Raw genomic sequence first — 197921 nt, forward strand, 5'->3', positions numbered from 1 at the left:
GCGCGCTGCGCTCGCAATGACGGATGAGAGATCGTGCCTCGCTCTGCCCGCCGATCCGTCAGCTCAGATACCGCATCAGAGCGAGGCCGCCGAACAGGCCGGCGATGGAGATGCCGACCGAGCCGAGCACATACATTGCGGCCAGCCCAAGCGCGCCGCGCTCATAGAGCAGCGCGGTGTCGAGCGAGAACGCCGAGAATGTGGTGTAGCCGCCGAGGATGCCGGTCATCAGGAACAGCCGCCAATGCTGGGTCGCTTCGCCCTTGAAGGCGAGGTAGCCGGCGATCAGGCCCATCACGGTGGAGCCGGTGATGTTGATGATAAAGGTGCCGTACGGGAAGTCCGTCCCGAATGCCCTGGCGCTGGCCATGTTGATCGCGTGCCGTAGCGAGGCGCCGCAGCCGCCGCCGAAGAAGACGAGAAAATATCCGACCAGCTGATTCACGGGACCTCACCTGCAGCAGGCATCGCGAGAATGGATGCCCTGCCCTTGCCACAAAAGATGCAAAACTTTTGCCGCAGCGGCTTCCGCCTTGCAAGGATCGCCCGCATCAAACCGCGTCGGGCATGAAAAAGGGCGGCGAGCCGAAGCCGCCGCCCTGGTGTCTCGCCCGGCTCGCGATCAGATCGCCTTGCCGTACAGCTCGTCGACGTAGTCCCAGTTGATCAGGTTCTCGACGAACGCCTTCAGATAGTCGGGACGACGGTTGCGATAGTCGATGTAGTAGGAGTGTTCCCAGACGTCGCAGCCGAGGATCGGGGTCGCGCCGTGCACCAGCGGGTTCTCGCCGTTCGGCGTCTTGGAGATTTCGAGCTTGCCGTTCTTGACCGAGAGCCAGCACCAGCCCGAGCCGAACTGGCCGACGCCGGCGGCCGCGAAGTCGGCCTTGAATTTCTCGAAGCCGCCGAGATCCTCATCGATCTTCTTCTCGAGCCGGCCAGGCAGCTTGGAGCCGCCGCCGTTCGGCTTCATCCACGACCAGAAATGGATGTGGTTGAAGTGCTGGCCGGCATTGTTGAACACCGCGGGGTTCTTGCCGAACGAGCCCTTGACGATCTCCTCGAGGGACTTGCCTTCGAATTCGGTCCCCTTGATCGCATTGTTGCCGTTGGTCACATAGGCCTGATGATGCTTGTCGTGATGGTACTCGAGCGTCTCCTTGGACATGTAGGGTCCGAGGGCTTCATAGGCGTAAGGCAGGGGGGGAAGCGTAAAGGTCATGGGGGCGGTTCCGCAACTTGTGGAAGACGGGATTTAACGGGACCTTCTTATAGAAGGTTCCGACACCGTAAAACACCGTGAATTTGGAAAAAGCGAGCCGCTTTGATGAGCATCGAGATCGACGTATTGAATGGTGACGCCGCCTGGCCGCAGGTCAAGCCGCTTTACGACGCGATTTGGCCGCCGGAGGTGGTCGCCGGATTACCGTGGGCAGGTATCACATTTGCGCATGCCGACCTGCGGGTGCTGGTGCAGGACGAGAGCGGCGAGGTGCTCAGCCATGTCGGCATCTATCGCCGACTCGTGAAATGGAACGGTCAGAACGTCAATGTCGGCGGCATCGGCGGCGTTTTGACGCGCGCCGACATGCGCAACCGCGGTCTCGCCACGGTGGGACTGAACGCGGCGATCCAGACCCTGCGGCACGAGGACTCGATCAACTACGCCGTCCTGTTCTGCGCGGCGGATCGCATCCCCTTCTATACGGCACGCGGCTTCATTCCGTTCGACGGCGACGTCTACGCCGAGCAGCCCGAGCAGGGCCGCATCCGCTTCGACACGCTGTCTGCGCTCGTGCACGACGTCAAGCGCACCGCGCCGACGCGCGGCACCATCGACCTCTGCGGCCTGCCGTGGTGAGGCCGCTCTCCCCTGTCGTCCCGGACAAGCGCGCGGCACGCGCGCGCAGATCCGGGACCCATACCCCCAGGGAGATGTTTGAGGCACGCTGGCCATTGGCTTTTCGCATCTCACGTCCGCCGCGGCGTATGGGTCCCGGCTCAAGGCCGGGACGACAGCGGAGCACATGGCAGTCTTCCGAAAAAAATAATCCTATTGCGCTTTTTAAGAAATCATGATTGTATCCCGGCATCCCGCCTCACCGCAGAGGGGCGTTGCGCGCGATCGTCACGACACGCGAGGTGGGGATGCGATGGCCGCGTTGCTGCCGCAGCATGCTTATCGGCGTGCGGACGAACGGTAGCGCGCGGACGTGAAGTCGCAGCGTCCTGACACCCCGAAGCTGGTGTCAACCTGGCGCAATGCTAACGCATGGCGCTGGGGATGGTGGCCAACAAGCCCGGCGCACCAGGGAGACTGCGTATAAGCGTGAAGACCGTCGCGCAGGGAATGCCGGAGTGTTCGGCTTTGCCTGTGGTACCTGCCGCCTGCATTTTTTCAGCAGGCGGGCCATGGGTGAGGCCTTCACCCGGCATTCCCTGCGCCCTCTGCATTTTTGCAGGGGCCACGATGATCGCAGACCTCGGGCCTAAAGGGCCGCGAGACTGCAAAGCTATGTCCATCGCTGTTTGAACCGTGAAACCGCCTCACCCGCCGTCGTCGTCCCGGACAAGCCGTGACGCGCGCCAGCGCAGCATGGCGCTGATCCGGGACCCATACGCCGCGGCGGACGTGAGATGCGAAAAGCCAATGGCCGGCGTGCCTCAAACCGCTCCCTGGGGGTATGGGTCCCGGCTCAAGGGCCGGGACGACAGCGGAGTTTGTTGCGGCAGTCAAAACCATTTCCCGGCGCATGCCATGAGACAATCGAACAACGGATTGAGACGCCCCGTCGGCAATGCACCTGATCGTGATGATCATGCCTTGGACAACCGCACCTCGACGATTGCAACTGCGCCGTTTGCTGTTATGGAAACGCGGCTTCAACGGGGGGTAAGATGATTTGGAAATTGCGTTTGGCTGGTCTTGCGCTGGCGACCGTCGTGATGGCGCAGCCCGCTTTGGCCGCCGATGATCCGACCGGCACCTGGCTGACCCAGGCGGGCGACGCCAGGATCAAGGTCGCCAAATGCGGCGCCAATCTCTGCGGCACCGTCGTGTGGCTGAAGGAGCCGATGGACACCGACACCGGCAAGCCGGCCGTCGACAACAAGAATCCGAATCGCTCGCTGGCCAACCGCCCGATCATCGGGCTGCAACTGTTCGAAGGCGTTCACTCGGAGGGGCCGAACAAATGGTCCGGCAAGATCTACAACGCCGACGACGGCCAGAGCTACACCAGCCACATCTCCGTTTCCGGCCCGGATACGCTGAAGGTGGAAGGCTGCGTCGGATCGCTGTGCGGCGGCGAGACCTGGACCCGCTCCCGCTGATCCGCGCTCAGGCGACCGCGGCTTTCAACGCGGTCGCAGCCGACGCGTAGCCGCCTCGTGCGCCGTCGATGAAGTGGACGTGATCGGGCCGGATCGCGGACGGCGTGAAGCAGGTCATCATCGCGGCATCCTGCCGATGCAGCCCGTAGCGGACGATGCCGCGCGAGGCCGCCGCGCCGAGCCGGCGCTCCAGCTCCTGCGCGAGCTCGTCGGTGCAGTCGAGGATCATGCGCAGCGCATCGTCATATTTGCGGAAGTCGGAATTCTCGACCACCTGCTGCTTGTAGAGATCCGGCACAAAGCCGCCGATGCTGATGTTGAACCGCATCACGGCATAGACGAACAGCGTACGTCCGAGCACGCGGGCCCAGCGCGAAAACAGCGGTCCGCGCGCGGCGCGGACCTCGTAGCCAAATCCCTGCGGCGGCCATCGCAACGCCGGCGCGCCGGCCGGCACCGGCCGCCCGGCATCGGGGCTGCGCTCGGTAAGGGTGATGATCTCCTCGATCACCTTGCGATAGGCCTGCGCATCCGCGCCCGGGGCCGGCAGCACCAGCACCGACAGAATGACCCCACGCGCCGCCGGAATCTCCTCGAAGCGGCACGAGAGTCCGGACAGATCGGGCTGCGCACCGGACGGCGCCGGGGGAATCGCGAACTCGCCCCGCTTCATCGCGGCCTCGGCCCAGCCCAATCCGCCGCCCGCGAACATCGCGTAGGACAGATTGGCCGATGGACCGTAGCGCGCCACGCGGACGTCGAGCCCCTGCGCGCGGACGGCGCTCACCGGCACCAGCGCGACGCGCATCGCCAGAGCGAGATCCTCCCTGACCCAGGTCGCGGTGGCGGCAAGGGCCTCGCGCGCGGCCGCTTCGTCATCCGGGCTGACGGCGAAGCTGGCGCCGTCACCGCCGAACACGAACGGGAATTCGCGCCCCTCCAAGGCATTGGTGACCGCGGCGATGACCGCCGCCCCGGCCATGTTGACCGCCTTGTAGCGCTTGTCGGCGATCGCCTTGGTCGACTCGACGATGTCGGCCGTGCCGATCAGCCAATCATCCGGCACCGGCTGGTAGAGCTGCGGCTCCATCAGGCGCGCAAAGCCGCGAAACACCGGAATCGAGGCATAGTAGTCCGCAGCGCTGGTCTTCGACATCGAGAGGCATCCGTCCGGGGTGCGCGTCCAATGAGGAGCTACGTTCATTCCTGTCAAGCGGGTTCACGCAACGATATTCGGCAGCGGACGTGTCGCCAGGCTTGCGCCGCGTTATCGTTCTGTCGGGTTCGACGTGCTAGCCTTTCGCCATGATGGCCGACAGCTCCCCCGTTCCACAACTCGCCGCCCGCGCGCTCCAGATCGCGGACCGCATCAATACCGCCGGCTTCGAAGGCCAGGTGCTGTCGGCGACGCCGCTTGCGGTCCGCATCGGCGAGACGGGAGTCGCCGTGGTCTTCCGCTATGGCGTCGTCGTCTTCATCGGCCTGTCGGTGGCCGAGGAGATCAACTTCCTCGACCGGCTGAGCGCGCGGCTGTTCGGCCCGATCGCACCGCACGAGGAGGAGACGGCCAGGGTCCAGGTCGCGCGCGAATCCGACGAACCGATCCCGGTCGGCGGCCCGGTCCTGGTCAAGGAATTGTCGCTGGAGCGACTGCTCATCGTCGCCGATGCGCTGGCGAAGAGCGTCGTGCTCGGCCGCAGCGAGCGCGAGATCGCCAACGTGTTCGACACGATCGAGCCGTTCGCGCGCGAATTGGCGATGCTGGGGCGAACGTCGAAGAGCCGGGTCGCGATGCTCAGGCTGCTCGGCGAGGCGCTGCTGGTGCAGCACCGGGTCTCCGGCCGCGTGGCGGTCGGCGAGAAGCCGGACGTGTTGTGGGACCGGCCCGATCTGGAGCGGCTCTATGCGCGGCTCGAGGACGAGTATGAGCTGAAGGAGCGGGAGGAAACCCTCAACCGCAAGCTCGCGGTGATCGCCGAGACGGCGACCACGCTCGCCGACATCATCGACACCAAGCGCTCGCTGCGGCTCGAGGTGATCGTCGTCATCCTGATCGCCAGCGAGATCGTGCTCGGCTTCTACGAGATCTTCGCCCGCGGCGGGCACTGACGATGGAGCTGCCGCACGCCGGGCGACCGAGGGCGTTGCATTCAGCGATGGTTCAGGCGCGACATGGAACTTTCGCCTGGGCGCGATGAGCGATGCGGGGGATGTCGAACCATGACGTGGGTGGGGAGCTTGCGACGACCGCCGACGGCAGGCAGCCACGAGGTGTGGCGAGCGCCCCGCCGCCGGTGCGGCGATGCTGGTCGGCCAATGCCGTCACACCAGCGCTCTGACGTTCCAGGTCGCATGACGGACCCCGGCGAGCTTCGCCAGCTCGGACACGACGCGGTCGAGATCGACCGTATCGACCGCGAGCGGCACCAGCGTCGCGACGATCTCGACGATGTCCTCCGACCGATAGACGACCTCGGTCTCGCGCACCGGGTATTTGGCCGCCTCCAGCCGCTCGTCGAGCGCCTCGCGCAGCTCGGCGGCGCGCAGCCCGTCGGTGGTCAGGACGATCTCGTAGTGCGCCTCCGACGTCTGCGCATTGAGCGGGATGCGATCGATCGCGTTGACCAGCGGCCGCAACAGCGTGTTGCCGGCCAGCACGAACACGGTCAGCGCCACCGATTGCGCGATCAGGTCGGCGCCGGCGCAGGCGCCGACCGCGGCGGACGCCCACAGCGTCGCGGCGGTGTTGAGCCCGCGGACGTTCATGCCCTCCTTCATGATCGTGCCGGCGCCGAGGAAGCCGATCCCCGACACCACATAGGCGATGATCCGCACCGCGCCGTCGGCGCCGGTGAGGCGGTTGCCGAGGTCGACGAAGGCAGCCGCGCCGACGGCAACCAGCACGTTGGTCCGAAGACCGGCGCTGCGCTGCCGGTATTGCCGCTCGGCGCCGATCAGCGTCCCCAGCACGAAAGCCGTGAACAGGCTGACGAGCGTGTCGAGGAAATCATAGACCTGGAAGGTGTGGAGGAATCGCATGGGCTTGCCGACTGTCTGCGGTATTGTGCTCCGTGGCCCGCCTGGCGGCAGCGACACGCGTGGCATCCGGCGGCGGAACCGCCGCGAGAAGCCGCTTTCTTAGGACGTCCTTGATCGAAATCAAATCCCAGTCCCTCCCGCATATTTTAGGCTAATATGATCAACAGGCAGATGACGTCCGGCAAACACATGACGCCATTCTCCGACGTCCGCAGGGATCACAGCCCGGCCGTCCGGCTGGGGCATGATGCGGTGAGTGCGGTGAAGCTGTCCCAGGAGCTCACCGCCGAGATCGACGCCTGGGCGGAGGCCCACCAGATGACACGCTCCGACGCCATCGGCCAATTGCTCACGATCGGCCTGCATGCATCGCGGCCGGCAGCAACAGGGCAGCTCACGTCGCGGGATCCCGTCGCCATCGAGCAGAATGCGATCCGGCTGATCGATCGGATGCTCGACCCGAACCTGGCGGCCGACGAGCGCCAGCGGCGGATTCGCCGCCTGATCGAAGGTCCCGCGGAATTTGCCAACGAGCGGATCGACCTGCCGCGGCATCCGGGCTGACGCGAACGGCTCAGGCGGCCGAGCGCGCCACCACGGCCTCGTAGATGTCGTCCTCCTGCGCCGTGTGCATGCGCACCAGCGTCTCGATCGCCTCGATCACCCGTTGCGCATCGCGGATCAGATAGCGGTCCACATGCTCGGACGGCAGATCCTCGACCAGCCGGCCGAGCAGCCGCGCCAGATGCAGGATCTCGCGATGCGCCCGGCTCATCGCCGACAGGCCATGGCTCTCCTGCAGGAGCCGCGCGAGCTTCGGATAGACCGAGCCTTCGTCGTCGCGCTCATGCGCCACGACCTTGTCCTGCACCAAGCCGTTTGCCTCCATGATCAGCGCCACGGCGCCGTCGGGCGAGGCCTCGTCGAGCGCATCGACGATCGAGCGCAGGCGGTCGAGGCCGCGCAGCAACGCCTGGTGATCATGCCTGAGCCCGCGGCCGTCTTCGGCCGTGATCCGGCCGGCCTTGCTGCGGCCAGCCGGGAACAAAGCGCGGAGCGCGTTCAGGATGACGGCGACGTCGATGGCCTCCTGGGCCAGGGCGGCAGGCACCGGCTGCAGCAGGCCGAAGGCGGCGGCCCCCATCGCGACAAACGACAGGCCCATGCCGACGAAGATGCTCTCCAGGGCGATGCGCCGGGCGCGCTGCGCGATCACGATCGCCTCGCCCACCCGATCGAGCCGATCGGCGAGAATGACCACGTCGGCGGCTTCCGACGAGGCGCTGGCGCCGCGGGCGCCGAGCGCGATGCCGACATCGGCGGAGGCCAGCGCAGGGGCATCGTTGATGCCGTCGCCGACCATGATCGTGGGATGCAGCCGCTGCTCGGTCTTGACCGCCTCCACCTTGTCGGAGGGGACACGGTCCGCCAGCACGGCGTCGAGGTCGAGCGCCGCGCCGATCGCCTGCGCGGCCGCGGCGCGGTCCCCGGTCACCATGACCATGCGCGCGATGCCGGCCTCGCGCAGCCAGCGGATCGCCCGCGGCGTATCCGCACGCAGCTCGTCGGCCAGCAGCAGCGCCCCGATCGGGCGCCCCTCGACGGCGACGAAGACGATCAGGGCCGAACGCCACGACGCCCGGCGGATCGCGCGCGCCGCCCAAGCCGGCGGCGTGCGGCTGCCGAGCACGAGGTCGCGCGAGCCGGCCATCACAGGGCGGCCATCGATCAGCCCTTCGAGGCCCGAGCCCATGGTCTCCCTGACCTGTTCGGGCACCTTCAGCTTCAGCCCGCGGGCCTGGCCGGCCTGAACGATCGCGTGCGCCACCACGTGGTGCGAGGCCTGCTCGAGCGATGCGCAGAGCAGCAGTACCGCATCGGCGTCCTCGCCCGGTGCCGCGTCGACCGAGAGCAGCCGCGCGCCGCCGACGGTCAGCGTGCCCGTCTTGTCGAACAGCACGGTATGGGCACGCGCGAGCGCCTCCAGCTTGCCGCCGCCCTTGACCAGGATGCCGCTGCGCGCGGCCTGCGCGACCCCCGCGATGAAGGCCACGGGTGCGGCGAGGATCAACGGGCAGGGCGTCGCGGCGACCAGCACCGCGAGGCTCCGGATGAGATCGCCCGAGGCGAACCAGGCGGCCGCCGCAATGGCGAGGCTGACGGGCAGAAAGATCAGGGCATAGCGGTCGGCAAGCCGCACGAACGGCGCCTTCGCGGTCTGGGCCGTCGTCACCAGCTTGACGATGCCGGCATAGGTGCTTTCGCCCGCGGTGGCCGTGACCACCATTTCGAACGTGTCGCCGGCGTTCACCGATCCCGAAAGGATCGCCATCCCGCGCGTCTTCGTCACCGGGATCGGCTCACCCGTGAGCGCCGACTCGTCGACGACGGCGATCGTCGCTTCGACCATGCCATCGACCGGGATGATTTCGCCGGCGCGGACCATCAGGCGATCACCGACCGCGACGCTGGCGATCGGAACGTTGTCGATGTCGTCGCCACGGCGGCGATGCGCCTCGCGCGGCGCGCGATCGACCAGCGCGCGCAGATCGTGCTCAGCGCGGGCGACGGCAATGTCTTCCAGCACGTTGCCGCCAGCATACATCAGCGCCACGACAGCGCCGGCCAGCGGCTCGCCGAGGATGATTGCCGCGCTCATCGACACCAGCGCAATCGCGTCGACGCCGATGCGGCCGGCCAGGAAATCGCGGACGATCGAGACGATCAGCCCGAGGATAACAGGAACGGTCGAGGCCGTGAACGCGATCCCGGCAAGATCGGGGCGACCGACCACATGCGCGAGGCCGCCCGCGGCAAGGCCCGCGATTGCGATTGCGACGAGGCTCCACCGCAGAATGCGCTCGAACATGGATACCGGTTCCGGATTGCGCCGGCACTATCGCTGCTGCCGCCCGTCGGACGCTTGAGCGAAATCAACGGCGAGAGCGACCGATCGCCGCAAATGGCCTCAGGCCGTATTGCCTGCGTCGACCGTCAGCACGGTGCCGGTGACATTGCGCCCGCCGTCGCCGAGCAGGAATTCAACCATCGCGGCCACGTCATCGGTTTCCGGCAGCCGCCGCAACGCGCTCCGGCCGGCGATGCGCCGCTGCTGCTCCTCGTCCATGCTCTGCGTCAGCTCGGTGGCGATGAAGCCCGGCGCGATCGCGTTCACGGTGATGCCGACCTTGCCGACCTCGCGCGCCAGCGAGCGCGTGAAGCCGTTGGCGGCCGCCTTGGTCGCGCCGTAGACGGACAGGCCGTTGTAGCCGGTAGAGGCGATGATCGAGGAGATGTTGATCACCCGCCCCTCGCCCGCGGCCATCATGTGGCGAACGACGTATTTCGTCAGGATCATCGGCGCCAGCACGTTGAGCCGCACCAGCGCCTCGATCTCCGAATTGTGCATGGTCGCGAGCAGCCCTTCAGTGCCGAGACCGGCATTGTTGACGAGACCATAGAGCGGACCGAACTCGTCGCGGACCGACTTCACGAAGGCCGGAAGGTCGTCAACGACGCTGAGGTCGCAGGCGCGGAAATGAATGCCGGCGCTGCTGGCGCTGAACTCGGCCATCGCGGCGCGCAGTTCGTCGCTCTCCCGGCGGGCCACCGCGATGACGTCATAGCCCGCTCCCGCGAGCCTGCGCGCGATGGCGAGCCCGATGCCACGGCTGCCGCCGGTGACGAGAACATTATGCATCGGCGCGCGCCAGCTTGCCGGCCGGTGTGACGTCGAGCGCTGGCACGACGCGGATCATCGCCGGCACCTTGTGAGCCGCGAGACGCGCGCGACACGCGGCGAGGATCTCATTGCGAACCGTCTCACTCCGCGCCGGATCGGCATCCGCCGTCAGCACGACCTCGGCGACGACGATGCCGCCGGTGATCGGGCTGCGTCGCGACTTGGCGCGCGACATCCGCACCTCGGGATGGCCATTGATCACGGCTTCGATCTCTTCGGGATGGACCTTGAGCCCGCCGACATTGATGATGCCGTTGCGGCGCCCGACGAAGTAGTAGCGATCGCCGCGCAGCTCGACCATGTCGCCGGTGTCGACATAGCCGTCCGTATCGGTCAGGGCAGCCGCAGCGCGTCCGACATAGGCGTGCGCCGCGCGCCTGGAGCGGATGAGCAGCGAGCCGTCGACGACCTTCATGTCGACGGCACCGCGGCCTTCGCCGAGCAGCGTCGCAGGAAAACCCTCCAGCCCATCATTGACCGCGAAGCCGACGCCGGCCTCCGTCGAGGCGTAGGCATGACCGATCGAAGCGTCGGGAAATGCCTGCTTCAATCCGTCGAGCACGGCCTGGTCGGCGATCTCGCCTGAGAGACGCACATAGCGCGGCGCAAAGCCGTCGACCGATCCGCTCATCAGCAGCTTGCGCCAATGCGACGGCGTTCCGGACATGTGAGTGACGCCGCGTGCGTTGAGACGCGCGATGTGGTCCGTGAGCCCCTCGCCCGGATCCGACAGCACCATCGAGCCGCCGCCGACGATGGCACGCAGGAAGATCTGCAGGCCGCCATAGCGGCGAATGTCGTAGAAGGTCGCCCACACCGGCATCGCTTCGCCAGGACCCGGACGGTCGCCGATGATCGCGCCGCACAGGCCCTCGAGCGTATGCCCGACAATCTTCGGCACGCCCGATGTGCCTGATGTCAGCATCAGCCATTCGGTGGCGCGCACCGTCTGCACCACCTCGACAGAAGGTTGCGGCAGGGCGACCTCGATCACGAGATCCACGCCGCAGGCGTCGAAACGCTGGACCTCATCGGTCACAATGACGTCGATGTCCGCATCGGCGATGATGCTGGCGAGATGCTCGCCCTTGAGATCCGGCGGACACAACAGCAGGCGCCGCGCGACGCCGTCGATCTCGATCAGCGCGAGGCCGGCGAGCAACTGGCCGGAGGTCGCCAGCAGCACCGAACGTCCGTTGAGCTCTTTGGTGCGGCCGCCGAGGCAGCTTCCACGCGAGAGCTCGGCGAGCGATAGGACGTGACGCGGATCGGAGATCGTCCGCTCGGTCAGCGCGGTCCCGAGATGGTCGCGAAGGGCGAAGATCTCACGCGGGGACATTCTCATAGGCCCCGATGAAGTCGCCTATCGTGTTGGGGAACGTCACGTCCTCGGACAGTGTGAATGGATCGACGCCGAGATCGTCCTCGAGACGGGCGACAAGGATGGCAAAAGCGAGCGAGTCGAAGCCGGTCTCGTGCAACGTCAGTTCGTCGGTCAGCGGCGGCAGCTTGACCTTCTGCTCGTCCGCAATCTGCTTGATCGCTGCAATGATTCTTAACCGTACCGACATGGGCCAATCCGCTCACTGTTCAAACGATGAAACCGACCATAGGACGAGAAGGTGAAGGAAGCCGGACTTCCCAGCCATCTTTCGGGACCGTTGGTAAATACCCATCACGGCCTATGATTAAAATCATCTACAAACGAACCTCGCCGGCGAGGATCCGCGCATGGAGATGCCGATCGAGCGGGCAATAGGCACCCGTCCCGGCGTCCCGCACGTAGAGCGGCTCGTGCACGATCGACGGATCGAAGCCGTCGCGCATCAGCTCCTGCTTCTTCTGCTTGAATGTTTCGGTCGACTGCAGCGACGACGTGATGCGGAGCGCCACCGGCCGCGCATAGGGCGGCAACCGGCGGGCAAGTTCTAAAGAGAGGCGATCGAGATCGAAGCTGTCGCCGACAACGAGCGCCGCCATGCCGGCGCGTCCATCGCTGCCCGGCACGACGACACCATAGGTCGATGCTTCCAACACGCCGGGACATTGCAGGATCGCCTCGTTCACCTCGCTGGTCGCAACGTTCTCGCCCTTCCAGCGGAAGGTGTCGCCGACGCGATCGACGAAATAGAAGAAGCCTTGGTCATCCTGGCGCATCAGGTCGCCGGTGCGGAACCAGGCATCGCCCTTCGCGAAGACGTCGCGCAGGATCTTCTTCTCGGTCTCGCCCGTGTCGGTATAGCCCTCGAAGCGGCCGCCTCCCTGGTCCGCCGTACCGATGCGGCCAATGGCTTCGCCGATCTCGCCGCGCGCGCAGACCAGGCACCGCCCATCGGGTCCGCGCAAGGGTGCGCGCTGGTTGGCGTCCAGCTTGATGATTTCGGCGGGAAAGCGATGCGCGAGCAGCGACGGCACGCGCCCGATCGATCCCACCCTGCCCTCGACATTGTAGAGTGAGAAGTTGCCTTCGGTCGCGGCATAGAATTCCAGCACCTGGGGAATGACGAAGCGCGCCTGGAACGCCTCCCAGACGTCACCGCGCATTCCGTTGCCGCAGGCGAGCCGCAGCCGATGGGCGCTGTCGAAATCGGATGGCGCGGCGGCCAGCAGGTAGCGGCAGAGCTCGCCGATATATTGCACCAGCGTGCAATCGTGACGAACGATGTCGCGCCAAAAATTGCTCGCCGAGAATTTCTCGGCGAGCACCGCCGCACCGCCGGCGCGCAGCATGCTGCAGGGCGCGACGATGCCGCCGACGGAATGATAGACAGGCAGACAGTCATAGAGGCGATCGTCGGGACCTGCACCGGTGAGGCCGGCAAACCAGCCGCCCCAGTTCATGATGCGGCGATGGCTGATGCTGGCGGCCTTGGGCAGGCCCGTCGTGCCGGAGGTGTAGATCAGCAGCGCGCGGTCGTTGATCGTCACGGCGCGGCGCTCAGTTGCGTCGAGCGCGTGCGTATCCATCGCGGCGACCGCGACGTCGAGATCGCCGCCATCGGCAACCCAGACACGCGGCCCGCCTGCGATCACCGGCGCAACCTCCGTATAGGCTTCGTGGAAGTCCTTGGAGACGATCACATGGACTGGCCGAGCCACATTGATGCAATGCGCGAGCGACGGTCCGATCAGATTGGTGTTGATGAGCGCAACCGTGCCGCCGACGCGGCTGATCCCAAGCCAGGCGGCCAGGTAGTCGGGCCGGCTCGGCATCATCAAAGCGACCGTGTGACCAGGCCCGATGCCGTTGGCCAGCGCCCAACGGGCGTATTGGTTGATGCGCGCAGACAGGGCGGAATAGCTCAGCGTCTCGCGATCGGAGACGAGCGCCGGCCGTTCGGGCTGCTTCGCAGCCCAGTCGTCCACCACGTCGGCGAACAGCCGCGCCGGCTCTGCCTCGATGCGCGAGGTCAGCTCGATCGCCTTCAGCCAGATCTTTGCCGCCGACGGCCTGCGAGGGGACGTGCTGAGTTCCACAGACCGGTCCGCCCGCTCGGAGTTCATGACTGCCCCCACCTCAATCCGGGGCGCTTATAGGCCCACCGGCCTGACCAGCCGTTAACCGGGAGGGTTAACCGGCCGAGAGTGCGTCGCTGTTGATGCGAATGCGATCCTTTACGAAGTTCTCGGAAATGCCGGTTAGCGTACCGCTCCCAGAACATGCCAACGCGAAGGCCGGCATGCCCAAGGACACGATGACACGACGCGCATTGCTGCGCTGCGCCGCCTGGAGCAGCGTTGCAGCCATGACTTCGACCACGGCGTTCGCCGGAGTTGATGCGCCCTATCCGGCTCAGCCTGTCACCTGGGTCATTCCGTTTGCTCCGGGTGGGGCCACCGGCCGGCTGTCGCTCTTGATCTGCGACCGGCTGACCCGCCGACTGGGCCAGCCCTTCGTGCTCGATCACCGGCCGGGTGCGGGCGGCGCGACCGCCACCAAGAACGTCGCGAGCGCCCCGCCGGACGGTTACACGATCCTTGCGACCTCGACCGCCAACGTCATCACGGCCTCGACCGACGGCCCGCCCGGCGCCGACGGCGATCTCATCCCCGTCGCGGGCATGGCGCGCATGCCGCTGCTGCTGCTGGTCAGCCGGCAGCTGCCGGTCAAGACGCTGCCCGAATTCCTGGCCTATGCCAAGGCCAACCCGGGCACGCTCAGCGTCGGCTCCGCCGGCCCCGGCACCGTGCAACTGCTGTCGGCCGAGCTGTTCCGGACCCTCGGCGGCATCACCTGGTCCACTGTGCACTATCGTGGCTCGGGGCCGGCCTTGACCGACCTCGCCTCCGGCCACATCCACGCGATGTTCGACAACGCCGCTTCCGCCGTCGACCTGTTGCGCAGCGGCAAGGTCCGGGCGCTGGCCGTCTCGACCCGCGAGCGCGCCGCCGCCTTCCCCGATCTGCCGCCGGTCGCCGACGTGCTGCCGGCGTTCGAAACCTCCGGCTTCTATGGCGTCGCAGTGCCGCACGGCACGCCGGAAGCCATCGTCCAGCTGCTCAACCGCGAGATCAACGCCGCGCTGGCCGATCCCGACATCAGCAGGCAGTTCGCGGAGGTCGGCGCCACGCCGCTCACCGGCGACGTCGGCGTCTATGCCGCGACCTACCGCGCCGAGATCATGCACTGGCGCAAGCTGGTCCCGCAGGTGAGCGCGAAGAACTGACCTCCGCGCCCGCAACCCGCCTGCCTCAAGCCCCGGCCACGCCCTGCAGCACCAGCCGGTTGAGACGGGCCGCGAACGCGGCCGGATCCTCCGGCAGTTCGCCGTCGAGAATCTGCGCCTGCTCGAGCAGCAGGAACGACAGGTCGTCGACCTTGGCCTTGTCGGCGGCGGCCTTCGCGACCGTCACGACCAGCGGATGGCGCAGATTGATCTCGAGGATCGGCTTGGTGCGGGCGCCGCGCGCCTGCTGCGACAGGATGCGCTCCAGCTCGCGGTCGGGACCATGGCTGCCGGCGACCAGACACGAGGCGCTGGTCGTGAGCCGGGTCGAGACCTTCACGTCGGTGACGTGGTCGCCGAGGCTTGCCTTGATCAGTGCGATCGTGTTGGCCTCGTCGGCGGCCGGCTGTGCCTCGTCCTCGGGCTTCGGCTCGGTCACCGGGATCGGATCGAAGTTGATGTCGCCCTGGCTCAGCGACTTCAGCGGCTTGCCGTCATATTCGAGCCTCGCCGAGGTCCAGAACGCATCGACCGGATCGGTGAGCAGCAGCACCTCGACGCCGCGCGCCTTGGCGGCCTCGAGCCGCGGATTGGACTTCAGCCGCTCGATGCTGTCACCGACCAGGAAATAGATCTCGGTCTGATTCTCCTTGAGCCCCTCGACATACTGCTTCAGCGAGCGCTTCTCGCCTGATGTCGTGGTGAAGCGCGCCAGGGCCAGCAGCTTGTCGCGGCGCTCGAAATCCTCGTACAGGCCTTCCTTGATGACGGCGCCGAACGAATCCCAGACCTTGTCGAAGTTCTCGGCATCCTTGTCGGCGAGTTGCTCCAATTCGCTGATCACCCGCGTCGTCACCGCCTTGCGAATCTGGGCCAGCTGCGGATTGTTCTGCAGCATCTCGCGCGACAAATTGAGCGGCAGGTCCTCGCTGTCGATCACGCCGCGGATGAAGCGCAGATAGGCCGGCATCAGGTCGGCGTCATCGGTGATGAAGACGCGGCGGACATAGAGCTTGACCTTGCCCTTGCGCGCCGGCTCGAACAGGTCGAACGGCTTGGTCGACGGCGCGAACAGCAGCACCGCATAGGAATAGCGGCCCTCGGCGCGGTAGTGCAGCGTCATTGCCGGCTCGTCGAACGCGTGCGCAATCGACTTGTAGGCCTTGCTGTAATCCTCGGACGTCAGCTCGGACTTCGAGCGCTGCCATAGGGCGCTGGCGGAGTTGATCTGGCGCGGCTCGCCCTCCTCCGGCACCAGCATGATCGGGAACTGGATGTTGTCGGAATAGGCGGTGACGATGCGCTCGATCTCATAAGCTTCGAGATACTTCCTGGCGTCGTCCTTGAGGTGCAACACGATCTCCGTGCCGCGCGCCACCCGCTTGGCGTCCTCCTCGGACGCGGGTGCGACCTCGAAGCCGGCGCCGCCGGAGGAGGTCCAGGTCCAGACGTCGTTCTCGCCGGCGCGCCGGCTGATGACGACGATGCGGTCGGCGACCATGAAGGCCGAGTAGAAGCCGACGCCGAACTGGCCGATCAGGCCGGTGCCGTCCTTGGCCTCGGCCAGCTTCTGCACGAACGCCTTGGTGCCGGAGCGGGCGATGGTGCCGAGATGGTCGATCAGTTCCTGGCGCTCCATGCCGATGCCGCTGTCGGCGATGGTCAGCGTATCCGCCGCCTTGTTCGGAATGATGCGGATCTGCGGCGGCTCGCCCTCGCCGATCAGCTCGGGCCTGGCGATCGCCTCGTAACGCAGCTTGTCACAGGCGTCGGAGGCGTTCGAAATCAGCTCGCGCAGGAAAATGTCGGTCTCGGAATAGACCGAATGCACCATCAGATGGAGCAGCTCGGAGACTTCGGCCTGGAAGGAATGGCTAACGGTCGCGGTGTCGGTCATCGTCGTGCGTTGGCCCATGCTATCAAGGGTGGAGAGAGACCGTCGATATAGCGCGGCGGCGGCACCGATCAAGCCTTTCGGCCGGGGGGATCATCGAGCGACCGTTCGGCGGCCGCGAGCAGCTTGTCGATGACCGTGTCGAGGGTCGCGATCTCGGCGGCCGAAAGCACGCTCAGCAGCTCGGCCTCGCGCGCCAGCGCATGGGGCACGATCCTGCGGTACAGCGCCCGCCCGGCGGCCGTCAGCGCTACGATCCGCTCCCGTCCATCCGCGGGATCGCGGCTGCGGCTGACGATGCCGCGTGCCTCCAGGCTCTGCATGGCGCGGCTGACGTTCATCTTGTCGAGCGTCGTCAGCCGGCCAATCTCCTTGGTCGGCAACCGCGGCTGCTCGCCGAGCGCCGCCAGGATCCGCCATTCCTGGCGCGACAGCGCGAACCGGTCGGCATAGACCTCCGCCACCGCCAGCGACACCTGCTCGGCGAGGCGGGCCAGCCGATAGGGAAAATAGCGCTGCAGTCTGAGCTCGCGCTCGGTGGTCCCCTCGCCGTCCCTCCGGTCCCGCATCTCGCTGGCCAGCTTCGTCATCGCGTCCTCTGCCCTCATCCGTTCCAGGCGCTCGCCCCTGGCGACCTCAATCCGATCCCAATCGGGTTGATCTGGATCAAAGCGACCAGATCGTATCATCCGTTACCATCTTGCCAACCACGAACATGGGAGGACAATCATGCAGATCGAGAAGATCCATCACGTCGCCTATCGCTGCGTCGACGCCAAGGCCACGGTCGAGTTCTACAAGAAGGTCCTCAACATGGACCTGCTCGGCGCGATCGCCGAGGACAAGGTGCCCTCCACCAAGGCGCCCGATCCGTACATGCACATCTTCCTGGATGCGGGAAACGGCAACATCCTCGCCTTCTTCGAGCTGCCGAACTCGCCGCCGATGGGACGCGATCCCAACACCCCGGAATGGACCCAGCACATCGCCTTCCAGGTCAAGGACATGGCGGAGCTCGAGGAAGCGAAGGCACGCGCGGAGGCCGCCGGCCTCGACGTCGTCGGGATCACCGACCACACCATCTTCAAGTCGATCTATTTCCATGATCCGAGCGGCCACCGGCTGGAGATCGCGGCCTGGACCGCGACGCCCGACCAGATCGCGCGGATGAAGTCGGTCGCCCACGCCATGGTCGACGAATGGGCGACCACCAAGAAGCCGCCGCGGCACACCGCCTGGATGCACGAGAAGGAATTCGCAGGCAGCGACTGAGCGATTGCTCGTCCCGACAGTCCCGACCGCAACGCGCCAGGCGAGGCAGCCATGAGCAACTATGTCTATCCGCGATTTCCCTATGTCTGCTCGGCGGAGCAGCGCAGCGGCGAGACCCGCCGCCATCCGATCGTCGTGATCGGCGCCGGGCCGATCGGCCTGACGGCGGCGCTCGATCTCGCCGCCCGCGGCCAGCCCGTCGTCGTGCTCGATGACAACGATACCGTCAGCATCGGCTCCCGCGCCGTGTGCTACGCCAAACGCCCGCTCGAGATCTGGGATCGGCTCGGTTGCGCCGCGCCGATGGTCGAGAAGGGCGTCAGTTGGAACATCGGCAAGGTCTTCTTCCGCGACCAGCTCTCTTATCAATTCGATTTGCTGCCCGAGCCCGACCATCGCTGGCCGGCAATGATCAACCTGCAACAATACTATCTCGAGGAGATTCTGGTCGATGCCTGCAACAGGACTCCGCTGATCGATCTGCGCTGGAAGCATCGGCTGGTCAGCCTCAAGCAGACCGACGACTTCGCGCAGCTCGCGGTGGAGACGCCGGACGGCATCTTCACCATGGAGGCGCAATGGGTGATCGCCTGCGACGGCGCCAATTCTGACACCCGGCGCATGGTCGGCGCTGAGTTCAAGGGCCAGTTCTTCCAGGACCGCTTTTTGATCGCCGATGTCAGGATGAAGGCGGAGTATCCGACCGAGCGCTGGTTCTGGTTCGATCCGCCGTTCCATCCGGGACAGTCGGTCCTGCTGCATCGCCAGTCCGACAACATCTGGCGCATCGACTTCCAGCTCGGCTGGGACGCCAATCCGGACGAAGAGAAAAAGCCCGAGCGCGTGATCCCACGCATCCGGGCGATGCTCGGCGAGACCACCGAATTCGAGCTGGAATGGGTGTCGATCTATCAGTTCGCCTGCCGCCGGATCGACAATTTCCGTCACGGCCGCGTCCTCTTCGCCGGCGACGCGGCGCACCAGGTGTCGCCGTTCGGCGCCCGCGGCGCCAACACCGGCGTGCAGGACATCGACAACCTCGCCTGGAAGCTGGCGCTGGTGCTGCGCGGCGAGGCGCCGGAGAGCCTGATCGACAGCTATCACGAGGAGCGCGCCTTTGCCGCCGACGACAATATCCTGAACTCGACACGGGCAACCGACTTCATCACGCCGAAGACGCAAGCTAGCCGCCTTTATCGCGACGCCGTGCTCGACCTCGCACAGAACCACAGCTTTGCGCGGCCGCTGGTCAACAGCGGCCGGCTGTCGACGCCGACACCCTATGTCGCGTCGTTGCTGAACACGCCTGACGGCGGGAGCGTCCCCGGGGCGATGACGCCTGGCACCAATGCCGCCGATGCGCCGGTGACGATCGCGGGACAGCCCGGCTGGTTGCTGAACTGCCTCGGCTCGGGCTTCACGGTGGTCACCTTCGACAACGCCGTCACGGCCGAGCAGCTCAGCATCGACGGCATCACGGCGCGGGTGATCGTCGTCGGCCGCGACATCGCTGATGCCAAGGGCCTGCTCGCGGCACGATACGGTGCCTCGCCCGGCACGACCTATCTGTTCCGTCCCGATCAATATGTCACCGCCCGCTGGCCGCAGTTCGACGAGAACGCGATCACGGACGCGGTCCGGCGCGCCTGCGGCAGGCGCGGCGCGGTCCAGCAGGAGCTTGCGGCATGAGCCTGACCCTCACCCCGAATATCAGCGATCCCGACGACTTCTATGCCGAGCTGATCGGCGGCCAGCGCGACCTCAGCGAGGACGAAGCCCTGCGCATGAACGCCAGGTTGGTGCTGCTGCTCGCCAACCATATCGGTGACCGCGCGATCCTGAGCGAGGCGATCCGGCTGGCGAGGTCGCCCGCCGGCTGATGCAGGCCGCGACACGCCACATCGGCAGCCGGCTTTGATCCGGATCAAAGCCGTTTCTCCGCATTCTGCGGCAGACAGAGAGAGCAGCCGGCGAGTCGTGCGCCGGCGCAGAGTCCGCTCGCTTGCGCACATTGCGGCTCCCGATCCGCTCCCGGTCGGTTTCATTGTGACAACATCATAATGTCACGCCACCTTCACTGAAGGCCTCTACGTCTTCGCCTCGTTCCACAACGGCACGGGGATTCGCATGTCGCGCTACTACAAGACGCTGCAGACGCAGCGCTTCGACGACTATCGCTACTATCATCAGAGCCGGATCAATCAGACGCTGCACCTGATCAGCGCCGTGATCTTCCTCGTGTGCTATGCGCTGCTGTTCAAGGATCCGGCGATGGCCGGCCTGGTCGGCTGGCTCGCGATGCTGACGCGGCAGACCGGGCACTTCTTCTTCGAACCGAACGGCTATGACCACGTCAACGGCGTCAGCAACGACTACAAGGAGGCGGTCAAGGTCGGCTACAATCAGACCCGCAAGATCGTGCTGCTGACGGTGTGGGGTCTGGTGCCGGTGGCGCTGTTCGCGTTTCCGACGCTGTTCGGCCTGTTCGCCGAGCCGGCCAGCCGGATGGACTTCGTCCGCCACGTCGGCCTGCTCTGGCTTGCGGTCGGCATCGGCGGCGGTCTGTTTCGCGTCATCCAGCTGTTTGCAATGCAGGATGTCTCGACGGGCCTGATCTGGGCCTTCAAGGTGCTGACCGACCCGTTCCACAACATTGCGCTGTATTGGAAGTCGCCGCTGGCGCTGCTGCGCGGCGAGCTCATCGATCCGACCATCAAGGACGCCTCGCATTGGGGCGCCGCCGAGGACGAGGCCGAAGAAGCTGCGCATCTCACCTGATCGCGAGTTCCCGCCGCCGGCCGGTCCTGCGGCGGGAGTTCTCGAACAGAGGGGCTGCAACAACATGGAACAACTCTCCTGCTACGCCGTTGCGGCCTCAGTGCTGGCGGCCTTCAGGAGCTCCCCATGTGTGACTACAGCCTCCATACTGTTGCTTCCCGCGATGCCAAAACTGCCGACGTGCTGGTCTCCTGTCGGTTTCCCGGCACGGAGACCCGCGGCTTCTGCACCAAGGACGACCCGTTGACCGCCGTCTGCCTGCGGCCGGGCACGGAGCTCGCCTTCGAAGACGATGTCCGCATCAAGGGCTTCTTCTTCCGCCGCAAGGTCGGCGCCCATCTCGCCCGCTTCCGCCAGGTCGACACCAACAAGCCGACCGAACATCACGATGCGCTCGAATTCTCCAATGGCCGAATCGTCAAGGTCACCGACCTCGCCACCGGCCAGCGCGCCCGCGTGCTGCAGATGCCGGCCGATCCGGCCGCCAAGCGCACGACGGCGCCGCTCACGATCGAGCTGCGCGCCACGCAGCTCTGAAGGCTTCGACATTGACTTCGACATGGACGATGTCGGCGCCGCGGCGCTGGCGTCGCCCATGGCCAATCGAAATGCTCGGCTCATCGAACGCGATGCGTTGCGGGAGTGAGGTCTTGCTGCGGATATCATCGACATGCGTCGTCGCGTTCCCGCGGCCCGTCGGACCCGAGTGATGCGGCAGTCGTCCCTCTGAAAATGAGAGGGCGCGGGGAAGGCCGGGTGCTGACCGCGGCCCATGGCCCGCCTGCAACAAGAAAAGCAGGCGGCAGTCACCACAGGTCGGGCCTGACAACCGGCCTCCCCCGCGCGATCGGTTTTAACGGTGTCCTTCGTGCTCTCCCTGGGGATCGGCTTTCTTGCCCCCATCGCCCGCGCGTGCCGTCAAGCAACGCTTGCGGACTTGACCTCAGCGTCGAGAGGCCAGGACCACACGACTTCGCCGTCCGCGCCGGACTGCGCTCGTCTGGCACAGCCGTCACGTCCATCGCAGCCCACCTCCACGTTCGTGACGACGCGTACGTCCCTCTGCACGAGGTGGGATGGGAGGAGATAAGCATTGTTTCGGAAAAATAGCAAGAGCAATTTCGCGAAATCCGCAAGCGCCCATCGAGCAGGGGCGGTGCGCTCCCCTCCCCCCCTTGCGGGGAGGGAGCGCACGGCGGGGCCGGTGCAGAAGGCGGAGGCTCGGGAAGCGCAGTCCGACGAATGCCTGGTTCAATCCGGCAGGTTCATGAACCGCGGCCGCCAGACGCCGAGGATGACGTTCACGGTGGCGCGCCGAGCATGACCCAGATCGCGCCCTGCTCGGTGCCGAAGTTGGGCTGCAGCGTCGCCGGATCGATCTGGCCGGCGACGGCGCGCGCGGCCTCGTCGGCCGCTTCCTGCATCGGTCCGTGCACGGCGGCAAAGCCCATTCGAAGACGAGGATGCCGGAAGCCAGCTTGGCGAGCGCCCAGCCGGCGCTCTCCGGCCTCAGGACGGTGAGGCCGTCCGCGGAGCAGGCTCAGGCTTCTGCACCGCCGTGGTGCCGGTGCCGCCCTGCCCGACGCGGAACAGTTGGATGTAGCTGCCGAGATAGAGCGGTGTGAGGCCGGCGACCGGCTGCTCAGGAAGCGGCGGGTCGAGCAGCAGAACGGCATCGAAGTGCGACCGCCAGCCGGCCAGATAGCGCGCGAGCTGCAACACGTCGGCCGACGGCGTGTCCGGCTGCAGCCAGCGCCACGCGGCGGGCTCGGCCAGCGGCTGCGCAAGGCGCGCGAAAGAGGGACGGACCGCCACGGGCTGCTGGCTCGGATGGGCGAACATCAGCGGCCAGAACGCCCGTCGCTCGATCACGAGCAGCGCCGCCATATGGGAATCGACATAGCGGAATCCGGGCAGGATCCGCTCGCGCCGGCTGGAGACGGGCTGCTCATGGCCATGCGCGGCGATGACGCGCGCGCCGGGCTGCACATGCGCGATCGCCGCGCGCAGTTCGGCGAGGTCGACCCTGTGATCGATCCATGCCGATGCGATGTCCGCGGTCCGAATCAGCGTCAGGCCCGCGAGGACGATGCCGACGAGCGCCGCCTTCCTGCCGGACACGACCGGCTGCAGGCCGGCGAACAGCAGCAGGCCGCACATCGCGGCAAAGCGCATATCGATGAACGTTCCGCCCAGCGCGCTCCATGGCGCCGCGACGAAGGCGACGAACAGCGCCGCCAGCGCCAGCGGAATGCCCGGCGCGACGACGATCTGGCGCCTGACGAGGATCAACACCGACAGCACCGCGACGGTCGTGATGACCGTCAGCTCGGCGCTGGTGGTCAGGAACGGCGTCATGATGCGCCACAGCTTCGGAGGTCCGATCCAGGCGCCGAGTTGCAGCCCGCCCTCACCCAGCGGACAGAGCCCGTAGAGCAGCACGGCCGGGCTGAGCGTGATGCCGAGCGCGCAGGCGACGACCACCAGCTCCCGTGCAAGGCCGGGCGACCGGCGCAGCCGCCACAGCCGATCGGCCTCTCCAGCGCCGATCAGGACCGCGAAGAACAGCAGGCCGAAGATGTGGCAGAGGAAGGCGGCCGCCGCGGCGATGGCCCCCCACGCGATCGCGGGCAGCCAGCCGCGACGGCGCAGCGCCACCCAGCCGGCGGCGCCGCCGAGCGCGAGACCAAGCGAGAGCTGGAAATTCATGAAGCCGAGCAGGAAGACGCCGTCGTAGGCGATGATGCCGGCCGCCAGCGGCCACAGCGACAAGCGGCCGAACACCGCGCGGTGATAGGCGATCACGCCAAAAAGCGGCGCGAACAGGCTGAGCGCGAGCAGGATGCGGCCGCCGACATGAACGTCGGTGAAGCGCAGCAGCGCCACGCCGATCACATCCATGCCGAGATTGGGCAGGACGCGCCAGTTCGGCGCGTACATCTGCGACAGCACGGGATCGTCGGGATGCGCCAGCACGAACAGGCGCGCGAGGTGGTTCGGATAGTCGAGCACCGGCGGCACATCGACCAGCAGGAACGGCAGCGCGAGCACGATGGCGAGCACGAGCGCCAGCACGGCCCAGAGCCGCTGCATGTGGCTGGCGGTGGACGCGAACGCCGGATCGTGCAGGCCCGGGAGAGTATCTGAATGCAGGATGAGGCCGGCCGGCGCGATGGCGCCGGTCACCGACGAGCACGATTGCGAACGCATTGAGGTACCCCACTCCGCCCGGGATACTTCGATACCATCCGACCAAAGACTGCAAGACGCTAAAATACAACCTTGTGGTTGTGCCTAATGCCCCGTTACTTTACGGGGGTTCGTGGAACCAGCGGCTCAGGCGATCGCCTGGAGATAACGCCGCACCGAGCGATCGAACGCCGCCTTCGCATCGTCGCCGATGTTCTTCTGCCACCACGCGCCGTAGATGCGGTCGAAGGCGAGCGGCGCGACCGCATCGGCGATGCGGCGCACGGCGGCGGCGCCGAGCGGGATGTAGTTCGGATAGGAGTACATGAAGCTGACGTGGCGGCGATCCATCGCCACCATCGCGATGTCACCGGTCAACAGCGCGCCCTTGCCACCGGCACCTTTGCGCCAATGCAGGATGGTGGCGCCGGCGAAATGCCCGCCGGTCCGCAGCAGCACGACGTCATCCGAGATGGCGAGGCGATCGCCCGTCCATGGCACGATGGCCGGATGCGGCCGGGTGACGAAGGCGCGGTCGTCGCCATGGAGATAGACCGGCGCGTTGCCGAATGCCTCGCTCCAATCGGCGACCGCGCCATAGTAGTGCGGATGCGACACCGCGATGGCCTTCAGGCCGCCCAATGAGCGGACGCGGGCAATGGCTGCCTCCGTCGCCAAGGGAATGCAGTCCCACATCACGCAGCCGTCCGGCTCGGGAACGAGCAGCGCGCGCTGGCCGATCGCAAAGCTGGGATCCAAAGCGAGGCCGGTCAGGCCGTCATCCTCGCGCCAGATGACCTGATGCCGGCCAGCAAGGTCGTCGCGGCTGAGGAAGCTCTGTCCCTTCCAGTTCACATATTGCCGCTCGTCCTCGCAGACGACGCAATGGCCGGGCGGCGCCTTCGTATCGGGAAACTGCGCGCCGCATTGAAAGCAGGTCCAGAGAGGCATGGATCACCGGTCGTCGAGATGGGATTGCGGAGGATAGCACGCGGACCATCCCGGAACACCGTCGCGCGCGGCTTCGTGATTGCCTAGTGTCGCCGGACGCCCGACAGGAGTTCTCGACATGCCGACCACGCTGCGCCGCGCCTACGTTCACCGCCTGCCGATGCGCAGCCCGGACGATGTCGGCGCGCTCGAGGCCGGAATCGCGCAAGGCGCCATCGATCCCGCCGGCATCGTCGCCATTCTCGGCAAGACCGAGGGCAATGGCTGCGTCAACGATTTCACCCGCGCCTTCGCCGTGCGCTCGCTGGAGGCGCTGCTCGGCCGATATCTCGCGGCCGACGCCGTGCGGCAGATCGCGATGGTGATGTCCGGCGGCACCGAGGGCGCGCTGTCGCCGCACATGATCGTGTTCGAGGCACGCGACGGCGGCGACGCCGTGGCGCCGCGCGCTTTCCCGGCATCGCTGGCGCTCGGGCGCGCGCGCACGGCGGCGCTGGCGGGCGAGCATCTCGGCCGCATGCCGCAGGTCGAGCTCGTGGCGGCCGGCGTGCGCGCGGCGATGGCTGACGCCGGCATCAGCGATCCCGCCGACGTCCATTACGTGCAGGTGAAATGCCCGCTGCTGACGATGGAGCGGATCGAGGCGGTGGAGGCGCGGGGAGAGCGCACCGCCGTGCGCGATACGCTGAAGTCGATGGGCTTTTCCCGCGGCGCCTCGGCGCTCGGTGTCGCCGTCGCGCTCGGCGAGGTCGCCGCTGCCGATCTCTCCGATGCGACGATCTGCACGGATGTCTCGCGCTACAGCGAGCGCGCGGCGACATCGGGCGGCGTCGAGCTGCTCGACCACGAGATCATGGTCGCCGGCATGTCGGCCAAGTGGAGCGGGCCGCTGGCGATCGATCATGCGGTCATGGGCGATGCCATCGACATCGAGCCGGCGCGGCAGGCGCTCGCCCGACTCGGCCTGAACGTGCCGGGCCAGGTGCCGGCCGCCGATCGCAGCCGCATCGCCGCGGTGCTCGCCAAGGCGGAGGCAGCGCAGAGCGGCCGGCTGCGCGGCCAGCGGCATACCATGCTCGACGACAGCGACGTCTCTTCGACCCGCCACGCCCGCGCCTTCGTCGGCGGCGCACTGGCCGGGCTGTTCGGCTTCACCGACCTGTTCGTCTCGGGCGGCGCCGAGCATCAGGGCCCCGACGGCGGCGGGCCGGTCGCGATCATCGCCGAGCGCCGCTGAACTCACGGTCGAAATCCCGGGCCACGCGTTCTACCTGATCACCACGGCGAAGTTCTGAGCCGCACACGCGTCCCGATCAGGAAACAGATTCGCCAGATTCCCGCCGCATCTCGCGACGCGGCGGGGAGCAGCTCGAGCCGAAGATCGACCGAAGTGATCGTCAAGCGCACGATTCACCTCGCGAGACGACGTGAAAGACCATCAACTCTCTCATCAGCAATTGAATGACGGAGATCAGCTCAACCAGGAGGTTTCAACTGTTGCCGTGAGGCGACACTTTGCGAACAAGTCTCATTTTCAGAAATGGATGGAAACTTTTCGCATTCCAGCCTCCAGCGGAACCAGCTTTGGACCGCTTTCGCTCGCTTCTTGACTTGCATTCGCAACAGGCACGCGCCCGTTGCGGGCGTTCAAACGAACCCAAGTCAAAGTTTTGCGTAACGAATGGGGTGGTCGAGTATGGGTAAGGCAATCTTTCCAAGGAGCTTGCGAGGGGCAAGCGGGCACGAGTGGGATCCATCTCCCGAGATTTCCGGTGTGAAAGTCTCGGCGGTCGCGAGCCTGATCGCGGTGGCCTCGTTCTCCAGTGCCGAAGCCCAGCAGGCGCCGCTGCCGTCCGTCAACGTCGAAGCCCCGGTGGCCCGCCCCAAGCCGGCCGCCTCGCGCCCGACCGCGGACCAAGTCCGCGCCCGCGACGCGATGCGCCGCGCCGCCCGCCAGCAACAACAGCAGCAGGCCGCGGCGCCGAAGAGCAATCTGCCGCCCGACCGCAACCCCTATTCCAGCCCCGCTTCCGACTACAAGGGCGAGCGGCTGCAGGCCTCCGGCAAGTTTCCGGAGAAGCTGCTCAACACGCCCAAGACCGTCACCGTCCTGAGCAAGGAGATCCTGGCCGACAAGAACTCCACCAGCCTCAAATCCGCCGTGCTCTCCACCGCCGGCGTGACGCTCGGCACCGGCGAAGGCGGCAACGCGTTCGGCGACCGCTTCTTCATCCGCGGCTTCGACGCCCGCAACGACGTCTTCATCGACGGCGTGCGTGACGCCGGCGTCTCCGTGCGCGAGAACTTCTTCACCGAGCAGGTCGAGATCCTGCGCGGCCCGGCGTCGTCGTTCGCCGGCCGCGGCACCACCGGCGGCGCGATCAACATCGTGACCAAGCAAGCCACGACCGAGAACAGCTTCTACAACATGGACACCACGCTCGGAACCGACAGGACCAAGCGCGTGGTGATCGATGTCAACCAGAAGATCACGCCGACCTTCGCTGCCCGCGTCGGCGGCCTGTTCCAGGATGCCGGCGTTGCCGGCCGCGACTACGTGACCGACAACCGCAACGGCGGTTTCATCGCCACCAAGTGGACGCCGCTGGACACCGTGACCCTATCTGCCAACTACATCCACAACGAGGTGACCGGCCGTCCGGACTTCGGCGTGCCGTATTATCGGCCGAGCACGCTCACCGCCGGCGCGCCGTTCCCCGAGGTCGGCTCGCCGCGCAACGCATGGTATGGCTTCGTCAACCGCGACTTCTCGCGTGTCGGACAGGACATCGGCTCGTTCAATGCCGAGGTGAAGGTCACGCCCGACCTGACGATCTCCGACAAGGTCCGGGTGTCGCGCTCGACCTTGAACTACATCGGCACGCTGCCGGAAGGCCCGACCAACATCAATCCGCCGTCCGGCGCGCTCATCAGGGCCAACCCGCAGAGCCGCTTCCAGCAGACGGACGTGCTCGCCAACCAGCTCGAGGCGACCTACAAGTTCGACACCGGCAACTTCAGGCACACCGTGCTCGCCGGCCTCGAGGTCTCGCAGGAAAAGGCGCGCATCAACAGCTACACCGGCCTGACCTCCGAGCAGCAGGGCCTGGCGTTCGCGGGCAGCGGTTCGCTCTCGGGCGTGAGCGTGTTCAACCCGCAATTCACGAACCTGCCGTTCGGCATTCCGTCGCTGGGGCAATTCCCGACCAACGTGAAGATCGACTCGGCGAGCGTCTACGCGCTGGACAGCGTCAACTACCGCGATCTCGTCATCCTTAACGGCGGCGTGCGCTACGACAAATACGACGTCCGGGTCGACGGCTTCGGCACCGTCAACGGCGTCGCCAACACGCCGGGCTCGACGGCGGCCTCCAGCGGCATGCCGAACTTCAACGTCGGCATGACATTGAAGCCGGTGCCCTACGCCAGCTTCTATGCGGCCTACGCCACGTCATCGAATCCGGTCGGCGCCGAGTTCGACGGTCTCAGCCCGCAATATGGCGGCCTGTCGGCGGTCACCAATGGCGGCGCAAACCAGATCTTCGGGCCCGAGAAGAACACCTCGATCGAGATCGGCACCAAATGGGAGCTGCTCGACGGTCGCCTGCTGGTCACGGGAGCCTTGTTCCAGACCGAGAAGGAGAACGCCCGCGAGTCGCGCAACATCACCAGCGCCGCGCAGGCCACCGCGGACTGCCCGTATCCGGCAGGCACCATCGGCTCTGTGCCGTGTCTCTCGGCCGGTGCCGCCTACCGCATCCGCGGCATCGACCTGCAGGCCGGCGGCAAGCTGACCGACAAATGGAGCATCTTCGGCGGCATCGTGCTGATGCAGTCCGAGGTGACGAAGTCGAACATCCCGCCGGCGAACACCGCGCTGTTCACCAGCAATGTCGGCCTGCAGCTCGCCAACACCGCGCACCAGTCGTTCAGCCTGCTGACGAAGTACCAGATCAACGACACCTGGGAGATCGGCGGCCAGGCGGTGTACCGCTCGAAGATCTTCGGCGGCACCTGGCTGGCGGCGAACCAGGGCACGGAGTTGCCGAGCTACTGGCGTTTCGATGCGTTCGCGGAAGCCAAGCTCGACAAGAACTGGACGGCGAAGGTGTTTGTTGCCAACATCTTCGACAAGCTCTACTACGACGCTCTCTATCAGAGTGCCACGCCGTTCGTGCTCGTCGGTCCGGGACGAAGCGCATCGATCGTCCTGTCCGGACGGTTCTGATCGCAGACCACCCAGCCGGGGGCACACATCAATTGATGAGTTCATGCTGATCTGTGTCCCCGGAATTCTGAGCAAAGACGATGTGGCGGAGTTTCGCCGCATCATGGACTCCAGCGACTGGGAGGACGGCCGCTCGACGGCCGGCGCCCAGTCGGCCATGGTCAAGCGCAACGAGCAGCTGCCGCCCGACAGCGAGGTGGCGCGCAAGCTCGGCCACCGCATCATTTCGGCGATGACCGCCAATCCGCGCTTTCTCGCCGCCGCCATCCCGCAGCAGATCTTCCCGCCGCTGTTCAACCGCTACAGCGCGGAGTCGGGTCATCATTTCGGCATCCACGTCGACAACGCCGTGCGCGGCGACAAGCTCACGGGCCTGCGCGTCCGCACCGACCTCTCGGTCACGCTGTATCTCTCCGAGCCGGAGGATTACGACGGCGGCGAGCTGGTGATTGAGGATCTCTACGGCTCGCACGAGGTGAAGCTGCCGGCCGGCGACCTCGTGCTGTATCCCTCCTCGAGCCTGCACATGGTCACCCCGGTGACGCGCGGCGTCCGCGTCGCCTCGTTCTTCTGGCTGCAGAGCATGATCCGCGATCCCCTCGCGCGCAGCATGATCTTCGATCTCGATACGACGATCCAGGGATTGTCGCAGCGGATGGGGCGCGACGATCCGGAAATGGTGCGGCTGACCGGCCTCTATCACAACCTGATCCGCTACTGGGCCGAGAACTAGAGGTTCTCCTTCGATCGCAACGATCTGGTTGAGTTCGATCGTTTACGAGCCGGGTTGCACGCGATGCAGCCCGGCTCATTCGTTTTGGTGATGATCCCATCGTTCAGGCGCTTTCCCCAGCGCTCGCGACAGACCGCCATCCGTGCTCACATGCAGTCGGCTGGTCCGTTTCTCGGAGCTGTCGATCCATGTCTTTGACCGCTGGCGGATCGTCGTTGGCGAGCTCTGCGATTTTCCGTGGCGGTGAGCGCGTGCGCTTCGCGAGCCCCCATCGCGACCGCGATGGCCGTTGATCACGACGTGATCAGGGGCGTGCGGCGCGTGCTTCTTGAACGACGCCGATCTCATCGGCATTCTGATTCGGACATCGACGCCCTCAAGCTCCTTTCGGACGGCATCCCGTCCCGAAAGCCGCGCGGCATGCCCTCGTACCAGCCGAACAGGATCATCACGGCGGTTCCGACTAATTAGAATCGATGGAAGACCGAACGGAGGCAATTGCGTGACGCGCGGCCGCATCGGCGGCGTCATGCACGGCTAGCTCCGTCTCGCATCAGGACTTTCAGGGAGTTAGGACGTCACGTGCGGCATCGACGGCCGATGAACAGGCCGCACGATTCGATTTTTCATTTGGCATCGCACTCACCGGAGTGACTGCCGACCTTGATGTTCCCGCTTTGAGTCAACGGGCCGTCTCAAAACAGCCGGGTTACGACTAGAAACATTACAGAGAAGATAACTACCAAGGGGTATGCAGCAACATGTTCAGGATCGTTCTTCATGTAGGAGCGGTGATCGCAGCCGTTTCGGCCGGCGCCATGGCGCATGCCGAGCAGCCGGCCACATCGCCGAGACCTGGCCAGGCTGCAACCGCCCCGCAGACCACAGCACCAAATCCGGCGAATGCGACCGGAGCGAAATCCGTTCAGCCTCTGGCTACAGCGGCCGCCACGCAGGCGCCTGCCGTTGCGCCCGTCAACGCCGCCGCGGCCAGCGCGCCGGCTCCCGTTGCGCACGCAGCTCAAACTCAGAGCGCGGCGCCGAAGCCAGTGACCATCGGACAGGCGCAGACGGCCCCCGCTGTTGCCCAGCCCGCGCCGCAGACGGCCGCGCCTGCTCCCACGGCAACGGCTCCGGCCACCGGCGGCGCCGCCACGGCGGCCGCACCGGCACCGGCTGTCACCACGCCGCAGGCTGCCGCAACGAGCCAGGCGCCGGCAGCCGCAACGAACGACGCCCAGCCGTCGACCGCTGCCGAAACCGTTACTGACGCGTCGGTGGGCGACAAGGCGAAGGATCAGGCAGAGAAGCCGACGCAAGGCGGTGCGCAGGCGGCATCACACGTGCCGCACGATCTGTCGCCATGGTCGATGTTCCTGGCCGCCGACATTCTCGTGAAGTCGGTGATGATGGGGCTGGCGCTCGCCTCGCTTGCGACCTGGACCGTCTTCATCGCCAAGACCATCGAGTTCTCCATCCTGCGCCGGAAGCTGAGCAGCGCGCTGCGCAAGGTCGACGACGTACGCTGGCTGTCGGAAGCCAAGCTCGCGCTGGGATCACGCCAGAACGTGCTGACAGCACTGATCGATGCCGCCATGCACGAGATCAGGATGTCGTCCGAACTGCCGTCTCACGGCGTCAACGAGCGCGCGGCGTCGAGTTTCTCCGAGATCGTGCGTGCCGAAGGCCGGCGTTGCCGGACCGGCATGGGCCTGCTCGCCACGATCGGCTCGATCTCGCCCTTCGTCGGCCTGTTCGGCACGGTCTGGGGCATCATGAACAGCTTCATCGGCATCTCGAAGTCGCAGACCACGAACCTCGCCGTGGTCGCGCCCGGCATCGCCGAGGCGCTGCTCGCGACCGCCATCGGCCTCGTCGCCGCGATCCCGGCAGTAATCATCTACAATCACTTCACGCGGGTGACGAAGGGCTACATGGAGCTCGTCAACCGGTCCTCCGGCGCCACCGCCCGCATGCTGTCGCGCGATCTCGACCGCGGCCAGAGCCACCACAGCCATCACGGCGAGCGCTTCGAGCCGATCCACGTCCACTCCGCGCCTCCGATGGCGCTCGCAGCGGAGTAGGTCATGGCCGTTTCTCTGTCTGAAGGTGATGGTGACGACGATCTCGGCGAGACCAGCGACATCAACGTCACCCCGTTCATCGACGTGATCCTGGTGCTGCTGATCATCTTCATGGTCGCGGCACCGCTCTCCACGGTCGACGTGCCGGTCGATCTTCCGACCTCGACCGCCACGCCGCAGAAAAAGCCGGACAAGCCGATCTATGTCAGCATCAAGCCGGATCTGACGCTGTTCGTCGGCGAGGAGCAGGTGAAGCGGGCGAGCCTGGTCAGCACGCTCGAGCACATTCCCGAGGCCGCCAAGGACAAGTTCATCTTCCTGCGCGCCGACCGCGGCGTGGCCTATGGCGAGCTGATGGACGTGATGGAGCTGCTGCGGACCGGCGGCTATCCGAAGATCAAGCTCGTGACTGTCGAAGGCGTCTCACAGGCCGCCGCCCAGGCTGCACATTGAAACCAGTGAAACGACGGAAGTGAAGAATGGTCGAACACAAGTATCAAGGAGCGTCGCGCCGCTTGTGGATCTCAGCCGCGATTGGCGCCGTGATGTTGCACGGTGGCGGCGCCGCACTCGCGGTCGTCCATCTCAGCGGCAATGATGCGGAAGGTGGCCTCGGCGCCGCCGGCGCTGAATTCGCGCTCGAGATGGCCTCGCCCCAGGTCGAGGACAACGATCTTCCGCCGGGCCCCGACAGCGACGCGGCCGAAGCTGCGCCGGAGCAGATGCAGCAGACCGCCGAAGTCCAGGAGTCCGACGCCGTCAAGGACAAGCCGACCGAGACCGAGGAAGAGGCCGATCGGGTCGTCACGCAGAACGACCCCAAGAAGCCGGAGAAGGAGGAACAGCAGCAGGCGACCCAGCAGGCCGAGGCGTCGGTCGCGTCTGCCGCGCAGGAAGAATCGGCCCGCAAGGCGCTGGACGAGGCCGCGCCGCCGGCGGAGACGGCCAAGGCCCCCAATCCGGGAATGGGCAAGGACAAGCAGAAGCTGACCAACGATTGGGGTCGCAAGATCAGCGCCTATTTCGAGCTGCACAAGCGCTATCCGGAAGGCAAGAAGCACAATGGCACGGTCAAGGTCGCGCTGGTGCTGAGCCGGGCCGGCAAGGTGGTGTCTGCGTCCGTCATGCAGTCGTGCGGCGACTCGATGTTCGACGATGCCGCGCTTGCGATGATCCGTCGCTCCGACCCGGTGCCCGCGCCGCCGTCCGGACTGACGGACGATCAGTTCAGCTTCAGCCTCGACGTGAACTTCAACCAGAAGAAGTAGTCGTGGCCGAACTGACACGCAGATCCGGAGTTGGCAGCGCTCACCTCGTGGGCGCTGCATTTCGTTTTGGAGACTGGAGCCAGCCACTCCCGCCGCGCGTCCACCCGTCGCTGGGTGGCTATACTACATGGCGAAGCCGGCGCGAAACTCCAGCTTCCAGGCTTGCGGCCCTGCCCCGGAATGACTGTGGCCGCGTCACGACAGCAGGCGTGATCTCCAGGCACGCGCTCAGAAGACCGCAGATGCGGCGCGCGGGCGCCTGCCGGGCAGCCGATCAGTACTGTACCCGCGCGCCGACCTGCACCACGGTCGCCGACAGATTGTTTTCGCGGAAGTTGGAGCGCGTCTCCTCGCGCCGGACGCTGGCCCTGAGCTGCAGCAGGCGTGAGAACTTGTAGAGCATGCCGAGCTCGACCAGGTAGCGGTCGTCGACCCGCGTCGTGCCCGTGAAGGCGTCCTGACCAAAGCCGGCGAGGAAGGTGCCGATCAGCCACGGCTCGAACTGGTGCTCGACGCCGACCGTGACGTCGCGCTTGAGCACGCCGGAGATTCCGGGCTCGGTGATCTCCACGACCTGCGACTTGGCGCCGAACATCACCGCCGTCTCCTTGGCATACTGCCAGGTCAGGTTGGCGTCGGCGATGAAGCCGTTGACCGGTTTCAACATCGGATCCTGATAGCGGCGCGTGAGATAACCCACCGCAACATCGCCGGTCAGCTTGTCGGCATAGTTGAAGGTCACGCCCGCCTCGACCGCGGTGCCGGTGGAGTCGCGGCGAAAGCCCTCGGCATCGACCGCGATGTCGTGAACGCGGCGGTCGACGGCGACGTCGACGAAGGGCCGGATCTCCGGGGTCAGGTTGTAGGTCACGCGGCTCTGCGAGCCGTATTGGACGAAGTTGCGATCGGCGTTGCTGACGATCTGGCCGTCCATCAGCGGCGCGTTCTGGAAGGCGACACGGTCGATGGCGGCCTTGGTCGAGATTTCGACCTCCTCGAACCGCTTGGTGACGCCGGCCGAGCCGCCGACGGTGGAGGCCAGCGGAATCTTGGCGAACCGGCCGGCGAAGCGCGGCGTGCCGGGATCATCGGCATCGACGGCAACGTGCCCCTCGCCGTTGAGCGCAAACGTATCGGTGATGTCGTAGCGTCCATTCACCTTGGCGTCGACGGTAGGCCTGCTGAGCTGCCGGAGCTTCGCATAGTCGATGTAGCCGACGCGCACATCGGCGTTGAGCAGATGCCGCTCGAACTGAGAGCGCACGAGCAGGACCGGCGCAACGCTGACGAACGCCGAGCCCTTGCCTTGTGGTACACGGCCGGGATTGCTGTCGAAGCCTGATGACATTTCGAACGCAGGCTTCAGGAGGAAGTTTCCCACCGTGATGCCCTTGGGCTCATAGGGGTCCTCCTCCATCATCGGCGGCTGCGCCGGCGGCTCCTGCGGCTTCTGCCCCTTGTTCACCGGCGGCAGCCGCATCTTCGGCTTATCGGCCAGAACGGGCGGAATCGGCTGCGCATCCTGTCGCGGAATCGGCGGCAGGTTGCGCGGCAGCACGCCACGGGTGGCCGGCGGCGGACTGACGGCGAAGGCCAGCGCATCCAGACAGCGATTGGGGACGTTCGTCGTCGACAGCCGGCCGGGCGTCGACAAGCAGCCGCCAACCAGGAGGCCGGCGGACGGAGCACCGAAAAAGCCGTTTCGAACCGGAGCCAGACGCGGCGCCGGTTCGCGGCGCGCGGCCTGAGGGAGCGCGCCCGCGCCGGCATCGATCGGAGACCGCGGCCGCGGCGGTGCAGCCCCATCCACCTGCGTTGCCGCCTTGGGCTCCGGCTCGACGCCGCCAGGCGAAACGATCACCTGCGGAATGACCAGCGGTCCATTGCCATTCGCGGGCCGCGCCGGCTGGCGGCGGCGGTTGGGCACGACCACCACCGGCCCACCCTCGGCGGCCCCGGGATCTGCATAGGCTCTGACCTGGCTCCCCGGAACGACGGTCTGACCGTAGGACGGCGCGGCTCCAAACAGCGTCACGAGCAGCACGGTGATCGCAACCGACTCCTCCTGGCACCATGAGACGTCGCGACCGATGCCACGTCTGGAAGCGACCGTCTCTCGTGCTGCCCGTTCCAAAAAGCCTCGTCTCCGTCGAGTTCGGCAACCTGCGAAGCGCGGCCCCCCCCCGCGGCGTGACACGTTCCGGCATCACGGCGCCGCGGGGGCCGAAGGCCGGATCACTCGATGATCAGCGTGCCCTTGTTGCCCTGATGGAAGTCGTCGAAGAATTCGTAGCGTCCCGGCTTCTGCGCCTTGACCTTCACGACGCCTTCCATGTTCGGCTTGATCACCGTCTCGAACTCCAGGGGCTCGCTCTCGAACTCGACCGGCGCGCCATCCAGATTCTTGACCTTGAACACGATCGGCGTGTCGGCCGGCGCCTTCATCTCCGTCGGCTGAAACTTGTTGTCCTTGACCGATATCTCGATCGTGGTCTCCGCCGCGCCCGCCGGAAGCGCGAGCGCCGCGATCAACAGCGCGGCGGCTCCTGCTGCCTGTACCTTCCCAAAGAGATTCATGGTGTATGTCCCTGTCCCGAATTCACCCAAATGTGCCGGACGGCTTCCAGACGCTCGCCTGTTTCGACGAGTCTCCGACACTTCATAGAACGACTATAAAGTCCCGAATGCGGCAATTTGCCGTGTCCAAATTTGACAACATCGTTGTGTGCGACAAAGCGCGCGACTTTATTAGTTGCGTAGCGTCGCGGCGCCGCGCAGATGCATCGGCTTGAGCATCGCCGACGCGCGGCACCGAATGACAGCGACGAAAATCAGCGGTTTCTGCGGTCGAGAGCAGCATGATCGCCTTGGTTCGCATCGCGGCTGTGCTGATATGAGACACGACAGGTCATGCAGCGTGGTCGCACACCCCGCGAACCACACGAGACTCACGATCGACCGCGCGCGCTGCGCGCAGCACATGCATGATCCTCATGCGCCGGCTCGTCGAGGCGACTGCGAGCGAGATACACGCATAGGAACGCGCTCGCGCTGGTCCCGCGCGGCATGGGCCGAAATGTGCGTGCGCGTCCATCCAGCTCGAGCCGTGCGCGGACAAGCCTTGCGCGCACCAGAAATGAAATCAGACGCGAGCCCGCCCGCCCATATCGGCGGCGAGCGCACACGACCGATGCCCGCCGCCTCACCTGCCGACCCCCAGCCGCTTGTCGTGAATGCTGAGGGACCGCGGCATGCGTGCGGGCTTCGCGGCGCCAAGCGTCGGATTCACGCGCAGGGGCGGCAGATCGGGCACGACGGATACGTGCTCCTCGTTCGCCATCGGCTCGGGCTCCGGGTTCTGCCGTGCGACGCTGCGCGCCGCCGCCGCACGCACGATTCCGGGCACGCGCTTGCGTCCCGTGACCATCGCGCGCATCAGGTTCTCCCGCTGCAGCACGCTCATCCACACCGTGCCGAGCACATGCACGGCGATCAGGGCGATGATGGCATTGGACGACAGCGCATGCGCCTGTTCGATCCAGCCGACGCCGAAGAACCGGACCGAGACCTGCATGACGCCGCTGATGGTCGAGACGATCAGAAGCGCGAGCATCACGACCAGCATCGCGGCGCCTGCCGGGTTCAGCCCGAGATAGCGTCCCGTCTCTCCGCGCAGCATGCCCACGATGTATTGAGGCGCCGCCCGCAGCTTGAGGCTGATCCGCGCGAACAGCGAATGGCGGCTGCCGATCAATCCCCAGATCAGCCTGAAGGCGAGCAGACCGATGACGGCGTAGCCCGCCAGCCGATGCAGGCGGTCGAACGTGTTGGGCGTGACGCAGGCGACGAGCACGAAGGCCGCGAGCGACCAGTGCCAGACGCGCAGCGGAAAATCCCAGACCGCCACGGTCCCCGAACTTGAGTTCGCCGGCGTCTCGGAGGAGACGCTCCGCTGCGCCCGGCCTGCGTCACGCATGACCATCAGATCACTTCGCCTTCGTATGCTTCAGTGCGAGGTCCTCGGGGCTGTAGAACAGCTCATAGAGCTTGCCGCCCTTGACGCCGTAGACCTCGTAGCAGGTGCCCTCGATCTTGGTCTGGCGGACCTCGTAGCCGGCAGCCTTCGCCTTCGCTTCGGCCTCGGCCGTCGTCTTCCACGACGCCTTGTCGAGCTTGGTGCAATCCTTGTAGCCGTCGGCGAGCGCAGCGGAGCCCGACGCAAGACCCGCCGCCAATGCCACAACCATTATCTTGATGACCTTCATTATCAAATCCCTCCTCGAAGACTGCGCCATCGGCGCCAACAGCGCTCGATGCGCGGGCTACAAAGGGGAGGGAGATTTCAACGAAACTTGGACATCGCATTCCGCGGCGGACGGCCTCGAACACGCATGCGCGGCTCGAAACAATCCGCATCCGGCCGCAATGTCGCTGAGATGCGAACTCATATACGTTCCAGTCAGGATCGAACCGTGTCGGCAGGCTGCTGATCTTTTTCCGGAATCGGCAACGTGCGTAGTTCCCCGTACGTTGCAACTGATATTGATTCGCAAGGATGTAGCAGCACTGGCGCGAGGCGCACGCGCCTTCCTCGCGCATAAGGCGTCACTGGCGATGCGTGCGGGACCACACTCCTGCCCGATTGCGGCTGTGACCAGGGTGAGGCGAGAAAGGAACAGACAGCTACACGGCTGCGACCTTAAGCCTCAGAAAAAAATATTCTGAGCGCTGCGATCGTTCACTCGACCGGAGCGATATCGGTACCGGACGATGACAATGCGGCTGTGCGCACGCATCTACCAACCGTCAAGCGCACATGCGTGCGAACAGCGGTATACCGAAGAAGCGATCCTGATCTCAGGCGCGGGCGATGCCCTTGCCGACACGGACCACCGGCCAGGATGGCGGATCGCTGCAGGGAAACGACTTGTCGGATGCCTCGGCAACGACGTCCCAGCTCGCGTCGGGATCTGCCATGGAATCGCGCCCGGACGAGCGGCCACGGCCGGGTGAGCTGCCCTTGCTCTCGCCGCCGCTGCGGACCGCGACGTCGGCACGCCTCGCGAGCCTTGGCGCGAATTTCGACATGCTTCATTCCATCGCTGCGGCAGGCAGGATGATGATGGATCGCCCTTGCCGCTATGGAGCGACAAGCGCCGCCCTCGGCGATGGTTCCACAAGGAGCGACCGAGCTTGCGTCCCACGGTCGCGCGTAAGCCGACGCACATCAACGCGCTCGGCCACCGGGAATGGAGAGATCGTCACTTCGTCCCGGAGAAGACGCGGCTGATGAAGTCGGAGCTCTCGGGCGACTTCGTCGTCTCCGGCGGCGGCTCGGGCTGGGCCGGCGGCTCGGCTGGTACGGATCGGATCTGCGGTCTGTTTCGGGCGCTGGCGCTGCGCGTCGCACGCGCCTCCTGCTCGCCTCCGTTCGGCTTGCTCACCGTGATCATGATCTTCTCGGAGATCACCGGCGGATCGAAGTTGAGATGCCTGGTGTCGCCCAGCACGAGCTGCAGCGTGTGCTTGCCGGGCGACAATTCGATCCGCGCCTCCGTCTCCCCCGCTGCGTAATGAACGTGTTTCTTGTCACGCGGAATCTCCTCGCCGGCCTGCATCGTCTCGTCGACGTCGACCAGAAGATGATGATGGCCACTGCCGGCGAAATCGTCACCCGCATGGGTAACGCCCATGTTGCGAAGTCCGAAGCGAGCGATGACTGGCCCGGTCACCGTCTCCCCGTCCGCAGGGGAGATGAAATAGACGCGGGCATCCTTCGCAGCCTTCGTTCCCTTGGCCGGCGCCAATGACGGCGCGAGCACGAGCGATGCGGTCAGGATGAGGCAGAGTCGCGCAGACCTCGGCAGCATGCAAATCCCCTATGGTGAGAGCGCGACGCGGAAACCCAGGGTCGGATGCCGGATGCGGCCGTCATAGCGGTCGCGGCTGCCGGCCCGCGCATCGGCGGCGCCGTTCTTCCACGATCCCGAGCGGATGACGCGGGCATAGCTGCTCTCCTCGAGCCAGGCCGATCCGTCCGCCGGCGCGCCCTTGTAGTTCTTGTGCCAATTGTCGGCGACCCACTGGCCGACGCCGCCGCCCATGTCGAACAGGCCGTAAGGATTGGCCTGGACGCTGCCGATTTTCGGCGGCTGATCCGTCTCGGCCTCGCCGGCGCCGTTGCACCCCCTGCAACTGGCCATGCCCGGGCGCATGCGATCGCCCCACCAATAGCGGGTGCGCTGGCCGCCGCGCGCGGCGTATTCCCACTCGGCCTCGGTCGGCAGCCGGAACGACTTGCCGGTCGCCTTCGACAGCCAGCCGAGATAGGCCTGGGTGTCGTCGTAGCTCAGGTTGGTGACCGGACGATCATCCGCACCGGTCGCGATGTCGGCGCAGCTTGCCGCCGCGACACACTGCCTCCACTCGCCGATCGTGACGGGATACTTGCCGAGCGAGAACGGCCGCACGCTGACCTGATGCGCCGGCTGCTCGGACTCGTCGTCGCCACCCATCGCAAAACTGCCGCCGGCGATCGCGACCAGCTCAGGCACGCGCAACTTCGACTCGGCTTCCGGCGCGGGCCGCGAGATGGCTGCGGTGTCGGATGATCGCGCCAGCGTCGCCTCGAGGGGCGGAGCCGCCTGGCGCGGCGCGATGAAGGCGCTGGACGGCGATCGCGAGGCGTCCTGGGGCGCGCTGGCGGCTTCCAACAGGATCCGGCGCGGCGAAGGCAGCGGCGCGGCAGACTGCGCCTCCCGCTGCGAGCTCGACGATCCGGCCGACCCAGGCGGCGCCTGAATCAGCAGCCCGATCTCGCGTAGCGGCAGCAGCACGCCGCCGAGGAAGACGATGCCGAGGACCACGACGCCGAGCGCTCCACGGATCAGCTTCTTGCGAGCTCCTGCAGCCGGTGCGAACAGGGCCTTCAGCCGGCCGCCCTCACCCGTCTCCTCCTGATCATCGTCGCCGCCGTCGTCCCATCTGTCCGGAAGGGACGCCGCCGGCGCGAGCGACGGGCGCGGACGCACCGGAGAGATAGCTGCAGGTTCTCGTCGAGCCGCACTCTCCGGCTCTGCGATCTCCCATTCGGCGTCGAGCGACTGCTCGAGCGCGCCGCACATCATCAGCAGCAGCCCGCCTTCGCTCTTGCCGGTCCAGCGCTCCTGCACCTCGGGACACTCGACCTGATCCTCGACGCGCAGGAAGCTCGGCGGACGCATCGGGCTGAGCGAGACCTGCACCGTACGGCCGCAGCGCCGGCAGGCCACCGCGCGGGAATCCTCCGGCAGCGCATCCTCGGCAAGCTTGGGAGCCCGCAGCCATTGCAACGCTGAACTCTCGCTCATGCTGTCCTCGCTCGTGATGCCCGCCAACCCCGTCACTGACCCCAGCTGGCGAACACGTCCTTGAACACGCGGTCGCCGTCGGATCCCTTCTCGATCGACAGCAGCGCCCGGTTGCCGCCCTCGTAGACGATCGGAATGTCGAACCACTGCTTGCCCTTGAGAAGCATCAAATTGCGCTTGGTATCGACCTCGTTGGCAGACAGCGCGACCATGAAGTATTTCGGTGTCACCCTGGCGGTCTGGATCACCAGCGCCGTCCCGCGCTCGGCCTCCTCGCCCTTCAGGCCGATGCCCCTCAGGCTGTTGAGGCCGCTCACCGACTGATCCGGCCAGTCGAACTTGAGCTCCATGACGTGGCTCGCCGGCATCTCCATGTCGGCGTTCCGCCGCAGCGAGATCGTGGCCTTGGTGCCGTTCTCGATCTCGATCTCACCCTTGATCGCCGGCGCCGCATCGAGTCGCGGCCCCTTGCTCTGCTCGATCGACCAGGTGACCTTGCCCGGATAACGCTTGCCCTTCGGATCCTGCGGATCCTCATGATAGAGGAACGCCTGCGCCGGTATGCTAACCGGCACGCTCATGCCGACCGTGGCATGCTCCTCGGCCGCGGCGACAACCACCGGCTTGGCCTCCGGCGTGATCCGCTCTGCATTGACCTTATGGGCGCCCGGTTCGCTCGGCAGAGCCGACGCTGCCGTGGCACCGCTCAGGGACAGCTGGACCCATTCCGACGCGCGCTCCCAGGACACCGCCGCACCGACGACTGCAAGCAGTCCGGCCGCGGCAAATGCCATCACCCGCCGGCTCGGCCGACGGCGGCGTGGTGCCGCGGCGTTCTCCGTCGACTTGAACGCCATCTCGACGAGGGAGGGATGAATCTTGATCTCTGTCGCCGGCGCTGCAGAAGTCGCAGCAGAGGCTGGAGCCGCAGCAGCGGCGGCGGGCTCAGTGGTGGCAGAAGCCGCTGCCGCAGCGGGTATCGCAACGACGCCAGGCTTCACGGGCTCTGCCGGCGCGGCGCTCGTGGACTCCGCCTCGATCTCCGCCGTGACCACCTTCTTTTCGGCAGGGCGCTGCGGCACCGCAAACCGATCGGCGACAATGACCGGCGCTTCAGTGACGGCGGCCGCGCGCGGTTGGGTCTGCTCGGCCGTGGCCGGCTGCGCGACGGCCGGAAGCTCGGGCGGAGCCGGAGTCACAACCGGCGTCACCATGTCCGCGGCCGGCTCGCGCGGCGGACGCCGGCGCAGAACGCGAACCTCCGGCGAGGGCTTGGGCGCAGCCGCGCGGCTCTCGGCCCGCTGCGGTATCGCGGGCGCGCTGGGCTTGGCCGCGGCAGCCGTGACGATGTCCGTCCCCGAGCGGCGGGCCATCGACAGATATTTCGCGACGGTGGCGATCTCCTCTTCGAGCGAGTGCGTCGTGATGACCTGCCGTGGCTGCGGCCGCTGCTTCGGCGCCGGCGCGCGGGCCGGCCGCGGCAGCTCGGCGGCCGGTGCATCGGCCGGCCTGGACGTATCAGCGGGCAGCAGCGGAGCTGGGACCGAGGCTGCCCCGACGCCGGCAGGGCGCGCACGCAGCTCGATCCTGCGATCGGGAAAGAGGATCTCGGCGAGATCGCGCAGCGAGGCACCCGGCATCAGCAGCCGCCGCAGCGCCGGCGGAACGCGGCGCTGCGTGTTCGTCTCGGTGCGTTTGACAACAGTATCGTTGCGGCCGGCTTCGACCACGGCCCCGTCGTCGTGAAGCTCGTCGCTGATCAGAACCTTGCGGGCCCGCAGCATCGCCGTCAGTTCGCGCAGATCGGAGCGGGAGGCGTGGTCGATGACCAGAAGATCGAAGGTGCCGATCCGGGCCGGCAGCAACTCGGCGACACGCCAGGCCGGCATCACGTGACAGGGAATCTCCTCGAGCCAGCCGTCCAGAGACCTGCGCGCGGCAAACCGAAGTCGGCGCGCGGTCGGGCCGGAGCAGGCCGACGCCATCTTCTGCATCGAGTCCCTGAACCGCTTCACCGCTTGCCTGACGGCGCCGCCCGCATTCTGCGCGATGCCCAGCGACATGCGGGCGCCGATCACCGCTTCGAACAGGGCCAGCGACCGCGTCTCCAGCCGCGCGCGCTGAGCCGCGAGGTCATGCAGCAGCTGCCGCTCCTCCGCACTTTCGATCCGCATCAGCACGGCCCAATTCCAGGCCGCCACCCATTCCGCGAGCGTCGCCGCATCCTTCGCCTCGCCCGCGGCCGGCGCGGACCGCAGCCGCTGCGCCAGACTCGGCGCGCCCGCTGCAGTCGCCATCCGGCAGGCGGTCCTGACGAGTTCGTAGTCCGCGCTGGCCTCGCGGATCTTCTCCATGGTCGCGAGAATGCCTGTCCACCGCGTCTCGAGCTCCTCGGGCTCCGTCTCGGCGTCACCGACCCGCGACAGCACGTCATCCTGAACGGAGACGGCAAGCTCTCCCGCCCGGGCGAACAATTCGCCCAGCCGCGCAAGCTCGACCAGCGGTCCCGATACGCGCGTCATGACGGTCCGGATCGCCGCGCCGAACGCGGCCAGCCGCTGCGCATCCGCCAGCATCGCCCTGACCTCGCCGTCCGGCATCGACAGCTTGCAGCAGGCATCGGCCACGTTGCGGACGGCGAGCGCGGCCGTCACGATGGCGGCCTCGACGCTCTTGACGATGTGCTCGAGGTCATCGAACGTCCGCGCCGATTCCAATTGAAGCGCGGGTGCATCGATCTGCGTCGCGATCGACGTCCAGCGCGCGCGCAACGCATGCAGGTCGTGGCGCCACAGCAGGAAGCGCCCGACATATTGCCAGTCCGCCGGCTTCGACGGCGCGGCACCGTCCACCGTGATCGCTTCGACGGCGGCCTTCAGCGCGCGGCGCGAGGGCGAGAACCGCGCGAACGGCTTCTCGCCGGCCGCAAGCCGCTCGACCACGCGGATCGCGTCCTTCCTGGTGAACGCCTCGACCGGCGCCTGCACCTGGCGCCTTGCGAATTCGGCGCTCCGCGACAGTTGGAACGAGGCATCACGCGCCCAACCCACGACCTTGTCGAGACCTGCGGGAGCGTCAGCCTTTGCGGCACCGAGCGGCGACAGCCGCGCGAGCCAGGTCTCTTCGGCGATGACGCGATGGCCGGCTACCAGCGCATCGAGGTCGGCCGCCAGGCGGGTGGTTGCGTCAAGCCCGAAGGTCGCGATGGCGTCGAGCGCGAGATCCTCGTCGCGGCCTGCGTCCGACGTCAGCCCTGCCTGGTGCTGCAGCTCCGCGTGCAGACGCAGGATCGCGGCGGTATCGGGAAGCACCGCGAGCTCCGGCAACTCGTCATCGATATGCTTGAGATCAGTGGCAAGCCGCAGCCGCGCTTCGCGCGCCTTGTCGACCGCCGTGACGAGCGGGTCCGTAGCCGCGAGCAGGCGCTTCGGCCGGTCGGTGAACCAGGCGTGAATGTCCAGCTCGCCGATCAGCGCATCGAACAGATCGAACGGCAGCTCCGGCAAGCCGCCGGCGAGCCGCAGATTGCGCCCGACGATCTCGGCGATCTCGTCGTCCAGCGATGCGATCTGCGTGCGCTTCGAGATGATGTCGCGCTCGAGCCGGCCGATCTGACCGACATGGTCGCGCAGATTGGTCGCGTCCAGGATCGATTGCAGCCGGCCCGCCAGGGCTTCGGCCTTCCTGAGCACGTCCTTGTCGGAGCCGGTCGAGCTGACGGTCAGCTCGCGAATGGCCGGCGGCAGCTTCTGATGCAGCAGGGAAAGTGCAGCCTCGTCCCTGGACACGACGAGGACGCGCGAGCCGAGCGCGAGGTGATGGCAGACGACGTTGGCGAGCGCCGTGATCCGATCGTCCCGCGCGACGGACTGGACCATCAGGCCATCCGACCGGGACAGCTCGCGCACGATTTCGACATCCTCCACGACCGCCGGCAACGGGAAGAACAGATCTCCCTGCTCGATGGCGGCAGGCTTGGGCGCAGGCGCAAGGTCGATCGGGCCGCCGACGACGCTGGACAGATGCCGGCGCAAATTGGCGTGCCCTCGTTTATCCGGCTGCGACAGCAGCGCGCTCACGGCTTCCGACAGGCAGCACTCGCTTTGCGGCGCATGCACGATCGCATTCTTGAGGCAGTCGATGTCGCGCAGGGCGAGGCTCTCCGGCCGACGCCGCGCGGAGATGACCCAGCGTCCCGCCGCGATGGCAGCCTCCGCGGCCTCCATCGCCGGCGCATCGTCCGAAGACGCGAAATTGCGCGACGTCTTGTAACCGGATTGCGCGCCTGCGGCGCTCAGGATCTGATCGAGGCCGATCGGCGTGAACGGCGACAGCTCTGCGCGCTGCTCCAGCGCCTCGACCAAGCGATCCGGCTTGTCGCGCACGGCAAGCGCCGCGTCCGGTGCCACCGCATCCAGCGCCCTCAAATTGACGGCTGCGCCGACGAAGCGCGGCCGGACCCTGACCTCGGCATCCGGACGCGCGATGATCTCGATCTCGACCGCGCGCTCGAACAGCGGCAACTCGAATTCGCGCCCGCCCTGCCGCCACGATGACAGCGCGATGCCCCACAGGACCTCCATCGCCTGATCGGCGCGGGTCGCGGCGGCCATGTCGCGCAGCCGCTGGTGGATCGCCATCGTACGGCGGCGCATGCGCTCGGTGTCGGCCCAGACGGTCCATGGCCCGCTGATATAGCGCTCGATCCGCTGCACGAAGTCAGGGCGCTGCTCCAGGCGCAGCCGTCCGGTCCAGGCGCCCAGCGCCGGGGCCGGCGAAAAATCCTCGGGCCGTGCGTGGCGGGCAAAGGTGAGGCGGTTCTTCTCGATCTCGTCGACCGTGACCAGGATGCTCTCGTGCTGCGATGGACGACGGTCGGGGTCGGACGACGGCTCGACCCAGGTTTTGAGATCGTCGTCGATGGCGGGCGGCTCCGTCGCGGCGAGCGCCTCGACGGCGAGCCACACCGGGCCGTCGACATCGAAGGTATTGAGCACCACGCCCGGCAGACCCGCCAGCTCCTCCTGGTCGAGCGTGAAGCCGTGATCGTCGGCGAATGGATGATCCGGCTGCCGCTCCGCCGGAGAGGCATCGGCACGAATGATCTCGGTCAGACTGCCGAGCACGTCCTGCAACGGCTCGACGGCCGATCCCGTGCCGAGCACTTCGCTCGTCGAGAACGCCCAGGCGTCGGTCGGCGACTGCGGCTCCAGGGCCGCGGCGCCGATAGCACCAAGCAGCCGCATGCCGTGATCGGCGGCACTGCTCTGCGCCTTGCGATCGCCCGCGCCGGCCTCGTTGGGCCGCACATTCACCAGCTGGCTCATCGCGCAGATCCTTCTCTGAAGTCGGCCGCGACGTCGGCACGAGCGCGGCGAGAGGCTGACCGACAAGGATGGCCCTGCGCATGATCACGGTGCGCCGGGCGATCGGAGAGTGGGTTCAGAGTGGACAAGCTTGCCTCGCTGCAACGTCGACGGAACTCCCGACTCGTTGCGGAGGGGTATGGCGAAGTGAGGTCACATCAATGACCCGACAGGTAGATGAATGTGACGATTCTCGCTCCCGTAGGCGAATCGGGAAAAAATCCCGGGTCATTCGATGAGGAAAATCGTGCGTAAGAAGTTTGTTGGTCTTGGCTTTTCGTGTAGCGCGGCGCGTGTGGCCGGCAACAAGCTTGGGCTGCGGACGAATACGCTGGAATGTGTCTAAGAATACTTCTAACGCTCAAGAAGAAATATCGGGACGCATGCCGAACGCCCGATCTCCCCGCCGCAGCGCGGCTGCGGTCCAGGTTCGGCCACTTGCCTGCCGCGCATGCGGCTCGCTTGCGAGACAGGCGCCACAAGCATCGGTGCCGGGCGTGCATTGCACTGCGTCGCTCCCTCCGCAGGTACCGTGATCGCATCGACGGAAGCGGCGCGGACAGGACGCGCGCGATGGCCCGACGAAGTCCTATGCGGTGGCTCCCGGCCGGCGCTGCTTGAAACACCCTCGAAGCTGAAGTAGCTGTTGTCGCAATGACATCGACGTCGTCCAGACGTTTCCCCGATCGATGGGCCGGGACTGCATGGTGAGGCAACGGACGAGAGCTGCGGCCGCATGCGGTGCCATGCTGTTCACGCTGGTTTCCCTGTCGTCGCGCGCGCAGGCGCAGTCTGACGGCGCGGCAGGCCGTGAACCGGCAACGGTCAAGCTTTCTGCAACGCAACAGAAGCAGATCGGACTCCAGACCGCCGTGCTGGCCGCGGAATCCCATCCCGAGCAGTTTCGCGCCTACGGCACGGTGCTGGACGTCGGCAGGCTGACCGACCTGACCAACAACTACGCCAATGCCCAGGCGCAGCTGCAGACGGCGCAAGCGAAACTCGACGTCGCAAGGCTCGCATTCGAGCGCGCCCGCGACCTCGTGCAGTCGGCGGCGATGCCGCGGAAGGACGCAGAGGCGGCGGAGGGCACGTTCCGGACCGATCAAGCCACCCTGGCTGCCGCCGAATCGCAAGTGAAGACCCTGATGGCGACGGCGCGGCAGGAATGGGGCGCGGTCATCGGAAGGGGCATCATCGAGCGCTCGCCGCAGGTCGTGCAATTGATCGAACGCGAGCAGCTGCTGGTGCAGGTCACGCTGCCGCCCGGCGTGACCTTGGCAGGGCCGCCGCGCGGCGCGCTGGCGCAGGCGCCCACCCGCAGCGCCAACATCGATCTGCGCTATTTGTCGGCTGCGCCGCGAACGGATCCGCGGATCCAGGGCGTGAGCTATTACTTCGTCGCCGCTGGCGACAGCGGGCTGCTGCCGGGGATGAACACCACCGCCTACGTGCCCTCGGGCAAGTCGTTCGACGGCGTCTTTGTCGAGGACACCGCGATCGTGCAATGGCAGGGCCGCTCGTGGGTCTATTTGCGCGCCGGTCCCGAGCTCTTCAAGCGCCACCCGATCCGCACCGATCAGCCGGTGTCCGACGACGACTATGTCGTGCAGGACATTCCGTCGGGCTCCGAGATCGTCCTGCGCGGCGCGCAGGTGCTGTTGTCGGAGGAGGCCAAGAGCGAGTTGCGCGGCGGCGGCGACGATGATTGACGGCGTTCGCGGCGCCGCGGCCGGCCCCCAGGCGGCGCTGATCTCGTTTGCCATCCGCTTCCGCGGCATCGTGCTGGGGGTGGCCTGCACCATTCTCGGCTACGGCATCTTCTCGCTGGGCAGCGCAAATTACGCGGTCTTTCCCGAATTCGCCCCGCCGCAGGTCTCGATCCAGACGGAGGCCCCCGGGCTCAGTCCCGAACAGGTCGAGGTGCTGGTCACGCAGCCGATCGAAACCGCGATCAACGGTCTCGCCGGCGTCGAGAGCATGAGGTCGTCGTCGATCCAGGGACTGTCCGTCATCTCGGTCATTTTCCAGCCCGGCACCGAGGTCTTCCGGGCGCGGCAATTGGTGACCGAGCGACTCGCGGTCGTCGCCGGCAGCCTGCCACAGGGCGTGCGGGCGCCATCGATGACGCCGCTGGTGCCGGCGGCCGGCACCGTGCTGGCGATCGGGCTGACCTCCGAGCAGCGCTCGCTGATGGATCTTCGCACGATCGCCGATTGGACCGTGAGCCGACGGCTGCTGGCCGTCGCGGGCGTGGCGCAGGTCACGACCTATGGCCGGGACATCCGGTCGCTCCAGGTGCAGGTGCGGTCCGACGACCTTGTCCGCTTCGGCGTCGGCATGAACGACGTCGTCGCCGCCGCGCGCAAGGCCACCGGCGTGCGCGGTGCCGGCTTCGTCGACACCGCCAATCAACGGGTCATCCTGCAGACACAGGGCCAGTCGCTCACACCCGAGCAGCTGGCGCGGACGGTCCTGCTGCACCAGGGCGGCGCCAGCGTGGTGCTCGGCGACGTCGCGACGGTCGTGAACGCGCCGGAGCCGCCGATCGGAGGCGCGCTGATCAACGGCCAGCCCGGCATCATGATGATGATCAGCCAGCAGTTCGGCGCCAACACCCGCAACGTCGCGGCGCGCGTCGAGGCCGCGCTGCGGGATCTGCGCCCGGCGCTCGACAGCGAGAATGTCAGGCTGCACGCCGATCTGTTTCGTCCGGCGACCTTCATCGACGCGGCGACGCAGAACGTGCTGTACGCGCTGCTGATCGGCGGCGCCCTGGTCATCATCGTGCTGTTGCTGTTCCTCTACGACTGGCGCACCTCCGTCATCAGTTGCACCGCGATCCCGCTGTCGCTGTTCTCGGCCGTGCTGGCCCTGCAGTGGATGGGACAGAGCCTGGACACGATGACCCTCGGCGGCCTCGCCATCGCGATCGGCGAGGTGGTCGATGACGCCGTGATCGGCGTCGAGAACGTGGTGCGCCGGCTGCGCGAGAACCGCGGCCTGCCGTCGCCGCGCAGCGAAGCGCGTGTGGTCTACGATGCCATGCTCGAGGTGCGCAGCGCGGTCGCCTATGCGACTTTCGCCGTGCTCCTGGTGTTCGTGCCGATCCTTGCGCTGCCGGGCCTCGCCGGCCGGCTGTTCGGACCGCTCGGCATCGCCTACATCCTCGCCGTGGTGGCCTCGCTGATCGTCGCGCTGACGGTCACGCCGGCGCTGTCGATGCTGCTGCTGGCCGGCCGGAAGCCGCGCGAGGAACACGAGCCGCCGCTGGTGCGCTGGTCGCGCGGCTCCTACGAGATGCTGTTGCGGCGGCTCGGCCGCTTTCCCAAATCCGTCATGTTGACGGCCGTGCTGGTGACCGCCGGCGGCGCAAGCCTGGTTCCGTTCTTCGGCGGCACCTTCCTGCCCGACCTGAAGGAAGGTCACCTGATCCTCCACGTCTCGACGCTGCCGGGCACCTCGCTCGACGAATCGCTGCGGCTGGGCACGCTGATCGCCGGGGCCCTGCAGGGCGTGCCGGAGGTCCGCAGCGTGGCGCAGCATGCCGGCCGCGCCGAAGCCGGCGTCGATACCGCGGGCACGCATTCGAGCGAGATCGAGGTCGACCTGAAGCCGGGCCTGTCCGGCGAACAGCAGGAGCTGGCGCAGCAGCGCATCCGCGCCGCGCTCGCCAACTTCGCCGGCATCAACCTGTCGATCAAGACCTACCTGACCGAGCGCATCGAGGAGACCCTGTCCGGCTTCAACGCCGCCGTGGTCATCAACGTGTTCGGCCCCGATCTCGACGATCTCGAGCGCGCGGCGCGCGACATCGCGCGCGAACTCGGCGAGGTCTGGGGCGCGATCGACATCCAGCAGCAGTCGCCGCCGGGCATGCCGCAGGTCAACGTGACCCTGCGCCCGACCGATCTGCAATCCTGGGGCCTGGACGCGGTCGAGGTGCTGGAATTGATCCGCACCGCCTATCAGGGCGACGTGGTCGGCCAGGCCTATGAAGGCAACGTGGTCTTCAACGTCATCGTCAAGCTCGACCCCGATGCGAGCGCCCGCCCGACCGAGATCGGCAACATGCCGATCCGGACGCCGAGCGGCGCCTACATCCTCCTGAAGCAGGTCGCGGACATCTACGGCACCGCGGGGCGCTACGTCGTGCTTCATCGCAATGGGCAGCGCGCTCAGACCGTCACCGCCAATGTCGCCGAGCGCGATCTCGAATCCTTCGTGGCCGCGGCCAAACGGAAGATCGCCAAGGAGGTCAAGCTGCCGCCGGGCGCGCATGTCGAGTTCACCGGCGCGGCCGAGGCGCAGGCCAAGTCGCGGCGCGACCTGCTGGTGAATTCGCTGCTGGCGACGATCGGCATCGTGCTGCTGCTGTCCTTCGTCACCGGGCACTGGCGCAACCTGGTGCTGGTGCTGATCAACCTGCCGTTCGCCTTCGTCGGCGGCGTCATCGCCGTCGCATTGACCGGCGGCGTGCTGTCGCTGGGCTCGATGGTGGGCTTCGTGACGCTGTTCGGGATCGCGCTGCGCAACTCGATCCTGATGATCTCGCATTACGAGCATCTGGTCGTCGCCGAAGGTCGCGCCTGGAATCTGGAGACCGCGATCGCCGGCGCCGCCGACCGCCTGGTGCCGATCCTGATGACCTCGCTGGTGACCGGCCTCGGCCTGCTGCCGCTCGCGCTCGGCGCCGGCGAGCCGGGCCGCGAGATCGAGGGGCCGATGGCGGTGGTCATCCTCGGCGGACTCCTGACCTCGATGGCGCTCAACCTGCTGGTGCTGCCGACGCTGGCGCTGCGCTTCGGACGGTTCGCGCGCGGCGTGCACGCCCGCGGAGATGTCGCGGCGAGCTGATCTTGGGCGTTAGACGTCCGCGACGTTCGCCGCACTGCTCGACGCTTCACCGTGCGGGCCGGATGAAGGAGATTAACTTCCGACCCGTGTTGACGAGCTTGCCACTGGTCAACTGCAGACCTTCGCGACCGAATTCCCGGCGTCCGCATTCAGCCCATTACGGACGTGGAGGGCTGCTGATATTCGCGATCGAACCGGGCTGGATCACTATGTCCGGGTTACCTCCGGTCGCGACCGTCAGCGCGGACATCCTGGGGCGGCAGCCATGGGCCACCAGCAGACATTCACAGTCTCTTAAGCCCGTAAGGACCAGCGCCGATTGGGCGTATTCACAAGATAGTGCCACTTTGATACTCCTCGCGGCATTGAGCAACTCCATAGGGATTTGACTTCGTTCTCTGCCTGCGGGTGCAAATGTGGTTCAGAAGAAAGTCGCCCCTCGTCTTTTTGTGATATTTGCGCGTGAAGCACATGAAGCCGTCATCTTCCGTCGGGGTCCGTCGGACTGGTTTCATATCGTTCGCTGGGACACCAAGAACGATAAGTTCCATCCGGGCGCCTGGCTGAAAGGACGCATCTATCCTGAGAAATGCGATTTGTCGCCTGACGGCAAATTGCTTCTGTCGTTCATCCATCAAGGACGCAAACTGAAAACTGACTACAGGTCGGCGTGGAGCGCTATCAGCCGGAGTCCCTGGCTTCATGCCCTTGGGCTGTGGCCCCAGGGTACGACGTATGGCGGAGGCGGACGCTTTACAGACGATCGAAGCGCCGTCCTCAGATTTTATCCGGTAGCAGCACATCCAGATCACCCGGGAGCTGGGCTCAATGTCAGCTTCATTGCCTTCGACACGAGTTTTGAGAGAAAATACGATCTTGCTCCCTTACATCAGTCGACCCAGGAAATTGAGGGAGCTGAGTGGACCGATCGAGATCAACGCGGCAGATTAATCTACGCGGCTGATGGCAAGCTCATCTGCGCGGCTACAAAGACACGGGAAGCGATCTGCCTCGCCGACTTCAACAATCTCGTTCCGGACCCGCAACCGCCCCCTTTCTCCGCAACTGTGCCGCTCGGAGCGAAAAAGCTTCAGCGACGTGTCGAACGTAAACAAAGATAGCAGCATCATCTGGACTTGAGATCGTATATCAACGCGGATGGATTCTCTTTTCTCTTTTGGTAGACGGCGCAACCCAGTAGCTCGTTCGCTAATATCCGCTCTGGGGTCAGGAGCGGAAGTCTGGGAAATCTAGTTTGGACAACGAAGTAGCCCGTCTGGAATAACGACTACTTTGCGCAAAAGACAAACGGCTGTATCTTCAGGTTAACCGGTCGGCTTCTGATTAGACATGCAATGTTCGACGATTACTCGCCCAAATCAATCCAAACACTGACTATTGTTTCGGGAAAGCCTGGATGGGCGCCCGTCTTTCTCGCCACTCTCATTGTCCTTGCAATAGCAGGGTTGGCGAGCGGGATTGCGGCGCCTAGAGATCCGGCCGGAGCAATTGTCATCCTCGTCGTCATTCTTTGCGTTCTTGTTTTTCGAGCTACAGTCCAATGGATCGCGGAAATAGATCAGGTGGCTCGTCGTTTGACGATATCAAAACGACGCTTAGGCGGTCGCTTACTGACGGTGACGGCACGTTGCTCGTTCGATGAGTGCAGCGAAGTAGGAGCTGTCCAGTACACGGACCCTGTTTGCGCCAAAATCTATTTGAAATTAGGGCGAGGCGGAAAATATGAAATTCCAGTGGAAGGTTCTAATTTCAATGAGGCCGCGAAAATCGCCTCGGAATTGTCGAGTCTAACTGGAATCCCAAGAGGTCTCGACAGGTTCTCGAATTAGCGAGCGGTGTTCTTGAGATATGTCGCTAACGTACGTCCGGTCAGGGTCAAAGACTGAAATTCTCATGCCGAGCAGATCTCTTCTGCACAACCTCGAATAACCGACATGGCACGGCCTGATGGCTTCTCTCGGGCGGGCGATCGGCTGTCCTTCCGAAAGTCGGTGTATCCCAGATAACTGCCGACTTGCCGCAGTGCCGCAAGTCGGCAGCCATGGGCCACAAGCCGACCTGGGGTGGTCGCTGCGTATCATTCGAAGCTATTTGTCTGGATCAAGATCAGGGTGTAGGCCTACGATGGGCAGCAGCAATACTGCTCCGCTGCCCATTGCCTCTCCCAGAGCTCTCTTGAACTGCATTTTGACGCCTCCCTCCGCGACATGGGCTTCGATCAGATCGTTCAGGCGATTGAGGCTCTCTCCCATGGCGAGTATCTCGCGAACCATTTTTTCAGCCAAAGCACGTTCCATGTTTATGCCTCCAACGGAGAGAATGTCAGCATTGGGTCACGAGCTGCCTTCCCGAACGAGCTAGCGTCACAGCTGGTGTACCTCGGATAGTTGCCGACTTGATGCAGCGCCGCAAGTCGGCAGCCTCCGGGGCCATTCAGAGTCCGGTCGGGCGACCCGTCACGTCCGTAATTCGCCCTTCTCGGACCTTCCGGCCGCCGCCAAAGACGTCGGCCGGCTGGGCTTGAGCGGATATGCTTCTCGAGACTTGTACGGGCCCGGAGCCAGGCGCGCACGACCGACAAGTAGACCTCTGATGCGATGCGCCCAAAATCTGATTTTTACTCACCGCCTCAAGCACATCACCCTTGTCCAGTCCTCCCACGGAAAATATTCTACTTTCGTTTTTCAGAAAAACATGATTGATTATGCGTATCCCGTCCCGCCATGAGGGGCGCTTCGCGATCGTCACGAGACGTGGGTGCGGGATGCGGTGGGTGCATTGGATCGCAGCGCGAGCAATCGTGCGGACGAACGAGCCCGATGCGCCGGCGAAATCGTAGGGTCCTGGCCTCCCGGTGCTGAGGCCAAGCGGACGGTGACGATGATCCGTTCGTGACGGGGGCAAGACAGCCGGTCCCCGGGGAGAGGACGTATAAGCCGCCCAACCATCGCGCGGGGAATGCCGGGATGTCTCGGTTGAACCTGTGGTACCTGCCGCCTGCATTTTTTTCGCAGGCGGGCCATGGGGGCGGCCAGCTCCCGGCATTCCCTGCGCCCTCTTCGTCGATGAGGGCGAAACGACCCGCACAACTCGGACGCACGGAGCGCCGCGAGGCCGAATGACTGCGTTCTAAGAAGCACTCATCGCAGATGTCGGCGCCCGCAGCGTCGAGGCGGCGGAGAGACGATGGACGTCCCGCATGACAGCGCGCACAAACGCTGGGACTGTCGACCATTGGCCCGGTGGATTTCGGCGCCGAGTTGCCTCAGGCGTTCAGCCGGTCGATGTGGACCTTGCCCGCCTTCATCACCAGCGGAATGTGATCGCCCTGGCCGAGCAGGCACGAGACGTCGCGCAGCGGATTGCCCTCGACCACGAGCAGGTCGGCGAAGGCGCCGGGCGCGATGCAGCCGAGCCTGCCCTGCATGCCCAGCACCTCGGCGCCGACCACGGTCGCGCTGGCAATGACCTCGCGGGCACCGAGGATCTCGGCGCGGATCCGGAATTCATCGCTCTGCAGGCGCTGCGACGGACCGAGCAGGTCGCTGCCGAAGCCCATCTTGACGCCGGCGTCGCGGTAGATGCCAAGCGAGCGCAGGCCGGCATCGCGCACATCGGCGATCTTGGCGACGCTCTCCGGCGGCAGGCCATACTGCGCGCCCTCATTGGCGAGCGCCTCATAGGTGACGAGCGTCGGGATGACATAGACGCCCTTCTCGGCCATCAGGCGCGCGGTCGGAAGGTCGACCAGATTGCCGTGCTCGATGGTGCGCACCCCGCAATGGACGGCGCGGGCGATGGCTTCCGCCGTGTAGGCATGCGCCAGGACGTAGGTCTGCCGCGCGCGGGCCTCGGCGACGATGGCGCGGATCTCGTCCTCCGAATAGCCGAACGCACCGACGGGATCGGTCGGCGAGGCCACGCCGCCGGACGCCATGATCTTGATCTGGTCGGCGCCCATCTGCAACTCCTCGCGCACCGCCTTGCGCACCGCGTCGACGCCATCGGCCACGCGGGCCAGCGCGCCGACGCGCACGCAGCAGGGACAGGGTGCGTTGTCGGACAGGAAATCCGTGCGCGCCCGCATGTCGCCATGGCCGCCGGTCTGGCTGAGCGCCCGGCCGGAGACGAACAGCCGCGGGCCTTCGGTGAGGCCGGTGTCGACCGCCTGCTTCAGCGGATAGCCCGCGCCGCCGGCGTCACGCACCGTCGTAAAGCCCCGCCGCAGCATGCCCTTCAGCAGCAGCGCCGAGCGCAGGGTCACCAGCACGTTCGGCATCTGCACTTGTTGTGCGAGATTGAGCTCGACCGCGATCGCATGCACGTGCAGATCGATCAGGCCGGGCATCAGCGTCTTGCCCTCGAGGTCGATGGTCTGATCGGCGCTGGTCTGCAGCGGCTTGTCCGAGACCTCCTTGATCAGATTGCCCTCGACCAGAACGTGCTGCCCCTCGAGCAGGTCGGGCTGCAGCGGGTCGAGCAGTGCGGCATTCTTGAACAGGATGGTCGACATCAAGGTGTCCTCGATCTGTACGAAGCGTGCGTCAGCGGGCGGAGCGGGCCGACGATGACGGTGTTCTCCCCTATCCTGTCCTGCGGCCTCGAGCCAGCCCGGGACGGAATACCTGTCTTCTCAGCCGATCGACATCAGGCTGGCATTGCCGCCGGCGGCCGCGGTGTTGGTGGAGAGACTGACTTCGGTGACCAGCCGGTCGAGATCGTAGCAGCCGTCGCTGGCGCGCGGCGTGACGAGCAGGACGATCGGTCCGGGGCGCGTGGCGAGGTCGCGGCCGAGCGCGATCAATTCATCCGCCTCGCCGTCGGCAAGCACGGCCTGCAGATCGCCGAGAGCCCGCCAGCTGTCGACGATCCGCAGGCGGCCGCGCAGCCGGCTGGCGAGCGGTCCCAACACGGCACAAGCAGGGCTGGCGCGTTCGACGAACGCGTCGTTCCCGGTCATCAGAATGACGCCGATCTGGACCAGCAACGCCTGCTCGCTTCGCGCCAGTGCGGCGACGACGCCGCGCGCGGTGATGCGATAGATGTTCTGTTCGCCGACGGGTCCTGGCAACTCGATCTTGAGCCCGGCCAGCACCTGGGGCCCATGCGCCTCGCACGCCAGCGCCGCCTCGGCGTGTCCGCTGGCGCGCAACCCGTCGAGATAAGAGCGCAAGACCGCGTCAGACTGCGACGCCACGAGCCGCTGGCGCGGCGGCATCGCGAACAGCCGGCGCAGATACAGCGGACCGCCGGCCTTCGGCCCGGTCCCCGACAGGCCGGAGCCGCCGAATGGCTGCACGCCGACCACCGCACCGATCACGTTGCGGTTGACGTAGATGTTGCCCGCCGCGCTGTGGCTCGAGGCGCGGGCAATCGTCTCCGTGATGCGCGAATGGATGCCGAAGGTCAGGCCATAGCCGGTGAGGTTGATCGCGTCGATGAGGTCAGCGAGCTGCTCGCGACGGTAGCGCAGGACGTGGAGCACGGGGCCGAACACCTCGCGCTCGACATCGAAGATGTTGCCAATTTCGATGATGGTCGGCGCGACGAACGTGCCATGCGCCGCCTGCGGCGGCAGCGGCAGCCGCTCCACGGCATGGCCGCGCGCCTGCATCGTGGCGACATGCGCATCGAGCGCGTCGCGGGCCTCGCCGCTGATCACCGGGCCGACATCGACCGACAACGACGCGGGATTGCCGAGTTCGAGCTCGCGCAGCGCGCCGCGCAGCATCGACAGGATGCGGTCGGCGACGTCTGCCTGCAGGCAGAGGATGCGCAGCGCCGAACAGCGCTGGCCAGCGGAGTCGAAGGCGGAAGCGATGACATCGCCGACAACCTGCTCGGCGAGCGCCGAGGAATCCACGACGAGCGCGTTCTGGCCGCCGGTCTCGGCGATCAGCGGCACGGGCCGTCCATGGACGGTGAGGCGCTCGGCAAGCTGTTTCTGGATCAGCCGCGCGACGTCGGTCGATCCCGTGAACATCACGGCCTGCACGCTGTGATCGCCGACCAGCGCGGCGCCGACGCGGCCGTCGCCCGGCAGCAATTGCAGGACATCCGCCGGCACGCCCGCCTCGTTGATGATGCGAACCGCTTGGGCGGCGATCAGCGGCGTCTCCTCGGCAGGTTTCGCCAGCACCGGATTGCCGGCCGCGAGTGCGGCTGCGACCTGGCCGGTGAAGATCGCGAGCGGAAAATTCCACGGGCTGATGCAGGCCACGGGGCCGAGCGAGTCGGGACTATCGCCCTCGGAGAGACGTTCGATCTCGCCCGCATAATAGCGCAGGAAATCGACGGCTTCGCGCACCTCGCCGACGGCGTTCGCAAAGGTCTTGCCGGCCTCGCGGACGATCAAGCCGATGAGGACGAGGCGACGCGCCTCCATCGCCTCGGCCGCGGCACGCAGGCATGCGGCGCGCGCGCGCGGGCTGGTCGCGGCCCAGGCCGGCGCGGCGTTCGCCGCACGCGACAGCGCCGCCTCGATCTCGGCAGGCGCGGCATCCCTGACCGCGCCGACGACGTCACGGCGATCGGCGGGATTGCGAATGCGGCGCGCGCCTTCGCTGGTGGTCGCTCCGGGCGCCGCAGCCGTCCAATCGAGGCTCGCGCTCGTGACCAGACCTTCGCCGAGACGCGCCAGCGCGCGCTGATCGGAGAGATCGAATCCGGCCGAGTTCACGCGGCCCGGGCCGAACAGGTCGGGCGGACGCCTGATCTTGTCGTGGGCTGCGCCCGGACGTTCCGAATTGCGAACGACGGCGACGGGGTCCGCGATCAGATCATCGACGGAGACGGCGGGATCGGCGATGCGATTGACGAAGGAGGTGTTGGCGCCGTTCTCCAGCAGCCGCCGCACCAGATAGGCCAGCAGCGTCTCGTGCGAACCGACCGGCGCGTAGATGCGGCACGGGCGGCCGAGCCGTGCGGGTCCGACGACCTCCTCGTAGAGCGGCTCGCCCATGCCGTGCAGGCACTGGAATTCGTACTGGCCGCGCTCGTAGCTGGAGCCGGCCATCTCCACGATCGATGCCAGCGTCCGCGCATTATGCGTCGCGAACTGTGGGAACACGGCGTCCGGCGCGCCCAGCAGTTTGCGGGCGCAGGCGAGGTACGACACGTCGGTATGGTGCTTGCGCGTGAAGACCGGAAAGTCTTCCAGACCATCGACCTGGGCGCGCTTGATCTCGCTGTCCCAATAGGCGCCCTTGACGAGGCGCACCATCAGCCGGCGCCGCGTGCGCCGCGCGAGGTCGATGAGCCAATCGACCACGAAGGCGCAGCGCTTCTGGTAGGCCTGGATGACGAAGCCAATGCCGTTCCAGCCGGCGAGGTCGGGATCGAGGCAGAGCGCCTCGAGCAGATCGAGGGACAAATCGAGACGGTCGGCTTCCTCGGCGTCGATGTTGAGGCCGATGTCGTATCGCCGCGCGAGCAGCACCAGCCGCTTCAGCCGCGGCAGCAACTCGTCCATGACGCGGCCGCGCTTGATGCTGACATAGCGCGGATGCAGCGCCGAGAGCTTGATCGAGATGCCCGGCCCTTCGTAGATGCCGGCACCGGCCGAATGCCGCCCGATCGCATGGATCGCCGTCTCGTAGGCCGCGAAGTAGCGCGCGGCGTCGTCCGCCGTCGTCGCCGCCTCCCCGAGCATGTCGTAGGAGTAGCGAAAGCCCAGCGCTTCCCACGGCCGGCTGTTGGACAACGCCGCGTCGATGGTCTGCCCGGCAACGAACTGCTCGCCCATCAGGCGCATGGCGAGCGTCACGCCCTTGCGGATGATCGGCTCGCCGCCGCGAGCGATGAGCCGCGTGACGGCCGAGGCCAGGCTATCCTCGCTTGCCGCGGCCGTCAGCCTGCCGGTGACGATCAGGCCCCAGGTTGCCGCGTTCACCAGCAACGACGGGCTGTGCCCGATATGGGCGCGCCAATCGCCGGTCGCGATCTTGTCGCGGATCAGCGCATCGCGCGTCGCGGTGTCCGGAATCCGCAGCAGCGCCTCGGCCAGGCACATCAGCGCCACGCCCTCCTGGCTCGACAGCGAATATTCGTGGATCAGTCCCTCGACGCCGCCGGATTGCGCCTTGCCGCGCAGACGCAGGACGAGATCGCGCGCGAGATCGGCCGCTCGCGCCGACGATTCCTCCGGAAGCGCGGCGAGATCGAGCAGCGGCCCGATGCACTCCGGCTCGGCGCGGCGATAGGCCGAGGTGATCACAGCGCGCAGCCCGTTCTGGCGCTGGACCCGGGTAACGAACGCGGCGAACGGTCGTGGCGGCGACTGCGACATGACCCGTCTCCTCTGAAGCGATCCCCGTCACTCGCCACGCCTACGCGGCGTTGGCGCACGTCGCGAGCGACGGATAGCGCTACCGCCCGATCAACTGATCGGCGTAGTAGCCGATGGTCTTGCGGTAGATCACCGCCCTGTTCCACTCGCGCATCGCCTCGAAATTGGCCGAGCCCTCGTCATAGGGCGCGCCCATCTTGAAGCCGTTGCTGTGCAGCAGGTTCGCGGTCGAGGCCAGCACGTCGGCGGTGGAGTGGCGCAGATCGACGCGGCCGTCGCCATCGAAATCGACGCCGTATTTGATGTAGGACGACGGCAGGAACTGGGTCTGCCCGATCTCGCCGGCGAACGCGCCGACGAGGTCGCGCAGAGTGAGATCGCCGCGCTGGACGATCTTCAGCGCCGCCAGCAACTCGCCCTGGAACAATTCGGTGCGGCGGCAATCATGCGCCAAGGTCGCGAGCGTGCGGATCACCGGCAGCTTGCCCATGTCGCCCTTGCCGAAATCAGTCTCCAGCCCCCAGATCGCGACCAGGATCTGGCGCGGCACGCCATATTGCTGCTCGATGCGCGACAGCAGCGCCGCGTGCCGCTGCAGCATGGCACGGCCGCCATTGATGCGGCCCGCGCCGACGCGGGTCGAGACGTACTGCTCGAAGCTCTTGTTGAAGGTGTAGCGCTGGCGGCGGTCGAAGGCGAGCACGGCCGGATCGAGCGTCACGCCCGACAGCGCCTGGCTGATCGTGCCGCTTGAGACGCCGGCGCTCTGCGCCTCCGCCGAGACGCCCGCGATGAAGGTATTGAAATCGCCGCCGCAGCGCGCCGCCTGCGCGGTGCTTGCCGCTGAGAGGGCCGAGAACGAGGCCGCGAGCAGCACGGCAAGACGACGCAAGAGCATGCGGGATCCTTCGTCAGTTCAGAGCTTCGTGATTCCAAGTGCAGCGCGATCATGGCACGGGCGAAATGCTCGCGTCAAAACTGCGGCGGCGTGCCGCAAAGCGCCGATCACGGAGCCGGTGCGCACCCTCTCCCGCCTGCGGGAGAGGCGCACACCGCGCACGCGGCACGATGCGTGATCACCCCCTGCCTGCAGCTTCCATCACCCCCGCTTGATCCTCGTCAACACCGCGCCATCATGGCTCCCTAAGATCCACGGCCGGAATGGAGACGACGCCATGATCGGGATTACGCTATCTGCCGACCAGATCCGCTCGGCGCCACCGGAGGTGCGGCGCTGGATCGAGCATCAGGTGCTGTCGGGCCTCGGGCTCGGCCCGGAGGCGCCGCCGACGCCTGCCCTCCCCGCCCAGAGCACGCATCTCGTCGCCTGCAGCGTCGAGGATGCGGCGAAGGTCCTGGCGCAGATCCAGAGCGCGCTGCCGGCGGTGAACGTGTTCTTCGAGTTCGGCCGGCCGGGCATTGCGATGGGCCAGCCGCCGATCATGATGTTCCGCCTGATCGACATCCTGCATCACACGCGGCTGCAGAACATCGGCCAGGTGATGGCGTCGCTGGAGATGATCAACAAGGCGCTGATCGAGGTGAGGCGCGATCCCTCGGTGCGCTTCTGCGGCTTCGACAATGAGGGCCACTGCCTGATCGCCCCGGAGACGCAACGTGCCATCGCCAGCGTCTGGCAGAGCGTGATCGCCAGGCAGCATGGCGTGGCGGAGGGCGAGGCGGCGTGAGGGCTGCGGTGGGCCGAGGTTTACGCGACAGAGGCGGCCGTCGTTTTGAGTCCGTGGTGTTGAGCATGGCGCTTTCGCCTTGTTCCGTCATTCCGGGGCGCTCGCGTAGCAGCAAATCAGCAAAGCTGATTTGCCGCGGAGAGAGCGAACCCGGAATCTGGAGCTGAGGAACGCATCTGCATACCAAGCTCGAGATTCCGGGTTCGCTCGCTGGCGCGAGCGTCCCGGATTGACGGCGTGCACGGCTCGTATCCCGATATCCCGACGAGGTCAGCAGGCAACAACGGCAAGCAACACCCTCTCCGCACCTCACGTTCGATCCAGCCTGTCCCGAAACGACGCGCCCTCGCCGCGACACAGCCATGTCCGCCCCAAGGCGGCTCGGGCCTTGAGCCTGCCGCCGTCGATGCTACGATATCATTGTCGTTCACGATCCCATCGGGAGATCGCCGATGCAGCACAATCAACGCCAGCGCCGATTGCTCCAGATCCCTCTGTTCCGCCTGCTCGCGATCAACCTCGCGCTCGGCCTCGGCATGGCCGTGGTGCTGGTCGGCGGATTGCTGCTGCTCGATCCCTGGGGCCTGCGTCACCTGATCTTCGCCGACCACTCGCCCGTCGTCGCCATCGGTCTCTTGCTCGGCTCGTTCTTCGTCACCTTCGGCTCGACCGCGATGGGCACTGCGATCATGGCGCTCGGCCGCAGTGATGATGACGACGGCCCGCACGGCGGCACGCGGGTGCACGCCCAGGTCAAGGTGCGGCGGCGTTAGAGTCGAACTGTTGCTGCACAGACGGTGCGCTCCCTCGCCCCGCTTGCGGGGAGAGGTGAAAAGCTGAGCTCGGCGCGATATCCTCTCAATCGTCGCCTCACCAATGCCCCCTGCGCTTGTTCCAGGCGAACAGCACATCCGCAAACCGGTCGTAGCCGAAGCGCGTCAGCGGGCGCACCAGGCGGTTGCCGAACAGCGTGGCGAGCCAGCCCTCGCCGGGCGTCAGCGCCCACAGCAGCAGCGCCACGTCGGCGCCGGTGATCAGCTGCCCCTCCTCGTCGGTGGCGTGCAGGCGGCGGCGGACGTCGTCGACGTCGACACCGAACTCAGCCAGCGCCTGCGGCTCCTCGTTGATGTCCTTGAACACGACCCGCCCCGACTTCACCAGCGCCAGGAGCTTGTTGCGCTGCCAGTCGATGCCGGCGTCGCAGACCGGGCAGCGCGTGTTGTACCAGATGGTGAGTTGGGGCATCGACATGGGCTGCATTCGCGGCGGGGTGAGACGTCCACGATGAACGCACTTTCATCCGGCAAAATCGAGGAGTTTCGGGACCCTGCCGGCCGGTCCGTGATCGCTCTGGCCGCCCTGCCGATTCCGCGAAAACCATATGACAAAAAAGTCAAATTCGGGCAGCGGATAAGCATTTTCTTGCATTGACCGGACAGGCCCCGCCGCCGTAAAGCGCCTCCATGGCGAAAAAACCCGGCTCCAATCCCAAAGGCGAATTCGCCTTCTTCAACGTGACCTACGAGGACGGCTCGCAGCGCTCCAACCGCCGCGTCCCGGCCGAGCTGCTCGGCGGCCTCGACGGCGACGAGCCCGCCCGTGGCTTCATCATGGAGCAGGACCGCGACATCGCCGAAAAATCCGGCCGCCCGCCGCTTCAGATCAAGTCGCTGGAGCGCGTCGGGGCGAAGAAGAAGTAGATCAGCCGCGCCGCCGTAGGGTGGGCAAAGCGCGCAGCGCGTGCCCACCATCTTTGCCCACCCTACGGCAGCGCGCTATGCGGCTTGCTTCTGGCGCTCCGGCAACAGAGCGCTTTCGCCAGCGTTCATCTCCCTCGGCCGGTTGATCAGGCTGACCAGCGTGTAGCTGATGATCAGCAGCAGGAACCACGACCCGAGCTTGGCCGGCGACACCATGGTCCAGCCATGCGCCTGCTGCGGATAGAGCCAGACCCCCGTGAAGGTGCCGACGTTCTCCGATAGCCAGATGAACAGCGACACCAGGAAAAGCCCGAGCAGCAGCGGCATCGCGCGGTGCACGCGCCAGACCTTGAAGTGAACCGTCGCGGGCGCGAACAGCAGCGTAGCCCAACCGAACAGCACGAGCCTCAGATCGAGCCCATAGTGGTCAGTGAAGAAGTTCAAGTAGATGGCCGCGCTCAGGCCGATCAGCCCGCGCCGCGACGGATGGCCGGTGAAGCGAAAATCAAAGAGACGCCAGACGCGGCAGAGATAGCTGCCGATGCAGGAATACATGAAGCCGGAGAACAGCGGCACACCGCCGAGCCGGATGAGGCTTGGCTCGGGATAGATCCAGGAGCCGGTCGCGGTCTTGAACAGCTCCATCACTGTCCCGACGAGGTGATAGATCAGGATGATCTTCGCCTCCTCCCAGGTCTCGAGCCTTGTGGCGAGCAATGCGGCCTGAACACCGAGCATGCAGAGAAAGAGGAAATCATAGCGCGCGAGCGGCGCGGTCGCCGGATAGAACTGCCACGTCAGCAGCATCAGCGCCACCGCGATGCCGCCGAACAAGCAGGCCCAGCCCTGCTTCACGCCGAAGCGGAGGAATTCGTAGAGGCCCCCAGTCCAGGGCGTCGCAGCCGCCCGCGCGGCAAGTCGCGCCTCGGCGGCAATGAAGGGACGCAGTGGCGCCCAGATCGCGGCAGAGCTGGTGGGCGCGTGGAAAACAGATGATGAGACTTCGTCGTGCTGCATGGAAGGCCGGATCGGTGAGGACACCGATGACTAGCAGCCGCGTGTCATGCCGCGTCAGCGTAAAGTTCCGTCTCTTCCCGCCGCAGCGCGGACACGTGCGGACGTGCGAAGGCTGACTTTTCTGCAGCGACAATCCAACGCACGGTTCCGCGGCGACGATGAAAGTGGCTCAGCCCCGGTGCCGTAGGGTGGGCAAAGCGACGCCGCTAGGCGGCGCGTGCCCACCATCAAGTGCGGCGCCCGTGATCGGTGGGCACGGCGCACGCAGCGATGGCGCAAGTCGACACAGCAAGCCTCGCCTTTGCCCACCCCTACCATTGCTACACATGATATGGTTCGCAGAGGTTGTTCGCGGTGCATGATCCCAAGGATGGGCGAGAACATCTATATACGAGTGCGCTGGCTTCACGACTTTCAGGATGAGCCAGTTGACTTGTGGAGCGAGCTCGATCGGGAGCGCTTTGAAACGCGCAAGCTCGAAATATTTCGCGATGGCACGGTGGGATTCGCAAGCGCCACCGAAGCAACCGACGGCACGCGACTCGGCTCGATCCCCGTTCCTCCGCTGGCCGAAATCGCGAGAGATCCCGAGTTTGTACCCGAAGAGATTTCGCAGGAGGCTTTCGAGCGTCGTTGGAATGCACGGCATTCGCGCAAGTAACTCCAAACATGGCCACGCATTACACAACCCCGCCTGTTTTCGCTCGTCCGGGCGCAAACGAAAACAGCGGACCGATCGGCCCGCCGTTGATGTCTCGATGGATTGCCGGGTCAAGCCCGGCAATGACGACAAAGATCGAACGTCAATCAGTTATCCAAGAAGCTCCGCAGCTTCCTTGACCGGCTCGGATGCTTCAGCTTCCGCAGCGCCTTCGCTTCGATCTGGCGGATACGCTCTCTGGTCACCGAGAACTGCTGGCCGACTTCTTCCAGCGTGTGGTCGGTGTTCATGCCGATGCCGAAGCGCATGCGGAGGACGCGTTCCTCGCGCGGGGTGAGCGAGGCCAGCACGCGGGTGGTGGTTTCGCGCAGGTTGGACTGGATCGCGGCGTCGATCGGCAGGATCGCGTTCTTGTCCTCGATGAAGTCGCCGAGATGAGAGTCCTCCTCGTCACCCACGGGGGTTTCGAGCGAGAGCGGCTCCTTGGCGATCTTCAGGACCTTGCGCACCTTCTCGAGCGGCATGCCGAGCTTCTCGGCGAGCTCCTCCGGGGTCGGCTCGCGGCCGATCTCGTTGAGCATCTGGCGCGAGGTGCGGACGATCTTGTTGATCGTCTCGATCATGTGCACGGGGATGCGGATGGTGCGGGCCTGGTCGGCGATCGAGCGGGTGATCGCCTGCCGGATCCACCAGGTGGCGTAGGTCGAGAACTTGTAGCCGCGGCGATACTCGAACTTGTCGACCGCCTTCATCAGGCCGATGTTGCCTTCCTGGATCAGGTCGAGGAACTGCAGGCCGCGGTTGGTGTACTTCTTGGCGATCGAGATCACCAGACGGAGGTTGGCTTCCACCATCTCCTTCTTGGCCTGACGGGCCTCGCGCTCGCCCTTCTGCACCGAGTGCACGATCTTGCGGAACTCGCCGATCTCAAGACCGGTGAGCGCGGCCATGGCCTGCACCTCCTGGCGCAGATCCTTGATGCGGTCCTTCTCGTAATGGACGAAGTTCTTCCAGCCTTTTGCGGAAAGCTTCGAGACGCGGTTGAGCCAGCGCGGGTCGAGCTCCGAGCCCTGGTAGTTGCGCAGAAAGTCCTCGCGCGCCACGCCGTGGGAGTCGGCCAGGCGCATCAGCCGGCTCTCGAACGAGACCAGCTTCTTGTTGATGTCGTAGAGCTGCTCGACCAGCGAGTCGATGCGGGCCTGGTTGAGGCGCAGCGACTTCACCTCGACGATGATCTCGTCCTTGAGCTTCTTGTACTTGCGCTCCTGCGACGGCGACAGCGACTCGCTCTGCAGCTGGTTAGCGATGTCCTGCTCCTGCAGGCGGCGCAGCTTCTTGTACTCGGACGCGATCTTGTCGAAGGTCTCGACGACCTTCGGCTTCAGCTCGGCCTCGATGGCCGCGAGCGACATCTGGTTCTCGAACTCGTCGTCGTCCATGTCGGCTTCGGCCGCCGCCTCGCCGGGGTCCTTCTCCTCGGCGGGCGCGCCGTTCGGCGCGGCACGGAACGGGGTCGGCTGCTGCGGGGCGGCCGGCGGCGCCACCGCGGCCTGGACGTCGCCGCCCTCGGCCGGAGCGCCCTCGCCATTCACGGGCGCGGCGATCTGTGGATTCATGCCGCCCTTGGCCTCAGGGCCGGCATAGGTGGCTTCGAGATCGATGATGTCGCGAAGGAAGATCTTGCCTTCGTTGAGCTCGTCGCGCCAGATGATGATGGCCTGGAACGTCAGCGGGCTTTCGCAGAGGCCCGCGATCATCGCCTCGCGGCCGGCCTCGATGCGCTTGGCGATGGCGATTTCGCCCTCGCGCGACAGGAGCTCGACGGTGCCCATCTCGCGCAGATACATGCGCACGGGATCGTCGGTGCGCTCGCCGGGCTCCGACTTCTTGACCTCGGTGACGGCCTTCTGGGTGATCTCGACGAGCTCGTTGTCGGTCTCGTCCTCGCCGTCGTCCTTCTCGTCGGAGTCGTCGGCCTCCTCGGCCTCGGTCACGTTGATGCCCATGTCGGAGAGCATCGACATGATGTCTTCGATCTGTTCCGGCGAGGTGGTGTCGGAAGGCAGGACCTCGTTGAGCTGATCAAAGGTCACGAAGCCGCGCTTCTTGGCCTGCTTGATCATCTTCTTGACGGCGGCGTCCGACAGGTCGAGCAACGGCGAAGGCGCATCGGCGGCGTCCTTCTCGGGAGCGTCGGCCGCCTTGTCGTCCTTTTCCTTGTCCTTCACCTGCAGCGTCTTTGCCTTCGTGGCCATTCATTGCTCCCGAAACGCGCCCGCTCCGCCCATGGCATCTTCGCCCTTGGCATCGCGGCGCCCGCCTGCTCTACTCAAACTGTTCTCGACGCGGAAAGGGCGGCGCACTTTTAACGTCGCCACCCCCTGAAGTCTGTCGCTGGTGTCGTCCCGTTTTCGGACCGGCGCGCGTTTCTTGCAAAAGCGATACCGGTTTTGCAATCGAATCCGGCGCCCGACATGCAGGCGCGGCGTCCGACAGCGAAACCAACCCATCTGCTGCAGAAAATGCCCCGGACCTCTTAAACTTCGATTAACCCTGTTTTTGCAGCCAAACCATGGATTTGGCGAGTCTTTTCGCGCGGACCGGATACCGCGCGGGCGGACCGGGCCGAAATGTGCTCAACTGGCGACTGGGCGCCGGGCGTCCAGTCTACACGTTGCGGTTGGTACGTCCGGACAGTTCCCCGAAGCCTTCGATCAGCGCTTCGGTGCCGTCCATCTCGGCCATCCTGGCCTTCACGTCCCTCAACCAGCCCATGTTCGGCTCGCTCGGCTCCTCGCCCAGCGCCAGCTCGGCATCCTTCAATTCCCTAAGTAAGGAGTGCCATTGCCGATGCAAGGCAACGAGCTGATGCCAGGTCGCAAGAACGTCATCGCGCGCCGCCCCCGACTTGGTCGCCCACACCGCCGCGGTCGTGATCGCCCGCTCAACCCGTTGAAGAAGCTCAGAAAAGCCAGACTTCTCCAGATCGGCCCGCATCTTCTCGGCCTGCTCGTCCGGGTCCGGCGAATGGTGGTGGTCGTGGGCGAAGGCGGCGATGACGGCAGCGCGGAGCTTGTGCGCCTCGGGATGGGCCAGCTCCAGCGCGGCGACCTCCTCCAGGTGATCGTGCAGGAGCCAAGGGTGGTTGATCAGGCACTGCAGGATCAGGGCCTCCCGGCGCGAGATCGCCGAGCGCTGGCCGCGCATGATCGGGCTCATGGCGAGCTGCGGACTGGCCGCCTGATAGGGGCCGCGGGCCATCGCCGGGCCTGTGGATGGCGGTCCGCCGCGGCGGCCGCCCCCTGTGGATAACCGCCCCGATTGTCCGGAACCGGGACTGCGGGGGCTAAACCGCCGTCCTGATTCGGCACCGTAGCCGCGGCCAAAGCCCCGGCCGCCGTCTGGGGCGAACGCCCGGTACAGCCGATCGCTGAGGTCCTGCTTGTAGTAGCGCCGTACCACCTCGTCGGCGATGCCGCCGGTGAGCTGGCCGATCCGCGCCTCCAGCGCGGCGCGGCGCTCCGGCGTGTTGAAGCTGCCGCCCTCGACCTCGCGCGACCAGATCACCTCGGCCAGCGGCTTTGCGACTTTGAGCACCTCCTCGACCGCGCCGCGGCCGCCGGAGCGGACGAGGTCGTCGGGATCCTGTCCTTCCGGCAGCAGCGCGAAGCGGAGACTCTTGCCGGGCTTGAGATGCGGCAAAGCAAGGTCCGCGGCACGATAGGCCGCCTTCTGGCCGGCGCGGTCGCCGTCGAAGCACAGGATCGGCTCGTCGCCCATCTTCCAGATCAGCGAAAGCTGGCTCTCGGTCAGCGCGGTGCCGAGCGGCGCCACGGCGCCGGCGAAACCGGCCGCCACCAGCGCGATGACGTCGACATAGCCCTCGACCACGATCATCGGCGCGCCATTATGCGCGGCCTGGCGGGCGCTCGGCAGGTTGTAGAGGTTGTCGCCCTTGTGGAAGAGCGGCGTCTCCGGCGAGTTGAGATATTTCGCCGGCACGTCCTTCTGCAGCGCGCGGCCGCCGAAGGCGATGACGCGGCCGCGGAGGTCGGTGATCGGGAACATCACGCGGTCGCGGAAGCGGTCGTAGGGCACCGGAATGTCGTCGCCACCGACCAGCAATCCCGCCTCGACCATGTCGGCCACCGGCACGCCCTGGGCGCCGAGATATTCCTTCAAGCCGAACCGATCCGGCGGCGCGTAGCCAAGCCGGAATTGGAGCTGCGTCTGCGGCAGGATCGCGCGATCGGCAAGATAGCCGCGGGCGCGCGCGCCATGACGGGACGCCAGCGTGTCAGAAAAGAACTTCGTCGCCAGCTCCATCACGTCATACAGCGTCTTGCGCTGGCGCTCCTGGCGCGCCGCGTCGGGCGTCACCGCCGGCAGCGCCAGGCCGGCGATCCCCGCCAGCCGCTCGACGGCTTCGGGGAAGCTGCAGCCCTCGGTCTCCATCACGAAGTCGAAGATGTTGCCGTGCTTGCCGGAGGAGAAGTCGTGATAAAAACCCTTCTGGTCGTTGACGTAGAAGGACGGCGTCTTCTCCTGCTGGAACGGCGACAGCCCCTTCCACTCGCGCCCGGCCTTCTTGAGCTTGACGCGCTTGCCGACGACGTCCGAGACCGGAAGCCGGGCGCGCAGCTCATCGAGAAATTCCGGCGTGAAGCGGGCCATGAGCGGGGCGGAGGTCCTGTGGTGATGGCCTAGGCATATAGGCACCCGTGTACGAAATGTGAACTTCCTCCGGCTTGTCCGGGCTATTCACAGGCCAGCTCGATCCTCCGGTCATTCCGGGGCGCCCGCAGGGCGAGCCCGGAATGACCGCGTGGAGAGACCGGGTCACGGCGCCAGGAAGCGCCCCGAGACGATGCGGCCGGCTTCGTCCACCGGCCAGTTGTAGACATAGGTCCAGGCTTGGCTGACGCTGCCGTCGGCCAGCGTCACGGCGAGGCACCGGCGCAGATATTCGGTCGGCGCGGCGAAGCCTTCGCCGCAGGCCTCGTACATGTCGAACTCGCGCAGCATCGGCTCGGGCTGGCGCAGCCGGAACAGCTCGCCATGGACGAGATCGGCCGCGTCATCGGACAGCACCAGGCCAGGATAATGCTGGATGCGGTAGAGCCGGCCGCGGCAGCTGGCCTCGGCGACGAAATCGGCATTGGCCGACAGCAGCCGCGCCATCGGATGGTCGAAGCCGCGCATCAGGGTGCCGTAGACGAAGAGAAGATCAGTCATGGCCCGTCTATAACGGCGATCGCCGGTGATGCGAAGCGCCCGGCCGCGCCCTGCTCCGCTCAGGCAGCCATGATCTCGTCGCTGACGACGTGAAATTTGGTCAGGGTCATCAGGCCAAACGAGGTCGACAGCGCGACGTCGGCGGCGTCCCGTCCGGTCGCCATCAGGATGCGACCAATGCGCGGAACGTTGTGGCGGGCATCGAACGTGTACCACCGGCCCGAGAGATAGACCTCGAACCAGCCCGAGAAATCCATCGGGACGGGGTCCGGCGGCACGCCGATGTCGCCGAGATAACCGGTGCAATAGCGCGCCGGAATGCCCATGCAGCGGCAGAAGGTCAGCGCGAGGTGGGCGAAGTCGCGGCAGACGCCGGCGCGCTGCTGATAGACGTCGTGCGCCGACTTCATGGCGTGGGCGTGCTCATAGCCGAAGGTGACGTGGCTGTGCACGAAGTCGCAGATCGCCTGCACGCGCGCCCATCCCGCCGGCGCACGGCCGAACAACGACCACGCGACCTCGGCCAGCTTGTCGGTCTCGCAATAGCGGCTCGGCATCAGATACAGCAGAAGCTCATCGGGCAATTGTTCGATCGGCAGTTGCTGGGCGCCGGGATCGATCGCGTCCGGCCGCCCACTGTCGCGGACGATGGCGCTGCCATGGAAGGTGACCCCGCCGGCAGGCGCCACCAGGCGTCCACAGAGATTGCCGAAGCTGTCGTTGTAGAACTTGATCGGCACCTTCGGCTCTGTCGTGATCGTCTCGGTGCCGACGATGTCCGGAAAGCGCGACGGATGGATCGACAGCATGATCACCATCGGCGTCGCCGCCGGGGCCGCATAGGCGATCTCGAATCCAACCTTGATCAGCATGAAGCCTCCCTGCCTCGTTCGGGCGGCACGATGCGCCAGCCTCATCCAGCCCGGACCGTAGGCCCATTGCGAACTTCTGTCTTGTGAATGATCGCCAGAATCAGCAACGTTTGGGCGACCATCATGATGTCCGCCGGCCAAATCCTCATCTGTCTGCCCAATCCGAGATCGGTCTGCCGCTTCATGAAGCAACGAGAGGCAGCATGACCGTGTCCGGCACGAGCAACACTCATCTACTCCTTCAGCCAGACGAAGTTCCGCCTGTGCTCGAGCGCAACGCCGGTGGCGCGTCGGCATTGCTCTTCACGTGCGATCACTACGGCCGCCTGCTGCCGCGCGCACTCGGCGATCTCGGCCTGCCCGAAAGCGAACTCGAGCGGCATATCGCCTGGGACATCGGCATTGCCGAGGTCGCGGAGCAAGTATCGCGGGCACTCGATGCGCATCTGGTGGCGCAGCGCTATTCGCGTCTGGTGATCGACTGCAACAGGTCACCGAAGGCGCCGAACGCGATTCCGATGATCAGCGAGCGCACCACGATCCCCGGCAATGAGGGCCTGACGCATGAGGACGCCGACCTGCGGCGGCGCGTCGTCTTCGATCCCTATCACGACCGGATCACTGACGTGCTCGATGCGCGCAAGGCCGCCGGCCGGCCGACCATCCTCGTCTCGCTGCACAGCTTCACGCCAGTCTATGCCGGCATCGCGCGGCCCTGGCACATCGGCACGCTGTACCAGCACGACCGCGTGCTGCCGCCGCTGCTGTTGAAGGCGCTGCGGGCCGAGCCCGATCTCGTGGTGGGCGACAACCAGCCCTATGCGGTCGGCGACGGCACCGACTACACCATCCCCGTGCATGGCGAGGCGCGCGGGCTGATCAATTCCGGCATCGAGATTCGTCAGAACGAAATCGCCGAGCCCGAGGGCCAGCAGCGCTGGGCCGAGCGGCTGATCCGCATTCTCGGCGAGATCGAGGTCGAACTGCGCAGCAAGGGTCTCGCGTAGTCCGCTACTCCGTCATGTCGGAGGCGTCGTGATGCGCGAGCAGGCCCGCGAGCCGCCACAGCGCCGTGCGCAGATCGTCATGGCTCGGCAGGCCGAGCGCGAGCCGCACCGCATTCGGTGAATGGCCATGCGCCACCGCAAACGCGCTCGCCGGCGTGATCGCGATGCCGGCGCGGGCCGCAGCGGCCGTCAAGGCTTCGGCGCGCCAGCCCTCCGGCAGATGCAGCCAGACATGATAGGAGCGCGGATCAGCCTCGATGTGATGACCGGCGAGGCACTCGGCGACGATCGCCTGCCGCACCAGCGCATCGGCACGCTTGCGCCTGGTGATCTCGGCCGCCGTGCCGTCGGCGAGCAGCCCCATGCCGGCGGCCAGGGCCAGCGACGTCACCGACCACGCCCCGGTGCGCACCGTGGCGGCGAATTTTTCGCGCATGGTCGAGGGGACGTACAGGAAGCCGACGGCGATGCCCGGCGCCAGCCGCTTGGCAAGGCTGTCGACCACGACGACGCGCTCCTCGGCCTGCGTCGCCAGCGAGACCTGATCGCTGAGGAAGCCGTAGACCAGATCCTCGATGATCATCAGCTCGTGCTTGCGCACCAGACGCACGATCTCCTCGCGCCTCGCCTCGCTCATCGTCAGGCCGAGCGGATTCTGCATCACCGGCTGGATGTAGATCGCGTTGAGCGCACTGCTGCGATGCGCCTTGGTCAGCGCGTCCGGGCGGACGCCCTCGCCGTCCATCGCGAGCGGCACCAGGGTCACGCCGAGCCGCGCCGCGATGCCCTTGATCATCGGATAGGTCACGGCCTCGACGCCGAGCCGGCCACCGACCGGCACCAGCGCTGAGATCGCCGCAGCCAGCGACTGCCGTCCGCTGCCGGCGAAGACAAAGTTCTCCGCGCGCGGGCGCCAGCGCTCGCTCGCGAAGAAGGCCGCGGCGGTGCGCCCGGCCTCGGCCAGCCGGCGCTGCGTGATCGGCGCCAGCACCGGCGCGAGCTTCTCCGGCCGCTGCCAGACCGCCATCGATTTCGCGATCATGGCCGCCTGGTCGGGCAGTGTCGGAAAATTGAACTCGAGATCGATGCGGCCATCGAACGGCTCCAGCCGCAGCGAGGACGGCACCGGCACCGCCTCTCCTGCGACGAAAGTGCCGCGCCCGACCTCGCCCACGACCAGGCCCCTGCGCAACAATTCGGCATAGACACGGGCTGCCGTGGAGGCGGCAATTCCTCGCTCGTAGGCGAACTGGCGCTGCGGCGGCAGCCGGTCGCCGGCCTTCAGCCTGCCGTTGGCGATGTCCTCGGCGATGTCGTCCACCAGGACCGTATACGAAGCATTCATGCTATATTGCACCGAGAGCAATGTTTCGATTGCACCGAGATATGTACTGCGCGATTGCTCTTCGAACAACGCAATTGAAGAGCAATAGGTGACTCATGGCATATTCCCTGGCGCAGCGTTGGGCAATTCCGCAAGTTGCCCATGGAAAGAGCAATTTGCTCGGGGTGCCGCAACTCTGGCTGCAGCGCCTGTTCTGGCGGTCCGAACTGGCGATGCTCGATCGCGAACAGATGCGTGATTGCGGCCTTGATCCGGCGATCGTCCAGGAAGAGGCCAACAAGCCGTTCTGGCGCGACTGACAACGAGACCTGGGAGGACACAGCCATGCCGATGCTTCCGTTCCATCAAGTCGACGTGTTCTCCAAGGTCGCCTTCAAGGGCAACCCGCTTGCCGTGATCGCCGAGGCCGACGGCCTCGACGATGCGGCGATGCGGGCGATCGCCAACTGGACCAATCTGTCCGAGACGACCTTCCTGTCACGCGCTCAGAATCCGGGCGCTGATTATCGCGTGCGCATCTTCACCCCGCAGCGCGAGCTGCCTTTTGCAGGCCATCCGACGCTCGGCTCGTGCCACGTATGGCTCGCGCTCGGCGGCAGGCCGAAGGGCGAGCATGTGGTGCAGGAATGCGGCGCGGGTCTCGTGCGCATCAAGCGTGACGGAGACCGGCTCGCCTTCGCAGCCCCGCCGCTCAAGCGCTCCGGCACCGTCGATGCCGAGCTGACGAGCAGGATCGCAGCAGCGCTCGGCATCCAATCGAGCACGGTGCGCGCCGTGCAGTGGGTCGACAACGGCCCGGGCTGGATCGGCGTGCTGATCGACTCGCGCCGCGCGCTGCTCGACATCCGCTTCAATCCGGCGGCGCTGCCGCAACAGCCGATCGGCGTGGTTGCGCCATGGGATCGGGCGCAGGATGGCCCGGAGGCCGACTACGAGGTCCGCGGCTTCATGTGGGGCGGCGGCGAGGACCCGGTGACGGGCAGCCTCAATGCAAGTCTGGCGCAATGGCTGATCGGAGCCGGAATTGCTCCGAAGCAATATGTCGCCTCCCAGGGCACGGTTCTCGGCCGCGCCGGCCGCGTCCATGTCGCGCAGGACGGCGAGACGATCTGGATCGGCGGTGACGTCGCGCCGGTGGTGAAGGGAACGATCAGCCTGTAAGGCGCGTCAGCAGACGGCGATGCGGCCGCGGGGCCAAACGCGTGCTCACCGCGCTCGCGTCAGCGCCAGCCACACGCCGCCGCCGATCATGAAGCCGCCGGAGATGCGCGACACCAGCCGGGTCCGCCTGGCCGAGAACAGTTTTCGCGCACGGCCCGCGAGCAGCGCATAGATCGCGTCGGTGAGACCCGCAATCAACATGAAGGTGACGCCGAGCAAACCGACCTGCGGCACGTGATCCCGGCTCATGTCCATGAACTGCGGCAGGAACGCGCCGAAGAACACCATCACCTTCGGGTTCGAGAGCAGCACCAGCAGCCCCTGCAGGAAAAAGCCGCCGCGCGGCGGCGGTGGCGGCGCCTCGCCCGCAGAGATCCCCTCGATCGGCGAGCGGATGAGCTGAATGCCGAGCCACACCAGATAGGCCGCACCGATCAGCCGCACCCATTCGAACCAATAGCCCATCGTGGCCATCAGCGACGTCAGGCCGACGGCGACGATGCCGATCGCGATCGTCAGCCCGGTCTGCACGCCGGCGATATTGATGAGCGCGGCGCGGGTCCCGTGGCGCAGACCGTTGGCGATCAGCAGCGTAACGACGGGACCCGGCAGCAGCGCGAGCCCGATACAGGCGGCGACGAAGGCGAGATAGACTTGCAGGGACATGAGGCGCCTCGATGCGAATGAGGCGCTCACTAATGCACGAGATGTCTGCTGAGGGAAGCCTGCTTGTCCTCGCGCGATCCACACCGCAGCGCTCTTGACACGCAACCATTTGGTTGCCTATTCTTTCTCACATGGATGATGTCTTCAAGGCGCTTGCGGACGGCTCACGACGCGCCCTGCTCGACAGGCTCCACGCGCGGAACGGGCAAACCCTGACCGAGCTCTGCGACGGCCTCGCGATGACGCGACAGGCCGTGACCAAGCACCTTGCCATTCTGGAAGCGGCCAATCTGGTCGCGACCATCCGGCATGGCCGCGAGAAGCTGCACTATCTCAATCCAGTGCCGATCCATCACATCGGGGAGCGCTGGATCAGGAAATTCGAGCGCGGCAAGCTCGCCGCGCTCAGCGAGTTGAAGCGGCAATTGGAGGAGCGCGATGAGTAAGCCCGAATTCGTCTACGTCACGTATATCGCGACGACGCCCGAGAAATTGTGGGAAGCGCTGACATCAAACGAATTCGCGAAGCGCTACTGGTTCGGCACCGAACTGCATTCCGATTGGCGCGTCGGCTCGCCGTTCACGCTGGTGACCGACGGGATGACGACGGATGTCGGCCAGATTCTGGAGTTCGATCCGCCACGCCGGCTCTCCTACACTTTCCAGCACGTCCTGAAAGACGAGTTTCGCAACGAGCAGCCGACCAAGGTCGTATTCGCGATCGAACAGCACGGCAACTCCGTCAAGCTGACCCTGACGCATGAAGGCTTCGAAGGAGCGGGGAGATTGCTCGATGCGGTTTCCAACGGCTGGCCCGCGATCCTGTCCGGCCTAAAAAGTCTGCTGGAGACCGGAACGGCGCTGGCGATCCCGATGTCAGCGCTCGGCAAAGGAGTCTGAGCGATGGATCTTGCAAAGTTCAGGCCCGCCACCGTCTACACGATCTACATCGCCGCCAGCCCTAAGAGGGTGTGGCAGGCGCTGACCTCGGCCGAGTTCAGCCGGCAATATTTCTTCGGCTTCGCGGTTGAAGCCGAGCTGAGGGCGGGTGGCGCCTTCATCGTGCGCGCGCCGGACGGCTCCGAACACATCAGCGGCCAGGTGATCGTCTGCGAGCCGCCGCACCGGCTGATCGTCACGTGGGACGTCAACTGGCCCGGCCTCGTCGAGGCACTGGGCCGCACGCTCGTGACCTATGAGATCGAACCGGCCGGCGACGCCGTCCGTCTCACGATGACTGAAGCGCACGAGCGGCCGCTCTCCGACGACATCCTGTCCGGCGGACGCCAGGGCTGGCCGGCCATCCTGTCGAGCCTCAAGAGCGTGCTCGAGACCGGCAAGCCGCTCGCGGTGAAGATGACACCGCCGACGCGCATGCTGGCGGCCCTGAAGGCGATGGGGATTGCAGTGCCTTAAACGACAAGGCCTGCTACGACACCGCGGCGATCTGTGGGATGCTGGCGAGGACGGCGCCGACCTGGACCGCATTGCTCAGCATGCCACCCCAATGCAGCCAGCGCAGCCGACGCACGGCCGTCGCATCGCCGGAATCCCTGTCGCGGATGCGCGCGTCCATCTGCCGCAGAAACCAGCGGCGCGAGACCAGCGCGAACGCCGCGATCAGGCCAATGCCCAGCCCCAGAACGGGGCGGCCGTCGGCCAGCACGGCGAGCGCGCCGATGCCGCCAGCGATCGAAAGCGCCACGAAGTAGGAGTCGAACATGCCGCGCAGGAGCCGGGTGACCGGCACGATGTCGAGCCGCACCAGCAGGAACGCCGGCGCGGCCAGCAGCAGATAGAACATCGGCAGCAATAGGACGATCGCGGCAAACAAGGCGACGTTATCCGGCATCATCCTTCTCCGACATTGGGACCGGCCGACCATTGGCGAGCCGCGGTTCGAACCAAACCCGTGCGATCGTCGCGGCAGTCCTGGCCTTACGCCGGAGCTACGATCCGGCGGTACAGATGCCAGCTCGCATGGCCCAGCACCGGCACCGTGACCAGCAGCCCCAGGAAGTACGGCAATGCCGAGATGATCAGCAGCACGGTGATGACGGCGGCCCAGCCGATCATCGGGCCGGGACTGGTCACGACCGCGCGCACGCTGGTGATCATCGCCGTCACGAAATCGACGTCGCGCTCCAGCAGCAGCGGAAACGATACGACCGTGAGCGAGAACAGCACCAGCGACAGGGCGGCGCCGTCGAGATTGCCGATCGCCAGGAAGAGCAGACCCTCGTTGGTCGTCAGCACCACGGTCATGAACTCCTTGATGCTGGAGAACGAGGCATTGAGCCCGAGCAGCAGCGCGATCAGGAGGCGCACCTGGTACATCCAGATAATGAAGAAAAATAGCGTCACGAACGCCATCCAGGCAATCTCGCCGCGTGACGTGATCGTGCGCCAGATCGCGCCATAGGTGATCGGCTGGCCGAGCTCGCGGCGGCGACTGACCTCGTAGAGACCGATCGCGACGAACGGGCCGATCAGCGCAAAGCCCGCGGCCAGCGGATAGGCCAGGTAGACCATACCGAACGCGGTGACGCACAGCACGATGCTGATGCCGCCGAGCACGTAGATCAGCCCGAAAGCAAGGCCGAACATGGGCTGAGCCTGAAAATCACGGAGGCCTTGCGTCAAGGCTTCGGCGATATCGGCCGTCGTGATGCGGCGCACCACGGGATCGGATCGTCCCGAGACGGATGCGGTCATCGGCGTACCCTCCTGACTGTTCTTGTTGGCGATGATGCTAACAGCGGTAGGGCGAGGATTTCAATTTCAACTTGTAGGCAGCGGACAGGGTCTAAGCCGTGGCGTCCCGTGAGGCGAGATGCGAAGCCGCGCGGCGCCGCAGGTCCTCTCCCCCGTCCTTACCGGGCGAGAGCTGGGATCAGGCGCGGCCACATCCGACGCATGTTGTTGGACTCGTGCTCGTCACCAAGCGGGGGAAGCCTCGCAAGCCGCGCCATCGGGCTCGCACGGCAGCAAGCTCGCCCTACCCCCGCGCCCGCAACTCGCGCCTCAGCACCTTGCCGGTCGCCGTCATCGGCAGGGTGTCGGTGAATTCAACGTGGCGCGGGTATTCGTGCGCAGCGAGCTTGACCTTGACGAAGTCCTGGATGTCTCGCGACAGAGTGTCATTTGCAACGAAGCCGGGCCGCAGCACGATCCACGCCTTGATGGCCTCGGTGCGCACCGGGTCGGGAATGCCGACGACGGCCGCCAGCGCGACTGCCGGGTGCTTGAGCAGCGTGTCCTCGATCTCGGCCGGGCCGATGCGATAGCCGGCCGAGGTGATGACGTCGTCCTCGCGGCTCGCATACCAGAAATAGCCGTCGTCATCCTGGGTGCCGAGATCGCCGGTCAGCAGCACGTCACGAGCGAACTTCTTCTGCGTCGCCTCCGGATTGCGCCAGTATTCGATCATGGTACAGGGATTGGGCTGGCGCACGCCGATGATGCCCCTCTCTCCGCGCGGCAGCTCCTCGCCCTTGTCGTTCACGATCAGAACCTGGAAGCCCGGCGTCGCCTTGCCCATCGAGCCCGGCCGGATCGGAAACAGCCTCGCATTGTTGCCGACGACGAGATTGCATTCGGTCTGGCCGTAGATCTCGTGCGCATCGATGCCGAAGATCGCGCGCACCCAGTCGAGCAGCTCGGCGCCGAGCGACTCGCCGCCGGTGAGGATGCTGCGCAGCTTGACGCCCTCGTGCTTGACATTGGCCTGGCGCATCAACTTCAGCGCGGTCGGGGGCAGGAACACGTTGCGGACGGCGTAGTCCGCCATCAGTTGCATTGCGGCCTGCGGCTCGAATTTCCTGGCGCGATAACCGATCACCGGGATCGCGTGATACCATGCGGGAAACAGCGCGTCGAACAGGCCGCCGATCCACGCCCAATCCGCCGGCGTCCACATGACGTCGCCGGGCTTCGGCAGGAAGCCGTGCACCATCTCGACATTGGGCAGGTGGCCGAGCAGTACGCGATGGGCGTGCAGCGCGCCCTTGGGATTTCCGGTCGTACCCGAGGTGTAGATGATGATGGCAGGGTCGTCGCTCGACGTGGCGACGGTCGGGAATTGATCCGAGGCGCGCTCCAGCGTCGGCCAGAAGGCTCGGGCGCCGAGGCCGTCGCCGTCAGTGACATAGATCGTCTTGAGTTCCGGCAGGTGGTCGCGAATGCGCGCAAGCTTCGCAAGGCCCGTGGCGTCGGTGACGACGACCTTGGCGCCGGAATTCTGCAGCCGGAATTGCAGCGCGTCCTCGCCGAACAGCGTGAACAGCGGCACCGAGACGAGACCGGCGCGGAACGCCGCCAGATGGACGATCGGCAGCTCCAGCGACTGCGACAGGAACACCGCGACGCGGTCGCCCTGCGCGAGACCATCGGCCTTCAATACGTTGGCGAAGCGACAGGAGTAATCGCGCAGCTCATCGAATGAGACGCGCCGGGCGGCGCCGTCCTCCTCGACGACGATCAGCGCGAGGCGGGCGCAGCCGTCGGCGTGGCGATCGCAGGTCGCGACTGCGATGTTGAACTGCGCCGGGATGTCCCAGCGGAAGTCGCGAGTGAGCTGGTCGTAGTCGGACGTTTCCTTGAGCATTGTTCTCTCCGTCATGGCCGGGCGAAGACCCGCCTGCGGGGCCGAAGCCCCTTCGGCGCGGCGACGGCCCGGCCATCCACGTCTTTAACTCTTGATGATAGTCTTAAAGACGTGGATGCCCGGGACAAGCCCGGGCATGACGATTTGGGGATGGCTCGGCGCTTCGCGCGGCCTAGCCCGACAGCGCCGCCTTCACCAGTGCGCTCGCCTTGGCAAAATCCATCTGTCCCGTGTACTTCGCCTTCAGCACGCCGATCACCTTGCCCATGTCCTTCATGCCGGCGGCGCCGGTCTCAGCGACGGCGGAGGAGATGGCCGACTTCACCTCATCGTCGCTCATCTGCTTCGGCAGATAGGCCGAGATGACCGCGATCTCCTCGCGCTCGCCCGCGGCGAGCTCGGCGCGGCCGCCCTTTTCATACAGCTCGACCGACTCCTGACGCTGCTTGATCATCTTCTGCAGCACCGCGAGCACGTCGGCGTCGGTCAAGGGCGGCTTGCCTTCGCCGCGCGCCGCGATGTCGGCATTCTTCAAGGTCGAGTTCACCATGCGAAGGGTGGACAGCTTGCGCTCGTCCTTGGCCTTCATCGCCTCCTTGACCGCATTGTTGATGTCGTCACGCAGCATGATCTCGCCCTCTCAAAATCCATTGGCGCTGGTCTAGGCGGTTCGCCCACCCGAAACAACACGGTTCCGCATCCGTTCCGGTCGGATGCCTCGAAACTCCAGTCAAATTGACCGATATCGCGTGTGAATCGGCCGCTTCCCGCTTTGACGCCGCGCGCCAGGGGCACTATGTAGAGGTCTCATGACACACATCGATACTGACGCCGCCTGGCCGGACCATAAACCGACCGCGCTCCTCGTGCTCGCCGACGGCACGGTGCTGGAAGGCTACGGCCTCGGCGCCGAAGGCCACGCCGCGGGCGAGGTCTGCTTCAACACCGCAATGACCGGCTACGAGGAGATCCTCACCGATCCGTCCTATGCCGGCCAGCTCATCACCTTCACTTTCCCGCATATCGGCAATGTCGGCACCAACGACGAGGATATCGAGACGGTGAACATGGCGGCGACGCCGGGCGCGCGCGGGGTGATCCTGCGCACCGCGATCACCGACCCCTCAAATTATCGCGCGACGCGCCATCTCGACCAGTGGCTGCGCGCGCGCGGCATCATCGGGCTGTCCGGCATCGACACAAGGGCGCTGACTGCGCTGATCCGCTCCAAGGGCATGCCGAACGCCGTGATCGCGCATGCCAGGGACGGCAATTTCGACCTCGGCGCCCTAAAGAAGGAAGCGCGCGAGTGGCCGGGGCTGGAGGGCATGGACCTGGTGCCGATGGTGACCTCCGCCCAGCGCTTCACCTGGGACGAGACCCCCTGGGTGTGGAACGTGGGTTTCGGCCAACAGACCAATCCGGAATTCAACGTCGTCGCGATCGACTACGGCATCAAGCGCAACATCCTGCGCCTGCTCGCCGGCGTCGGCTGCAAGGTGACCGTGGTGCCGGCCACGACGTCCGCCGAGGACATCCTCGCGATGAAGCCGGACGGCGTGTTCCTGTCGAACGGACCGGGTGATCCCGCGGCGACCGGCAAATATGCCGTGCCGGTCATTCAGCAAGTGATTTCGTCGGGCACGCCGACCTTCGGCATCTGCCTCGGCCATCAGATGCTCGGGCTTGCGGTCGGCGCCAAGACCAAGAAGATGCATCAGGGCCATCACGGCGCCAATCATCCGGTCAAGGACGAGACCACCGGCAAGGTCGAGATCACCTCGATGAACCATGGCTTCGCGGTCGACCAGGACACGCTGCCATCGGGCGCGACGCAGACCCACATCTCGCTGTTCGACGGCTCGAATTGCGGCATCCAGCTCGAGGGCAAGCCGGTGTTCTCCGTGCAGTACCACCCGGAAGCGTCGCCCGGCCCGCGCGACTCGCACTATCTGTTTCAGCGCTTCGCCGAGCTGATGCGCGAGAAGAAGCGCAGCGCGGCCTGAGGTCGGCAGCTGGACACGATTCGAAATGCCCGGGCTGGTCCCGGGCATTTTTCTGTCCGCAATCTTGTGATCGCCGGCATCTGTTTTGCCCTCGATCTTTTCGCACCACATTCATATGATGATCATCATACATTGGAGATCGACGATATGAGCGAGACGGATTCGCGCGCTGAATTCGGCGTGGTGCCCCTGGCGGCGCTGGCCTCGATGCCCGGGCTCGATTTCGTGCGCGGCATCTTTGCCGGGACTTTGCCGCAGCCGCCGATCATGCAGACGGTCGCGCCGTTCGACTGCAGCGCCGAGCCCGGCCAGGTCGTCATGCACAGCGTGCCGGCCTTGCGGCATTATAATCCGATCGGTTCGGTGCATGGCGGCTACGCCGCGATCCTGCTGGATTCCGCGATGGGGCTCGCCGTCCACACGATGTGCCCGCAGGGCAGCGGTTACACCACGCTGGAATTCAAGGTCTCCTTCATCAAGGCAATGACCGAGGCCACCGGCATCGTGAGAACGGAGGGCAGGACGCTATCGTTCGGACGCCGCGCCGCGACCGCCGAGGCACGCATCGTCGATTCGCAAGAACGCCTGCTGGCGCATGCCACCACGACTTGCCTGGTATTCGAACTGCCCAAGGTGTGAGCTGGAACGGCGGCCGCGCGGGCCGGTTGATAGGGCGAGGCCCCATCCGTTTGTTCCGAGGTCGCCATGCCTGCCGCCCCCTCGCCCCGCGTCAAGTCGATCGAACCGCTCAGCATCGTGTTCGCGGATGACGGCTTGGTGCCCAATAATCCGATGCCGTTCCTGGTCTACAAGGCCGTCATCGATCTGGACGGCGCCGATCCGGCGGCCGACATCGAGGGCGTGTTCGCCGCCAATGGCTGGGGCGACATGTGGCGCAACGGCGTCTACGACTATGTGCACTATCATGCGACCGTGCATGAGGCGCTGGGTGTCGCCGGCGGAACGGCGCGGGTCCGCTTCGGCGGCGATCAGGGCCAGGAGCTGGAGCTCAGGCCCGGCGACGTCGCCATCCTGCCGGCCGGCACTGGGCATCAATGCATCGCTGCCAGCAGCGATTTCTGCATCGTCGGCGCCTATCCGCCCGGACCGAAGATGCAGGTCACGCGGCCGACGCCGGAGAACCACGCGCGCGCATTGAAGACGATTCCGGAGGTGCCGCTGCCCGCGACCGATCCCGTGCTCGGCGCGGGTGGCCCACTCACGCGCCTGTGGCAGCAGGCGCGCTGATCAGGCGCAATACAGCCGATACAGCGTCTGCAGTATCTCGCGGACCTCGCGGCTCGCCAGCCGATAGTAGATGGTCTGGCCATCGCGCCGGGTGGCGACGAGATCGAGCGCGCGCATCTTGGCGAGATGCTGCGACAGCGCCGCCTGTCGCAACCCGACCTGCTCGGCGAGATCGCCGACTGCGCGCTCGCCGTCGATGAGGTTGCAGAGCACCATGAGGCGCTTCGAATTCGCCATGGCAGCGAGCAGGCCGGCCGCCTCCTCCGCCTTGTCGTCGAGCGCCGCCACCATGGTCTCGCGGGTTTTGCGCCTGGCCTGTGTTGTCATCATTGTTACTTCTTCAATTTCGTATATATGCAATAATGCACATGACAGCCGATTGCAACATGCGCCCGACGAGGGAATCAAGGGACGATATGATCACGGAGTATACAGCGGTCACGGCGCTCGCAGGCGGCGCCCTCATCGGCGCTGCAGCCGTCATGCTGATGGGCCTGACCGGCCGCATCGCCGGCGTCAGCGGCATTGCCGCGCGGCTGCTGCCGCCCTGGGACGGCGCGCTCGCTGGCCGGCTCGCCTTCATAGGCGGGCTGGTCGCGGCCGCCCTTGCAGTCCGCATCGTCAGCGGGAGCCTGCCGCCGCTGAAGCTGGAGGTCGGTCCGATCGATATGGTTGCAGCCGGGCTGCTGGTCGGCTTCGGGGCGGTCTGGGGCAACGGCTGCACCTCGGGTCATGGCGTCTGCGGCATCGCCAGCCTGTCGCCGCGCTCGATCGTCGCCACGCTGATATTCATGGCCACCGCGGTCGCGACCACCTTCCTCGTTCGCCACGTGCTGTGAGACGCCATGATCATCTTCATCCAGTTCATCGTCGGCCTCGTCTTCGGTCTCGGGTTGCTGCTCTCAGGCATGTCCAATCCGGAGAAGGTGCTCAACTTTCTCGATGTCGCGGCGATCCGCTCCGGCGGCTGGGATCCGAGCCTGATCCTCGTGATGGCTGGAGCGGTCGGGGTCACCTTCGCCGGCTTTCGATTGGTTTTCCGGCGCCGGCGTCCCGTCCTCGGTGACCAATTCCACCTGCCATCCTCGCAGACGCTGGATTGGCGGATCGCAACCGGCCCTGCCGTCTTTGGCATCGGCTGGGGCCTCGCCGGCATCTGCCCGGGCCCGGCCTTCGTGGCGCTCGGCTACGGCTCGCCTGCCATCGTCCTGTTCGTCACGGCCATGATGATCGGAATGGCCGCAGCCCGCATGCTCGCGAGCCGCCGGCCCTCGCTCGCCGCGGTCGCTTCAGAATGAGGGAGGCTTGAATGTCCGGCATTCCACATCCGGTCGACCTGTCGGTGAAACCCGAGGTCACACCGTTCTTCGATCCCGCCACCAACACCGTCAGCTACGTGGTCAAGGACCCAGGCTCGCGGGCCTGCGCCGTGATCGATTCGGTCATGGACATCGACTATGCCTCGGGTCGCATCGCGCCCCATTCCGCCGACAAGATCATTCGCCTGATCGAGGATCGCGGCTGGCAACTGGACTGGCTGATCGAGACCCATGTCCATGCCGACCATCTGTCGGCGGCGCCCTACATCCAGTCAAGGCTGGGCGGCAGGATCGGCATCGGCGCCAATATCAGGATGGTGCAGGAGACGTTCGGAAAGATCTTCAACGAAGGCACCGAGTTTCAGCGCGACGGCAGCCAGTTCGACCGCCTGTTCCATGATGGCGATACCTACCGGATCGGCGCAATGACTGCCTTCGCCATGCATACGCCGGGGCACACACCGGCCTGCATGACTCATGTAATCGGAGACGCCGCCTTCGTCGGCGATACGCTATTCATGCCGGACGGCGGCTCGGCACGCGCCGACTTTCCTGGCGGCGACGCCCGCACCCTGTATCGCTCGATCCGCCGGGTGCTGGAGCTGCCTGACGCGACGCGGCTGTTCATGTGCCACGACTACGGTCCAAACGGCCGCGACATCCGCTGGGAAACGACGGTGGCCGAGCAGCGCGCGCACAACATCCACGTCCGCGACGGCATCACCGAGGATCAGTTCGTCGCCGCCCGCGAGGCGCGCGACCGCACCTTGGACATGCCCAAGCTGATCATCCCCTCGTTGCAGGTGAACATGAAGGCGGGACGGCTGCCGACGCCCGATCAGGACGGCCGGCGCTTCCTGAAAGTGCCGCTCAACGCGCTCTAAGTCACCCCCGCCCCGCCGAGCACGCGGCAGACGTCGCGGCTCGGCTTTCCCATTTGGCAGCGTCCGCGCACCGGCGCGGCATGCCACTCCGGAGCATCACAGGATGACGCTGTCCGCTGCCGAGCTTGCGCTCGGCTCGCTGTCCGGCTCTTTCGTCGGATTCACGCTCGGCCTGATCGGCGGGGGCGGATCGGTGCTGGCCGTGCCGCTCATGGTGTATCTGGTGGGCGTCGGCAATCCCCACGTGGCGATCGGCACGAGCGCGGTCGCCGTGGCGATCAACGCGGCGGCCAATCTCGCCAATCATGCCCGCTCTGGAAACGTCAAATGGCGTTGCGCGCTGGTGTTTGCTGCAACGGGCGTGGTCGGCGCCTTCGCGGGCTCGACGCTCGGCAAGATGGTTGACGGCCAGAAGCTGCTGCTGCTGTTCGCCCTGGTCATGATCGTGATCGGCCTCTTGATGCTGCGCAAGCGCGGCACGGACAGCCAGCTGGACGTCAAGCTTTCACGCGACAATCTGTTGCCGCTAGTGGCATTCGGCTTCGGCACGGGAATGCTGTCCGGCTTCTTCGGCATCGGCGGCGGTTTCCTGATCGTTCCGGCTCTGATGTTTGCGACAGGCATGCCGATCCTCTACGCGATCGGCTCCTCGCTCGTGTCCGTCACGGCGTTCGGACTGACGACCGCAGCAAACTACGCGCTGTCGGGACTGGTCGACTGGGCGCTGGCGGCGACCTTTCTCGTCGCCGGCATCGCCGGTGGCCTGGTCGGTGCGAAGCTGGCCGCTCGCCTGTCCAGTACGCGCGGCACCCTGAACAAGGTGTTTGCCACCGTGGTGTTCGTGGTGGCGGCTTACATGATCTATCGGAGTTGGTCGGCACTCGGCCACTCCGGATAGTGCGGCGTGGATATGAGCCGGAGCCAGCATCGAGGCCGGACGGGCGCCCCACGTCCTCGCAGCGCGCCCGGAGCTCAACTCAACGCGGGCCCGCTTATGCCGCGTTGCTGCCTTCCTGGCGGCTCGCTTCGAACAAGAACCAGGTGCGGCGTTCGGTCTCGTCGATGAAGGTCTCCAGCAATCCCGCGGTGGCCGGATCGTCATTGTCGTCGCACAGCCCGTGCGCCTTCCGCATCGCAGCCGCGACGTGCTTGTTGTCCTCCATCAACTCCCGCAGCATCTCGCGCGGCGGCACATACTCCTCGTTGTTGTCCTTGATGGTCTGCAGCTTGCTGATCTGGCTGATCGATTTCAGCGTCGTGCCGCCGAGCTTCCGCACCCGCTCGGCCAGTTGGTCCGTGGTGGCAAAGATCGCGTCCGACTGCTCGTCCAGCATCTCATGGTAGTCATGGAAATGCCGTCCGCTGACGTGCCAGTGGAAGTTCTTGGTCTTCAGATAGAGCGCAAAGGCGTCGGCAAGCAGCGTGTTCAAAGCTGTCGAGATCTTGTTTACGGCGTCCGGCGACAGATCGGTCGGGGTATCGAGCTCGGGGGCGGTCTTGTCGGTCTTTGCTTTACTCACGGCCTAACCTTCCTGTTAGAAGCAGCGATGGACACGGGTGATCGGACCCGTTAACGCTCGCTGACCCCTCCAGTTCCGATCAAGGAACTGTGTTTGCCGGAACACGCCATGGACGACTGGATCGACTATTACGATTCCACGCACACGATCTATGCGAGCAAGCTGCATCGCGACCTGCACTTCCAGGGGATTGCCCGCGACATCGTCGGGTATATTCCCTCGCCCGACGCGGTCGTTCTCGACTATTCCTGCGGAGAGGCCTTATCGGCCGCCAAGGTCGCCGACGCATGCATGACGCTGATCCTGGCCGAGCCGGCGCCGGGCGTGCGCGGCCGGTTGATCGCGCGTTTCGCGCCCAACACCAAGATCCGCGTGCGCTCGCTGGACGAGCTGCGCAACATGCAGGAAGGCTCGATCGACCTCGTCGTCATGAACTCCGTGGCGCAGTACATGAGCGAGGCGGAATTCGACGCGGCCCTGGCCGTGATCAGGCGGCTGCTGAAGCCGTCGGGAAAGTTCATTCTCGGCGACGTCCTTCGTCCGGACGTTGGCATGGGCCGTGACGTGCTCGCGCTGCTGATGTTCGCCGCACGGGACGGCTTCCTCAAGGATGCCCTGGTCGGGCTGGTCGCCACGGCGCTGTCGGATTACCGGCAACTGCGCACCAAGGTCGGCCTGCAGCACTACAGCGAGGCCGAGATCCTGGCGAGACTGAAGAAGGCCGACCTCAGCGCCGTCCGGGCGCCCAAGAATATCGGCCACAATCCCTGGCGGATGACCTTCGTGGCTCGGCCGATGACGGGAACCGGGTGACCGCGTGGGCCGACCAGCCGGCCGCAACTGCCAACATCAAGCAACTGGATTAGGGTTAACTGAAATACGGGCTGGCTCACGCGGCCGTGAGAGGTAAGATCACCCTTGGCCCGGTGGCGGAAGCTACGACGCGAAGAGCGGTGCAACGCTCTTGAACCTGGTTCAAGTCCAGGCCGGGCCTCCAGCCTTCGCTGCTGCGCAGCTTCGGCTCGGCGAGCCAGCGACGGCAGGGCGCCCCTCCGCCCCTCCCCGCCAAATTGGCCGTTGATTTCGGCCCAAAACCCTTTTCGCTCAGAGGAAACTGGTCTAAAGACCGCTCGCGCGCGAGCACTGGTCGCGCCTGGGCCTTACGGGGACGCGCGATACGCGCGCCCTTTTTTTGTGCCCAATTCCTGCCCGTTCCTTGCCCGTGAGCTTGAATGCCGAAACGAACCGACATCTCGACCATCCTGATCATTGGCGCCGGTCCGATCGTGATCGGCCAAGCCTGCGAATTCGACTATTCCGGTACGCAGGCGGTGAAGGCGCTGAAGGAGGAGGGCTATCGCGTCGTCCTCGTCAACTCCAATCCGGCCACGATCATGACCGATCCGGAGCTGGCCGATGCGACCTATATCGAGCCGATCACGCCCGAGATCGTCGCCAAGATCATCGAGAAGGAACGCCACGTCATCCCCGGCGGCTTCGCGCTGCTGCCGACCATGGGCGGGCAGACCGCGCTGAACTGCGCGCTGTCGCTGCGCCGGCAGGGGACACTGGAGAAGTTCGACGTCGAGATGATCGGCGCCACGGCTGACGCGATCGACAAGGCCGAGGACCGCCAGCTGTTCCGCAACGCGATGGAGAAGATCGGCCTGCAGACGCCGAAGTCGCGGCTCGCCAACGCCTCCGCGCTGAAGAAGCAGTACCGCGACAAATACCTCGCCGAGCGCGAGAAGCTGTCCGGCGCCGAGCGCGACGAGCTCGACCGGCAATGGACGCTTGGCGAGAACGAGCGCCGCAAGCGCTACCAGGAGCATGCGCTCGGCCAGGCGCTGATGGCGCTGTCCGAGATCGGCCTGCCCGCGATCATCCGTCCCTCCTTCACGATGGGCGGCACCGGTGGCGGCATCGCCTACAACAAGGAAGAATATCTCGACATCATCGAGCGCGGTCTCGACGCCTCCCCCACCAACGAAGTGCTGATCGAGGAATCGGTGCTCGGGTGGAAGGAGTACGAGATGGAGGTGGTCCGCGACAAAAAGGACAACTGCATCATCATCTGCTCGATCGAGAACCTCGATCCGATGGGCGTGCACACCGGCGACTCGATCACCGTCGCGCCGGCGCTGACGCTGACCGACAAGGAATACCAGATCATGCGCGACGCCTCGCTGGCGGTGCTGCGCGAGATCGGCGTCGAGACCGGCGGCTCCAACGTGCAGTTCGGCGTCAACCCGGCCGACGGCCGCATGGTCGTGATCGAGATGAATCCGCGCGTGTCGCGCTCCTCGGCGCTGGCCTCCAAGGCGACCGGCTTCCCGATCGCCAAGGTCGCGGCCAAGCTCGCGGTCGGCTACACGCTGGACGAAATCGCCAACGACATCACCGGCGGCGCGACCCCGGCCTCGTTCGAGCCAACCATCGACTACGTCGTCACCAAGATCCCGCGCTTCGCATTCGAGAAATTCCCGGGGGCTTCGACCACGCTGACGACCTCGATGAAGTCCGTCGGCGAGGTCATGGCGATCGGCCGCACCTTCCAGGAAAGCCTGCAGAAGGCGCTGCGCGGGCTGGAGACCGGTCTCACCGGCCTCGACGAGATCGAGATCGAAGGTCTCGGGCGCGGCGACGACAAGAACGCGATCCGGGCTGCGCTCGGCACGCCCACGCCGAACCGTCTCCTGCAGGTCGCGCAGGCGATGCGGCTGGGCTGGTCGAACGAGGACATCTTCAACTCCTGCAAGATCGACCCGTGGTTCCTGGCGCAGATGCGCGGCATCGTCGAGATGGAGGACAAGGTCCGCCGGCACGGCCTGCCGCCGAACGCGAGCGGCATGCGCACGCTGAAGGCGATGGGCTTCTCGGATGCACGGCTCGCGGTGCTGACCAACACCACCGAAGCCGACGTCGCGGCCAAGCGGCAGGCGCTGGGCGTCCGTCCGGCGTTCAAGCGCATCGATACCTGCGCGGCGGAGTTCGCTTCGCCCACCGCCTACATGTATTCGAGCTACGAAACGCTGTTCGCAGGCCAACTCGCCGACGAGAGCGCGCCGTCCGACAAGAAGAAGGTGATCATTCTCGGCGGCGGTCCGAACCGGATCGGCCAGGGCATCGAGTTCGACTATTGCTGCTGCCACGCCTGTTTCGCGCTGTCCGACGCCGGCTTTGAGACCATCATGGTCAACTGCAATCCGGAGACGGTCTCGACCGACTACGACACCGCCGACAGGCTCTATTTCGAGCCGCTGACCTCCGAGGACGTGCTGGAGATCATCGCGACCGAGCGCAAGAACGGCACGGTGCATGGCGTCATCGTGCAGTTCGGCGGCCAGACGCCGCTGAAGCTGGCGCGTGCGCTGGAGGCGGCCGACGTGCCGATCCTCGGCACCTCGCCGGAGGCCATCGACCTCGCCGAGGACCGCGACCGCTTCAAGCGCGTCCTCGACAAGCTGCATCTGAAGCAGCCGAAGAACGGCATCGCCTATTCGGTCGAGCAGGCCCGCCTGGTGGCTGCCGATCTCGGGCTGCCGCTGGTGGTGCGCCCGTCCTACGTGCTCGGCGGCCGCGCGATGCAGATCATCCGCGAGGACAACCAGCTCAGCGACTACCTGCTCGGCACCCTGCCCGAGCTGGTGCCGGCCGACGTCAAGGCGCGCTACCCGAACGACAAGACCGGCCAGATCAACACGGTGCTGGGCAAGAACCCGCTGCTGTTCGATCGCTATCTGTCGGACGCGACCGAGATCGACGTGGACTGCCTTTCCGACGGCAAGGACACCTTCATCGTCGGCATCATGGAGCACATCGAGGAGGCCGGCATCCACTCCGGCGATTCGGCCTGCTCGCTGCCGCCGCATTCGCTCGACGAGGCGACCATCGCCGAGCTGGAGCGGCAGACCCGCGAGCTGGCGCTCGGGCTCGACGTCGTCGGCCTGATGAACGTGCAATATGCGATCAAGGACGGCACGATCTACGTGCTCGAGGTCAATCCGCGTGCCTCGCGCACGGTGCCCTTCGTCGCCAAGGTGGTCGGCACGCCAGTCGCCAAGATCGCCGCCCGAATCATGGCCGGCGAGAAGCTCGCCGATTTCGGCCTGAAGAAGCGCGCGCTCAGGCATGTCGGCGTCAAGGAATCGGTCTTCCCGTTCGCCCGTTTCCCCGGCGTCGACACCGTGCTCGGCCCGGAGATGCGCTCGACCGGCGAGGTGATGGGCATCGACCGCTCGTTCGCCGTGGCGTTCGCCAAGAGCCAGCTCGGCGGCGGCACACGCGTGCCGCGCAAAGGCACGGTGTTCGTGTCAGTACGTGAAAGCGACAAGGCGCGCATCACCGAGGTGGTGCGGATGCTGCACGAGCTCGGCTTCAAGGTGGTGGCGACATCCGGGACCCAGCGCTTCCTGACCGACCAGGGCGTGCCGACCGAGAAGATCAACAAGGTGCTGGAGGGACGGCCGCACATCGTGGACGCCATCACCAACGGTGACATCCAGCTGGTCTTCAACACCACCGAAGGCCCGCAGGCGCTGGCCGACAGCCGTTCGCTGCGGCGCGCTGCCCTCTTGCATAAAGTGCCGTATTACACCACTCTTTCGGGTGCCGTGGCGGCCGCGCAAGGCATCCGTGCCTATCTCGGGGGAGACCTTGAGGTCCGCACCCTGCAGAGTTACTTTTCCGAAAACTAATCGCAGCGTGCGGGCGAACGCCCGCTAAGCGGTTGGCAACAATCGGCAATAGAAGCTTTCAGGAACCCGCCGCCCCGTTCGATGTTGTACCGGCCTTTGACGGGACGGTCTTGCCGGGCCTTCAGGCTTTGCTTTGAGCCGCAAAGGCCTATTCTGAAGCTGCTGATCGTGCGCGCCCCCGCCCGCACGACTGAAGGACGAGAAGAGATGGTGGAAAAGGTTCCCATGACTTCGATGGGCTACGCCGCGTTGGAGAACGAGCTCAAGCAGCGCCAATCGGTGGACCGTCCGCGCATCATCGAACATATCGCGGAAGCGCGTTCGCATGGCGACCTGTCCGAGAACGCGGAATATCACGCCGCCAAGGAAGAGCAGTCTCACAACGAGGGCCGCATCGCCGAGCTCGAGGACAAGCTCGCGCGCGCCGACATCATCGATGTGACCAAGCTCTCCGGCGACACGATCAAGTTCGGCGCGACGGTGACCCTGATCGACGAGGATACCGAGAAGAAGGCGGTCTGGCAGATCGTCGGCGAGGTCGAGGCGGACGCCAAGAAGGGCAAGATCTCGATCACCTCGCCGCTGGCGCGCGCGCTGATCGGCAAGAAGATGGGCACCACCGTCGAGGTCATGGCGCCCGGCGGCGCCAAGTCCTACGAGATCGCCAAGGTCGAGTGGCGCTGAGGACCCGAGGCATCGGAGCGATGCCTGTGACCGTTCGGACGAAACCAAGGGCTGCGCGAAGGCGCGGCCCTTCGTCGTTTGGCCGGCCGCACTGCGGCACAATGGCGTTCGGCAGCACACGGTCAATTCATCGGGCTGCAGGCCACACGCCGGTGACGGGCTTTCAGGAATGAGCTAGTGCAGAACCGACGAGCCGTGCCGGGAGGATGGGTCCGGTCCGTCGCATCATGATGGCTTTGATTGGGGGATGATCGACATGGAGCAGATGTTCTCGAAATGGCAACCGGCTGTGCTCAGCCTGTTTCGCTTCGTCACGGGCCTGTTGTTGTTTCAATATGGCGTGGCGAAGATCTTCAAGTTTCCGGCCGTGGACATGTTTGCCAAAGTTGAGCTGCTGTCGCTGTACGGTGCGGCCGGCTCGCTCGAACTGGTGCTCGGCGGATTGCTGATCCTTGGGCTGTTCACGCGCCCGGTCGCCTTTATCCTGTCCGGCGAGATGGCCTTCGCCTATTTCATTGGCCACTTCCCGAGAGGTTTCTTCCCGGTCGTCAACAACGGCTCGCTGGCGATCGCCCTCTGCTTTGCCTGCCTCTATCTGACGACCTCGGGCGGGGGGTCGATCAGTCTGGACGCGCTGCTGCGCAAAAAGAACTGAACTCTCTCGCGTTCTGTTCGCTTCGCGACCTCGAGCTTCCGGGTTCAGCCTTGGCGAGGCTGGCCCGGAAGGACAGCCGGGCCTAGCTGCGCCCCTTGACCTCGAGCGGCACCGCCGCCTCGTATTTCGAGTTATGCAGCACCAGGGACGTCCGCACGTTGCGGACGTGGGGCGCCGCCGTGAGGTGCGTGACGAACTCCTGAAACGTCGCCATGTCCGGTGCCACGCATTTCAGGATGAAGTCCACCTCGCCGGACAGCATCCAACATTCCCGCACCAGCGGCTCGGACCGCACGAACTCTTCGAACGCCTTCAGGTCGGCGTCCGCCTGGCTCGACAGGTGGACCGAGGCGAACACGGTCACGTCGAAGCCGAGCTTGCGCGGGTCGAGCAGGCCCCGGTAGCCGGTGATGTAGCCTTCCTCCTCCAGGGTCCGCACCCGGCGCAAGCAAGGCGGCGGCGAGATGCCGACCCGCTTGGCGAGCTCGACATTGGTGATCCTGCCGTCGGCCTGAATTTCACTCAGGATTTTGAGATCGATCTCATCAAGATTCTTGGACACGGGGATTGTGGGCTCTGGCGGAACAGGAGGGGGGCGCAGGGCGCCGGGGAGACGATGGGCAACTCTCTTAGCGCAAGCCGGTCAATTTGCGCAATTTTATTACTTTAGATTTCCCCTGTTGACCGGGTCGTGAAGGGAAAATTCGCCGAGATGCGTTGCAATTCTTGCATAGCTTGCCAGATCGCTTAGACTTGGATTTGACATTTTCGATGGGGCTTCGGAGCGTTTCTTCCGCGCATTCCGCTCGCTGCGTCGTCAATCCTCCCTTTTCCAGCGAGTCTTCGGCCACATGCAAGCTCCGATCCATGCCAAAGTCGTCATCATCGGTTCCGGCCCTGCCGGCTATACGGCGGCGATCTACGCGGCACGAGCTATGCTGGAGCCGGTACTGATCCAGGGCATCCAGCCCGGCGGCCAACTCACCATCACCACCGACGTGGAAAACTATCCGGGATTTGCCGACGTCATCCAGGGTCCCTGGCTGATGGAGCAGATGGAGAAGCAGGCGACGCATGTCGGGGCCCAGATCAAGACCGACCTCGTGACCAAGCTGGAGCTGGGGCAGCGTCCGTTCCGCCTGACCTGCGACTCCGGTGACGTCTACCTCGCCGAGACCGTCATCCTGGCGACCGGCGCCCAGGCGCGCTGGCTCGGGCTGCCGTCGGAGGAGACCTTCAAGGGCTTCGGTGTCTCGGCCTGCGCGACCTGTGACGGCTTCTTCTATCGCGGCAAGGAAGTCATCGTCGTCGGCGGCGGCAACACCGCGGTCGAGGAAGCGCTGTTCCTGACCAATTTCGCCTCGACCGTCACCGTCGTGCACCGGCGCGACCATTTCCGCGCCGAGCGCATCCTGCAGGAGCGGCTGTTCAAGCATCCCAAGATCAAGGTCGTGTGGGACAGCGCCCTCGATGAGATCTGCGGCGCCAGCTCGTCATCCAAGGTCACGCATGTCCGGCTCAAGAACGTCAAGACCGGCGCGCTCACCGAGCTGCCTGCCGACGGCGTCTTCGTCGCGATCGGCCACGCGCCGGCAACCGAGCTGGTCGCGGGGCAACTGAAACTGAAACCGTCCGGTTATGTCGAGGTGATGCCGGGCTCGACCGCGACCTCCGTTCCCGGCGTGTTTGCAGCCGGCGACGTTGCCGATGAAACCTATCGGCAGGCGATCACCGCAGCCGGCATGGGCTGCATGGCCGCCCTGGAGGCCGAACGCTTCCTCGCCCACGCCGCGAGCGAACGCGCCGCGGCGGAATGAACTGACGATGCCACGATCACGGGATGGATTTACGGATATGGATTGGGACAAGCTGAAGGTGTTTCACGCAGCGGCGGAAGCAGGCAGCTTCACGCATGCCGGGGAGCAGCTCGGGCTGTCGCAATCGGCGGTGTCGCGCCAGGTCAGCGCGCTCGAGCAGGAGCTCGCAGTCTCGCTGTTCCACCGGCACGCCCGCGGACTGATCCTGACGGAGCAAGGCGACCTGCTGTTCCGAACCGCGCATGACGTCTTCATGCAGCTGCAGGCGGCGCGGGCCAAGCTGACCGACAGCCGGGAGCGCCCGAGCGGCGACCTGAAGATCACGACCACGCCGGGCGTCGGCATCAACTGGCTGATCCCGCGACTCGGCGAATTCACCGCGCTCTATCCGGAGATCCGGATCTCGCTGATCGTCACCGACGAGGAGCTCGATCTGTCGATGCGCGAGGCCGACGTGGCGATCCGCACCCGCAAGCCGACACAGCCCGATCTGATCCAGCGCAAGCTGTTCGCGATCAGCTTCCACGCCTATTGCTCGCCGGAATATGTCAAGCGCTTCGGCACACCGCGCACACTCGACGAGCTCGATGATCATCGCATCATCATGCTGGCCGACGGCCAAGTCGCCCCGCATCTCCAGAACCGCAGCTGGCTGGTCGATGCCGGCCGCAACGGGTCCGGTCCGCGCGAGGCCTATTTCAGGGTCAACAACATCCTCGGCCTGGTCCGCGCCTGCCAGCAAGGCCTCGGCATCGCCGCGCTGCCGGACTACCTCGTCGAGGAAAACAGCCGTCTCGTGCAATTGTTCGGAGAGTCGGATTCGATCCAGCTCGACACCTACTTCGTGTATCCCGAGGAATTGAAAACGGTCGCACGCGTTCAAGTGTTCCGTGACTTCGTCGTGAGCAAAGCGCAGCGCTGGCCGGCGTGAGATTGTGCATGTCTGACATGCGGCTTGCATGGTTGCTGCGACGCCATTGAGCCCATACTAAAGTTGTGCTGAGCGTTGGCGTTGCGCATTGTCCCCCTCCTCCAGTGGCGCGAGCGTTCAGAAATCCCTCTTGGAAGGTGATTGTGTCGGCCTCGTTGGCCAGTACCTCCAGCCGGGCTCATTTGGGCCCGGCTATTTTTTTGCCGAATGTTTCCGTGTCGTGCCCGATGCGGCGTTGACAGCATCGCCTGCACCGCGCATCTAGATCGCATGTCCACGTCTTCGCACGCCAAGCTGTCGTCGAAAAAAGCTCCCCTCCCGGGGACATGTGGACGCGCGCGCTAGAATCTCTCGAATTCACCGCCGCATCACCAGCCCCGCCGCGAGGACGGGGCTTTTTTGCGTGTCCCGTCTCCGGCTCCTGCTACCCAAGGAGATGGACCATGACCAACATTACGACCCGACTGCAGGGCCTCTGGCTGCCCCTGATCACGCCGTTCCGCGATGGCGCGCTCGACGAGCCATCCTTACGCAATCTGGTTCGGCACTACGCCGCCAAGCCGATCGATGGACTGGTGCTCGGTGCCACGTCAGGCGAAGGACTGGCGCTGTCTTGGGACGAGCGCGCCCGCCTGATCAGCGTGGTCCGGGACGAGCTCGACGCCACCGGCCGGTCGCTGCCGATCTGTCTCGGTGTCGGCGGCGTGGCGACGGCCGAGGTGAGCGCATCGCTCGACCGAACCGCGGAATGGCCGATCGACTTCTATCTGATCTCGAGTCCGCCTTACGTGCGCCCGTCGCAGCGCGGCCTGCTGGCGCATTTCACCGCATTGGCTGACCGCACCACCCATCCGATCGTGCTCTACAACATTCCCTATCGCTCGGCGGTCGGCCTCGACAACGAGACGCTGCTGCGGCTCGCGCAACATCCGGCCGTCGCAGGCCTCAAGGATTGCTGCGCCAATCGCATGCAGACGCGCGACTTGATCGCACGCCGACCGCCCGGATTTCGCATCCTCACCGGCGAGGACGCCCAGAGCTTCGATGCGCTGCAGGCCGGTGCCGACGGCGCCATCCTGCTCTCGGCGCATCTGGAGACCGAGACGTTTGCCGCAATCTTGCAGCACGTAAAGGCCGGCCGTCACGACGCGGCAGCAGCGTGCTGGGCGCAGGTCGAGGATCTCACGCGGCTGCTGTTCACCGAGCCGAGCCCGGCCCCGGCCAAGTACTGGCTGGCGCGAACCGGCATCATCGCGAGCCCCGACGTGCGACTACCTATGGTGGAGATCGGTGCCGGCCTTGCCGTACGCCTCGACCAGGAGATCGAGCGCCGCACGGCGACAAGGACGCAGAGCTGCGTCGCCTGAGCGCTCCCCGAAACGATCGTCGGACCGAGAGACGAAGCCGCAGCGCGGCCGCGGGCCACATCGGAGACCACGGAGGCCGACACCTCCGTGGTTAATCCGAGCTAACAAACGCGATCAAAAGCGGCGCAGTCCGCAACCTCGTGTTTAAAGATGTTCCGCTATGGATGTTGAAAACGTCAAAGAGCGCGGGGGCGTCGTGGCTTTGCAGGATCATCCATACCCTGAGCATCAGGGATTCAGCGTCGAAGACATTCTCTGGGCGGTCGGGATCTGGTCCGTGATCCTGACCCTGACGCCGGCAATCGCCTTCTATTTCCTGATGGTCGCCTGACCTCGCCGCGCCCTCTCGCGCGGCACGAAATCGGCACTCACGCGAGATCGTGTGACCCGACGCAAAAAACGCGCGGAAGACCGCGCGTCGATGCCTCATCTGATGCCGCGATCAGGCCGCCTGCTTGTGCATGGCGCCGTTAGCCGACACGGTCCCGCGAATCGCCCGCACCGAGCGCTCGATCGCAGCCCAAAGGCGCGCGATCTCGGCTGCGGCACGCCCTTCCGCATAATATTCACGCACGCCTTCGCCCTGGCCCAGCGCCATCAGCAGATCGGCGCGGTTGGTGATCTGGCCGCCCCACACCGGCGCCTTGAACTTCGCCAGCGCCTCCCGGGCGATGGTAACGATCGGGCTTTCGGCATCGTCGCGGCGCGCCGGTGCGCCATTGAGAACGACCGCGTAGGGCTTGCGCGCGGCGCGGCAGGTCTGGATCGTCTCCTGCACCGCGTTGACGTCGAACACGCCGGGGCGGGCCGGGATGATCACCATGGTCGCGTTCTTGATCGCATCCTCGACGACGGCCGAGATGGTCGGCGGCGTATCGATCAGCACCCACTCGACGCCGTCACGGCGGGCGGCGGACACGATCGCGCTCACCGAGTTCACGGCCGTCTTGATCGGCGGCTCGTTGGTGCCGCGCAGCTTGTGCCAAAGCGTCAGCGACCCCTGAGGGTCCGCATCGATGAGCAGACTAGACTTGCTCGACTTGATCTGCGCAGCGAGATGGGCGGCCAGGGTGCTCTTGCCTGAGCCGCCCTTACGCGATGCGAAAACAATGACGTTCATACCTTGGCCTCCAGATTGACCCCGGCAGCGAAAATGAATCAGCGGACTGATTCGCGGAAGAAAAATTTAGCGATTAATAAGACGTAACTCCTGATTGCCGAAACGGATTGGTTTTTGAGTCACACCAAAGCAGGCAAAACAGCAGATCCGGCCGCGATGTTCGACAACATCCGGTCATGCCCCATCGCATTTACATGTTGAGGCTGCGCATCGAGGTGCGCATCCAAGGACCTCGGTCATTCCGAGTGCCGCCAAATGCGGCCATCGGCATCGCTCAAGTCGCGTCCGGTCGCGTCGACTTCCTCGCTTTGCCGGCGCGCGCAGTGACCGGCTTGGTGACAGGACGAATGCTCATCGGCCGTTCCGCGCGGCCAGATGACGCTGCCTGGCGCTGCGGTGGCCCGAATTGGGCGCGGCATGGCGGCGACAGCTCGGCCTTGCGGCGGACCATGCAGGCAGTGACACGATCGACGTCGGGAATGTCGGAACTACAAAGCCGGAACGCATCGCCCGTGCACGCCTGCTCCTGCTCGGGGGTATAGGCCCGTGCGGTTACGGGGACTAACAGCGCGGCTACTACGATCAGTACGGCAGAGATGCATGGATCGAGATCAATCCCTCTCATCGTCCCCTCCCCCTCGTTGCCGCAAAGTGTGATTGAAGGAGACAGGATTCGCAAGCAACAGCGCCACGCCGTGCTTCTGATCCGGCGCAGCAAACCGCAAGCGAGCGCACGCCCCGGCGATATATCCGTCGAAATACGGAGACCGGGCTCAGGCTTCCGCACAGCTCTGCGCACACGCCCAGTCTACAGCCATACGCGAGAGGTCGCGACAGGGCTACAAATCACGGTGCACGATCAACCGGGCGCGGAGCACGGATAGAGGTGAGCTTGCGAACGGCACAGCAATGGTCCTGGCCATGGTACAGTTGGGTGGGCTCGAACCACCGACCTCCTGTTCCACAGACAGGCGCTCTAACCAACTGAGCTACAACTGCATCCGCCATGGACTGCCCGCGAGGGGGCGTCCGAACGGGCCGGAAACTAGGTGCAACGGGCCAATTTGGCAAGGCCGAGAACGGATAAAGTCCCCGGCCATGCCGGCGTTTTTTGACGCTGTTTCGGCCCGAGTGAGCCCCCGTTCAAGCGGGAGCCCAGAAAGCATCGAACCCGGCCGCAACGCGTCCGGGTCCTGGATCTTCCGCTGGCCTCACCGGCACACGGCCGTACCGCGCACCTGGCTCGAATCAGGCCGGCCTCAGGCCGCCGTCTTGAACAGCTTGCTGGCGCTTTCCTTGATCGGCTCGACCGTCTCGGCCGCAACCTTCTGGCCGAGCTCGCCGAGCTCCTTGGCCTGGGACGTGAAGGTCTCGAACTGCTTGCGCGCGAAACCGGTCCACAGCTCCATCGCCTCCGACGGCGACTTCACGCCGAACAGCTCCTGGGCGAAGTCGAGCGAAGCCGTCGTATTGGCCTTCGTAAATTCCATGACCTTGGACGAGTAGACGCCGGCGCCCTTGCTGGCGTTGGCGAAGAAGGCCTCGATGGCCGAATTGTGCGTTTCCGCAGCGTCCTTGAACTTGGCGTAGTTCTCACGGGCCTGCGACACGCCTTTTTCGGCGAGCGCGCGCACCTGCTCGGGAACCTCAAACGGGATGATGGACGCGGAGAACGGATCGGTGGCATTGGTCATGGCATGTATCCTTCGAAACATTGAGACTGGACCGTCCCGGCAATCGGGAAGTCACTTCGGATCACGCAGAGGAACCGCCCCTGGGAGGTAACAACCTCGCGTAGAGCTATATCGTGTCGTTTTTGTGCAACGCAATGGAAATTCCATTATCAGGAACTCTTTGTCGCGCCCGCTTCCAAAATTTTCGGGAGCGGAGAACGTCCCCTCAGGCCTTGGGCATAGTGGTGTCGATCGCAGCCTTGCCGATGGCTTGGCCCATTTCGCTTGCCTGTTCGGCGAGCGACCGCATCTGGCCCTGAAAAAATTCGCGGTGCAGCCGCAGCACCTCGGGCAGGTCCTTGGCGTGCACCAGCGATTGGGCGTAGTCGAGCGATGATTGAACGTTCCTTTCGGCATAGCAAAAGACCCTTGGCGCCGATGTCCTTGGCCCCGGCCCGCACCGTCGCGCTGCGCTGTTCGAGCGAGCCTGCCGTCGCCTCCGCTCCAGCCAGGAGCTGCTCGAACGTCTGACGTGCCTGGTCGAAGCCTGCCTCCGCGATCGCCTGCATGTCTTTCGGAATCCTCGAGTCGTCGCCCGTCGTCGGTCATGGGTCCCTGACGTCCCGATTGGCTTCGCCCGCAGCGCCTCGTCTCGAAGCGGCCGTCCCGCTGCCTACGCAACTCGTGGTCCCCAACGGGGGGATTGCAGCGAGCCATGTCCGGGTTCGCCGCAATTCCGTGCGCTGCGGCTCACGAGGAACACATTAGGGTTATCCAAGCTTTAGCAGGACAGGAGTACGGCCCCGCCGTGGACCTTGGCCCTCAAAACGCGCGATAGTAACGAATTCTTAACGCCACCAGTTCCGGCCGCCGATCAACATCACAAGAGCCGTTCGCCGTCGTCGCCCATGACCTACGCCGATCTCGAATTGCAGGCCCTCAGCGACCCCCGGCTGGCTGTCCACGCCGCCGGCAGTCTGCCGGCTTGGCTATGGTCGGCCGATGGCAGCCGTGTGCTGTGGGCCAATGCGGCCGGTGCACGCGCCCTCGGCGCGGCGAGCGCAACGGCGCTGATCGCGAAGACGCTCGGCCCCGCCGACGCGCATCGCCGCCAGGTCGCTCAATTGGGACGGCGTCTGCCCGAGACCGGCGCCTTGCGACTCGAACGCCTCCGTGGCTTCGGCGCGCCGCTCGGCACGCTCGCGACCTGCGGCTGCACCAGGATCGATCTGCCGGATGGCACGCGCGCGGTGCTGATCACCAGCACCGACGGGGGCGGACGCAGCGTCCCGCTGGCGGAACGCCTGAAGCGGCTCGTGGAAGCCAGCGGACATGCGCTGATCGCATTCACCCAGGATGGCCAGTTCGCCGGCATCAGTGCAGCCGGACGGCGCCTGTTTGGCACGCGCGACCTGAGCGAGCCGGATTTCGCCGAGATCCGCAGAGCGGCGCTTATCGACGGCATGGCCAAGGTGACGTTCGGCACCGAGCGCGCAGCGCTCTACCGCATCGGCAGCGGCAACCAGGTCGGGCTGGTGGCCGTCCCGATGCCGGCCCTAGCCGACGGGATGGAGGCGCCAGGCTCGGCGCAGACATCAGAGCCAACCGCAGATGCCGCCCCCGCATCACCAGCCCCCGTGCACATTGCCGCTGGGCCCGTGGTCGTGATTTCGCCTCCTCTTCCGGTGGATGCAATGACTGAACGCCGAACCGAATACGAATCCCCCGCGCTGTCGAACGAAGCGCCGGCCGAGTTCCTGCTGATCGACGATCAGGCCAAGGCCGACCTGTTCGAGGCGCCGGTGCCGGTGCCGCAAACGACGGATGAGACGCATCCTGCCGAGTCCGGCGCGGCGGACCCTTCAGTCGGCCGCCGCCACCCACTCCGATTTTCCTGGCAGATGGATGCCGAGGGACGATTCTCGATCGGCTCCGACGAATTCACCCGCCTGATCGGGCTGCACAGCGCCGCCAAGCTCGGCCGTCCCTGGCATGAGCTCACTGCATCGCTAGGCCTCGATCCAGACGGGCGGGTCGGTGCGGCGATCGAAACGAAAGAGACCTGGAGCGGGCTCGTCGTCAGTTGGCCCGCGGACGGCGAGCGGCTTGCGGTCGAATTGTCGGGACTGCCTGTCCTGACGGAGGACAGGACCCATGCCGGCTATCGCGGCTTCGGCGTCTGTCGCGACCTCGACGCTCTGGACCGGCTGGCCGCACTGCGTCGCCCCGCATTGGCCGATGCAGACGCGGCCGATGCTCCGGACGCCGACGAAACCGATCCTACCCAATCCGACCATGTGCAGGCCGCAGATGTGCCGCCGCAGCAGGAGAACGTCACTGCGTCATCGCGTGAGGCTTCCATTGCGCCGGACGTACACCACATCGACGGCATCGGGCTCGAAACGACCGGGAACGTGGTCCCGTTCCGCGCTCCGGGCGAGTCCAAGCATCCTGCGCTCACGCCGGTGGAGAACAGTGCGTTTCATGAACTCGCGCGTCAGCTGTCGGCCCGGCTCGAAGGCGAGATCCGCAACTCAGCCGCGGACGTCGCGAATACGGCGTTCGAGCCGGGATCGCACGTGAGCGATCCGTTGGTCCCGCCGCAGCAGCAGACCCCATCGGCGACGGAGACGGCGACCGATCATGGCGCGGGGCTGCAGACCGAATGGCTCATCCCCGAGGAGCCGCCGGCCCAGGGCGACAGCCAGCGCGACCGCATCCTGCTCGACCTGCTGCCAACGGGCATGCTGATCTACCGGCTCGATCGCCTGCTCTATGGCAATCCGGCCTTCTTCAGGCAGATGGGCTACGCCGACCTTGCGGCCCTGGAGCAGGCGGGCGGGCTCGATGCGCTCTATGTCGAGCCGGGCGTGTCGTCAGCGTCGAACAAATCCGAGGCCGGCACCCCCGTCACGATCTCGGCAGCCGATGGCTCCTCCAGCGAGGAGGTGAAGGCGGAAGCCCGCCTGTTCACGATCACCTGGGACGGCGATACCGCCCATGCCCTGATCTTCGCTCCGGTGCCCGGAACCGCGGCCGCGGTTCCGACGGCGACCGACGCTGCACCGATGCCGGTGCCGGCCTCGGCTGCACCAGCCCCCCTGGTCGTGGCCCCGCCTCCGGCCGCCGGCCACGCCGAAGCCGAAGATCTTGCGGCGATCCTCGACGTCACAGCCGAGGGCATCCTGATGTTCGACGCCGGCGGCAACATCCACGCCTGCAACCGCAGCGCCGAGGCGCTGTTCGGTCACGACGGCGCGGCGCTGGTGCGCCGTAACCTGATCGAGCTGTTCGCGCCGGAAAGCGCCCGCCTCGTGCTCGATTACCTCGACAGTGTGCAGCAGGCCGGCGCGTCGAGCGGGTTCGATCAGGGCCGCGAGGTGCTCGGGAAGATCGCTCAGGGCGGCCTCATTCCGTTGTCGATGGCAATTGGCCGGACCAGGCCCGACGGTCCGAACTTCTTTGCCGTGTTCCGCGATCTGTCGCAGCTCCACCGCGGCGAAAGCGAGTTGCTGCAGGCTCGCCGCGTGGCCGATCGGGCCGCCAACGCCAAGGCCGACATGCTGGCCCGGATCAGCCACGAAGTGCGCGCGCCGCTGAACGCGATCATCGGCTTTGCCGAGGTGATGATCGGCGAACGGTTCGGCACGATCGGCAACACCCGCTACGCCGAATACATGAAGGACATCCGCACCTCGGGCGAGCGCGTCGTCTCCCTGATCGACGATCTGCTGGAGCTGTCGCGCATCGAGACCGGCAAGCTCGAGCTCGCTTTCACCAGCCAGAATCTCAACGAACTGGTGGAGAGCTGCGTCGCAGCGATGCAGCCGCAGGCCAACCGCGCCCGCATCATCATCCGCACCTCGCTGTCGCAACTGCTGCCGCCGGTCATCGCCGACGCCAGGGCGCTGCGCCAGATCGCGATGAACGTGATCTCGGCCTCGATCTCGCTGGCCAATCCCGGCGGCCAGGTCATCGTCTCGACCGCGCTGACCGATTTCGGCGAGGTCGCGCTGCGCGTCCGCGATACCGGTCATGGCCTGAACGATCAGGAGGTGGCTGCTGCGCTCGAACCGTTCCGTGCGCCCTCGGCTTCCGAGCAAGGCTCCGATGGCGCCGGTCTCAGCCTGTCGCTCACCAAGGCGCTTGTCGAAGCCAACCGGGCGCAGTTCCATATCAAGGCCGCGCCGAAATCCGGCACGCTGATCGAGGTGGTGTTCTCGCGCGCCATGGCGCGCAATCAGAGCACCGGCTGAACCGATCCTGCCCGGCGTACGGCCAGCGCACGCCGCTTGAGACCGAGCAGCAGCGGACCGAACGCCAGAACGAAGCCGGCGAATGCGACCACCCAGGCAAGCGCCGCGACGTGCAGCAGCACCTCGGTATGCGCCGGCGCCAACACGGCGCAGACCCGCGTGACCGCTGCGACGATGATCGCCAGATAGATCACCTGGGTCGCGGGCGCGGCCGTCAGCGCCTGGCCGGTGTGGCCGAGCGTGGCCCGCGTCATCACTGCAAGCGTCGTGATGCCGGCGGCCCCGACCATCCAGGCGTGCAGCCCGGCGCTTGGAAGAATCCATCCGAGGCTGGCGGCCGCCGTGAGCAGGAAGCCGAGCGGAACGAACACGTAGCCGACATGCAGGATGACCAGCAGCCGTTCGCGCAAGGTGCGATCGCCGGCCCAGCGCGCGAGCCTCACCACATGCAACAATCCGGCCGCCGTGAGCGCAAGCGCGGTCGGCGCGCTCTCAGGAACCAGAATCCAGCCGAGCAGGCTTAGCGCACTGAACAGCACGACGGCGATGTCGAAGCGGCCGAACGGCGCCGGCAGCCGACCGGGATTGTGCTTGACCAGCCAGTTGCGGGTGAAGCTCGGCGTGATGCGGCCGCCGATCAGTGCGAGCAGCAGCACGATCACGGCAACACCGACGCGAATGGCGTAGTCGGCCGAGCCACGCAGATGAGCCTCGACGTGGAACGCGATGTTGCCGGCGCACAGCACCGCGACGATTGCGACCACCGGCAAATTCCGCCAATTGCGCCCGGCGACGATCTCGCGCGCGGCGGCCAGAACGACAAGCGTGAGGAAGCTCGCATCGATCAGCAGCGCGGCCCACCAGGGGCCCAGCGCGGACATCGTGACGGCCAGTCGCCCGGCCATCCACACGATCACGAGGGTGAGCAGCGGCAGGCCCCGGATCGGCAGACGTCCGGTCCAGTTCGGGATCGCCGTGAACAGGAAGCCAGTGACGACGGCCGGCAAATAGCCGTAGAGCATTTCGTGCACATGCCAGTCGCGGGGAGCGAAGCCGGAGCTCAGCTTCAGCTCGCCGTAGAAAGCCGGGACCCAGATCAGGATCGCCAGCGCGGCCTGGAGCGCGCCCAGCAGAAAGAACGGCCTGAAACCGTTGGCGAGAACGGTCCAGCCCTGATAGTTGCGTGGAATGGCCATGTGCATGCTCGCTCGATGAAGGACGGGAACCGCACCGATCGCGGCGTTGTGCTTAACATGTAGTTGCGCGTCGCCCACTATGACTTGCGCCAGCACAAACTTCCGACGGATCGCAAAAACGTGCTATTGAGCGCCGCAAAATTGAGCCGAATCCGGCCCCGGAGAACACCATGGCTTCCATCGACCGTTCGCTGGTCGCGCATCTGCCGCTGTTTGCGGGGCTGTCCGCGGAGGATCTCACGGACGTGCTGCGGGAAGCCCGCTCCCTTCGCGTCCCCCGCAACGGCGCAGTGTTCGAGCAGGGCGCCGATGCGACCTCGTTCTTCCTGCTGCTCCACGGTCATGTCCGCGCCAGCAAGACGACGCCCACCGGCGACCAGATCGTGGTGCGCTATGTGGTGCCAGGGGACACGTTCGGCGTCGCCCCGGCCATCGGTCTCCAACATTATCCGGCGACAGCGACCGCCGTCGACGACAGCATCGTGCTGGCCTGGCCGTCCGCCTCATGGCCGCGGCTGGTCGCGAAGTTCCCGTCGCTGGCGGCGAACACGCTGCAGACGGTCGGCCAGCGGCTGCAGGAAACCCATGCGCGCGTGATCGAAATGTCGACGCAGCAGGTGGAGCAGCGCATCGCGCATGCCCTACTTCGGCTCGCCAACCAGGCCGGCCGCAAGCTCGATCACGGCGTTCAGATCGACTTCCCGATCAGCCGGCAGGATATCGCCCAGATGACCGGAACGACCCTGCATACGGTAAGCCGCATCCTCTCGGGCTGGGAGCAGCTCGGCCTCGTCGAAAGCGGACGTCAGAAGATCGTGCTGCGCGAGCCGCACAAGATCGTGCTCCTGGCGCAGCAGAACGCCGGTGACGCGGCCGCGTCGCGGACCTGATCACGCGCAGGCACACAGGGCCGCGAGGAACGCGTCGGGATCGACGCCATGCTCGTGGCAGGCATCCGCGACGTTGTGAAAACAGGCGATCGGGCAACCGACGCAACGCATCTGGAAAGCAAGAAAGACGCGGATCGTCTCCGGCCTTCGCCGCATGACGTCGTCGACCAGTTCATCGAAGGAGATTGGCATGCGCGCCTCCATTCCCGCGCGAATGGTAGCGGGCATGCCCTTGGCGGTCTTTGTCGCGGCACAAGCACCGCGGCAGCTGGCCGGTCAGACCGCCCGGCTGTGCAGCTGCTTCGACGCGTCGAGATGCGCATCGAACGCCGCAGCGACGCTGCGCACCAGGAACCGGGAATGCTCGGTCACCGCGAGCGCACCGCCGTTGAGCTCGACCACACCGTCGGAGATCAGCGATTGCAGCCGCGGCGCCGATCTCAGCATGTCGTCGGTGTCCGTGCCATGGCGGGTGCAGATGACGTCGAGGTCCACGCCATAGTCGCACATGATGCGCTCGATGATGTCGGCCCGTAGGCGGTCGTCATCCGTCAGTCCATAGCCTTTCACGGTCGCGAGGCTGCCGGACGCGATCTTCTGCTCATAGGCCCGGACCTGCGGCGCGTTCTGGACATAACCTTGCGGCAGTTGCCCGATCGCCGAGGCGCCGAACCCGAGCAGCAGATCGTTGGCATCGGTCGTGTAGCCCTGGAAATTGCGATGCAGCCGGCCTTCGCGGAACGCGATGGTCATCGGGTCGGTGGGCAAGGCGAAATGATCGAGCCCGATCTGGACGTAGCCTGCGTTCTTCAGCGCATCAGCGATCGCACAGGCCTGATCGTAGCGTTCCAGACTGTCCGGCAGCGCCGAGTCCTGAATCTTGCGTTGGTGCGTCTTGAACGATGGCACATGAGCGTAGCCGAACACGGAGAGCCGGTCGGGGCGCAGGTCGATGGCACGCCGGACGGTGTCGAGACAGGACGCCACGCTCTGATGTGGCAGCCCGTAGATCAGGTCGAAATTGATGCCGGCAACGCCGGCCTGACGCAATCCATTCGTGGCCGCCGCGGTCTGCTCGAAGCTCTGTACCCGGTTGATGGCCTGCTGCACCCGCGGATCGAAGCTCTGCACGCCCAGGCTGGCGCGATTGACCCCGCTCACCCCCAGCGCGGCGATCATCTCCGGCGTCAGCGTGCGGGGATCTATCTCGATGGCGATCTCCGCCGATGGCAGCACGAAAAATGAATGACGCAGCGATCCGACGAGATCCACAAAGGACTCCGGCGCCATGATGGTGGGCGTGCCGCCGCCGAAATGAATGTGCCCGACCTGCAGCCGCCGGCCAATCTGGCGCGCCACCATGTCGATCTCGCAGCGCAGTGCCGATTCGTAGACCGCAATCGGCTCGTCGCGCTTGGCGACCATGGTGTTGCAGCCGCAATACCAGCACATCGAGCGGCAGAAGGGCACATGCAGGTAAAGTGATGCCGTCGCGCTCGCCGGTATCGCGCGCAGCCATTCTGCGTAGGTGGACGGGCCGACCGCGGCGGAGAAATGAGGCGCCGTGGGATAGCTGGTGTAGCGCGGAAGGCGCTCCTGTCCGTAGCATGCCGCAAGATCTGGTCTCATGTCCTGCCTGTCACCTGAGCGTGTCGACCTGGGGTTCGGAGGTCCTTGACATAAGGCAAGAGCGGCGGCCTTGAGCTTTCTCAAGGCGCGGCCGGCAGATGCCCCGTTGGATAACCAGTAGAACGCCGGTTATCGCCTCGGACTTTGCGCTTCCTCAAAGTGGCCGGCTCATTTCACATCATCATTGATCCATTGACGATTCGAGGAAACCGCAATGGAAGCTCTGCAATTTCTGATCCGTTCATTTGCTCTCCTCGCTGGCATCCGCGGCCATATCCCCCAGTCCGACGGATTCGAATCGTTCCGCGACGAGTCGGGGCCGACAGGCCTGCTCGGCAATATCGCCATGTTCATGACCACGATGTTTTGCCTCGCGGCGGCAGTGGCCTTCGCCGCGTTGCTGGCGCTGCGCTGGCTGAGCTGACGAGTTTGGTAGCCCATCGTCGATCGGTGCAATGCCTTGAACCTCGGCCTTGAACCTCGCATCCTAGTGCTCGTGACTGTCCTGCGGTCTCGGCAAACGGATGGATCATTTCTCGGCGCGTAGTTGCGCGAGGACAGTCCAGCCCCCTTTTCCTCCGCGCCCCGTCCGGACTCCCCAAGAACTACTCGCCGATGCAACTCATTCGCGCGCTGCGCTGGCGCAGCCGCGCCAATTTCGCTCCGAACCCGCCATCGCATTCCGCAAATGCGAAGTTGCTTGTTGCAGCACAAACAAGCCGGGTTCCAACGGGAGCATGATGATTGCGGCACTACAACAGATCCAATGAAGGAGCGATCCATGTTGACCCGCCGCACCGCCATGTTCAGTGCAGCCATCGCCGCGATGATGCTTGCGGCTCCCGCGATGGCCGAGGACCTCAAGCTGCCGCGCCAGAAGGTCGATCTGGTGGCTCCGCCGTTCGTGCATGCGCACGAGCAGGCGACGAAGCAGGGGCCCAAGATCATGGAGTTCAAGCTCGTGGTCCAGGAGAAGAAGATGGTGATCGACGAGAAGGGCACCACCTTCCAGGCCATGACGTTCAACGGCTCGATGCCGGGCCCGCTGATGGTGGTCCATGAGGGTGACTATGTCGAGGTGACCCTGGTCAATCCCGCGACCAACAGCATGCCGCATAACATCGATTTCCACTCCGCGACCGGAGCGCTGGGTGGCGGCGCGCTGACCCTGGTCAATCCCGGCGAGCAGGTCGTGCTGCGCTGGAAGGCGACGCGGACCGGCGTGTTCGTCTATCATTGCGCCCCAGGCGGACCGATGATCCCCTGGCATGTCGTCTCGGGCATGAACGGCGCCGTGATGGTGCTGCCGCGCGACGGTCTCAATGACGGCCGCGGACACGCGTTACGCTACGATCGCGTCTACTACATCGGCGAGCAGGACCTCTACGTCCCGCGCGACGACAAGGGCAACTTCAAATCCTATGACTCGCCCGGCGAGGCATATAGCGACACCGAGGAGGTCATGCGCAAGCTCACGCCGACCCATGTGGTGTTCAACGGCAAGGCCGGCGCGCTCACCGGAAAGAATGCGCTCACGGCCAATGTCGGCGAGAACGTGCTGATCGTGCACTCGCAGGCGAACCGCGACAGTCGTCCGCATCTGATCGGCGGCCACGGTGATTATGTCTGGGAGACCGGCAAGTTCTCCAACGCGCCGGAGACCGGGCTCGAGACCTGGTTCATCCGCGGCGGCTCCGCCGGTGCCGCGCTCTACAAATTCCTGCAGCCCGGCATCTACGCCTACGTCACCCACAACCTGATCGAGGCGGCCAATCTCGGCGCAACGGCCCATTTCAAGGTCGAAGGCAAGTGGAATGACGACCTGATGATGCAGGTGAAGGCCCCGGCCGACATTCCGACCGGCACGACGAACTGATCGGCCCAGGGGGCCGGCATGTCCGGCCCCCCACTCTTCTCAGTGTGCTGCCATGCTGCTCGCTTTCAAGATCAAGCTCACCCTCGCCTGCGTCGTCGGATTGGCTGGCCCGACCACAATGGCCCCGATCCTTGCAGGGCTGCCAGACCGCGCCGCCGGTCTCGACGGCCCCGCCCTCACCGAGATCGCACCTGGGACGATCAGCTACCGCGACTCCGGCGACCATCTCCGCAACGGCCGCCAAGCCGAAGCTCCCATCACGACGGTCCGCTTTGATCATCCGCTGACCATGATGACGAACCACGTCAGTGCCGCCGACTACCACGCCTGCGTCGAAGCCCATGCATGTCGCGCGCTCGATCGCGACGTCCCCATCGCCATCGATCGTCCGGCGGTGCAGGTAAGCTGGCACGACGCCGTTGCCTACGCCGAGTGGCTCTCGCACAAGACCGGCGATAGCTATCGGCTGCCGACCGATACCGAGTGGGCCTATGCGGCCGGGAGCCGATTCAAGGACGATGGCATCTCGATCGACGACGCCGATCCCTCGCGGCGCTGGATCGCCCGCTACGAACGGGAAGCCGCCCTGCAAGACGATCCCAAGACGCGCGGCTTCGGCGGCTTCGGCATCAACGAGCACGGCATTGCCGACCTCGCGGGCAATGTCTGGGAATGGACCTCGACCTGCTTCACACGCAAGCTGCAGGATAGTGCCGGTCGCGTCATCAAGACCGTCAGCAATTGCGGCGTCCGTCTGGCCGAAGGCGCGCATCGAGCCTACGTGACCGACTTCATCCGCGATGCGCGCGCCGGCGGCTGCGCCTCCGGCACGCCACCTGCCAATCTCGGTTTCCGGCTTGTCCGCGATCAACCCTCATGGAGCCGCAGCATGACGCGACGCCTCGGCCGGCTACTCGGCGCCATCCGCGCCTGACATGCTCGGCCTCCATAAGTCCGCTCGAAAAGTGCACTCGAAGCACGCTTGCCTGCAACCTACGCCGGCGCCGGATCGACGGTGCCCTGACACTGGCACAAATGACAGTCACGTAAAACAACTTTCGGTTGCGAAATCTGAGTTGCAAACGTTAGACAATTGCCGTTGAGCGACGCGATGAGCGGACCAGGAGGCGAGTGTGATTTCTCGACATCCGCCGGTCTTCTTCACGTCCGACCTGCATGGTTACGGGATCGGCAACACCAGCTGGTTCGACGACGATTCGCCGAGCGCACTGGCTGGACGCTGCCTCATCGACGCGCTCGAATATCTGCGGACGTCGCCCAAATTCGCCGCCAAGGACTGGCACGTGGTGAATGCGGGCGCGGCGCGTCTCGTGCACCAATGTCTCACGGACGGCGCGCTGGCGCGCAGCGATATTCTCGATCGCGTGGCTCCCGCCATCGAACGGGTTTGCGCACGGATCGTCGCGAGCCGCCAATATCGCATTCCGTTCTATGGCGACGACTTCTGGGACTGGGCCAGTGTGGTCGACGGTTTGTGCGAGGTACAGCAGGTTTCGGTGACCGCGGCCCAGGTCGCAAGACGCGAGCTCGACCAGTTTCGTAGGACCGTCCACATCCGCATGCCGAGCGGTCTCTCGGTCGGCGACCTCGAGCACGAATGGTTCGGACCGGCGATCGCAACACGCGCCTATCGTCTGCTGGATTCCCGCGCATCGGGAATAGATCCCGACCTGCGCAACGAGTTGCAGGCGCAATCGCTCGAACGCATCGAGCGCGGCAGGTATCGCGGACGGCAGGTGACGCCGTGGCAATTGAGCTGGCACTACGGTCAGGTCGTCGGCGAATTCCAGCGCGCCGCAAGCGAGCAGGCGGCCGAGCTGGCTGATTTTGCCTGGCTCGCCGTTCCCCTCGAACTCAGCAAGCGCGCCCAAGTTCTCGCGCGCATCCTGCAAGGCGCCTGCGCGGTGAAGGACCGCAGGACCGTCCTGCAGGCCTTCGAAGAGCTCTATCGCTGCGAGACACCCGGCCGGCCGCTCGGCCAGGGCGTGATCGGCGCCGACATCGAGGCCTCCCTGGACGTGCTCGAAGCGCTGTGGCAGCAGCTCGACGGTCGTGAGAAGGCCAGCATCAACGCGATGCTCGACGCGCTGCGATTTCTCCATGCCAAAGCCAACACGATCGGTTTCGTGGTCGAAACGCCGGAGGATATCGAAGCCCTGGTCCAGGCGATGGGCCCGGGCACGCTGATCGAACAGCGCAACGCGGCGCGCGCCATCATCAGGCATTCCTGCTTCCATGCAGTCGTGTGCCTCGGGCGATCGATCGCCGAGGTGGCGAGCGCGGCCGCAGTGGCGATCGAAGAGCATGGGGCGCAGTGGCTGATCATGCCGGGACGGGCCGACGCCCTGGGAGCGAATCTCCCGCAAGTGGCCCGCGGCCCGCGATTCGTCGGCGCCGGCCCCGGCGATCTCGTCATCGCCACCTCGGTCGCGCCATTCCGGATTCAGATCAAGCTGCGCGACGCGCTCAGCATGGCCGAGCCGCCCTCGGTCGATGACAGCGGAATGATCATTCCGGCCGATCCCGAGCTTTGCCGCCTCGCGCACGAGGCCGCAAATGGCATGCTGGACGACATCGACGTGTTCTTCGAAGGAATGACAGTGACGTGCGATGGCGACGGCACCCACGCCGAAATCTCGGCGGCGTTTCCAGGCGCGCTTGCGACGGATGACACGGCCTATGCGATGGGACTGATCTGCCTCGGCCGCAGTGTGCCGTGCCTGATCATTCAGGGGTTGGCGGAGACGGCGCCGCCCGCTGCTGCGAGCCGGGCGCGGCATGCGGCATGCCGGCTCGCCGTCAAGGTCGCGGAGATGCTCTGCCGGCGCTGGTAGTCGCGCCCTCAGGCATTCTTGAGCGCGACCCGGAACTCGGCTTCGGTCTTGGCCTTGACCTCGTCGAGCGTCACGCCATCGGCGAGCTCGATCAGGGCCATGCCGTCATTGCCATGCTTGTCGATCGTGAACACCGCCAGATCGGTCACCACCATGTCCACGACGCGCTCGCCGGTCAGCGGCAGCGTGCACTGCTTGAGCAGCTTCGGACCGTCCTTGGCGCTATGCTCCATGACCACGACGACGCGCTTGACGCCGGCGACGAGATCCATCGCGCCGCCCATGCCCTTGACCATCTTGCCAGGGATCATCCAGTTGGCGAGGTCACCGTTCTGGGCGACTTGCATGGCGCCGAGGATCGACAGGTCGATGTGGCCGCCGCGGACCATGGCGAAGGAATCGGCTGACGAGAAATAGCTGGTGATCGGCAGCTCGGTGACGGTCTGCTTGCCGGCATTGATGAGGTCGGGATCCTCCTCGCCCTCATAGGGGAACGGACCCATGCCGAGCATGCCGTTCTCGCTCTGCAGCGCCACGTCGACGCCCGGCGGGATGTAGTTCGAGACGAGCGTCGGAATGCCGATGCCGAGATTGACGTAGTAGCCGTCCCGCAGCTCCTTGGCGGCGCGCGCCGCCATCTGCTCTCGCGTCCAGGCCATCAGACTTCCTCCCCGGCTGCAGCGGCGGCTTCACGTTTGCGCACGGTACGCTGCTCGATGCGCTTCAGTTCGGTTCCGACCTGGATGATGCGTTTGACGAAGATGCCGGGCGTATGGATGTGGTCGGGATCGATCTGGCCGGCCGGCAGCAGGTGCTCGACCTCCGCGACCGTCACCTTGGCCGCAGTTGCCATCATCGGATTGAAGTTGCGCGCAGTCTTGCGGTAGACGAGGTTACCGGCGGTGTCGCCCTTCCAGGCGTGCACGATCGCCAGATCGGCAAACAGGCCGCGCTCCATCAGATATTTCTCGCCGTCGAACTCCCGCACCTCCTTGCCCTCCGCGACCAGCGTGCCGACGCCGGTCTTGGTGAAGAAGGCCGGGATGCCGGCGCCGCCGGCGCGGATGCGCTCGGCCAGGGTGCCCTGCGGGCAGAATTCGAGCTCCAGCTCGCCGGCCAGATATTGCTGGGCAAACAGCTTATTCTCGCCGACATAGGACGAGATCATCTTCTTGATCTGCCGCGTCTCCAGCAGCCGGCTGAGGCCGATGCCGTCGACCCCGGCATTGTTGGAGATGACGGTGAGGTCCTTCACCCCGGACTCGCGAATGGCGTCGGACAGGGTTTCTGCGATGCCACAAAGACCAAACCCACCCGACATGATGGTCATGCCGTCCTTGAGGAGGCCAGCAAGGGCGGATTTGGCGTCCGGATAGACCTTGTTCATACGGGAATGACCTGCTGCAGAGCGGCGATCGCGCGGATATCGACCGGATTATTAGGCGAAATCTTCGCAATGCGTCAATGATGCCTTCCCAACGCGCACATCCTGCTTTAGCTGTCGCACCAGCCTGCGCCTCCGAGGCGATCCGGAGTCCGGGATATCAGGGCTCCGCCGCAATCCGGCCACACCGGCGGCATGGCCTTGAAAGCGTCAAGAAAGCGCATCAAGTTGTTGATGTTGGCAGGGGTTTTCGGCGCACCCTGCCCATCCCGAGTAACCAGCGATCCGACGATCCCAGGACATGTCCGTGACCATGGCCCAAGGAATGAGGCGCCTCGGCACACCGATCGCGGTGCTGCTGGGCATCGCGTTCGTGGGCCTGCTGGCGAGCTCCTGGCTGGTCAATCGCGAGGCATTGCGGCAGGCGGTGGAGAGCCAGATCCGCGCCGTGACCGGGCTCGAGCTCGTTGTCAAGGGACATATCGACGTCTCCTTGTTTCCGGGCAGCTATGTCTCGTTCCACGATGTCGGTCTGAAGGGCAGCGGCACCGAGGATCCGGCTCTGCGCGTCGACGTGCTGACCGCCAATCTGCAATTGCTGCCGCTGCTGTTGCAGCGGTTCGAAATCGCCGACGTCATGATGCTGCGGCCGCAGATCAACGTCAGCCGCGAGGCCGACGGCAACAGCAACTGGACCCCCTTCATCGAGACCATCGCGCGCACGATGCGCCCGGGGCCCGACAGCCAGATGTCGTTCTCCGAGATCCGCATCCAGGACGGCATCCTGGTCTACGAGGACACCGGCCATCATGCTTCCGAGCGGCTCGACGATATCGACCTGTCGCTCGCCTGGCCGTCGATCTCGCGCTCGTTCGCGGCGACCGGACAGTTCGATTGGCGCGGTCAGCGCATCGAGGGCTCCATCAGCGTCAGCGACTTCCTGGCTGCGTTGTCGGGAGACCGGTCCGGCTTGAAGATGCGGCTCGCCAGCCCGCCGCTGAAGGTCGCCTTTGACGGCACGGTCGCGAATCGCACCAGCGCGCTGATGGAAGGTACGCTGACGGTGGACAGCCCGTCGCTCCGCGACGCGCTGCGCTGGACCGGGCAGACGCCGCTCGGCGGCGGCGGCTTCGGGCGCTTCGCCTTGCGTGCGCGCGCCAACGTGGTCGGCGCCTCGATCGCCCTCACCAATGTCAATGTCGAGCTCGACGGCAACACCGCCGAGGGCGTCATGACCTACGCCAATAACGGCCGGCAGACGCTGCAGGCGACGCTGGCGGCCGACGCGCTCGACTTCACCCCCTACATTTCGACGATCCGGCTGCTGGCCAATGGGGCCCGCGACTGGAATCGGCAGCTCTTCGACCTCAAGGCCTTGTCCACCACCGACCTCGACATGCGGCTATCGGCCGCAAAGGTCACGGTCGGCTCCTCGAAAATCGGACGCACAGCGTTCGGCGCCAACCTGCGCAACGGCGTGCTCGCCCTCTCGGTCGGCGAGGCGCAGATGTATGGCGGCATCGTGCGCGGCTCGTTTGGGATCGCCCGTGCCGACACCATGGCCGACGTGAAGGCCGAGCTGCAATTCAACGACGTCGATCTGCAGGCCTGCGCCAACGAGATGTTCGGCGTGTCGTCGCTGTCGGGACGCGGCAATCTCAACGTCTCGCTGACGGCTTCGGGCTCGAGCCCGTTCGGGCTCGCCCAGTCGCTCGATGGCAGCGCCAACCTGCAGGGCCGCGAGGGCGCGATCTCCGGCTTCAACGTCGAGCAGCTCCTGAGGCGCCTCGAGCGCAGCCCGCTGTCGCGCGGCGGCAATTTCCGCTCCGGTTCGACGCCTTACGACTCGCTGACGATCGCGGTCAAATTCTCCGAGGGCATCGCGACCGCCGAGGACATCCGCGTCGAGAGCCCGACCGCGCGCATCACCATGACCGGCACGGCCTCGGTGCCGACGCGGGAATACGATTTCAAGGGCGTCGCGAGCCTGCTGTCGTCAGGCAATGGCAGCAACGGCTTCGAGCTGCCTTTCGTCGTCCAGGGCCCCTGGGAAGATCCGCTGATCTTTCCCGATCCGGAAAGCCTGATCCGCCGCGCCCCGGCCGCCGCCCCGCTACTCGATGCGGTCAAGGACCGCAAGACGAGGGATGCGGTGCGCTCGGTGCTGGAACGATTCACCGGCGGCGGATTGCGCCCGGCCCAGCCGGACAACGTGCCGCAGGCTGACGCTCCGACAGGCGACACTCCCACCAAGCAGAACTGACCAACGCGGCTTGCTTCGCGTGCCGATACACGGCCGCCGCCACGACCTATGTCTGATATATTACTTCTGGATCACGTCGGGTCCCTGGGCTAGTGTCCCGCCACAACCGATCAAGCAAGATCGGCGGATCAGGGAGAGACACGTGAAATCCAGGGGAATGGGTGCGCTTTCAATCGCAGTCGCAGCCGCCGGGCTTTTTTGCGCTGCAGCACCAGCCATCGCTCAGGACACCATCACGATCTGGTGGAGCAAGGGCTTCTACAAGTCCGAGGACGATGCGCTGCTCAACGTCGTCAAGAAGTTCGAGGCCAAGACCGGCATCAAGGTCGAGCTGTCGCAATACGCGATCCAGGACATGATTCCGAAGACGGTCGCCGCGCTCGATTCGGGCACCGTGCCCGACGTGGCCTACGCCGACACCTACGACGTTCAGGCCCAGGGCAAGTGGGCCTACGAAGGCAAGCTCGAGGATCTCACCGACATCCTGGAGCCGATGAAGTCGGCGTTCGCTCCGAACACGCTCGAGACCGCCTACCTCTACAACAACGTCACCAAGAAGAAGGCCTATTACGGCTTCCCGCTGAAGCAGCAGAGCATGCACGTCCAGATCTGGGGCGACCTGCTGAGCAAGGCCGGCTTCAAGCAGAGCGACATCCCCACCAAGTGGGAAGACTACTGGACGTTCTGGTGCGACAAGGTGCAGTCGGCGGTCCGCAAGGCCACCGGCCAGCGCATGTATGGCGTCGGTCAGCCGATGGGCGTGGAATCCACCGACTCGTTCCAGTCGTTCTACACCTTCATGGACGCCTACAACGTCAAGCTGGTCGACGACGACGGCAAGCTGCTGGTCGACGACCCCAAGGTGCGCGACGGCCTCGTCAAGGCGATGAAGGATTATACCGACACCTACATCAAGGGCTGCACGCCGCCCTCGTCCACGACCTGGAAGGATCCGGACAACAACGTCGCGTTCCACAACAAGACGATCGTGATGACCCACAATTTCACGATCTCGATCGCGGCCAAGTGGTTCGAGGACTCCACCAACCCGGCGCTGACGCCCGAGCAGCGCGCGGCCGGCAAGAAGGCCTATGAGGAGGACATCATCACCGCGTCCTTCCCCAACAAGCCGGACGGCACGCCGATCAAGTACCGCTCCGACGTCAAGACCGGCCTGATCTTCGCCAATGCTCCTCACAAGGCGCAGGCCAAGGAATTCATCAAGTTCCTGATGCAGGAGGAGAACCTCGGCCCCTACATCGAGGGCGCGCTGGGCCGCTGGTTCCCCGTGACGACCGCAGGCCAGAAGAGCCCGTTCTGGCAGGCCGACCGCCATCGCAAGGCCGTGTACACCCAGTTCACCGGCGGCACCACGCCGTTCGACTTCACCAAGAACTACAAGTTCACGATCCTCAACAATGAGAACGTCTGGGCCAAGGCGATGAACCGCGTGGTCAGCGAGAAGGTGCCGGTCGAGAAGGCCGTCGACGAGCTGATCGCGCGGCTGAAGGAGGTCGCCGGCTAGTCTCTCGCCTCGCGAGGCACTAGCTTGAGCTCCTGACAACGACAACAAGTGCCGGCCGCAGTGTATGCGGCCGGTTCGGCAATAGGCTTGGAACAGACGACCATGGCGATCACGCTCTCAGCTTCCGATTCCGCGCTCGCGGAAGCGCCGCGCCCGGTGCTGCTGACACCGTCACAGGTATGGGGCATCGTCATGCTTGCCCCCTATTTGCTCGTCTTCCTTGCCTTCGTCGTCTATCCCGTCGGCTACGGCCTGTGGCTCGCCCGCGAGCCGGCCAGCTACGTCGCGCTGTACAACGACCCCATCTTCGCGCGCGCCGCCGTCAACACGCTGATCTTCCTCCTGGTCGGCATCAATCTGAAGATGGTGATCGCGCTGTTCCTGTCCGGCTTCTTCGTGCAGCAGCGCGGCTGGATCAAATGGCTGTCGGTCATCTTCATCCTGCCCTGGGCGGTGCCTTCGATCCCGACCATCCTGTCGGTGCGCTTCATGCTCAATCCCGAATGGGGCGTGGTGAACCAGCTGATCTTCAAGTTCACCGGCGAAGATGGCCCGAACTGGCTGAACGACCCGACGGTCGCGCTGTCGATGGCGATCGGCATGCACATCTGGAAGTCGCTGCCGTTCTGGACCTTGATCCTGATGACCGGGCGGCTGGCGATCTCGCACGACCTGTTCGAGGCGGCCGAGGTCGACGGCGCCACCTGGTGGCAGAAGTTCCGCTACATCACCTGGCCGTCGATGCAGACGCTCTACATCACCTGCACGCTGCTCTCGATGATCTGGACGCTCGGAGACTTCAACAGCGTCTATCTCCTGACCGGCGGCGGTCCGGCCGATCTCACCCACGTGCTGGCGACGCTCGGCATCCGCTATCTCCGGCTCGATCAGCTCAGCCTCGCCATGGCCTCGATCGTCTGCGCGATGCCGCTGGTGCTGCCCCTGGTCTATTTCATGATGAAGCGGTTGTCGCGATGAAGCTCCCCACCCTCCGCGAAGTCGGCACCGAGGCCCGGCTGCTGCTGATCGGCATTCCCGTCTTCATCTGGACGATGATCCCGATCTACCACATGTTCCTGTTCGCGATCTCGCCGAAGGAGGACGCGTTCTCGGGCAAGCTGTGGCCGGACCATCCGACGCTGCACAATTTCTCGATCGTGTTCCATCAGCAGCATTACTTCCTGCGCGATTTCTGGGTCCAGTTCGGCAACTCGGTCGTGATCGCCATGGCCGTGGGCGCGCTGACACTGATCATTGCGACCTGTGCGGCCTATGCCATCTCGCGCCTGCGCGTGCCTGGCAGCCGGGTGGTGATGAACCTCGCGCTGTTCACCTATTTCATCCCCGCCGCGTTCCTCGCGGTACCGATGTATCGCACCATGGGCAAATACGGCCTGCTCAACAACGACTGGTCGCTGATCCTGGCGATGGTGACGATTGCCTCGCCCTACGCGATCTGGGTGCTGAAGCAGGCCTCCGACAAGCTGCCGGTCGAGCTGGACGAGGCTGCCGTCATGGACGGCGCCAGCCCGCTGCAGATCTTCCGCCTCGTCTATGTACCGCTGATGATGCCGTCGCTGGTCGCGATCGGAACGTATGCGGTGCTGCTCGCCTGGAACGAATACCTCTACGCGTTCCTGCTGCTGTCGAACGACAAGGATATCACGCTGCCCGTGGCGCTCGGCAACTTCCTGGCCGCCGACGATTCGCCGTGGGAGCTCCTGATGACCACCGGCTTCATCTACGCGTTGCCGCCCGCGGCGGTCTATTACGCCTTCAAGCGCTACATGGTGGGCGGCCTCACCGCCGGCGCCGTGAAGTCGTGACGGAGCGATGAGGGTCGGATTTCGTCAGGGACGGTTCGAGGACGCTTCGCGGCCGAACTGGGATGGCGACGGGCCGCGCCCGATCGACTGGTTCGCTTGGTATCCAGCCGCCAACGGCGCCGTGGAGACGGCGCTCGCTATCGCACCTTGGCCGCAGGGCTGGTTCAAAGCGGGACCTGCGGCTTTGAATGCGCCGCTCGCTGCAAGCGCGGGCGCCTGTCCTCTCGTCGTGTACTCTCACGGCACCGGCTGCAACGGCCTGCAGTTCGAATGGCTGGCGCGCGAGCTGGCAAGTCGCGGCTTTGTCGCGGTCGCCGTCAATCATCATGGCAACAGCAATGCCGAGCCGTACCGAGCAGAGGGCTTCCTCTGCTCATGGGAACGCCCACGCGACGTGTCCTTGCTGATCGACCACATCGTGGCTCATCCCGATTTCGAAGGCCGCATCAACCTCGACCGCATCTACGCCGTCGGCTATTCGCTCGGCGGCGTCACGGCCACCGCCCTGATCGGCGCCATCATGATCCGCTCGCCGTTCGAGCCAGGCGCCAATCACGGCCGCGGCCCTCGCGAGTTTCCCGATCTCGTCGATCATCTGCCGCGGCTGATGGAGAAGAGCCCAATCTTCCGCGACTCCTGGGCGCGCATGTCCGCATCCTATCGCGATCCCCGCATCAAGGCGGCGCTGCTGCAGGCGCCGGGGCGCTCAGTGCAGGGCTTCTCCGAGGACAGCATCGCCGCGATCAACGTCCCGACGCGCATCATGGTCGGCGGCGCCGATGCGCTGCTGCCGGCCTCACGCTGGCTGCATGAGCGACTGAGCGGCAGCGCATTCGAGATCGTCGCCGACGACGCCGGGCTACGTCTTCCTGCCGGAGAGTACCGAGCTCGGCAGACAGAGCGATCCGGCTTGCTGCGTCGACCCTGCATCGGTCGACCGCGGCACGATCCATCGCGCGGTCGTCACCGCCGCCTTGCGGCTGTTCTCGCGTTGATCAACGCTGTCTCAGCATTCTCCGTCATTATAGCGGAGCTGCGCTCTCGCCGCGATCACTCGACAGCTTCGAGGCCAGCGACGCGATGATGATCACCACGGCAATCAGCCCGATCACCAGCGTGCAGATCGCATTGATCTCCGGCTTCACCCCGAGCCGAACCTCGGAATAGATCCGAATCGGCAGCGTCGCCGAACCGGGGCCGGTGGTAAAGCTCGCTATCACGAGATCGTCGAGCGACAGCGTGAAGGCCAACATCCAGCCCGCGACCACCGCAGGCGCGATCAGCGGCAATGTCACCATCACGAACGCGCGCAGCGGATCGCAGCCGAGATCCATCGCGGCTTCCTCCAGGCTGCGGTCGAGCGAGACCAGCCGCGACTGCACGACCACCGCGACGAAGCACATCGTGAGGGTGGTGTGGGCGACCGTCACCGTCCAGAAGCCGCGCTCGGCGTCCAGCGCCACGAACAGCAGCAGCAGCGACAGGCCGGTGATCACCTCGGGCATCACCAGCGGCGCATACAACATGCCGGAGAACAGCATGCGGCCGCGAAATCCCTGGCCACGCGACAGCGCCACCGCAGCCAGCGTGCCGAGCACCGTCGCCGCGGTGGCCGAGGTGGCGCCGACGCGCAGGCTCATCCAGGCCGCATCGATCATGGCGCGATCGCTGAAGAACTCGTGATACCAGCGCAGCGACCAGCCGCCCCACACAGTGACCAGGCGCGAGGCGTTGAACGAGTAGATCACCAGGATCAGGATCGGGAGGTAAAGAAAGGCGAGCCCAAGCGTCAGCGACGCGACGTTGAAGCGCGACAGGCGGGAGGGATTAGGCACGATCTCCTCCTCCCTCAATCCCAGTGAAACCCTCTCCGTTCCCTCCCCCCTTGTGGGGGAGGGTCAGGGAGGGGGGCACCCAGCAAAGACCGCCAATGCGGACCCCCACCCCCAACCCCTCTCCGCAAGGGGGAGGGGAGCGAGAGAGCGTGCCTTGCTGTACGCCATCCATCACCTGCTCTCCTCCAACTGCCGGCGCTGCAGCCGGTCGTAGAGCAGAAGCGGAAGCAGCAGCACGACCAAGAGGACCACGGCGATGCTGGAGGCCACCGGCCAATCCTTGTTGGTGAAGAATTCGAGCCAGAGCGTCTGGCCGATCATCAGCGATTTCGACCCGGCGAGCAGATCGGGAATGACGAACTCGCCGACCACCGGGATGAAGCACAGCAGCGCGCCCGCGCCGACGCCGGGCAGCGACAGCGGAAACGTCACCAGCCAGAAGATCTCGCGCGGCGAGGCGCCGAGATCGGCGGCGGCTTCTTCCAAGGCCGGCTCCAGCTTGGTCAGCGTCGCGAACAGCGGCAGGATCATGAACGGCAGATAGGAATAGACGATGCCGACATACATCGCGCTGTCGGTCGAAAGCCACACCACCGGCGTGGACACCAGATGCAGCGCGAGCAGGATCTGGTTCAGGAGGCCGTCATGCTGCAGGATGTTGACCCAGGCGTAGATGCGGATCAGGAACGAGGTCCAGAACGGCACGATCACCAGCATCATCGCGATGCCCTGCCAGCGCCTGGGGAGCCGCGCCATGCCATAGGCGATGGGGTAGCCGATCAAGAGCAGGATCGCCGTCGACGTCGCCGCGACGACGACGCTGCGCAGATAGGATGAAAGATACAGATCGTCAGACAGCAGCAGACGGAAATTGTCGAGCGACAGCGCCGCAAAGGCGTCGCGGAGCGACGACAAACCATCAGCCAGCGAGAACACCGGCGTATAGGGGGGCTGCGCGATCGCAGTCTGCGACAGGCTGATCTTGGCGACGAAGGCGAACGGCACCAGGAAGAACAGCACCATCCAGATGTAAGGCGCGATCGCCGCAAAGCGGGCCGGGCGCGAGAAGATGCGGCGCGCGCTCATCGTTCCAGCACCAGGCAATCGTCGGGCGTGAACCAGGCGACCACCCGCTGGTTCAGGCCATAGCCGTCGGCATCGAGCCGGGCGGTGTTGGCCTGCGCGGCGTGAAGCACGGCGCCGCCGTCGAGCTTGATCTTGTATATGGTCTTGCCGCCGAGATAGCTCGCATCGGTGATGGCGCCCTCGACACAATTGATCGCAGCAGCATCGCCGGCCGGTCGACGGAGCGCGAGGCGGATCTTCTCCGGACGGATCGCGACCGCGACCTTGCTCTCGCTGATCGGAGCCATCGGCTGCGCCACGACCAGCTCACCCGCAGTGTGGGTCACGACCCTGAGCCGGAGCGGCTCCCGCGCGGTCACCTCGCCCTCGAACAGATTGATGTCGCCGACGAACTCCGCGACCCACCGCGACGCGGGCTCCTCATACAGACGTCGGGGGACCGCGACCTGCTCGAGCCTTCCCGCGTTCATCACCCCGATCCGGCTCGCCACCGTCATCGCCTCCTCCTGGTCGTGGGTGACGATGATGAAGGTCATGCCGAGCTTGCGCTGCAGCTCCATCAGCTCGACCTGCGTGCTCTCGCGCAGCTTCTTGTCGAGCGCAGCCATCGGCTCGTCGAGCAGCAGCACCTGCGGCCGGCGCGCCAGTGAGCGCGCCAGGGCGACGCGCTGCTTCTGCCCGCCCGAGAGCTGATCCGGCTTGCGCTTCTCCAGCCCTTCGAGCCGCACCAGCGCTACCATCTCAGCAACGCGCGTGGCGATCTCGGCGCGCGGCATGCCGGCGCGCTTCAGGCCGAAGGCGATGTTGTCGCGCACGTTCAGATGCGGGAACAGCGCGTAGTTCTGGAACATCATGTTGACGGGCCGCTGATGCGGCAGCACCTGCGCGATGTCCTCGCCCGCAAGCAGGATGCGCCCTTCATCCGGCGTCTCGAAGCCGGCCAGCATGCGCAGCAAGGTCGTCTTGCCGCAGCCGCTGGGGCCGAGCAGCGCGAAGAACTCGCCGGCGCGGATGTCGAGCGAGACGCCGTCGACGGCGCGGAAGCTGCCGAAGGTCTTGACGAGGTTCTCGATCCGCAGGACCGGCGGCTGAGCATCGGGACGCGGTTCCGGCGCTGGTGATGCTGCCGGCTCTCCGGCAGGCGCTGGGTTTGCGATGTCGTCAGCCATGTCCCGATCAAATCACCCTGCCCGGCCACAACGGCCGACCGGTCGGCAAGCTAGCCGCCCACGGATTGCAGCTCAACCGCGCGGGCCGGACTATCCCCGCTCGCGTCAACGGCCTGCGGCGTGCCCCGGCCACAGGCCGCAGTGGTCATGAACGCAGCGAGCGCATCGCGTTCGGCAGCGGGAAGCGTCAGACCCAGCTTGGTCCGCCGCCACAGCACGTCGTCGGGAAACCGCGCCCATTCGCGCGCCATGAGGTAGCGGACCTCCGCCTCGGTCAGCTGCGGCCCGAACGCCTGCCCGAGATCGGCCCGGCATCTCGCCTCGCCAAGAATGTCCGCCAGCCGGGTGCCGTAGGCGCCGAGCAGCCGCCGGGCCTCGGCTTCGCTGAGAAAGCGCCAGCGCTCCCGTGCGTCATCGACGAGATCCTCGAACCGGTCCCACGCGAAGTCGCCACCCGGAAGCGGCGCTCTCGCAGTCCAGCGTGGCGACATCGGATAAAAGCGCGCGAGGCGGGAGACCGCCTGCTCGGCCCGGTGCCGGGCTGTCGTGACGTCGCCGCCGCACATGGTCAGGAGCGGCGCCTTGGCGCGGCCAGCATCGAGGCTCACGACCGTTTCCAGCCGCCCGCTGTCGGCGGCGCGCAGCACCATCATGTTGGCGCCGGCCACGCTCCGGACCACGTCCGCAGGCTGGATGTCCGAGCGGAAATAGCGGTTCGCCGCCTTGCAGAGATAGGCCACGTCTGCCGCCGGCACCGCCACCACGGCTGGGTCGCCCTTGAAGCCGTGGACCACCGTGCCGATCAGGGTGAAATCCTGCTCGTAGGGCTGGGCAAAGATCAGCCGTCCATCCGAATTCTGAAACACGTAGACCGCTTCGACATCGAACAGCCGCGGCACGATGATCTGGCTGACCTGCCGCGCGGTGACCCGCGGCGGCGGCTGACGCAGCACGGTCTCCGCCGTCGAGACGCTCCACGCGCCGGTGGCGTTGGCGAGCGCGCGCGAGGTGACGATGCGTCGATGGCCGCGGTCGATGATGGCGAGACGCCATATATGGTCGCGGTCGGCCCGCACGCAGCGGGCGCCGGTGCGGATCGACGCGCCGCGCTCGGCAGCATCCATCGCGGTCAGGACCACCAGCCGGGAATCGTCGACCACGCAATCGGAATAGTCGAATGCCGTCCCGATCGGACGCTTCAGGGCATCTCCGATCGGATGATGCGTGACGTCGAGCGCCGACGCTGACGGCAGCCGGTTGCGCGCAGCGAGGCGGTCGTAGAGCCAGAGTCCTGCGCGCAGTTGCCATGGCGGCCGCTCATTGGCGTGAGCTGGAATAGCAAAGCGGATCGGTCGGACCAGATGCGGCGCGACCGTGAGCCAGACGTCGCGCTCGGCAAGCGCGCGGCGCACGCGCAGAAAGCTGCGGCGCTCCAGCGCTGCGAGATCCCCATGCACCAGCCGCGACGTGGCCGACGAGGCGCCGCCGCCGAGATCGCCCTGCTCGACAAGGAGCACGCGCAGACCGCGGCCAGCCGCATCACGCGCCAGGCTGACGCCGTTCAGACCTCCGCCGATGATCGCAAGATCGTAGTCCGCCATACGCAAGGTCTTCGAGCGTGCCAGGACGAACGATCGTAGACCGGCGGAGATGATTCTCGTAGCGGCTTAGCTGTCAAGCGCGCGGATAAATTCGCGCTGTTGCGCAACGGCCTCTGACCACGAGTGCCCGGTCAGCCGGTCTTGCGAACGGACGCGTCGTCGTCGTCGTGAGCGCGACCGACGATGCCGTCGTATTTGTCGATCGGCAGGGGCTTGCCGAGCAGATAGCCCTGAACCGAGTCGCAGCCCTGCTCGGCGAGGAAGCCGAGCTGCTCGGGCGTCTCGACGCCTTCCGCCACGATCGACATGTTCATGCCGTGACCCAGACCGATGACCGCACGAATGATCGCCGCCGATTGCGGGTTGCGGCCGATATTCATGACGAAGGCGCGGTCGATCTTGATCTTGTCGAACGGGAAGGCCTGCAGGTAGCTCAGCGACGAGTAGCCGCTGCCGAAATCGTCCATCGAGACGCGAACGCCGAGCGCCTTCAGCCGGCGCAGCAGCGCGACACCACGATCGAAATCCTCGATCAGCACACCCTCGGTGATTTCGAGCTCGAGCCTGCCGGGCGCGAGCCCCGTCTCGAGCAGGATCGAATGGACCAGTGCGACAAGGTCGCCATGAACGAACTGGGCCGGGGACAGGTTGACCGCGACCTGCAGCGGCTTCGGCCACGACGCCGCCTCGCGGCAGGCCTCGCGCAGGATCCACTCGCCCATCTCGACGATAAGGCCGCTCTCTTCCGCGAGCGGAATGAAGTCGCTCGGCGGCACGAAGCCGCGGAGCGGGTGCTGCCAGCGCGCCAGCGCCTCGAAGCCGATGATCTCGCTGGCGTCGACCGTGCGGCCGGAGGCGGCCTGCGGCTGGAAGTACAGCGAAAGTTCGCCATGCTTGATCGCGACAGACAGCTCCTGATGCAGAACGCGGCGGTCGCGGATCTGCTGATCCATTTCAGGCTCGTAGAAGGTGATGCTGCCGCGCGATTTGGCCTTGGCGCGGAACAGAGCGGCACCCGCATTGGCGAGCAGCGACGCCGGATCCGAACCATTGTGCGGGAACACCGAGATGCCCGTCGTCAGCGCTGTGCGAATCGACTTGCCGTCGATCTGGAAGTCCACCGCGATCGCCGCCGCCAACTGCTCGGCCAGCGCCCTGCCCATCTCCGGTTGCTTGCCGTCGATGATCAGCCCGAACTCATCGCCGGAGAGACGCGCGACCACCCCGCCGCGGGCAACGGCATGGACGCGGCGGGCGACCTCGATCAACAGCTTGTCGCCGATGGCGTGGCCGAAGACGTCGTTGACGTCCTTCAGGCCCTTGAGATCGACGTTCAGGACCGCGAACTCCTCGTCCGTGTCCGCGCAGGCCTCGATCATCTGGCTCAAGGCCTGCAGGAACGCGGCGCGGTTAGGCAGATCGGTCAGGCCGTCGTGATAGGCCATGTGCGCCATCCGCGATTCGGTCTGGCGCCGGTCGGTGACGTCCTCATAGGTCTTGATCAGATATTGCGGCTCGCCGGTCTCGCCCAGCACGGTTGCCCGTCGGGTCAGGAACAGCCGCAGACCGTCTTTGGTCGAGATCGGATGTTCCTCGGTCAGAAGGCTGCGCTTCTTGATGGCGGCTTCGTCGCGCGCCATGATCAGTCTGGCCTCGCGCGGATTGAAGATGTCGGCGGCGGTCAGGCCCGTGGCATCCTCGCGCTTGCGGTTGAGGATGATCTCGGCGCTGCGGTTGGCGAGCAGATAGCGGCCGTCGCTGACGCTCTCGACGATGAGCGAGACCGGAATGTTGTCGACGACCAGCTCCAGGAACTTCTTGCTGTTTTCCAGCTCGCGGCTCAGCGATCGCCGCTCCGTGGCATCGTCGAACAGCGCGATGAGGAACTGCGGCTCGTTCTTGTCGTTGCGTGCAACGACCCGATGGGCTTCGAGGATGCGCTTGTCGTTGCCGCGTTGAACGACCAGCTCGCTGCAATAGGTAGTGCCGGGCGCCAGCATCGCTTCGCGGTCGGCAGCCGCGATGTCGGCCGCGGTCGCGTCGCCGAAGAGGTCGCTCGGGCGCCGTCCGATGATCTGATCCCGCGGCATCCGAGAGAACTGCTCGAATGCTCGGTTGGCGAAGATGTAGCGGCCGTCATCGATGTTCTTGACGGCGACGCAGACGGGAACCTGATCGACCACCGATTCCAGGAACTGCTTGGTCGAGGCGAGCTCGCGCTCCAGCCGGCGCTGCACCGTGCAGTCTTCGTGGATGCCGATCGATCCGCCGGTCGGAAGACGGAATATCTGGGCTCGCACCACACGTCCGCCGGGCAGCTCGGTCAGGCACCCGTCCGGCTCCCGCGCCTGGCGCGCATAGTCTTCGACCGTCAGATTGAGCAGGCCGCGCTGCCGCCGCAACTCGACCAGATCCCGGCCGGTGCAACCGGGCGGAATGTCGGCCCGGCTCATGCCGTAGATCTCGAGGAAGCGATGGTTGTAGAAGACGACGCGGTTGGCGGCGTCCGTCAGCATCAATCCCTGGCTCAGATTGTTGAGCGCGGAGCTGATGAAAACATTACGCCGCAGTTGTGCCCGCTTGGCGCGCCGCAAGGCCGAATGGATCCAGATCACGACCGAGGCGAGGAAGGCGCAGACGACGATCCCGGCGATCAACACTTCCCAGAGCACGTCCGGCTCGATGGTGCCCAGGTAGCCGGAGGGCGAGAAATCGGACGACGCAGCCCAGGCGCGCGTCGGCGCAGCCGCCCACGCTGCCATGGCGGCCATCGAGGCCGCAACGACGCACGCAGAAAACGCGTTTCGGTCGCTCGCCTGCCAATTCTTGCCAGCCATCAATCACCCGCGGTATTCGGCGACAGTATCTGGCTTCACCTATTGGGATCGGGTAAACGGGTTCGGCAAACTTCGAAAAAGACGAAGCAAATTTGGTCAATGGCCTCTCTATGATGAACGGTTTGCTAAGGGCGTGCGCACTCCGGACCGAGGCTCCACCCACCGGGGGTTGCAGCAAGCCATGATTTCCCCGAATCGTCTCAGGACCGTGCATGGATAGAGTGGATTGCGTCGTCGTGGGCGCCGGCGTCGTCGGACTTGCCGTCGCACGACAGCTGGCCCGCGCCGGACGCGAGGTCATCGTTCTCGAGGCGGCCGAGGGCATCGGCACCGTCACTTCGTCTCGCAACAGCGAAGTGATCCACGCCGGCATCTACTACAAGGCCGGGAGCCTGATGGCCCGCTTCTGCGTGGCCGGCAAGCGCATGCTTTACCGCTATTGCGACGAGCATGGCGTGCCCTACCGCAATTGCGGCAAACTGATCGTTGCAACCAATCCGGCCGAGACCGAGAAGCTGCAGGGCATCCGCGCGCACGCCGAAGCCAACGGCGTCGAAGGAATGCGGCTGCTGTCTGGATCCGAAGCGCTGGCGCTGGAGCCGGCCCTGGCCTGCGAGGCGGCCCTGCTGTCGCCGTCGACCGGCATCCTCGACAGCCATGCCTTCATGCTGTCGCTGCGCGGCGAGATCGAGGACGCCGGCGGCGCCTTCGCCTTCCACACGCCGCTGCTGCGGGCCAAGGCAGCCGGAGAATCGATCGAGGTCGACGCGGGCGGCGCGCAGCCGATGACGCTGAGCTGCCGGCTGCTGGTGAACGCTGCCGGCCTCGACGCGCCCGCGGTGGCCCGGCGGATCGACGGCATGCCGTCGCCGCTGGTGCCGACGACCTATCTCGCCAAGGGCAACTATTTCAGCTGCAGCGCCCGGGCACCGTTCAGCCGGCTCATTTACCCGGTGCCGGAACCGGGCGGGCTCGGCGTTCACCTCACGCTCGACATGGCAGGCCAGGCCAGATTCGGCCCCGACGTCGAGTGGATCGACCGGATCGACTACACGGTCGATCCGGCGCGCGCCGAGCGCTTCTACCCGGCGATCCGCAAATACTGGCCGTCGCTGCCGGATGGGGCGCTGATGCCGAGCTATTCCGGCATCAGGCCGAAGATCGTACCGCCGGCCGTGGCGTCGCAGGATTTCGTCATTCAGGGCCCGCGCGATCACGGCGTGCCCGGACTCATCAATCTGTTCGGAATCGAATCGCCTGGATTGACGTCATCGCTCGCGATCGCGGCTCACGTCGGCGATCTCGCCTCGAGCTGAAGACCCTCGATATCGCGATGAACAGCCTGTCGCGATAGACACGCTGGGAGACAACGCAGGCAGATGCGTTCGCGTCGTCGCGTATCGAAACTAAGTCGTGTATCGTAACTAATTCGATTGAAGTTGCGTCTGGGATGGACTCTTCGCCATCCCAGGCGCACGGTCTTGCGATCAGATGATACGGCGGATGATGGTCACATGTCAGTGAAGTGTTTCGCTGGTTACCTGTCTCAAGCGCTCGATCTCATCCTTCACCATCAGTTTGCGTCGCTTCAGTTCGGCAATTCGCAGGTCGTCCGTCGATGGATGCAGGAGAGCTTGATGCAATTCGTTTTCAAGAACTTTATGCTTACGCTCCAGTTCAACGAGATGCGCCTGAATAGCCATTCGAAACCTCCTCGGTAGGTGAACCTGAGATTCGACCAGGGCTAATGAGTGTACACTAGTCGCTTGACCTGTCGATGGGGCCAAAAGACCGCACATGCAAATTTGAGCGCCGTGTGTAACGAAGCGTGAGCTGATCCGGGCGAATCTAACGCCGGCGCCAACCTGAAATTCACGGGACAGCTGCACGGATCTTGAGGGGTGCGACTTGCTTATCAGCTTCGCAGGCGCAATATTTGCGCCCGCCTTCGCAAGGCTTTCCACTTCCTTCCGCTTTTTTGCTATCATAGATCATGGCTGACCAAGACGAGCGCGAACTGCAGGCCGAACTCGCGCGCCTGCAGCAGGAGCACCGCGACCTCGACGCGGCGATCGACGCTTTGCATCAATCGCCCGCCCCCGATTTGTTGCGGCTGCAACGACTGAAGAAGCGGAAGCTTCTGCTACGCGATCGGATCGCCTTCATCGAAGACCAGATCACGCCCGACATCATCGCCTGAGGCGAAGCGTCAGCACGGCTGACCGTATGCCCACAGGCAATACGGCGATGCTGGAGTTGCCGAAGCGCCTTGACAAATGGAACAAAAAGGGAACAATTAGACCATCCCTCGTAGTCCCCGGACAACAACAAGGATGGTTGTGATGCCCGCCTCCTTCTCCCCACAGGATCGCCTCTACGAACAGGCGTGTGACCAAGCCATCGCGATGTGCGACGGCAATCTGCGCTCCACGATCAAGGCGCTGATCATGGCGAACGAGTATCTCGAGCTGGAGCTGCAGGAGCTGCGGGCCGCGATCTCCTGCGGCTGCATGCCCAACACCGCCTCGGACGCCGCGCAGAGCGATGCGGCCTGAGCCCGACGGCTTTTGAGGCTCTCCAGGCGATGACCCATGCACTCGCTCGGAGCTTCGGCGAGAGGTCAGGAGGAGCGTGCAATGCCCGATATCACCTACTACGTCGCGATGCCGTTCAGGCGGGACGAGGGTGGCATGCTGGTCGCGGGAACGGCTGAGGAATGCCAGAGCTCGTCGGCCGCGCTGCGTCGCGCGGAGGCCATGTCGCGCTTATCAGACAATATCGGCGCCATTGCCTTCAGCCGCAGCGGCGATCCATTGAAGGGGGAATTCAGCGACGCCCGGCTGCTGCACAAGTTCGGCGAGTTGCCTGACGATCTCGGCGAGTTGTGAGCGCCGTGTTCCGCCAGCTCGGTCATCGGCGCGGATGGCCGGCGAGCGTCACCGCTTGTCGCCCGGCAGGGTCGTTCGTTACGCGGGGCTCTCGTACCTTCGCTGGGCCTTGCGCATGTACATCGCGCGGTCGGCTTCCTCCAACGCACGTACTGGGTTGACGCGCTTGTCGAGAAGGGCAACCCCGGCCGACGCGCCGGCACGCACGGTCTGATCGCCGAAGGTGAAGGTCAGGCTGTCGATGGCCTGCTCCAGCTCCGCCGCCTTGGCATGCGCCTCCGTCGGGCTGAGGTGCCAAAGCAGCACGCCGAACTCGTCGCCGCCGAGCCGACCGATCACGTCGGAGGATCGGACCCGCTCGCCGAGGACACGCGCAACCGCCTTCAGGACCTCGTCACCGGCCGCATGGCCGAAGGTGTCATTGATGGGTTTCAACCGATCGACGTCGAGCACGACCAGGGCACCGGTCGCATCGTAGCGCTTGATGAACGCGATGGAGCGATGGAGCTCGCGGGCGAAGCCGCGACGATTGAAGATGTCGAGCAGGAAATCGCGCTCGGCGGAGGCCGTGAGCTCGGCGATCCGCGCCTGCGCTGCCCTCAGCTCGGCCTTCAGGCGTCGGATCGTCTGCCGCGTGCCCGCCGGTGCGGAACCAGGTTCAGGTGAGCGCGCGCCCCGAAGAACCCGATGACGGTACCGGGTTCTTCGCTTCCCGGCCCGCCACGCGGCCGCCATGCGCTTCTTTTTCATCGGACACCTGCCGCGCCGTCGTTTGGGCTTGCCGGGCTTAACCAAGACAGGATAGTCCATTCGGGCCTCCATGCCATGGCTTGCCGCTGTCGGGACCGATCCTATACTCCGGCCCATGCTGATGGATTCCCGAGAAGATTTGAGGTTATGACCGCCCCGATCGCCATTATCATGGGAAGCCAGTCGGACTGGGATACCATGCGCCATGCCGCCGACACACTCGGAGCGTTGGGCGTGAGCTACGACGCCCGTATCATCTCGGCGCACCGCACCCCGGACCGACTGTATGCCTTTGCCAAGGGCGCCAAGGCGGCCGGCTACAAGGTCGTCATCGCCGGTGCAGGCGGCGCCGCCCATCTGCCGGGCATGACGGCCTCGCTGACAGAGCTGCCCGTGTTCGGCGTTCCCGTCGAGTCGAAGGCGCTGTCGGGGATCGATTCGCTATATTCCATCGTCCAGATGCCGGCCGGAATTCCGGTGGGAACGCTCGCCATCGGCAAATCCGGCGCCATCAACGCGGCGCTGCTGGCGGCGAGCGTGCTCGCTCTCTCCGATCCCGCGCTCGCCGGCCGTCTGTCGGCCTGGCGCCAGGCGCAGACCAATGCGATCGCCGAACGTCCGGAGGGCACGGCGTGACCGACTCCAATCGGGTGAAGCTCAAGCCCGGCGACACCATCGGTATTCTCGGCGGCGGCCAGCTCGGCCGTATGCTGGCGCTTGCTGCGGCGCGGCTCGGGCTGCGCTGCCAGGTGTTCTCGCCGGACCCGGACTCCCCCGCCTTCGACGTGGTGCTGAACGCAACCTGCGCCGAATATGCCGACGTCGAGGCGCTCGAGCTGTTCGCCAATGACGTCGACGTCGTCACCTACGAGTTCGAAAACGTCCCCTCGGCCGCGGCCATGGTGCTGGCGGCGAGGCGCCCGGTGCTGCCGCGCCGCTCGGCGCTCGAGACGACCCAGGATCGCCTCACCGAGAAGGATTTCGTCACCTCGCTGGGCATCAGCACCGCGACCTATGCCGACGTGTCCTCGGTCGCCACCTTGCGCGAAGCCGCGTTCCGGATCGGCTTGCCGGCCGTGCTGAAGACGCGTCGGTTCGGCTATGACGGCAAGGGCCAGATCAAGATCCGGCCGGGTGACGATCTCGAGCGGATCTGGGCCGAGCTCGGCACCAAGTCGGCGATCCTTGAGGCGTTCGTTCCGTTCGAGCGCGAGATATCGGTCGTGGCGGCCCGAGCGGCCGATGGACAGGTCGAGTGCTTCGACGTCACCGAGAACGAGCATCGCGATCACATCCTGAAGGTGTCGCGGGCGCCGGCGCGCATCCCGGATGCGCTCGCCGACGAGGCCAGGGACATTGCGAGCCGGATCGCCACGGCCCTCGATTACGTCGGGGTGCTGGCCGTGGAGATGTTCGTGGTATCGGATGGTCCCACTCCAGGCGTCCTGGTCAACGAGATTGCACCGCGGGTGCACAATTCCGGCCACTGGACCCTCGATGGCGCCTCGATTTCCCAGTTCGAACAGCACATCCGGGCGATCGCCGGTTGGCCGCTCGGCAAGCCGCTGCGCCACGGCCACGTCACGATGACGAACCTGATCGGGGACGAGATCGACAGCTACGAGCAGTGGCTCACGGTTCCCGGCGCGACCGTGCATCTCTACGGCAAGGGCGCCGCTCGTCCGGGCCGCAAAATGGGGCATGTGACCCAGGTCTCGCCACTGCCGCCGAGGCAGGGCTGAAATAAACCGCTCCGGCGAGGTTAAACTTGCGGTCAAGAGCCCGTCAGCGGGTGGACAGCGACGGTGTCCTCTGATACACGGGCGCGCTCAAGGTTAAGGGCGCGGGCATTTGCCAGCCCTGGCTTCACCAGATTTCAAACCGATAGACTGAGAAAGAGGATGCCGCGTGCAGGTTCTCGTTCGCGATAACAATGTCGATCAAGCCCTCAAGGCGCTCAAGAAGAAGATGCAGCGTGAGGGCATTTTCCGCGAGATGAAGCTTCGCGGCCATTACGAGAAGCCGTCCGAGAAGAAAGCCCGCGAGAAGGCCGAAGCCGTGCGCCGTGCGCGCAAGCTGGCCCGCAAGAAGTTGCAGCGTGAAGGCCTGCTGCCGATGAAGCCGAAGCCGGTGTTCGGCGCTGGCCCCGGCGGTGACCGTGGTGCTGGTCGTGGTCCGGGCGCAGGTGCCCGTCCCGGCGCGCCGCGCTGATCTGGCCACTTCAATTTGACGTCGTCTGAAGCGCGGGCCTTTGGCTCGCGTTTTTGTTTTGGGCGCTCCTTTTTGATTTTGCGCCTCTGGCCATCCGGCGACCGGATTGAATCCGGGTTGCTGCGCCCGCCCCTCGCATCGCTGCAGAGCTCGCCACTCCAAAGAAAAAGGCGGCAGACCGGCCAGGCCCACCGCCTCGATCACGTCCGCGAACGATTCGACCGGCTATTTCGGCAGCACTGAGTGGAACACCGATTTCGCCGCCGACATCATGTCCTGCGCCACGCTGGACATCTGGTCCTTGATCGATGGATCAGTCTTGTCGGCGCGCAGGTCGAGCGGACGCAACTGCTGGACAGGGATCTCCGCCGGCGGGGTCGGGCGCCCGTCCGGCTGCAATGATCCCGTGTAGGTCGGGCTCGAGGCCGACGGCAAGGCAAAGCCCTGCTCGGCCGGTGGCGCAGAGACCGTCACGGGAGGCGGCAGCGGACGGACCGGCGACACCTGTGGCGCGACGGTCGCGATGCGCGGGGTCTCGCCAGCGCCCCGGGCTGCGTCGCTCGACGGCTTCTCGACAGCCGCCCTGCCGGCACCTTCGCTCGCGCGCAACCGCTCGATCGCCGCGCGGGCGAGATCAGCAGCATCCCGGCGATCGTCCTGCTGGGCCGCTGGGGCCTCGGCCGGAGTACCGCGCGCAATCAGCTTTTCCCGCGGCGACCCGGGATGGCGCGCGGCCTGCACATCGGTCGGGAGGCTCGCTGTTTCGGTCGGCTTCACTTCGACGGCCTTCTCCGCAGCCTTGTCGGCGAGCGACTTCTCCGAGACCCCCTTGGCCTTGATGCCAGGAGCGGGAATGCTGGAGACCTCCGTCGACGTTTCCGCCGGCTTGGCGTCGGACTTGGGATCGGCCTTCGCTTCCAGCTTGGCGGGGTCGATCCCCTTGCCCGTGGATTTCGGAGCGTCGCTCTTTGAGCCGGTGAGCTTGGCGTAGGCAGCCGACGCCACCGCCGCCACGGTCGATGGCGGCGAGTCGGGCTTGGTATTGATGTAGTGGTTGACGATGTAGGCCCCGATGATGGTGGCAACCACCGACGGGACGATCTCCATGGCGAACTTTGTGAGATATTTCAGCATGCTGACCACTCCCGCGCGGTATTTGCGGGAACTTTGAGGCACAATTAAGGGACCATCCCAGTACCTTCCGGAGCCCGCAACCTGCGATCCCTGCAGGCGCAACCGCCGAAAAGTTGTTCTCCTGAAGCCCTTTGAGACCGAAGCCGTGCTGCAATCCAAGATCGTATGGGCGCTGCCAACTGCTTCCGGATCGCCGGCTCAAGATACCACAATCAGCGGCATCCCGGTAAACAAATGGTTACGGCTTCAATTCAACTTCGAGGAAAACGATCTCGGAACCAGTCTCATTCAGTACATCGTGTTCGACACCGGCTTTGCGGAAATAGGATTTGCCGACCGCGAGCTGCGCCTTCGAGCGCTCGCCGGACGGCGCCACGATCGTCATCTCGCCCGCGGTGACCGGCACGATCACGTAATCCATCTCATGAACGTGGCGCCCCGTGGCACTGCCGGGCAATAGCCGCCACTCCGTGACGCGGACTTCGGGCGTATCGACCTGGACGTCGGACTGGGCGCTGAGCATGGGGGATCTCTTGAATCAGGGGACGAAGAGCAGGAACAGGAATATCGCGAACACCACCATGTGCACCAGCCCGAACAGGATGTTCGTCCGTCCCGTGCCGAAGGTCAGCATGCTTAGGACGAAGGTCAGGACCAGCAGCACTATTCCCTGCGGGTCCAGCCCGAGGACGAGCTGCTTGTCGAGCACATGGGCGGCGACCGCCACTGCCGGGATGGTCAGCCCTATGGTGGCGAGCGAGGAGCCAAGCGCGAGATTGATGCTCTTCTGAAGGTCGTTGGCGCGGGCGGCCGAGAGGGCGGCGATACTCTCCGGCAGCAGGATCAACAGCGCCACGAGCACGCCTGCGACCGCCTGCGGCGCACCCGTTGCGGCAACGCCGGCGTCGACCACCAGCGAGAACTTCTTGGCAAGCAGGACCACAGCGAGCAGTGCGACCAGCAGCAGCCCGACACTGAGCAACAGCTTCGCACGCGGCAGCCGGACATCGTCATCGGCGAACCCAGCCGAGCCGCCGACGAAATAATCCCGATGGCGGGTGGTCTGCGTATACAGGAACACCGCGTAGAGCAGGATCGTCACGACGCTGACGAAGGCGATCTGCACGGCAGAATACACCGGACCAGGCGACGTCAAGGTATAATTCGGCAGCACCAGTGTGATGGTTGCCATCGTGAACAGTACGCTGAGATACAGATTGGCACCGGAGACCAGCACGTCCTGCTCGCGATAGCGCAGGCCGCCGATGAAGATGCAGATGCCGGCCAGGCCGTTGCACACGATCATGACGACCGCGAACACGGTGTCGCGGGCCAGCGCGGGCGCAGCCTTGTCGCCGAGCATGATGGTGGCGATCAGCGCCACCTCGATCACCGTCACCGCCAGGGTCAGGAGCAGCGTGCCGAACGGCTCGCCGATCTCATGCGCGATCACCTCGGCATGGTGCACGGCCGCGAACACCGTGCCGAACAGGATCACCAGCAGCACCGCGGCGAAGACCACGCCGGCGGCCGAAGGCGTGAAGTCATAATGCGTCGCCGTGACGATCGCGACAAGCGCGACCGCCAGGCCGGGAAAGATCACCGATGATGCGGGCGTTGCGCCCTTCACGCTCATGATTCGCGTCCTTCGATCCGTTCTGTCCGACTATGCGCGACAGCGAGGCGATCGTCACGCGGTCCGGCCGTGACAGGGTCAACCAGGGCGGTCTCTGAAAGTGCCGTCGATCAGGTCAATGCGGGCTGAGCAGCGGATGGATCGGAAGCACGGTCAGCAGCACGAACAGCGGAATGAGGACGGCACCTGCCCGCAGCATGTAGCCGAAGAAACTCGGCATCTTGATGCCGCGCTCATTGGCGATCGCTGCGACCATGAAGTTCGGCGCGTTTCCAATGTAGGTCAGCGCACCCATGTAGACGGCGCCCATCGAGATCGCCGCCAGCGTGCCCGAGAGTTCGCCCATCAGCACCTTGGGATCGCCGCCCGCCAATTCGAAGAACAAGAGATAGGTCGGGGCATTGTCGAGGAAGGCCGACATCAGCCCCGTGAACCAGAAATAGGCGACCTCTCTCGGCGCGCCGGCGGGTGTCGTCACGGCATCCAAGAGCCAGCCGAACGAGCCACTGCGCCCCGCGTTCAGCATGGCGATGACCGGGACGATCGCGGTGAAGATCGCCGCGAACAGCTTGGCGACCTCTCGGATCGGCTCCCAGTTGAACCCGTTCGCCTCGCGGTGCTCGTCCGGCGTGAGCCAGAGCGACAGGCCGGCGATCGCCACGAGGATGGCATCGCGCACGAGGTTCTGAAGCTCGACATGCGTGCCGAAGACGTCGAAGGAGATGCCTGGCTTCCAGGTCGCCGAGAGCAGCGTATTGGCAACGATCGCGGCGATCAGAACGATATTGATGAGGCCGCGAATGCGCACCGGCTCCTTCGCTACGAACGCTTGCGACGCAAGCTTCTCCGCTCGGAAGCGCCACCAGTCGATAGCGGCAAAGACGATGAGCAGCAATCCGGCGACGATCGCGGTCTGCAGCCAGAGGTGTTGCGTCGTCCAGAAGAAATCGACGCCGCGCAGAAAGCCGACGAACAGCGGCGGATCGCCCAGAGGGCTGAGCGCGCCACCGACATTGGCAGCCAGGATGATGAAGAAGACCAGCACGTGCACGTTGTGCGGCCGCGTCAGATTGGCGCGGATCAGCGGACGCACCAGGATCATCGCGGCGCCCGTCGTGCCGACCACGCTCGCGATGATCGTGCCGAGAGCCAGGATGGCCGTATTGGTCGCCGGCGTACCTCTGATGTCGCCGGTCACCAGGATGCCGCCGGCGACGGTGTAGAGCGCAAACAGCAGCACGATGAAGCTGAGATACTCCGCGAGCAGCGCGTGGATGAAGGACGCGAGCGAGACCGCCAGTCCCGCCTGCCAGGTCAGCGCCGCCAGCGTCACCACGGCCCATGCCAAGGCGATCTTGCCGTAATGATGATGCCAGAGGCGGGCAAACAGCAGCGGGCCGAGCGCGATCGACAGCAGCAATCCCGCAAACGGCAGCGCGAACGGCCAGGTCATCGCAGCGCCATCGAGGCCGGCGGCGGCATACGCGGGGATCGGCGGACCTGCGACGATCGCGACTACAAGCAGAGCCGGCCACCGACCGAGGACATTACGGGCTGTCGATGAAACTCTTGGCCGTACCTGTCGCACCGTAGAAATCCAGATCATTATGTCCGCCGTCGGGAAACCGTACGAAGCGCTTGGGGTCATGCGCAAGCGCGAACAATCGTTCCCCGAAGCGGATCGGAATCCCCGGATCTTTGGCGCCATGCATGATCAGCAGCGGCACATGCACCTTGGCGATGCGCTGATCGGATTGGAAGCGGTCGCGCATCAGCAGGCTGACGGGAACCACTTTGAGCATGTCGGAGGCGACGTCGACCGTGGACGTATAGGGCGCCTCCAGGATCAGCCTGGCCATGGGACGCTCAGCGGCGATCGCGGCGGCCACGCCGCTGCCCAGTGAAAAGCCCCAAGCCACGATGCGCTCCGCCGCGTAGCGCTCGCGCGTGAAGGCATAGGCGGCTGCGGCATCCTGAAGCAGCCCCTGCTCACTGGGGTTGCCGCTCGAGCCTGCATAACCGCGATAGGACAGCGCGACGAGGCCGGTCCCGTCGGAGGTCAGCGCCTTGAAGCGCGAGACCACACCGGCGAGGAAGTCGCCATTGCCTGGGAAATACAGCACGACCTTGCGGCCGGGCTGCGCCGGCACATGCCAGGCGATGACCTTCTCGCCGTCGGCCGAGGTCAGCACGTGCTCTTCAGCCTGCGGAAATCCGGCCGCGTCCGGCGCGGTGCGACCGACCGGCGGGATCGGAAACAGCATCGCGCGCTGGCGCATGAACAGCACGGCAAGCACGGTGGCGTAGATCGCCACCACGACGATCAGGAGCCATTTCAGGACCGCCATGGCTCCCAATAATGCCAGCTACATGCCCTTGACGATGTTCTCGGTCATCTTCTTGGCGTCGCCGAGCAGCATCATCGTGTTGTCGCGGTAGAACAGCGGATTGTCGATGCCGGCATAGCCCGAGGCGAGCGAGCGCTTGATGAACATCACGGTGCCGGCCTTCCAGACCTGCAGCACCGGCATGCCGTAGATCGGCGAGGACTTGTCCTCCTCAGCCGCCGGGTTGGTGACATCGTTGGCGCCGATCACGAAGGCGACGTCGGCCTGGGCGAATTCCGAGTTGATGTCCTCGAGCTCGAACACCTCGTCATAGGGGACGTTGGCCTCGGCGAGCAGCACGTTCATGTGGCCGGGCATGCGGCCCGCGACCGGATGAATGGCGTACTTCACCTCGACACCTTCCTTCTTCAGCGTGTCGGCCATCTCGCGCAGCGCGTGCTGGGCCTGGGCCACGGCCATGCCGTAGCCGGGCACGATGATCACCTTCGAGGCGTTCTTCATGATGAAGGCCGCGTCGTCGGCCGAGCCGAGCTTGGCCGGCTTCTGCTCACCGGTACCACCGCCGGCCGCTGCGGTCTCGCCGCCGAAGCCGCCGAGGATGACCGAGATGAAGGACCGGTTCATCGCATGGCACATGATGTAGGACAGGATCGCACCGGACGAGCCGACCAGCGCGCCGGTGATGATCAGCGCCGAATTGCCGAGCGTGAAGCCGATACCCGCCGCGGCCCAGCCCGAATAGGAGTTCAGCATCGAGATCACGACCGGCATGTCGGCGCCGCCGATCGGGATGATCATGAGCACGCCGAGCGCCAGCGCCAGCAGCGTCACCATCAGGAAGTCGAACCCGCCGCCCGTCATCACCAGACGGACCACGAAGAAGACGAGCGCAACGGCGAGCGCAATGTTGATCATGTGGCGCGCCGGCAGGATGATCGGCGCGCCGCTCATCCGTGCCGAGAGCTTCAGGAAGGCGATGACCGAGCCGGTGAAGGTCAGCGCGCCGATGGCGACGCCGAGCGACATTTCGACCAGGCTCTGCGGATGGATGTTGCCGGGCGTACCGATGTCGAAGGCTTCGGGCGCAAAGAACGCGCCGGCGGCGACCAGCACCGCGGCCATGCCGACCAGCGAGTGGAACGCCGCCACGAGCTCGGGCATCGACGTCATCGGCACCCGGCGCGCGATCACCGCACCGATGCCGCCGCCGATCGCAACGCCGAGGATCACGAGGATCCAGGCGATCGCATCTGCTGGTGGATGCCCGGCCAGCGTGGTCGCGACCGCAATCGCCATGCCGGCCATGCCGAAGAAGTTGCCTTGCCGGCTGGAGGCCGGACTCGACAGCCCGCGAAGAGACAGGATGAACAGCACACCTGCCACGAGATAAAGGAGTGCCGACAGATTGGCGTTCATTGCAGATGCCCCGTTGTGCCTGTCATCCCGCGTCGTGCGGCGTTGTTACTTGGACTTCTTCTTGTACATCGCCAGCATGCGCTGGGTGACGAGGAAGCCGCCGAAGATGTTCACGCAGGCGAAGATCAGCGCGACGAAGCCGAACGCCCGTGCCAGACCGCTGCCGCTCGACAGCATGGGAACGCCGACCGCCAGCAGCGCGCCGACCACGATCACCGAGGAGATCGCATTGGTCACCGACATCAGCGGCGTGTGCAGGGCCGGCGTCACCGACCACACCACGAAGTAGCCGACGAACACCGCCAGCACGAAGATCGACAGCCGGAAGACGAAGGGGTCGACGGCTTGGACGACATGTTCCATGGCTCTGCTCCTTAGGGCTTCGGCTGGAAGTTCGGGTGGACGATGGCGCCATCCTTTGTCAAAGCCGTGGCCTTGACCAGTTCGTCGTCCCAGTTGACCGCCAGTGTCTTTTCCTTCTTGTCGATCATCGTCTCGATGAAGGAAAACAGGTTGCGGGCGTAGAGACCGGAGGCGGAAGCTGCGACCCGGCCGGCGAGATTGGGGTAGCCGATGATCTTGACGCCGTCGATCTCGACGGTCTCGCCCAGCTTGACGCCCTCGACATTGCCGCCGCGCTCGACCGCGAGGTCGACCAGCACCGAGCCCGGGCGCATCGACTTCACCATCTCCATGGTGACGAGGCGCGGCGCCGGACGGCCGGGAATCAGCGCCGTGGTGATGATGACGTCCTGCTTCTTGATGTGTTCCGCCGTCAGCGCCGCCTGCTTGGCCTGGTACTCCTTGGACATCTCCTTGGCGTAGCCGCCGGCCGTCTGGGCGTTCTTGAACTCCTCGTCCTCGACCGCGAGGAACTTGGCGCCGAGGCTCTCCACCTGCTCCTTGGTGGCCGGTCGCACGTCGGTCGCAGAGACCATGGCGCCGAGCCGGCGCGCGGTCGCGATCGCCTGCAGGCCGGCGACGCCGACGCCCATCACGAACACCTTGGTCGCCGGCACGGTGCCGGCCGCGGTCATCATCATCGGGAAGGCGCGGCCGAAGGCCTCGGCGCCCTCGATCACGGCGCGGTAGCCGGCGAGGTTGGCCTGGCTCGACAGCACGTCCATCACCTGGGCGCGGGTGATGCGCGGCATCAGCTCCATCGCGAAGGAGGCAATGCCGGCATCGGCCATGGCCTTGAGCGCCGCGTCATTGCCGTAGGGGTCCATGATCGCGAACACCAAGGCGCCGCGCCGGTAGTTGGCGAGTTCGGAGGCTTCCGGCCGCTTCACCTTGATGATGATGTCGGCATCCTTGAGCGCGTCCGCGCTCACGGTTGCGCCCGCCGCCGTGAATTCCGAGTCCGGCAGGCCGGATTTGATGCCGGCGCCGGGCTCGACCGCGATCTCGGCACCCAACGCCTTGAACTTCTTCACCGTGTCGGGAGAGGCGGCAACCCGCGGCTCCAACGGGTCGATTTCCTTGGCGACGGCAATCTTCATGAGGCCTCCGGCGCGAATGCGCGCGCGAGCTTTAAGAGGGCGGGACGTCCATGGGCTACAGCATGACGCCAAGTTAGCACTTGGCTTCGGCAGTCAGCTGAAGGCCCGCCGGCGGGGATGCCGGCGGGCCGAGAGCGACATTAAGCGAGGAAAATAGCCATCAAGATGACGATGAGAGCGACGCTGATCGTGCCGTACTTCACCAGCTTGATGAAGCCCTCGTAGGTGGCCTCATGCGCCACATAGTCGTTGCCGTCAGCCGTCGAGTAGGCGATCTCGCCATGGTTTGCCATCGGGGTCCCCCAGAGAAATATGCTTTGTTAAGGTCGCATACCCCAAAGCCGATGCAAGGGCAACGGCTGGCATGCAAGGCAGTTTTATCGCGTTTTCCGATCGCCCTATTGGCGAGGCCAATTGTCACGGATCCAGCGCGTCAGGCTGGCCTCGCTGACCTCGCCGGCAGCGAGGGCGAGGATCATGGCGGTGGCCTGAGCCGGCTCGGGCGCGAACGCGATTTCGTTTCTCCGCAGAAACGTCATCATCGCCATGAAGGCGATCCGCCTATTGCCGTCTACGAAAGCGTGGTTCTTGGCCAGTCCGAATGCATAGGCTGCGGCAAGCTCGGGAAGCGTCGCCTGCTCATAGCTCCATTTGTTAATGGGCCGCTCCAGGGCCGAGCGGAGCATGCCCTCGTCGCGCGGCCCGGGCGCGCCGCCGAAGCGGCGCAACTGTCGGGCGTGGATCGCGACGGCCTGCTCGTAGGTGATCCAAAGCGGCCCCTGCTGCTCGCTCATTTGGCGAGCGCGGCCAGGGTGTCGCGATACTCATCCATGATCTCGTCCGCGATCTCCATCGTCCGCTCGAAATCCGGATCATAGGGCAGCGCCTGGAAGCCGCCGCCGGGCAATTCGACGATGTGCAGTTGCTGACCGCGTTTGAGATCGAGCCGCTGCATCAGTTCGCGCGGCAACAGCAGGCCGTCGGAATTGCCGATCTTCTTGATTTCGATCTTCATAGCAGGCCGCTCCGAAAAAGAGGCGCGTTATACAAATGTATAACGCGCCTCTTCAATCCGTTCAACAAATGTTTTACGCCCCTACCCCATCGCCTCCAGCTCGTCGATCATGCCGGCGATGACTGAGAGACCGCCGTCCCAGAATTTGGGGTCCTTGGCGTCCAGGCCGAACGGCTTGAGCAGTTCGGAATAATGCTTGGTGCCGCCGGCCGCGAGCATCGCCAGATAGCGCTCGGCAAACCCCTCGGCGGCGTGCTCGTAGACCGCATAGAGCGAGTTCACGAGGCAGTCGCCGAACGCATAGGCGTAGACGTAGAACGGCGAATGGATGAAGTGCGGGATGTACATCCAGAAGTTTTCGTAGCCCGGCTTGATCTCGATCGCCTCGCCGAGGCTCTCGGTCTGCACCGACAGCCAGAGCTGTCCGAGTCGCTCCGCGGTCAGCTCGCCGTTCTTGCGCTCGGTATGCACGGCGCGCTCGAACGAATAGAACGCGATCTGCCGCACCACGGTGTTGATCATGTCCTCGACCTTGCCGGCGAGCAGCGCCTGGCGCTGCCTGGCGTCCTTGGTCTCGGATAGCAGCCGCTTGAACGTCAGCATCTCGCCGAACACGCTCGCGGTCTCCGCCAAGGTCAGCGGCGTCGGCGCCATCAGCGCGCCTTGCCTCGCCGCCAGCACCTGGTGCACGCCGTGGCCGAGCTCATGCGCGAGCGTCATCACGTCGCGCGGCTTGCCCTGGTAGTTCATCAGCACATAGGGATGCGCCGAGGGCGTGGTCGGATGCGAGAACGCGCCCGGCGCCTTGCCCGGCCGCACCGGCGCATCGATCCAGCTCTGGTCGAAGAAGCGCTGCGCGATGTCGGCCATCTCGGGCGAGAAGCCGTGATACGCCGTCAACACCATGCTCTTCGCCTCCGGCCAGGCGATGGTGGCATTGGCCGCGAAGGGCAGCGGCGCATTGCGGTCCCAATGCGCGAGCTTCTTCTTTTTGAACCAGCGCGCCTTGAGCTGGTAGTAGCGATGCGACAGCTTCGGATAGGACGCGCGTACCGACGCTACCAGCGCATCGACCACCTCGCGCTCGACGCGATTGTTCAAGTGGCGGGAGTCGGCGACATCCTGGAAACCGCGCCAGCGGTCCGAGATGTCCTTGTCCTTGGCGAGCGTGTTGGTGATCAGCGCGAAGGTGCGCTCATTGGCCTTGAACGTCTTGGCCAGCGCTTCGGCTGCGGCCTTGCGCTTGGCGCCGTCGCGGTCCTGCAGGAAATTCAGCGTCGGCTCGATCGCGAGCTCCTTACCTCCGACCTGAAACCGCAGGCCAGCGATGGTCTGGTCGAACAACCTGTTCCAAGCCGAATAGCCGGTCTGCGATTTTTCGTGGAACAGCTGCTCGACGCGGTCCTCGAGCTGATACGGCTTGTCCTTGCGCAGGTCCTCGATCCACGGCCGGTAATGGCCGAGCGCGGGCGTCTCCATCGCGCGCTCGATCACGGCGTCGTCGATGCGGTTGAGCTCGAGCGGGAAAAACAGCAGATGCGTCGACGCCGCCGTGAGCCGCTCCGAGATGTCGCCGTAGAATTTGGAGATCGCCGGATCGACGCTGTCGCCGGCATGCGCAAGACCGGCGAACGAACCGAGCCTCCCGGCGAGATCGTCGATCGCCTCGTAGCGCCGCACGGCTTCTGCGAGCCATTCGCCGCCACCCTCGCGCGCCACATGCTCGGCGAGCTTGCCCTTGTAGTCGGTCTCAAACGCGACGCATTCGGAATCCATCTTCGCGAGATCGTGAGCGATCTCAGGGGCGTCGATGCCCATATAGAGGTCGCCGAGATTCCATTCGGGCAGCACGCCGATGCCGGCCTTTGCCGCGACGGCCTTCTTTGCCGGTTTGGCCGATGATTTGGCCGTCGCACCGCGCGCAGCCTTGACCTCTACCGGCTTCGGCTTTGACGCGGGCTTCTTGGCCGGCTTGGCCTTGTTGGATTTGGTCTTGGCGGATTTGGTCTGAGGGGCGGATCTGGTCGGCTTGCGAAGGGCAGAAGAAGCGCGCGAGGTCATCGGATGGGTAACCTGTTGTTCGAACGTGTATCCCGATCAGCGAGGTTTAAGGTTGCGTTAATCGGCGTCGGCGAGAGTGCCCCGATTCGAGACAGATAGTCGTAGCGTGCAAGGAAAGCCATGGCTGCCAGCATTTTGATTGCCGATGATGATCCGGTCCAGCGCCGGCTGGTGGAGAACATGGTGCAGAAATGCGGCTACGAGGCGGTCGTCGTCGAGACCGGCGATGCCGTCATCGAGAAGCTGACGAATCCTGATGCCGGCCCCATCGACGCCATCGTGCTCGATCTCGTGATGCCCGGCCTCGACGGCATGGGTGTCCTCTCCAAGATGCGCGAGATGGGGATCTCGATACCCGTGATCGTGCAGACCGCGCATGGCGGCATCGACAACGTCGTCTCCGCAATGCGCGCCGGCGCGCAGGACTTCGTCGTCAAACCGGTCGGCATCGAGCGGCTCCAGGTCTCGTTGCGTAATGCGCTCAATACCTCGGCCTTGAAGGGCGAGTTGCAGCGCATCCGGCACAGCCGCGAAGGGCGCCTGACCTTCGCCGACATCATCACCCGCGCGGAGGCGATGGCGCCGATCCTGCGCATCGCCGAGAAGGCCGCGGCCTCGTCGATCCCGGTGCTGATCGAAGGCGAATCAGGCGTCGGCAAGGAGCTGTTCGCCCGCGCCATCCACGGCACCAGCGAGCGCAAGACGAAACCGTTCGTTGCCGTCAATTGCGGCGCGATCCCGGACAATCTGGTGGAATCGATCCTGTTCGGTCACGAGAAGGGCGCATTCACCGGCGCGACCGAGCGTCACATGGGCAAGTTCGTCGAAGCCCATGGCGGCACGCTGTTCCTCGATGAGGTCTCGGAGCTGCCGCTCACCGCCCAGGTCAAGCTGCTGCGCGCCCTGCAGGAGGGCGCCGTGGAAGCCGTCGGCGGCCGCAAGCCGGTCAAGGTCGACGTCCGCATCATCTCGGCGACCAATCGCAGGCTGCTTGACCGCGTCAAGGAGGGCCACTTCCGCGAGGATCTGTTCTACCGGCTGCATGTGCTGCCGCTCACCGTTCCGCCGCTACGCACCCGCCGCGAGGACATCCCGCATCTGTTGCGGCATTTCCTCGCGCGGTTTGCGGCTGAGGAGAACCGCGCCATTTCGGGCATCGCCGGCGAGGCCGTCGCCTATCTGACCAAGCTCGACTGGCCCGGCAATATCCGCCAGTTGGAAAACGCGGTCTACCGCGCCGTCGTCATGGGCGAGAGTGACCAGCTCGGCGTGGCCGATTTTCCGCTGATTCCCACCCACGCACCGCCGGTGGAGCCTGCGCCGGTCCTCACCGTGGAGCGGCCTGTTCCGGCGCTGCCTGCGATGGTGCCGGGAAGTGAAGTCCCCATTGCCCCTCTGCCCTCGCACGGGTTCCTGCCGCTGCTCACCGCAAGCGGCGAGGTGCGGCCGCTCGAGGAGATGGAGCATGAGATCATCCGTTTCGCCATCGCCCATTACCGCGGCCAGATGTCGGAGGTGGCGCGCCGCCTCAAAATCGGACGCTCGACGCTCTACCGCAAGCTCGACGAAGCCAATGACGAGACCCCCGCGACGGAAAGCCCGCCGTTCGGCTGAGCCGCTCGGATCCGCACCATGGTTGCGCTTGGCTGTCGTCCGAAAAAGGCCGCAAGTCTTGGCAACACTGGAACATCTGAACCGTTGCCTTGCGGTGACAGACAAAGGAAATAACGCGTGGCACAAACGCACGATCGGTTTGGCCGGGGTTTCCCAAGAGTCAGTTTGTCGTGAGTTGTCCCGTGTGGCGCTGGCCGCAGAAATGGGGCTTGAGTATCGTTTGGGCGTGAATCATTGCGTGCAGATGTGAACCATCCTCACAGGCGGTACCCGCGCCGAAGCTGGCGGATCGACCTTGTTACCCCTGTTCCAGCCGGGACAGATCATCCGAGGGATTGATGATGCGAGATTGTGTGACCACCCGTGGCGGATATGACCGCGTGCTCATGGCTGTCGCGGCGACCTTCCTCGCGGTGTCCTCGACCTCTGCTTTCGCCCAGAGCGGTCCGCCCCGCAACAGCGCGGCCGAGCTCGCCATCGATGCGGCGATCCCGTTCCCCGAGCCGGCCAACGTGCCGCCGCCGACCGCCAGTGACTTCAAACTCGACACCACCGCCACCGTGTCGCCCGACCAGGCCAAGTCGCCCGAGACGACGACCAAGCCGCTCGACTCTGCCGCGGCGCCTGCGGCCGATCCCGCCAAGACCGTCGCCACGCCGCCGGCAGCGGCCCCTGCGACCGCGACAGTCCCAGACCAGGTCAAGGCCGCCAGCACCGTTCCCGCCGCCGACCAGCCCGTTGCCGACCGTCTGCGCGACCTGATGGCGAGCAAGGCGACAAGGTATTTCGACCGCAAGGCCGAACGCGCCGCCGTCGAGAAATTCTACACCGGCCGCGACTACGCGCCGATCTGGACCCAGGGCGGCAATCTGACAGCCGCCGCGAAGGGCGTCATCGCCCGTCTCAGGGATGCAGCAGCCGATGGCCTCAATCCCGGCGACTATCCGGTGCCGGATTTCGCAGCCGCAGCCTCCGCACCGGACGCGCTGGCGGAGGCGGATCTCAGACTCACCGAGAGCATGATGGACTACGCGCGCCAGGCGCAGAGCGGCCGCATGCACTGGTCGCAGGTCTCAGCGGATATCCAATATCCCGAGCATCCGATCGACCCCAACGAGGTGCTCGCCAACGTCACCGGCGCGAAGGATGCCTCCACGGCGCTGGCGAGCTACAACCCGCCGCACAAGCTCTACAAGCTGCTGAAGGCCAAGCTCGCCGAGCTGCGCGGCGTCAGCGACGGCGCGCCTGTTATCATCGACGACGGCCAGCCGCTGAAATACGCCCCTGCCCGCGGCAAGAATGCGCCGGAGGCCGAGGCGCAGATGTCCGACCCGCGCGTGCCCAAGCTGCGCGCCAAGCTCGGCATCACCGAGAACGCCGACGACATCCGCTATGACGCCAAGGTCGCCGCCGCCGTCCGCAAGTTCCAGGAAAGCGTCGACCTCAAGCCGACCGGGGTGCTCGACGACCGCACCGTGAAGGCGCTCAACACGCCCAAGCGCGACAAGCAGATCGATACGGTCCTCGTCAACATGGAGCGCTGGCGCTGGCTGCCGCGCGACCTCGGAGCGCCCGCGATCGGCGACGCTTATGTGATCCTCAACATCCCCGACTACACGCTGAAGGTGATGCAGCACGGCGCGCAGGTGTGGACCACCCGCGTGGTGACCGGCAAGCCGGGGCAGCATGCGACGCCGTTGCTCAGCGAGACGATGAAGTTCATCACGGTCAATCCGACCTGGAACGTGCCGCCGTCGATCATCTACAACGAGTATCTGCCGGCGTTGCAGCAGGATCCGACCGTGCTCGACCGCATGGGCCTGCGGCTGGAGCGCGCGCGCGACGGCTCGATCCACATCTCGCAGCCGCCGGGCGAGGCCAACGCGCTCGGCCGCATCCGCTTCAACTTCCCGAACAAGTTCCTGGTCTATCAGCACGACACGCCGGACAAGAACCTGTTCGCCCGTGACGAGCGCGCCTTCAGCCATGGCTGCATGCGCGTGCAGTATCCGGATCAGTACGCGTCGGTCCTGCTCAACATCACCATGCCGAACGAGCGCTACACGCCGGAGCGCATCCGCAGCATGTACGGCCGCAGCGAGATCGACTTGAAATTCCCGACGCCGATCCCGGTCAACATCACCTACCAGACCGCCTTCGTCGACGATGCCGGCAAGCTGCAATTCCGCAAGGACATCTACGGCCGCGACGCGACCATGATCTCGATCCTGAAGAACAGCCGCGGCAAGGATCTCGAGAACGTCGTCGCCCACGCCCAACCGAGCTACGCGCGTCCGAAGGGGCCGCTGCCGAACTCGGTCAACATCAGCGACAACAGCTTCTCCTCCGGCCCGAACTTCTTCGAGCGCCTGTTCGGAGGCGGCGGCCTGCCGACGCCGCCGGCGCCGGTCGGCCGCCCTGCCCGGCGGGTCTTCACCCGCTGATCAGGCCGCCGATCACGGTCAAAATTTCCATCTTGAGATCAAAGGCCTCGCCGATCGGCGGGGCCTTTGCTTTAGGTTAACCACAATGATCAACCAAGATTCGATGGCTCTTTTTCGCCACACTCAAGAGTATATGTTAAGGGTAATTGGGGGGCGGGTCGGTCAGTATCCCTTAACCATCCCGCCTTAGGTAAGCGTTTCCTCTCTCTTCCGCCGGACGGGCCGCAAGAGGGTCATCGAGTAAACGCTCGTCGACGGGGTGGCTGCATCTTGCTGTCTGTTTTCGCGCGCCAATCTGTTTCGCTCACGAGGGCGGGTTGGAAGGCTGGATGCCAATGCGGGCTGGCGGCGCTGCTGCTGCTCATCGGCGCCGGCTCGGTGCATGACGCGGCGGCGCTGAATGAAACCCACACCCTCTCCTTCCACCACACCCATTCCGGCGAGGACCTGACGGTCACCTTCAAGCGCGAGGGCCGCTATGACGAAGACGCGCTGAAGAAGCTCAATCACTTCCTCCGCGACTGGCGTACCCAGGACGAGACGGTCATGGACCGCCGCCTGTTCGACATCCTCTGGGAGGTCTATCGCGACGTCGACGCCAAGCATCCGATCCAGATCATCTCGTCGTACCGGTCGCCCGCCACCAACTCGATGCTGCGCCGTCGCTCGGCGCATTCCGGGGTGGCGCGGCACAGCCAGCACATGCTGGGCCACGCGATGGATTTCTACATTCCCAACGTGCCGCTGGAGCAGATCCGCTTCGCCGGCCTGCGCCTGCAGCGCGGCGGCGTCGGCTTCTACCCGACTTCCGGCTCGCCCTTCGTGCACCTCGACACCGGCAACATCCGGCACTGGCCGCGGATGACGGCTGACCAGCTCGCCCGCGTGTTCCCGGACGGCAAGACCGTTCACGTGCCGAGCAACGGCGTTCCTCTCAAGGGCTATGAGCTGGCCAAGGCCGAGATCGAGAAACGCGGCAACGGCGATGACGCGTCGTCCAGCCGCCCCAACCTGTTTGCACGGCTGTTCCGCGGTCGTCCGAGCGAGGATGACGAGGAGTCTGGCGAGAGCGAGAGCAAGGCCGACGCCAAGCCGGTCCAGACTGCGGCACTCGCCGCGAAGCCGGCTGACAAGAGCTCCGACAAGGACGGCCGGACCGTCGAGCGATCGGTGGACAGCAAAGCCGCCACCACGCGCGGCAAGATCGCCAATGCCCTGCAGTTGGCCTCCGCGGATGCGCAATCTGCCGCTCAGCCCGCGGCGACCAAGCCGGAGACGAAGTCCGAAACGACAAGCGCCGTCGGCAGCAAATCCAGGGACGGCGCGCCGCAGAGCGTCGCCGACATCATCAATTCGCGCGGCTTCTGGGGTGACAATCCCGGCACGCCGAAGCAGGCCACCCCCGAGCAGGTTGCCGCGATCACGGCGCGCCGTGCGCTGTCATCGATCGATCAGCAGCAGACCGCAAGCCTGATGCAGGCCATGGCCTTCGCACCCCCGGCCTCCTCTCCGCTCGATCGCGCCAATGTCGCCTCCACGGCCCCCATCCCGGTGCGAAACTCCCGCCCGGCGACCCGCAGCGTCGCGCCGGTGCCTGAGGCCGCCCCGGCGGCCGCGAAGAACGGCCAAGGTCAGGACGGCGCCATCACGATGGCGACGCGAATCTCGGCAGCCAAGGGTCCCGATTCGACCTGGATGCGGGCCATCATGCTGACGCCGAGCGCGTCGTCATCGATGTCCGTGACGAAAATGGGCGACGTGGACCTCACCGTGATGCGCAGCTATTTCGTCAAGCCGCAGGTCGCGCTGGCGATGAGCTTCACCGCCGAGCCGACGCCGGGACTAAGCTACGATCAGTTCACAGGGCCGGCGATCGTCAAGCTCGAAACCAAATCCTTCGCCATGCGCGCGGCAGCCTTGCGCTGACGCCGCGGCAGCCGGTTCGTCGTTCTCCTCAGCATTGACGAGCTGGAGTGCAGCGTCGATGGCCGCATGCCGCCGGCGCGAACCGGGAGAAAGCGAATCCCCCGTCAGGGGCAGCCGAGGTCTCCTCCGGGTGAGCGAGGCCGGGTGCTCAGATCATTCCGAGCGCCTGCATATAGGTCTCGAGGATGCTTTCCTCTTCCTGGCGCTCGTTCGGGTCCTGCTTGCGCAGCCGAATGATCGTGCGCAGCGCCTTGACGTCGAAGCCATTGCCCTTGCTCTCGGCGTAGACGTCCTTGATGTCTTCGGAGATCGCCTTCTTCTCCTCCTCGAGACGCTCGATCCGCTCGATGATCGACTTGAGCTGGTCTACGGCAAAGCGGGTCGCGGGCGAGTCGTCGTCCTTCGCGGCGGCGGAGGTGGCCATCTGATACTCCTGAGTGGAACTCGTGTGTCCAAGGAAGGCGCCAAAGGGCGCTACATGTTCGCCGCGACCCTCAAATCTGGCGTGCCCCGCGTCAAGGCGACATCGCCCTCATCCACAGAGCGGCCCACATCTTGTTGGCCTGCGCAGCGTGAAGCCCACGCAAGCCGGCCGCGCCACTTGTGTTTCGTCACCATCCTGCGCAGGACCCGATTCGCCTTCAAAGCCCCTGCCAAGTCTGGGCTCGCGCGCGAAAGGCAGTAAAGCGCGTCTCCTGCGCGCTCGTTTCGGAATCAGTGGCCCGGATGCGCCTTCTTGAAGGCTTCGCGCTGCTCGGCGCTGGCCTCGCGCTGGTACTTCGCCTTCCATTCCTCGTAAGGCATGCCATAGACCGCCTCGCGGCTCTCGTCCTTGGTCATTGGCGCCCCCTGGGCGTCGGCGGCGTCCTTCAGCCAGTTGGAGAGGCAGTTGCGGCAGAACCCCGCCAGATTCATCAGATCGATGTTCTGAACGTCGGTTCTGGTCCGCAGATGCTCGACGAGCCGGCGAAAGGCGGCGGCTTCGAGTTCGGTCCGGGTGGTGCTGTCCATCGTCATCTCTTTGTTCCCTGTTCCGCGCCATGACGGATGTCTGCTATATAATGAGGCTTCGTCGCAGATTTGGCCATATCGGAGCGCCGTCAGGAGGAGCGAGGCGCTGGATCGCAGCGGCTTCGCACGAGATCGTCATGGCGTTGACAGCCGCAGCCAAGCCCAGCGACATCGTTCAACGGTTGATATAGCGTCGCGCAATGATCCCCAAAATCTCCTCTCTCCTGCATCGCAATCCCTTCCGCCCTGGCTACGGACTGCTTTCGCTGCTTGGGCTGGCCGCGCTCTGTCTGTCGTCCACTCCGGCGGCCGCCGATTTCCGGCTCTGCAACAACACCTCCAGCCGGGTCGGGATCGCCCTCGGCTACAAGGACGCTGAAGGCTGGACCACGGAAGGCTGGTGGAACGTGTCGTCACGCAGCTGCGAGACCCTTCTCAAGGGCACGCTGGTGGCGCGCTATTATTACATCTACGCGCTCGACTATGACCGCGGCGGTGAATGGTCGGGACAAGCCTTCATGTGCTCGCGCGACAAGGAATTCACCATCAAGGGCACCGACAATTGCCTGGCGCGTGGCTTCGACCGCACCGGCTTCTTCGAGGTCGACACCGGCGACCAGCGCGCCTGGACGGTGCAGCTCACGGAGGCCAATGAGCAGCCGGCGCAGCAGCGCGTGCCCGGAATTCCCGGTACGTTGGGACCCGGAGGCAACGTTCCAGGTCTGCCCAATGGGCCACAAGGTGCGCCGCCGGCAGCCGCACCGGCCCTGCCGCCAGGGCAAGCACCCAAGCCATGAGGCGGCTGCGACGCATCAAGATCCTCGCGACGCTCGGCCCCGCCTCCTCGGACAGCGCGATGATTCGCAAGCTGTTCGAGGCCGGGGCCGACATATTCAGGATCAACATGAGCCACACCCCGCACGACAAGCTGCGGGAGCTGGTGACGACGATCCGCAGCGTCGAAGCGAGCTACGGCCGCCCGATCGGCATTCTGGTCGATCTTCAGGGTCCGAAGCTCAGGCTCGGCACCTTCGCCGACGGCCCGGTTCAGCTCAACAACGGCCAGAGCTTCGTGCTCGATTCCGACAAGACACCGGGCGATGCGACGCGGGTCCATCTGCCGCATCCGGAAATCCTGGCCGCCCTGCAGCCGGGACATGCGCTGCTGCTGGATGACGGCAAGGTGCGGCTGATCGCCGAGGAGACCTCGCCAACCCGCGCCGTCACCCGGGTCGTGATCGGCGGCAGGATGTCCGACCGCAAGGGCGTGAGCCTGCCGGACACCGACCTGCCGGTCTCGGCGATGACGCCGAAGGACCGGGCCGACCTCGATGCAGCCTTGAACATCGGCATCGACTGGATCGCGCTGTCCTTCGTGCAGCGCGCCGACGACGTGCTGGAAGCCAAGAAGATCATCCGCGGCCGCGCGGCCGTGATGTCGAAGATCGAGAAGCCGCAGGCGATCGACCGGCTCAACGACATCGTCGACGTCTCCGATGCTTTGATGGTGGCGCGCGGCGACCTTGGCGTCGAGCTGCCGCTGGAGCGCGTGCCCGGCCTGCAGAAGCAGATGACGCGGCTGGCGCGCCGCGCCGGCAAGCCGGTGGTGGTCGCGACACAGATGCTGGAATCGATGATCCAGTCGCCGGTGCCGACGCGCGCCGAGGTCTCCGACGTCGCCACTGCGGTCTATGAAGGCGCCGACGCGATCATGCTGTCGGCCGAGTCGGCCGCCGGCAAATACCCGGTCGAGGCGGTCTCGACCATGAACCGCATTGGCGAGGAGGTCGAGCGCGACGTGGTCTATCGCTCGGTGATCGCGGCGCAGCGCCCCGAGCCGGAATCGACCGCGGGCGATGCGATCGCCGAAGCCGCACGCCGGATCGCCGAAAATCTCGATCTTCCTACGATCATCTGCTGGACCTCGTCCGGCTCCACCGCGATCCGCGTCGCGCGCGAGCGGCCGAAGCCGCCGGTGGTCGCGATCACCCCGAACCTGGCGACCGGACGCCGCTTGTCGGTCGTGTGGGGCGTGCACTGCGTGGTGGCCGAGGACGCGCGCGACCAGGACGACATGGTCGAGCGCGCCGGCTCGATCGCGTTCCGCGACGGCTTCGTCCGCGCCGGACAGCGCGTCATCATCGTCGCCGGCGTGCCGCTCGGCACACCCGGCACCACGAACATGGTGCGCATCGCCTATGTCGGGCCGTCGAGCGACGCCCATATCTGAGACGACCTATTGGGTCCTATCGATCGCGCCCAGTCCGGCCGTGGACGGGGGCTTGGCCCGCGCGATCACCGGACAGGCCTCGATGGCAATGCCGGCGGCGCCGGGGATGCGCTCGCAGCCACGCGACGCATCGATCTGGAGATCATAGTCCGCAAGCACCTCGAGCCGCGGCGGGTTGTCGGCCGGGCTCTTGGAGAAATACAGCGCCCACACGCCTCCCGGCAGCGGATTGGCCAGGCCGTTGCGAACCCGGCGGTCCAGCACGCCGCCGGACACAATCGGCACCACGAGCTCGGACAACTGATAGACGCGCGAGCCCTGTGGCAGGAACGACGTGACGTAGCCGAGCGGCTTCTGCAGCAGCAGGAACGTCGCGGAACGCTGCAGGTTCGCCGCGAGCTGCGGCCGGTAGGGATCGGACCATGGCCGCCGCATCCAGTCGGTCGGCTGCGACGCCAGCGCGATGCCGAGCGCGGCCATCACCGTGACGGCCTGCGTCATCCGCCGCGATGGTGACGCGACCGGCCCAGCGTCTGCGCGCCAAGCATCGACCAGGCGGATGAGCAGCAGCACGATCAGCGGCGCCGACAACAGCTCGAGCGGCATCAGATAGCGCTGGATCGAGAAGGCCAGCATCCACAGGACGTAGCTGAGCCAGAAGAAGATCAGGAGGCGCCGGTCGCGCAGCGGCAGCACCTCGCGCCGCAGCCACAGGCCGGTGACGATCAGCGCGATGAGCAGCACGATCACGACGGCGAAACGCGGATCGCGGAACGGCCATTCCGACGAGGGATGCTTGCCGATCACCCAGTAGAACGGATAGGCGAGCGCATCGAGCAGTCCCTGCGGCATGAAGCGCGTATCGACGATCGAGGCCTGCGGCGCTTCGGGCGAGCGGAAGATCGTGTTGTAGAATGGAAACAGCGGGCTGCCGTAGTCGCGCGCCATCTTCAATGCCCACGGCCCCGCGGTCACGATCACGCCGGCCGAACTGCCCGCGCCGAATGCGACGATCGCGCGCCACGGCCGCGCCACCAGCAGCAGCGACACGCCGGCTCCGACCAGAAACGTCGCATTGGTGAGCTTCAGTCCCGTGGCCGCGCCGATCAGCAGGCCAGCGGCGACGAAACGTCGGCCGCGCTCATCGTCCTCCCCGAAGATCAGCGCGATGCCGGCGAGGATCGGAATGGTCGTGAGAATGTCGGCGAAGCTGGTGCCGACCTCGGACAGCGCCATCGGACTGAGGGCGGCGATGATGAGCGCGGCGCTGAGCGTGAACGCGTCAGCCGCGCGCCGGAGCAGCACGCGCGCAACCCAATAGACCAGCGCGAGATTGAGGCCGTGCAGCGCGCCCAGCGCGACGCCCCACCACGGCGCATCGAGCCCGTGGCGGACCGCGTAAGGCAGCAGGTAGATCAGCGGATTGAGGAAGCTCTGAAAGCCGCCAGGCGCGACGTCGATGTCGAAGTGGCCATGCAGCAGCGCGAAGCCGGCATAGTCGTGATAGTTCTGCCAGTCCCAGTTGATGTCCTCGCCGGCGAGATATGCATAGACAGCGCCGGCGGCGGCCGATCCGGCGATGACGAGGCGCGTCGCCAGAGGGTTGCGTGCAATCGACATCGTCTGAGGAGGCACCTGGAGAGGGGCAAGGCGGTGCTCTCGCGGCACGCCAGCCTCACCATCGCCGCGACGGGTGAATCCTTGCTTAAGCGCGGCCTTGCGTCCGAAGGGTAAGGCATGGTGGCGCGGACTACGCGCCGACCAGGCTCCTGACCGGCAGCACGGCCTGCACGACGAGACCGCGCGCACGCGCATCCATGACGCCGACCGCGCGCAGCGCCAGCAGGGTGACCGCCTGAACGGTGTCGCGGAGCTTGGCAGGGTCGTCGGGATTCTCGGTCGCCAGCGGCCCCACCAGCGCCTCGTGCAGCGCGCCGAGCAGCGCGGTCGCGGCCAACTGTGTGTCCTGCGCCGGAAGATGGCCGGCACGGACGGCCGCGTCGATCCGCGAGGCGATCTCGCCGACGATCTCGCGGCGGCTCGCGATCCGTGACGCCGTCACGTCGACGTCGACCGGCTCGGCCAGGATGCCCCAGGCGAGCTTGCGCTGCGACAGGATGTGCACTGCGACCGTGGACACCGCGGCAGCCAGCGCCGAGGATGGACCGGGCGCGGCATCGGCGGCGCGCCGGACGGCGGCGAGCTCATCGCGCGAGACTTCCGCGATCAGCTCCGAGATCAGATCCGCCTTGGAGGGAAAGTAGCGATAGACGGTACCGGCTGCGACATTGGCCCGGATCGCCACCGGGGCGATCTGGACGGCAGACATGCCGCCTTCCGCGGCGGTTTCGCGGGCGGCAGCCAGAATCGCGCTGCGGCGGGCCGCCAGCCGCTTCACGACCTGATGGGTTCGCCGATAGACCATGGCGTTTCTCGTCCCGGACGCGCTCGTCCAGGGCACCCGGCGAACGCTGGTTCAGTGTTTTTGGAGGATCGACCTCACAAATGGCTGGGAAGAACTGAACACTTGTTCACGAAGGAAGACAAGGGAAATCATGACCCTGCCCGGCCCCAACCAGTGTGTCAGGCGCTCGCGAGCGCCGCCGCGGCGGGCGCCGGCTGCCGACGCCACCACGAGCCGGCGCGCGCCAGCACCAGGCCGGCCAGGATCAGATTGGCCGCAAGCCCGAGCGGAATCCCGGACAGCATGAACGTGATCTGAAGCCCCGCGATGCCGCCGAGCGCGGGCAGCTCGTAGCGGCGAAAGCCCTCGGCGAGGCCGATCCGCACCAGCCATGCCACCGCGATGGCCTGAACCATCATGTCGTACATGAACAAATAGGGCGTCGTCAGCAGCAGCCCGACGGCCAGCGCCGCCGCCTTCAGCGCGTAGCGCACCGGGCTGCGCCACAGCGTCACCAGCACGACCGCAACGACTGCGGTCAGCACCCATTGGAAGGTCCAGCCAAGCGCTTCCGAGCCGCCGAAATAGCGCACGAGCGAAAACAGGCTCTGCAGCTTCCACCAGGTCGCCTTGCCCTCGGTCAGGAACGCCTGCGAAAACATCGGCAGCCAATGCAAGAAGGCCTGCCAGCTCTCCGGCCCGAAGGCGAGCCATGACAGCAGCGCCAGAACGATGGCGGTGACGCTCGCAGAGACGAAGGCTGTCCAGCGCTGGGTGGCGATCAGCACGATCGGGAAGAGCAGGCCATATTGCGGCTTGTAGGTCAGGAGCCCAAGACAGATCCCCGCCAGCACCGGCCGCACCGGCAGCAGATAGAGCGTGCCGCCGACAAGCGCCGCGGTGAGGCATCCGTTCTGCCCGACCAGCGCGTTCGAGAACAGGGCCGGAAAGCCGGCAGCGAGCAGCAGGCCGAAGCCGCGGCCGACGATCGCGCGCATCGCGAGCGCATAGGGAACAAAGCTGGCATAGACCCAGCCGACGAAGGCGAGCGTGTAGGGAAACTGCGCCAGGAACGCTGCGACGAACAGGAACGGCGGCGGATAGTGCCAGGCAAAGTAGCCCGGGAAATCCTGCCGCAGCAGGTCGAGCTCCACCTGGCGCTGCACGTCCCAGTCCCAGGCCAGCGCCGGATGTCCCTGCAGCGCCAGCTTGCCGGCCGCCCAGACATTAACGAAATCGGTGGGAATGCCGAGACCCGCCTGGTCCCAGATCCAGGTGCCCGACCACAGCCCGGCCGGGAAGAACGAGGCGTTGATGCAGGCGAGCGCGAAGCAGGCCGCGAACAGGCCGAGCGGAACGTCACGACGCTGCGATGGCATCGCGGCGGCATCAGGATTGTCAGCCATCTGGACCTCGCCCGCGCCTGCATGGGCGCCTCCCGATCGAGACATAGGCGGGGACGCTTGAAGAAGGCTTAAGCGTGGGCGACGGCGCGCGACCGCCGGCGCCGCACCGATTGTTTACGCGCGATCTGTATCGCAGGAGTCCGAATGCAACCAGCGGCGGCAGGCCGGGGAGATCCCATGTTCGTTTATCGCGCCCTCATCGCGCTGCTCGTCTGCACCATTTGGCCGGCCGCAAGCCGCGCCCAGGACAAGGGTCCGGTCCGCGTCTCCTCCGACGTCAGCTATGAGTATCTGGCCCGCTGGGACGTCGCCCGGCTGAACACCATCCTCACCGTCGATACGCCGGAATTCGCCGGCGTCCCGGTGACCTACACCCCGGCCCGCAACGCCGTGCGGCTCTATCGCGTCACCTATGCGTCCGTCGTCCCCGAGCGCGGCAACAAGCCGATCACGGCGAGCGGCCTGCTCGCGGTGCCCGAGACCGGCGAGACCAGCCTGCCGATGGTGTCCTATCAGCACGGCACGGTGTACGGAAAGCAGGAGGTGCCGTCGTTTCCGGAGCAGTCGCCCGAGACGCAGCTGATGATCGCGCAGTTCGCAGGACAAGGCTATCTGCTGATCGGCGCCGACTATTTCGGAATGGGCATCTCGACCGAGCCGGAAGGCTACATGGTGAAGGCCAGCCATCAGCAGGCCACCTACGACATGCTGCGGGCGAGCCGCGCCGTGCTCGACCAGATGAAGCTGACGAGCGCCAGGCTCGACATCGCCGGCTGGTCGCAAGGCGGCTTCGTGACCATGGCCTTTCTCGAGAAGCTCGAATGCGCCGGCGTGCAGGTCGCGGCAGCGGCGACGGCGAGCGCGCCGGTCGATGTGTTCGTCGCGCTGAACGGCTTCCTGAACTTCCCGCGCAAGAACGACGCCGCCTGGGTCAATTCGCTGTTCATCCTGTCGGCGTTCGCGTTCGAGAACTACTATGCGGTGCCGGGGCTGGCGCGCTCGGTGATCAGCGACAGCTATTACGACGTCGCCCGCAAGGCCTATGAGCGCGAGCCCTTCAACGTCGCCGACGTCCCGACCGATCTGCACGAGCTGCTCAAGCCCGACTATTTCGATGCGCAGTATTTCGCGGCGTCGGCCTACGGCCGCCTGGTCGCGCAGACGCAAGCCTATCGCTGGATCATCAAGACGCCGGTGCGCAACTATTACGGCGAGACCGACGAGGCGATCTCGACCGGTCTCGGCCAGCTGGCGATGACCTACCAGCAGGCGATCGGGGCCGGCAACAGCAAGGTCGAGGCGGTGTCGACGGGGCCGACCAGCCATCGCGGCACGTTCGCGACCGCCGTCCCGCAGTGGAAGGCCTGGTTCGACAAGCCGTGATGCGCGGCGCTGGAGGCGGTCCGCGGCGCGGCAACTCGTCAACGAAAGACCTGACAAACAGAACGCGCGCCCACCGCGCGCGAAACGGACTGCCGCCGGCACGACTCCAAACAAACGAAAAGCCCGGCTGTAAGCCGGGCCTGTCGTCTCTCTCGATCTTCCGGATCAGATAGGCTGACCGTCGGAAGTCCGTTGCATATCACCCTGGCTCACGCCTGCGGCTGTGGCTCCAGGCCCGGATCGGGCCGCGGCCGCGGCTTGCCGGCCGGCGGCACGGCCGACGCGCGCGGCGTCGACGGCTCGACCGCCGATTCGCGGTTCGGCTTCTTGCCCTTCAGGAGGTCGTTGATCTCCTCGCCGGTCAGCGTCTCGTATTCGAGCAGCGCCTGGGCGATCGCTTCCCAGTCATCGCGCTTCTCGGTGATGATGCGGCGCGCCTCCTGCTCGCCGGCCTCGATCAGGCCGCGAATTTCGGAGTCGATCAGACGGGCGGTATCGTCGGAGATGTTGGTCGAGCGCGCCACCGAATGACCCAGGAAGACCTCCTGCTCATTGCTCTGGTAGCGCACGCGGCCGAGCTTGTCCGACATGCCCCATTCCATGACCATCGCGCGGGCGAGGTTGGTGGCCTGCTGGATGTCGCCGGTGGCGCCATTGGTCACCTTCTCCGCACCGAACTTCTGCACCTCGGCCTCGCGGCCGCCGAACATCATCGCGAGCTTCGAGACGCACCACTCACGCGTATGCGAGTGACGGTCGGCCTCGGGCAGCGACTGCACCATGCCGAGCGCGCGGCCGCGCGGAATGATGGTGGCCTTGTGGATCGGGTCGTGGCTCGGGACGTTGAGGCCGACGATCGCATGTCCCGCCTCGTGATAGGCGGTCAGCATCTTCTCTTCCTCGGTCATGACCATCGAGCGGCGCTCGGCGCCCATCAGCACCTTGTCCTTGGCCTCCTCGAACTCGGACTGCGTCACCATCCGCTTGTTGCGGCGAGCGGCGGTCAGGGCGGCCTCGTTGACGAGGTTCATCAGGTCGGCGCCGGAGAAGCCGGGCGTGCCGCGGGCGATGGTCTTGAGGTTGACGTCCGGCGCCAGCGGCACCTTGCGGACATGAACCTTGAGGATCTGCTCGCGGCCGATGATGTCCGGGTTCGAGACCACGACCTGGCGGTCGAAGCGGCCAGGACGCATCAGGGCAGGATCGAGCACGTCGGGCCGGTTGGTGGCCGCGATCAGGATCACGCCCTCATTGGCCTCAAAGCCGTCCATCTCGACCAGCAACTGATTGAGGGTCTGCTCGCGCTCGTCATTGCCGCCGCCGAGGCCGGCGCCGCGATGGCGACCGACGGCGTCGATTTCGTCGATGAAGATGATGCAGGGCGCGTTCTTCTTGGCCTGCTCGAACATGTCGCGGACGCGGCTGGCGCCGACGCCGACGAACATCTCGACGAAGTCAGAACCCGAAATGGTGAAGAACGGCACGTTGGCTTCGCCGGCCACCGCACGCGCGATCAGCGTCTTGCCGGTGCCGGGAGGGCCGACCAGCAGCACGCCGCGCGGAATGCGGCCGCCGAGCCGCTGGAATTTGCCGGGATCGCGCAGGAATTCGACGATCTCCTGCAGGTCCTGCTTGGCCTCGTCGACGCCGGCGACGTCCTCGAACGTCACCCGGCCGTGCGCCTCGGTCAGCATCTTGGCGCGCGACTTGCCGAAGCCCATCGCCTTGCCGGCGCCGCCCTGCATCTGCCGGGAGAGGAAGATCCAGACGCCGATCAGCGCGATGAAGGGCAGCCACGACACCAGCAGCGACACGAACCACGGCACGTTGTCGCCGGGCGGCTTGGCCTGGATGTTGACCTTGGCGTCGTACAGGCGCTTCACGAGGTTCGGATCGCTCGGCGCGTAGGTCTGGAACGACGAGCCGTTCTTGAAGGTGCCGTGAATCTCCGGCCCCTGGATCACGACGTCGCGCACATTGCCCTGATCGACCTCGGTCAACAACTGCGAGAAGTTGATGTCGGTCGACGACGCGCGTTGCCCCGGGTTCTGGAAGAGTGTGAACAGCGCCAACAGCAACAGGACAATAATGACCCAAAGGGCGAAATTGCGCAGATTGGCGTTCATCGATTTTCCTTCGTGGTCGCGCGGATCGCGGCCGTTCGTCCTCGGACTCATCCCTGGGTAGCCACGAGGGAATCCCCCGGTCGACCGTCTCGTAATCTAGGTACCACTCGCGGCAATGCCAAGGGAACTAGAAAGGACTATTTATCGCATCCTAGCCCGATTCCCGCTCAAAAAATGGCGCGGGAAACCGCTGCCAGGGCCGGTGGTTAAGGGTCCGCGAAAGCGACGAGCCGCTTCAAGTCGCGCCCGACCGCCGCGGCGGCGCGGGCGTGATGCGGATCGCGCCTCGCGTCATGCTTACCAGTGCACCAGCCAGGGTCTGTTTTAGCCTGCCCGGAGCAGACGTACCACCATCTGAGTTCCCCGCAAGAGTCCGGTCTAGTCGCGCCAGCAGCGCCTCGGCCTTGCCGAGTTCCACGGGACCTTCAGTGCCAATGCGATTGATGGCGCGCATCAGCAGCCTCAGTTTGATTTCTGCCGGGAGTGCGACAAAGGCGCGCGCCTCGAAGGTCTCGCCGTGATCCGCCTGTCCGGGCCCGGTGCCGGCCGCTCGCAATGCGAGATAGCGTTCGGCGCCATCCGCCATCAATTCGATCGCGGCATTGGCCCGTCCGAGCCGGTCGGCCAGCGTCGCCAGCGTCCGGGCATCACCGCCCTCGGCGGCCAGAGCCGGCATCAGAGCGCGCAGCCGCGGCCGGGTGAAGGCGGGATCTTGATTGGTCGGATCATCTGCGAAGGGGATCCCGGCCGAGCGCAGCGTCGCCACCAGCCTGGCCTTGGCAACGTCGAGCAGAGGCCGCGCCAGCAACAGCCCTTCCCGCTCGCTGAGCGGTGCCATCGCCGCGAGCCCCGCAATGCCGCTGCCACGCAAGAGCCGCATCAGCACGGTCTCGGCCTGGTCGTCACGGGTGTGGGCGGTGACGACGTGTCCGGCGCCCGCCTGCCGCGCCGCGCGCGCCAGCAGGCGGTATCTTGCCAGGCGCGCCGCTTCGGGAATCCCGGTGTCCGGCTTCTCATCGTTCCAGCGCAAGGTCCGATGTGGAATTGCGAGCCGCCGCGCGGTCTCCTTCACCATGCGGGCTTCACGGGCGGAGTCGCGCCGCAGAGCATGGTCGACCGTCACAGCCACAAGGCGCGGCCCCTGCGCAAGCCCCGCGCGCCACCGCGCCGCGAGCCACATCAGAGCCATCGAATCCGGACCGCCCGATACGGCGAGCACCAGCACGGGCGCCGCCGAAAGCGGCGCGAACAGGCGCTCCGCTTCGGCGGCGGAGATCGCAAGATCATCTTCGGAACCGGCCTTCGACATGGCGCCGCAGCCTACCCGCCCCGTCGGTCGTAAGCGAGAGGCCTACCCTCGCCCGGGGACGTTCAGCACTTCACCCGCTTCTGCTCGCGATCGACCGTCGCCTTCACGCCCGCCGACGCGCGCGGATATTTGCGCGTCACTTCGCCGAACGCGGCGCAGGCCGCCTCCTTCTCCTTCAGCGCGGCCAGCGACTGGCCGAGCCGGAGCAGCGCATCCGCCGCCTTGCCCGACTTCTCGTATTTCGTCGTCACGGCGAGGAAGACCTCGGCGGCATCGCGATATTGCTGACGCTGGTAGAAGCTCTCGCCGAGCCAATATTGCGCGTCGCCGACCATCGGATCGTTCGGATATTTCTGGGTGAAGTTGCGCATCGTCTGCTCGGCCAGCGCGTAGTCGCGGCGCTGCATGTAGCCGATGCCGAGGTCGTATTCGTCGCGCGGCGTCTGCCGCGGCGGCGCGGTCTCCAGTCCACCTGCGCCCGGAGCGGCGGCCGGCGGCGCACCCTGGGGATAGCGACCGCCCGTGTTGGCGAGAGTCGTGGGATCGCCGGCGGGACGGCCGGCGGGCTGGCCGCCACCCGGCTGGATCGGCAACTGGCCGCCGCCGAGCGCTTGCGGGGCGCCGGGAGCCGTCGGATTCTGGCTCGGATCGAACGCATCGCCGCGGCGGCCCCGGCCAGGGGCCGCGGGCTCCTGGACGATTTGCACCGGCGCGCCGGCCTGCGGCTGCGCATAGCCCGGCTGCTGCTGGGGAGAGGCCTGTTGCGGCTGGCCGTACTGCTGCTGGCCATATTGCTGCTGCCCGTAGGCGGGCTGTGGAGGCTGGCCGTAGGCGGGATTGGCCTGCGCCGGCGCGGCCGCGCTCGGCTGCGCCGCGGGGGCGCCGCCGGGCGCTGCGCTCTGCAGTTGCCGCAGCCGCTCCTCGAGCTGGCGATTGCGATATTGCAGCTCCTCGTTCTGACCGGTCAGTTGCCGGAGCTGGTTTTCGAGCCGCTGAATCCGGATCTCGGGATCATCGTCGGTCTGGGCGAGCGCCCGCGACGAAAATGCCTGGCACGAGAAAACGACGAGCGCTGCGAGGATCGCGGCGGCGCTCCGTGGAAGAAACATGAATGACATGCTGCCCTGACGACCGGATCGGCGAGACATTGAAAACAAGCCTGTGAGCGAGGCTGTAAAGCAGAAATGCGATAGAGACAAATGACGTTCAAGCGAAGACAAGACCAAGCTTGGACAAGACCCGCCGATCACAAACAATGAAGCCGGCGTCGATGGGCGACGCCGGCTTCATCAGCAACGGATTCGTTCAGCTTTATGAACTGGCGTTCAGGACCGTCACCGCACGACGGTTCTGCGACCAGCACGAGATATCGTTACAAACCGCCACCGGCCGCTCCTTGCCGTAGGAGATCGTGCGCATGCGGCCCTGGTCGATGCCGCGCGACACCAGGAAGTTGCGGACCGACTGCGCGCGCCGCGCGCCCAGCGCGATGTTGTACTCGCGGGTGCCGCGCTCGTCGGCATGGCCCTCGATCGTGAAGGAGTAGCGCGGATAGCTCTGCAGCCACTGCGCCTGCTTCTCCAAGGTCGCGATCGCCTGCGGCGTGAGATCGGTCTGATCGCTCTCAAAGAAGACGCGATCGCCGACATTCACGACGAAGTCCTGCTGGCTGCCTGGAGTCGCAGCGCTGGCCATCGCCCCGTCGGCCCCGGTGAGATTCTTGTTGGCGCAGGCGCCCATCGACAGCGCCACGGCCAGCACGGCGGCCAACTTCAATCCCTGGAGGATACGCATCTGATATTTCATTCCCGGAGCCTCCACGCTCACGTTCTTAGACTGCCATCCGGTCTACAGGGCGATGGTTAAGCGAACGTTCCGTCAACCTTGATGGGGTCTTGCCGAACCCCGTCAAATGCTAACGAAACCCGAAAAGCGACCGCGATGGTTAATGGGTTGTAAATGTGGCGCCAGGGTGAAGGCAAGCGGCGCGACGCCTGCAGCAGGGCGCTTTTTCGCTGAATTTTGCATCAAGGCCACGGTGTGAACCGGCCAGACGGCCGAACTGGCCCCGATATCGGCCGATGATCAGCCGGCCTTCGCGACCGCCTGAATCCTGAACGAATCAGTGAAGGCGTCCGGCGCGGGACGATCGAACAGCATCCGCCGTTCGAACGCGCTCGAGCGCATGAACGGAAAGCGCTGGAACACGCGATCGCGGATCGAAGGGTAATGCGCCGCCACCAGGCCGACCGGCTTGGTGAGGCCGGAGTAGAGCCGCGGCTCACCCCATGGTTCCTGCAGGAACACCTTCTTGTAGAAGGCGCGATGCTCGGGGCGGACGTTGGCGAGACCGATGTCCGCATTGAAGTGGGCGCAGGCGACGTAGCCGAGCCGGACCGTCACATAGGGAAGCGCCGGAAACAGCCGCGCCTTCTCATGGTCGGCAACGAACCGTGTCGGGTCGATGATGACCTTCCCGCGATCAAGTTCGGGATGCAGCAAGTCGGCGAACATGTCCGAGGACAACGATCGGCGCCATTGCGAGTTCACCACGCTGATGCGGATCGAGCTGTAGAGCTCGCCATTGACGTAGACGCCGAAGATGAAGCTGTTGGGAAGATCGTCATATTCGTCGGTGACGCGTTCGCTGGGCGACGGCAGGATGGCGCCTTCACGCAGATAGGCGCGGTAGCGCAGCCGATAGATCTCGTCCTTGTCCTCAACAGTCAGCGCCAGTCGATAGTCCACGTTCTCCAGCACATCCGACTTCTGTTCAGCAACGGCACTTACTCTAGCCGCCGACTTCATCCGCAACCCCTTCTCACACAACTCCTACGAGCAGTATGAGCTTAACAGCGGGTTAATGCCGACGCAAAGCTTTCGGCGGTACAAAGTTAACGGCTCGCAGAATCCCGGAGGCGCAACCGTGACTTACGGGATTGGACGCTGCACCGGACGGATTGCTTCGGATCACTTGCGTGTCAAATCGAAACGGATTCGCTTGGTAGACGCGTGCAATGTTTCCGAATGGTGCGACGTGGGGTTGTCACATCGCCATTCACGTGCGAGCCACGCTCGTAGAGAGGACCGGCGGGATGCTACGCACAGAGCTCGCCTCCAGCGCCGGTCGATCTTCGCGGCACGTCCGCATCAAGGCGGAGGTCGGGCGATCAAGCGATCGAACGTGTCCCGCCGGCGGCCGCGATCGCCCCGTCGCTGGAACGGCGCCCATGCGAGGCATTCAGGAGCTGTCGGATGCGGATTGCGGGGACGGGCCGGCTGAACAGATAGCCCTGCGCCTCGGTGACCGTGCCGTCGGCGCTGACCAGTTCGAGCTGCTCGTTGGTCTCGATGCCCTCCACCACCACCGACATGCCGAGATCGGCGGACAATCTTGCGACACCGCGCAACAGGGTCAGCGGCCGATCGCTGTCGATGCCTTCGAGGAAAGAGCGATCGATCTTGACCTTCTCCAACGGGAAGTTGTGCAAATAGCTGAGGCTCGAATAGCCGGTGCCGAAATCGTCGAGCGAAATACGGACCCCGAGCATGTGCAGTTGCGACAGCACATCGTGCGTGAGCTGGGTGTTGCGCAACAGCGAGGATTCGGTGATCTCGATTTCGAGCCGATGCGGCGGCAGCCCGGACACTTCGAGCGCGTAGCGGACCTCACTGAGCACGTCGCGCTGATGGAACTGCTGCGGCGAGAAGTTGACGGCGACGCTGACCGCATCCGGCCATTTCATGCATTCCAGGCAGGCCTTGCGCAGGATCCAGCGGCCGAGATCGACGATCAGGCCCATGTCCTCGGCGACGGGAATGATGTCGACCGGCGAGACCGTGCCGCGCACCGGGTGATTCCAGCGCAGCAGCGCCTCGCAGGTCGAGATCTTGCCGGACTTCAGATTGACCAGCGGCTGATAGAACAGCTCGAACTCCTCGTTCGCCAGCGCCTTGCGCAGATCGAGCTCGAGGATGCGGCGCGCCTCGACCGTCTGGGCGAGTTCGTCGCGGAAGAAGCAGAAGGTGCCCCGTCCCTCGGCCTTGGCGCGGTACAGCGCCATGTCGGCGTTCTTCAGTAGCGTGTCGGCGCTGATCCCCGGCCCAGTCATGGCGATGCCGACGCTGGCGCCGATCTCGACCAGATGATTGTCGATCTTGTAGCGCTCGCTGAGCTGGTCGACGATCCGGCGCGCCAGCATGGCCGCGTCATCGTTGGAGCGGATGTTGCGCTGGAACACCACGAACTCGTCGCCGCCGAAGCGCGCGACGAAGTCTTCCGGACGCAGCATGTCGCGCAGCCGCTCGGAGACCGCGCAGAGCAGTTGATCGCCGCAGGGGTGGCCGAGCGTGTCGTTGACCTGCTTGAAGCGGTCGAGATCGACGAACAGCAGCGCGGACAATTCGCCGTGCCGCTGCGGAATCCTGAGCAGCCGTTCGATCTCGTCGCGGAAGCTGACGCGGTTCGGCAAGGTCGTGAGCTCGTCATAGCGCGCCAGATGCGAGATGCGCGCCTCCGCATGCCGGCGCTCGGTGATGTCCTCGAGCAGGACCACGGCGCCGCCGTCGGCCATCGGCTGGAAGGTCCAGGACAGCGACCGGTCGCGCGCGACGTCGGGATCGCTGGTAATGACGTTATGGGTCTTGGTGTGCTCGATCTCGGCCAGGATCAGCCGGCCGCTCGAAGCGGAGATCGAGCCTGCGATCACGCAGGCGTTGATGATGTCGGCCGCCTTGCCGCCACGCTGCAGGATGTCATCCGGCAGGCTCATCATGTGGCCGAAGCGGTGGTTCATCACGGCCAGACGCCCGTCGGAGCGGAACATGCACAGGCCGTGCGGCATGTTGTTCAGGGCCGTATCGAACTGCTTGGCCAGCGCAGCCTCGCTTTCGCGCGCCACGAAGGCCTGGACGAAGATCCTCTGCAGATTGGTCGAGATATGTTTCAGCGACACGAAGAACAGGACGCAGAACGCCGCCATGCCCAGGTAATAAGGGCTGCCGTGGATCGCGAGAGCCACTGCAAGCGGTCCGCAGGCGAGCAGGATCTGGACATGGAATATCCAAGGCCGCCCGTAGGTCCGGCCGGCGCCCGCCGACATGTAGCAGAGCGTCACCGTGATCGCGATCAGGTGCACCACCGGGTCGCTGTTGTCGACAAGGGCGACTACGCACCACACGCCGAGCACCAGCGCATAGATCATGGCGCCGATCTGGTAGCGAACCTCCCAGCGCTCGACCGCCTCCTGCGTGAGGCGACCGTTGTCGCAGAGGCTCCGATAGTAGCGCATGTCGAGCGAACGGAACGCCCCTGCGATGATCAGCATCGCGGCACACGGCCACAGATTGACGTCGCCGCTCTTGATCGCGGTCATGACGGCGGCAACGGCGGCGCAGAGTGCGCCGGCGAACATCGGGCCGGGATCCTGGAAGAGGGAGTCGACGAGAGCCGCCTGGATCGCAGGCGACAACTTTCGATCGTCTTCTCCATTCTGAGTGGCAAGCTGCATTCGTGCGCACGCGTCCTGTTCGGTGCACAAACATTACCGCTCGCAGGTGAAGTCTTTCTGAGGGAACATCGTTAGCGGAGCGTTTCCGCGCTCGCGAAATGCGCGAATTCGCTCGAAAATTCAGAGAACTAGGCAAACACTACCCGGCTACTACAACTAATAGTTCCACCTTTCCACAGAACACGCCTCGCGCGACTCGAAAAATCGCGTCCACCACGACGTGAGCGGGCCCAGAGCCTCGCTCACCGTCACGACAGCAGCGGCGACCAGGCCGGATCCGAGGCGAAGCCCGGCGTCGGCACCTTCTGCTCGAAGCGGCCGGAGACGTCGATCGAATACAGCGACGGACCGGCGGTGCCGCCGGGGTCACGGAAGAACATCAGCACGCGGCCGTTGGGCGAGAAGGTCGGCCCTTCGTTGTGGAAGCCGGCGGTGAGGATGCGCTCGCCCGAGCCGTCCGTCTTCATGATGCCGATCGCGAACTGGCCGCCGCCCTGCTTGGTGAAGGCGATGAAGTCGCCGCGCGGCGACCACACCGGCGTCGAGTAGCTGCCCTCGCCGAACGAGATGCGCTGCGCTGCCCCGCCACTGGAGGACATCACGTAGATCTGCGGCTTGCCGCCGCGATCGGACTCGAAGCAGATCTGGCTGCCGTCCGGCGAGTAGCACGGCGAGGTATCGATCGCCGGCGTGTCGGTGAGCCGCGTGGTCGTGCGCGAGCGCAGGTCCATCACGAACAGGTTGGAGTTGCCGCCCTGCTGCAGGCTCAGGATGATGCGCTGGCCGTCCGGCGAGAAGCGCGGCGAGAACGACATGCCGGGGAAGTTGCCGACGATCTCGCGCTGGCCGGTCTCGATGTTGAACAGATAGACCTTCGGGTCGCCCTGCCCGAACTCCATGTAGGTGATTTCCTGGCTTGACGGCGAGAACCGCGGCGTCAGCACGAGGTCGGCGCCACGGGTGAGATAGCGGACGTTGGCGCCGTCCTGGTCCATCAGCGCGAGCCGCTTGACGCGGCGATCCGACGGGCCGCTCTCGTCGACGAACACGACGCGGCTGTCGAAATAGCCCTTCTCGCCGGTCATCTGCGTGTAGATCTGGTCCGAGATGATATGCGCGATGCGCCGCCAATATTCCGGCGCCGTCACATATTGCTGGCCGGTGAGCTGCTGGCCCGAGTTCGGGTCCCACAGCCGAAACTCAGCCTTCAGGCGCCCGTCCGGCTGCCGCGTCGCGCGGCCCGTCACCAGCCCGCGCAGGTCGAGCGGACGCCAGCTCGCGAATTGCGGCGGCGCCTCGAAATTGCTGATGCGCTCGGGAAACGCAGCCGGGTCGACCGGCACGAACAGCCCGCTGCGCTTCAGATTGTTGGTGATCACCTGCGCAACGCCATTGCCGACATCGGCATCCCCTGCCCCGCCGGGCACGAAGGGCGGAACGGCGATCGGGATCGGCTTGAACTCGCCGCTCGGGATGATCTCCAGGCGTTTTTGCTGGGCGAGCGCGGGCCCAGCGCCCAGCGCTGCCATCGCGGCGCCTCCGGTCAGCAACAGCTGGCGCCGCGTGAAAAATCCGGTCGTGCGCTTCGGAGGTGTCGTCAAGTTCGGCCTCGCATCGAATTCATCATTTTGAGATTGAATGTCGTCGGTACGAGCTTCCACTCATTGTACCGGTTCTTCGGCAGGAACGAATAGGGCTGGCAATTCTCCACCGCGCGCTTGGCATTCTCCGCCATGGCTACGCTGACCCGCGACGGTCCTCGCGTCCCAACGACGGCCGGCACGGCGGCCAGCGATCCATCCGGACGCAGCTGGATGTCGATATCGACCTCGATCTTGTCTTCATCGACGCCGGTGTAGGGAAGATTGAAGCAGCGGCCGACCGCCTGCTGGAATGCGATCTGCCAGCTCGCGACGTTGCTCTCAGCCGTTCCCTGCGTTGCGCCCAGCGCGGCATTGGCGTTGAGCTCCGCCCCCGTGGCAGCCTGCCGCGTCGGGTCCTTCTGATTGATCAGGCTCGCGATCTTCTCAGAGTCGTATTTGCGCTCGCTCTTGTGCTTGGGCGGCTCCGGCGGCGCGGCGGCGGCCTGCGGCTTCGGCGGCTGCTTCGCCTTGTCCTTGTTGAGCACGCTGGCGATCTGGTCCGGATTGAACGGATCGGGCTTCTTCTCTTCCGGCTTCGGCTTGTCGGCCGGCGCGGGCTTCGGCGGCTCCGGCTTCTTTTCGGCCACGGGCTTGGGCGTATCCGGCTGCTTCTCGACCGGCTTCGGCGGGTCGGGCTTCTTCTCGACCGGCTTCTCCGGCTTGGGCTGCGGCGTCGGCGCGGCGTCGGTCTCGGTGACCTGCTTGGTGTCAACCTTGCCGACGATGTCCTCGGTCGGCTTCTTCTCGCCGATCTTGTCGGCCAGCAGCTTCTGGGATTCCTTCTTGCCCGTCAGCGCGCCGGCCTTGGCCTTGGACGAGTTGTCCTCCGAGATCACGTCGACGGGCACCAGGTCCTCCGCCGGCACCACCATCGAGCGCGCGGAGAAGCTGAACAGGCCCCAGCACAGCACGAGCACGTGCAGGGCGACGGACAGCACCGTCCCCTTGCGCGTGCGAACGAACCGGATGAGGTCTGCTGACGTCATGAGCCCTGATCCGGCAGCACGACGATGCTGGCGCGATAGCCGGCGTCGCGCGCCAGGCCCAGCACCTTCATCATGTCGGAGTAGCAGGCGTCGCGGTCGCCGCGGATCTTGACGACGTTGTCGGCGCCACCGGCGCCCGCTTCCTTCATCGCCTTGATCTTCGGCCCAAGCTCGTTGATCGCGATCGGCGAGTCGCCGAGATACACGTCCACCTTCGACGCGCAGCCGCCGCCGGTCTTCTTGACGGTGACCTCGAGCGGCGGCTTGGCGTCGGCCGTCGAGGCCGAGCCGCCTTGCGCCTGGGGCAGGTCGACCTGGATGTTGACGGTGAGCAGCGGCGCCGCGACCATGAAGATGATCAGCAGCACCAGCATGACGTCGACCATCGGCGTGACGTTGATCTCCGCCATCACGGCCGCCTTGCGCCGACCGCGGCGACCACCGCCACCGGACGCGCTGCCCATGCTCATGCCCATGCTGTGGTACTCACGATCCGAATGCCACTATACCTGCCCTCATCCCCGCTCGTCGATCTGACGGGACAAGATGGCTGAAAATTCATCTGCGAAGCCTTCCAACCGCTGCGCCTGCCGGTTCACCTCCGAAGAGAACTTGTTGTAGAAAATCGTCGCCGGGATGGCCGCTATCAGGCCGATGGCGGTAGCGAACAGCGCCTCCGCGATGCCCGGCGCGACCACCGCCAGAGAGGTGTTCTTCGAAGCCGCGATCGCCTGGAAGCTGGTCATGATGCCCCAGACCGTGCCGAACAGGCCGACGAACGGGCCGGCGGAGCCGACCGTGGCGAGCACCAGGAGACGGCGTTCCAGCCGCTCGACCTCGCGCGCGATCGACACGTTCATCACCTTCTCGATGCGCATCTGCAGCCCGGCGAAGGAGCGCGCATGGCCCTCGAACGAGCGTTTCCATTCCCGCATCGCCGCCACGAAACACGCCGCCATCGACTGCGTCGGCTTCGCCGACAGCACCCGGTACAATTCCTCGATCGATTCCCCGGACCAGAAGGCCTGCTCGAACCGATCCATCGAGCGGCGGGTCCTGGAAAACAGGAACATCTTGTCGATCGCAATCGCCCAGACCCAGATCGAGCAGGAGATCAGGCCGAGCATGATGATCCGAACCACCCAGCCGGCATTGCCGAACAGATCGATCAGGGACAGGCCGCCGCTATCGACAGACATCTGCAGTATCCTCTCAACCAATCATCCCGGGACGCCCGGGACCATGCAGCCGCCGTTCCATGCCGGATGCCGTCGCGGCGGAAAGCGCCTGCGCGAGAAAACCCTGAACTGATCGCTTTAAGAGGCCCGCCGAAGCCATAAGCGGCCTGCTTCCTCTGCCAACGTGTCAAAACAAGGGCTCTTGGCGCGCGTAAGCGCCCCTTAACCAAACCCCCTCCGGGGTTAAGGCGGGGTTACCGCGGAGTATTGCCGAGGTCAAAGGTCCAACCGGACCAGCCAGATAGAGCCTTTGTGATCAGCAGCTTGACCATTTTGGCCGCCAGCGGGCAGCGGCCAGCCGCCGCAGGCGGGCGGTACCCCGAAACGCAAAACGCCCGCCGGCGGGGAACCGCAAGCGGGCGTCTTATGCCGTCAGGGCGGGGGCTGAAAGCCCTGCGCCGTCAGGTGAGAGGCGATCAGCTTTGCGGCTGGTCGTTCGGCGGGGTCGGACGCGGCTTGTGCTGGGCCATGAACGCGTCGAACTCCTCCTTGTCCTTGGCGTGGCGCAGCCGGGTCAGGAAGTCGCGGAACTCCTGCTGCTCCTCCTCGAGCCGCCGCAGGGTCTCCATGCGGTACTCATCGAAGGCGCGGTTGCCGCTCGAAGCCGGCTGCGAGAACCCGAAGCCGAAGCCGCGGCGCTCCATCTTGTCGCGCATGCGGTCCATCTTCCACTGCATCCGCTCCATCTTGTTCGACCAGCGATCACCGCCGTTCCAGCACGCCATCTTTCTGCTCCCGAGTGTAAAAAAGAGAAGGGCAAGTCCGATCGGCCACCAGATGATGAAGCCGAGCACGGTCACGGCGATCCAGCCGGGATGCCAGGGCGACTCCATCATGCGGGGCCGGTACCTCTGCTCCTCCTCCGAACCGCGCCAACGATTGACATCTGCGGTGTAGGCCATCTCCCTCTCCATTCGCGGCGCCATGCCGTGTGAATGTAAATAACATTTACATAGCTAGCTCAACCCGGGATTTTGTCAAGGCGACCGCCTGACGCGTCGCTCGAATTATTTTTCGGCGTTCTTTGAACCTTATTTCGGGCGGCCCCAGGGCCCTGCCGGCTTGTCATCGTCCGGCAGCGGCGGCGGCTCGGCAACGGAGGACGGCGCAGGCCGGCGGTCGGTCGGGAAGCCGAGCCCGCGCAGATAGATCAGCACCTCGGCCTCCAGCAGCTCTTCCGGCGACATCGGCAGCTTGCGGCGGGCGGCGTCGCCACGCGCGAACAGCGAGGCGATGCCATGCGCCATCGACCAGATGTGCAGCGCCATCATCAGGGCCGGCGGCCGCGGCACCCCGGGCGGCGCCAGCGCCGCCAGTCGCTCCGCCGCAGCCCGGATGACGCCGAAAGCGCGCTCGCCCGCCGCCAGCAGGCCCGCGGTGGAGTCCGCCGGCACACCGGATTCGAACATCGCCGAATAGAACGCAGGCTCCGAACGGGCGAATGCGAGATACGCCTTGCCGACGCGCTCGAACGCCGTGACGGTGTCGGGCCGGCCGTCGTCCCACGCCGCCGAGAGCTGCGCCTCGAACTGCTCGAAGCCGCGCTGGGCGATGCTCGACAGCAGTTCGTCGCGGTCGCGGAAGTGGCGATAGGGCGCGGCCGGGCTGACGCCGGCCATGCGGGCCGCATCGGCAAAGGTGAAGCCGGCAGCCCCCTTCTGCGCGATCAGGTCGAGCGCCGCCTGCAGCAGCGCCTCCTTGAGGTTACCGTGATGATAGCCGCGCTCGGCGCGGCGCTCTTCCTTGCGCCAGCTCATGTAAAAGACTTTTACATGAGCCGGGTCAAAGGAAGCCAGCGACTTTTGGGCGGGGTCAGCCGCCGATGTGCGCGAGGGGTCCGTCCCGTCGTCCCGTTAAGCCCCCAGCGAAACAGGCGCCACCCTCGCCTGGAGGGTCGCGCAAGGGACAGGTTGGCACCGAAGTCGCCGCGAGATCAGCGCGCCCGGCACAAACGCCGGGCGCCGCAGCAAGCGCGATGTTCACCTCAGCCGACGTTCCGCCCTGCAGGCCGCTCAACTAACCGCCCGGAATCGGCAGCACCGGCATGATCTCGACCCGCTCGCCCGGGAAGATCGCAAAATGCGGATGGTTGACGAACATCTTCGCAGCATCCTCGTGCGACGCGGCGCGGACCACGGTGAACGCGCCCATCTCGTTGGCGATGTCGTTGACGCCGCCCTTGTCGACCCGCTTGGTCTTGCCGAGCGGCCCGCCCATCGCGACAATCGCGTCCTTGTATTGATCCGCCCAGGCATGCCAGGCCGCCATGCCCTGCTGCCCCCTGGCATTGCGCTCCGTTTCGGACAGCGCCTCCCAGGCTTTCCAGGCCGGACTGGTCTTGCTGCCGAGAAAGACGGCGAGATAGGTGTTGCTGTTGTCGCTCATTGCACTTCCCTCTCCTGCTGTGAAACGGATCGATCAGACACGGCCGGCATGCGGCAGCTCGGCGAAACCGGCCGCGGCCTGCTGCACCTCCTCGGAAAAGTCGGCCATCTCCTGGACCTGGCGAATCTCGATGATCTCGTTGTCCGAGGCCGGGCACTGCCTGGCCCAGGCGATCGCCTCGTCGCGCGAGGCGACCTCGATCATCCAATAGCCGCCGAGCACCTCCTTGGCCTCCGCGAACGGGCCGTCGGTCACCACAGGCGTGCCGCCCGCGAACGAGACCCGCGCCCCCATCGACAGCGGATGCAAGCCCTCCAGCGTGATCAGCACGCCGGCGTCCTTCAGGGCCTCGTTGTAGCGCATCATCGCTTTGACGCGCTCGGGATCGAGCTGCACGTCCGGCGGCGCGCTCTCATAGCCGAGCGGGATCATCAGCATCATGAATCGCATGGCGTTCCTCCTCTCCTGATCAGGGTCGGTTCAGCTCTTGGCGGCCTGCGCACGCAGCCGTTCGACCCGCTCACGCAATTCGGGCGTGAACGTCTCGCCGAAATCCTCCGCGGCATAGACCTGGCGGATCTCGATCTGGCCGCTCGGGAACGGCGCCCGCTTCATATGCTCGATCACCTCATCGAGCGAGCCGGCCTTGATCATCCAGAAGCCCGCCGCGAGATCGCGGGAGAGATCGAACGGACCGCGCGCGACGCTCGACGTCCCGTTCGAGAAGTCGATGCGCGCCCCCTTCGCGGTCGGATGCAGGCCCTCGCCAGCTTCCATCATGCCGGCCTTGACCAATTCCTCGTTGAACCGGCCCATCGCCGCGAACTCCTCGGTCGTCGGCAGGATTCCGGCTTCCGTGTCCCTGGTCGCCTTCACGATCACCATGAACCGCATGGCGCCTCTCCCCTGATGCTGTCCGGCAGGACTGCCCTGCCCTCATCAGTAGGACGATCCGGCCCTGGTGCCGCCGACACGCTCCCGCAATTATTTTGGCCGGGTTCCCGATTCAGCCCGGCTCCTGCGGGAACATGTGGAAATAAGGCTCGGCCTCTGCGAGCACCCGCGCCACGGATGGCCGCGCCTTGAGCCGGTCGAGATAGGCTGTGACGCCAGGCAGCCCATCACCCAGCGGCTCCACTCTGTCGGCGTAGAACAGCGCCGGCAGGGCCGCGCAATCGGCCAGGGTGAACACGTCGCCCATCGCCCAGCCACGCGGCGGCAGCTCGGCCTCGAGCATGGCGCAGGACGTGCGCAGCCGGCTTCGAGCGTCGGCGACGCCGAGCGGATCGCGGGCATCGGCCGGCCGCAGCCGGTCGAACACGACGGTCTGCGTCGGCATGTGCAGATAGAGGTCGAGAAAGCGATCGCGCAGACGTGTCCGCAAAGCGAGATCGGGATCATCGGGAATGAAGCGCGTCCTGCCCGCATAGTGCTGGTCGAGATATTCGATGATGATGCTCGATTCCGGAATCGTGCGCTGCTCGTCGCGCAGCACGGGAAATTTACCGACCGGCCAAAGCTTCAAGAACGCCGCGCGCTCATCCGCGTCACCGAGATTGATCAGCTTCGGCGTGAACGAAACGTCGTTCTCATACAGCGCGATCAGCACCTTCCAGCAGAACGACGACAGCGGATGATAGTAGAGGGTCAGCGACATCCTACGCTCCTGATGAGTTGAGTGAGAACAAGTTGTTTGGTCCCGAACGCGCGGCCGCAGGGATGGTGCGCTCCCTCGCCCCGTTCTTCACGGGGAGAGGGTTGAGGTGAGGGGCTAGACGCACCGGCGGTGTGGTTTATAGACCTGCACTCCCCCGGGACACGGAGCGCGCCCGCGAGATCTGGACTCACACGTCCCGAACGGGGGCATAGCGCGCGATGACAACGCCGTTGGACAGCGCCCGGCTGTCGATCAGGCGGAGCTTCACGGCCTGACCCGGCTTGAACAGTGGCCGTCCGGCGCCGAGCACGCGCGGATTGATCGCGATACGAAACTCATCGATCAGATCGTGCGCGACGAGCGTCGACGCGAGGTCCGCACTGCCGAACAGGAACAGGTCTTTGGCATTCTCTTGCTTGAGCTTGTCGACCTCGGCCGCGAGCTGCGGACCCAGCAGATGCGCGTTTGACCATGCCAGGCGAGACAGCGTGCGGGAGGCGACATATTTGGGGATGCTGTTCATGAAGTCGGCGATCACGCCCTTCTCGGTCGGCCAATAGCCGGCCATCAGATCGTAGGTCACCCGGCCGAACAGCAGTACGCCCGCCTCGTGCAGTTGCGTCTCGGAGATCTGCTCCAGCTCCGGGCCCCACACGTCCTCGTGCCAGGAGATGTCGCCGTTCGGGCCCGCAACCATACCGTCCAGCGTCATCATGTTCCACATCACCAGTCTCGCCATCGACGGCCTCTCCCTGACTGCTTTCATTTTGCAAGCAGTTGGAGAATGCCCAGACCGGTGCAATATTGCAAGCGGTTTATACGCGATCCCTGCTCACGAGACTTCGATGTCCGACCCCCAGCGCTCCGGCTGCCCGATCAACCTGTCGCTCGAAGTGGTGGGAGACAAATGGAGCCTCTTGATCATCCGCGACATGATGTTCGGAAATCGCCGGCACTATCGCGAGCTGCTCGGCGGCTCGGAGGAAGGCATCTCCTCGAACATTCTCGCCGACCGGCTGAAGACACTGCTCGCGGCCGGCATCATCAGCCGTGAGGACGATCCGAGCCACAAGCAGAAGGGCATCTATTCCCTGACCGAGCAGGGCATCGAGCTGTTGCCGATCCTCGCGCAGATGGCGGGCTGGGGTTACAAATATCTCCCCGTCTCGGAGGAGCTCGGCATCCGCGCCAAGCTGTTGATGGAAGGCGGCCCGAAAATGTGGGCCGAATTCATGGACGAGCTGCGCGAGACCCATCTCGGCGCGAAACGGCGCAGGAAGGCTGGACCGAGCGTCGGCGAGCGGCTGCAGGCGGCTTACCAGAAGGTCGTCGCTGCCAAGAAGGCCGAGGCAGGCGGCAGGTGATCGCGCGCCTCGCAACGCGCACGGATCGTGCGCGCCGCTTCCCGTATCAGAACCGCGTGTTGTCGGCCCTGTAGCGCGATGATTTGCGCGGGGCGCGTTCGGGGGCCTGCTCGAGCTGCGCGATCGGGCGGCGATAGGTCTCCGCGCGACGCAGCCAGCCCGCCTCCCACACGCGGTTCGAGGGCAGATTGCGAACCCGCTGCTGCAGCACGACCTGCACCGCGTCGGAATATTCGGCGAGCACGGCCTTGGACTCGGTGGTAGTGCCGTTCATCTTGAGCAGCACCTGCTTGAGACCCCAGCCCTGGCGCTGGCCCGTCTCCTTGTCCACCGCCGTCTCGGACGGATTGGTGCCCTCGCCCTTGAAGTTGATGTAGTCGATCAGCGGATAGAGATCGTTGGAGGCGCGCACGACCCGCGAATACTGCGCGACGATGTGCTCGCGTTCGGCGCTGTCGGGCGTGTTGGCGAGGATCTTGTCCATCGCGCCTTGCGCACGCGCAACCAGGAACTGCGTCTGCTCCGCAATCGTGTCGAGCAGGAACTGCCGCAATTGCCGCATTTGCGGCGAGTTGAAATTCCGCTTGAAGTCGGCCCGGCTGGTCCACGGGCATGCCGGAATCGGCGTCTTGTCGAGCCATGCAGGCAACGGCGTCCTACCCTTGCGCAGAAACGCGATCAGCCCCGGAAAGCCCTCCTCATAAGGCGGCTTCGCGGTGGACGGGTACCAGATGAAATGCCCGATTCCCAGCGAGGCGAATTCTTCACCCGCATTCCACGACGTGATCGCGTCGCGCCGTCCCCCTGCCTCGTTGAGCCAGATCTTGCGGCCGATCATCTGCGCAACGTCGGCCGGGAGCGCGCGTTGAGGCACCGACAGATTCTTCGTCGTCTTGGTGTCGCTCCGCGGGTCGGCCTTGCGCTCGGCCGCGACCGGCTTCGCGGGCTCGGTCGATGGCACGGCCACCTTCGGAGCCGGCGTCGGCACGTCCGACGGCCGCCCCACCGTCTCGGGCTCCGCCGTCTGCGGCTGCTGCGGCGGCGCGACATCGTGCGCAGCCTGCTCGGTCTCTGCCGGTTTCGCAGCAACGCTGCCATCCGCTCCGGCGGCGCCGGACGCCGCGAGCCCGAGGACAATGCACGACAACAGCAACGCGCCGCACGCGCGCCTCAGATCATTCGGCCTGTGCGACGAAGCGTGCAGCTCCGTGGTTCTGACGGGAGTGATTCGCCGGCTGATGAATTGATCGCCCATGTCGATTCTACCGAGACTCTTAAACTCTACGCTACCGGTTCAGATTCGTCCCAGACACGTCCGAGAGCGACCCGACGACGGGCAAATCAGCCGACGGCGGGACTGTCCAATTCCACGGGGGAATGCGCCTTTGGAGGCTGCGGCGCGGCCGCGAGACCGCCGGCGCCACGGAGCTTTTTCGTGAAGACTTTCAAGTTGATCACCCTTACCCTTGTCCAGTCCTTCCCGTAAGAATGCTCCTCCTGTTCCCGATCGAGAGGGACGTTTCGCGGTCGTCACGAACGTGGGGAGCAGGACGCGGTGGAAGCGTCGATGTTGCAGCGTGGAGCATGATTCGGAACCGGAGGATGTTGACGCGTATTGCGCCACAGCTTTCCGACAAGATCATGCTCATATGAGGACGCGCAGACGAACAACGCGGCGCGTACGGCGAAATCGTGTGGTCCCGGCATCCCGATGCTGATGCCGTGTCCGATGCGTGAGCGCATTGTGGCGGAAACGGGGGCAAGACAGCCGGTCCCCGGGGAGCGTGTTATAGGCCGTCAGACCATCGCGCAGGGAGGGCCGGGATGCCTCAGCCGAACCTGGGGTTCCGGCCCCGTGCATTTTTCCCGCACGGGGGCCAATGGGGCGCCAAGCTCCCGGTCTTCCCTGCTCCCTCCGATCGAGCGGGAGGCCAAGGCGAGCATGACTCGGATGCTTCTCCACCGCGATGACGCGAGCTGATGCGACCGGCTACTACCGCTGGCTGTTTGACAACGCCCACGAACTTCGCTGGCTATGCGCATCGCGCGGAGCTGGATTGAACGTACACTGACAGATGTGACGGCCTTCACAGCTGATCCGCGCAGCGCATGTTAGGACTCAACGAAGAGAAAAGCCGGGCTGCCGGCCCGAGGAGTCGACCGCCGTGACGGAAACATCGACGACGACGCAGACCGACAAAGTCGCCCTGATCACCGGGGCGGCGCGCGGCATCGGGCTGGCGACAGCAAAGAGATTTCTGCACGAGGGCTGGCGTGTGGCCCTGCTCGACATCGAGAAGAAGCTGCTCGACGACGCCACGACCGCACTCGAATCTCCCGATCGAACGCTCGCCCTGCATTGCGACGTCGCGGAAGCCGCGATGGTCGCCGATGCGTTGGCGCGCCTCGCCGACCGGTTCGGCCGTCTCGATGCGCTGGTCAACAATGCCGGTGTCGCACGCTTCGCTCCGATCATGGAAACCAGCGAAGCCGACTGGCAGCGCATCCTCGACGTCAATCTGACCGGGCCGTTTCTGTGCACGCGGGCCGCGGTCCCGCTGATGCGCGAGCGCGGCGGCACCATCGTCAACATCACCTCGATTTCCGCCGTCCGCGCCTCCACGCTGCGCTCCGCCTACGGCACCAGCAAGGCGGCGCTGGCGCATCTGACCAAGCAGCTCGCGGTCGAGCTCGCATCCGCCGGCATCCGCGTCAACGCGGTGGCGCCGGGCCCGGTGGAGACCGCGATGGCCAAGGACGTGCACACGCCGGAGATCCGCGCCGACTATCACGATGCCATTCCGCTCAACCGTTACGGCCTCGAGGACGAGCTCGCCGAAGCCATCTTGTTTCTCAGCTCCGAACGCTCCAGCTATATCACCGGACAGATCCTGGCCGTCGATGGCGGCTTCGACGCCGCGGGAATCGGATTGCCGACCTTGCGCGGCCAACGCAGGAACACGTGAACGATGCCGAGCCGGATGCGCATCATCCTGACCTTGCTGCTGGCGGTCGTCCTGTGGGGAATCGCGACGATGCTGGCGCGCGCCGACGTCCGCATCATCTCCTCGCCCGGCGGCGAGGTGGGGCCGTTCATCGATCTGTTCGAGAAGGTTCGCGCCTCCGGCGAGCGTGTCATCATCGACGGTCCCTGCCTGTCGGCCTGCACGCTGGTGCTCAGCGTCGTGCCCGAGGACCGCATCTGCGTGACGCGGCGAGCCACCCTCGGCTTCCACGCCGCACGCTCGGTCGACCGGCGCGGCCGCGCTTATGCGGAACCCGAGGCTTCCAAGCTGGTGCTGCAGACCTATCCCACGCCGGTGCGCGGCTGGATCGAGCGCCGCGGCGGCCTGACGTCGCGGCTTCTGTTGTTGCGCGGGCGCGAGCTCAAGGCGATGTACGCCTCGTGCCGCTAGCGGCGTCACGCCTCGTAGCCATCCGCCGGGGAATTGATCATCCACGGAATGCCGAAGCGATCGACGCCCATGCCGAAGCCCTTCGACCAGAAGGTCTTGCCGAACGGCATGGTGACGGCACCGCCTTCGAGCAGGGCGTGGAACTTGCGCTCCGCCTCGGCCGGGTCTGCGATCTGGAGCGAGACCGAGATTCCGTGCGGCTTGCCTTGATAATATTCGGGCGGCGAATCCGAGGCCATCAGGACGCCGCCGCCGATCGAGAAGCGGACATGCATGATCCTGTCCTTGTGCTCCGGCGCACACGGCATCTCCGGTGGCGCCTCGCCATAACGCATCATCATGTCGACCTTGGCGCCGAGCACCTCGCCGTAGTGCTTGAGCGCCTGCGCGCAATCGCCATTGAACGTCAGATAGGGACAGATCATCGTCATCCTCCTTGGTTGAAAGATCATTTGTCAGCGCGGCAGCGGCAGAAGCGCGCGCAGGCGGCGGTCGCGCAGCCACAAGCCACCCCACAGCAGGAGTCCGAGATAGAGGCCGAACAGGACGTGGCTGAACAGCGGACTGCCGATGCGGACATGCGAGGCGATGGCGCCGCCGAGATAGCCGGTGAGCAGGATCGCGCCGACGAACGATGTCGGCGGCAGGATATAGAGCACGGTGCAGAGAAGCGTGATGAGGCCGAGCGCCCGCGCCATGGCGTCGCCTGCTCCATAGCCCATCTGATCCAGCGTCTGGGTGACGACGGGCAGAGGGATGAGCTTGACCGCGCCGTCGAACAGCAGGAACAGCGTCACCAGACCGCTCAGGATGCGGCCGCCCCACAATTCGGCGCGCGAGACCGGCTCTTCCATCGTCGTCATCTGCAGCTCCTTCCCGTGATGCTGCTCCCAGGACGAATGAAGGATCGTGCCGCCGACAGCCCGGTGCAGAATTTTAGATCGAATCTCGGCAGTATTTCACTGGCCGACCCGAGCCTGAGCCGTCGCGCTGTCGCGCATCAGGCGATCGAGCTGCATGCGGATATGCGCGGCCTCCGCCGAGCTGTGCGCCAGCGCGATGGCGCGGTCGAAGGCGGTCCGCGCCTCGTCATTGCGCCCGAGCTGCATCAGCAGCGCGCCGCGCACGCCGAAGAAATAGAAATAATTGGCAAGCCGCCCTTCGAGCGGCGCAATCAAATCGAGCGCCGCCTCGGCCCCGCGCACCTTGGAGACGGCGACGGCGCGATTGAGCGTCACCACCGGCGAGGGCTGCACCACTTCCAGCGCGCCATAGAGAAGATCGATCTGCGTCCAGTCGGTGTCCTCCGGGCGCGCGGCGCGCGAATGCAGCGCCGCGATCGCCGCCTGGATCTGGTACGGGCCGCTGTGGCGGTGGCGGATCGCCTTGTCGATCAGGGCCACGCCTTCCGCGATCATCGGCTGGTTCCACAGCGAGCGATCCTGTTCGTCGAGAAGGATCAGCGTCCCCTCCGCATCGAAGCGGGCGGCGCTGCGCGCGTGTTGCAGCAGCAGCAGCGCCGTCAGCCCCATGATTTCGGGCTCGCTCGAAAACAGCCGCAGCAGCAGCCGCGCCAGCCGGATGGCCTCCTCGGACAGCGGCTGGCGCAGCGCCGCGGTCTCGCCGCTGGCCGAATAGCCCTCGTTGAAGATCAGGTAGATCATGGCCGCGACCGCGGTCAGGCGCTCGGCGCGCTCGATCGCGCCCGGCGTCTCGAACGGCACGTCCGCCTGCGCGACGCGCGCCTTGGCGCGGGTGATGCGCTGCTCCATCGCCGCCTCGCTGACCAGGAAGGCGCGGGCGATCTGCTTCACCGTCAGGCCGGACACCACCCGCAGCGCCAGCGCGATCTGCTGCGTCGCCGGCAGGTCCTTGTGACAGCAGATGAACAGCAGGCGGAGGATGTCGTCGCGGTAGTGCGAGCCGTCGAGCCGCTCGGCGAGCGCGCTCTCGGCGTCGTCGAGATCGGAGATCGCCTCGTCATCCGGCAGCGGCTGCTCGCGGCGGACCCGGCGGACATCGTCGATGGCCGCGTTGCGTCCGACCATGATCAGCCAGGCCGCCGGATCGCGCGGCGGACCGTTCTGCGGCCAGCTCTTCAGGGCGCGCAGGCAGGCGTTCTGGAACGCCTCCTCCGCCGTGTCGAGGTCGCGAAAATAGCGCAGCAGCGCGCCGACGGCCTGGGGTCGTGCCGATGTCAGGGCCGCATCGATCCAGGCCGTATCGGTCATGCCAGCGCTCCACCCGGCCTGAACGTGCCGACGGGACGGATCTCGTAGGAGCCGCCGGGATTGGCCTCGCCGAGCTCGCGTGCGACCTCCAGCGCCTCATCGAGATTGGCGCAGTCGACGAGATAGAAGCCGAGCAGTTGCTCCTTGGTCTCGGCATAGGGGCCGTCGATGACGAGCGGCGGATCCTCCTTCCGGAGCGTCGTCGCAGCCGTGGTCGGCAGCAGCCGCGCCACCGGCCCGAGCCGCCCCTGCTTGGCGAGCTTCTCCTGGATGACGGCAAGCTTGGCCATGACCGCGGCATCCTGGTCCTTGCTCCAGGCGCAGACGACATCCTCGTCATGATAGCAGAGCAGCGCGTACAACATCGGCAGGCATCTCCCTTCGTCTTCAAGACGGTGGAGTATGCCTCCGGCCGACAGTCCCACGAAGTATTTTCGCGGGGTTCCGCCTGCAGGAACAAGCCGCCTACCAGGAGATGCCGTACTTGGCCGCGATGTTGCGCGCCCGGGTCTCCTGCGCGCTCTCGCGCGGCTGCCTGGCGCGCGCGGCCTGGCGCTGCGACTTGCCTTGCCCTTGCCCTGCGGCGCTCTGTCCACCTTGGCTGCCCGCGTTCGGGGACATACCGTCCTGCGTCTGGCCGCCGGCCTGCGGCTGACTGCCCTTGCCGATCGAGATGCCGTTGGCCGACAGGATCGACCCGACATCGATGGTCTGGGCCTGGACCGAGGCAGACGCGACGACCAAAGCAGTGGCGAGAAGCAATTTGCGCATGACGATTGTCTCCGTGTTGATGGGCGGAGATTGGCGTGCCCGCGCGATCTGGTATGTGGAACACGTCACATTAGCTCGAGGACCCTCCGATGACCAAAGGCGCGCTGGCGCTCCTGATCCATGGCGGCACCGACAACTGGTCGCCACAGCGCTGGAAAGCGCGTTTCGACGATGTCTGCGGCGACCGCCCTGTGGTGCTGCTGCCCGATCCCGGGCTCGATCCAGCCGAGGTGCATTACGCCGCGGTCTGGAAGCCGGTCCCCGGCGAGCTCGCCGGCTTTCCGAACCTGCGCGTGATCTTCAACCTCGGCGCCGGCGTCGACGCGCTGATGGCGGACAAGACGCTGCCCAGCGTGCCCCTGGTCCGCGTCGCGGTCGACGATCTCACCGCGCGAATGACCGAATATGTCGTGCTGCACGTGCTGATGCATCATCGCCAGGAGCTGTATCTGCGCGAGTCGCAGCGCGTGAAGCGCTGGGCGCCGAAATACCAGTGGCCGGCGGCCGCGATCGGCGTCGGCATTCTCGGACTGGGCACGCTCGGGATCGACGCAGCCGAGGTGCTCAAGCGATTGGGCTTCCAGGTCGCCGGCTGGAGCCGCAGCGTCAAGCAGGCCGACGGCATCGAATGCTTCCATGGCGCGGCGCAGCTCGACGCGTTCCTGGCGCGGACCGACATCCTGGTGTCGCTGCTGCCGCTGACGCCGGATACGCGCGGCATTCTCGACCGCAAGATGTTCGCCAAGCTCAGGCGCTCATCGCCGCTCGGCGCCCCCGTCATGATCAATGCCGGGCGCGGCGGCCTGCAGAACGAGGCCGACATCCTCGCCTGCCTCGACGACGGCACGCTTGGTTCGGTCTCGCTCGACGTGTTCGGCCAGGAGCCGCTGCCTGCCGACAGCCCGTTCTGGACCCACCCGAAGGTGGTGCTGACGCCGCACAATGCAGCCGACACCGACGCCGACGCGATCTCGCGCTACGTCGCCGAGCAGATCGCGACCTTCGAGGCCGGCGGGGCGCTGCGCAACCTGGTCGATCGCGTCAGGGGATATTGAAACGCTATCCTTTGCCGACCATCACATCGATTGCGCCGGCGACGATCGCCTCCAGCTCCTGACGCGGCGCCCGCGCGCGAGCGCGGACCGCGATCGAGTGGATCGTCGCCGACGCCAGCCGCGCCAGCACGGCGGGGTCGGCGTCCGCAGGCAGCTCGCCCTTCTCCTTGGCGCGGCGGAAGCAGCGCGCAAACGCCATGTCGAGCTCGGTCAGGGCGTTCTGCACCATGGCGCGGATGTCGGGATCGGCGACCGCTTCCGAGCCCGCCGTCATCACCGTGAAGCAGCCGCGCGGCCCCTCCCCGCCCGAGAGATAGATGTCGAGTGCGGCGGCGAAGATCTTCTGCAGCTGCTCGCGCACCGGCCAGTCGTGACGGAAGATCTCGCCCATCACGGCGCGGGCGTTGTCGCGGTAGCGCTGATAGCTCTTGATGTAGAGCTCGCGCTTGTCGCCGAACGCGCCATAGAGGCTCGGCCGGTTCATGCCGGTGGCGGCGCTGAGATCGTCGAGCGAGGTCGCGGCGAATCCGGTCGACCGGAACAGGTCGAGCGCCTTGCCGAGCGCGACATCCGGCTCATACGCCCGCGGCCTCCCGCGCCGCTTCGGCTCGACCGGGGCGGCAGCCATTTTCTGGGGAAGGTCGCCCTGCGGCGGCCCTTTCTTTTTTTGTACCATTTCGCAACAAATTCCTTGACCGGCCTTATATTATGCGAGACAGTATAAAAATCAATCAACGCTCCGGTCCGGAGCCCGAGGGAGACGTCCATGGACCTGTATTTCTCGCCGCTCGCCTGCTCGCTCGCCACCCGCATCGCGCTGTATGAAGCTGGCGCTGCGGCGAATTATCTCGAGGTCGATCCGAAGACGAAGATCGTCCTCAACGACGGCTCCGATTTCCGCGCCGTCAATCCGCTCGGGCTCGTCCCGACGCTCCGCACCGATGACGGCGACCTGCTGACCGAGAATGCCGCGATCCTGCAATATGTCGCCGATCGCTTCCCCGAGGCGAAGCTCGGCACCGGCCCCGGCATGGACCGCAGCCGGCTGCATCAATGGCTCTGCTTCATCGGCACCGAGCTACACAAGGGACTGTTCATCCCGATCCTCGACAAGACCGCGCCCGAGGAGATGAAGGCCCATGTCCTGAAGAAGAACCTGTCGCGGCTCGATCATCTCGAGAACCACCTGCGGGATCGCGACTATCTGCTCGATCATTTCACGGTCGCCGACGCGTATCTCGTCACCGTGATCAATTGGACCATGGCAACGCCGCCGGTCCAGCTCGCGAAATGGCCGGCCGTGAAGGCGTACTACGAGCGCCTCCGCGCGCGGCCGTCGATCGCCCGTGCCATCGCCGAGGAGTTCGAGCTCTACAAGGCGGAACTGGCGCGGCATAAGGCGGCGGCGTAGGCCGCGTACGAGTTTCATCTCCTTCTCATGGGGAGATGAAATTCTCCGAGGAGATTAAGCATGGCTCAATGAGCACGATCTCCATCGTGCCGAACGCTTGACCGAGATGACTTCGGGTTGCAATCCTCGAATCGCAGGAGGATTGCACGTGGCAACCACATCCGTAAGAGACCGATTGCTGGCGGACCGGCGCGCGCTGCTCGATCTGGGCACGCGCAACCGGCTCGTGCACATCCCGCTCAAGACCAAGACCATCCGCACCATCGACATCGTCGGCGCGCGCTCTGCTGCGCTCTTCGAGCTTCTCGGCGAAGGCAAGCGCTTCACGTTCCTTCCGACGAAGGCTGAGTCTGCGGAGACGGACGGCACCCTGCCCTTGAGCGAGCCGGCGCCGCGATCCGACACGCCGACCACCAAGGGGGACCAGGGAGGTGATGATTCGGAGTCGCAGACGCGGCAGCCGGACACCCGGCTCAAGACCCGGCTGTCATCGGAGGCGCTGCAGAAGCGCCTGCTGGATATCTGGTACGACGCACGAACGCTCGAGGAAGAACAGGGCGTCAATATCCTTTATCTCGCCTTCGGGCTGCTGAAATGGTTCGAGGACGACAAATCCGACGTCGAGCGCTTCGCGCCGCTCGTCCTGCTGCCCGTTCGCCTCGAACGCAGCAGCGCCGCTGATCGGTTTCACCTGGTCTCGCGCGCTGAGCCGCCGTCGCCGAACCTCTCGCTCCAGGCCAAGCTCGACGCCGAGTTCGGACTCAAGATCGAGGATTTTGGCGACGAGGACGACGTCGACATCGCGACCTATCTCGCCGGCGTCGCGGAGACGGTCGCCAACAAGCAGAGGTGGGAGGTCAGGGCGGACGCGATCGTCCTCGGCTTCTTCTCGTTCTCCAAGTTCCTGATGTATCGCGATCTGGACCCTGACAACTGGCCCGCAGATGGCAGCCTTGATCGTCATCCCCTGATCTCAGCGCTGCTTCAGGACGGCTTCGAGGGCGCGGAGCCGATCGTGGCCGACGACGGCAAGATCGATTCCGTCATCCAGCCGGTGGCGATGAACCATGTCGTCGATGCCGATTCATCGCAGGCCGTGGTGATCGAGGAAGTGGTCCGTGGACGCGACCTCGTCGTCAAGGGACCGCCTGGGACCGGCAAATCGCAGACCATCACCAACATCATCGCGTCAGCGGCCGCCGAGGGAAAAACGGTGCTGTTCGTGGCCGAGAAGATGGCGGCGCTCGAGGTCGTGCACCGGCGGCTGAAGCATGTCGGTCTCGGCGCGCTCGCGCTGGAGCTGCACTCCAACAAGGCCAACAAGCGCGTTCTGCTCGAAGAGCTGAAACGCTGCAAATCGGCTGAGGTCCCGGTCCCGCGCGGCGAAGCCACCCTGGTGCAGCGCCTGAGCGACAGCCGTGACGGCCTCAACCGGCATGCGGACATGATGCACCAGCCGCACCAGCCGAGCGAGCTGACGCCATTCAGGTTGCTCGGTCACCTCGTGCGCTGCGGGGACATCTCCGCGCAGCCGCCCTACCCGTTGCAGGGCGCGCCCTCCTGGTCTCCCCTGGATCTGGAGCGGCGGCGTGAGCTGATCGCCGAGCTCGCCGAACGAATTGCAGCCGACGGCGCGCCGCACCTGCATCCCTGGCGCGGCGTCGGCCGCGACGCGCTCGATCCAGCCGAAATGACCGAGCTACGGAGATCGCTGGGCGACATTTCGGACGTTGTCAGCAACGCATCCTCAGGCGCCGCCCGCCTCGGCACGCTGCTCGATCTCCCGCCGCCGACCACCTTGGCCGATGCCGCGGGGATACTCGCCTTTGCGGAGGCCGCGGCCGCGATGCCGGAGTGCGATCGGACTGCCTTCCGCGAGGCCGTCTGGAGCCAGGCCGGACTCATCACGGACATCGTCGACAAGGGACTGCGCTACGCGAAATTGAGGACGGCCTTCGAGAGCGCCTTCGTCGAGGCCGCCTGGGATGCACCGATCGCCAATTGCCGCAAGGTCATCGCCGAGAAGGGCCACTCCTGGCTGCGCCTGCTCAGCCCGCGTTATCGCCAACAGGTGGCGCTGCTGGCCTCGTACCTGAAGGTGCCGATGCCGAAAACGCTCGAGCAGCGGCTTCTGCTGATCGACGGCCTCATAGCGGCGCAAGCCGCTCGCCGGTCCTTCGAGGAGGTCGAAGCCGCCGGCAGCACCGCCTTCGGGACCGCGTGGCAGAAGGAACGGTCGGATTGGGATGCGCTTTCCAAATTGGCGACCTGGTGGACTGCATTCCCCAAACCGTTTGCAAGCGATGAAACGCGCCAGCGGCTGACGCAGCTGACGCTGTCGGCCGATGATCGGCGATCGATCGAACAGCTCAACCACAGCCTCGCAAGTCTGATGTCCGGCCTCCGCAGGCTGATCGACTCTCTCCAGTTGGAGCCCGCCCGCATCCCACTCGACGCCGGCGACCAGATCCGGCTGGACGAGCTGTCGCAGACTTTGTCGGAGTGGCAGAACGCGACCGAGCGCCTCACCCGCTGGATCGCGTTCATGGGCCGGGTCCGCCTTGCGCGCGCGCAAGGTCTCGCCGCGCTGGTCGATCGCACGCTCGACGGCTCCTTGCCGGGCGAAGCGCTCGAAGCCGCTTTCGACCGATCCTATTACGATGCCATGCGCAGCGTGATCTTCGCTGACCATCCTGAACTGAAACGTTTCGACGGCGAATCGCACGATCGGCTGGTCGACGGCTTCCGCAAGCTCGACGTCGCGCGGATGCAACTGGCCCGCGATCAGATCGCCCACGAGCATGCCGCGGCGCTGCCGCGCAACGCCGGCGGCATCGGGCCGCTCGGCGTGCTGAACGGCGAGCTTGCCAAGAAGCGCAACCATCTGCCGATCCGTCAACTCCTGGAGCGCGCCGGCCCGGTCGTCCAGCAGATCAAGCCGATCTTCCTGATGAGTCCGCTGTCGGTGGCGCAGTTCCTGAAGCCCGGCGCGATCGCCTTTGATCTGCTGGTCGTCGACGAGGCCTCGCAGATCGAGCCGGTCGATGCGCTCGGCGCCGTCGCGCGCTGCCGGCAGATGGTGGTCGTCGGCGACGAGCGGCAACTGCCGCCGACACGCTTCTTCGCGAAGCTGACAGGCAATGATGACGAGGACAACGACGACGAGGATCAGCCGACATTCCAGGTCAAGGATGCGGAAAGCATTCTCGACCTCTGCCTTGCCAAGGGCCTCTCGCATCGGATGCTGAACTGGCACTATCGCAGCAAGCATCAGTCGCTGATCGCCGTGTCCAACAAGCAGTTCTACGACAACCGGCTGTTCATCGTGCCGAGCCCGTACGACGCCGTCGCGGGAATGGGGTTGAAGTTCAACTACAACCCCGATGCACACTACGAACGTGGAAGCAGCCGGACCAACCCCAGGGAAGCGCGGCTCGTCGCCGAGGCCGTCATGCGCCATGCGCGCGAGACGCCGGACCGAAGCCTTGGCGTCGCGACCTTCTCGGTGGCGCAGCGCCAGGCGATTCAGGATCAGCTCGAAATCTTGCGTAAAGAGACCCCGGAAACGGAGACGTTCTTCGTCCGCGGTGCCAGCGAGCCGTTCTTCGTGAAGAACCTCGAGAACATCCAGGGCGACGAACGCGACGTCATCTTCATCTCCATAGGCTATGGGAGAACGAAGGAAGGCTTCGTCTCGATGAGCTTCGGTCCCCTCAACTCCGACGGAGGCGAGCGCCGGCTGAACGTGCTGATCTCGCGCGCCAAGCTCCGTTGCGAGGTCTTCTCCTCGATCACCGGCGACGACATCGACCTGTCGCGCGCCAAGGGCCGCGGCATCGCGGCGCTGAAGACGTTCCTGACCTTCGCGCAGACGGGGCAGCTCGGCATCGCGCAGGAGACCGGGCGCGATCCCGACTCGGTGTTCGAGGAGCAGGTCGCCGCCAGGCTCCGGGCGCTTGGTCACGACGTGAAGACCCAGATCGGCACCGCCGGATTCTTCGTCGATCTCGCTATCGTCGACCCCGACAAGCCCGGCCGCTTCCTGCTGGGGATCGAATGCGACGGCGCCCAATACCATGCGTCTCGTTCGGCGCGGGACCGCGACCGCCTGCGACAGAACGTGCTGGAAGCGCATGGCTGGGTGCTGCATCGCATCTGGTCGACGGACTGGTTTCTCCGACCCAAGGAGGAAACCGAGAAGGTCCTCCGCGCGATCGACGCTGCGAAGGCGCATTGGCGGGACATCGACCAAGGGACTGCTCGAGCTGAACCCGAGCCTCCGGCAAACCCCGATGTGCCGGCGCCGGAGCAGACCGAGCAGCGCCCTCTGGAGATCCTCGCACAGGCGCCAACGGTGGCCCCCTATGAAGAGGCGAAGCTGCGCGTCCGTCGGGAGATTGAGCCGCACGAGACGCCGCTCGCCGACATGACGCGGCACGTCGTCGAGATCGTCGCCATCGAGGGGCCGGTGCATGAATCGGAAATCATCGTCCGGATCAGATCGGCCTGGGGCCTTGCCCGCGCCGGCAATCGCATCCGCGATGCCGTGCGAACGGCGCTGAGATCGGTAGTCGCGAAGGGACAGATCGCTGGAGGCCCGTTCTACGCCGTGCCGGGCCAGGCGGTCGTCGTTCGAAGCCGCGAGGACGTGCAATCGCAGTCTTTGCGCAAGCCCGAGATGCTGCCGCCGGAGGAGATCAAGGCGGCCATCGTGCAGGTCGTGGAGCAAAACTACGGCGCCGAGGAAGACCAGTTGATCCAGGCGGTCGCCCGGCTGTTCGGCTTCGGTTCGACCAGCGCCCAGTTGCGCGAGGCGTTGCAGGGCAGCCTCAAGGATCTTCTCGCCGCAGGAAACCTGCGCCGCGAGGGAGAGCTCCTGATCAAGCCGCAGGAGGTCTCGCCGGCTGCGCAGGACTGACCGGCTGAATTGGTGCTAGGAACTCACAGCCCGAACGCCGCTTGCCAGCCGCCGAAATAGGCGACTGGCGAGGTCAGAGCTCGTTCAGAACAGACGCTCGTCCCTGCCAAGGCATCGGACCAGGATTGCACGGGTCCGTCCCTGCCACTATCCTTGAGGCGAGACACGCGCTGGCCCGCATCCAATAGGAGCGCCCCATGCCGACCGCGAGCTTGGCTCCCCTGGACGAGACCATCACGATCGCGGAGCTGACGCGCGATCCCTATCCGATCTACCAGCGGCTGAGACGCGAAGCCCCCGTGTTGCGGGTCAAATCCGTGGGCCGCACGTTCCTCACCAAAGCGGCTGACACCAAATATGTGAAGGACAATGCGGCGCTGTTCTCGTCCGACGATCCGAACACGCCGATGAAGCGCGCCTTCCTCGCGCATACCTTGATGCGCAAGGATCACGACGAGCACCGGGCCGAGCGCATGGCGATGATGCCCGCCTTGATGCCGAAGACGATCGAAGCCGTCTGGGAGCCGCTCTACACCAAATTCGCCGCTGATTATCTCGACCGGCTGCCGCGCGGCGAGGTCGTCGATCTCTTCCCCGCCCTCGCCGGCCCCTTGGCCGCGCGCATTCTCGCTGAAGTGATGGGCATTCCCGACGCCGGCGATGCCGACATGCAGCGCTGGTCGCAGGCCCTGATCGACGGCGCCGGCAATTTCGGCTGGACGCCGGGGCCGTTCGACGCGTCTGATATCGCCAACGCGGAGATGGACCGCTGCATCCGCGCCAACATGGAGCGCGTGCGCGCCGAGCCGGATTCCTCCGCGCTCTCCTTCATGGTCAACGCGAAGAACCCGATTCCCGAGAGCCAGATCATCGCCAACATCAAGATCGCGATCGGCGGCGGCATCAACGAGCCGCGCGACGCGCTGCTGACGATCCTCTACGGCCTGCTGACCAATCCGGAGCAGCTCGCCGCCGTCCGCGCTCAGGACAAATGGCGCTCCGCGTTCGAGGAAGGCGTGCGCTGGGTGGCGCCGATCCAGGCGAGCTCGCGTCTCGTGATGGAAGACACCGAGATTCGCGGCTGCCTGATCCCGAAGGGCGACACCGTGATGACGATCCAGGCCTCCGCAAACCGCGACGAGGACCTGTTCGACGATGGCGAAACCTACAACGCGCTGCGCGACCCTAATCCCCACCAGGCCTTCGGCAACGGCCCGCATCATTGCGCCGGCGCGCACCTCTCGCGGCGCACCGTCGGCGCCATCCTGCTGCCGATGCTGTTCGAGCGCTTCCCCGACATGACGCTGCCCGATCCCGCGAGCGTGCGCTGGCACGGTTTCGGCTTCCGCGGCCCGCTCAATCTGCCGGTTCGGCTGCAGTAGGACCGGCCCGCGGGGCCTGCGGATGGAGCGGCGTCGAGCGAGGAGACGAGTTCGGGCGATGCTGGACTGATCGGCGACGACGTCACGATCGGCTGACGGTCCGCGATCCGGCCGCGGATCCTGCCCTGGATTCGGCCCTGGATCGGATCGCGGGAGCGGACGGCACGCTTGCTCCGGTCAAGTCGTCGCATGTCGCCACGGCGGCGTGACGCACCGAGACGGTCGTGCCGGGCCGGCCGGCCACGGTCGTGACCTCGGCACCGAGCTGCTTCGCCAGGGCCATGATGATGCCGGTGCCCAGGCCCCCCTTCGGCCGGCCGTTCACCTGCAATTTCCCCGTTCCATTATCCGAGACGGACAGGGTCCAGCCGGCTCCGGAGGACTCGTAGATCACGGTGATCAGCCCATTCGCGGTGTCCTCGGGAAAGGCATGCTTGAGGGAGTTGATGACGAGCTCGGTGACGATCAGCCCGAGACTTTCAGCTTCGCTCGTCGTCGCCTGGCCGTCGCCGCGGGTTTCGATCCTGGTCCGCTGCTGGTCGGCGATCATCGATTGCGAGATCGCCTGGCAGAGCCTCGCGAAATGCGGTCCGAGCGCGATCACGCCGCTGCGCGCGGAGGTGTGGAGACTCTGCTGGATGTTCGCGAACGAGATGACCCGGTCGCGGGCGTCGTCCAGGTGGCGTCGCGCCTCCTCGGAGCCGACGGAGCGTGCCTTCAACGAGATGATGCTGGCGATGATCGCCAAGCTGTTGCCGACGCGGTGCTGAAACTCCTCGAGCAGCATGTCCTTCTGACGCAGCAGTTCCTCGTTCCGGCGCGCCATCGCGCGCTCGCTGGTGACGTCCTCGAGGCCGAGCAGGATGGTCGTATGGGACCCGACCGTGTAGGACACCTGCCGGGCGTTCAGCCGCATCGCCCGGGGTCCGACGGCGGGAAAAACGTGCTCCACCTCGAAATCATGCAGCGCGCCGGTGTTGGAGAAGATCAGGCCCAGCCACGACTTCAGCGCCGGAATATTCCAGGCGCCGTCATCCAGCTCATAGAATAGTTGTCCCAGCACATCCTCGGGCGCCGCGGAGAAGGTGAGATAGAACGAACGGCTGGCAGCAATCACGCGGAGATCGTGGTCGAGGACGAGCAGCGGCTCCCGGACCGTGTCCACAATGGCTTCGGCAAGTGCGCACGCGTCAGACGCGTCGGAAAACTGCTGCTTGAACATGTGGTCCCCTCCCTACGCAACACTTCACCCGTCACGAACGCTTCGCGCGTCCCGCCTTCAAGCGGCGAAACGAAACGCCGAGCCCGGCGGCGAGTTAGGGCAGCTAGCGATGCGGACGGAGCCGTCTGTGCAAGACAGACCACCCGCGCGCTGCACACCCGCAGCTAGTTCTGCTGCTCCGCCTGCAGGTTGTCGTTCAGGACGGCTTGCAGCAGCGCCGGATAGACGACGATCTCGCCATCATATTCGATCAGGCCCGCCCTTCTGAACTTGTTCATGAAATGACTGACGCGCGACCGCGTCGTGCCGATCATCTCGGCCAGCGTTTCCTGGCTGATTCTTGGAATGACCGGCAGCGGCGTTTCGTCACGGCCGTAATTGGCCATCGTCAGAAGCAGCCGCGCCAGCCGCTTTTCGCTGCTATGGAAGAGCTGGTCGATCAGGTCCGCTTCGAACCGGTCGATCCGCGCCAGCAGAAACGCGATGAACATCTCCGCAAGCTCAGGGTAGAGGCGAAGCGCTGCGATCATCGTCTTCTTGGCGATGGCGGTGACCACGCAATCCTGCAGGGCGAATGCCGAGCCGGTATGCACCGCCTGCCGCGTCAGACAGCCTTCGCCAAGAAACTGCCCGGCATCGACGATGCCGATGACCGCTTCCTTGCCGACGTCGTTGACGACGGTCAGCTTGATCTTTCCCTGTTGGAGAAAGAACAGGACGTCGGCCGGATCGCCCTGGGCGAACACGCTTCCCCCCTTGGGAACCTTCAGGACCTTCTGGCCCGGGCAAACCTTGTCGAGAAAGGCCTTCGGATCAAATCTGGCGAGGTTCGAACTCGGCACAGCCCCCATCCCGCTCGATGGACATGTTGATGGACATGCCTAACCTTTACGGTGGAAACCGCCTCCCGCTTTGCGCTAGATCAATCTGCTTATCACCCTCCGATTGAGCTCTCGGCGAGGCCGGGGCGCCACGAGCGCCATTCTGCAATCGATGCGAGACCTTCCATGCGATGTCGCCACTCACATGATGGAGGATGCTCACGGCGGAGCCGCCTCGAACGAGAGACCGACGTGCACCAGACCCCGCGCGTTCGACCATCTCCTCAGCGCGAGCCGGCCGAGCGAATGAGGCCTCATCGCATCCTCGCGGTCGTTCATCCGTGGTGATCGACCACCTGTTTGGGTTGCACGGACCAGGCCGCGGGCGCGTCGTCACGATCGGCTGCGGCCGCGGCTGCCGTCGCCTGCACCTTGCCGGGCGCGTGATGGGCCGGCGCATAGATCGCATGGACCTGCATCGGCGTCGGGCCGATGTTGGTGATGTTGTGCCAGGTCCCGGCCGGAACGAGCACGCACCAGCCGTTCGACACCGTCTGGTCGAATGTCAGCCTGTCCTTCGCGGGCCCCATCTGCACCTGGCCGCGGCCGGCATCGAGCCGCAGGAACTGATCGGTTTCCGGATGCGCCTCCAGGCCGATGTCGCCGCCGACCGGAATCGACATCAGCGTCACCTGCAGATAGCGCCCGCTCCAGGCGACCGACCGATAATTGGCATTGTCCCGGGTCGCCCGCTCGATGTCGAACGCCTGCGGCTGCGGCCCGATGTCGGTGATCTCATCAGCAAGCACATCCATCACGGATCTCCCAACCGGCGGCATTGCCGGCAAACCGTCCCGCCACGCGTCTAGCGATGATCCCGAAGCCGATCGGACACCGCCTCCTTGCCGAGGGCGTGGTCGAGCGCGCGCTTCAGCTTGTGGACCGCGCCACGCACGGCCTGCTCCATGAAGCTGTCCTGATGCGCCGCGACGATCGGCTCGCCGCCGTCACGGTGCACCTCGATCTTGCAGCTCTTGTCGTCGTGACTCGGCTTGTGGCTCACCGCGTCGCTGAGCTGCACGTCGATCCGCCTGACCTGATCCTCATAGCGATGGAGCACCGCATGAAGCGACGCCTTCACGTCCTGCGACAACTGCTCGCCGCCCTCGACGTTTCCGTCGGCCCTGACATCGATCAACATCCGTGTCTCCATCAGGTGAAGCGCCAAACGTCGCAAGATGGAATTCGCGATCATGATCGGCTCCCGGGCATGATCGTCATCCAGGCTTCGACGTCGCCGCACGGCACGCGACGCCATGACGCGCCGTTCGCCGTCGGCGGCCACGAATGGACGCCCCGTGATACAGCGGGTCTGAAGCGCCGCCTGATCCGCCTCGGGGCCTTTCGGGCGGGGCGAAGCGGCTGTTCAAGCGCGTCTCCCAATGTCTCCCGCGATCAGACTGCCAGAGGCGAACGCGAGCGGCTGATCAATATTGCTCAGTCAACCCCGGAGAATCAGGCGCAACCTGCGGCGACCCAACTTTGAGTCTGCACCGGAGATGGGATGATGGATTGTCCGATCACATTTCGCTGCCCCCAGACCGGGTCCGAGGTCGATGCCATCCTGCACCAGCCGAAAGACGACTGTCGGTTCGAGACCGTGACCTTCGAGACCGTGACCTGCCCGGCCTGCACGAGATTTCACTTCATCCACGCCATGACCGGCGCACTCATTCCTCCGACCCTGCTGGGCCCGGCGAATTGGACGCCGTAGCGGAGGTCTCGAAACGCGAACGTCCCGTCTCGCACATTCCTGTGCGGAGGCCGTTGCCGCGGCATCAACGAGCCGCGCGACGCCCTGCTGACGATCCTCTACGGCCTGCTAACCAACCCCTTGCCGCCGTGTCCGAACAGGACAAGTGGCGCTCCGCGTTCGAGGAAGGCGTGCGGTGGGTCGCGCCGATCCAGGCGAGCTCACGCCTCGTGATGGAGGACACTGAGATCCGCGGCTGCCTGATCCCGAAGGGCGACACCGTGATGACCATCCAGGCCTCCGCCAACCGCGACGAGGAGCTGTTCACCGACGGCGAGACCACCAACGCGCTGCGCGACCCCACCCCCCATCAGGCCTTCGGCAACGGCCCCCACCACTGCGCCGGCGCCCACCTCTCCCGCCGCACCGTCGGCGCGATTTTGCTGCCGATGCTGTTCGAGCGGTTTCCGAACATGACGCTGCCCGAGCCGGCGGGTGTGAGGTGGCACGGCTTCGGCTTCCGGGGGCCGCTCAATTTGCCGGTGAGACTGCAGTAGGATGGGGCGAGGGAACTAGCTAATCACGGCCGGAAAGTAGGCATTCTAAAAGAGCTTTGTAGTCAAAGAGATGTGGTTCGTGATTATCCGGGCCGCGTAAGAACTCGAAAGGTGGAAATCTGAGTTCGCTGTCATAATCACGCGATCTCATCTCGCATTGCGCGCTCTTTAGGCGGGGAACGACAGGAGCATATTCGCTTGCCTTGCTGAACTTGAGGAGTACATCCGTTTTTTCCTTGAGGCAGTTGTTCATCACCTGCATGCGCTGATCAACGCCAGATGCGCGATTGAACGCTCGCTCTACGCAAATAGCTTTCGCTACCGCTACATTGTATAGTACACTTTTGATGCCTTTTTCGCCCTCCGCCCGTTCACTACTTGAGGATGGCGCCTTCCCCCGCGCGATCTTCCGTTTGTCCTCGAGCGCTACGCCATCCCAAAATTTTTGGTAATCGGCGCGAATCTCAGGCTCAAGACTCCGGTAGAAGCTCTGTATGTCCTTAACTTCTTGAGAGAGACCCGCGCTGCACCAAACCACAAAGAGTGCACCTAGACCGAAGCGATAAATGCACATGGTCCCAAGCCCTCCGTAGCCTTTGAATTACCACCGTTCTCCCGACCACTCCGTCCTAGCTATTTCGTTCGCGCGATAGGAGCCGATCCGTGGCTTTGTCCAATGCTTGCAAGATACGAGGACGCTTACCTTCCGACGCCTTGTGCGCTGCACAGCACAATTCCGAAATTCGCTTGTGCGCGACCTTTGAGTCGTCAAACCTCGGGATACTAAGGTGTTTGAATATATTACTCACCTGAATTTGGATTGTGTGGCTTTCAATATACTCACGAACCAAGGATGAGTTTAGGATTGCGCAAACAAAGTATGCGACGTCAGCTTTAGCGAAGTCCGCGAAAAAGATCTTATGATCTGGAACGAAGGGCCTACTTCCTACCAGCGGCACAGGGGCCTTGGTCACGACAGCTGCTTCAAAGACACTCGATTGTTCGGCCCAAACCACTTTGTAGGGCGCAAACGTGTAGGCACCCGAATTATAAACTGAGTAATAGGGCGCATTCTTTTGCCGCAACTTGTAGGTTGAGCGTTTTTCCAACAAAGACTTGAAGAGCTTGAAGTACCTCGCTGTATTTGGAAGGGTCGCCAGCCGCTCCTCGGCAGCCTCGTACTCGGACCGAACAATACCTTGGTTCGGCACTAGTATGTACAGCTGTTCTTCCACGTGGAGGTGACAGGCCGAAAAATCGGAAGCGCCCTTCAGGAGGGGATAGAGCAAATCGGGCTCAATCCAAAATGTTCGCCGAGGGCCAATGTCCGTCTTTCCGGCATCCGGCCGTGTCTCAACTTGTACAAGACCAGCTTCATCGTTCTTTCCGACAATTCGGAGCATATAGACGCCATTAAGATCAGCCGTCACGCCCTTCCGCCCCGCTATCCAGTCGCTCTGCCCTTGTAATGCCGACATCTTTGCAAACCGGCCCTTAGGCAGAACGGCCCATGGAGAGCTACCACCGTCGACTGGCGTAGCCTCCCTGAGCTGCTGCCGGTTTGATGGACACCGAGATTGGGTGTTTCATGAAGCCGGAGGTGGGCGATGAAGAGACGGAAG

Annotated in this window: 180 protein-coding genes, 2 tRNA genes and 3 pseudogenes; 80 read left to right on the plus strand and 105 right to left on the minus strand. The window is 65.5% G+C overall.

Annotated features, from left to right (window positions below; all coding sequences use genetic code 11):
* Positions 1 to 58: 58 nt before the first annotated feature.
* Together crcB and QX135_RS13705 are read right to left on the minus strand one after the other, a co-directional pair.
* Positions 59 to 445, minus strand: a complete 387-nt coding sequence (crcB, locus tag QX135_RS13700) for a fluoride efflux transporter CrcB (protein ID WP_316181195.1) — start codon at positions 443 to 445, stop codon at positions 59 to 61.
* 177 nt (positions 446 to 622) lie between these two features.
* Positions 623 to 1222, minus strand: a complete 600-nt coding sequence (locus tag QX135_RS13705) for a superoxide dismutase (RefSeq protein WP_315753699.1) — start codon at positions 1220 to 1222, stop codon at positions 623 to 625.
* Positions 1223 to 1327: 105 nt separating this feature from the next.
* Between QX135_RS13705 and QX135_RS13710 the strand changes: the two genes are divergently transcribed.
* Both QX135_RS13710 and QX135_RS13715 read left to right on the plus strand, forming a co-directional pair.
* The gene (locus tag QX135_RS13710) at positions 1328 to 1861 is read left to right on the plus strand and encodes a GNAT family N-acetyltransferase (protein WP_316181193.1); all 534 of its coding nucleotides are present in this window, start codon (positions 1328 to 1330) and stop codon (positions 1859 to 1861) included.
* A 1037-nt stretch (positions 1862 to 2898) separates the two neighbouring features.
* Entirely contained in the window at positions 2899 to 3333 is a 435-nt protein-coding gene (locus tag QX135_RS13715; RefSeq protein WP_315779200.1) for a DUF2147 domain-containing protein, read from the plus strand.
* A gap of 7 nt (positions 3334 to 3340) precedes the next feature.
* On the opposite strand, the gene QX135_RS13720 is transcribed toward QX135_RS13715, so the two are convergent.
* A complete protein-coding gene (locus tag QX135_RS13720) occupies positions 3341 to 4489 on the minus strand; it encodes a DUF3095 domain-containing protein (protein ID WP_316181190.1) in 1149 nt (382 codons plus the stop codon).
* 149 nt (positions 4490 to 4638) lie between these two features.
* Here QX135_RS13720 and QX135_RS13725 point away from each other — a divergent pair, with 149 nt between their 5' ends.
* Entirely contained in the window at positions 4639 to 5442 is an 804-nt protein-coding gene (locus QX135_RS13725; RefSeq protein ID WP_316181188.1) for an RMD1 family protein, read from the plus strand.
* A gap of 213 nt (positions 5443 to 5655) precedes the next feature.
* Here QX135_RS13725 and QX135_RS13730 read toward each other — a convergent pair whose 3' ends face one another.
* Positions 5656 to 6372, minus strand: coding sequence for an MgtC/SapB family protein (locus tag QX135_RS13730; protein ID WP_315736435.1), 717 nt, complete (start codon positions 6370 to 6372; stop codon positions 5656 to 5658).
* Positions 6373 to 6528: 156 nt separating this feature from the next.
* Here QX135_RS13730 and QX135_RS13735 point away from each other — a divergent pair, with 156 nt between their 5' ends.
* The gene (locus QX135_RS13735; RefSeq protein WP_315736434.1) at positions 6529 to 6936 is read left to right on the plus strand and encodes a hypothetical protein; all 408 of its coding nucleotides are present in this window, start codon (positions 6529 to 6531) and stop codon (positions 6934 to 6936) included.
* 10 nt (positions 6937 to 6946) lie between these two features.
* On the opposite strand, the gene QX135_RS13740 is transcribed toward QX135_RS13735, so the two are convergent.
* From QX135_RS13740 to QX135_RS13760, 5 genes are all read right to left on the minus strand, one after another.
* Complete coding sequence (locus tag QX135_RS13740) at positions 6947 to 9241, minus strand: heavy metal translocating P-type ATPase (RefSeq protein WP_315779202.1); 2295 nt, start codon at positions 9239 to 9241, stop codon at positions 6947 to 6949.
* A gap of 99 nt (positions 9242 to 9340) precedes the next feature.
* Complete coding sequence (locus QX135_RS13745; RefSeq protein ID WP_315736432.1) at positions 9341 to 10072, minus strand: SDR family NAD(P)-dependent oxidoreductase; 732 nt, start codon at positions 10070 to 10072, stop codon at positions 9341 to 9343.
* Positions 10065 to 11453 carry an AMP-binding protein gene (locus tag QX135_RS13750; RefSeq protein WP_316181186.1) on the minus strand — a complete coding sequence of 463 codons (1389 nt, stop codon included), beginning with the start codon at positions 11451 to 11453 and terminating at the stop codon, positions 10065 to 10067. The genes QX135_RS13745 and QX135_RS13750 overlap by 8 nt, the downstream gene beginning before the upstream one ends.
* Entirely contained in the window at positions 11440 to 11685 is a 246-nt protein-coding gene (locus QX135_RS13755) for an acyl carrier protein (RefSeq protein ID WP_315716519.1), read from the minus strand. The genes QX135_RS13750 and QX135_RS13755 overlap by 14 nt, the downstream gene beginning before the upstream one ends.
* Positions 11686 to 11812: 127 nt before the next feature.
* A complete protein-coding gene (locus tag QX135_RS13760) occupies positions 11813 to 13618 on the minus strand; it encodes a long-chain-acyl-CoA synthetase (protein ID WP_316181184.1) in 1806 nt (601 codons plus the stop codon).
* A gap of 176 nt (positions 13619 to 13794) precedes the next feature.
* Here QX135_RS13760 and QX135_RS13765 point away from each other — a divergent pair, with 176 nt between their 5' ends.
* Positions 13795 to 14781 carry a tripartite tricarboxylate transporter substrate binding protein gene (locus tag QX135_RS13765; RefSeq protein ID WP_316181182.1) on the plus strand — a complete coding sequence of 329 codons (987 nt, stop codon included), beginning with the start codon at positions 13795 to 13797 and terminating at the stop codon, positions 14779 to 14781.
* A gap of 25 nt (positions 14782 to 14806) precedes the next feature.
* On the opposite strand, the gene htpG is transcribed toward QX135_RS13765, so the two are convergent.
* Both htpG and QX135_RS13775 read right to left on the minus strand, forming a co-directional pair.
* The gene (htpG, locus tag QX135_RS13770; protein WP_316181180.1) at positions 14807 to 16678 is read right to left on the minus strand and encodes a molecular chaperone HtpG; all 1872 of its coding nucleotides are present in this window, start codon (positions 16676 to 16678) and stop codon (positions 14807 to 14809) included.
* A gap of 68 nt (positions 16679 to 16746) precedes the next feature.
* The gene (locus tag QX135_RS13775) at positions 16747 to 17265 is read right to left on the minus strand and encodes a MarR family winged helix-turn-helix transcriptional regulator (RefSeq protein WP_315795886.1); all 519 of its coding nucleotides are present in this window, start codon (positions 17263 to 17265) and stop codon (positions 16747 to 16749) included.
* 139 nt (positions 17266 to 17404) lie between these two features.
* Between QX135_RS13775 and QX135_RS13780 the strand changes: the two genes are divergently transcribed.
* The 5 genes from QX135_RS13780 to QX135_RS13800 all read left to right on the plus strand — a co-directional run bounded on the left by QX135_RS13780 (position 17405) and on the right by QX135_RS13800 (position 21262).
* The gene (locus tag QX135_RS13780) at positions 17405 to 17947 is read left to right on the plus strand and encodes a VOC family protein (protein ID WP_316181178.1); all 543 of its coding nucleotides are present in this window, start codon (positions 17405 to 17407) and stop codon (positions 17945 to 17947) included.
* Between the two features lie 51 nt (positions 17948 to 17998).
* Positions 17999 to 19636, plus strand: coding sequence for an FAD-dependent oxidoreductase (locus QX135_RS13785; protein WP_316181177.1), 1638 nt, complete (start codon positions 17999 to 18001; stop codon positions 19634 to 19636).
* Positions 19633 to 19827 carry a DUF2783 domain-containing protein gene (locus tag QX135_RS13790; RefSeq protein ID WP_315736424.1) on the plus strand — a complete coding sequence of 65 codons (195 nt, stop codon included), beginning with the start codon at positions 19633 to 19635 and terminating at the stop codon, positions 19825 to 19827. Before QX135_RS13785 ends, QX135_RS13790 begins: the two co-directional genes overlap by 4 nt.
* Positions 19828 to 20074: 247 nt before the next feature.
* Positions 20075 to 20725 carry an Mpo1-like protein gene (locus QX135_RS13795; protein ID WP_315777682.1) on the plus strand — a complete coding sequence of 217 codons (651 nt, stop codon included), beginning with the start codon at positions 20075 to 20077 and terminating at the stop codon, positions 20723 to 20725.
* Positions 20726 to 20851: 126 nt separating this feature from the next.
* Positions 20852 to 21262, plus strand: coding sequence for a hypothetical protein (locus QX135_RS13800; RefSeq protein ID WP_316181175.1), 411 nt, complete (start codon positions 20852 to 20854; stop codon positions 21260 to 21262).
* Between the two features lie 764 nt (positions 21263 to 22026).
* Here the strand turns inward: QX135_RS13800 and QX135_RS13805 are convergent.
* From QX135_RS13805 to QX135_RS13815, 3 genes are all read right to left on the minus strand, one after another.
* Complete coding sequence (locus QX135_RS13805) at positions 22027 to 22149, minus strand: hypothetical protein (protein WP_316181173.1); 123 nt, start codon at positions 22147 to 22149, stop codon at positions 22027 to 22029.
* Positions 22150 to 22234: 85 nt separating this feature from the next.
* Positions 22235 to 23935, minus strand: a complete 1701-nt coding sequence (locus QX135_RS13810) for a hypothetical protein (RefSeq protein WP_316181171.1) — start codon at positions 23933 to 23935, stop codon at positions 22235 to 22237.
* A 126-nt stretch (positions 23936 to 24061) separates the two neighbouring features.
* On the minus strand, positions 24062 to 24865 hold the full coding sequence (locus QX135_RS13815) for an MBL fold metallo-hydrolase (protein ID WP_315736419.1): 804 nt from the start codon (positions 24863 to 24865) through the stop codon (positions 24062 to 24064).
* A 118-nt stretch (positions 24866 to 24983) separates the two neighbouring features.
* Here QX135_RS13815 and QX135_RS13820 point away from each other — a divergent pair, with 118 nt between their 5' ends.
* The 6 genes from QX135_RS13820 (at position 24984) to QX135_RS13845 (ending at position 33178) form a co-directional block, all read left to right on the plus strand.
* Positions 24984 to 26102: a ring-opening amidohydrolase gene (locus QX135_RS13820; protein WP_315736418.1), complete on the plus strand. Its 1119-nt coding sequence runs from the start codon at positions 24984 to 24986 to the stop codon at positions 26100 to 26102.
* Between the two features lie 459 nt (positions 26103 to 26561).
* Entirely contained in the window at positions 26562 to 29093 is a 2532-nt protein-coding gene (locus QX135_RS13825; RefSeq protein WP_315736417.1) for a TonB-dependent receptor, read from the plus strand.
* A gap of 43 nt (positions 29094 to 29136) precedes the next feature.
* Complete coding sequence (locus QX135_RS13830) at positions 29137 to 29826, plus strand: Fe2+-dependent dioxygenase (protein WP_315736416.1); 690 nt, start codon at positions 29137 to 29139, stop codon at positions 29824 to 29826.
* A gap of 1049 nt (positions 29827 to 30875) precedes the next feature.
* Positions 30876 to 31910, plus strand: coding sequence for a tonB-system energizer ExbB (gene exbB, locus QX135_RS13835; protein ID WP_315736415.1), 1035 nt, complete (start codon positions 30876 to 30878; stop codon positions 31908 to 31910).
* A gap of 3 nt (positions 31911 to 31913) precedes the next feature.
* A complete protein-coding gene (gene exbD, locus QX135_RS13840; RefSeq protein ID WP_315736414.1) occupies positions 31914 to 32363 on the plus strand; it encodes a TonB system transport protein ExbD in 450 nt (149 codons plus the stop codon).
* Positions 32364 to 32389: 26 nt separating this feature from the next.
* Positions 32390 to 33178, plus strand: coding sequence for a TonB family protein (locus tag QX135_RS13845; RefSeq protein ID WP_315736413.1), 789 nt, complete (start codon positions 32390 to 32392; stop codon positions 33176 to 33178).
* A 274-nt stretch (positions 33179 to 33452) separates the two neighbouring features.
* On the opposite strand, the gene QX135_RS13850 is transcribed toward QX135_RS13845, so the two are convergent.
* From QX135_RS13850 to QX135_RS13885, 8 genes are all read right to left on the minus strand, one after another.
* Positions 33453 to 35312, minus strand: a complete 1860-nt coding sequence (locus QX135_RS13850) for an outer membrane beta-barrel protein (protein WP_316234126.1) — start codon at positions 35310 to 35312, stop codon at positions 33453 to 33455.
* Positions 35313 to 35413: 101 nt separating this feature from the next.
* Positions 35414 to 35755 carry a cupredoxin domain-containing protein gene (locus QX135_RS13855; RefSeq protein ID WP_315736411.1) on the minus strand — a complete coding sequence of 114 codons (342 nt, stop codon included), beginning with the start codon at positions 35753 to 35755 and terminating at the stop codon, positions 35414 to 35416.
* A 625-nt stretch (positions 35756 to 36380) separates the two neighbouring features.
* Positions 36381 to 37154, minus strand: a complete 774-nt coding sequence (locus QX135_RS13860) for a cytochrome b/b6 domain-containing protein (RefSeq protein WP_315772417.1) — start codon at positions 37152 to 37154, stop codon at positions 36381 to 36383.
* A gap of 10 nt (positions 37155 to 37164) precedes the next feature.
* On the minus strand, positions 37165 to 37443 hold the full coding sequence (locus tag QX135_RS13865) for a PepSY domain-containing protein (RefSeq protein WP_315736410.1): 279 nt from the start codon (positions 37441 to 37443) through the stop codon (positions 37165 to 37167).
* A gap of 592 nt (positions 37444 to 38035) precedes the next feature.
* Positions 38036 to 38266, minus strand: a complete 231-nt coding sequence (locus QX135_RS13870; RefSeq protein WP_315772360.1) for a hypothetical protein — start codon at positions 38264 to 38266, stop codon at positions 38036 to 38038.
* Between the two features lie 173 nt (positions 38267 to 38439).
* Complete coding sequence (locus QX135_RS13875) at positions 38440 to 39048, minus strand: DUF4399 domain-containing protein (RefSeq protein ID WP_315772359.1); 609 nt, start codon at positions 39046 to 39048, stop codon at positions 38440 to 38442.
* A gap of 9 nt (positions 39049 to 39057) precedes the next feature.
* A complete protein-coding gene (locus tag QX135_RS13880; RefSeq protein ID WP_315772358.1) occupies positions 39058 to 40527 on the minus strand; it encodes a formylglycine-generating enzyme family protein in 1470 nt (489 codons plus the stop codon).
* A gap of 32 nt (positions 40528 to 40559) precedes the next feature.
* Positions 40560 to 45854 carry an AAA family ATPase gene (locus tag QX135_RS13885; protein WP_316234127.1) on the minus strand — a complete coding sequence of 1765 codons (5295 nt, stop codon included), beginning with the start codon at positions 45852 to 45854 and terminating at the stop codon, positions 40560 to 40562.
* A gap of 743 nt (positions 45855 to 46597) precedes the next feature.
* On the opposite strand from QX135_RS13885, the gene QX135_RS13890 reads away from it, so the two are divergent.
* The 4 genes from QX135_RS13890 to QX135_RS13905 all read left to right on the plus strand — a co-directional run bounded on the left by QX135_RS13890 (position 46598) and on the right by QX135_RS13905 (position 52600).
* Positions 46598 to 47605 carry an efflux RND transporter periplasmic adaptor subunit gene (locus QX135_RS13890; protein ID WP_410052053.1) on the plus strand — a complete coding sequence of 336 codons (1008 nt, stop codon included), beginning with the start codon at positions 46598 to 46600 and terminating at the stop codon, positions 47603 to 47605.
* A complete protein-coding gene (locus QX135_RS13895; RefSeq protein WP_316181156.1) occupies positions 47598 to 50750 on the plus strand; it encodes an efflux RND transporter permease subunit in 3153 nt (1050 codons plus the stop codon). Before QX135_RS13890 ends, QX135_RS13895 begins: the two co-directional genes overlap by 8 nt.
* Positions 50751 to 51166: 416 nt before the next feature.
* Entirely contained in the window at positions 51167 to 51871 is a 705-nt protein-coding gene (locus tag QX135_RS13900; RefSeq protein WP_316181154.1) for a hypothetical protein, read from the plus strand.
* 234 nt (positions 51872 to 52105) lie between these two features.
* Positions 52106 to 52600, plus strand: coding sequence for a hypothetical protein (locus QX135_RS13905; protein WP_316181152.1), 495 nt, complete (start codon positions 52106 to 52108; stop codon positions 52598 to 52600).
* Positions 52601 to 52858: 258 nt separating this feature from the next.
* Here the strand turns inward: QX135_RS13905 and QX135_RS13910 are convergent, their stop codons facing one another.
* The 4 genes from QX135_RS13910 to QX135_RS13925 form a co-directional block, all read right to left on the minus strand.
* Positions 52859 to 53068 carry a hypothetical protein gene (locus tag QX135_RS13910; RefSeq protein ID WP_316181150.1) on the minus strand — a complete coding sequence of 70 codons (210 nt, stop codon included), beginning with the start codon at positions 53066 to 53068 and terminating at the stop codon, positions 52859 to 52861.
* 968 nt (positions 53069 to 54036) lie between these two features.
* Complete coding sequence (locus QX135_RS13915; protein ID WP_316181146.1) at positions 54037 to 55284, minus strand: amidohydrolase family protein; 1248 nt, start codon at positions 55282 to 55284, stop codon at positions 54037 to 54039.
* 120 nt (positions 55285 to 55404) lie between these two features.
* Positions 55405 to 59058 (minus strand): trifunctional transcriptional regulator/proline dehydrogenase/L-glutamate gamma-semialdehyde dehydrogenase, encoded by a 3654-nt coding sequence (gene putA / locus QX135_RS13920; RefSeq protein WP_316181145.1) that lies wholly within the window; start codon positions 59056 to 59058, stop codon positions 55405 to 55407.
* 79 nt (positions 59059 to 59137) lie between these two features.
* Positions 59138 to 59956, minus strand: coding sequence for a lytic murein transglycosylase (locus tag QX135_RS13925; RefSeq protein WP_316181144.1), 819 nt, complete (start codon positions 59954 to 59956; stop codon positions 59138 to 59140).
* 277 nt (positions 59957 to 60233) lie between these two features.
* Here QX135_RS13925 and QX135_RS13930 point away from each other — a divergent pair, with 277 nt between their 5' ends.
* Both QX135_RS13930 and QX135_RS13935 read left to right on the plus strand, forming a co-directional pair.
* Complete coding sequence (locus QX135_RS13930; RefSeq protein WP_316181143.1) at positions 60234 to 60746, plus strand: hypothetical protein; 513 nt, start codon at positions 60234 to 60236, stop codon at positions 60744 to 60746.
* A 452-nt stretch (positions 60747 to 61198) separates the two neighbouring features.
* On the plus strand, positions 61199 to 61519 hold the full coding sequence (locus QX135_RS13935) for a hypothetical protein (protein ID WP_316181141.1): 321 nt from the start codon (positions 61199 to 61201) through the stop codon (positions 61517 to 61519).
* A gap of 97 nt (positions 61520 to 61616) precedes the next feature.
* On the opposite strand, the gene QX135_RS13940 is transcribed toward QX135_RS13935, so the two are convergent.
* The gene (locus QX135_RS13940) at positions 61617 to 61991 is read right to left on the minus strand and encodes a thiol-disulfide oxidoreductase DCC family protein (protein ID WP_315758818.1); all 375 of its coding nucleotides are present in this window, start codon (positions 61989 to 61991) and stop codon (positions 61617 to 61619) included.
* A gap of 218 nt (positions 61992 to 62209) precedes the next feature.
* Here QX135_RS13940 and QX135_RS13945 point away from each other — a divergent pair, with 218 nt between their 5' ends.
* Positions 62210 to 62446, plus strand: coding sequence for a hypothetical protein (locus QX135_RS13945; RefSeq protein ID WP_008963614.1), 237 nt, complete (start codon positions 62210 to 62212; stop codon positions 62444 to 62446).
* 75 nt (positions 62447 to 62521) lie between these two features.
* Here the strand turns inward: QX135_RS13945 and QX135_RS13950 are convergent, their stop codons facing one another.
* Positions 62522 to 63463 carry a DUF817 domain-containing protein gene (locus QX135_RS13950; protein ID WP_316181140.1) on the minus strand — a complete coding sequence of 314 codons (942 nt, stop codon included), beginning with the start codon at positions 63461 to 63463 and terminating at the stop codon, positions 62522 to 62524.
* A 370-nt stretch (positions 63464 to 63833) separates the two neighbouring features.
* Here QX135_RS13950 and QX135_RS13955 point away from each other — a divergent pair, with 370 nt between their 5' ends.
* A complete protein-coding gene (locus QX135_RS13955; protein ID WP_315810606.1) occupies positions 63834 to 64124 on the plus strand; it encodes a DUF6881 domain-containing protein in 291 nt (96 codons plus the stop codon).
* A 146-nt stretch (positions 64125 to 64270) separates the two neighbouring features.
* Here the strand turns inward: QX135_RS13955 and rpoD are convergent, their stop codons facing one another.
* The 4 genes from rpoD to QX135_RS13975 form a co-directional block, all read right to left on the minus strand.
* Entirely contained in the window at positions 64271 to 66379 is a 2109-nt protein-coding gene (gene rpoD / locus QX135_RS13960) for an RNA polymerase sigma factor RpoD (protein WP_315736396.1), read from the minus strand.
* Positions 66380 to 66791: 412 nt separating this feature from the next.
* Complete coding sequence (gene dnaG / locus QX135_RS13965; RefSeq protein ID WP_316181138.1) at positions 66792 to 68798, minus strand: DNA primase; 2007 nt, start codon at positions 68796 to 68798, stop codon at positions 66792 to 66794.
* 165 nt (positions 68799 to 68963) lie between these two features.
* Positions 68964 to 69359: a gamma-glutamylcyclotransferase family protein gene (locus QX135_RS13970; protein WP_316181136.1), complete on the minus strand. Its 396-nt coding sequence runs from the start codon at positions 69357 to 69359 to the stop codon at positions 68964 to 68966.
* Between the two features lie 59 nt (positions 69360 to 69418).
* The gene (locus QX135_RS13975; protein ID WP_315736393.1) at positions 69419 to 70231 is read right to left on the minus strand and encodes a transglutaminase family protein; all 813 of its coding nucleotides are present in this window, start codon (positions 70229 to 70231) and stop codon (positions 69419 to 69421) included.
* Positions 70232 to 70434: 203 nt separating this feature from the next.
* Between QX135_RS13975 and QX135_RS13980 the strand changes: the two genes are divergently transcribed.
* On the plus strand, positions 70435 to 71238 hold the full coding sequence (locus QX135_RS13980; protein ID WP_316181133.1) for an N-formylglutamate amidohydrolase: 804 nt from the start codon (positions 70435 to 70437) through the stop codon (positions 71236 to 71238).
* Positions 71239 to 71242: 4 nt separating this feature from the next.
* Here QX135_RS13980 and QX135_RS13985 read toward each other — a convergent pair whose 3' ends face one another.
* A complete protein-coding gene (locus QX135_RS13985; RefSeq protein ID WP_316160656.1) occupies positions 71243 to 72652 on the minus strand; it encodes a PLP-dependent aminotransferase family protein in 1410 nt (469 codons plus the stop codon).
* A gap of 86 nt (positions 72653 to 72738) precedes the next feature.
* Here QX135_RS13985 and QX135_RS13990 point away from each other — a divergent pair, with 86 nt between their 5' ends.
* A complete protein-coding gene (locus QX135_RS13990) occupies positions 72739 to 72882 on the plus strand; it encodes a hypothetical protein (protein ID WP_315737087.1) in 144 nt (47 codons plus the stop codon).
* 25 nt (positions 72883 to 72907) lie between these two features.
* Complete coding sequence (locus tag QX135_RS13995; protein ID WP_316181131.1) at positions 72908 to 73744, plus strand: PhzF family phenazine biosynthesis protein; 837 nt, start codon at positions 72908 to 72910, stop codon at positions 73742 to 73744.
* 45 nt (positions 73745 to 73789) lie between these two features.
* On the opposite strand, the gene QX135_RS14000 is transcribed toward QX135_RS13995, so the two are convergent.
* The gene (locus QX135_RS14000; protein WP_316181129.1) at positions 73790 to 74410 is read right to left on the minus strand and encodes a LysE family translocator; all 621 of its coding nucleotides are present in this window, start codon (positions 74408 to 74410) and stop codon (positions 73790 to 73792) included.
* Between the two features lie 131 nt (positions 74411 to 74541).
* Here QX135_RS14000 and QX135_RS14005 point away from each other — a divergent pair, with 131 nt between their 5' ends.
* The 3 genes from QX135_RS14005 to QX135_RS14015 are packed head-to-tail and all read left to right on the plus strand — an operon-like array spanning position 74542 to position 75826.
* Positions 74542 to 74856, plus strand: coding sequence for a helix-turn-helix domain-containing protein (locus tag QX135_RS14005; RefSeq protein WP_315754598.1), 315 nt, complete (start codon positions 74542 to 74544; stop codon positions 74854 to 74856).
* Entirely contained in the window at positions 74849 to 75310 is a 462-nt protein-coding gene (locus QX135_RS14010) for an SRPBCC family protein (protein ID WP_315736388.1), read from the plus strand. The genes QX135_RS14005 and QX135_RS14010 overlap by 8 nt, the downstream gene beginning before the upstream one ends.
* A gap of 3 nt (positions 75311 to 75313) precedes the next feature.
* Positions 75314 to 75826 carry an SRPBCC family protein gene (locus QX135_RS14015; protein ID WP_316181126.1) on the plus strand — a complete coding sequence of 171 codons (513 nt, stop codon included), beginning with the start codon at positions 75314 to 75316 and terminating at the stop codon, positions 75824 to 75826.
* A gap of 13 nt (positions 75827 to 75839) precedes the next feature.
* Here the strand turns inward: QX135_RS14015 and QX135_RS14020 are convergent, their stop codons facing one another.
* The 4 genes from QX135_RS14020 to QX135_RS14035 form a co-directional block, all read right to left on the minus strand.
* Positions 75840 to 76262: a hypothetical protein gene (locus QX135_RS14020; RefSeq protein WP_315754605.1), complete on the minus strand. Its 423-nt coding sequence runs from the start codon at positions 76260 to 76262 to the stop codon at positions 75840 to 75842.
* Positions 76263 to 76348: 86 nt separating this feature from the next.
* Entirely contained in the window at positions 76349 to 77125 is a 777-nt protein-coding gene (locus QX135_RS14025; protein WP_315736385.1) for a DUF2189 domain-containing protein, read from the minus strand.
* A 283-nt stretch (positions 77126 to 77408) separates the two neighbouring features.
* Complete coding sequence (locus QX135_RS14030) at positions 77409 to 79016, minus strand: acyl-CoA synthetase (protein WP_316181123.1); 1608 nt, start codon at positions 79014 to 79016, stop codon at positions 77409 to 77411.
* Positions 79017 to 79188: 172 nt separating this feature from the next.
* The gene (locus QX135_RS14035) at positions 79189 to 79644 is read right to left on the minus strand and encodes a GatB/YqeY domain-containing protein (RefSeq protein WP_315736383.1); all 456 of its coding nucleotides are present in this window, start codon (positions 79642 to 79644) and stop codon (positions 79189 to 79191) included.
* Positions 79645 to 79825: 181 nt separating this feature from the next.
* Between QX135_RS14035 and carA the strand changes: the two genes are divergently transcribed.
* The 3 genes from carA (at position 79826) to QX135_RS14050 (ending at position 82270) form a co-directional block, all read left to right on the plus strand.
* Positions 79826 to 81022, plus strand: coding sequence for a glutamine-hydrolyzing carbamoyl-phosphate synthase small subunit (carA, locus tag QX135_RS14040; protein WP_316181121.1), 1197 nt, complete (start codon positions 79826 to 79828; stop codon positions 81020 to 81022).
* 147 nt (positions 81023 to 81169) lie between these two features.
* Positions 81170 to 81661 carry a PaaI family thioesterase gene (locus tag QX135_RS14045; protein WP_315777718.1) on the plus strand — a complete coding sequence of 164 codons (492 nt, stop codon included), beginning with the start codon at positions 81170 to 81172 and terminating at the stop codon, positions 81659 to 81661.
* Between the two features lie 66 nt (positions 81662 to 81727).
* On the plus strand, positions 81728 to 82270 hold the full coding sequence (locus QX135_RS14050; RefSeq protein WP_316181119.1) for a cupin domain-containing protein: 543 nt from the start codon (positions 81728 to 81730) through the stop codon (positions 82268 to 82270).
* Here QX135_RS14050 and QX135_RS14055 read toward each other — a convergent pair whose 3' ends face one another.
* Positions 82271 to 82597 (minus strand): metalloregulator ArsR/SmtB family transcription factor, encoded by a 327-nt coding sequence (locus tag QX135_RS14055; protein ID WP_315758820.1) that lies wholly within the window; start codon positions 82595 to 82597, stop codon positions 82271 to 82273.
* An 89-nt stretch (positions 82598 to 82686) separates the two neighbouring features.
* On the opposite strand from QX135_RS14055, the gene QX135_RS14060 reads away from it, so the two are divergent.
* The 4 genes from QX135_RS14060 (at position 82687) to QX135_RS14075 (ending at position 85371) form a co-directional block, all read left to right on the plus strand.
* Positions 82687 to 83109: a YeeE/YedE family protein gene (locus QX135_RS14060; protein ID WP_315736379.1), complete on the plus strand. Its 423-nt coding sequence runs from the start codon at positions 82687 to 82689 to the stop codon at positions 83107 to 83109.
* A gap of 6 nt (positions 83110 to 83115) precedes the next feature.
* A complete protein-coding gene (locus tag QX135_RS14065) occupies positions 83116 to 83568 on the plus strand; it encodes a DUF6691 family protein (RefSeq protein ID WP_315772349.1) in 453 nt (150 codons plus the stop codon).
* Positions 83569 to 83579: 11 nt separating this feature from the next.
* The gene (locus tag QX135_RS14070; protein WP_316181114.1) at positions 83580 to 84473 is read left to right on the plus strand and encodes an MBL fold metallo-hydrolase; all 894 of its coding nucleotides are present in this window, start codon (positions 83580 to 83582) and stop codon (positions 84471 to 84473) included.
* A 103-nt stretch (positions 84474 to 84576) separates the two neighbouring features.
* On the plus strand, positions 84577 to 85371 hold the full coding sequence (locus QX135_RS14075) for a sulfite exporter TauE/SafE family protein (protein WP_315736376.1): 795 nt from the start codon (positions 84577 to 84579) through the stop codon (positions 85369 to 85371).
* 94 nt (positions 85372 to 85465) lie between these two features.
* On the opposite strand, the gene QX135_RS14080 is transcribed toward QX135_RS14075, so the two are convergent.
* A complete protein-coding gene (locus QX135_RS14080) occupies positions 85466 to 85993 on the minus strand; it encodes a DNA starvation/stationary phase protection protein (protein ID WP_315717516.1) in 528 nt (175 codons plus the stop codon).
* A 108-nt stretch (positions 85994 to 86101) separates the two neighbouring features.
* On the opposite strand from QX135_RS14080, the gene QX135_RS14085 reads away from it, so the two are divergent.
* From QX135_RS14085 to QX135_RS14105, 5 genes are all read left to right on the plus strand, one after another.
* The gene (locus tag QX135_RS14085; RefSeq protein WP_315736374.1) at positions 86102 to 86806 is read left to right on the plus strand and encodes a class I SAM-dependent methyltransferase; all 705 of its coding nucleotides are present in this window, start codon (positions 86102 to 86104) and stop codon (positions 86804 to 86806) included.
* A gap of 107 nt (positions 86807 to 86913) precedes the next feature.
* A tRNA-OTHER gene (locus QX135_RS14090) sits at positions 86914 to 86990 on the plus strand.
* A gap of 235 nt (positions 86991 to 87225) precedes the next feature.
* Positions 87226 to 90690, plus strand: coding sequence for a carbamoyl-phosphate synthase large subunit (gene carB, locus QX135_RS14095; protein WP_316181110.1), 3465 nt, complete (start codon positions 87226 to 87228; stop codon positions 90688 to 90690).
* A gap of 207 nt (positions 90691 to 90897) precedes the next feature.
* The gene (greA, locus tag QX135_RS14100) at positions 90898 to 91374 is read left to right on the plus strand and encodes a transcription elongation factor GreA (RefSeq protein WP_315736372.1); all 477 of its coding nucleotides are present in this window, start codon (positions 90898 to 90900) and stop codon (positions 91372 to 91374) included.
* Positions 91375 to 91630: 256 nt separating this feature from the next.
* On the plus strand, positions 91631 to 92029 hold the full coding sequence (locus QX135_RS14105; RefSeq protein WP_315777725.1) for a DoxX family protein: 399 nt from the start codon (positions 91631 to 91633) through the stop codon (positions 92027 to 92029).
* Positions 92030 to 92111: 82 nt separating this feature from the next.
* On the opposite strand, the gene QX135_RS14110 is transcribed toward QX135_RS14105, so the two are convergent.
* On the minus strand, positions 92112 to 92591 hold the full coding sequence (locus QX135_RS14110) for an Lrp/AsnC family transcriptional regulator (RefSeq protein WP_015664493.1): 480 nt from the start codon (positions 92589 to 92591) through the stop codon (positions 92112 to 92114).
* 289 nt (positions 92592 to 92880) lie between these two features.
* Between QX135_RS14110 and trxB the strand changes: the two genes are divergently transcribed.
* The 4 genes from trxB to QX135_RS14130 all read left to right on the plus strand — a co-directional run bounded on the left by trxB (position 92881) and on the right by QX135_RS14130 (position 96475).
* On the plus strand, positions 92881 to 93846 hold the full coding sequence (trxB, locus tag QX135_RS14115; protein WP_316181106.1) for a thioredoxin-disulfide reductase: 966 nt from the start codon (positions 92881 to 92883) through the stop codon (positions 93844 to 93846).
* Positions 93847 to 93853: 7 nt separating this feature from the next.
* Positions 93854 to 94777 carry a LysR family transcriptional regulator gene (locus QX135_RS14120; RefSeq protein WP_315717522.1) on the plus strand — a complete coding sequence of 308 codons (924 nt, stop codon included), beginning with the start codon at positions 93854 to 93856 and terminating at the stop codon, positions 94775 to 94777.
* A gap of 443 nt (positions 94778 to 95220) precedes the next feature.
* Positions 95221 to 96144, plus strand: a complete 924-nt coding sequence (locus QX135_RS14125) for a 4-hydroxy-tetrahydrodipicolinate synthase (protein ID WP_315779268.1) — start codon at positions 95221 to 95223, stop codon at positions 96142 to 96144.
* Positions 96145 to 96304: 160 nt separating this feature from the next.
* The gene (locus QX135_RS14130; RefSeq protein WP_315777727.1) at positions 96305 to 96475 is read left to right on the plus strand and encodes a hypothetical protein; all 171 of its coding nucleotides are present in this window, start codon (positions 96305 to 96307) and stop codon (positions 96473 to 96475) included.
* Positions 96476 to 96586: 111 nt separating this feature from the next.
* Here QX135_RS14130 and QX135_RS14135 read toward each other — a convergent pair whose 3' ends face one another.
* The 5 genes and pseudogenes from QX135_RS14135 to QX135_RS14155 all read right to left on the minus strand — a co-directional run bounded on the left by QX135_RS14135 (position 96587) and on the right by QX135_RS14155 (position 99546).
* Positions 96587 to 97264 carry a ParA family protein gene (locus QX135_RS14135; protein ID WP_315736367.1) on the minus strand — a complete coding sequence of 226 codons (678 nt, stop codon included), beginning with the start codon at positions 97262 to 97264 and terminating at the stop codon, positions 96587 to 96589.
* A gap of 274 nt (positions 97265 to 97538) precedes the next feature.
* Positions 97539 to 97889, minus strand: a complete 351-nt coding sequence (locus QX135_RS14140) for a hypothetical protein (protein WP_315777728.1) — start codon at positions 97887 to 97889, stop codon at positions 97539 to 97541.
* A gap of 297 nt (positions 97890 to 98186) precedes the next feature.
* Positions 98187 to 98263, minus strand: a tRNA-His gene (locus tag QX135_RS14145).
* Between the two features lie 260 nt (positions 98264 to 98523).
* Positions 98524 to 98958 (minus strand): phasin, encoded by a 435-nt coding sequence (locus QX135_RS14150; protein ID WP_315736365.1) that lies wholly within the window; start codon positions 98956 to 98958, stop codon positions 98524 to 98526.
* A gap of 205 nt (positions 98959 to 99163) precedes the next feature.
* A pseudogene (locus QX135_RS14155) lies at positions 99164 to 99546 on the minus strand (phasin family protein).
* A gap of 299 nt (positions 99547 to 99845) precedes the next feature.
* Here QX135_RS14155 and QX135_RS14160 point away from each other — a divergent pair.
* A complete protein-coding gene (locus QX135_RS14160; RefSeq protein ID WP_316181103.1) occupies positions 99846 to 103193 on the plus strand; it encodes a PAS domain-containing sensor histidine kinase in 3348 nt (1115 codons plus the stop codon).
* Here QX135_RS14160 and QX135_RS14165 read toward each other — a convergent pair.
* Positions 103178 to 104389, minus strand: a complete 1212-nt coding sequence (locus QX135_RS14165; RefSeq protein ID WP_316181101.1) for an NnrS family protein — start codon at positions 104387 to 104389, stop codon at positions 103178 to 103180. The genes QX135_RS14160 and QX135_RS14165 overlap by 16 nt on opposite strands.
* A gap of 170 nt (positions 104390 to 104559) precedes the next feature.
* Between QX135_RS14165 and QX135_RS14170 the strand changes: the two genes are divergently transcribed.
* A complete protein-coding gene (locus QX135_RS14170; protein ID WP_315756082.1) occupies positions 104560 to 105279 on the plus strand; it encodes a Crp/Fnr family transcriptional regulator in 720 nt (239 codons plus the stop codon).
* Here QX135_RS14170 and QX135_RS14175 read toward each other — a convergent pair whose 3' ends face one another.
* Both QX135_RS14175 and hemN read right to left on the minus strand, forming a co-directional pair.
* Positions 105280 to 105483 (minus strand): DUF1858 domain-containing protein, encoded by a 204-nt coding sequence (locus QX135_RS14175; RefSeq protein ID WP_409997646.1) that lies wholly within the window; start codon positions 105481 to 105483, stop codon positions 105280 to 105282.
* 72 nt (positions 105484 to 105555) lie between these two features.
* Entirely contained in the window at positions 105556 to 106908 is a 1353-nt protein-coding gene (hemN, locus tag QX135_RS14180) for an oxygen-independent coproporphyrinogen III oxidase (RefSeq protein WP_315736361.1), read from the minus strand.
* Between the two features lie 214 nt (positions 106909 to 107122).
* Between hemN and QX135_RS14185 the strand changes: the two genes are divergently transcribed.
* From QX135_RS14185 to QX135_RS14200, 4 genes are all read left to right on the plus strand, one after another.
* A complete protein-coding gene (locus QX135_RS14185; protein WP_315812900.1) occupies positions 107123 to 107332 on the plus strand; it encodes a hypothetical protein in 210 nt (69 codons plus the stop codon).
* A gap of 357 nt (positions 107333 to 107689) precedes the next feature.
* The gene (nirK, locus tag QX135_RS14190; RefSeq protein ID WP_315736359.1) at positions 107690 to 108784 is read left to right on the plus strand and encodes a copper-containing nitrite reductase; all 1095 of its coding nucleotides are present in this window, start codon (positions 107690 to 107692) and stop codon (positions 108782 to 108784) included.
* 52 nt (positions 108785 to 108836) lie between these two features.
* Entirely contained in the window at positions 108837 to 109718 is an 882-nt protein-coding gene (locus QX135_RS14195) for a formylglycine-generating enzyme family protein (RefSeq protein ID WP_316181098.1), read from the plus strand.
* A gap of 199 nt (positions 109719 to 109917) precedes the next feature.
* Positions 109918 to 111639 (plus strand): hypothetical protein, encoded by a 1722-nt coding sequence (locus QX135_RS14200; protein ID WP_316181097.1) that lies wholly within the window; start codon positions 109918 to 109920, stop codon positions 111637 to 111639.
* A gap of 8 nt (positions 111640 to 111647) precedes the next feature.
* Here the strand turns inward: QX135_RS14200 and QX135_RS14205 are convergent, their stop codons facing one another.
* Positions 111648 to 112298: a CoA transferase subunit B gene (locus QX135_RS14205; protein WP_315736356.1), complete on the minus strand. Its 651-nt coding sequence runs from the start codon at positions 112296 to 112298 to the stop codon at positions 111648 to 111650.
* A complete protein-coding gene (locus QX135_RS14210) occupies positions 112298 to 113026 on the minus strand; it encodes a CoA transferase subunit A (protein ID WP_315736355.1) in 729 nt (242 codons plus the stop codon). Before QX135_RS14210 ends, QX135_RS14205 begins: the two co-directional genes overlap by 1 nt.
* 310 nt (positions 113027 to 113336) lie before the next feature.
* Here QX135_RS14210 and QX135_RS14215 point away from each other — a divergent pair, with 310 nt between their 5' ends.
* The 5 genes and pseudogenes from QX135_RS14215 to QX135_RS14235 all read left to right on the plus strand — a co-directional run bounded on the left by QX135_RS14215 (position 113337) and on the right by QX135_RS14235 (position 119632).
* Positions 113337 to 115286, plus strand: a complete 1950-nt coding sequence (locus tag QX135_RS14215) for an AsmA family protein (protein ID WP_315796605.1) — start codon at positions 113337 to 113339, stop codon at positions 115284 to 115286.
* A 142-nt stretch (positions 115287 to 115428) separates the two neighbouring features.
* Entirely contained in the window at positions 115429 to 116811 is a 1383-nt protein-coding gene (locus QX135_RS14220; protein WP_315795801.1) for an ABC transporter substrate-binding protein, read from the plus strand.
* 102 nt (positions 116812 to 116913) lie between these two features.
* Entirely contained in the window at positions 116914 to 117789 is an 876-nt protein-coding gene (locus tag QX135_RS14225) for a sugar ABC transporter permease (protein ID WP_315736354.1), read from the plus strand.
* Entirely contained in the window at positions 117786 to 118637 is an 852-nt protein-coding gene (locus QX135_RS14230) for a carbohydrate ABC transporter permease (protein WP_172109925.1), read from the plus strand. Before QX135_RS14225 ends, QX135_RS14230 begins: the two co-directional genes overlap by 4 nt.
* Positions 118638 to 118644: 7 nt before the next feature.
* Positions 118645 to 119632 (plus strand): annotated as a pseudogene (locus QX135_RS14235) (alpha/beta hydrolase family protein).
* 27 nt (positions 119633 to 119659) lie between these two features.
* Here QX135_RS14235 and QX135_RS14240 read toward each other — a convergent pair.
* The 5 genes from QX135_RS14240 to QX135_RS14260 form a co-directional block, all read right to left on the minus strand.
* Entirely contained in the window at positions 119660 to 120472 is an 813-nt protein-coding gene (locus QX135_RS14240) for an ABC transporter permease (RefSeq protein WP_316181094.1), read from the minus strand.
* 171 nt (positions 120473 to 120643) lie between these two features.
* Positions 120644 to 121558: an ABC transporter permease gene (locus QX135_RS14245; RefSeq protein ID WP_315736351.1), complete on the minus strand. Its 915-nt coding sequence runs from the start codon at positions 121556 to 121558 to the stop codon at positions 120644 to 120646.
* Positions 121555 to 122727 carry an ABC transporter ATP-binding protein gene (locus QX135_RS14250; protein WP_316181092.1) on the minus strand — a complete coding sequence of 391 codons (1173 nt, stop codon included), beginning with the start codon at positions 122725 to 122727 and terminating at the stop codon, positions 121555 to 121557. Before QX135_RS14250 ends, QX135_RS14245 begins: the two co-directional genes overlap by 4 nt.
* A 50-nt stretch (positions 122728 to 122777) precedes the next feature.
* Entirely contained in the window at positions 122778 to 124328 is a 1551-nt protein-coding gene (locus QX135_RS14255) for a glycerol-3-phosphate dehydrogenase (RefSeq protein WP_316181090.1), read from the minus strand.
* A 131-nt stretch (positions 124329 to 124459) separates the two neighbouring features.
* Positions 124460 to 127165, minus strand: coding sequence for an EAL domain-containing protein (locus tag QX135_RS14260; protein WP_316181089.1), 2706 nt, complete (start codon positions 127163 to 127165; stop codon positions 124460 to 124462).
* A gap of 212 nt (positions 127166 to 127377) precedes the next feature.
* Here QX135_RS14260 and QX135_RS14265 point away from each other — a divergent pair, with 212 nt between their 5' ends.
* Positions 127378 to 128481, plus strand: a complete 1104-nt coding sequence (locus tag QX135_RS14265; protein WP_316181087.1) for an NAD(P)/FAD-dependent oxidoreductase — start codon at positions 127378 to 127380, stop codon at positions 128479 to 128481.
* A 201-nt stretch (positions 128482 to 128682) separates the two neighbouring features.
* On the opposite strand, the gene QX135_RS14270 is transcribed toward QX135_RS14265, so the two are convergent.
* Entirely contained in the window at positions 128683 to 128868 is a 186-nt protein-coding gene (locus QX135_RS14270) for a YdcH family protein (RefSeq protein WP_315736346.1), read from the minus strand.
* Positions 128869 to 129158: 290 nt separating this feature from the next.
* On the opposite strand from QX135_RS14270, the gene QX135_RS14275 reads away from it, so the two are divergent.
* The 3 genes from QX135_RS14275 (at position 129159) to QX135_RS14285 (ending at position 130053) form a co-directional block, all read left to right on the plus strand.
* Positions 129159 to 129365, plus strand: a complete 207-nt coding sequence (locus tag QX135_RS14275) for a YdcH family protein (protein ID WP_009028242.1) — start codon at positions 129159 to 129161, stop codon at positions 129363 to 129365.
* A 142-nt stretch (positions 129366 to 129507) separates the two neighbouring features.
* The gene (locus QX135_RS14280) at positions 129508 to 129720 is read left to right on the plus strand and encodes a hypothetical protein (protein WP_315736345.1); all 213 of its coding nucleotides are present in this window, start codon (positions 129508 to 129510) and stop codon (positions 129718 to 129720) included.
* An 81-nt stretch (positions 129721 to 129801) separates the two neighbouring features.
* Positions 129802 to 130053 carry a hypothetical protein gene (locus QX135_RS14285; RefSeq protein ID WP_315736344.1) on the plus strand — a complete coding sequence of 84 codons (252 nt, stop codon included), beginning with the start codon at positions 129802 to 129804 and terminating at the stop codon, positions 130051 to 130053.
* A gap of 78 nt (positions 130054 to 130131) precedes the next feature.
* Here the strand turns inward: QX135_RS14285 and QX135_RS14290 are convergent, their stop codons facing one another.
* Positions 130132 to 130863: a GGDEF domain-containing protein gene (locus QX135_RS14290; protein ID WP_315812888.1), complete on the minus strand. Its 732-nt coding sequence runs from the start codon at positions 130861 to 130863 to the stop codon at positions 130132 to 130134.
* Positions 130864 to 130950: 87 nt separating this feature from the next.
* Between QX135_RS14290 and purE the strand changes: the two genes are divergently transcribed.
* From purE to rpsU, 3 genes are all read left to right on the plus strand, one after another.
* Positions 130951 to 131439, plus strand: coding sequence for a 5-(carboxyamino)imidazole ribonucleotide mutase (gene purE, locus QX135_RS14295; RefSeq protein WP_315812887.1), 489 nt, complete (start codon positions 130951 to 130953; stop codon positions 131437 to 131439).
* Positions 131436 to 132545 carry a 5-(carboxyamino)imidazole ribonucleotide synthase gene (locus QX135_RS14300; RefSeq protein WP_315756070.1) on the plus strand — a complete coding sequence of 370 codons (1110 nt, stop codon included), beginning with the start codon at positions 131436 to 131438 and terminating at the stop codon, positions 132543 to 132545. Before purE ends, QX135_RS14300 begins: the two co-directional genes overlap by 4 nt.
* Before the next feature lie 166 nt (positions 132546 to 132711).
* Positions 132712 to 133014 (plus strand): 30S ribosomal protein S21, encoded by a 303-nt coding sequence (gene rpsU / locus QX135_RS14305; protein WP_011924350.1) that lies wholly within the window; start codon positions 132712 to 132714, stop codon positions 133012 to 133014.
* 225 nt (positions 133015 to 133239) lie between these two features.
* Here the strand turns inward: rpsU and QX135_RS14310 are convergent, their stop codons facing one another.
* The 12 genes from QX135_RS14310 to QX135_RS14365 form a co-directional block, all read right to left on the minus strand.
* Positions 133240 to 134148, minus strand: coding sequence for a hypothetical protein (locus QX135_RS14310; RefSeq protein ID WP_315812886.1), 909 nt, complete (start codon positions 134146 to 134148; stop codon positions 133240 to 133242).
* 238 nt (positions 134149 to 134386) lie between these two features.
* Positions 134387 to 134671 carry a cupin domain-containing protein gene (locus QX135_RS14315; RefSeq protein WP_315717559.1) on the minus strand — a complete coding sequence of 95 codons (285 nt, stop codon included), beginning with the start codon at positions 134669 to 134671 and terminating at the stop codon, positions 134387 to 134389.
* 15 nt (positions 134672 to 134686) lie between these two features.
* A complete protein-coding gene (locus QX135_RS14320) occupies positions 134687 to 135784 on the minus strand; it encodes an ionic transporter y4hA (protein ID WP_315756068.1) in 1098 nt (365 codons plus the stop codon).
* Positions 135785 to 135899: 115 nt separating this feature from the next.
* The gene (locus QX135_RS14325; RefSeq protein ID WP_316160704.1) at positions 135900 to 137237 is read right to left on the minus strand and encodes a sodium:proton antiporter; all 1338 of its coding nucleotides are present in this window, start codon (positions 137235 to 137237) and stop codon (positions 135900 to 135902) included.
* 94 nt (positions 137238 to 137331) lie between these two features.
* A complete protein-coding gene (locus tag QX135_RS14330) occupies positions 137332 to 138132 on the minus strand; it encodes an alpha/beta hydrolase (RefSeq protein WP_315779296.1) in 801 nt (266 codons plus the stop codon).
* An 18-nt stretch (positions 138133 to 138150) separates the two neighbouring features.
* Positions 138151 to 139548 (minus strand): NAD(P)(+) transhydrogenase (Re/Si-specific) subunit beta, encoded by a 1398-nt coding sequence (locus QX135_RS14335; protein ID WP_315812883.1) that lies wholly within the window; start codon positions 139546 to 139548, stop codon positions 138151 to 138153.
* 45 nt (positions 139549 to 139593) lie between these two features.
* Complete coding sequence (locus QX135_RS14340; protein WP_172109941.1) at positions 139594 to 139911, minus strand: proton-translocating transhydrogenase family protein; 318 nt, start codon at positions 139909 to 139911, stop codon at positions 139594 to 139596.
* 11 nt (positions 139912 to 139922) lie between these two features.
* A complete protein-coding gene (locus QX135_RS14345; RefSeq protein WP_316181073.1) occupies positions 139923 to 141050 on the minus strand; it encodes a Re/Si-specific NAD(P)(+) transhydrogenase subunit alpha in 1128 nt (375 codons plus the stop codon).
* A gap of 140 nt (positions 141051 to 141190) precedes the next feature.
* On the minus strand, positions 141191 to 141343 hold the full coding sequence (locus QX135_RS14350) for an aa3-type cytochrome c oxidase subunit IV (protein WP_315736334.1): 153 nt from the start codon (positions 141341 to 141343) through the stop codon (positions 141191 to 141193).
* A gap of 105 nt (positions 141344 to 141448) precedes the next feature.
* A complete protein-coding gene (locus QX135_RS14355) occupies positions 141449 to 141844 on the minus strand; it encodes a type II toxin-antitoxin system death-on-curing family toxin (RefSeq protein WP_315736333.1) in 396 nt (131 codons plus the stop codon).
* Positions 141841 to 142065, minus strand: coding sequence for a MazE family transcriptional regulator (locus QX135_RS14360; RefSeq protein ID WP_015664446.1), 225 nt, complete (start codon positions 142063 to 142065; stop codon positions 141841 to 141843). Before QX135_RS14360 ends, QX135_RS14355 begins: the two co-directional genes overlap by 4 nt.
* Positions 142066 to 142146: 81 nt before the next feature.
* Complete coding sequence (locus QX135_RS14365) at positions 142147 to 144126, minus strand: M3 family oligoendopeptidase (RefSeq protein ID WP_316181070.1); 1980 nt, start codon at positions 144124 to 144126, stop codon at positions 142147 to 142149.
* Between the two features lie 120 nt (positions 144127 to 144246).
* Between QX135_RS14365 and QX135_RS14370 the strand changes: the two genes are divergently transcribed.
* The 3 genes from QX135_RS14370 to QX135_RS14380 all read left to right on the plus strand — a co-directional run bounded on the left by QX135_RS14370 (position 144247) and on the right by QX135_RS14380 (position 150110).
* Complete coding sequence (locus QX135_RS14370) at positions 144247 to 145740, plus strand: sigma-54 dependent transcriptional regulator (RefSeq protein WP_316181068.1); 1494 nt, start codon at positions 144247 to 144249, stop codon at positions 145738 to 145740.
* 386 nt (positions 145741 to 146126) lie between these two features.
* A complete protein-coding gene (locus QX135_RS14375; RefSeq protein ID WP_316181203.1) occupies positions 146127 to 148184 on the plus strand; it encodes a murein L,D-transpeptidase in 2058 nt (685 codons plus the stop codon).
* Positions 148185 to 148454: 270 nt separating this feature from the next.
* Positions 148455 to 150110 carry a DUF882 domain-containing protein gene (locus tag QX135_RS14380; protein WP_316181067.1) on the plus strand — a complete coding sequence of 552 codons (1656 nt, stop codon included), beginning with the start codon at positions 148455 to 148457 and terminating at the stop codon, positions 150108 to 150110.
* A gap of 148 nt (positions 150111 to 150258) precedes the next feature.
* Here the strand turns inward: QX135_RS14380 and QX135_RS14385 are convergent, their stop codons facing one another.
* Both QX135_RS14385 and QX135_RS14390 read right to left on the minus strand, forming a co-directional pair.
* Entirely contained in the window at positions 150259 to 150534 is a 276-nt protein-coding gene (locus QX135_RS14385) for a DUF2312 domain-containing protein (RefSeq protein WP_008961835.1), read from the minus strand.
* Between the two features lie 290 nt (positions 150535 to 150824).
* Positions 150825 to 151121, minus strand: a complete 297-nt coding sequence (locus QX135_RS14390) for a DUF1244 domain-containing protein (protein ID WP_315736329.1) — start codon at positions 151119 to 151121, stop codon at positions 150825 to 150827.
* A 200-nt stretch (positions 151122 to 151321) separates the two neighbouring features.
* Here QX135_RS14390 and QX135_RS14395 point away from each other — a divergent pair, with 200 nt between their 5' ends.
* Complete coding sequence (locus tag QX135_RS14395; protein ID WP_315736328.1) at positions 151322 to 151918, plus strand: DUF1036 domain-containing protein; 597 nt, start codon at positions 151322 to 151324, stop codon at positions 151916 to 151918.
* Positions 151915 to 153351 carry a pyruvate kinase gene (gene pyk, locus QX135_RS14400; protein ID WP_316181065.1) on the plus strand — a complete coding sequence of 479 codons (1437 nt, stop codon included), beginning with the start codon at positions 151915 to 151917 and terminating at the stop codon, positions 153349 to 153351. Before QX135_RS14395 ends, pyk begins: the two co-directional genes overlap by 4 nt.
* Before the next feature lie 6 nt (positions 153352 to 153357).
* On the opposite strand, the gene QX135_RS14405 is transcribed toward pyk, so the two are convergent.
* The 3 genes from QX135_RS14405 to QX135_RS14415 form a co-directional block, all read right to left on the minus strand.
* Positions 153358 to 154971 carry a glycosyltransferase family 87 protein gene (locus QX135_RS14405; protein ID WP_316181063.1) on the minus strand — a complete coding sequence of 538 codons (1614 nt, stop codon included), beginning with the start codon at positions 154969 to 154971 and terminating at the stop codon, positions 153358 to 153360.
* A gap of 130 nt (positions 154972 to 155101) precedes the next feature.
* A complete protein-coding gene (locus QX135_RS14410) occupies positions 155102 to 155776 on the minus strand; it encodes a helix-turn-helix domain-containing protein (protein ID WP_315717573.1) in 675 nt (224 codons plus the stop codon).
* A gap of 158 nt (positions 155777 to 155934) precedes the next feature.
* Entirely contained in the window at positions 155935 to 157161 is a 1227-nt protein-coding gene (locus QX135_RS14415) for a glycosyltransferase family 87 protein (protein ID WP_316181061.1), read from the minus strand.
* Positions 157162 to 157338: 177 nt separating this feature from the next.
* Here QX135_RS14415 and QX135_RS14420 point away from each other — a divergent pair, with 177 nt between their 5' ends.
* On the plus strand, positions 157339 to 158544 hold the full coding sequence (locus QX135_RS14420) for an alpha/beta hydrolase family protein (RefSeq protein ID WP_316181060.1): 1206 nt from the start codon (positions 157339 to 157341) through the stop codon (positions 158542 to 158544).
* Positions 158545 to 158753: 209 nt separating this feature from the next.
* Here the strand turns inward: QX135_RS14420 and ftsH are convergent, their stop codons facing one another.
* The 17 genes from ftsH to QX135_RS14505 form a co-directional block, all read right to left on the minus strand.
* Positions 158754 to 160670 carry an ATP-dependent zinc metalloprotease FtsH gene (ftsH, locus tag QX135_RS14425; protein ID WP_315777758.1) on the minus strand — a complete coding sequence of 639 codons (1917 nt, stop codon included), beginning with the start codon at positions 160668 to 160670 and terminating at the stop codon, positions 158754 to 158756.
* A 235-nt stretch (positions 160671 to 160905) separates the two neighbouring features.
* On the minus strand, positions 160906 to 161979 hold the full coding sequence (gene tilS, locus QX135_RS14430; protein ID WP_316181059.1) for a tRNA lysidine(34) synthetase TilS: 1074 nt from the start codon (positions 161977 to 161979) through the stop codon (positions 160906 to 160908).
* A 62-nt stretch (positions 161980 to 162041) separates the two neighbouring features.
* Positions 162042 to 163088, minus strand: coding sequence for a tol-pal system protein YbgF (gene ybgF / locus QX135_RS14435; RefSeq protein ID WP_316181056.1), 1047 nt, complete (start codon positions 163086 to 163088; stop codon positions 162042 to 162044).
* A 202-nt stretch (positions 163089 to 163290) separates the two neighbouring features.
* A complete protein-coding gene (pal, locus tag QX135_RS14440; protein ID WP_315736319.1) occupies positions 163291 to 163785 on the minus strand; it encodes a peptidoglycan-associated lipoprotein Pal in 495 nt (164 codons plus the stop codon).
* Positions 163786 to 164064: 279 nt separating this feature from the next.
* Positions 164065 to 164787, minus strand: a complete 723-nt coding sequence (locus QX135_RS14445) for an N-acyl amino acid synthase FeeM domain-containing protein (protein WP_315736318.1) — start codon at positions 164785 to 164787, stop codon at positions 164065 to 164067.
* Positions 164788 to 165149: 362 nt separating this feature from the next.
* The gene (locus tag QX135_RS14450; protein ID WP_315736317.1) at positions 165150 to 167489 is read right to left on the minus strand and encodes a putative bifunctional diguanylate cyclase/phosphodiesterase; all 2340 of its coding nucleotides are present in this window, start codon (positions 167487 to 167489) and stop codon (positions 165150 to 165152) included.
* Between the two features lie 248 nt (positions 167490 to 167737).
* Entirely contained in the window at positions 167738 to 169018 is a 1281-nt protein-coding gene (gene tolB, locus QX135_RS14455) for a Tol-Pal system beta propeller repeat protein TolB (RefSeq protein ID WP_315812927.1), read from the minus strand.
* Between the two features lie 68 nt (positions 169019 to 169086).
* The gene (locus tag QX135_RS14460) at positions 169087 to 170118 is read right to left on the minus strand and encodes a protein TolA (RefSeq protein ID WP_316181054.1); all 1032 of its coding nucleotides are present in this window, start codon (positions 170116 to 170118) and stop codon (positions 169087 to 169089) included.
* Positions 170115 to 170594 (minus strand): biopolymer transporter ExbD, encoded by a 480-nt coding sequence (locus tag QX135_RS14465; protein ID WP_315736315.1) that lies wholly within the window; start codon positions 170592 to 170594, stop codon positions 170115 to 170117. The genes QX135_RS14460 and QX135_RS14465 overlap by 4 nt, the downstream gene beginning before the upstream one ends.
* Positions 170595 to 170633: 39 nt before the next feature.
* The gene (tolQ, locus tag QX135_RS14470) at positions 170634 to 171317 is read right to left on the minus strand and encodes a protein TolQ (protein WP_315717584.1); all 684 of its coding nucleotides are present in this window, start codon (positions 171315 to 171317) and stop codon (positions 170634 to 170636) included.
* 455 nt (positions 171318 to 171772) lie between these two features.
* The gene (locus QX135_RS14475; protein ID WP_315736314.1) at positions 171773 to 172258 is read right to left on the minus strand and encodes a DUF2852 domain-containing protein; all 486 of its coding nucleotides are present in this window, start codon (positions 172256 to 172258) and stop codon (positions 171773 to 171775) included.
* A 129-nt stretch (positions 172259 to 172387) separates the two neighbouring features.
* Positions 172388 to 173113, minus strand: coding sequence for a TetR/AcrR family transcriptional regulator (locus QX135_RS14480; RefSeq protein ID WP_315736313.1), 726 nt, complete (start codon positions 173111 to 173113; stop codon positions 172388 to 172390).
* A gap of 259 nt (positions 173114 to 173372) precedes the next feature.
* Positions 173373 to 173741, minus strand: coding sequence for a hypothetical protein (locus tag QX135_RS14485; RefSeq protein ID WP_315772332.1), 369 nt, complete (start codon positions 173739 to 173741; stop codon positions 173373 to 173375).
* Positions 173742 to 173774: 33 nt separating this feature from the next.
* The gene (locus QX135_RS14490; protein WP_316181052.1) at positions 173775 to 174191 is read right to left on the minus strand and encodes a YciI family protein; all 417 of its coding nucleotides are present in this window, start codon (positions 174189 to 174191) and stop codon (positions 173775 to 173777) included.
* 30 nt (positions 174192 to 174221) lie between these two features.
* The gene (locus QX135_RS14495) at positions 174222 to 174635 is read right to left on the minus strand and encodes a YciI family protein (protein ID WP_316181050.1); all 414 of its coding nucleotides are present in this window, start codon (positions 174633 to 174635) and stop codon (positions 174222 to 174224) included.
* Positions 174636 to 174747: 112 nt separating this feature from the next.
* Positions 174748 to 175398 carry a glutathione S-transferase family protein gene (locus QX135_RS14500; RefSeq protein ID WP_316181048.1) on the minus strand — a complete coding sequence of 217 codons (651 nt, stop codon included), beginning with the start codon at positions 175396 to 175398 and terminating at the stop codon, positions 174748 to 174750.
* A 187-nt stretch (positions 175399 to 175585) separates the two neighbouring features.
* Positions 175586 to 176137, minus strand: coding sequence for a dihydrofolate reductase family protein (locus QX135_RS14505; protein ID WP_316181046.1), 552 nt, complete (start codon positions 176135 to 176137; stop codon positions 175586 to 175588).
* A gap of 106 nt (positions 176138 to 176243) precedes the next feature.
* On the opposite strand from QX135_RS14505, the gene QX135_RS14510 reads away from it, so the two are divergent.
* Entirely contained in the window at positions 176244 to 176762 is a 519-nt protein-coding gene (locus tag QX135_RS14510) for a helix-turn-helix domain-containing protein (protein ID WP_315772322.1), read from the plus strand.
* Positions 176763 to 176808: 46 nt separating this feature from the next.
* Here the strand turns inward: QX135_RS14510 and QX135_RS14515 are convergent, their stop codons facing one another.
* Positions 176809 to 178017, minus strand: coding sequence for a hypothetical protein (locus tag QX135_RS14515; protein ID WP_316181043.1), 1209 nt, complete (start codon positions 178015 to 178017; stop codon positions 176809 to 176811).
* A gap of 910 nt (positions 178018 to 178927) precedes the next feature.
* On the opposite strand from QX135_RS14515, the gene QX135_RS14520 reads away from it, so the two are divergent.
* Both QX135_RS14520 and QX135_RS14525 read left to right on the plus strand, forming a co-directional pair.
* On the plus strand, positions 178928 to 179728 hold the full coding sequence (locus tag QX135_RS14520; RefSeq protein WP_316160726.1) for an SDR family oxidoreductase: 801 nt from the start codon (positions 178928 to 178930) through the stop codon (positions 179726 to 179728).
* Between the two features lie 3 nt (positions 179729 to 179731).
* On the plus strand, positions 179732 to 180178 hold the full coding sequence (locus QX135_RS14525; protein WP_315736304.1) for a hypothetical protein: 447 nt from the start codon (positions 179732 to 179734) through the stop codon (positions 180176 to 180178).
* Between the two features lie 5 nt (positions 180179 to 180183).
* Here the strand turns inward: QX135_RS14525 and QX135_RS14530 are convergent, their stop codons facing one another.
* The 5 genes from QX135_RS14530 to QX135_RS14550 all read right to left on the minus strand — a co-directional run bounded on the left by QX135_RS14530 (position 180184) and on the right by QX135_RS14550 (position 183180).
* Complete coding sequence (locus tag QX135_RS14530) at positions 180184 to 180603, minus strand: VOC family protein (protein WP_315756040.1); 420 nt, start codon at positions 180601 to 180603, stop codon at positions 180184 to 180186.
* Positions 180604 to 180633: 30 nt separating this feature from the next.
* Positions 180634 to 181005 carry a DoxX family protein gene (locus QX135_RS14535; protein WP_315772413.1) on the minus strand — a complete coding sequence of 124 codons (372 nt, stop codon included), beginning with the start codon at positions 181003 to 181005 and terminating at the stop codon, positions 180634 to 180636.
* A 132-nt stretch (positions 181006 to 181137) separates the two neighbouring features.
* A complete protein-coding gene (locus tag QX135_RS14540; protein WP_315772319.1) occupies positions 181138 to 182409 on the minus strand; it encodes an RNA polymerase sigma factor in 1272 nt (423 codons plus the stop codon).
* Positions 182406 to 182774 (minus strand): YciI family protein, encoded by a 369-nt coding sequence (locus tag QX135_RS14545; protein ID WP_315717600.1) that lies wholly within the window; start codon positions 182772 to 182774, stop codon positions 182406 to 182408. The genes QX135_RS14540 and QX135_RS14545 overlap by 4 nt, the downstream gene beginning before the upstream one ends.
* A gap of 100 nt (positions 182775 to 182874) precedes the next feature.
* On the minus strand, positions 182875 to 183180 hold the full coding sequence (locus QX135_RS14550) for a hypothetical protein (RefSeq protein WP_316181041.1): 306 nt from the start codon (positions 183178 to 183180) through the stop codon (positions 182875 to 182877).
* Between the two features lie 89 nt (positions 183181 to 183269).
* Here QX135_RS14550 and QX135_RS14555 point away from each other — a divergent pair, with 89 nt between their 5' ends.
* Positions 183270 to 184235, plus strand: a complete 966-nt coding sequence (locus QX135_RS14555) for a glyoxylate/hydroxypyruvate reductase A (protein WP_315795751.1) — start codon at positions 183270 to 183272, stop codon at positions 184233 to 184235.
* A gap of 4 nt (positions 184236 to 184239) precedes the next feature.
* On the opposite strand, the gene QX135_RS14560 is transcribed toward QX135_RS14555, so the two are convergent.
* Positions 184240 to 184911: a TetR/AcrR family transcriptional regulator gene (locus tag QX135_RS14560; protein WP_316181039.1), complete on the minus strand. Its 672-nt coding sequence runs from the start codon at positions 184909 to 184911 to the stop codon at positions 184240 to 184242.
* 90 nt (positions 184912 to 185001) lie between these two features.
* On the opposite strand from QX135_RS14560, the gene QX135_RS14565 reads away from it, so the two are divergent.
* From QX135_RS14565 to QX135_RS14575, 3 genes are all read left to right on the plus strand, one after another.
* Positions 185002 to 185646 carry a glutathione binding-like protein gene (locus QX135_RS14565; protein ID WP_316181038.1) on the plus strand — a complete coding sequence of 215 codons (645 nt, stop codon included), beginning with the start codon at positions 185002 to 185004 and terminating at the stop codon, positions 185644 to 185646.
* Between the two features lie 97 nt (positions 185647 to 185743).
* Positions 185744 to 190564 carry a DUF3320 domain-containing protein gene (locus tag QX135_RS14570; protein ID WP_316181036.1) on the plus strand — a complete coding sequence of 1607 codons (4821 nt, stop codon included), beginning with the start codon at positions 185744 to 185746 and terminating at the stop codon, positions 190562 to 190564.
* A gap of 197 nt (positions 190565 to 190761) precedes the next feature.
* Positions 190762 to 191946: a cytochrome P450 gene (locus tag QX135_RS14575; RefSeq protein WP_316181034.1), complete on the plus strand. Its 1185-nt coding sequence runs from the start codon at positions 190762 to 190764 to the stop codon at positions 191944 to 191946.
* Positions 191947 to 192028: 82 nt separating this feature from the next.
* On the opposite strand, the gene QX135_RS14580 is transcribed toward QX135_RS14575, so the two are convergent.
* The 4 genes from QX135_RS14580 to QX135_RS14595 all read right to left on the minus strand — a co-directional run bounded on the left by QX135_RS14580 (position 192029) and on the right by QX135_RS14595 (position 195190).
* Positions 192029 to 193168 (minus strand): sensor histidine kinase, encoded by a 1140-nt coding sequence (locus QX135_RS14580; protein WP_316181033.1) that lies wholly within the window; start codon positions 193166 to 193168, stop codon positions 192029 to 192031.
* A gap of 164 nt (positions 193169 to 193332) precedes the next feature.
* Positions 193333 to 194019, minus strand: a complete 687-nt coding sequence (locus QX135_RS14585; RefSeq protein WP_315736294.1) for a Crp/Fnr family transcriptional regulator — start codon at positions 194017 to 194019, stop codon at positions 193333 to 193335.
* A 305-nt stretch (positions 194020 to 194324) separates the two neighbouring features.
* Entirely contained in the window at positions 194325 to 194804 is a 480-nt protein-coding gene (locus QX135_RS14590) for a cupin domain-containing protein (RefSeq protein ID WP_316181031.1), read from the minus strand.
* Positions 194805 to 194854: 50 nt separating this feature from the next.
* Positions 194855 to 195190 carry an HPF/RaiA family ribosome-associated protein gene (locus QX135_RS14595; protein WP_316181029.1) on the minus strand — a complete coding sequence of 112 codons (336 nt, stop codon included), beginning with the start codon at positions 195188 to 195190 and terminating at the stop codon, positions 194855 to 194857.
* Between the two features lie 69 nt (positions 195191 to 195259).
* Here QX135_RS14595 and QX135_RS14600 point away from each other — a divergent pair, with 69 nt between their 5' ends.
* The 3 genes and pseudogenes from QX135_RS14600 to QX135_RS14610 all read left to right on the plus strand — a co-directional run.
* Positions 195260 to 195535 (plus strand): hypothetical protein, encoded by a 276-nt coding sequence (locus tag QX135_RS14600; RefSeq protein WP_316181028.1) that lies wholly within the window; start codon positions 195260 to 195262, stop codon positions 195533 to 195535.
* Positions 195536 to 195553: 18 nt separating this feature from the next.
* Entirely contained in the window at positions 195554 to 195763 is a 210-nt protein-coding gene (locus QX135_RS14605; RefSeq protein WP_316181027.1) for a hypothetical protein, read from the plus strand.
* Positions 195764 to 195823: 60 nt separating this feature from the next.
* Positions 195824 to 196299: pseudogene (locus tag QX135_RS14610) on the plus strand (cytochrome P450); the annotation flags it as partial.
* Positions 196300 to 196318: 19 nt separating this feature from the next.
* Here QX135_RS14610 and QX135_RS14615 read toward each other — a convergent pair.
* Together QX135_RS14615 and QX135_RS14620 are read right to left on the minus strand one after the other, a co-directional pair.
* A complete protein-coding gene (locus tag QX135_RS14615; RefSeq protein ID WP_316181025.1) occupies positions 196319 to 196873 on the minus strand; it encodes a hypothetical protein in 555 nt (184 codons plus the stop codon).
* Positions 196874 to 196928: 55 nt separating this feature from the next.
* Entirely contained in the window at positions 196929 to 197777 is an 849-nt protein-coding gene (locus tag QX135_RS14620; protein ID WP_316181023.1) for a hypothetical protein, read from the minus strand.
* Positions 197778 to 197921 lie beyond the last annotated feature (144 nt).

This window comes from Bradyrhizobium sp. SZCCHNR1098, assembly GCF_032489375.1.
GTDB lineage: Bacteria > Pseudomonadota > Alphaproteobacteria > Rhizobiales > Xanthobacteraceae > Bradyrhizobium.

Bases quoted from the DNA above. Each gene is read 5' to 3' on its own strand.
- QX135_RS13970 (WP_316181136.1), bottom strand. From the start codon at position 69,359: ATGACTGATCTTCTCTTCGTCTACGGCACCCTGATGCGCGGCTTCGAC.
- QX135_RS14025 (WP_315736385.1), bottom strand. From the start codon at position 77,125: ATGACCGCATCCGTCTCGGGACGATCCGATCCCGTGGTGCGCCGCATC.
- QX135_RS13755 (WP_315716519.1), bottom strand. From the start codon at position 11,685: ATGTCGGTACGGTTAAGAATCATTGCAGCGATCAAGCAGATTGCGGAC.
- QX135_RS14560 (WP_316181039.1), bottom strand. From the start codon at position 184,911: ATGGTACAAAAAAAGAAAGGGCCGCCGCAGGGCGACCTTCCCCAGAAA.
- QX135_RS14530 (WP_315756040.1), bottom strand. From the start codon at position 180,603: ATGATCTGTCCCTATCTGACGTTCAATGGCGATTGCGCGCAGGCGCTC.
- QX135_RS14230 (WP_172109925.1), top strand. From the start codon at position 117,786: ATGAAGCTCCCCACCCTCCGCGAAGTCGGCACCGAGGCCCGGCTGCTG.
- QX135_RS14445 (WP_315736318.1), bottom strand. From the start codon at position 164,787: ATGAAGTCGGCGGCTAGAGTAAGTGCCGTTGCTGAACAGAAGTCGGAT.
- QX135_RS13915 (WP_316181146.1), bottom strand. From the start codon at position 55,284: ATGTCGACCATCCTGTTCAAGAATGCCGCACTGCTCGACCCGCTGCAG.
- QX135_RS14050 (WP_316181119.1), top strand. From the start codon at position 81,728: ATGCCTGCCGCCCCCTCGCCCCGCGTCAAGTCGATCGAACCGCTCAGC.
- QX135_RS14510 (WP_315772322.1), top strand. From the start codon at position 176,244: ATGTCCGACCCCCAGCGCTCCGGCTGCCCGATCAACCTGTCGCTCGAA.
- QX135_RS13745 (WP_315736432.1), bottom strand. From the start codon at position 10,072: ATGCATAATGTTCTCGTCACCGGCGGCAGCCGTGGCATCGGGCTCGCC.
- QX135_RS14255 (WP_316181090.1), bottom strand. From the start codon at position 124,328: ATGGCGGACTACGATCTTGCGATCATCGGCGGAGGTCTGAACGGCGTC.
- QX135_RS13870 (WP_315772360.1), bottom strand. From the start codon at position 38,266: ATGTCGAAATTCGCGCCAAGGCTCGCGAGGCGTGCCGACGTCGCGGTC.
- QX135_RS13765 (WP_316181182.1), top strand. From the start codon at position 13,795: ATGCCCAAGGACACGATGACACGACGCGCATTGCTGCGCTGCGCCGCC.
- QX135_RS14620 (WP_316181023.1), bottom strand. From the start codon at position 197,777: ATGTCGGCATTACAAGGGCAGAGCGACTGGATAGCGGGGCGGAAGGGC.
- carB (WP_316181110.1), top strand. From the start codon at position 87,226: ATGCCGAAACGAACCGACATCTCGACCATCCTGATCATTGGCGCCGGT.
- QX135_RS14395 (WP_315736328.1), top strand. From the start codon at position 151,322: ATGATCCCCAAAATCTCCTCTCTCCTGCATCGCAATCCCTTCCGCCCT.
- QX135_RS14005 (WP_315754598.1), top strand. From the start codon at position 74,542: ATGGATGATGTCTTCAAGGCGCTTGCGGACGGCTCACGACGCGCCCTG.
- QX135_RS13825 (WP_315736417.1), top strand. From the start codon at position 26,562: ATGGGTAAGGCAATCTTTCCAAGGAGCTTGCGAGGGGCAAGCGGGCAC.
- ftsH (WP_315777758.1), bottom strand. From the start codon at position 160,670: ATGAACGCCAATCTGCGCAATTTCGCCCTTTGGGTCATTATTGTCCTG.
- QX135_RS13725 (WP_316181188.1), top strand. From the start codon at position 4,639: ATGATGGCCGACAGCTCCCCCGTTCCACAACTCGCCGCCCGCGCGCTC.
- QX135_RS14500 (WP_316181048.1), bottom strand. From the start codon at position 175,398: ATGTCGCTGACCCTCTACTATCATCCGCTGTCGTCGTTCTGCTGGAAG.
- QX135_RS14590 (WP_316181031.1), bottom strand. From the start codon at position 194,804: ATGGATGTGCTTGCTGATGAGATCACCGACATCGGGCCGCAGCCGCAG.
- QX135_RS14555 (WP_315795751.1), top strand. From the start codon at position 183,270: ATGACCAAAGGCGCGCTGGCGCTCCTGATCCATGGCGGCACCGACAAC.
- QX135_RS14105 (WP_315777725.1), top strand. From the start codon at position 91,631: ATGGAGCAGATGTTCTCGAAATGGCAACCGGCTGTGCTCAGCCTGTTT.
- tolQ (WP_315717584.1), bottom strand. From the start codon at position 171,317: ATGTCTGTCGATAGCGGCGGCCTGTCCCTGATCGATCTGTTCGGCAAT.
- QX135_RS14515 (WP_316181043.1), bottom strand. From the start codon at position 178,017: ATGGGCGATCAATTCATCAGCCGGCGAATCACTCCCGTCAGAACCACG.
- QX135_RS14360 (WP_015664446.1), bottom strand. From the start codon at position 142,065: ATGAAGATCGAAATCAAGAAGATCGGCAATTCCGACGGCCTGCTGTTG.
- QX135_RS14405 (WP_316181063.1), bottom strand. From the start codon at position 154,971: ATGTCGATTGCACGCAACCCTCTGGCGACGCGCCTCGTCATCGCCGGA.
- QX135_RS13710 (WP_316181193.1), top strand. From the start codon at position 1,328: ATGAGCATCGAGATCGACGTATTGAATGGTGACGCCGCCTGGCCGCAG.
- QX135_RS13795 (WP_315777682.1), top strand. From the start codon at position 20,075: ATGTCGCGCTACTACAAGACGCTGCAGACGCAGCGCTTCGACGACTAT.
- QX135_RS13815 (WP_315736419.1), bottom strand. From the start codon at position 24,865: ATGCCTCTCTGGACCTGCTTTCAATGCGGCGCGCAGTTTCCCGATACG.
- QX135_RS14350 (WP_315736334.1), bottom strand. From the start codon at position 141,343: ATGGCAAACCATGGCGAGATCGCCTACTCGACGGCTGACGGCAACGAC.
- QX135_RS14595 (WP_316181029.1), bottom strand. From the start codon at position 195,190: ATGTTGATCGATGTCAGGGCCGACGGAAACGTCGAGGGCGGCGAGCAG.
- QX135_RS14485 (WP_315772332.1), bottom strand. From the start codon at position 173,741: ATGAGCGACAACAGCAACACCTATCTCGCCGTCTTTCTCGGCAGCAAG.
- QX135_RS14060 (WP_315736379.1), top strand. From the start codon at position 82,687: ATGATCACGGAGTATACAGCGGTCACGGCGCTCGCAGGCGGCGCCCTC.
- QX135_RS14075 (WP_315736376.1), top strand. From the start codon at position 84,577: ATGACGCTGTCCGCTGCCGAGCTTGCGCTCGGCTCGCTGTCCGGCTCT.
- QX135_RS14340 (WP_172109941.1), bottom strand. From the start codon at position 139,911: ATGGAACATGTCGTCCAAGCCGTCGACCCCTTCGTCTTCCGGCTGTCG.
- QX135_RS14055 (WP_315758820.1), bottom strand. From the start codon at position 82,597: ATGACAACACAGGCCAGGCGCAAAACCCGCGAGACCATGGTGGCGGCG.
- QX135_RS14320 (WP_315756068.1), bottom strand. From the start codon at position 135,784: ATGAGCGTGAAGGGCGCAACGCCCGCATCATCGGTGATCTTTCCCGGC.
- QX135_RS14245 (WP_315736351.1), bottom strand. From the start codon at position 121,558: ATGAGCGCGCGCCGCATCTTCTCGCGCCCGGCCCGCTTTGCGGCGATC.
- QX135_RS14605 (WP_316181027.1), top strand. From the start codon at position 195,554: ATGATGGATTGTCCGATCACATTTCGCTGCCCCCAGACCGGGTCCGAG.
- QX135_RS14615 (WP_316181025.1), bottom strand. From the start codon at position 196,873: ATGTGCATTTATCGCTTCGGTCTAGGTGCACTCTTTGTGGTTTGGTGC.
- QX135_RS14160 (WP_316181103.1), top strand. From the start codon at position 99,846: ATGACCTACGCCGATCTCGAATTGCAGGCCCTCAGCGACCCCCGGCTG.
- QX135_RS14285 (WP_315736344.1), top strand. From the start codon at position 129,802: ATGCCCGATATCACCTACTACGTCGCGATGCCGTTCAGGCGGGACGAG.
- QX135_RS14495 (WP_316181050.1), bottom strand. From the start codon at position 174,635: ATGCGGTTCATGGTGATCGTGAAGGCGACCAGGGACACGGAAGCCGGA.
- QX135_RS13810 (WP_316181171.1), bottom strand. From the start codon at position 23,935: ATGCGTTCGCAATCGTGCTCGTCGGTGACCGGCGCCATCGCGCCGGCC.
- QX135_RS14275 (WP_009028242.1), top strand. From the start codon at position 129,159: ATGGCTGACCAAGACGAGCGCGAACTGCAGGCCGAACTCGCGCGCCTG.
- exbD (WP_315736414.1), top strand. From the start codon at position 31,914: ATGGCCGTTTCTCTGTCTGAAGGTGATGGTGACGACGATCTCGGCGAG.
- QX135_RS13800 (WP_316181175.1), top strand. From the start codon at position 20,852: ATGTGTGACTACAGCCTCCATACTGTTGCTTCCCGCGATGCCAAAACT.
- QX135_RS14310 (WP_315812886.1), bottom strand. From the start codon at position 134,148: ATGCTGAAATATCTCACAAAGTTCGCCATGGAGATCGTCCCGTCGGTG.
- QX135_RS13885 (WP_316234127.1), bottom strand. From the start codon at position 45,854: ATGAGCCAGCTGGTGAATGTGCGGCCCAACGAGGCCGGCGCGGGCGAT.
- QX135_RS13805 (WP_316181173.1), bottom strand. From the start codon at position 22,149: ATGCAGGAAGCGGCCGACGAGGCCGCGCGCGCCGTCGCCGGCCAGATC.
- QX135_RS13760 (WP_316181184.1), bottom strand. From the start codon at position 13,618: ATGAACTCCGAGCGGGCGGACCGGTCTGTGGAACTCAGCACGTCCCCT.
- QX135_RS14480 (WP_315736313.1), bottom strand. From the start codon at position 173,113: ATGAGCTGGCGCAAGGAAGAGCGCCGCGCCGAGCGCGGCTATCATCAC.
- pal (WP_315736319.1), bottom strand. From the start codon at position 163,785: ATGAAATATCAGATGCGTATCCTCCAGGGATTGAAGTTGGCCGCCGTG.
- QX135_RS14035 (WP_315736383.1), bottom strand. From the start codon at position 79,644: ATGCTGCGTGACGACATCAACAATGCGGTCAAGGAGGCGATGAAGGCC.
- QX135_RS14505 (WP_316181046.1), bottom strand. From the start codon at position 176,137: ATGGCGAGACTGGTGATGTGGAACATGATGACGCTGGACGGTATGGTT.
- QX135_RS14410 (WP_315717573.1), bottom strand. From the start codon at position 155,776: ATGGTCTATCGGCGAACCCATCAGGTCGTGAAGCGGCTGGCGGCCCGC.
- QX135_RS13845 (WP_315736413.1), top strand. From the start codon at position 32,390: ATGGTCGAACACAAGTATCAAGGAGCGTCGCGCCGCTTGTGGATCTCA.
- QX135_RS13720 (WP_316181190.1), bottom strand. From the start codon at position 4,489: ATGTCGAAGACCAGCGCTGCGGACTACTATGCCTCGATTCCGGTGTTT.
- nirK (WP_315736359.1), top strand. From the start codon at position 107,690: ATGTTGACCCGCCGCACCGCCATGTTCAGTGCAGCCATCGCCGCGATG.
- QX135_RS13925 (WP_316181144.1), bottom strand. From the start codon at position 59,956: ATGCTCTTGCGTCGTCTTGCCGTGCTGCTCGCGGCCTCGTTCTCGGCC.
- QX135_RS14365 (WP_316181070.1), bottom strand. From the start codon at position 144,126: ATGACCTCGCGCGCTTCTTCTGCCCTTCGCAAGCCGACCAGATCCGCC.
- QX135_RS14125 (WP_315779268.1), top strand. From the start codon at position 95,221: ATGACCAACATTACGACCCGACTGCAGGGCCTCTGGCTGCCCCTGATC.
- QX135_RS14580 (WP_316181033.1), bottom strand. From the start codon at position 193,168: ATGTTCAAGCAGCAGTTTTCCGACGCGTCTGACGCGTGCGCACTTGCC.
- QX135_RS13980 (WP_316181133.1), top strand. From the start codon at position 70,435: ATGACCGTGTCCGGCACGAGCAACACTCATCTACTCCTTCAGCCAGAC.
- QX135_RS14390 (WP_315736329.1), bottom strand. From the start codon at position 151,121: ATGGACAGCACCACCCGGACCGAACTCGAAGCCGCCGCCTTTCGCCGG.
- QX135_RS13820 (WP_315736418.1), top strand. From the start codon at position 24,984: ATGCCGACCACGCTGCGCCGCGCCTACGTTCACCGCCTGCCGATGCGC.
- QX135_RS13875 (WP_315772359.1), bottom strand. From the start codon at position 39,048: ATGCTGCCGAGGTCTGCGCGACTCTGCCTCATCCTGACCGCATCGCTC.
- QX135_RS13785 (WP_316181177.1), top strand. From the start codon at position 17,999: ATGAGCAACTATGTCTATCCGCGATTTCCCTATGTCTGCTCGGCGGAG.
- QX135_RS14345 (WP_316181073.1), bottom strand. From the start codon at position 141,050: ATGAAGATTGCCGTCGCCAAGGAAATCGACCCGTTGGAGCCGCGGGTT.
- QX135_RS13935 (WP_316181141.1), top strand. From the start codon at position 61,199: ATGCAGCACAATCAACGCCAGCGCCGATTGCTCCAGATCCCTCTGTTC.
- QX135_RS14335 (WP_315812883.1), bottom strand. From the start codon at position 139,548: ATGAACGCCAATCTGTCGGCACTCCTTTATCTCGTGGCAGGTGTGCTG.
- QX135_RS14015 (WP_316181126.1), top strand. From the start codon at position 75,314: ATGGATCTTGCAAAGTTCAGGCCCGCCACCGTCTACACGATCTACATC.
- QX135_RS14140 (WP_315777728.1), bottom strand. From the start codon at position 97,889: ATGAGAGGGATTGATCTCGATCCATGCATCTCTGCCGTACTGATCGTA.
- htpG (WP_316181180.1), bottom strand. From the start codon at position 16,678: ATGACCGACACCGCGACCGTTAGCCATTCCTTCCAGGCCGAAGTCTCC.
- QX135_RS13910 (WP_316181150.1), bottom strand. From the start codon at position 53,068: ATGGAACGTGCTTTGGCTGAAAAAATGGTTCGCGAGATACTCGCCATG.
- QX135_RS14225 (WP_315736354.1), top strand. From the start codon at position 116,914: ATGGCGATCACGCTCTCAGCTTCCGATTCCGCGCTCGCGGAAGCGCCG.
- QX135_RS14045 (WP_315777718.1), top strand. From the start codon at position 81,170: ATGAGCGAGACGGATTCGCGCGCTGAATTCGGCGTGGTGCCCCTGGCG.
- carA (WP_316181121.1), top strand. From the start codon at position 79,826: ATGACACACATCGATACTGACGCCGCCTGGCCGGACCATAAACCGACC.
- QX135_RS14280 (WP_315736345.1), top strand. From the start codon at position 129,508: ATGCCCGCCTCCTTCTCCCCACAGGATCGCCTCTACGAACAGGCGTGT.
- QX135_RS14150 (WP_315736365.1), bottom strand. From the start codon at position 98,958: ATGACCAATGCCACCGATCCGTTCTCCGCGTCCATCATCCCGTTTGAG.
- QX135_RS14175 (WP_409997646.1), bottom strand. From the start codon at position 105,483: ATGGAGGCGCGCATGCCAATCTCCTTCGATGAACTGGTCGACGACGTC.
- tolB (WP_315812927.1), bottom strand. From the start codon at position 169,018: ATGGCAGCGCTGGGCGCTGGGCCCGCGCTCGCCCAGCAAAAACGCCTG.
- QX135_RS14130 (WP_315777727.1), top strand. From the start codon at position 96,305: ATGGATGTTGAAAACGTCAAAGAGCGCGGGGGCGTCGTGGCTTTGCAG.
- rpoD (WP_315736396.1), bottom strand. From the start codon at position 66,379: ATGGCCACGAAGGCAAAGACGCTGCAGGTGAAGGACAAGGAAAAGGAC.
- QX135_RS14170 (WP_315756082.1), top strand. From the start codon at position 104,560: ATGGCTTCCATCGACCGTTCGCTGGTCGCGCATCTGCCGCTGTTTGCG.
- QX135_RS13715 (WP_315779200.1), top strand. From the start codon at position 2,899: ATGATTTGGAAATTGCGTTTGGCTGGTCTTGCGCTGGCGACCGTCGTG.
- QX135_RS14030 (WP_316181123.1), bottom strand. From the start codon at position 79,016: ATGCTCAAGGAAACGTCCGACTACGACCAGCTCACTCGCGACTTCCGC.
- QX135_RS14315 (WP_315717559.1), bottom strand. From the start codon at position 134,671: ATGCTCAGCGCCCAGTCCGACGTCCAGGTCGATACGCCCGAAGTCCGC.
- QX135_RS14370 (WP_316181068.1), top strand. From the start codon at position 144,247: ATGGCTGCCAGCATTTTGATTGCCGATGATGATCCGGTCCAGCGCCGG.
- QX135_RS14450 (WP_315736317.1), bottom strand. From the start codon at position 167,489: ATGCAGCTTGCCACTCAGAATGGAGAAGACGATCGAAAGTTGTCGCCT.
- QX135_RS13790 (WP_315736424.1), top strand. From the start codon at position 19,633: ATGAGCCTGACCCTCACCCCGAATATCAGCGATCCCGACGACTTCTAT.
- QX135_RS14010 (WP_315736388.1), top strand. From the start codon at position 74,849: ATGAGTAAGCCCGAATTCGTCTACGTCACGTATATCGCGACGACGCCC.
- tilS (WP_316181059.1), bottom strand. From the start codon at position 161,979: ATGTCGAAGGCCGGTTCCGAAGATGATCTTGCGATCTCCGCCGCCGAA.
- QX135_RS14460 (WP_316181054.1), bottom strand. From the start codon at position 170,118: ATGACGTCAGCAGACCTCATCCGGTTCGTTCGCACGCGCAAGGGGACG.
- QX135_RS14195 (WP_316181098.1), top strand. From the start codon at position 108,837: ATGCTGCTCGCTTTCAAGATCAAGCTCACCCTCGCCTGCGTCGTCGGA.
- QX135_RS14575 (WP_316181034.1), top strand. From the start codon at position 190,762: ATGCCGACCGCGAGCTTGGCTCCCCTGGACGAGACCATCACGATCGCG.
- QX135_RS14415 (WP_316181061.1), bottom strand. From the start codon at position 157,161: ATGGCTGACAATCCTGATGCCGCCGCGATGCCATCGCAGCGTCGTGAC.
- purE (WP_315812887.1), top strand. From the start codon at position 130,951: ATGACCGCCCCGATCGCCATTATCATGGGAAGCCAGTCGGACTGGGAT.
- QX135_RS13895 (WP_316181156.1), top strand. From the start codon at position 47,598: ATGATTGACGGCGTTCGCGGCGCCGCGGCCGGCCCCCAGGCGGCGCTG.
- QX135_RS13955 (WP_315810606.1), top strand. From the start codon at position 63,834: ATGGGCGAGAACATCTATATACGAGTGCGCTGGCTTCACGACTTTCAG.
- QX135_RS14290 (WP_315812888.1), bottom strand. From the start codon at position 130,863: ATGGACTATCCTGTCTTGGTTAAGCCCGGCAAGCCCAAACGACGGCGC.
- QX135_RS13830 (WP_315736416.1), top strand. From the start codon at position 29,137: ATGCTGATCTGTGTCCCCGGAATTCTGAGCAAAGACGATGTGGCGGAG.
- QX135_RS13780 (WP_316181178.1), top strand. From the start codon at position 17,405: ATGCAGATCGAGAAGATCCATCACGTCGCCTATCGCTGCGTCGACGCC.
- QX135_RS13950 (WP_316181140.1), bottom strand. From the start codon at position 63,463: ATGCAGCACGACGAAGTCTCATCATCTGTTTTCCACGCGCCCACCAGC.
- QX135_RS14265 (WP_316181087.1), top strand. From the start codon at position 127,378: ATGGATAGAGTGGATTGCGTCGTCGTGGGCGCCGGCGTCGTCGGACTT.
- QX135_RS14070 (WP_316181114.1), top strand. From the start codon at position 83,580: ATGTCCGGCATTCCACATCCGGTCGACCTGTCGGTGAAACCCGAGGTC.
- trxB (WP_316181106.1), top strand. From the start codon at position 92,881: ATGCAAGCTCCGATCCATGCCAAAGTCGTCATCATCGGTTCCGGCCCT.
- QX135_RS14215 (WP_315796605.1), top strand. From the start codon at position 113,337: ATGGCCCAAGGAATGAGGCGCCTCGGCACACCGATCGCGGTGCTGCTG.
- QX135_RS14525 (WP_315736304.1), top strand. From the start codon at position 179,732: ATGCCGAGCCGGATGCGCATCATCCTGACCTTGCTGCTGGCGGTCGTC.
- QX135_RS14260 (WP_316181089.1), bottom strand. From the start codon at position 127,165: ATGGCTGGCAAGAATTGGCAGGCGAGCGACCGAAACGCGTTTTCTGCG.
- QX135_RS13940 (WP_315758818.1), bottom strand. From the start codon at position 61,991: ATGCCCCAACTCACCATCTGGTACAACACGCGCTGCCCGGTCTGCGAC.
- QX135_RS13930 (WP_316181143.1), top strand. From the start codon at position 60,234: ATGATCGGGATTACGCTATCTGCCGACCAGATCCGCTCGGCGCCACCG.
- QX135_RS14540 (WP_315772319.1), bottom strand. From the start codon at position 182,409: ATGACCGATACGGCCTGGATCGATGCGGCCCTGACATCGGCACGACCC.
- QX135_RS14210 (WP_315736355.1), bottom strand. From the start codon at position 113,026: ATGAACAAGGTCTATCCGGACGCCAAATCCGCCCTTGCTGGCCTCCTC.
- pyk (WP_316181065.1), top strand. From the start codon at position 151,915: ATGAGGCGGCTGCGACGCATCAAGATCCTCGCGACGCTCGGCCCCGCC.
- hemN (WP_315736361.1), bottom strand. From the start codon at position 106,908: ATGAGACCAGATCTTGCGGCATGCTACGGACAGGAGCGCCTTCCGCGC.
- QX135_RS14165 (WP_316181101.1), bottom strand. From the start codon at position 104,389: ATGGCCATTCCACGCAACTATCAGGGCTGGACCGTTCTCGCCAACGGT.
- QX135_RS14355 (WP_315736333.1), bottom strand. From the start codon at position 141,844: ATGAGCGAGCAGCAGGGGCCGCTTTGGATCACCTACGAGCAGGCCGTC.
- ybgF (WP_316181056.1), bottom strand. From the start codon at position 163,088: ATGTTTCTTCCACGGAGCGCCGCCGCGATCCTCGCAGCGCTCGTCGTT.
- QX135_RS14120 (WP_315717522.1), top strand. From the start codon at position 93,854: ATGCCACGATCACGGGATGGATTTACGGATATGGATTGGGACAAGCTG.
- QX135_RS14385 (WP_008961835.1), bottom strand. From the start codon at position 150,534: ATGGCCACCTCCGCCGCCGCGAAGGACGACGACTCGCCCGCGACCCGC.
- QX135_RS14585 (WP_315736294.1), bottom strand. From the start codon at position 194,019: ATGGGGGCTGTGCCGAGTTCGAACCTCGCCAGATTTGATCCGAAGGCC.
- QX135_RS14085 (WP_315736374.1), top strand. From the start codon at position 86,102: ATGGACGACTGGATCGACTATTACGATTCCACGCACACGATCTATGCG.
- QX135_RS13775 (WP_315795886.1), bottom strand. From the start codon at position 17,265: ATGACGAAGCTGGCCAGCGAGATGCGGGACCGGAGGGACGGCGAGGGG.
- QX135_RS13880 (WP_315772358.1), bottom strand. From the start codon at position 40,527: ATGAGCGAGAGTTCAGCGTTGCAATGGCTGCGGGCTCCCAAGCTTGCC.
- QX135_RS13740 (WP_315779202.1), bottom strand. From the start codon at position 9,241: ATGTTCGAGCGCATTCTGCGGTGGAGCCTCGTCGCAATCGCAATCGCG.
- putA (WP_316181145.1), bottom strand. From the start codon at position 59,058: ATGTCGCAGTCGCCGCCACGACCGTTCGCCGCGTTCGTTACCCGGGTC.
- QX135_RS13945 (WP_008963614.1), top strand. From the start codon at position 62,210: ATGGCGAAAAAACCCGGCTCCAATCCCAAAGGCGAATTCGCCTTCTTC.
- QX135_RS14270 (WP_315736346.1), bottom strand. From the start codon at position 128,868: ATGGCTATTCAGGCGCATCTCGTTGAACTGGAGCGTAAGCATAAAGTT.
- QX135_RS14420 (WP_316181060.1), top strand. From the start codon at position 157,339: ATGTTCGTTTATCGCGCCCTCATCGCGCTGCTCGTCTGCACCATTTGG.
- QX135_RS13705 (WP_315753699.1), bottom strand. From the start codon at position 1,222: ATGACCTTTACGCTTCCCCCCCTGCCTTACGCCTATGAAGCCCTCGGA.
- QX135_RS14565 (WP_316181038.1), top strand. From the start codon at position 185,002: ATGGACCTGTATTTCTCGCCGCTCGCCTGCTCGCTCGCCACCCGCATC.
- QX135_RS13730 (WP_315736435.1), bottom strand. From the start codon at position 6,372: ATGCGATTCCTCCACACCTTCCAGGTCTATGATTTCCTCGACACGCTC.
- QX135_RS13855 (WP_315736411.1), bottom strand. From the start codon at position 35,755: ATGAATCTCTTTGGGAAGGTACAGGCAGCAGGAGCCGCCGCGCTGTTG.
- QX135_RS13975 (WP_315736393.1), bottom strand. From the start codon at position 70,231: ATGCTGATCAAGGTTGGATTCGAGATCGCCTATGCGGCCCCGGCGGCG.
- QX135_RS13735 (WP_315736434.1), top strand. From the start codon at position 6,529: ATGATCAACAGGCAGATGACGTCCGGCAAACACATGACGCCATTCTCC.
- greA (WP_315736372.1), top strand. From the start codon at position 90,898: ATGGTGGAAAAGGTTCCCATGACTTCGATGGGCTACGCCGCGTTGGAG.
- QX135_RS13890 (WP_410052053.1), top strand. From the start codon at position 46,598: ATGGTGAGGCAACGGACGAGAGCTGCGGCCGCATGCGGTGCCATGCTG.
- QX135_RS14325 (WP_316160704.1), bottom strand. From the start codon at position 137,237: ATGACCTGGCCGTTCGCGCTGCCGTTTGCGGGATTGCTGCTGTCGATC.
- QX135_RS14000 (WP_316181129.1), bottom strand. From the start codon at position 74,410: ATGTCCCTGCAAGTCTATCTCGCCTTCGTCGCCGCCTGTATCGGGCTC.
- QX135_RS14545 (WP_315717600.1), bottom strand. From the start codon at position 182,774: ATGTTGTACGCGCTGCTCTGCTATCATGACGAGGATGTCGTCTGCGCC.
- QX135_RS14465 (WP_315736315.1), bottom strand. From the start codon at position 170,594: ATGGGCATGAGCATGGGCAGCGCGTCCGGTGGCGGTGGTCGCCGCGGT.
- QX135_RS13865 (WP_315736410.1), bottom strand. From the start codon at position 37,443: ATGAAGGTCATCAAGATAATGGTTGTGGCATTGGCGGCGGGTCTTGCG.
- QX135_RS13750 (WP_316181186.1), bottom strand. From the start codon at position 11,453: ATGTCCCCGCGTGAGATCTTCGCCCTTCGCGACCATCTCGGGACCGCG.
- QX135_RS14490 (WP_316181052.1), bottom strand. From the start codon at position 174,191: ATGCGATTCATGATGCTGATGATCCCGCTCGGCTATGAGAGCGCGCCG.
- QX135_RS14185 (WP_315812900.1), top strand. From the start codon at position 107,123: ATGGAAGCTCTGCAATTTCTGATCCGTTCATTTGCTCTCCTCGCTGGC.
- QX135_RS14065 (WP_315772349.1), top strand. From the start codon at position 83,116: ATGATCATCTTCATCCAGTTCATCGTCGGCCTCGTCTTCGGTCTCGGG.
- QX135_RS13860 (WP_315772417.1), bottom strand. From the start codon at position 37,154: ATGCGTGACGCAGGCCGGGCGCAGCGGAGCGTCTCCTCCGAGACGCCG.
- QX135_RS14600 (WP_316181028.1), top strand. From the start codon at position 195,260: ATGATCGTCATCCAGGCTTCGACGTCGCCGCACGGCACGCGACGCCAT.
- QX135_RS14020 (WP_315754605.1), bottom strand. From the start codon at position 76,262: ATGCCGGATAACGTCGCCTTGTTTGCCGCGATCGTCCTATTGCTGCCG.
- QX135_RS13995 (WP_316181131.1), top strand. From the start codon at position 72,908: ATGCCGATGCTTCCGTTCCATCAAGTCGACGTGTTCTCCAAGGTCGCC.
- dnaG (WP_316181138.1), bottom strand. From the start codon at position 68,798: ATGGCCCGCTTCACGCCGGAATTTCTCGATGAGCTGCGCGCCCGGCTT.
- QX135_RS13905 (WP_316181152.1), top strand. From the start codon at position 52,106: ATGTTCGACGATTACTCGCCCAAATCAATCCAAACACTGACTATTGTT.
- QX135_RS14375 (WP_316181203.1), top strand. From the start codon at position 146,127: ATGGCTGTCGCGGCGACCTTCCTCGCGGTGTCCTCGACCTCTGCTTTC.
- QX135_RS14475 (WP_315736314.1), bottom strand. From the start codon at position 172,258: ATGGCCTACACCGCAGATGTCAATCGTTGGCGCGGTTCGGAGGAGGAG.
- QX135_RS14205 (WP_315736356.1), bottom strand. From the start codon at position 112,298: ATGGCCTGGACGCGAGAGCAGATGGCGGCGCGCGCCGCCAAGGAGCTG.
- QX135_RS14550 (WP_316181041.1), bottom strand. From the start codon at position 183,180: ATGCGCAAATTGCTTCTCGCCACTGCTTTGGTCGTCGCGTCTGCCTCG.
- QX135_RS14135 (WP_315736367.1), bottom strand. From the start codon at position 97,264: ATGAACGTCATTGTTTTCGCATCGCGTAAGGGCGGCTCAGGCAAGAGC.
- QX135_RS14250 (WP_316181092.1), bottom strand. From the start codon at position 122,727: ATGGCTGACGACATCGCAAACCCAGCGCCTGCCGGAGAGCCGGCAGCA.
- QX135_RS14330 (WP_315779296.1), bottom strand. From the start codon at position 138,132: ATGGCGGTCCTGAAATGGCTCCTGATCGTCGTGGTGGCGATCTACGCC.